This window comes from Sphingopyxis sp. CCNWLW2, assembly GCF_037095755.1.
Classification (GTDB): Bacteria; Pseudomonadota; Alphaproteobacteria; order Sphingomonadales; family Sphingomonadaceae; genus Sphingopyxis.
Map to the genome: position 1 here is coordinate 738,090 of NZ_JBAWKJ010000002.1, position 222,139 is coordinate 960,228.

Here is a 222,139-nt window from a genome sequence, read left to right on the forward strand (position 1 = left end):
AAGCCGCCATCCGCCCGCCCTACCCCTTCACATCCAGCCGCGCACACAACGCATCGACCTTCTCCGCCAGCTCGGCGATCCGCATCTGGTCGATCTTTTCGTGCAGCCGCATGATCTCCAGTTCGGCGCGCAGGTTGATTTCGTAATCGACGCTCGCGGTCAGCCGGTCCTTCGCCGCCTGCCGGTTCTGGCTCATCATAATGATCGGCGCCTGGATCGCCGCGAGCGTCGAGAGCATCAGGTTCAGGAAGATGTAGGGATAGGGGTCGAACGCGAGGCCGAAGCGCTGGAGCACCTCCGAATTGAGCAGCATCCAGCCGAACAGGATCAGCGCAAAGACGATGATGAAGCCCCATGAGCCGCCGACCGCCGCGACCCGGTCGGCCAGCCGGTCGCCGGTGCTCGCCTGCGCATCCTCGATATCGGCGGCGTCGCGGCTGCTGGGCGCGCGCTTTGCGATCGACGCGACCACGCGCGATTCCTCGGGATCGAGCTCGTCGAACGCGCGGCCAAGCAGCCGCAGCGACAGGTCGTTGAGATGCGTGTCCGCGTTCATTCGGCTCCTATCCCACCCAACGCCAGATCCCGGCGACCATATAACCAAGCGCGCCATGCGCCCAGGTCGCGACAAGCCATAGCATGATCCCGCCGAGCAGCGCGTGCGGGCGCGGGATCGTGTCGGCCCATGGTGTCGCCCCGCCGACCTGCCGCGCATAGGGCACAAAACTCGTCCGCGCCGCCCACTGGCGCCAGGCATCGCCCATCAGCCGCGCCTTTTTTGCATCCTGGCCCGCCGAACCGACGAGCGCGAGGAAGATGATCGTCGCGGACAATATGATCTGCGCCGTGGTCGGCATCACCAGCACATGCGCAAAGGCCCACAGCGCGAAGCCCCACATCATCGGGTGCCGCGTGATCGCGAACACCCCGCGCGGCGTCGCCGCCGCATCGCGCGCGGCGTGCGGTGCGGGCAGCGCCGGATTGCCGATCAGCGATCCGATGAAGAGGATGCTCGCAAAGAGCACGATCAGCGACGCGAGGATCCACAGCGGATCGTCGACCGCCCACAAGGGCGGCTCGGGCGGCATCCCCCGCCACGCCTGCACCATCATGATGAAGGTCGCTATCGCGACGATCGAATAGGTGATCTGGAACCCGCGCTCGCCAAGCCGCCCTGCGAGCCCGTCCCGAAGCGGATGCGACAGCGCAAGATGCGACCCGACGAACAACACGCAGGTCGTGATCAAAAGCGACACCGGCTGCATGACCAATCCCTCCTCCAACAATGTCATCTATCGCCCAGGCGTCGCGATGCGCGACTCGCGATGGGCTCAGCGGCGATAATTGTGCGACAAAGGTAACAGTGTCAACATGGAGAGCAAGGGATGGAGCAGGCGGTGAAACGCCTGCCCCGCCCTATCGGTCGTATGCTTTGGGCAATGCCCCTTCCTGCGGCGTCGTATAGCGGTCGCGCAAACGGTCCTGCCGTGTCGTCAGCGATTGTGCCTTGCCATCGATCCACACCGCCGTCGGGCGGCTGCCGAGTTCGAGCGGGTCATTGTCCCAGATCACGACATCGCCGGCGCGGCCCGGACGCAGCGAACCGATGCTGCCCTCCATGCCGACGGCGCGTGCCGGGACGCTGCTGATCGACGCGAACGCCTGATCCCACGTCATGCCGCTGGCACCGGGCACGCGCGCGAGGCCGACGAGGTTGCCGGCATATTGCGTCGCATAGCCCATCTTGTGCGCGTCATCGTCGTCGAACACGCCGACCGACACGTCGACGCCCGCGGCCTTGAGCCGCCCAGCGTTCGATTGCGTCGCGCCAAGTTGTTCGAAGGTCGACGGCAGGTCGGTGAGCGGCGACACGAGCACCGGCACCTTTGCCGCCGCGATGTCGCGCGCGACGAGCCAGCCCTCGGTCACCCCGACGAGCACCAGCTTCAGCGCGGGAAACTCGCCCTTCAGCTTGATGACATTCACGATGTCCGCGGCGCGGTCGACGCGAACGAAGAGCGGCGTCGTGCCGTCGATCACGCGGACGAGCGCATCGGCATCGGCGCGCTGGATCATCGCGTCATTGCCCCATTCGGCAAGCGTCGCGGGGTTGCGCGCATAGCTGCGTGCCGCCAGCAATTGCTCGCGGAAGAGCAGGAAGGTCGCCGCGCGGCTGCCCCCCGCCTTTGCCGAACCATCCTCGCCGAACGCGACATATTGCAGCGCGCGGGGCTTGGTCACCATGTCCATATCGTCGGCGAGGTCGACGACCGCGCCTTGGCCGGCGAACAAATTGCTGCTGCTGCCCGGCGCGACGATCGCGCGCGTCACGCCCGACGCGCGGTTGACCGCGACGGGCGATCCCATCGGATTCAGCGCGGGCGCGATATCGAGCCCCGCCGAAAAGCGCGTGCGCGGTGCCGACCGATCGTTGGTGCCGGTTACGGCATCGACTTCGGTCAGCCCGACGCGGCTGAACGCCGCGACGATGCCCGGCGTGACATATTTGCCCTGCGCGTCCACGCGCTCGACGCCCGCGGGCACGGCAACGCCCGCCCCCGCCGCGACGACCTTGCCGCCGCGCACGACGACGGTGCCGCCGTCGATCGGCGCGCTGCCGTCGCCGATGACGAGCTTTGCGTTGACGATCGCGACATCCTGCGCGGTTGCGGGAACCGCGATGATTGCCGCGGCGGAGAGAAGAAGCGCGCGGATCATTTCACGTCTCCTTCGCCCGGCTGGCCGAGCTCGAAATCGCTCACCGGACGCCGCTTCGGGTCGTTCGCGTCGAACATCAACGCGCCGTCGATCCACACCTTTTCGGGGCGCGTATAAGCGCTGAACGGATTGCCGTTCCACAGCACGACGTCGGCCATCTTGCCGGGTTTCAGGCTGCCCGTCTTGTCGCCGATACCCAGCGCCTTGGCGGGATTGTACGACAGCCAGGTCCACGCCAGCTCGTCGCTGACGTCGATCCCGATGCGGCGGCCCGCTGCGCGCGCCTTCGCGGCTTCCTGGTTGAGCCGCTGAATCTGGTTCGCATCATCCGAGTGGACGATCGTGCACGCGCCGGCCTTGTAGACGAGCGGGATATTCTCGTTGACGCTGTCATAGGCTTCCATCTTGAAGCCCCACCAGTCGGCCCACATCGCCGAGCAAATGCCTTCCTTCGCAAGGATATCGGCGATCTTGTAGCTTTCGACCGCGTGGTGGAAGGTCGACACCTTGTAGCCGAATTCCTTCGACATATCGATGACGAGCGCCATTTCGTCGGCGCGATAGCAATGGTTGTGGACGAGGATCTCGCCCGACAGCACGCCGACAAGCGTTTCCATCGCAAGGTCGCGGTCGACGGCCTTTCCGTCGTCCATCTTCTTCTTGTAGGCCGCCGCCTTCGCCCAAGTCGCGCGATTGACCGCATAATTGCCCATGCGGGTCGAGGGCGCGCGGCCCTTGCCGCCATAGACGCGCTTCGGATTCTCGCCGCACGCCATTTTTAGGCCGTAAGGCGCGCCGGGGAACTTCATTCCCTGCACCGTGCGCGAGGGCACATTCTTGAGCGTGATCGAGCGCCCGCCCATCAGGTTCGCGCTGCCCGGCAGGATCTGCAGGCTCGTCACGCCGCCGTTCGCCAGCGCGCGGCTGAATCCCGGGTCCTGCGGCCAGACACTATGTTCGGTCCAGACTTCGGGCGTCGTCGGCGACGTCATTTCGTTGCCGTCCGAATGCGCCTCGACGCTGGGCGAGGGATAGTCGCCAAGGTGGCTGTGGATGTCGATGATGCCGGGGGTCAGGAACTTGCCGGTCCCGTCATAGACCGCGATATCCGCCGGGATTGGCGTATCGGGACCGCCGACGGCCTCGACCTTCCCGTTCGCCAGCAGCACGGTGCCATTGTCGATCCGCCCGCCCTCGCCGTCGAAGATCGTGACGTTACGGACCGCCGTGACTTGCCCGGGATAAGCCTTGTAGGTCGACGGATACGGATCCTTGTTGAACTTCACCGGCTTCTCGGCGGGCTTATCGCCCGCCGAGGCCGTCTCTCCATTACTCGCCGCACAACCGACGAGCGCCAGCGACACCGCAGCCAGCAGGCTGCCCTTCACACCGCGGATCATCGATTACGCCCCCTTGGGTTCGGGATGAACGCCAGCCGCCTGCGGCTCGCCGAGTTCGCTCGTGCCCGCGACGTCGTCGCGGTCGCGCAGCGTGTCGAGGTGCATCCAGCGCTTCACGATGGGGCTGACCAGCAGCACCGCCACCGCTGCACCGATCGCGATCCAGCCGAACATCTCGTAGATCTCGAGCAGCTTGGCCTTGCTCATCTCGCCGCCATGGCCGCCGGTGGCTTCACCGATCTTGCCGGCGACGAAATTGCCGACCGCGGTCATATAGAACCACGCGCCCATGATGAGCGACGCGACGAAGGTCGGCGCGAGCCGGTTCATCGCCGAGAGGCCCACGGGGCTGAGGCACAACTCGCCGGTGGTGGCGAGGAGGTAATAGAGGAAAACGAAGATCACAGGGGTCATCGCCGCGATGCCAAAGGCCTGCGCGCCCCAGACGAGGACAAGGTTCGCAAGCCCCATCTGCGCCAGCGCCAGCCCGAATTTGGCGGGAGCCGACGGTTCCTTGCCGCGCTTGCCGAGCCGTTGCCACAGCGCGGCGAACAGCGGCGCGAGCAGGATGATGTAGATCGGGTTGATCGACTGGAAGATCGAAGCCGGCACCGCGCCGCGATCGACATAGCGGTCGGTGAACAGGTTCATCGATCCGCCCGCCTGTTCGAACAGGCCCCAGAACAGCGGATTCAGGGCGATCAGGAACAGGATCGCGAACATCCGGTCACGCGCATGGTCTTCGCGGTTCATCTTCTCGACCACCATCACGCCGAGGAGAAGGAGGAAGCCGAACAGCGCGACCCACGCCGCGGGCGCAAGCCCGAACGCGACAGGTCCGCTGGCGATGCTGAGGCCGAGGATGAGCGCTAGCGGCAGGAACAGCATCAGCGCGAGGCCCGCGAGCGCGACGTTGACGCGGCTCCGCGGACCGGCGCCGATCGATCCGTACGGCAGCTGGAACGTCGCCACGAGGACAACGTAGCCAAGCAGGAGAATGCCCGAGACGAGCAGCAGGTTCTGGATGACGTCCTGATACTGGACCAGCGCCCAGATCACCGCAACTGCGGCCAAACCGACGGCGTAGAGCGTCCACTCGCTCGACCGCGACAGCGGTGCAGGCGCCTCGCCCGCGCCCTTGAGCGCGCTCTTGCCGAGAACGAAGACGACAAGGCCGGCGAGCATGCCGATGCCGGCGAGCCCGAAGCCATAGCCCCAGCCGATCCGCTGGCCGAGATAACCGACAAGGATCGTGCCGAGCGCGGCACCGACGTTGATGCCCATATAGAAGATCGTATAGGCGCCATCGCGGCGAATGTCGGTGAGCCGGTACAGCTGGCCGACCATCACCGAGATATTCGCCTTGAGGAAGCCCGAGCCGACGATGATGAAGGCGAGCGCGGCCCAGAAGACGTTGATCGTCGGATCATTCTGCCCGCCGACACCCTCAACCGCCATCAGGCTGTGGCCGGCCGCCAGCAGCAGGCCGCCGAACAGCACCGCCTTGCGCTGGCCGAGGTAGCGGTCGGCGAGATAGCCGCCGAGCACCGGGGTGATGTAGACGAGGCTGGTGTAGGCACCGTAGATCAGGTTCGACTTGCTGTCGGAGAACAGCCAGTGCTGGGTCAGGTAGAAAATCAGGATCGCACGCATGCCGTAATAGGAGAAACGCTCCCACATTTCGGCGAAGAAGAGCATGTAGAGGCCCTTGGGGTGTCCGGCGAATTCGGGTTTCTTGCCGCCGGCGATCAGCGCACCGATGCTGAGGAAGACGCCGAGGACCAGAAGTGCGATTACCGCAATCCAGTCCCCCTCGTCCCACGAGCCCATATTTTTCATTATGTTGCGTCCCTTTTAGGATTGTCTGGCGCGGCCTCCCGCCGCGCGAATGCGGCAACCTAGCGCGAAAATTGCGTATTGGAAGAATCTAATTGCGCATGAAACCGTCTCGATCGGGCCAAAAATTACTGCGAATCATTCGCAACACTTGCGCAAAGTGACGCGAAAGGCCACATGGCGCACCATGTTCAACGACACCTCCTCGCTCCTCGCCCATCTCGCCACGCGCCGTTCGGGCAAGGCGCGCGACATAATCGCCCCCGGCCCCGACGCCGCACAGCTTCGCGATATCATCGCGCTGGCGCTGCGCACCCCCGACCATGGCAAGCTGGCACCCTGGCGCATCGTCACCGTCGCCGACGATCAGCGCACAGCCTTCGCGGCGCTGCTCAAAAAGGCATGGATCGTGGAGAATCCGGGCGCCGCGGGCATGGACCTGTCGGCGCTCGACCAGTTCGCGCATCAGGCGCCAAGCTTGCTCGTGCTCGTCTCGACACCGGTGCCCGGCGCCAAGGTTCCGGTCTGGGAACAACAGATGTCGGCGGGCGCCGTTGGCATGAACCTGCTCCACGCCGCGCACGCGCACGGTTTTGTCGGCAGCTGGCTGACCGGCTGGGCGGCCTACAGCGCCGAGGTTGCCGCCGCGTTCGGCGCCGGCGAGGCCGACAAAATTGTCGGCTATTTCTTCCTGGGAACGCCCGCCCGCGAGCTCGACGAACGGCCCCGCCCCGAATATAATGACATCGTTCGGGCTTGGGAAATTTAGTTTCAGTTTCCGAACCTAATTTGTAATTAGTGGCATTTGACTGTGCTGCTGTCTTATGGCATTAAGGCGGCATGCTCGATCAGTCCAAACCCGTGTACCAGCGTCTGCGCGATGTCATCGCCAACGCCATCCTCGACGGCCAGTTTCGCGATGGCGACATGTTGCCGTCGGTCCGATCGCTCGCCGCCGAAGAAGGCGCCAACCCGCTGACGGTGGCGAAAGCGTATCAGACCTTTCAGGACGAAGGACTGGTCACGGTGAAACGCGGCGTCGGCATGTTCGTCGCCGAAGGCGCGACCGAGCGCCTCCGCAACCTGATGCGCGCCGATTTCCTCGCCAATGTATGGCCGCCGGTCGCGCAGCAGATGCGCCGCATCGGCCTCGACGCGCGCACGCTTCTCGATTTGACCGAAGCCTGATCGCAAGATTCGGGCGCCCGTCGAACCCTTAGATTAAATCGCGGGACAAAGGACGTGGCCCTGAACCTTGATAAACGGGCAATCAGGCGCATCATCATCTGTGGTGTATTTTTCGCACTGCTCGCTGCCTTATACGGCCCGCTGACAATAAAATATGAGACCGGCCCGACGGCAATTTTTAAGTTTCGGGCAGGGAGCCCGGAAGATTTAAGCAGATGCCCGCCAAAAACCGAAAAGGACTGGTACAAGGCCGAATTTGAAGCTGAGGGCTATCATTACGAATTCGTAAGCCCTCTCGGTCTCATCTGCGGAAAGGATGCATCCGGGCGATATATGAGAGTCTATGTGAGTGAAGGTGCCCATGCCACCCATCGTCTCGAATTAGGCAGCACGAAGAACTTCATCGAACAGCCCCCCACATTTCAGGCTTTGACCAGATAAGCACAGATTCCTTTCGGTAAATTGGGCCTCGGCACACGGGAAGCTCACATGTTTACGCGCTCTTGCCCCTGACCGGATACGCCTTGCCCTTTGACGACGCTTGGCTAACCCAAGATCGCTCTTCCCCGACGTTATTAACGCCCGATCTGCGCCGCCTTGTCGCGCAGGTCCGCCGCCGCTTGGCTTTTGCCGCGCCGTTCGAGCAGATCGGCGTAAAATTCCATGATCCCGGCATTCAGCGGCTGCAACCGATAGGCGCGGTCGATCAGCGGCAGCGCGCGCGCGTCGTCGCCCTTTGCCGCCCACGCGCGCGCCAGTTCGCGTAGGACCACGGCGTCGCGGTTTCCGATCCGGCGGCGTACGCGTTCGAAATGCGCGATCGCCTGATCCCAATGCTCGATGTCCATCGCCAGATGCCCGGACAATCGGCCGGCGGCGATGCTCGACGGCTGGCTGCGCTGCAGCGCGAGGATCGCGGCGCCCGAACCCGCGGCATCCCCCGCGCGGAACAGCGCATTGGCGAGCCGCAATGTCGTGCGCTCGCTCGCATCGAGATCGCGCGCGGCGCGATACGCCTGCACCGCAAGATCGGTTCGCCCGGCCGCCAGCGCCGCATCGCCCAGCAGGATATGCGCGTCGGCAACGCCGCGGTTCGCATCGCGGAGCCGCGTGGCGCGCGCGATCGCTCGCGCGCCATTGCCGCTCGACAGATCTGCCGAAATAGCGGGAATCGCATAGGCGGGATTGAGCGGCTCGGCGTCGGCCGCCATCGTCAGCAGGCCATAGTCATTGTCGGCGGCAAAGGGCACCGCTTCACCGGGCGCCAGCGCCGCCGCGCGTCCGAGATAGTCGGTCGATTCGATCGGCCTACCGAGTTCCGCCGCCGCGCGCGACGCGAGCAGAAGCGACCAGCTGTCGGCGTCGGGACGCTGGACCAGCGGCAGCAAGGCGACGAGTGCGGCGTCGGCATCGCCATCGGCCCATTCGGCTGCGGCGAGGATGCGGCGCGCGGTGAAATTCTCCGGCTGTTCGGCCAGCAGCCGGTCGGCCCAGGTCGCGGCCACCGCTTCGCCGCCGAGTTCGAGTTCGACGATCGCGCTCAGCAGCATGAACGACGGCTGCGCGTCGAGTTCGCCGCGCGTGCGCTGGAGCAGGCTGCGCGCGAGCCGGTAATTGTCGGCGCGTGCCGCGAGCACCGCCTGCAGATAGAAGAGCCGCGGATCGCGCGGCACGATCGTCGCGACGCGGCGCAGCGAGGTCAGCATGTCGCGGTAGCGCCCGAGGTCGCCGAGCGTCGCCGCCTGCTCGATCAGCGCATCTTCATTGCCGGGATCGGCGGCAAGCGCGTCTTCGTACCAGGCGAGCGACGCGTTGAGCCCCTCCTCGGTCCGCACGAGGTTGGCCTTGAACGCCAGCGCCGCGCTGTTCGCCTTGTCGAGTTCGATCGCATAGTCGACCGCGTCGCGCGCGCCGAGCGTGTCGGCATTGGCGTCGCGAAAACGCGCGACATCGACCCAGAGCGCCGACGAGCGCGGCAGTTCGTGCACCGCGCGGTCATAGGCTTCGCGCGCCGCATCCAGATCGCCGTTGCCCAGATGCACATCGCCCGCGACCCACGCCGCCTCGCCGATCATCTCGGGGATGATCGGGCCGCCGTCGAGTGTTTCAAGCGCGCGGCTCCCCTCATCCTGCATCGCATAGGCGCGCGCCAAGAGCGGGCGAAGCGCCGCGTCCTTGGCCCCCGCCCCTAGCGCGCCCTTGACCGCCGCCTCGGCACCAACGCCATCGCCCAGCTTGATCGCGACACGCGCCAGTTCGACGCGTTCGACAATGACGTTGGGGTTGCTCGCGATGGCGTTCTCGAGGGCGGCGCGGCGCTCCTCGAGCGCCTTGCGCGGCGCGGACGAAGCCCCGTCGCCGCATGCTCCGAGCAGCAGCGCCGCCAGCAGCAGCGCTTTTGTCCAGAAGCGGCCCAAATCCATTCAGGCGTGCATCCGGTACTGCTTGAGCAGGTCGTAGAGCGTCGGGCGACTGATTCCGAGCAGCTTGGCGGCGGCCGAGATATTGCCCTCGCTCTGCGTCATCGCGCGGCGGATCGCGACGCGGTCGGCGGCTTCACGCGCGCTACGCAAGTTGAGCCATGCCTCCTCGCCCTCTTCCCCGCCGCCCGCCATGTCGAGATCCTCGCGCATCACCAGCTTACCGTCAGCCATGATCACGGCGCGCTTGATGCGGTTCTCCAGCTCGCGGACATTACCCGGCCAGCGTCCCTCGTCGATCGCCTGCAACGCGTCGGGCGCGAAGCCTCGCACCCCGGGATTCATCTCAGGCGCATATTGGTGGAGGAAGTGCCGCGCGAGCAGCACCGCGTCGCCGGGCCGCTCGGCGAGCGACGGGATCTTCACCACCATCTCGGCGAGCCGGTAATAGAGGTCGTCGCGAAAGCTCTGTTCGGCGATCATCGCATCGAGGTCGCGGTGCGTTGCGCACACGATCCTTGTATCGACCGCGATCGCCTTGCGCCCACCAATCCGCTCGATCGTCCGCTCCTGCAGAAAGCGCAGCAACTTGACCTGGAGCGGCAGCGGAATGTCGCCGACTTCGTCGAGGAACAACGTGCCGCCGTGCGCAAGCTCGATCTTGCCCTCGGTCGTCTTGACCGCGCCGGTGAAGGCGCCCTTTTCATGCCCGAACAATTCGCTTTCGAGCAGATTTTCGGGGATCGCGGCGCAATTGATCGCGACGAACGCCCCGTCGCGCCGTCCGCTCGCCTCGTGCAGCCCGCGCGCGAGCAATTCCTTGCCGGTGCCGCTCGCGCCGAGCAGCATCACCGATACGTCGAGGTTCGCGACGCGCTCGATCGTGCGCGCGACCTTCTGCATTTCGGGCGCCCCGGTGATCATCCCGCCGAGCACGCGATTGTCGCTCGAACCCTGCTCGGCGAGCCGCGCATTCTCGACCTCGAGCTCGCGGACATGGAAGGCACGAGCGACAATCAGCCCCAGCTCGTCGATGTCGATCGGTTTCTGATAGAAATCCCACGCTCCGCTCGCGATCGCGGTCAGCGCGCTCGCGCGTTCGCCATGCCCCGACACGACGATGACCTTGGTGTCGGGCTTGGCCTCGAGGATCGCCTTCAGCGTCCGAAACCCCTCGCGCGTCCCGTCGGGATCGGGCGGCAGGCCAAGATCGAGCGTCACCACATCGGGCTCCTCGGCACGCAGCAATTCGATCGCCGCGTCATGGTCGCCCGCGACGAGCACCTGATAATCCTCATACGCCCATTTGAGCTGCGTCTGCAGCCCCGGGTCGTCCTCGACCACCAGCAATTTGCGCAGTTTGGCCCCGCTTTCGGTCATTTATGTTCCACTTTCATCACACGCGCATCGGCACCCGCGCCGCCCCGCGTATCGGCGAGCGGCAACCACAGCGTGAAGCTGCTCCCCTTGCCCGGCTCGCTCGCCACTTCGATCGCCCCGCCCATCGCTTGCGCGACCTGCAGCGCTTCGAACGCCCCCAGCCCGAAACCCGATTCCTTCGTCGACACGAAGGGTTTGAACAGCTCGTCGCGGATGAAATCGCGCGTCATGCCGCACCCCTGGTCGATCACGTCGATCCGCACGCGCCCCTGTTCGACGACCGCGACGACCTGCACCGGCGTGTCGGGCGCCGATGCGTCGATCGCGTTGGCGACAAGATGCTGGACGATCTGCCGGATCGCCCCCGCATCGCCCCACGCCGACAATCCCGCCTGACAGCCGACGAACAGCGCCCGGCGCGGGCGCATTTCGGCCGCGATCTCGTTCAGCACCGGCTCGACCAGCGTCCGTCCCGCCTCCGCCGCCGGACCGCGCTCGCGCGGCGACAGGCGGACGAGCAGGTCGCTGAGACGCCCCGCCGAAATTTTCAGCGTCTGGACCATATCGGCGCGAAAATCGGGCTTGTCGGCATGGCGCTCGGCGTTGCGCGCGAGCAGACCGATCTGGCTCGCCAGATTCTTGATGTCGTGCATGATGAAGGCAAAGCGCCGGTTGAACTCATCGAACCGCCGCGCCTCCGACAAAGCCTGCTGGCTCTGCGATTCGGCCAGATAGCTAGCCGCCTGCTGCCCAGCGATGCGCAGCACGTCGAGATCCTCCCAGTCGAGCGCGCGCGACACCGCGGGCCGGTGCAGCACGACGATCGCAATCATCCGCTGGAAATGCAGCACCGGGACGACGACCCACGCGCGCGGATCCGCGATCAGCCAGTCGGGGATCGCCAGATCCTCGCCGGGATGCCCCCGGCGCTCGGCGTCGAGATCGACGATATGATGCGTTTCCTGCAGCATGAAGGCCGACCGCAGCGACAGCGTCGCGTCCTCGCTCGCGCCGCCCGGCCAATGCCAATGTTCGGCGATGCGAAAACCGCCCGATGCGCCGGGCAGCATCAGCAGCGCGCCGGGGCTTCCGGTCAGTTCGGCGAGCGCCTTGGCGACGCGGCGGTGGAGGTTGCGGTCGTCCTCGCCCCCTCCTTGCCCCAGCGTCGCGGTGAAACGCATCCATTCGGCGCGATAGTCATAGCGATGTTCGAAGAAATGCTTGGAAATCATCACCGATAGCCACGCCCGCGATCGCGCCGAGGCGAGCATCAGGCCGCCGGTGCCGAGCGCGACGAGCAACGAGATCGCCTGCGCCAGCTCGGCATAATCGCCGCCGGCGACGCGCGCGACGGCACCCGTCAGCGCAATCACGATCAGATAGGCGGCGGCGCCGAGCAGGATCAGCGTGCGCGTCGCGGCGGTGCGCGACAAACGCATCCGCTCGCGTCCGATATCCATCGCGGCGACGACATAGACGGGCAGCGTGAGCAGCACGATCGCCGGAAGCAGCGCGATCAGCATCGATGCGATCTTGCCGGTCAGCGCGCCGATCAGCTGGACGTTGAGCTCATAGGCCCATAGCATCGCGAACCCGCCCGCAACCGCCATCACCGGCATGCGCTGCCCCGCGCTCGCGTGGCGAACCCCCGCGTCGATCATCAGCAGTCCGCCGATCGCCACGACCGTCGCGGCAAAGCCCATCGTCGGCTTCATCCAGGGTTCGGCCGCCGCACCGGCGCCCAAATGCGCCGCCGCGCCGAGCAGAAGCGTCAACAGGCAGATCGTCGCGAGCATGCGCGCGATCAGGCGCAACGGCCGCGACATCGGCGCACGCGGCGACCAGAAAGTCGCCCCCAACCAGAGGAGCATGGCGAGGTCGCGCACCATCTGCACGACCAACGATTGCGACGATCCTGGGCCATAGGCGGCCAAGGCCGCGCACCACAACGCCGTGGCGGCGGCGGTGGCGGCGAGCAATCGCGGCGCCGGCATCAACGCCGCCATCCGCGCGCGCGGCCGCATCAGCAGCCACAAAGTGACGCCGGCAAAACCCGCCAGCGCAAGGCTCGACAGGATCTGGGACAGGCCGGTCAGCGCGCCCACGAGAGGGTCAGGACCTGCCATTGGCGCGTTCGAGGCGTCGAAATGGCGAAGATATCGCCTTCGCGTGGCCGCTGCGGATGGGGGTTCCATCTGCGAGGCCGCGCGGAGGCGAGATCGAAGCCATTTCGACGTCGCTTCGCGATTTGACCGATTTTGTCCATGGCTGCGTCAGCGAGCCTTGTGATATATTCATATGCCTGCGTCTCGCCTCCTTGCCCTGAACAAAATCGCTTCAAACCTCGAACGTGCCAGTGGCAGGTCCTGACCCTTTACCGCGCGCCCTCCGGCCACAGCACGACGCGCACCGTCTGGAGCAGGATCAAAAGATCGAGGAAGGGCGAATAATTCTTCGCATAATAGAGGTCATATTCCAGCTTCACGCGGGCGTCCTCGACCGAGGCGCCATAAGGATAGTTGATCTGCGCCCAGCCGGTCAGGCCGGGCTTCACCATGTGGCGCTCGGCATAATAGGGCAGCTTCTTTTCGAGTTCCTCGACGAAGCTAGGCCGTTCGGGGCGCGGCCCGACAAAGCTCATGTCGCCCTTCAGCACGCACCAGGTCTGCGGCAATTCGTCGATGCGCAGCTTGCGGATGATGCGGCCGACGCGCGTGACACGCGGGTCGTTTTCGCTCGCCCACACCGCCTTGCCCGATGCCTCGGCATCGGTGCGCATCGAACGGATCTTGAAGATGTCATAGGGTTCGCCGAACAGACCGACGCGCGGCTGGCGGTAAAAGACCGGCCCGCGGCTGTCGAGCATCACCGCAATACCTGCGATGATGATCAGCGGCAGGCCGACGATCAGCACAAGCAGGCTGGCGAGGATGTCGAACAGCCGTTTGCCGACCTTCGAAATGCGCTGCCCGGCCGAGAATCCGTCGGAAAAGATGAGACCGCTGGGGTTCGTCGTCGCAAGGTCGACGCGCCCCGTTTCGCGCTCGATGAAACTCGCGATGTCGTTGACATGCACACCCGTCGTCTTGACGCGCAGCAGGTCGTTCAGCGGCAGCGCGTTGCGCCGTTCCTCCAGCGCCAGCACCACTTCACCCGCGCGCAGCATCACGACATGGTCCGACAGATTGTCGAGAGCTTCGCGCGGTACGGCGCCCGGTACGGTCTTTTCGGTCGCACTCATCGCAACGAAGCCAACCATCTCGAGCCCACTTCCGGGCGCCTCGGCCAGCGCGGCCAAGCGGGCGGCGCGTGGCCCGGCACCCAGCACCAGGATGCGACGCCGGAACGCCTCGGCTCCCCCCGACTGGGTCAACGCGAGGCGGATGACGAACAGCACCGCGATGGCAAAGATCATCGCGTACAGGCTGTTGGCGCGCCACAGCGTCGCGGTCGGCAACAGGAAGCCGAGCACCGAAAGGAAAATCACCCCGAGCGATATCGCCGCGAGCAGGCGCGCGGTGGCGAAACGCATCGAGCGCAGTCCCTCGTTCCCGTACATTCCGGTCGCCATCATCGCGAGCGAATTGGCGAGGCCGAAGGTCAGCAGGGGCAGCCAGCGCCCCGCGAGCGGCCCCGCGTCGAATCCCGCCTGATGCGCATAAAGATGCCACGCCCCCTCGGCCGAGCCGAGCAGCGCGAAAAATTCGATGAGCGCCAGCCAGACGACGGCGTGCGGAACATAATGTTTAAACAGCCGGAACATGGGGACCTTTCGCGCCCCCGTACTACAGCCGAGGCGTCAACTGTCGGTTAATTTTACACCCCTTATATCCGCAATGACAGGGTGACCCGCCGCTTCCAACACGATAGACCCGAACCTATGACGCTGATGATCCAGCCTGTTATCCTCTGCGGCGGTGCCGGTACGCGCCTTTGGCCCGAATCGCGCGGCACCCGCGCTAAGCAGTTCCTGCTGCTTCACGGCCAGCGCAGCCTGTTTCGCCAGACGGTCGAGCGCACCCCTGCCGGTCCTGATTTTCTCCCTCCGATCGTCCTCTGCGGCGACGGCCATGTCGCGATGGTCCGCGAACAGATGAACGACCGCGAGGAATCGCTGCTCGTCGAACCGATGCCGCGCAACACCGCCGCCGCGATCGCGCTCGCGGTCGCGCAGGCCGATGCGGACACGCTGCTGCTCGTGATGCCGAGCGATCATGTCATCGCCGATGTCCCCGCCTTTCACGCCGCGATCGCCAAGGGCGTGCGCCTCGCGCAGCAGGACTGGCTCGTCACCTTCGGCATCACCCCCGACAGCCCCGAAACGGGTTTCGGCTATATCGCCGCCGGCCGTGCGCTGGGCGGCGGGGACGAAGATGGGAGCTTCGCGGTCGACCGCTTCGTCGAAAAACCCCCACTCGCCGACGCCGAGGCGATGCTCGCCGCGGGCGGATACAGCTGGAATGCCGGCATCTTCCTGTTCCGCGCCGCGCGGATGCGCGATGCGATGCTGACGCATTGCCGTCCGATCTTCGAGGCCGCGGACAAGGCCGTCGCGGCGGGGATGCGCGACGGCGACGCGCTCTATGCCGACGCGATCGAATTCGCGAAGGCGCCCTCCGATTCGATCGATTATGCGGTGATGGAAAAGGATGATCGCGTCGCGGTCGTCCCCGTCGCAATGGGCTGGTCCGACCTCGGCAGCTGGCACACCATCCACGCGCTCGCCGACAAGGACGACGCCGACAATGCGATCACCGGCGACGCCTTTCTTCACGAAAGCAGCGGCAATCTGGTCCGCGCGGGCGACAAGCGCGTCTCGATCCTCGGCATGGACAATATCGCGGTGATCGTCGACGGCGACGACATATTGGTGATCCCGCTCGAACGATCGCAAGAGGTGCGCGCGGCGGCCAAGGCACGCGAATAGAGCCGAGCCGCATCAGGCACTTGCACCTGCGGTGACTTGCTATACCAGTACACCCATGAGGCGGCTCCGCAAGAGCACGCCATAGCTGTTCTGGAGATCGCCCATGTTCGACCGTCGCACCCTGCTCGCCGCCGCCGCGGCTTCCTCGATGCTTGCCGGCGTCCGTCCCCGCGGGGCCTTCGCCGCGACGCCCGATAGCGAAGGCGCGCGGCTGACCGCGATCTACGAACGCATCTATGACATGCTGCTCGACCAAGACCCCGAATTCGCGACCTCGCTCGGCGCCGACAAAGGCGACCGCGCCGCGGCGAAAGCGAAACTCGCCGACCGCTCGCCCGCGGGGATCAAGCGGAGCCAGGACCTCTATCGCACCGGGCTCAAGGAACTGAAGACGATCGACCCGAAGAAGCTCTCGGAGATGGACCTCGTCAATTACGAGACCTTCCGCGGCCCGTGGGAGGATTATGTCAAGGCTTACGATACCTTCAGCTACGGACTTCACAGCTGGCCCGAACCGCATCCGGTGACGCAATTGAGTGGCTCCTACCGCTCGATCCCCGATTTCCTCGTCAACCAGCACAGCATCGCGAACGCCGCCGATGCCGAAGCCTATCTCGCGCGCTGCGCCGATTTCGCGGTCCAGATGGATAATGAGACGGGACGCATCAAGGCCGATCACGCCGCGGGCATTATCCCGCCCGATTTCGTCATCGACCGCACGCTCGGCCAGTTCGATCGTATCTGGGCGCCCGCCCCCGACGCCAACGGGCTGACGAAGAATCTCGCCGCAAAGACGAAGGAAATCCCCGGCGACTGGGCCAGGCGCTGCGCCGCGATCGTCGAAGGCAAAATCTATCCGGCGATGCGCCGTCAGGCTGACGAACTTCGCGCCGTGCGCCCGCGCGCTACGCACGACGCCGGCGTGTGGCGCCTGCCGAAGGGCGACGAATATTATGCCTATGCGCTGCGCTACGCGACGACGACAGGCATGTCGGCCGAGGACGTGCACAAACTGGGGCTCGACCGCGTCGCTAACCTGAGCGCGCAGGCCGATGCAATCTTCAAAGCGCAGGGGATGACCAAGGGAACGGTCGCCGAACGGATGCGCGCGCTCGGCAACGATCCGCGTTTCCTCTATCCGAACACCGACGCGGGCAAGGAAAAGCTGATCGCCGAACTCAACAGCCAGATGCAGGCGATCCAGGCACGGCTCCCCGAAGCCTTCGGCCGCCTGCCCAAGGCGAAGGTCGATATCCGCCGCGTCCCCGCCGATATCGAGGATGGCGCAACCGGCGGCTATTACCAGATCCCCGCGCTCGACGGTTCGCGGCCGGGCGCCTATTATATCAACCTCCGCGACACCGCCGAAAACCCGAGCTGGACGCTGCCAACGCTCACCTATCACGAAGCCTCGCCCGGCCATCACCACCAGATCGCGCTTGCGCAGGAGGCCGAGGGTATCCCGCGCCTCCGCCGCCTGCCCGTTTACTCGGTCTACACCGAAGGCTGGGGCCTCTATGCCGAGCAGCTCGCCGACGAGATGGGGGTTTATGAAAAGGACCCGTGGGGCCGGCTCGGCTATCTCCAGTCCTATATGTTCCGCGCCGCGCGGCTCGTCGCCGACACCGGGCTCCACCACTATAAATGGACCCGCGAGAAGGCGATCCGATATTATAACGAGACGCTCGGCACCCCCGAGGGGTCGAACGTCACCGAGATCGAACGCTATTGCGTGTGGCCGGGTCAGGCGACGAGCTATATGGTCGGGCAGACGCGCTGGGTCGCGATCCGCGAGAAGGCCAAGGCCGCGCTCGGCGACAAGTTCGACCTCCGCGGTTTCCACGACACCGCTTTGTCGGCGGGCGCGATGCCGATCTCGGTCCTCGAATCGGTGATCGATCGCTGGGTGGCCGCGCAAAAGGCCTGATGCGGCGGCATGCGACGACCCGATCGTCAGTTTCCTGAATTGAGCTCCAGAAGCCGGCGCGCGACTTCAAGTACCGCCGTCCGGCTCTCGCCGCTGCGCATCCCGACGAAATGCGCGACGGGGTTGGGCTCGGCGCGCGGCGACACATAGGCGAGCCGCCCCGCCGCCACCGCCGCATCGGCGAGCGGGCAGCGGAGCAAGGCGACGCCCAGCCCCGCTTCGGCGGCGGTCAGCACCGTGTCATAATCCTCGAACCGCCGGTCCTGCCAGCGCGGGCGATAACGCACCCCGGCACTGCCCAGCCAGGCGCGCCAGTGCGCCATGTCCGAATCGTGGAGTAGCGGCCGCCCGAGCAGCGCCGCGGCGTCGGCATCCTCGCCGAGCTGCGCCGCCAGTGCCGGTGCCGCCGCAGGGCGCAGCGTCTCGCGGAACAGGAGCTGGCTGTCGAGCCCGTCCCATAGCCCGCGGCCATAGCGGATCACGACATCGGCTTCCTGCGCATTCAGATCGCTCGGGCGATGGTCCATCGAGACCTCGACATGGATATCCCCGCGCTCGAGCTCGGCGAGCCGCGGCAGCAGCCACAATCGCGCGAACGCCGGCACCACCGCCAGCCGCACCGTCGGCTTGCCGCGCCGCGGCCGCCACTGGTCGGCGCTGCGCGACAGGAGGCCGAGCGCCTGCCGCGCCTCGACGGCGAAGCGCTGTCCCGCCGGGGTCAGCCGCACCCCGCGCCCGTGCCGCTCGAACAGGCCGGTGCCGAGCCACGCCTCCAGCGCGGCGATCCGCCGGCTGACCGAGCCGTGGGTGATGCCGAGCATGTCGGCAGCCGCGGTGAAGGAACCCGCCTCGGCGGCGGCCAGCATCGCATTGAGACCGTCGAGCGGCGGCAGCGTATCAGAGCTGTGCATATCATGCACAGGAAACACGCGAATGGTGCGATATGTCAATGGTGTCCGTCGTGGCAACTTCAGCGGCATGATACGAAAACTCCTGTCCGTCCGCGCTTTCGCTACGTGTTCCGCCCTCCTCGCGCTCGTCTCGCCCGCGCTCGCGCAGCGCGTCGACGAAAATGCCGCACTCGATGCCGAGGATGCCTTCGGGTCGAACATCGGCGGCGAAGGACTTGGCATCTACACCCCGTCCGATGTGCGCGGCTTCTCCCCCACCGATGCCGGCAACGTCCGGATCGAAGGACTCTATATCGACCGCCAGACCGAGCTCACCAGCCGCCTCGTCGCAGGCAACCGCATCCGCATCGGCCCCTCGGCACTCGGCTACGCCTTCCCCGCGCCCTCGGGCATCGCCGACTATCGCATCCGCGCCGCCGAAGCCGATGCGGTGCTCAGCATCGCGGCGAAGGGCGACAGCTTCGGCGGCTGGCTGGTCGAGGCCGATGCGCTTCTTCCCCTCGCCGGGCGCGCGCTCGGGGTCGCGGCCGGCGCCGGCTTCTATCGCAACCAATATGCCTACCGGAACAGCAACGACGTACTCTCTACCTCGCTGTCGCTCGTCTGGCGGCCGGACGACAGCACCGAGATCAAGCCCTTCTGGAGCCGCGTCGGGGTCGACGACGAGGAAGCCTATCCGCTCGTGATCGGCGACGGACAAAAGCTGCCCGCGCGCATGGCGCGCCGCCGCTTCCTCGGCCAGGACTGGGCCGATTTCGAGGTCGAGCGCGTGACCTGGGGCGGCGTCGGGCGCACCCGGCTCGGCGAGTTCACGCTGCGCGGCGGCATCTTCCGTTCGGCCAATATCACCACCGAAGGGCATACGCTGCTGCTCGACGCCGCGCCGCCCGGAACGCTCGCCGCCCGCTCGGTCATCGCCGGTCCGCGCCGTTCGAATGCGTCGACGAGCGGCGAAATCAATATCGCGCGGCCCTTCGCCACGGGCCGCGTGCGTCACGAACTGCTCTTCGCGATGCGCGCGCGTTCGCAGCAACGCCTCTATGGCGGTTCGGATCGGCAATCGCTCGCTCCCGCGCCCTTCGACGAAGGGCTGGCTGTCCCTCGCCCAACCTTCGCCTTCGGCCCCCGTACCGAGGACCGCGTCCGGCAATGGACGGCGGGCATTGCCTGGCAGGTGCGCCTCGACGGGGTCGGCCGCATCAATCTCGGCCTCCAGCGCAGCGATTATCGCAAGCGCGTCACCGCCCCCGCGGGCCCGCTGCCCGAATCGCGCGCGAAGCCATGGCTGTTCAATGTCGCCGCCGAGGTCGAGCTGACGCCGCGCCTCGCGCTGTATGGCGGGATGACGCGCGGGCTGGAGGAAAGCGACGTGGCCCCCGAAATCGCGGTCAACCGCGACGAGGCGCCGCCCGCGATCCGGACGCGGCAAATCGATGCCGGGCTGCGCTGGCGCGCCGGGTCGCTGACGCTTATCGCCGGCGGGTTCGAAATCGAGAAACCCTATTACGGCCTCGACCGCGCCAACATCTTCCGCCGCCTCGGCACCGTAACCCATCGCGGGATCGAAGCGTCGCTCAGCGGATCGCCCGCCGAGGGCCTGACGCTCGTCGCCGGCGGCGTGCTGCTCGACGCGCGGCTTGCGGGAGAAGAGGTCGCGGGCGGCAGCATTGGCCGGCGTCCGATCGGCACCCCGTCGCGCAGCCTCGTCGGCAATATCGACTGGCGGCTTCCCGGCCTCCCCGCCCTGTCGCTCGACCTCGCCGTCGAGCACAGCGGCGGGCGCCACGGCGATGCCGCCAACCGCGTGCGCATCCCGGCGCGAACGACGGGCGACATCGGCGCGCGCTACCGCTTCCGGCTGGGCGACCTGCCCGCGGTCCTGCGCGTGCAGGCAACGAACCTCTTCGACAGCTACGGCTGGGACGTCGAGGGCAACAATGCCTTCGTCTATACGCCGTCGCGCCAGATCCTCGCCCGCATCGCCGTCGATATCTAGGAATTCCCGGCCCGGTAACCGCCACTTAGGGTCAGGACCCCAAGCCTCAGTCCCCGGCGAAATCGAACGCGCTCACCCCGCGTTCGCCCTCACGGAAACGCAGCGGACGCCCCAGCGGCGGCATCGACCGCTGGACGCAGCCGGTGCGCGTGCAGCGGCGGCAGCCGAGCCCGATCGGCGTCGCTCGCTCACGCATCAAGTCGATCCCGCGCGCCGCGATCAGCGGCGCCGCGACCTTGGCATCGACCCCAACGCAGACGGCGAAACGCGCGGGTGTCCCGCTTCCGGTCGCGCCGGGCGCGGCGACCGAACGCGACTGGGTGAACCAGCGCGAGCCGTCTTCGAGTTCGACCAGATCGGCAACCACCTCGCCCGGCCGTGCGAAGGCTTCGTGGACGCCCCACAAGGGGCAGCGCGCGTCGCCGTCGACGAGCGGCGACTGGCTCGCCCCTGCATAGCGCTTGCTCCCCAGCCCCGCGCGGTCGATACGCAGCATGAAGAAGGGCAGTCCGCGCGCGCCGACGCGTTGGAGCGTTGTCAGCCGGTGCGCGACCTGCTCATAACCCGCGCCGAACCGGCGCTGGAGCAGCAGCAGATCATAGCCCGTCGCGTCGCACGCCCGCAGAAAGCGGCTGTACGGCATCATCAGCGCCGCGGCGAAATAGTGGATCAGGTGGCGCTCGAACAATCGCGCGGCGGCGCTCTCGGCGAACTCCGCCCCCACGACGAGCGCGTCGATCTCGGCCTTCGCCTCGATCTGCGCCAGCGTCGCCGCCGCCTGAAACGTCCGCGACGCGGGGCGCAGCAGCTCGTTCAGCATCAATTGCCGCGCGTGCCAGTCGAGCCAGCGCAGCCGGTCGGGCATCACGTCGCTCGGCAGGATCCGGATGCCAAGCTGGTGCCGCGTGCGCAAACGCTCGGAAATCGTACCGTAAAGATCGCCGCCCGCGAGCCGCAGTTCATCCGCCAATTCCTCGGCGCGCGCATCGAGATCGGGAAAATGGTTGCGCCATTTCTCGATCGCGCGGCGCACCGCATCGACTTCGGGCGCTTCGGCGAGCGCGGGCGCCGCCGCTTCGCCCGCCGCATCGAAGAGCCGGGCAAAGGCTGCGGCGGTCGCAGGCGCACTCTGCACCCATTCCTCGACCTCCTGCGTTCCGATACCGAGGTCGGCGAAGCGCGGGTCGGCGAGCCGCCGCCGCAGCCCGGCGAGCCCCCCGGGCAAGTCTTCGGCGCTGAGCTTTGCCGCATCGAACCCGAAGCGTTCGGCCAACTTCACAATCACCGTGGCGCTGAGCGGCCGCTGGCCATGCTCGATCAGGTTGAGATAGCTCGGCGAAATATCGAGCGCCTCTGCCATCGCAGCTTGGGTCATCCCCGCCTCGCGGCGCACCTTGCGCACCGCCGGCCCCGCAAACACCCGCCGCTCCGCCATCGCCTGTAACTTTCTTTACTAATTTACACGCTATTTTACACCTATCAGGCATATTTCACAAATATTATTGACAAAGCTTTTCACTTTCGGCGGCAGTTTCGCCACCTTCCACCCATCACCTCCGCACAAGGATACGACGATGGGTTATCAGGAAGACATGGCGCAGGCAGGCCGCCTCATCCGCGACTACGACGGCACGTGGGACGGCATCAGCGGCGAAAGCATCGCCCGCATGCGCGCCCAGAACAAGTTCCGCACCGGCCTCGACGTCGCGCGCTACACCGCGCGCATCATGCGCGCCGATATGGCCGCCTATGACGCCGATCCCGCGAACTACACCCAGTCGCTTGGCTGCTGGCACGGCTTCATCGCGCAGCAGAAGATGATCTCGATCAAGAAGCATTTCGGCACCGTCAAGGGTCGCTACATCTATCTCTCGGGCTGGATGATCGCAGCGCTGCGCAGCGAGTTCGGCCCGCTGCCCGACCAGTCGATGCACGAAAAGACGAGCGTTCCGGCGCTGATCGAGGAAATCTACACCTTCCTCCGTCAGGCCGATGCCCGCGAACTCGGCGGCCTGTTCCGCGAACTCGACGCTGCACGCGCCGAGGGTGACGAACTGAAGGCGAAGCAGGTTCAGGCCGCGATCGACAACCATGAAACGCACGTCGTGCCGATCATCGCCGACATCGACGCGGGCTTCGGCAACGCCGAGGCGACGTACCTTCTCGCCAAGAAGATGATCGAAGCCGGCGCCTGCGCACTCCAGATCGAAAATCAGGTCTCGGACGAAAAGCAGTGCGGCCATCAGGACGGCAAAGTCACCGTGCCGCACGAGGACTTCATCGCGAAGATCCGCGCCTGCCGCTACGCCTTCATGGAACTCGGCGTCGAGGATGGCATCATCGTCACGCGCACCGACAGCCTCGGCGCCGGCCTGACCAAGCAGATCGCCTTCTCGAAAGAACCCGGCGACCTCGGCGACCAGTATAACAGCTATCTCGATTGCGAAGAGGTCGAAGGCGCGGGCAACCCCGGCGACGTCCTGATCAACCGCGACGGCAAGCTGATGCGTCCGAAGCGCCTGCCCTCGAACCTCTATCAGTTCCGTTCGGGAACCGGCGAAGATCGCTGCGTTATGGATTGCATCGCCAGCTTGCAGAACGGCGCCGACCTGCTGTGGATCGAAACCGAAAAGCCGCACATCGAACAGATCGCCGGCATGGTCGACCGCATCCGCGAAGTCGTCCCCAATGCGAAGCTCGCGTACAATAATTCGCCGAGCTTCAACTGGACGCTGAACTTCCGCCAGCAGGTGTTCGACGCGTGGGAAAAGGACGGCAAGGACGTCAGCGCCTATGACCGCGCCAAGCTGATGAGCGTCGATTATGACGGCACCCCGCTCGGCGACGAAGCCGACAACCGCATCCGTACCTTCCAGCGCGATTCGGCGAAGCGCGCGGGCATCTTCCATCACCTGATCACGCTGCCGACCTATCACACCGCGGCGCTGTCGACCGACAATCTCGCCAAGGAATATTTCGGTGACGAGGCAATGCTGGGTTACGTCAAGGGCGTCCAGCGCGCCGAGATCCGCCAGGGCATCGCCTGCGTGAAGCACCAGAATATGTCGGGCAGCGACATCGGCGACGATCATAAGGAATATTTCGCCGGCGAAGCGGCCCTCAAGGCCGCGGGCAAGGATAACACGATGAATCAATTCGCCGCGTAACGAGTTAGACGCGGGGGCCCGTTGCAACCCCCGCGTCGCCCATCTTGGCGCGGGGGCCAGCGACCCGACCCCCGTGCCTCCCGAGCTTTCCTGGGGAGGAAAGCCTGTCCGTCGGAAGCCCTTGTGCTTCCGGCGGACATTTTTATTGCGGCAATGCGGCTTCTTCCTCGCGCGTCTTGACGAGCGACCAGATGATGCCGCCCGCGATCAGCGCGACCGTCACGCCAAGGCTGACGAGCGGCGGGAACTTCGCCCCGTCCAGCACAAAGTCGGCGACGAAGATCTTCGATCCGATGAAGATGAGCACCAGCGCGAGCGCATATTTGAGATAGTGGAAACGGTGCACCATCGCCGACAGCGCGAAATAGAGCGCGCGCAGGCCCAGGATCGCCATGATGTTCGACGTGTAGACGATGAAAGTGTCGGTGGTGATCGCAAAGATCGCCGGCACGCTGTCGACCGCGAACACGAGGTCGGCGAGGTTGATCACCACGAGCGCGAGGAACAGCGGCGTCGCGGCGAGCACGATCTTGCCGGTCTTCGTATCGGGCACGCGCACGAAGAATTTTTCGCCGTGCAGTTCGTCGGTGATCGGCATCCGGCGTGACAGCCATTTGACGACCGGATTGCCCTTCACATCCATCGGCTTTTCGCTCGCGAACAGCATCTTCACGCCGGTGAACACGAGGAACGCGGCGAAGATATAGAGCAGCCAGCCATATTCGGTCACGAGCGCCGCACCGCCCGCGATCATGATGCCGCGCAGCACGATGACCGCGACGATGCCCCAAAGGAGCGCGCGATACTGGTAGCGCGGCGGGATCGCGAAGGTCGTGAAGATCAGCGAGATGACGAAGATATTGTCGATCGACAGCGCCTTCTCGATGAAGAAGCCGGTGTAATATTGCAGGCCGGCCTCGCCGCCCTTCGCGGCCCAGACCCACGCGCCGAACGCGGTCGCGATACCGATGTAGAGCGCCGAGAGCTTGAGGCTCTCGCCGATCCCCATCTCCTTGTTTTCCTTGTTGAGGATGCCAAGGTCGAAGGCGGTGAGCGCGATAACGAGCGCGATGAACGACAGCCAGAACCAGGCCGGGGTGCCCAGCCAGTCGGCAAACAGAAATTCCATGGTGATTTCCCTGGATATGCCGAGCGCGCCGCCTTTCGGCAGCGTGCTCGGTCCTTAGTTATGATGGATTAGCGCGCGAGCACCGGGCGCAACGCGGGCCGCCCCAAAGAAGCCAGGGTCAGCGCGGCAAGCCGTCCCTTCACCGCGAGCTTCAGCGTTTTCAGGCGCAGCAGGCGGAACGGATCGGCGCCGCGCCGGCGCACCTCGCGGCGTTCGGCATCGTCGAGCTGGCGATGCAGCACGGTCAGGCGATAAAGATTGGGATTCAAAGTCATAAAGGGCCTCCTGATTGAGAAATCAAGCAGGTGACGCCGATGCCGGGACCCCGGAAACAGGGGGGAGATAGGGCCAGAGCATCGGAGTCACCCGATGCGGTCCGACATCACGTGGCGGGATATATCCCGCCGACGCCAGAGGGGCCCGGCCCGCATGTCATTTATTTAGGGTGTCGCCCCGCCGCTTGCAAGTCCCCTCGCCTCCCGCCACGCTGCAAGCAACGCAGGAGGAGTGTTCGAATGAGCGTGCTTGTCGATAAGGATGGACCCGTCACGATCGTCACCATCGACCGTCCCGCGCGCCGCAACGCCGTCGATCCCGATACGGCGATTGCCCTGCGCAATGCCTTTTCGGCCTTCGCCGCCGACAATGACGCGCGGGTCGCGATCCTGACCGGCAGCGAGGGGCATTTCTGCGCGGGATTCGACCTCAATGCGGTCGGCACGTCGCGCTACGACCCCGACGGCCCCGGCCCGATGGGGCCGACACGCATGCTGCTCGAAAAGCCGGTGATCGCCGCGGTCGAAGGCCACGCCGTCGCCGGCGGGCTCGAACTCGCGCTCTGGTGCGACCTGCGCGTCGCAGCGGCGAGCGCGGTCTTCGGCGTCTATTGCCGCCGCTGGGGCGTGCCGCTGATCGACGGCGGCACCGTTCGCCTGCCGCGCATCGTCGGCCAGAGCCGCGCGCTCGACATGATCCTGACCGGTCGGCCGGTTGCCGCCGACGAGGCGCAGCGCATCGGCCTTGCCGACCGCGTCGTTGCCGACGGCCAGGCGCTTGCTGCCGCGATCGAGCTCGCGAAACAGATCGCCACCTTTCCGCAAATCTGCATGAACAGCGACCGGCTCAGCGCGTATCGCCAATGGGATTTCGACATCGAAGGCGCGCTTGCGCGCGAAGCGCACGCCGGGGTTGCCCCGCTACGCGAAGGCGCGGCGGCGGGAGCCAAACGCTTTACCGAAGGCGCCGGACGCGGCGGCAGCTTTGCCGCCTTCAAGGAATGATGATGGTCGCAGCGGTTCGTTCCAACATCGCGAAAAAGGACAAGGCAGCCCCCGGCGGCAAGTCCGGGGGCCGAAGGTTGGGAGGGGCGTTGTTGGTGCGCGTGCAACTTTGCAGATTGCGCAAGGCGTGAGGGCCGGCGTCTCGTGGCCACCGCAGGCATGACTCGGGCAAACCTGACCTCGGACGGTTTAGCTTGCTAGCTCCCTGTGAAGCCGGCGGTGGAAGCCGGGCCGCGATCAATCAATTCGATTAAAACGCGTCGTTTCCAATTTTTGCCGATTGTCGCTGGACCAAACAATCGTTTCGGTCATGGATTTCGAATCCTTGGTGACGGTATAGACTCGGGTTGACACCCGCGCGCCTGCCTTTCCGAGTGTCATCACCAATGTGTCCGGCGCCGGCTGACGCAGGGCAACACTATCGATGAAATCCATATTGCCGGTGATCGGTACGGGAACGCCGTCAAGAGCGGCAGTCGATTCTGAATGCCGGCTGGAGCCGTCCGGCGCGACGACTTCCACACGTGTCGTCCATTTACCGTCGTGCGATGGTTGGAAAGTCATCGTGACCCGTTGCGGGCGTTCCTTTTCCGGCATCTGCGATGCGTCCAGCGACCAGCTTCCGACCAGTGGCAGCTGCTTGGGTGCGGCGCTGTAAACGGCGTCCGGTGCCCCGACCTGATCGGCGGACGGTGCGGCTGCGACCATTAAACCAACGGCAGCCATGGGTATTGCGATGAGCATGACGATCATTCCTTTCGAACCGCGAACCCCGACGGTTGCGGTGTGCCCAAAGTCCTCCACGGCGGAGCGCTGTCTCGAAAGATCGATATTTTCGTCACAAGTTTTTTGGAGGTCCAGAAGGCGCGCCAATTCGCGGCTGCTGCCGACCCCCGTCTTACGGCGGGCAGAGCGCAAACGCTCATTAATTGACGTTTCCGAACGGCCCAGACGCGCTGCGATGGTCTTTACCGTATGTCCGGCGACCAACAGGCGAAGAATTTCCATTTCCCGGTCAGTGAGGCATGCGGACAAGCCGGGAGCAGGTTCGTTGAACGACATGCCCTTTGCTCACCACAGCCTCGCGAGCAGGTCCATCCCAATTTATTTGGAGAACGGCGGCGCGGCCAAGTAGATGCGGGGTTGGTGCCTCCCGCCGGGTTCCGCGCCTCCTACTTCTTCGCCATCAGCTTCATCGTCATCGCGGTCAGCGCCTCGGTCGCGGTCGAGATGACCGCGGGCGCGTCGGGCGCCCAGAACGGCGAGTGAAGGCTGGGCAAGGTCCGCCCTTCTTTCTTCGCCGCGTCATATTCGGCCTGCGGCACGCCGCCGACCCAGACGATCAGGCTCTTGATGCTCTTGTCTTCGCGCCAGAAGCGGCTGAAATCCTCGCCGCCCATCACCGGCGGCATCTGCACGACGCGATCGTTTCCGAAGCTCGTTTTCAGATAGGCCGCCATCTCCTCGGTGAATTCCGGGGTATTGAAGGTCGAAGGGGTATATTCATTCTTGTCGACGCTCACGACCGGCATCTTGTCGTCGGGCATTCCCGCGGCGATCGCTTCGCCCTTCGCGATGCGCGCGATGCCGTCGAGCAGGTGATCGCGCACTTCGTCGCTATAGCTGCGAACGGTAAGCTGGAGCTTCGCCTCGTCCGAAATGATATTGTGCTTCGCCCCGGCGTGGAAACTGCCGACGGTCACCACGGCGCTGTCGAGTGGGCTGATCTCGCGCGAGACGAGCGTCTGCAACGCGCCGACGATTCGGCTCGCGAGCACGATCGGATCTTTCGTCGTCTGCGGATAAGCGCCGTGACCGCCCACCCCCTTCACCGTGATGTCGACGCTGTCGACATTGGCGAGCGCATAGCCCGCCGTATAGCCGATCTTGCCCGCCGGGAACTGCGCGGCGTCGTGGAACGCCAGCACATATTGCGGTTTGGGAAAGCGCGTGTAGAGCCCGTCGGCGAGCATCATGCGCGCGCCCGCGCCGCGTTCCTCGGCGGGCTGGCCGATCATCACCAGCGTGCCCGACCATTTGGCCTTGTTCGCCGCCATCAGCCGCGCGACGCCGATCCATGCGGTCATATGCGTGTCGTGGCCGCACGCGTGCATGACGCCGGTTTCGACGCCTTCCTTCGTGGTCACGCGTATCTTCGACGCGCCGGGCAGCCCCGTCTGCTCGGTGACCGGCAGGCCATCCATGTCGGCGCGCACCAGCACCACCGGCCCTGGGCCATTTTCCATCACCGCGACGACGCCGGTGCCGCCGACCTTTTCGGTGACCTTATACCCCAGCTTGCGCGCTTCGGCGGCGAGGATGCCCGCCGACCGGACTTCCATGAAGCTCAGCTCGGGATTGGCGTGTAAATCCTTGTAGATCGCCATCAGCGACGGCATCTGCTTTTCGACCTCGCCGCCGAGCGTCTGCGCCGCTGCGGGCGCAGCCAGAGCCAGCGCCGCAGCGCTCATCCACAAAATTCGCATGCTAATTCCCTTGTTGTTCTTGTCAGCCCGCCGGGACCAGTTCGATCACGTCGAGCAAGGATTCATACGCCGGTGCGGGCAGCACGAGCCGCCAGCGATTGTCGCCGATCCGCTCGATCAGCCCCGCCATGTCGCGCATCCGGTCGCTGCCGTAGTTGACCGCCATCTTCTCGTCGCCAAGTTCGAGCGTGCCGAGGAAAATCTGGCGCTTCAGATTGTCGGGAAAGATCAACCCGACCGGCCGCTGCGATCCCGAAATCTTGGTCAGGCTCGACAACCCCTGTTCGAGCGTGACGCGGCACCGGAACCAGCCATAGCCGATATAGGCGAGGTCGCGGCGCCCCTGCGCGCCGACCTTGACCGTCCGGCACCGGTAATCGCCGGCGGGCAGATGCGGGTTGGGCAAGGCCGCCATCGGTTGCAGCAGCACGCCTTCGCGGTCGATATCGGCGCCGAAGCCTTTCGCGCGGGCGTCGGCTAGCGCCGTCTGCCAGCTGCTGTACCAGCCGCGAATGCGCTGCTTGTCGGCATCGGTCGCAGTCGCGCGCCAGCTTCCCGTTTCGTCCGGCGGCGCGTCGGCCGCCGATGGCGGCACCGGCGGCACGACGGTACGGCAAGCGCCCAAGGTGACGCCCAGCGCCACCGCCAAAACCCATATGGTGCGACCCATGATTCTCTTCTTCTCCCCGGCCCCTCTACCGTTAACCTTAGGAGGGCGAAGGAGATTGCTCAAGGGCGCAGCCGGTCAGGCGGCCGTCCAGCCGCCATCGACGCTGAGGTTCGCGCCGGTGATGTTGGCGGCCTCGTCGCGGGTCAGGAAGGATGCGATCGCCGCGACCTGCTCGACGGTGACGAACTGCTTGGTCGGCTGACCGGCCAGCAGCACGTCGTTGATCACCTGTTCGCGCGTCATGCCGCGCGCCTTCATCGTGTCGGGAATCTGGTTCTCGACGAGCGGCGTCCAGACATAGCCCGGGCTGATGCAATTCACGGTGATGCCGGCGTCGGCGACTTCGAGCGCGACGGTCTTAGTGAGGCCCGCAAGCCCGTGCTTCGCCGTGACATAGGCGGATTTGAACGGCGAGGCGACGAGCGAATGCGCCGACGCGGTGGCGATGATCCGTCCCCACTTCTTCTTGCGCATGACGGGTACGGCGTGACGGATCGTGTGGAAAGCCGCGGTCAGATTGAGCGCGATGATCATGTCCCATTTCTCAGGCGGGAAATCCTCGACCGGCGAGACGAACTGCATGCCCGCATTATTGACGAGAATATCGACGCCGCCGAAGTCCTTTTCGGCACGCTGGAACATCGCCTCGATCTGCTCGGGCTTCGTCAGGTCGGCGCCGTCATAGGCGGCCTTGCCGCCGCTGATCGCCTCCAGCCCCTTGCGTTCGGTTTCGACCGCGTCGGCATCGCCAAACCCGTTGATGACGATGTTCGCGCCTTCGGCTGCGAATGCCTTCGCAATCCCGAGTCCGATCCCGGACGTCGATCCGGTGACGAGGGCGGTCTTTCCTGTGAGGCGCATAAGATAGTCCTTTCGGTGGAGAGAGTAAGGGTCCGAACCCTAGGAAACGTCGGGTTCGGCCTTTGGTCGCAACGCATTCGATTGCACCGCGAAACTGTCCGACCGCCCTTCGGCGATGCTGTCGGCGAGCAGGTGACCGTCTTTCATCGCGGCCTCGACCGCATCGCGGCCGAGCGCCCAATTGACCTCCATCGTCGAGCGCGAAAATTCGAAATCGCGCGCGCCGGTCTGCCATGACGGCGGTTCATGGATCAACTGGACGACGTTGAGCGCCTTGCAGTCGACCATCTTGCGCACCGCCTTGACCTCGGACAGGTCGGCGAACTCGGGCGGCAATTTCTGCAGCATCCGGTCGATCAGCCGGTGCTCCTTGCGGCGCCGCACCAGCCCATCCGAAATGCGGCGCGTTCGGCTGGAAAAGCGAATGTCCTTTTCGCGCGACCAGGCCTCTTCCATGTCGTGCGGGCGATCGCCGCGCGCAGGGAACAGGTCGACCTGGAACACCAGCATATCCTCATTCGCCGCTTCGACGACATGTTCGAGCGGCGTGTTCGACACAAGACCGCCGTCCCAATACCATATCCCGTCGATCTCAACCGGCGGCAAGCCGGGCGGCAGCGCGCCCGAGGCAAGGATATGCCGCGCATCGAGCGTTTCGAGTTTCGTATCGAAATAGCGGAAATTGCCCGTCTCGACCGCAACGGCACCGACCGACAGCCGAACCTTGCCATTGTTCACCCGGTCCCAGTCAACCAGCCGGTCGAGTGTCTGGGCCAGCGGCGCGGTATCGTAGAAACTGACCGCTTCGGGCGTCTGCCGCGCGGCAAAGGCGGGCGGCGGGAAACGCGGAATGAAAAAGCCCGGCACACCAAAGGCCGCGACCTGCCCCGCCGCCGCCATATGCGTCCACTCGCGCGCCCAGTCGTTGTCGGCGGTCGGCAGCGAGGGCAGCGCCGACGACACACCCTCCCAGAATTCGCGCATCTTGCCCACGGCCTGATCGCGTTCGTTCCCCGCGATGATCGCGGCATTGACCGCACCGATCGAAATCCCCGCCACCCAGTCGAGCTCGATGCCAAGATCGATCAGCGCCTCATACACCCCCGCCTGAAACGCGCCGAGCGCGCCGCCGCCCTGCAGGACGAGCACGACGAGGTCGGGAAGCGGAAGCGCGGCGCGGGCGGCACGGCGTGGCATGGACTCGAGGATCCTTGTTTGGCGGGCGCGAGATTTGTGCACCGCAACACAGCCTATTGCAATGGCTCGATTATATGCGAAGCCCCTTCCAATTGCCCGGCGCTGCTGTAACACTTGCGCCGAGACGACCATTTACCGGTGGAGAAGCCCCATGCGCCTCGACGACTATGATCCCGGCGACGACATCCGTGACCTTGGCCGAGGCAGCGGCGGCGGTTTCGGCGGGGGCGGAGGCGGTGGTCTTGGCGGGCTTCTCATCGGATTCCTTCCGATGCTGCTCGGGCGCAAGATGGGTTGCGGCACGATCCTGCTCATCGGTGCGGCCGCCTTTTTCCTGCTCGGCCCCGGCGCCAATATGCTCAGCAGCGGGAGCGGCACCGCCGATCCGGCCGTCGACAGCCGTGGCGGCACCAATGTCGCCTGCGATACGCAAAGCGAACGCTTCGCCTGCAACGTGTTCGGATCGACGCATACCGTGTGGGAGGGTCTTATCACCGGCTATCGCAAGCCGACGCTCAATTTCTTCACCGAATCCAACCGGTCGGGCTGCGGCGCCGCGCAGGCGGCGATGGGCCCCTTCTATTGCCCTGCCGATCAGGGCGTCTATCTCGACACCAGCTTCTTCCGCGAACTCGAACAGCGTTTCGGCGCGGCAGGCGACGCGGCGCAAGCCTATGTGATCGCGCACGAGGTCGGTCATCATATCCAGACGATCAGCGGCATTTCGGATCAGGTCCGCCGCGCGCAACAGCGCGCATCGCAGGCCGAGGGCAATGCGTTGCAGGTCCGCATGGAACTGCAGGCTGATTGCTACGCCGGCGTGTGGGCCGCACGCGCGAAGACCAGCGCCGGCCAGCCGGTCATGGAAGTGGGCGATATGGAAGAGGCGATGCGCGCCGCCAATGCGATCGGCGACGACACGCTGATGCGCTCGGCGGGCCAGCGGCCGGTGCCCGAAAGCTTTACCCACGGCACCAGCGAACAGCGCATGAGCTGGCTGCGCCGCGGCCTGCAATCGGGGGACCCACGCCAGTGCGACGCATTCGGCACGGCCGGCTGATCGCAGCGCTGGCGGCGGCGCTCGTCGCGGCGCCCGCATCGGCCGAAACGCTTTATATCGAAACGGGGCGGCTGATCGACGGCCTCTCGAACGAGGTCCGCACCGGCCATTGCATCACCGTCGAGGCCGAGCGTATCAAGGCGGTCGCCACGTGCGGAAAGGCGCCCGACGGCGCGAGGGTGATCGACTGGTCGGGCTTCACCGTGCTTCCCGGCCTGATCGACCTCCACACCCACCTTGCCGACCTTGGCCAGAGCGCCGACCTTGCAGCGCCGATGAAGGCGTCGCCCGCCGAAACCGCGCTCGTCGGTGCGCGCAACGCGCGGGTCACGCTGGGCGCGGGTTTCACCAGCGTGCGCGACGTCGGCACCTATCGCGGGCTTACCGATGTGACGCTGCGCAATGCGATCGAGCGCGGCGACGTGCCCGGGCCGCGCATGTGGGTCGCGGGCGCCTATTTAACGATCCCGAAGGGCGGCGGCGAGCTGAACGGCGTGGTTCCGAACGAGCAATTGCCGCCCGACATGCGGCTCGGCGTCGCCGCGACGCCTGAGGAGGCGGCGGCGAAGACGACCTACCTGCTCGATCATGGCGCCGACTTCATCAAGACGATCGCGACCGGCGCGGTGCTCGCGATCGGCACCGAACCCGGTGCGCCCGAACTGACGATCGAGCAGCTGCGCGCGATCGTGAAGGTCGCGCATGCCCGCGGCAAGAAGGTCACCGCGCACGCGCATGGTGCGATCGGCATCCAGAATGCGGTCAACGCGGGGGTCGACAGTATCGAGCATGCCAGCCTTGCCGACGAGACGACGCTGCGGCTTGCGAAAAAGCACGGCACCTGGCTCGCGATGGACATCTACAACGGCACCTACATCGACGAGGTCGGCACGAAAGAAGGCTGGCCCGAGGAATATCTACGCAAGAACCGCGAAACGACCGATGCGCAGCGCGCCGCCTTCCACCGCGCGGTCGAGCTGGGCGTCAACATTGGCTACGCCACCGACGCCGGCGTCTATCCGCACGGGCTCAACGCCCGGCAATTCGCGAACATGGTCAAATATGGGATGACGCCGATGCAGGCGATCCAGTCGGCGACCGGGCGCGCCGCAATCGAAATGGGCCGCGACGACGTTGGCGCCATCGTTCCGGGCCGCTATGCCGATTTCGTCGCGGTAAAGGCCGATCCGCTCGCCGATATCACCGTGCTCGAAAAGATCGACCATGTGATGAAGGGCGGCGTGATCGTCCGTTAGGAACCGACCTTTTCGCGCTTCCGCTTTTTCGCTTTTTCCGCCGCCAACTTGCTGCCCGCCAGGGCAAGCTGCGCCTTGGCGACGCGTTCAGCGGCATGCGCCTCGGCGCGCGCCAGCAGCAGCGCGAGGTCCTCGCGGCTGATATCGAATGTCTCGCCCAGATCGGCAAGCGCGCCGTCGATATCGTCCATCAACAGCCCAACCGGCTCCTGCGGAACCGCCTTCCCGTCGACGGGCCGCGCGCGATGCGGATAGCTGTGCCCCGAAAAACGATGAAACAGCATGCCGATCGCGACAAGGATCAGCGAATTGATGAGCACGGGCACGAGGAAGTCGGCGACATGCCCCGAAAAGCTCTGCCAGCCGAGAACCGCGCTGAGCGCGACCGCACCGCCCGGAGGATGCAGACAGCGCGCGAGCGACATCACCAAGATGGCGGTCGAGACAGCCAGCGCGGCCGCGAAGGCGGGCTCGCCGATCGCCTGTGCCACGACCACGCCGAAAATGCCGGAAATGACGTTGCCGCCGACGATCGACCAAGGCTGGGCAAGCGGGCTCGCGGGCACGGCGAACAGCAGCACCGCCGACGCGCCGATCGGTGCGATGATCCACGGCATCGTGGCCGGGAACATCGCCGCGCAGATCAGGCCGGCGAGGCTGATACCGACAAGTGCGCCGACGCTGGCGACCACCCGGTCGCGCAGGCTCGCGCCCGCCAGCAGCGGTAAAAAAATCCGACTCGAATCCGGCTTCGCCACAGATATCTCCTTGCAGGCGGCCCGATGGCGCATCGGGCGTCGCGGCGCCAGAGAGGTTTGATTTATTATCGCCAAGCCCCGATTTTCAGCGGCAGCGGGGAATCGAGGCGATCGCGGTCGGTTCATCCTTGAACCCGCGCGGCGCATCGCTAAACCGCTTTCATGCGAAACCACATCCTGTCCAGCGCGATTGCGCTCGCCGCCGCTCTCTCCACCCCCGCTTTCGCCCGGCCGATGACCGAGCTCGATCTTGCGACCTTGAAGCGCGTCGCCGCGCCGACCGCATCGCCCGATGGCCGCTGGGTCGTGTTCCAGATGACCGAGACCGAGGCTGCGACCTACAAGCGCTCGACCGGGCTATGGCTCGTCGACCGCAATGCGAAGGACGCAAAGCCTGTCGCCATCGCCGACACCGCGGGCAAGAACGAAACCGCTCCCGCCTTCGACAAGGACGGCATCCTCTATTTCCTCTCGAACGCCTCGGGCAAGGATCAGGTGTGGCGCATCGATCCGAAAGCGGGCGCCGCCGCGACGCAGGTGACCGATACCAAAGCCGATGTTTCGGGCTTCAAGATTTCTCCCGACGGCGCGAAGCTGCTCGCGTGGGGCGACATCGCGAAGGAATGCACCGACTTCGGCTGCGACGCCAAGGACAAGGGCGCGCTTCCCGGCCCGGGCACCGGCCGCCTGTACAAGGATGGCGCAGGCTTCGTCCGCCACTGGGATCATTGGGAAACCCCGGGCACCTATAGCCGCCCGTTCATCTTCAACCTCACCAATGGCAAGGCGAGCGCCGCGCGCCCGGTCGACGCCGGCCTGATCGGCGACAGCCCGTCGAAGCCGTTCGGCGGCGGCGAGGAACTCGCATGGGGCGCCGACAGCCGCACCGTCTTTTTCACGCTGCGCAAGGCCGACCGGAACGAGCCGATGTCGACCAATCTCGACATCTATAGCTGGCTGGTCGACAGCCGGATGATGCCGAGGAACCTGACGCAGGACAATCAGGCGACCGACACCCTCCCGACCCCTTCGCCCGACGGCAAATGGCTCGCCTATGCCGCTATGGCGCGGCCGGGGTATGAGGCCGACCGGCAGGTGCTGATGCTCCGCAACCTCGAAAGCGGCGAGACGAAAAAGCTGACCGACGCATGGGACCGCTCGGTCGGCTCGATCGTTTGGGCACCCGACGGCAAGTCGCTTTATGTCACCGCGCAGGACACGCTCGAACATCCGGTGTTCCGCGTCGACGCCGCGACGGGCAAGGTCGAGAAGCTGAAGGCGACGACCGAAGCCTTCGAAGGCAATATCGGCGACGTCACCGCGCTTCCCGGCGGCGCCCTCCTCTATTCGCGCAACAGCGCGCTCGCACCGACCGACCTTTTCGTTCGCGATGCCAAGGGCAAGGTGAAGCCGATCACCGCGGTCAACGCCGCGGCGCTCGCGCAGTTTGACCCGGTCGAGCTCGACCGCGTCCAGTTCGCCGGCGCGAACGGCGACAAGGTGTGGGGGATGATCGTCAAGCCGGTCAGCCCGGTCCAGAAGCTGCCGGTGGCCTTCATTGTCCATGGCGGGCCGCAGTCGAGCTTCGGCAACAGCTGGTCGACGCGCTGGAACCCGCGCGTTTTTGCACAGCAGGGCTATGGCGTCGTCACCATCGATTTCCACGGCTCGACGGGTTACGGTCAGGCCTTCACCGACAGCATCAACAAGGATTGGGGCGGCAAGCCGCTCGAGGATCTGAAGCTCGGCCTGGCCGCCGCGGGCAAGCAGGATGCGCAGCTCGACCTCAATAACACCTGCGCGCTCGGCGCCTCCTATGGCGGTTATATGATGAACTGGATCGCCGGCCAGTGGACCGACGGCTTCAAATGCCTCGTCCAGCACGACGGCGTGTTCGATCTGCGCGCGATGGCGTTCGAGACCGAGGAATTGTGGTTCGACGAATGGGATCATGGCGGCCCCTGGTGGGAACGCACCGATCCCGAAAAGTGGAATCCGGTCAATCATGTGACCAAGTGGAAGACCCCGATGCTGGTGATCACCAGCGAAAAGGATTTCCGCATCCCCTACAGCCAGGGCCTCGCCGCCTTCACCGCGCTCCAGCGCCGCAATATCCCGTCGGAACTGCTCGTCTTCCCCGACGAGAATCACTGGGTGCTGAAGGGCGCGAACAGCGTCCAGTGGCACCAGACGGTGTTCAACTGGCTGGGCAGCCATTTGAAGAAATAGAACCCTCCCAACCCGCTCGCGGTAAAAATCGACGGTGTCCCCGCGAAGGCGGGGACCCATCGCCCGTCGGTTCGAAATAGCACCCACCGGAGATGGACTCCCGCCTTCGCGGGAGCACACGGCTTTTCAATTCGAGTAACGCACGACGCGAACGGGCATAGGTTGGACCGATCCCCCCTTGCCGCCTCGCCCCCCGGCTGGCAAAGGCGCCCGGCTATGCCGATGGAAAAAACGTTCGATCCCGCCGCTATCGAGGCGAAATGGGCCCATGAATGGGAAAGCCGCGGGCTGTTTCGCCCCGCGCGTCCCGACGCAACACCCTTCACGATCGTCAACCCGCCGCCGAACGTCACCGGCGCGCTCCATATCGGCCATGCCCTCGACAACACGTTGCAGGACGTGCTCGTCCGTTACGAGCGGCTGCGCGGCAAGGATGCTTTGTGGGTCGTCGGCATGGACCATGCCGGCATCGCGACGCAGATGGTCGTCGAACGCCAGCTTGAGCAACAGCAGGACAAGCGCACCAACTACAGCCGCGAAGATTTCATCGACAAGGTTTGGCAGTGGAAGGCCGAAAGCGGGGGCCAGATCACCGGCCAGCTCCGCCGCCTCGGCTGCTCGATGGACTGGAGCCGCGAGCAGTTCACGATGGACCCGCATTTCACCGCCGCGGTGGTCAAGGTGTTCGTCGACCTTCACAAAAAGGGGCTGATCTACCGCGACAAGCGGCTCGTGAACTGGGATCCGAAGCTCAAGACCGCGATTTCGGACCTCGAGGTCGAGACGCACGAGATTCAGGGCGGCTTCTGGCACTTCAAATATCCGCTCGCCGACGGCGTGAAACTCGATGACGGTCGCGATTTTATCGTCGTCGCGACGACGCGCCCCGAAACGATGCTCGCCGACATGGCGGTCGCGGTGCACCCCGACGATCCGCGCTACAAGAGCGTGATCGGCAAGGATATTCTCCAGCCGATCACCGGCCGCCGCTTCAAGATCGTTCCCGACGAACATGCCGACCCCGAGCTGGGTTCGGGCGCGGTGAAGATCACCCCGGGGCACGACTTCAACGACTTCGACGTTGGCAAGCGCGCGGGTTTCAAGGCCGGCGAGATGCTCAACATGCTCGACGGCGACGCGAACGTGATCCAGACCGCCGACGGGCTGATCCCGGCCGAATATCTGGGGCTCCATCGCTTCAAGCGTGATGGCGTCGAAGGTGCGCGCGAACTCGTCGTGACCCGCATGAAGGAAGCAGGCTTCCTGATCCCGCATATCGACAAGGACGGCGGCGAGCATGACGCCGAGCCGCGCACGATCCAGACCCCCTTCGGCGATCGCGGCGGCGTGGTGATCGAGCCCTGGCTAACCGACCAATGGTATGTCGACGCCGAAACGCTCGCGCAGCCGCCGATGGCGGCGGTGCGCGACGGGCGCATAAACATCGTCCCCAAGACGTGGGAAAAGACCTTCTTCAACTGGATGGAGAATATCCAGCCCTGGTGTGTCTCGCGCCAGCTCTGGTGGGGCCACCGGATTCCGGCATGGTACGCCGAGGATGGCAGCATCTTCGTTGCAGAGACCGAAGAAGAAGCACAGGCCGAGGCTGGCGCTGGCGTTGCGCTCACCCGCGACGAGGACGTCCTCGACACCTGGTTCTCCTCCGCCCTCTGGCCCTTCGCCACCCTCGGCTGGCCCGAGAACACCGAACTCCTGAAGCGCCACTATCCCAACGACGTGCTGATCTCGGGCTTCGACATCCTCTTCTTCTGGGATGCGCGCATGGCGATGCAGGGGATGGAGTTCATGGGCGACGTGCCGTGGAAGACGCTTTACCTCCACGGCCTCGTCCGCGCGCCCGATGGCGCGAAGATGTCGAAGTCGAAGGGCAATGTCGTCGATCCGCTCGGCCTGATCGACCAGTACGGCGCCGACGCGCTGCGCTTCTTCATGTCGGCGATGGAAAGCCAGGGCCGCGACATCAAGATGGATGACGCGCGCCTCGCGGGTTATCGCAATTTCGCGACCAAGCTGTGGAACGCCGCGCGCTTCTGCGAAGCCAATGGCATTTCGGCCTCGGCCAACTTCGAAGCGCCCGCCGCGACGCTGCCGGTCAACCGCTGGATCATCGGCGAAGTCGCCGCGACCGTCGCCGCAATGGAAACAGCCTTCGCCGCGTACCGTTTCGACGAGGCCGCCAACGCGATCTACAGCTTTGCGTGGGACCGTTTCTGCGACTGGTATCTCGAACTGATCAAGGGCGCGATCGACGACGAGACGAAGGCCGTCGCGGGCTGGGTGCTCGACCAGATCCTCGTCATGCTCCACCCCTTCATGCCCTTCATCACCGAAGAGCTGTGGACGGGCCTTGGCGACCGCGCCGATTATCCGCTCATCACCGCGAAATGGCCTGAGCCGAACGCGGCGCGCGATGCCGACGCCGGCGCCGACATCGACTGGCTGATCAAGCTCGTCAGCGAACTGCGCACCGCCAAGGCCGAACTCGGCCTGCCTCCGGGCGCGCGGCTGACCGCGCATTTCCCGGCGTCGCTCAAGCCCCGCACCGACAAGCTCGCGGCGCAGCTCGACCGCCTTGCACGTCTCGAGAGCGTAAGCTTCGATCCCGCTCCGGCAGGCGCCTCGGCGCAGCTCGTTGTGGAGGGCGAAACGATCACCGTTCCGCTCGAAGGCGTGATCGACATCGCCGCCGAACGTGACCGGCTGAACAAGGCGCTCGCCGCTGCGGCGAAGGAGCGCGATGGCCTCGCGGGCCGCCTGAACAACCCGTCGTTCGTCGAGCGCGCCAAGCCCGAAGCGGTCGAAAAGGCGCGCGCCGACCATGCCGCCAAGGAAGCCGAGGCCGACCGCCTGACCGCCGCACTGGCACGGCTGGGTTGAGCGAAGAGGCGCCCGTCACGCCGACCCCGGTCGCCGCGGCGGCCGACCCCGCCGCAGGGCCGATCCCGCCGCGCCAGACCGCGCGCGACGGGCGGATGGACCTGACCCACGGGCCGATCACCAAGACGCTGATCCTCTTCGCGCTGCCGACGCTCGCGTCGAACATCCTCCAGACGCTGTCGGGCTCGGTGAACGCGATCTGGGTCGGGCAGTTCCTCGGCGAAAGCGCGCTCGCGGCGACCGCCAATGCGAACATCATCATGTTCCTGATGTTCGGCGCCTTCTTCGGCTTCGGCATGGCGGCGACGGTGCTGATCGGCCAGTCGATGGGCCGCGGCGACATCGACGCCGCGCGCCGCGCGACCGGGGGCGTGATCGGCCTTGCGCTGATCTTCGCGGTCGTCATCGCGATCATCGGCTGGTTTGCGTCGGACCAGATTTTACGCTGGCTCGAAACCCCGACCGAAGCCTTTGCACTCGCGCATGATTATCTGCGTGTCACCTTCCTCGCCGTGCCCGCCAGCATGCTCAGCGTGACGCTGATGATGGCCTCGCGCGGCGCGGGCGACGCGGTGACGCCGCTCCGCTTTATGATCCTTGCGGTCGTGCTCGACATCGTCTTCAACCCCGTTCTGATCCTCGGCCTCGGCCCCTTTCCGCGCCTTGGCATTGCGGGCAGCGCGCTGGCCACGGCCGTCGCGGGGGCGATCAGCCTCGCGGGCATGATCGGATGGTTCTACGTCAAGAACCACGTGCTGCGCCTGCGCGGGCATGAACTGTCCTATCTCCTTCCCAAATGGTCCGAACTGCGTTTCATCATCGGCCGTGGGCTGCCGATGGGCGCGCAGATGCTGGTAATCTCGGGCGCCGGGCTCGTCATGGTCGGGCTCGTCAACCGCGAGGGGCTCGTCACCGCGGCCGCTTATGGCGCAACGCTCCAGCTGTGGAACTATATCCAGATGCCCGCGCTCGCGGTCGGCGCCGCGGTCAGCTCGATGGCCGCGCAAAACATCGGCGCCGGGCGCTGGGACCGCGTATCGAGCGTCACGAACAGCGGCATCGCGATCAACCTTGCGATGACCGGCGCGCTGATCGCTCTCCTCCTGATCTTCGACCGCGCCGCGCTCGCGCTCTTCCTCGGCAGCGAAAGCCCGGCGATCGAGGTGTCGCGCAATATCCAGCTGATCGCGACCTGGACCTTCCTGCCCTTCGGCACGACGATCGTGCTGATCAGCACGCTGCGGGCCAATGGCTCGGTCGTGCCGCCGCTCGTCATCCTGTTCCTGTCGATGTTCCCGATCCGCCTTGGTATCTATTATTTCGGTTATCCGGCGATCGGCAGCGACATCCTCTGGTGGAGCTTTCCGCTCTCGTCCCTCGCCTCGCTGGCGATGGCGTGGGCGATCTACCGGCGCGGCAACTGGCGCCGCGCACTGCCGCAACCGGCCGGCTAACCGGCCTTCGGCTTTCGACCAAGGTGCGCAGAGCTTCGACTGGCGGCCCGGTGCCCGCTAGCCATCGGTCGGCTTTTGGCGCTAAAGCCAGCATAATGAATATCTCAAACCGCAAGGATGCGCTGCGCGATCAGCGCGCGAAAATGTTGGCGGCGGCGCCCGACTGGCGCGCCTCCGACGCCCGCGTGAACCCCCGGGTCGCGATCGGATCGATCATTGCCATGTGGGCGATCTATTTCCTGATCACCTCGGTACTCGCGATGCTGACCGGCGTGCCCGAGCAATGGCCGTCCGCCGGCCGCCGCGCGATCGTCGTTGTCGCCGGTATCCTGTGCACCTTTGTCCTCTATCAGCTGCTCCAGCGCGCCCAGCCTCAGAGTTTCGGCGCCCGGCTGGCGGCCGCCTTTGGTGCCGCGGTTCCGCTCGTGATCATCTATGCGACGGTCAATCTGCTGGTTTTCTATTATTGGTTCCCGGTCTCCGACAGCGCGAAGATCGTCGAGGAAATGCAGTCGAAATACTCGGTCGCGTGGGAAACGATGCTGATCCTCGACAGCTCGATCCGCTGGTATTTCTTCTTCGCCGTCTGGGCCGCGCTCTATGTCGCGTTCGGCTATGCGAACGAGATGCGCGCGCTCGAACGCCGCGCCAATCATTTCCGCATGGAGGCACAGACCGCGCAGCTCCGCGCGCTGCATTACCAGGTCAATCCGCATTTCCTGTTCAACACGCTCAATTCGCTGTCGACCCTCGTGCTCAAGGGATCGAAGAGCGAGGCCGAGACGATGATCATGAATCTCGCCTCCTTCCTCCGCTCAAGCCTTGCCGTCGATCCCGAACAGCTCGTCAGCCTCGACGAGGAAATCGCGCTCCAGCGCCTCTATCTCGACATCGAACAGACGCGGTTCCCCGACCGGCTGCAGGTCGAAGTCGACATGCCGAAAGAGCTGGAAAACGCCTGCGTTCCCGTGCTGATCCTGCAACCGATCATCGAGAATGCGATCAAATATGGCGTCGCGCCGAGCAAGGGAAAGATCGCGGTCCGCCTCACCGCCAGCGCCGAATATGGCCTGCTGGTGCTGCGCATCGAAAACGACATCGATCCGAAAGCTCCCGCCCCAGCCTCGGGAACCGGCCTCGGCCTCGGCAATGTCCGCGAAAGGCTGTTGACGCGTTATGGCCCCAGCGCCGGATGCGAATGGGGTCCTTCGGAAAGCGGCGGCTTCGTCGTTTCGCTCTGGTTGCCGCTGGCACGGGAGGCATGCTGAAATGCTACAGACACTTCGCACCCTGATCGTCGATGACGAACCGCTGGCAATCGAACGATTGCAGATATTGACCGGACAGCAGGACGGCGTCTCGCTCGTCGGCACCGCGAGCGACGGCGCTTCGGCGCTCCGCATGGTCGATGCGCTCGCGCCCGACCTTGTGCTCTGCGACATCGCGATGCCCGATCTCAACGGGCTGGAGGTCGCCGCCGCGATCGAGGGGCTCGACAATCCCCCCGCAGTCGTCTTCGTCACCGCCTTCGATCGTTATGCGGTGGCGGCGTTCGACGTGGCCGCGGTCGACTATCTGCTCAAACCCGTGTCGCCCGACCGCCTGGCCCGCGCGCTGTCGCGCGTGCGCGAATGGCGCGCGACCGAGCGCGCGCCGGCGCAAAAAAGCCGATGGATCAATGAATTCTGGGTCCAGAACCGCGGCGAGATGCTTCGCATCGATGCCGGACAGGTCGATCTGATCGAGGCCGAGCGCGACTATATGCGCCTGCATGTCGGCGGCCGCAGCTGGCTGATCCATCAGACGATCAAGTCGCTGGAAGCGCGCATGAACCCCGATCAGTTCATGCGCATCCACCGGTCGAAAATGATCCGCCGCGAAGGCATCGTCGGATTGAAGCATCATGGCGACGGCGCGTGGAGCGTCGACCTGGGCGAAGGCGGCGTCCACCGCATCGGCCGCACCTATCTCCACGATGTAAAGGCGATCATGCACGCCTGAACAAAAAAGCGGTCATGCCACAGGGGCACGACCGCCTTTTTTTGGGATTTACATACGGCGGGGTTCGTCAGGGCGCGGCGGCGATGACGATCCGGCCGCGATCAGCCAGGCGGGCGCTTTCGCCGTTGAACAGGCCGGCCAGTTTAACATCGGCGTCGGCCATCGCGCTATCCCTGCAGCGATTGGCCACGGCACGTTCGCGAAGGCCCTGCCGGGAATGCACCCGGATGCCGCACACTTTCTGGACGGCATATTTGACGCGGGTGGTCAGCCGCTCGCGGCCGTCGGCGCTCGACAGATTCAGGTCGTCATAACGCACGACCGCGGTGTACCGCTCGCCATCGTCTTCGGCGGCGGCAGGAACCGAAAAGCCGGCCAGCGCGACCGGCGCTGCCAACAGGAAAGAAAATTTCGCCATGGGGGAGTCCTCTCTTCAAAAGGATGCGGGATACCGGTTGGCGGACCGGGGAGACCGTCTTCCGATATCCCGCAAAGGGGTGATACCCTCTGGACGTCATCAGAATCGCCTTTGGATCGATCGGGGCGGACAGCCGCTCGATTGACAGACGAAGTGCGTCGATCCGTCGACGAATGGCCGACCGCAGGGCAATATCATGGTGCCGGACTTGCATCCGGCGCATGTTCATGGCCAAATTTACCGATGGCGAGGAAATTATCTTTCGCTGCGAGTCGCCGCGCGGGCGCGCGCCTGTTCCGTTGGTCGGCGCTCCTGCTCGCCGGCGTCACCGGCGGGGCTTTGCTGGGCGAAATGGCCGCCGGGACACGATTGGGCCGCGAAACCGGCGGTCCGGCATCCTATTCGCACCTCAGCGCCAATCCCGACGCGCTGGCGCCGCAAGGCAGCGGGGCCGCGCCGTGCCTCGACTGCGCGGACAGCTACGGTGTCGCGATACGGCTGCGGGCGCATCGCGACGAAATGATGAGCGATGACGCGTTTCGCGAACTGGGGGCGGTCGACGTCGATCCGCCGATCCTGACCGATGCCGCCGACGATTATCGATATGGCGGACGCTTCCCCGACCCCGAGCCTGCCGCAGCGGCGACGGACGAAGGCCCGCTCGCCGCCGTGCCAGCGGGCGCCCCCTCGCCGCCCGACACGACAGCGGAACCTGTGCCCGCCGAATATTGACGCTTTAGCGCGGCGGCGTCGTCGGCACGGCGCAGCGGGTCTTGTCGCCAGCCTTGCACGCTGCGGCGTCGGCTTCCCATTTCATCCGCTCTTCGGCGGACATCGCGGCGACCCGCGCCTTCTCGGCCTCATAAACGGCGGTTTCCTCGCTGAACACTTGCTGGTCATGTGCGACCTGTTGCTGCGCGGCGGAAACTTCCTGTGCATAGACCGTGTTGTCGGCCTTGGCGCGCGCCGCCTGTTCGGCGTTGAGCCGCGCGGTGTTCGATCGTTCTTCGGCCGTGGTGCCGTCCTTCATCGGTTTCGCCGCCGTCGTCGTATCGGCCGGCGTCTGGAAGGCGGCCGCCTGACCCGAGGCGAACAGCGCAAGCGCGGCGGTGGCCGCCATCAAATTCCTGGTCATCGAAGCTTCTCCTTCAAATCCACATATCTGCCGATCCAACGCTTGGCCCGATGGCCCGTTCCCGCCCCGAATTGACCTCCCCGAATTGACCTGGCGCGGGGCAAACGTCATGCTGATCCTTCTGACCATGTCCGATCGGCCGATCATTTGCCAGCGTCTCCGAAGCATCCCCTCAATCGCCCGGTGTTTTTCACGCCCCTCGCGGTGCTTCTTGCCGCCGTTGTCCTCAGCCTATGGCAAGGCCCCGCCGTCGTCGTGGCCGAGACGGCGATCAACGACTGGATATTGCGCAACTTTTCGCCGCTCTTCGCCTGGGCGGGAATCGGCTTTCTCGCGCTTCTGGCGGGCATTGCCGTTTCGCCGCTCGGCGGGCGGATCATCGGCGGGCCGGACGCGAAACCCATTTTGACCCGATGGCGCTGGTTCGCGGTGACGCTTTGCACCACGATCGCCACCGGCATCCTCTTCTGGGGCGCCGCCGAACCGCTCTTCCACCTCAACGACCCGCCCGCGATGCTGGGGCTCGAACCGGGCAGCGATGCGGCGGCGACCTTCGCCATGTCGACGATGTTCCTGCATTGGACGCTGACGCCCTATGCCATCTACACCGTCGCGGGCCTCGCTTTCGCGCTTGCCTATTATAACCGCCGCGAACCCTTCAGCCTTTCGTCGCTGTTCGTTCCGCTGATCGGCCAGCGCGCGCATGGTCCGGTTGGCACCGGCATCGACATCATCTGCCTATATGCGCTCGTCGCGGGCATGGCGGCGTCGCTCGGCGCCGGTCTGCTCGCGCTCGCGGGCGGGGTCGAAGGGATCGGCGGCTTCGACGGCGGCACGCCGCTACGCTGGGCGATAGCGGGAGCGATCGTCGCGAGCTTCTTGATTTCGGCGGCGACGGGCCTGCAAAAGGGCATCGCGGGGCTTTCGGTGCTCAACACCTGGCTGTTCTTCGCTATCATCGCCTTTGTCCTGATTGCGGGGCCGACCGCCGACATGCTCGGCCTGTCGCTGCGCGGGACGGTCGACTATTTCCAGACCTTCATCCCACGAAACCTCGGCCTCGACGTCGACACCGGCTGGCATCGACAATGGACGATCTTCAATTGGGCCAACTGGTTCGCCTGGGCGCCCGTCACCGCGCTGTTCCTCGGCCGCCTCGCGGTCGGGTACAGCGTCCGCGCCTTCATCCTCTATAATCTCATCCTGCCGTCGCTGTTCGGTGCGGTGTGGATGACGGCCATTGCCGGTGCGACGATCGCGTTCGACCAACAGAGCGGCGCCAGCCTTTATGCCGTCCTCACCGCGCAAGGCCCCGATCCGGTGCTGTTCCGGCTGTTCAGCGCGCTCGGCGGCGGCCCCGTCGTGGCCGGGATCGTGCTGTTCGCGATCTTCCTGTCTTATGTCGCCGGCGCCGACGCCAACGTCTCGGCGATGAGCGCGCTGTCGACGCGCGGCATTACGCCCGACGCCCCCGAGGCGCCGCTGTGGGTGCAGGCGGTGTGGGGCATCACCGTCGGGCTGGTCGCCATCGTTCTGGTCGCCGGCGGCGGCATCGACGGCATCCGCATGATGTCGGTGCTCGGCGGCTTCCCCGCATTGTTCGTCATTGTTGGCGCGGCCTTGTCGCTGACCGCGATGGCGGTACGGGGACGGCACGAAGCCGCCCCCGCCCGATCCTGAGAAAGGGGTCTCAGGACTTACCAGATCCTGGTGCGCTCCTCGGGCTTCAGATAATATTTGGCGCCCGCGGCGACGCTGAACGCCTTATACCACGCATCGACGTTGCGCACAGGCCCGATGATGCGCCAGCGCGCGGGGCTATGCGGATCGCTCGCGACCTGCTGCTTGATCGCATCCTCGCGCTGCTTTGTCCGCCACGCCTGCGCAAAGGCGAGGAAGAAGCGCTGGTCGCCGGTCAGCCCGTCGATCACCGGCGCGGGCTTGCCGCCGAGCGAGCGCTGATAGGCGTCATAAGCGACCTCGAGCCCGGCAAGGTCGGCGATATTCTCGCCCATCGTCAGCTCGGGGTTGATGAACGACCCGGGCGCCGCCTCATAAGTCGCATATTGCGCGCCGAACGCCTTCGCCTGCGCATCGAAGCGCGCCGCATCCTCGGGCGTCCACCAGTCGCGCACCGCGCCCTCGGCGTCGATCTTGCGGCCCTGATCGTCGAAGCCATGCGTGATCTCGTGGCCGATTACCGCGCCGATCGCGCCATAGTTGACCGCATCGTCGACGCTTTCGCTAAAGTAAGGCGCCTGCAGGATGCCCGCCGGGAACACGATCTTATTCTCGAGCCCGCCATTATAGGCGTTCACTTCCTGCGGGTTCATCGACCATTTCTTGCGGTCGACGGGCTTGTTCAAATCCGACAGCGCATAGGCATATTCGAACGCCGCGCTGCGCTTCACATTGCCGTAAAGGTCGGCGGGGTCGATCTTCAGCCCCGAATAATCGCGCCATTTGTCGGGATAACCGACCATCACATCCATCTTCGCAAGCTTCGCCAGCGCGGCGTCCTTCGTCGCGGGCGCCATCCAGCTGTTGCCGCGGATCCGGTCGCCCATCGCGAGCTTCAGGTTGGTGACGAGCACCTCCATCTTCGCCTTCGCGCTCGCCGGGAAATATTGCTTCGAATAGGTTTCGCCGACGAGTTCGCCAAGGCTGCCGTCGACGAGCGTTAGCCCGCGTTTCCAGCGCGGGCGCAGTTCGCCGACGCCGCTCAGCGCCTTGGTATATTCGAAGCGGCTGTCGACAAACGCCTTCGACAGATAGGGCGCGGCATTGTCGGCGACGTGGAACTGCTGCCACAGCTTGATCGTATCGAGCGGCGTCTTGGCATAGAGCGCCGCGATATCGCGCACCGCGGTCTTTTCGTTGACGATGATGCGCTTTTGCGGCGCGATGCCCGAACCCGCAAACCAGGCTTTCCAGTCGAGCCCCGGCGCATAGGCCGCAAGTTCGTCCGACGACATCGGATTATTGATCTTGCCGATATCGCGGCGGTCGGCGATCGCCCAGCTGACCTTCGCGATCTCGGTCTCGAACGCCATGATCGCATCGGCCGCCTTTTCGGGGTCGGCATTGCCCGCCATCTTCATCGTCCGTGCGATATAGGCGCGGTACGCGTCGCGCTGCGGCTTGAAGCTGTCGTTCAGATAATAGTCGCGCTCGGGCAGCCCGATCCCCGCCTGCCCCAGCCACAGGACGTTGACCGTCGGATCGGCGGTATCGGCATAGGGACCGCCGCTGACGATCGTCGATCCGAACGTCCCCTGCGTGCCGCCCATGAAGCGCGCCATCTCGCTCTTGTCCTTGATCGCCGCGACTGCGGCAATGTCGGCGAGCAGCGGCTTGGCGGCGAGCGTTTCGACGCGCGCTTCGTCCATGAAGCTCTGATACAGCCCGCCAACCTGGCTCGCCGCGGGCGCCCCCGCAACGACCGCGCGGAGCTGACGCTGGGTCAGGTTATAGACATCATAGTCCACCCCCGCCGAGGCCTGATCCGACGGAATCTCGGTGCGCGCGAACCAGCCGCCGTTGGCGTATTTGTCGAAATCGTCGCCGGGCTTCACCGACGGATCGCGCGCATCGAGGTCGACACCCCATTTGCCGAAGGTCAGCGCCTTCAGCGATCCCGCCGACGAAGCGTCACCCTCGTCAGCCGTCGCAGCCCATAGCGTTGCATTGACGCCCACGTCGCTCGCCACCGCCGGCACAGCCGCCAGCGCCGCTACCATCGCCAGTCCCGCGGCGCCCCAAAAAAAGCTCTTCATTTCCCCAGTCTCCCGATTGCCTGCGCCGTCGGGTCGAGACGGCGCACATGGCCATTCTTGTCCGCCTGTGACGCCAAGCGGTCAAGCAACCGACACGACGCTTGGTCGAAGCCTTTGGGATGTTGGTGGAAAGGCTGGCTTGCATAGGCGCATTGCGATGCGCTTCGGCCCACCCTATCTATGACGCAACCGCGCAAAACCGGACTTGCGCCATTAGAACAAATCTGGAACAAACCTCCCCCATGAGTCTCACCCATATTTCCGTGCGCGGCGCGCGCGAGCACAACCTTAAGGGCGTGAACGTCGACCTGCCGCGCGATGCGCTGATCGTCATCACCGGCCTGTCGGGCAGCGGCAAATCGTCGCTCGCCTTCGACACCATCTATGCCGAGGGGCAGCGGCGTTATGTCGAGAGCCTGTCGGCTTACGCGCGCCAGTTCCTCGAGATGATGCAAAAGCCCGACGTCGAGCATATCGACGGGCTGTCGCCGGCGATCAGCATCGAGCAGAAGACGACGAGCCGCAACCCGCGCTCGACCGTCGCGACGGTGACCGAGATCTACGACTATATGCGCCTGCTGTGGGCCCGCGTCGGCATTCCCTATTCGCCGACAACCGGCGAGCCGATTTCGGCGCAGACGGTCACCGACATGGTGGACCGCGTGATGGCGCTGCCGGAGGGCACGCGCGCCTACCTGCTCGCCCCCGTCGTGCGCGGGCGTAAGGGCGAATATAAGAAAGAGCTCGCGCAGTGGCAGAAGGACGGCTTCACGCGCGTCCGTATCGACGGCGAGTTCTACGAGATCGGCGAAGCGCCCGCGCTCGACAAGAAATACAAGCATGACATCGAAGTCGTCGTCGACCGTATCGCGGTCCGCGAAGGGCTGGGCACGCGGCTCGCAGACAGTTTCGAGACGGCATTGAAGCTCGCCGAAGGGCTCGCCTATGTCGACCTCGCCGACGGGCCGGTGCCGGGACGCGAAGAGGAAGACACCGGCGGCGCGATGAAGGGCGCGGGCATTCCCGCGAACCGGCTGATCTTCAGCGAGAAATTCGCCTGCCCCGTCTCGGGCTTCACGATCGCCGAAATCGAGCCGCGGCTGTTCAGCTTCAACGCGCCGCAGGGCGCGTGCCCCGCGTGCGACGGCCTCGGCGAGCGGCAGGAGTTCGACCCCGACCTCGTCGTCCCCAACCACGCGCTCAGCCTGAAAAAGGGCGCGGTGGTGCCGTGGGCGAAATCGAACCCGCCCTCGCCCTATTATATGCAGGTGCTCGAAAGCCTCGGCAAAGCCTATGGTTTCGACCTGACAACGCCCTGGCAGGACCTGCCCGGCGAGGTGCAGCTCATCATCCTCTACGGCAGCGGCGGCAAACCCGTCGAACTGACCTTTAAGGACGGCAAGCGCAGCTACACGACGCACAAGGCGTTCGAGGGGGTGATCGGCAACCTCAACCGCCGCCTGCTCCAGACCGAGAGCGCGTGGATGCGCGAGGAGCTGAGCAAATATCAGGCGCCGCATCCGTGCGAGACGTGTCACGGCGCGCGCCTGCGCCCCGAACCGCTCGCGGTGAAGATCGCGGGCGAGGACATCAGTCTGTCGGCGCAGCGCTCGGTCGCCGACGCGCTCGGCTGGTTCAGCACGCTCGATGCGAAACTCAACGACACGCAGAAGCAAATCGCCAAGGCGATCCTGAAAGAGATCAACGAGCGGCTCGGCTTCCTCAACAATGTCGGGCTCGATTATCTCAACCTCAACCGCACGTCGGGCACGTTGTCGGGTGGCGAGAGCCAGCGCATCCGCCTCGCCTCGCAGATCGGCAGCGGCCTGTCGGGCGTCCTCTACGTGCTCGACGAGCCGAGCATCGGCCTCCACCAGCGCGACAACGACCGGCTGCTCGCGACGCTGAAGCGTCTTCGCGATCTCGGCAACACGGTGATCGTCGTCGAGCATGACGAGGACGCGATCCGTCACGCCGACTATGTCGTCGACATGGGCCCCGGCGCGGGGCTCCACGGCGGCGAGATTGTCGCCGAGGGCACGCTCGACGAAGTGCTCGCGAACACGAAGAGCCTGACCGCCGCGTATCTCACCGGCGCGAAGCGGATCGAAGTGCCCAAGCACCGCCGCAAGGGCAACGGCTTCGACCTCGTGCTCAAGGGCGCGCGCGCGAACAACCTCCAGAATGTCACCGCGAAGATCCCGCTCGGCACCTTCACCTGCGTCACCGGCCTGTCGGGCAGCGGCAAGTCGAGCCTGATCATCGACACGCTCTATGCCAGCGCGGCGCGCGTGCTCAACGGCGCGCGGATGATCGCGGGGCCGCACGACAGCCTGAAAGGGCTCGAGCATTGCGACAAGGTGATCGATATCGACCAGTCGCCGATCGGCCGCACGCCGCGCAGCAACCCCGCGACCTATACGGGCGCCTTCACGATCATCCGCGACTGGTTCGCGGGGCTGCCCGAAAGCCAGGCGCGCGGCTACAAGCCCGGGCGCTTCAGCTTCAACGTCAAGGGCGGGCGCTGCGAGACCTGCACCGGTGACGGGCTGATCAAGATCGAGATGCACTTCCTGCCCGACGTCTATGTGACGTGCGAGACGTGCCACGGCAAACGCTACAACCGCGAAACGCTCGAGGTGAAGTTCAAGGGCCACAGCATCGCCGACGTGCTCGACATGACGGTCGAGGATGCCGCCGAATTCTTCAAGGCGGTGCCGTCGATCCGCGAAAAGATGGCGATGCTCGTCCGCGTGGGCTTGGGCTATATCAAGGTCGGGCAGCAGGCGACGACCTTGTCGGGGGGCGAGGCGCAGCGCGTCAAGCTCGCGAAGGAATTGTCGCGCCGTTCGACCGGGCAAACGCTCTACATCCTCGACGAGCCGACCACCGGCCTGCATTTCGAGGATGTGCGGAAGCTGCTCGAAGTGCTCCAGGCGCTCGTCGATCAGGGCAACAGCGTGATCGTCATCGAGCATAACCTCGACGTCATCAAGACCGCCGATTATATCCTCGACCTTGGTCCCGAGGGCGGGGTCAAGGGCGGCGAAATCGTCGCCGCGGGCACGCCCGAGCAAGTGGTGAAGGAGAAGCGCAGCTTCACCGGCCAGTATCTGGCGCCATTGCTGAAGTAATTGCCTTATCCCCAAACGGCGGACCCGATTGACAAGGCACTGACAGCCTTGCAAGTAACTTTCGGCCGCACTCTGCGGCTTGGGGGAAAATGGATGAATTACCTGAGGGGCGCGGCCGCTTTTGCGGTCTCTTTTACCATGCTTTCGATTTCGGTTCAGGCGCAGGAAGCCTCGGCACCCGCCGCGACAGCCGAACCCGCCGCCGTCGCCGAACCTACCGCCACGCCGGCTGCAATCCCGGCCGTCGCCGCCGCACCGGCGCTCGCCGTCGCGGCGCGGGCGCCCGGCCTGATGCTGCCGTCCTACACCGAAGTGATCCTGACGCCCGATGCCGAGGCGAACAGCAAGAAATTGCGCGAGGGGCACACGATCCCGATGCACACCGTCTTCGACGTGATGCACAATGGTGTCGTCGTGATCCCGAAGGGCACGCGCGGCATGGGCACCGTGACCTGGCGCACCGGCAAGGGCGCGTTCGGCAAGTCGGCGAAGATGGAAGTCACTTTCAACGAACTGACGCTGCCCAACGGCCATCGCCTGCCGCTGGCGGGCATGCACCGGCAGGAGGGTGAGGGCAACACCGGCGCCGCGATCGGCGCGGCGATCGCGGTCGGCGTGTTCGGCGCCTTCGTCACCGGCAAATCGGCGATCATCCCGAGCGGCCAGCATCTGATGGCACGGACGAACGAGGCGCTGGCCTATTCGATCCCGGCGGGTGCGGTGATCATCCCGACCGCGCAGCTGGCCCCCGCGGCCAGCGTTGCGGTGGTGACGCCCGCCGCCGCGGTGGCGCCCGCGGCCGAAGCGCCGGCGGCGCCCGCGGCCGGCAGCACGCCGACCACCGACTGAATGGACCGAAGGGAAAGGGTCCCGAACGAGATTTCGGGGCCCCTTCCCTTCGCGACTCCCGCTGGAGAAACCGCGCAGAGGCGGCTAGGCTGCCCGCATGATTTGCGGCGGGAGTCTCATGCAATGCCGATCGATCCTGTACGCCTTGCCCTTCCCTTCATCGCTGCGCTGCTGACGGCGGGGCCGACGGTAGCGGCACCAGCGCCGTCCTCACCCGAAGCCGCGCTCGAAGCCTATGTCGACGGGCTGCGCACGGGACGGGTCGAGCTTCTTGAGGCGCTGTTCCTGCCCGACGGACAATTCTGCACACTGGCAAAGGAAGGCGCTGCGCCGATCGGCTGCAAGCGCTTCGCCGAGGTGCTCGGCGACTGGGCGGCGCGGCCCGATCCCGCCGCGACCGGGCGCGTCCTCGACCGCCGCGACGCGACGCCGTCGATGAGCGCGGTCACCTATGAACTGCATTTCGGCGGCGACCGGTACGTCGACCAGCTCCTGCTCTATCGCACCGACGCCGGATGGCGCGTCGTCGCCAAGACCACCGCGGTCACCGCGGCCCGGTAAATCAGTGCCACACCGCCGAGAGCGGGTAGAGTGCGATCAGCCAGACGAGGCAGGCGCACACGAGGCGCCGGTCCTTTGCCGCGATCGCGAGGAGCGCGACGGGAAAGAAGCTCCAGGTGATCACGAGGTTGCGCGGGTCGAAGGGCGGCCATTTCGCGAGCCCCGCGACGGTCGCGAGCAGCGCGACGTTGCACAGCAGGATGCCGCCGAGGACCTTGCGATAATGTTTGTCGAAATGCGCGCCGAGGTCTCCCCACGCCTCGGCATCGTCGGGAAAGACGAGGCTCGCCGCGAGGAAATAGATGGCGGTGACAATAAAGCCGCCGAACAGCACTGGCCAGCTCAGCGGCAACAGGTCGCGCATCGCCCAGCCGTACATCCAGAAGGTCACGACGTCGCCCGACACGAACAGCCCGAGCAGCGCGGTCGGCCAGCCGATGCGGACGCGGTGGCTGGCCTTGAGCGCCTTCGCCAGCCCGCCGAGCCCCTCGGCGAGCGCGAGGCCGAGGATCAGCCCGAACAGCGAAAAGATGAATTCGAACCCGCTCATATGCCCCCCGGCTTTCCCCCGATGTGCCGTCCTGCCCGCGCTAAAGCCACAAAAGCCCCGCATGAGCGATGCGATTTTGTGTCCTTTGTGGCTTTAAGCCGATCCGCGGTCGGCGCACCCGACACATATTGCCGTGGCGCGCGCATCACACAAAGGGAAGACCAAAGCGATGGTGGCACGGCAAGATATTGTAGGACAGAGGTTTTTGCCCTCTCCCCATTCGTCACCCCGGACTTGATCCGGGGCCCCGCTCAGCAGCCTCGAAAAGCGGGACCCCGGATCAAGTCCGGGGTGACGATAAAGGGGAGTAGATGGCGCCGCGCCCTACCCCATCAGCGTCGCGGTGATATCCTCCGCGGCATGGATGCGGATCACCGGCGGCGCGGGCGACAGCGCGCGCATCTCGGCGACGAAGCCGCGCGAGGCGGGCAGCGCGAAATGGGCGCGGACCGCGTCGACGCTCTCCCACTCCTCGACGAACATCAGCCGGTCGGGGTTCTCGACATCGATATGGCAATTATGCGCCAGACACCCCGGCTCGGACCGCGACCGCGCGCTATGTTCGGCGCCGAGCGCGATCATGCGCTCGCGATGCTCGGGGGTGAGGATGGCGTGGCCGGTGATGAGGATCATGGTCGGCACCTTCCCCTAACTTTTATCGAGAAAGTTTCTTGCAATCTTCTCCGCCTCGGCAGTTCCCGTTGGTGAAATGCAACATAACTCTTTACTGTGGAAAATGAGCCCAGATTCATCTAATCTTTTCAAAATCTTGCGAAAATTCGTGGGATTTTTGTAACAAACGTCGATCCGCAGGTCATCTTCGGATTTATCTCCAGTAAAAGCGAGTAGGACCAACGCTTTCTCACGGGCCTCCAAGGATTGATCAAGGACCCGCGTTACGGGACCGTCTTTCCATACGATGACCTCCTGCCTCGCAATGATTCCTCTAACCAAAGCTGCCGTATCAGCCTGAGAAAGCGAAGATTCGATCCGTACAATTTCTGATATGATCCATTTCGCTCCGTTCAACAAAATCGAAGCATCAATCTCGCTTGCCGGGACTGCTCCGAGATGGCCGATGCTCCGCTTATTCCGTAGCGCATACAAGGCCCACAACAACCTCGGAATCAGTATTCTATAGGCTTCGTCTCCACTAGCACTAAGGTATTTCGCCAAGGCAGCGTCACTAAAGTTGGACAGAGCCTTAGAAATCGGCGTCGCGGCGCCAAAAAGTTTGTATTCTAAAAACCTTCGACATGCCTCCACAAAATGCCCGGCGTCCAGTCCCGCCGACTTCCAATTTCGCGAGACATAGTGCCTTACAATATCGTCGTAGGTCCTTGAGAGTGCCTCACCTATCTCAACGGTAGAGATGTCTGACAGAAAATCATTCAGCCGCATTATTTAGGGCCTCGACAAATGACTGGGCCGCCTTTCGCCCAGGAGCAGTCAGCTTGATGTCATATCCGCCGCCCGGCTTAGGATTCATCGCCACCTTGTCCTTTAATCCCTTCAAGTGACTTGCGAAATTTGACGAATCATAACATCCTTGGTCCAGACAAGATTCCTTCAAATCGTCGGAGTTAGTTGTTTGCTGACCCCTTATGTAGTTTCCAAACAGAAGCGTCAAAGCAGTGTTGCGAGTTCGGTCTGCTTTATTTCCTCCCGGCATATGAGCTATGATTTTAAGCTTTCCGTCTAGCTCATCGTATACGTTCTCATACTGACTTTCCGGATTTGCATTTCCATTAGCCTTCCCTCCCTCATTTACTGAGTTCGGCAACCCCCCGGCGCCAGATCCCTGACTAAAGTTAGGATTGGTCGACATCTCTGACCATTTCTGGTATGCGTTCAATACAAAGCTCTCGCTACCTTCTGCGGAGAAAGATGCCGAGCCAAACTGCATCGATAGTTTCACGTCATTCATTTTCATCGCTCCCAGATCGAGATGCCATTGCATCATTCGATCACGTCCTCATGTCAAGTCATAATCTTTCCTCCACCTATAGACTCTTATCGATTTTTCTGCGGTTTATCTGGTGTTTTTGCAACGCAAACGCATATGGACGTAATCCGCGTTTCTGCCGTACCGCTCCACATGTTAATGATGACATTTTTTATTGTTATATTTCAATGTATTGCTGGCGTAATAATATTGCGACATGCGGAAGCGTATATCAAAGACGTAGCTTTCGCATGACCTCCATAGGAAGGCCATTGGGATTGCGCAGCTTTTGGCCAAAGTAAAATTATCGAAATTTGACCGTGCCCATGACACTTATATGACACTTCCTGTCACATACACGTCACACAACGCGCCCAAATGGCCCTCAGCGAGTCGCCGCGGGGGTGGTGGCTTGGATCGGTAACGACCCCCACCACAGGATCATTTCATGCTGCAGAAATTCGCTCCCCGGTTGCTTGGCGTCGCTGGTGCCGCGACGTGCGCGCTGGCGCTTTCCGCGTGCCAGGATCAGGCGTCTTCGGGCGGCGGTGCGCGCGATTATATCAGCGCGGTCGGGTCCTCGACCGTCTATCCCTTTGCCACCGCGGTTGGCGAGAAGTTCGCCGAAGCGACGGGCAACAAGACGCCGAAGATCGACAGCACGGGCACCGGCGGCGGGTTCGAGCGTTTCTGCTCGGGCGTTGGCGGCGACACCCCCGACATCGCGAACGCGTCGCGCCGCATCAAGAAGAAGGAATTCGACACCTGCGCCGCGAATGGCGTCAAGGAGATCGTCGAAATCCAGGTCGGCATCGACGGCATCGCGCTGGGCGAAGCTTCGCGCGGCCCCGGCTTCAAGCTGTCGGAAGAAGATGTCTATAAGGCGCTCGCCGCGAACCCCTATGGCAAGCCGAACACCGCGAAGACGTGGAAGGACGTGAACCCCGCCCTCCCCGCGGTCGCGATTTCGGTCTTTGGCCCGCCTTCGACCAGCGGCACGTACGACGCGTTCAAGGAGCTGATCCTTGGGCGTGGCTGCGACGCCAATCCCGAAATGAAGGCGCTGAAGGACAGCGACAAGGAAAAGCATGAGGCGACCTGCACCACGCTGCGCGGCGCGCCTTATTATGTCGAGCAAGGCGAGAATGATAACCTCATCATCTCGAAGCTCGACAAGAACCCGACGAGCCTCGGCATCTTCGGTTTCAGCTATCTCGACGCCAACAAGGACAAGATCAAGGCGGTTCCGGTGCAGGGCGTCGCGCCCAGCTATGCCGCGATCGCCGATGGCAGCTATCCCGGTTCGCGTCCGCTCTTCATCTATGTGAAGAAGGCCCACGTCGGTGTCGTCCCGGGGCTCGCCGAATATGTCGCCGAGTTCCTGAAGGGTGCGGGCGAAGGCGGCTATCTGAACGCCAAGGGCCTGATCGTGTCGCCGAAGGCGATCGCGGACACCGCGGCGGCGAACGGCAAGGGCATGACCGCGCTGAACGGCGCCGAGCTGAAGTAGGTTTCCTCCCGCTGGTGGCCGGGGCGGGTTCGCCCGATCCGGCCGCCGACTTTTTTGATTTGTGCAGGACGGATATCGCGACGTGACCTTCAACGCCGCCGCCCTTTTGCTTTTGATTGCGGGTCTCGCGCTGATCGGCTGGCTCGCCGGCCGCGCGCGGTCGAACCTGCTGGCCGGCCGTGCGGGCGAAAAGCTGCATTCGCGCCCGCAATATCATGGCTGGTATGTCGCGCTCTGGCTGTTCGCCCCCGCGGCGCTGTTTCTTGCGGTGTGGTCGTCGGTCTCGCCGGCGCTGATCACCAATCAGGTGCTAGCGACCGAGGCGGCGCAGTCGCTGCCGTCGTTCGGGTTCGAGCGCGGCGCGATCCTGTCGGACGCGCGCAGCGTGGCCGAGGGTAAGCAGGCCGACGTGCGACTGCCCGCCGCGGCGCCGCTGGTGAAGCCCTACGCCGACGCGAGCCACAAATATGCGTGGATCGGCATCGCGGCGATGCTCGCGCTGGCGCTCGCGGGCGGGCTCTATGCCTTCACGCGCATCCGCCCCGATTTCCGGGCGCGGACGCGGGTCGAAAAGATCGTGATGCTCGTGCTGCTGCTCGCGTCGCTCGTCGCGATCGTGACGACCTTTGGCATCGTGCTCTCGCTGCTCTTTGAATCGATCCGCTTCTTCCGCCTCGTCTCGCCAACCGAGCTGCTGTTCGGCACCGAATGGGCGCCGACGAGCGGCGCGCCGCAGCCCGACACCTTTGGCGGCATCCCGCTCTTCTGGGGCACGATCCTGATCGGTGCGATCATCGCGATGATCGTCGCGATCCCGATCGGGATGATGACCGCGGTCTACCTCACCCAATATGCCGCGCCGACTGTGCGCAAATGGGTGAAGCCGTTGCTCGAAATCCTCGCCGGCGTGCCGACGGTCGTTTACGGCTATTTCGCCGCACTGACCGTCGCCCCAGCGCTGCGCGAGTTCGCGGTGATGCTCGGTATTCCCAACGCCTCGACCGAAAGCGCGCTCGCCGCGGGTATCGTGATGGGCGTGATGATCATCCCCTTCGTCTCCTCGATGGCCGACGACAGCATCAACGCGGTGCCGCAGGCGATGCGCGACGGTTCGCTCGCATTGGGCGCGACGCCGAACGAGACGATCCGCCAGGTGCTGATCCCCGCCGCGCTTCCGGGCGTGATGGGCGGCATATTGCTCGCGGTCAGCCGTGCGATCGGCGAGACGATGATCGTGGTGATGGCGGCGGGCCTGTCGGCCAACATGACCGCCAACCCCTTTGCCAGCGTCACCACGGTGACGGCGCAGATCGTCAAGCTGCTGACCGGCGACCAGGAATTCGACAGCGCGAAAACGCTCGCCGCCTTCGCGCTCGGCCTCGTCCTCTTCATCGTCACGCTGCTGCTCAACATCGTCGCGCTGCGCATCGTCAAAAAGTATCGTGAAGCTTATGAATAGGCAGACCGCCCCCACCGACTGGAAAGGCGCCGTGATGCAGAAACGCATCGCGGGCCGCTACGCCGCCGAACGCCGCTTCAAGCTGATCGGGCTGGGCGCGGTGCTGCTCTCGGGCGCTTTCCTCGCTTTCCTGCTATTCGTGATGGTCGGCAACGGCGCGCGCGGCTTCATGTATACGCATGTCGCGGTGCCGGTCGATTTCAAGGCGATGCCGCTGACGGTCGACACGTCGCGCCTCGGTGATGCCGACGCCGATCAGGTGATCGCGAATGCGGGGCTCGCCGACATCGTCGCCTTTGCCGCCGACGAGGCGCTGGGGACCGACGGATCGAAGCTGATTTCCGAAAATGCGTGGAAGGAAGTCCGCAGCGCGATCAAGGACGACCCCGAATTGCTGAACGGCAAGACGGTGTTCGAGCTGCCTGCCTCGTCCGAAGTCGACATCGCCGCCAAGGAAGGTGCCAGGGGCGCACTCGGTGCGAAGGTCGATGCGCTGGAGAAGGACGGCAAGCTGTCGACGGGCATCCACTGGCCCTTCTTCAAGAACGCCGACGCCACCGATCCCGCAGTCGCGGGCATCTGGGGCGCATTGAAGGGCTCGGTGCTGACGATCTTCATCGCCTTCCTCATCGCCTTCCCGACCGGCGTACTCGCGGCGCTGTATCTCGAAGAATATGCGCCGAAGAACCGCTGGACCGACCTCATCGAAGTGTCGATCAACAACCTCGCCGCGGTGCCCTCGATCATCTTCGGCCTGCTCGCGCTCGCGGTGTTCATCAACTGGTTCGGGCTGTGTCAGGCGAGCCCGCTCGTCGGCGGTTTGACGCTCGCGCTGATGACGATGCCGGTGATCGTGATCGCCAGCCGCAACGCGATCAAGTCGGTCCCGCCGTCGATCCGCGACGCCGCCTTGGGTGTGGGCGCAAGTCCCGTGCAGGTGGTGTTCCACCATGTCCTGCCGCTCGCCCTCCCCGGCATCCTCACCGGCACGATCATCGGCATGGCGCGCGCGCTGGGCGAGACCGCGCCGCTGCTCCTCGTCGGGATGCGCGCCTTTATCGGCGACGTTCCGGGCGGCATCTGCTCGCCCTCGACCGTGCTGCCGATGCAGATCTTCCTCTGGTCGGACGAAGTCGACCGGGGCTTTGTCGAGAAAACCTCCGCCGCGATCATCGTGCTGCTTATCGTGCTGCTGTCGATGAACGCCTTTGCGATCTATCTTCGCAACAAATTCGAAAAACGCTGGTGACCCCATGACCCAAGACGATCTTACCATCGCCGACCCCAAGATGAAGGCGCACGGCGTCAACGTCTTCTATGGCGAGAAACAGGCGATCAACGACGTGTCGATCGACGTCGGCACCGACCTCGTCACCGCCTTCATCGGCCCGTCGGGCTGCGGCAAGTCGACCTTCCTGCGTTCGCTGAACCGGATGAACGACACCGTCGCCAGTGCCAAGGTCACCGGCCAGATCGAGCTCGACGGCGAGGATATCTATGCGCCGTCGATGGACGTCGTGCAGCTGCGCGCGCGCGTCGGCATGGTGTTCCAGAAACCGAACCCCTTCCCCAAGTCGATCTATGACAATGTCGGCTATGGCCCGCGCATCCACGGGCTTGCGCCGAACAAGGCCGACCTCGACGTCATCGTCGAACGCGCGCTGGTGCGCGCCGGCCTGTGGGACGAGGTCAAGGACCGGCTCGCCGAAAGCGGCACCGCTTTGTCGGGCGGCCAGCAGCAGCGCCTGTGCATCGCGCGCGCGATCGCGGTCGACCCCGAAGTCATACTGATGGACGAGCCCTGCTCGGCGCTCGACCCGATCGCGACCGCGAAGATCGAGGAGCTGATCCACGAACTGCGCGGCAAATATGCGATCGTGATCGTCACGCATAACATGCAGCAGGCGGCTCGCGTGTCGCAGCGCACCGCCTTTTTCCACCTCGGGACGCTGGTAGAGTACGGCAAGACCACCGACATCTTCACCAACCCGAAGCAGGAACGCACCAAGGACTATATCACTGGCCGCTACGGTTAAGCCGCAGCCAAAAGGACAAGAGTGATGGCACTAACGAACGATCATACGGTCAAAGCCTTCGACGAAGACCTCAACCGCCTGCGCGGGCTGATCAGCGAAATGGGCGGCCGCGCCGAACAGGCGCTGCTCCAGGCAATGACCTCGCTCAGCAAGGGCGATCTCGACCTCGCGGCGCAGGTCGTGCGCGACGACAAGAAGATCGACGCGCTCGAGGCCGAGGTCGAACAGCTCGCGGTGCAGACGATCGCGCTCCGCGCGCCGATGGCCGACGACCTGCGCGAAATGATCGCGGCGCTGAAAATCGTCTCGGTCGTCGAGCGCATCGGCGACTATGCGAAGAATATCGCCAAGCGCGTCGCTCTGATGGACCAGACGCGCTCGATCGAGGCGATCCCGCTGCTGATGTCGATGTCGAACATCGTCGTCGAGCTGGTCCACGACGCGCTCGACAGCTTCGCGGCGCGCGACGCCGAACTCGCGGTGCGGGTGACGGTGCGCGACAAGAATGTCGACGATTTCTACAACAGCATCTTCCGCACGCTCGTCACCTTCATGATGGAAAATCCGAAATATATCTCGGAGAGCGCGCACCTGCTGTTCGTCGCCAAGAACCTCGAGCGCATGGGCGACCATGCGACGAACATCGCCGAGATGGTCTATTATGTCGTCACCGGCGAACATATGGAGGAACGCGAACGCGGCGAGACCCCCGAAGACAGTGCGTCAGCGGAGCAGGAGCAAGGCTGATGCCACAGCCCGATCTGCTGCTGATCGAGGATGACGAGGCGATCGCCGAACTCATCGTCTGGCATTTCGCGCGCGAGGGCTTTTCGGTCCGCCAGACACCCGACGGCGAGCAGGCGCTCGTCCTCGTCGAGGAACGCGTGCCCGACATCGTCCTGCTCGACTGGATGATCGAGAGCCTGCCCGGCATCGAGGTTTGCCGGCGCCTGCGCCGCAATCCGAAATCGGCGAACGTCCCGATCATCATGCTCACCGCGCGCGGCGAGGAAGAGGATCGTATCCGCGGGCTCGAGACCGGCGCCGACGATTATGTCACCAAGCCGTTCAGTCCGCGCGAACTCGTCGCACGCGTCCAAGCGGTGCTCCGCCGCCTCCGCCCCGCGCTGGCGGGCGAGATGCTGACCTATGCCGACATCGAGCTCGATTCGGTCGCGCACAAGGTCGTGCGCAACGCCCAGATCGTCGCGATGGGCCCGACCGAATTCCGCCTGCTCCGCCATTTCATGGAGCATCCGGGCCGCGTCTTCTCGCGCGGGCAATTGCTCGACAGCGTCTGGGGCCAGGACAGCGATATCGAACTGCGCACCGTCGACGTCCATATCCGGCGGCTGCGGAAAGCGATCAACCTGCCCGGCACGAGCGATATCATCCGCACCGTACGCTCGGCCGGTTATGCGCTGGATGCGGGCAAGAGCGTCTGACGTCGGACGGCACCGGCCCGGTTGATTCTCACCGTCAGGCCGGATAGGTCCGGCGTGCCGAGAATAGAGTAGCAGGCTGGTATCTCCTGCGCCCGCTTGACGGGTTCTTCTCCGCCACGGCGTCGACCAGCCTTTTGCGGCAGGTGGCGCGGAATTGCAGTTGCCGCCCCGCCGCTACCGACGACGGAGTACGCCCGTGCAATATATCTATCTCGCCATCGCCATCGTTGCAGAGGTCATCGCAACCAGCTTTATGAGACAATCGGAAGGCTTCACGAAGCTCGTCCCGTCGCTGATTACCGCCGGCGGATAAATTGTCGCCTTCTATTTCCTGTCGCTGACCCTCAGAACCTTGCCAACGGGAATCGCCTACGCGATCTGGTCCGGCGTCGGGATCGTCCTGATCGCGGCGATCGCGTGGGTCTTTCAGGGCCAGAAGCTCGACACGCCCGCCATGATCGGCATGGCGCTGATCATAAGCGGCGTGGTGGTGATGAACGGCTTTTCGAACAGCACCGCACATTGATCGCCGGAGTCGACGGAATGCCGCCGGATCAGAAATCGATCTGCGTGCGCAGCCCGAACGTGTCGGCCGAATAGCTGCGGTCGCCCGTCGCGGTGGCGACGCGCGCATCGTCGAGCCAGACTTTGCCGTAGTTGGCGGTGATGCGGATATAGTCGATCGGCGACCAGACGAGCCCGATCAGCGCGGTCTTTTGCTGCCCCCCGCGGACGCCGGCGTCGTTGAGGTCGAGATAGTCGTAGCGCGCATTGACCTCGATCGCGCCGATCCCGCCGGCGGTAATCGGCTTCGACGGCTTGAGGCGGTCGAACGCGCCGTCCCTGTAGCCGCGCGCATCACCGGGGGTGAGCACCATGCCGACCTCGGCATAGCCGCCGAAGAAGGTCGGGTCGGCGGCGGCGGTGCTGCGCTTGACGCTCTGCCAATAGGCTTCGCCCGCGGCGTGGAACGGCCCGGCCAGCACCGCGCCTTCGAGGCCGAGGCCGCGTTCGCTCGATATGTCGAGCAGCCCCGTGTCGACCAGCCGCACGTCGGTCGTGTGGACGAACGGCCGCGCACGATAGCGGTTCGTCGCCGCGGGGTCATTCGGGTCGCGGTAATGGCCCGATGCGGCAAGATGAAGCTGTGTATTGCCGACCTTCGGCATGAACACGACGCGGCCATCGACGCTGAGGCTGTGGTTGCTGTCGGTCAGGTCGCGGGCATTGTCGCCGAACACTCCGCCCTGGAGCAGCACGGCCTTGCCCTTATATTGCGCCGACAGGCCGACGCGGCGCTCGAAGCCGAATGCTTGCACGAATGCAGCGCGTTCCATGAAGCTGGTGAACAGGTCGCTCGTCATGTCGTCGAGTCCCCAGAAGGGCTTGATCTGGCCCGCGGTGACCGACAGCGGCCCGGTGCCGTAGGTCAGGTAAATGTCGGTGAGTTCGACCTCGCTGTTCGCGACATCGGCCTCGACGCGGTACGAAAAACCGCCCGGGATCTTGCCGTCGACGCCGAGATAGATGCGGCGGAATTCGGTCGCGGTGCCGCCGCGGATGCCGGTGACGCCCGCGGGCGCGTCGATACCCGCGACGTCGAGCTGGACGCGGCCGCGCGGCTTGAAGCTCCAGCCGTCGGCGGTCTTGATCTCGGGCGCGCCCTTCCAGCTGATCTCGGTCGCGGGCTTCGCGGTCACCGAAGGCGGCGCGGGCGGCACCACCGCGACCGGTGCGGGCGCCGGCTGCGGAGTCGCGGTGTCGAGCCGTGTCTCCAGCGTCTGGACCTTGGCCTTCAGCGCCGCGAGTTCGGCGCGCAGCTCTGCCGCCTCCTCGGCCGTCATCGCCTGGGCGTGGACGGCGGTCGGTAGGCTGAACATCGACGTCGCCAGCAGGGCGGCGGTCAGGGCATGGCGCATGAGGGATTTGCTCCGTTGCGAAAGGGTGACAATCTGCGGGCGCTGTTATGACCGATATATGACAGTTGCACGTCTTTAAGATGACATTTCCGTTGCAACCGACATTTTCTCTCCCTCTTGCCAGCGGGGTGCGAACGGCTAAGGACGTTCCAGTTTTTTCGGGCAACCTTTCTTCGGGGCATGCCCTTTCCGGGAGACCATCATGACGATCAAATTTGACGGCCGCGTTGCTATTGTCACCGGCGCCGGCGGCGGCCTTGGCCGCGCCTATGCGCTCGAACTCGCGCGGCGCGGCGCCAAGGTGGTCGTCAACGACCTCGGCGGATCGCGCGACGGCACCGGCCATTCGGACGCGGCGCTGCAGGTCGTCGAGGAAATTCGCGCCGCGGGCGGCACCGCGATCTCGAACGGCGGCAGCGTCACCGAATATGACCAGATGGCCGAAATGGTGGCGAAGGCGAAGGAAGAATGGGGCGGCGTCCACGTCCTGATCAACAATGCCGGCATCCTGCGCGATAAGAGCTTTGCCAAGATGGAGCCCGCCGATTTCGACCTGGTGCTGAAGGTGCATGTCAGCGGCAGCGCCAATGTCACCAAGGCGTGCTGGGACCTGATGCGCGAGCAAGCCTATGGCCGCATCCTGATGACCGCGTCGTCGACCGGCCTCTACGGCAATTTCGGCCAGGCCAATTACGGCGCGGCGAAGCTGGGCCTCGCGGGCCTCACCAAGACGCTCCACCTCGAAGGCGCGAAGTACAACATCCGCTGCAACACGATCGCCCCGGTCGCGGGCACGCGCATGACCGAAGACATCTTCCCCGCCGAGCTGTTCGAGAAGTTCACGCCCGAGAATGTCGTTCCGGCGGCGCTCTATCTGGTCAGCGAGGATGCCCCGACCAACATGATCGTCGGCGCGGGCGCGGGTGCCTATCACGCCGCCTATGTCACGATGACCCCGGGCGTCGCGCTGCCCGAAGGCGAGCGCACCCCCGAAGGCGTCGCCGCGGCGTGGGAGAAAATCATCGACCGCAATGGCGAAACCGTCCCGCAGTCGGGCAGCGAACAGTCGATGAATGTAATGAAGGCATTGATGGCGCTGGGCTGAACCTGATATCCCCCCGCACGGTAACGCCCGGACGGCGTTCCCGTGCGGGGGGATGATATGGCGGACATGAGCCTTGGCGACGGGATCGACCTGCTTCGGACGCGCGCCAGAATCCTGAAATTCCTGCTGCTCGCCGGGTTTGTGGTGATATTGGCGACGCTGGCCGGGCAGGTCGCCGAGCTGCAAGGCTATATTTCGCTCGACGAAAATGTCGAGCTGACCGGAGTGGCGGCGCTCTATGCGGCCGTCGGCCTCACCGACGTCCTGCTGCTGCTCGTCACGATCGTCTTCTTCAGCATGTGGATCTATCGCGCGGCCGCCAATGTCGTTTCCGCAGGAACCGTCGGCTTCGACTATACGCCGGGCTGGGCGATCGGGTGGTTCTTCGTCCCGATTGCCAATCTCTTCAAACCCTATGCGGTCATGCGGCAGGTCTGGAATGCCAGCCATGGCGGACAGGGCGACCAGCTCGAACGGCCCGAGGGGCTGCTCGCGATCTGGTGGGGCACCTGGCTGATCTCGAACATCGCGTCGAATATTTCGCTCCGCCTGACGCTCAACCCCGGCTCTCCCGCCGAACTGGAAACGGGTCTCCAGATCGGTATCTTCGCCGCGCTGGTCAGTCTTGCGCTCTATCCCGCTGCCTATCGGCTGGTCGATCGCATCACGACGGCGCAACGCGAGCGGCTCACCTCGGCACATATCTTCGCCTGACTTATTGTATTGCATCACCAATACAGTCTTGCTAGAAGCGATGCGGGGCAAGGGGATCGGACAGAAGGACGACCCCGATGTATAGTGAAACCGACCTGCAAGCTGCGGTCGATGCAAAGGTACTGACGCCGGAGGCCGCGCTGGCTTTCCGGTCGCATATCGCATCGGTGCGCGCCGCTCCCGGAGCGGATGAGGAATCATTCCGCCTCATTACCGGCTTCAACGATATTTTCGTCAGCATCGCGGCGGTGATCCTGCTCGTCGCGGTCGGCTGGATCGGCGCTTCGATCCATCCTGCGCTCGGCGGCGCGTTCGTCGCCGGCTCGGCGTGGTTCCTCGCCGAATATTTCACCCGCAAACGCCGTATGGCATTGCCCAGTATCGTGCTCGTCCTCGCCTTTGCAGGCGGGGTGTTCGCGACGATGGTGGGTGTCCTCGTCGAGCATGGCGAGGCGATTTTCGGGAGCGATCCCGGCGAAACCGTCGGCGCGATCCTCATCGGCGCCATGGCGCTCGTGACCGCCGGGGCGACCTGGGCGCACTGGAAGCGTTTCATGGTGCCGATCACCGTCGCCGCCGGGACCGCCGCGCTCGCCGCCACCGCGGTCGCGCTCGTACTCGCGATCACCGGAATGCCCAGCCCCGACGGCACGCTGCCGATGATCCTCGTGCTGATCGCCGGGCTCGGCGTCTTCGCGCTCGCGATGTGGTGGGACCGCAGCGACCGCGTGCGTCAGACGCGCCGCAGCGACGTTGCCTTCTGGCTCCACCTGCTCGCCGCGCCGATGATCGCGCACCCGATCTTCCACCTGCTCGGCGTCACGCGCGGCGACGACATCGGCAGCGCCGCGGCGGTGATGGTGATCGGCGTCTACATCCTGTTCGGGTTCATCGCGCTCGCGATCGACCGCCGCGCGCTGCTCGTCTCGGCGCTCGCCTATGTGCTGTTCGCGATGACACAGCTGTTCAACACCTTTGGCGCGGTCGAGCTTAACGTAGCGCTCACGGCTTTCGTGATCGGATCGGCGCTGCTGCTGCTCTCGGCCTTCTGGCAGAATGCGCGGGCGGTGGTGGTCGGCTTCCTGCCCGACAATCTGGCGAACCAGCTGCCCGCGACGATCCGTCCGGTCAGTCCGATACCAGCTTCATAAGCTTGCGTTCGACGGGGGCGAGCACATTCGACAGCTCGTCCCCGCGCTTCAAAATCGCCCCGGCTTCGGAGACAAGGGCCCACATGCCCTGCCGGCTCCGCAAGGCGGGGCGTTTTTCTATGCGATATTCGGGCCGCTCGGCGGCGCGGCGAAAGGCCGAGAAGATCGCGGCGTCGCGGTGGAAATCCATCGCATAGTCGCGCCAATGTCCTGCCGCGACCATGCGGCCGTAGAGGTCAAGGATGCGCATGAGTTCGGGGCGCTCGAAACCGGTCTGTTGCGGTGCCGCTCTGTTATTGCCGAACGGTAGAGGCGTGACCGTGCCCATCAGGCGCCGGTCCGGCTCCCTTTGCGCCGCGGCGCTTCGTCGTCCTCGGCCGCGAATTCGCGTTCGTCGAGCAGGGCTTTCAGCTGCTTCTGCATCAGGTCGAGCTGACATTGCAGCAGTTCGACCCTTTGCGTCGCGGGGTCGAAAGTCTCGCTGCATGGCGTGCCATAGGGCACGAACTCGCGCGCATATTCGGTTGCATCGAGCAAGGTCGAGCGCGCCGGGATGCCGACCATCACCGCGCCCTCGGGCACATCCTTGGTCACCACGGCGTTGGCGCCGACGCGCGCGCGTGAATGGACGGTGACGGGGCCCAATATCTGCGCGCCCGATCCGACGATCACATCGTCGGCCAGCGTCGGATGGCGCTTGCCGCCGATACCGTTCGCGGGGTCGGTGCCGCCCAGCGTCACGCCCTGATAGATGGAGACATTGTCGCCGATCTCGGCGGTCTCGCCGATCACGACGCCAAAGCCGTGATCGATGAACAGGTGACGGCCGATCGTCGCCCCCGGATGAATGTCGACCGCGGTCAGGAAGCGCGACAAGTGATTGACGAAGCGCGCGAGGAAGAACAGCCGCGCCTCGAACAGCCAATGCGCGATGCGGTGCATGCCGACCGCAACCAAACCCGGATAGAGTAGAATTTCCCAGCGCGACCGCGGCGCCGGATCGCGCGCCTTGATCGAATCGAGATAGGCAATCAGCCCGTTGAACATATAATGTCCCCTGCGACCCTATTTTGTACCGGACAAGATAGATGTTCGGGCGCGGCATTTCCACCCCCGGTGCATTTTTATCGTCAGCGACCGAACAGGCCGAGGCGCAGCAGGAGCAGTCCTTCGCTGCGCAAATGCCGCTCGCCATCGTGGCTCGCGATCATGCCGGCCCAGCGGTCGAGCATCAGAAGCGACCGGTTTCGGCCAAAAATCCTGCGCGACGGCGCATCCCGCGCCTTCGCCTGACCGAGCAGATCGCGGGCTTCGGCCTCGCCTTCCTCGACACCCGCACCCCAGATCAAACCCCAGCGCTTTCCGCCAGCTTCACCGCCGCCGGACAGCGCAAAGAGGTGTTCGCCAAAGCCTTCGGAGGCCGCGCGCCGATCGCCGTCGCTCTCGGCAAGCAGCATCGCTTCGGCGGCGTCGACGAGCGCGTCGAGACCGCCCTGCCCCGCCCATGTTTCCTGAAGTTCGGCGAGCAGCGGCTCGCCTTTGGGCAGCGCGCCCGGATCGCTTGCGATCATCGCCGCCATGTCGCGCCACCAGGCGAGCTTGATCTGCCCGATCAGCGGCTCGCGCGCATCGAGCAGCAGCTTGGTCAGCCGTGCGGCCAATCCCCAAAGCGCCGACATGGCGGCGCGCCGCGCGTGCGGTACGGAGACCAGCACGCGCGGATCGCGCATATCGGGGTAGAAAGCCGTCTCTTGGTCGTCAGGCGCGATTGCGGACCGCCTTCACGGCTGCGACGACGCGCGGCGTATCGATCAGCGCGGCCTTTTCGAGATTGTGCGCATAGGGCAGCGGCACATCCTCGTTGCACACGCGCATCACCGGCGCGTCGAGATCGTCAAAGCCATGCTCCATCGCGACCATCGCGAGTTCGCTGGCGATCGAACAGACCGGCCAGCCTTCCTCGACGATGACAAGATGGTTCGTCTTCTTGAGGCTCGCGAGCACCGTCGCGGTGTCGAGCGGACGGATCGTGCGCAGGTCGATCACCTCGGCGTCGATGCCCTCGCCCGCCAGCTCGTCGGCGGCTTCGAGCGCGAGCCCGACGCCGATCGAGTAACTGACGATGGTGACATCGCTGCCCTGACGCATGATCCGTGCCTTGCCGATCGGCAGGACGAAATCGTCGACCTCGGGAACATCGAAGCTGCGGCCGTAGAGCAGCTCGTTTTCGAGGAAGACGACGGGGTCTTCGGTGCGGATCGCGGCCTTCAGCAGCCCCTTGGCATCGGCGGCGTCATAAGGCGCGATCACGATCAGCCCGGGGACGCTCGCATACCAGGGTGCGAAATTCTGGCTGTGCTGCGCGCCGACACGCGCCGCGGCACCGTTCGGACCGCGGAACACGATCGGGCAGCGCATCTGTCCGCCCGACATATAGTTGGTCTTCGCCGCCGAGTTGATGATGTGGTCGATCGCCTGCATCGCGAAGTTGAAGGTCATAAACTCGATGATCGGACGCAGGCCGCCCATCGCGGCGCCCGCGCCGAGACCGGCGAAGCCATATTCGGTGATCGGGGTATCGACGACGCGCTGCGCGCCGAATTCCTCGAGCAGCCCCTGCGTGACCTTGTACGCGCCCTGATATTCGGCGACTTCCTCGCCCATCACGAAGACACGGTCGTCTTTGCGCATTTCCTCGGCCATCGCATCACGCAGCGCTTCGCGGACGGTCAGGCGGGTCATTGCAGTGCCTTCGGGGATTGCGGGGTCCGATGCGCGCTCGGACGCGGTGGGCGCCGCAACCGGAGCCGGAGCCGGGGTTTCGGCCTTCGGTTCAGGTGCAGCAGCCGGTGCGACGGCCGGCGCCGGAGCTGCGGCTTCCTCGCCCTCGCCCGTGATCGTGGCGATCACGGTGCCGACCTTCACATTGTCGGTGCCCTCGGCAACGAGGATCTGGCCGATCGTGCCTTCATCAATGGCTTCAAATTCCATCGTCGCCTTGTCGGTTTCGATCTCGGCGAGAATGTCGCCCGACTTCACCGTGTCGCCTTCCTTGACGAGCCACTTGGCGAGCGTGCCTTCTTCCATCGTCGGCGACAGTGCCGGCATTTTCAATTCGATGGCCATCTCAATATTGCTCCACCAGCACGTCAGTATACAGTTCATGAAGTTCGGGTTCGGGCGCGCTTTCCGCAAAGTCGGCGGACTCGGCCACGATCGCGCGGATCTCCTTGTCGATTTCCTTGAACTTGTCTTCGGTGATGCCCGCATCGGTCATCAGCTTTTTCAGATGTTCGATGGAATCGCTCTTGTCGCGCACCGCCTGCACTTCCTCGCGGCTGCGATATTTGGCAGGGTCGGACATCGAGTGGCCGCGATAGCGATAGGTCTTGAGCTCCATCAGCACCGGCCCCTTGCCGGCGCGCACCCATTCGAGCGCCGCTTCGGCCGCGCCGCGCACCGCGAGCACGTCCATGCCGTCGACCTGCATGCCGGGGATGCGGAAGCTTTCGCCGCGGCGATAGAGCTGGTCTTCGGCCGACGAGCGGTTCACCGACGTGCCCATCGCGTACTGGTTGTTCTCGATCACGAAGATGATCGGCAGCTTCCACAGCTCGGCCATGTTGAAGCTTTCGTAGACCTGGCCCTGGTTCGATGCGCCGTCGCCGAAATAGGCCATCGCCACCCCGCCGTCGCCGCGATATTTGTGCGCGAAGGCGAGCCCGGTGCCGAGCGACACCTGTGCGCCGACGATGCCGTGGCCGCCGTAGAATTTATGCTCAACGCTGAACATGTGCATCGAGCCGCCCTTGCCGCTCGAAATGCCCGCGGCGCGGCCGGTCAGCTCGGCCATGATGACCTTGGGGTCGATGCCGTAAGCGAGCATGTGGCCATGGTCGCGGTAGCCGGTGATGACGCTGTCCTTGTCGCCGTCGAGCGCCGACTGCAGGCCCACCGCCACGGCTTCCTGGCCGATGTAGAGGTGGCAGAAACCGCCGATCAGGCCGAGACCATAAAGCTGCCCCGCCTTCTCTTCGAAGCGGCGGATGAGCAGCATCTCGCGATAGAATTTTTCCAGCTCTTCGGGCGTCGCGTCATAGGGGACGGGATCGCGCGGTTGCTCGCGGTTGCTCGCGGCGGCCGGGGTGGATGCAGTCTTTTTGGGCGCGGGGGAGGTGCGCGCGGGTGCTTTGGCCAAGGCGGGTTCCTTTGCAGTTAGCCGTTACGGCAAGCGCTCCCTATAGGAGAGCCGCGCGGCACTTGGCAACGCCCACCATGGGCGGGGGCGGGACCAACTTACGTATGCAGCATAGGGGTGCAGCAACGCTGCCGCAAAAGCTCAGGGCTTTGCCGTCTTGTCCATCGGAATGATATACTCGTCCTGATGATATGCGCCGAGTTTCTCGCGCACATATTCCTCAGCCAAATCGGGATCGACGCTCCGGCGGTCGAGCAGATTGACGCGGTTCTGGAGCTCGTTTTGCTTCTTGGTCAGCTCGCTCAGGATGACGCGCTGCTTCTCGACCGACTGGCCGTAATCGCCCCAGGCGTACAGGCCGGTCGGGCCGAAAATGATGTAGCCGATCATCGCCAGCACCACCATCACCGCGATGGCGGGACCGGCCGCCCGGTGCATCGATTTGCGGAATTTGTGGCGCTGCGTCATTCCGGCCCTTGAATCAGAGTTGATTCGCGGCGTCAAGGCGTCAGGCCACAGTTTTCCGCAGCTTTGCGATCAGCCGAAAATCGACGCCCCCGGATAACGCGCCATGTCGCCCAGCTCTTCCTCGATACGGATCAGCTGGTTGTACTTCGCAAGCCGGTCCGAACGCGCGAGGCTGCCGGTCTTGATCTGGCCGCAGTTGGTCGCGACCGCGAGATCGGCGATCGTCGAATCCTCGGTCTCGCCCGACCGGTGCGACATCACCGCGGTGTAGCGCGCGCGGTGCGCCATATCGACCGCATCGAGCGTTTCGGACAGCGTGCCGATCTGGTTGACCTTGACGAGCAGCGAGTTGGCGAGGCCGTCCTTGATCCCCTGTTCGAGGCGCAGCGGGTTGGTGACGAACAGGTCGTCGCCGACGAGCTGGCACTTGTCGCCGACGAGATCGGTGAGCGCCTTCCAGCCCACGAAATCATCTTCGCTCATCCCGTCCTCGATCGACTTGATCGGATAGTCGTTGACGAGCGCGGCGAGATATTCGGCCATCTGTTCGGGGCTGAGCGAGAGGCCCTCGCCGCTGATCTCGTACTTGCCGTTCTTGAAGAATTCGGTCGCGGCGCAATCGAGCGCGAGCACGACGTCGGTGCCGAGCTTGAAGCCCGCCTGATCGACCGACGCCGCGATGAAATCGAGCGCGGCGCGCGTCGAGGCGAGGTTCGGCGCGAAGCCGCCTTCGTCGCCGACCGCGGTTGCAAGGCCCTTTGCCGACAGGCCCTTCTTCAGCGTGTGGAATATCTCGCTGCCCCAGCGCACGGCTTCGGCGATGCTGCCGGCGCCGACGGGCATGATCATAAATTCCTGAACGTCGATCGGGTTGTCGGCATGCTCGCCGCCGTTGATGATGTTCATCATCGGAACGGGAAGCGTGCGCGCCGAGACGCCGCCGACGTAACGATAGAGCGGCAGGCCGCGCGCATCGGCCGCAGCTTTTGCAGCGGCGAGGCTGACGCCGAGGATCGCGTTGGCGCCGAGGCGGCTCTTGTTCGGGGTGCCGTCGAGGTCGATCATCGCCTGATCGAGTTCGCGCTGATCCTCGGCGTCGAGGCCGATCAGCGCCTCGGCGATGTCGCCGTTCACCGCGGCAACCGCCTTGATCACGCCCTTGCCGAGATAACGGTTCTTGTCGCCATCGCGGAGTTCAACGGCTTCGTGCGCGCCGGTCGAGGCGCCCGAGGGCACCGCGGCGCGGCCGAAGCTGCCGTCTTCGAGCAGGACATCGACTTCGACGGTCGGATTGCCGCGGCTGTCGAGGATTTCGCGGCCGTGAATGTCGATGATGGCGGTCATGGAATATGTCCTGCTGAAGCCCTGTCGACAGGGCGTAGGGAAAGGCGCCCGCCTGTTATCGGCAGGGTGACGTTAGTGCAACCGCTGCATAGGAATTTTGCGGAGGGATGGAACCATTGGCCTCGCCTTGCTATATATTGAGGCAGGACCAAAAGGGGACGCCCGCTGATGCGGCGCCCGTATAAGAAGAAGAGGACAAAGCCGATGGCCAAAGCCGCTACTCCCGCGACGAAGAAAGTTGCCGCTCCCCGTCCCAAAGCGCCCGCGAAGGCCGCCGCCACCAAGGCTGCACCGGCACGCAAGCCGGCCGCCAAAAAGGCGAACGCCAAGGATCACCCGATCCGCGACCAGATCGCCGCGACACGCGACACCATCAAGTCCGAAGCGTCGAAGAAGGCCGCTTCGCTAAAGGAAGAAGCGACGACGCTGAAGAACCAAGCCTCGGCCAAGGCTCGCGACGCCGCGACGAAGGGCAAGGACAAGGCCGCCGAAGCCGTCGGCAGCCTAGCCAAGCTGCTCGAGGACAGCGCGGGCACCGTCGACAGTAAGTTCGGCAAGCAGTACGGCGACTATGCCCGCTCGGCCGCGACGACCGTTGCTGGCCTTGCCACGACGCTCGACAAGAAGGATCTCGACGAGCTCGCCGCCTCGACCCGCGACATGGTCAAGAAGAACCCGGCGATCGCCGTCGGTGCCGCCACGGTGATCGGCTTCGTGCTCGCCCGGATGCTCAAGGGCAGCTCGAACGATTGACAGGGCGTTGGCATCTTCCGATCCGAATACCCCGCCGGCGCCCGATGCGCGCAGCTTTGACGGCATAAGTCATGGCTATGCGCCGGACGGACGTCCGGTCACGCCGCCTCCCGTTCCGCTCGAAAAGATTGTCGGCGACGTCGTCGACAATCTCTCGGCGACGGCAAGGGCGGAGCTTGCGCTGATCGAGGCCCGCGGCGAGCTGGCGCTGCACGGCGTCAGCTGGACCGCGGCATGGGGCACGATTGCGGCGTGTGCGCTCGGCATCGCGATGCTCGCACTCGCCTTCGGAGCGATCCTCGCGCTCGCGCCGCACGTCGGGCCGTTCGTCGCGACGTTGATCGTCGTCGGCGTCTTGCTTGCCCTTGCCGCTTTTGCCGGATGGCGCGCGCAGCTCAGTTACGGCGACATTCGCACCGCGCTTCGGCGTGACCTGACGAACGAAGGGATCGACGATGCCGCGGACGCGTAATAGCCTGATCGCCGCCGCGCGCCGATCGATGCTCCAGCGCGCCGAACTGCACCGCCGGCTCGACGTTGCGCGCGCGGCGCTGAGGCCCAGTGCGCTCGTCGATCGCGGTAAATACCGGATTGGCGAGGCCGTCGACGACACCGCGCATGCGGTGCAGCAGCAGTTCCGCAACAACCGCCTGCCGATCGCGATCGCGGCGGCGGCGGGCGTCGCATGGCTGCTGCGCGAGCCGATCAAGGAACATGCGCCGCGCCTGGTGCAAAAGATTCAGGACCTGGCGACCGACGTCGCCGATCATTTTCGTTCCGCCGATGAACCGGGGGACGAGGATGACATCGATTTAGTGGAGGAAGATGATGAAGCCGTTCGGTGAAACCGCCCGCGAGACGCGTGCAAAAGCGAGTGAACTTGCGGAGAAAACCGCCGAAAATGCGCGACTGACCGCCGAGGCGGCGAAGGCGCGCATCCAGGACGGCTACGGCCGCGCCCGTGCCGCGACGGAGGATCTCGCGGCCAAGGCGAGCGAACAGGCCGGCGTCGCCCGCGAAGCCGCGGGCGAAGTCTATGAAAAGGGCAAGGCGCAGGCGAAACGCGCGAACAGCAAGCTCAAGGATGCGGCCGAGAAGCAGCCGCTGGCACTGGTCGCGGGCGCGGTCGCGATTGGCGCGCTGCTGGGCTCGCTGCTACCAAAGGGCCGCAAGGGCGAGGATTGAGCCGCACTTGCCGTAAGGGCAAAGCGCTGGTAGGGGGCGCGGCTTCTCCCCTACTAGCGTTTATCCGCAAGGAAAGCAGCCATGAGCAAATTGCATCTCGTGTTCGGCGGACGCGTCGCCGATCCGCAGGGTCTCGACTTTACCGACCTGCACAATCTCGACGTCGTTGGCCTCTATCCCGATTACAAGTCGGCCGAAAAAGCATGGCGCAGCGCGGCGCAGCGCACGGTCGACGATGCCGAAATGAAATATGTCGTCGTCCACCTGCACAAATTGCTGCAGCCGGACGCCGAAGCCTGAAAAAATCGTCGCCCCAGCGAAAGCTGGGGCCGCGATCGCCCAGGCATAGCGCCTGCGATCCCAGCTTTCGCTGGGATGACGTGATCAGCGGAAATTGTCGGCGTAAGCCTGAATCTTCAGGCGGCGCTCGGGGGTCGAGGTGATCTCGACGTCGATCCCATTCTTCTCGGCATAGGCCACCGCTTCATCGCGGCTCGCAAAACCCAGGCGCAGCTGGCGCTGCGTGTCGCCGCTGCCCGCCCAGCCCATCAGCGGATCGGCCTTGCGCGCTTCGGCAGGGGCGAATTCCAGCATCCAGCGCTGCGTCCCGGCACGCCCCGACTGCATGGCATTCTTGGGCTTCTGGAAAATACGCGCTTTCATCGGGGTCGTCCTGTACTGGTGCCTGTGCCGCCGCCTTAGCGCCAAGCGGCGCGCACGAAAAGAGGCCTATTGCGCATCGCGCCGCGCCTGCGCCGCTTTGGTCATCAGGCTTGGCCGCGCGTTCACCGGATCGTCGGGCCAATTGTGCTTGGGATAGCGCCCGCGCATCTCGCGCGCCACATCGTGCCAGCTGCCGTTCCAGAAGGAGACGAGGTCGCGCGTCGTCTGGATCGGGCGGTGCGCGGGCGAGGTCAGCGCGAGCACGAGCGGCACCGGCGGATCGCCGATCGTCGGGTGGCGTGCGAGCCCGAACAGCTCCTGCACGCGCACGCTGACCGTCGGCCCGCCGTCGGCGCCATAGTCGATCGGATGCCGGCTGCCGACGGGCGTCGTATAATCGGCGGGCGCATGTTTTTCGAGAAGCTGGCGCGCCGGCCAGTCGAGCGTCGCCATCAGCGCGTCGGTCAGCTTGCGGTCGCCGATGTCGCGAAGCCCGCGACACCCCGCGAGCAACGGTTCGAGCCAGAGTTCGAGACTGTCGGCGAGCGCGCCGGTCGATAGCGCATCGATCCCCGCATAGGAGGCGCGCTGGCGCAGCGCCTGCGCCGCCGGCCCCCAGCCGATCAGCCCCAGCCCCTTTCTGCGCACCGCTGCCAAACGCACCGCAATATCGTCCCCGGCATTTTCGCTGCGTCCCGCCTGCCCGCTCGTCAATGCGATCGCACCGAGCCTCCGTTCGCGCCGATGATCGACGCGGTCGTTCATGCCGTCGTAACTGCTCGCCGAATGCTGGGCGATGCGACCGGCGAAGAGCGCTTCGACTTCGGCCTGCGCGATCGGCGCCGCGGCGAGGATGCGCACGCCCGCAGCATGCCCCTGCGCGTCGGCGATCGCGAGCCATTCGCTGCCCGCGAGCGGGTCGACCGCGTCGATGCGATAGGCGCGGCCGCCGACGCTGAGATATTCGCCGCGCTGCCCTGCCCGCTGCCGCGCAACACGGTCGGGCCAGGCGGTCGCGATCCAGCCGCCGATCGAGCGCGGCTCGACATCGTCGGTCCCGGCCGCCAGCTTCTCGCCGATCGTCGCAAGACGGCGTGCGAGCCGCCATGCGCCCTCCGACCGCTCGTTGCGCTGCCCGCGCCAGCGCCCGAGCCGTGCCTCGACATCGACGCCGCGCCCGCCGAGCCCCGGCTCGGTGAGCAGCACCGCGAGCCGCCCCGCCATCTCGGCCTCGCCCGCACGCGCCGCGTCGAGCAGCATATGCGCGAGCGGCACCGGCAGCGGGATCGCCGCGAGCGCCTTGCCGTGCGCGGTGATGCGGCCGTCGTCGGCGAGCGCACCGATCGCCTGAAGGCGCGTTTTCGCTTCGGAGATCGCGGCCGGCGACGGCGGGTCAAGCCAGCCCAATTGGCGCGGATCGACGATGCCCCAGCTCGCGCAGTCGAGCACGACGGGCATCAGGTCATTCTCGTGGATTTCGGGCGGATCGAAGGGCGGCATGCCCGCGGTCGCCGCGGCCTCCCACAATCGGTACGCAACCCCCGGCCCCTGCCGCGCCGCGCGTCCCGCGCGCTGCGTCGCCGACGCCTGGCTCGCACGCTCGGTGACGAGGCGCGCAATCCCCGCCGCCTTGTCGAAGCGCGGACGGCGCGACAGGCCGGCGTCGATCACGATACGCACCCCATCGATCGTCAGGCTGGTTTCGGCGATGCTCGTCGCGAGGATCAGCTTGCGCCGTCCGTCGGCATCTCGAACAAGCGCCTTGCGTTGCAGCGCCGGGTCGATCTGGCCGTGCAGGCGGTGGACGACGAGCGGCAGCCGAGCGTCCTCGACCGCGGTCGCGGCGCGTTCGATGTCGGCGGCGCCGGGCAGAAAGGCGAGCATGTCGCCCTCAGCTTCGTCGGCCAGCGCCTGCCGCACCGCGCTGAGCACCGACGCCTCGAGCCGGTCCTCGGCGCGGCGGCCGATATGACGCAGGTCGAGCGGCCAGATCTTGCCCTCGCTCCTCACCACGGGCGCATTGCCGAGCAGCGCGCCGAAACGCGCGCCGTCGAGCGTCGCCGACATCGCGACGAGGCGGAGGTCGTCGCGCAGGCCCTGCTGCGCGTCGATGGCGAGCGCGAGCGCGAAATCGCCGTCGAGGCTGCGTTCGTGGACTTCGTCGAAGAGCACCGCCGACACGCCATGAAGCTCGGGATCGGCAAGGATGCGGTTGCGGAACAGGCCCGGTGTCATCACGAGCAGCCGTGTGGCCGCCGACTGCTTGCTGTCGAGCCGCGTCGCATAGCCGACTGTGCCGCCGACGGTCTCGCCCATCTCCTCGGCGATCCGCTCGGCCGCGCCGCGCGCCGCGAGCCGGCGCGGTGAGAGCAGCCACACAGCGCCCTTGCACCAGGGCTGGTCGAGGATCGCGGGGGCGACGCGCGTCGTCTTGCCCGCACCCGGCGGTGCAACGACGACGGCGTTGGGCTTCAGCACCAGCGCCGCCATGATATCGGGCAGCACGGCATCGATCGGCAATGCCTGCATCAGCTACGCGCCGCAGGGTTGCCCAGTTCGGCGTTCAGTCGAAAGGCTTCGGCGGCAAGACGCGATACCTCCTCAGCGGTGACCTCGGTCGCCGCGACCATCACCAGATTGCCCAGTTCATACTTACCGCTGGCCTTGATACGCGGATCGACCTCGCGCAGCCTTTTGCCACGCCAGAAGCCGAGCAGCACGCGATGCTCCTCGGCGCGGATCAGGATGCACGGACCGTTCGCCATGAAGACGAGGTTGGTCCATTTGATCGTTTCGTCAAAGTGTGCGGCCGCCATGATCGCCGCACGCATCATTTCGCAGCGTTCGCGCTGCCAGCCCGACAGCGCGGCGATATAGGCGTCGGGGCTTTCCGCCGCTGGGCCCATCATCGCCACCGCCGCCGCCTCAATAAGCGCGTGCGACCGCGAAGGCGACCGCTTCGGTCAACGCCGACTTTGCCTGGCTGGCGCTGAACCCCCCGATCGCATCCACCGCACGCTGGCCGTAATGGCGCGCGCGCGCGAGCGTATCGGCGATCGCGTCATGCTTGTGAAGGAGGCTCGTCGCGTAAGCGAGATCCTCGTCCGACGTCTTGTGGCCGGTGATCGCGAGCTTCCAAAACTCCCGCTCCTCGGCGCTGCCGCGCGCGTAAGCGAGGATGACGGGCAGCGTGACCTTGCCGTCGCGGAAGTCGTCGCCGACGCCCTTACCCATCGTTTCGGCGTCCGAAACATAGTCGATCGCATCGTCGACGAGCTGGAACGCGATCCCGAGGTTGCGGCCATAGGCGTCGAGCGCGGCTTCGGTCGCCTCGTCGCGCTCGGCGACGACCGCGGCGATCTTGCATGCCGCGGCAAACAGTTCGGCGGTCTTGGCGTTGATGATCGCGAGATACTGGTCCTCGCTCGTTTCGATCCGGCGCTGCGCTGAGAGCTGGTTGACCTCGCCCTCGGCGATCACTGCCGACGCACGCGACAGGATCTTTAGCACCTTCAGCGAGCCATCCTCGACCATCACCTCGAACGCGCGGCTGAACAGGAAGTCGCCGACAAGCACCGACGCGCTGTTGCCCCAGATGAGGTTCGCGGTCTCGCGGCCGCGGCGGAGGTCCGATTTGTCGACGACATCGTCGTGGAGCAAGGTTGCGGTGTGGATGAATTCGACCGCGGCGGCGAGCTTGCAATGGCGGCGCCCCGGATAGTCGAGCAACTTGCCGCACGCGAGCGTCAGCATCGGGCGCATCCGCTTGCCGCCGCCTGCGATCAGGTGGCCCGCGAGCTCGGGGATCAGCGGCACTTCGGACTGCATCCGGTCGAGAATGACCGAATTCACCTCGTTCATGTCGGCGGCGACAAGCGCCATCATCGGGTCGAGCGAAGGCGGGCGGTCGCCGTGGAGCTGATGGATTTCCGCAGTCATAACGCGGCGAGCCTTGGCGCCGTGCCCACGATTTTGCAACGACTTTCGGCTTGCTTTGAAGCCCCGCCCGGTGCCAAGCGTGCCGGAGAAGAGAGGAATCGCGCACCCATGGACGACCAACTGAGCCGCTATCGCCAGAGCATCGACAATATCGACGCTGCGCTCGTCTATATGCTCGCCGAACGCTTCAAGGTGACCAAGGCGGTCGGCGAGCTCAAGGCGCGCGAGGGCCTGCCCCCCGCCGACCCCGGCCGCGAGGAGCGCCAGATCGAACGGCTGCGTGAGCTGGCCCGAGACGCCGACCTCGACCCCGATTTCACCGAGAAATTCCTTCGCTTCATCATCGACGAAGTGATCCGCCATCACCAGCAAGCCAAGCGCGAGCAAAGCGCGTGAGCCTCGATCATCCGATCTTCGCACGCTGGCCGGCGCAATACCCCGACCGGATCCAGCTTTTCTCCGCGCCGACGCCGAACGGCGTGAAGGCGGGCATCATGCTCGAGGAAACCGGCCTCGCTTACGAACCGCACCGGATCGACATCATGGCGAACGAAAGCCACGACCCGGCCTTCCTCGCGCTCAACCCCAATGGCAAGATCCCGGCGCTCTACGATCCGCAAGGCCCGGGCGGAAAGCCGCTCGCGCTGTTCGAATCGGGCGCGATCCTGATCTACCTCGCCGACAAGAGCGGGCAGTTCCTGTCCGCCGATCCGGCAGAGCGCTACGAGACGATCCAGTGGGTGATGTGGCAGATGGGCGGCGTCGGCCCGATGTTCGGCCAGCTCGGCTTTTTCCACAAATTCGCCGGCCGCGAATATGAGGACAAGCGCCCGCGCGACCGCTACGCGGCCGAATCCGCGCGCCTGCTCGGCGTACTCGACGCGCGGCTGGCGGACCGGACGTGGGTCATGGGCGACGACTATAGCATCGCCGACATTTCGCTGCTCGGCTGGGTCCGCAACCTCATCGGCTTTTACGACGCAGCCGAAATTGTCGGCTTCGACCGGTTCTCGCATGTCCAGCGCTGGCTCGATGCGGGTCTGGCTCGCCCTGCTGTCCAACGCGGGCTGGAGGTAACGGCAGCGTAAAACGATCGGCAGCTAAAGACCGGAAGCTTGCCGCACTCTTTCCCTTCGTCATTCCCGCGAAAGCGGGAACCCAGGGATGGGCCAGCTGACGGACGCTCTGGGTCCCCGCTTTCGCGGGGATGACGAAGTAAGGAAAGGGGGGCAGCGTCCCTTCCCCCATCCCAAAGCGGACCTTTCAGCTATCCCGCCGGCAGCCTCAACCGCACGAGCAATCCGCCAAGATCCTCGCTCTCCTCGAGTGCGATGCTGCCGCCATAGATTTCGGCGACGTCGCGCACGATCGCGAGCCCCAGGCCCGTGCCCGGCTTGCCGCTGTCGAGGCGGACGCCGCGGTCGATGACGCGGTCGCGGTCGTCGGGAGAAATGCCCGCACCATCGTCCTCGATCAGGATTTCCGCCATATTCCCGTCGCGCTGGATCGTGACGAAAACGCTGCCCCCGCCATATTTGGCGGCATTTTCGAGCAGGTTTCCGACGAGTTCATCGAGATCCTGCCGCTCGACCCGCACGACGACGGTCTTGTCGCCGGCCGCGTCGAGCCGCGCATCGGGATAGAGCGCGGCGACCGCACGCGATACGCTGTTCACGCTGTCCCAGACGGTCGCGCGCGCCTGCGCCGCGCCGCGCCGCCCGACCGCGCGCGCGCGGGCGAGGTGGTGGTCGACCTGCCGCTGCATCGTCGCCGCCTCGCGCCGCACGGTTTCGGCGAGCTCCGTATCCGAGCTCGTCGCGCTGTTCACGAGGACGGTGAGCGGCGTCTTCAGCGCATGCGCGAGGTTGCCCGCGTGCAGCCGCGCCTCCTCGGCCTGTTTCTCGTTATGCGCGAGCAGCGCGTTGAGTTCGTCGACCATCGGTTGCACCTCTAGCGGCAAGGGCGCATCGACGCGGCGGTTCTGCCCGCCGCGCATCGCCGCGATCGCGCGGCGGATATGCCGCAGCGGCCACAGGCCGTAGAAGGTCTGAAGCGCGGCGAGGATGATGAGGCCGAGACCGAGCAGCGCGAGGCTGGGAATCAGCGTGGCACGCACCGCACGATTCTGGGTGTCAAGCGCTTCGCGCGACTGGGCAATCTGGAACCGCCAGTTGGTCTTGCTGCCCGGCAGGATGACGTTGCGTTCGAGCACGCGCAATTCCTCGTCGGGAAACTGGTTACTGTCGTACGTGTGGATATGGTTGTCGACATGCGGTGTCGGCGCCTTGAGCGACCGTTCCCACAGCGAGCGCGAGCGATAGGGTTCCTGATTGCCCCCGCTGATCTGCCAGTAAAGGCCGCTATAGGGTTCGAGGAAGCGCTGGTCGCCGAGCGGTTCGACCAGCCGCACCTCGCCGTCTGGGCCGATTTCCGATGAACGGATCATCGCGATCAGCACATATTCGAGGCTCGAATCGAAGTTGCGCGTGATCGCCCCCGTCAGCACGCGGTCGAGCGCGAAGCCGCCGCCGATCAGCAGCACCGAAATCCACAGCGCTGCGATCGCGATCATGCGCCGCGCGAGCGAGCCGGTGATGCGGCTGGTCAGCGCCGCCGGTTTTTCCGCCGCGTCCGGGTCCTCTACGACCGCCGGGGCGACGTCGGCCTCCCTCACGGCTTACTGCGGATCGTCGAGCTGATAACCGAGGCCGCGGATCGTCGTGATGATGTCGGCGCCCAGTTTCTTTCGGATACGCGTCACGAACACCTCGATCGTGTTCGAATCGCGGTCGAAATCCTGATCGTAAATATGCTCGATCAGTTCGGTGCGCGACACGACCTTGCCCTTGTGATGGAGCAGGTACGACAGCAGCTTATATTCCTGCGCGGTCAGCTTCACCGGCTCGCCCGCGAGCGTGACGCGGCCCGAGCGCGTGTCGAGGCGCACCGGACCCGCCGTCAGCTCGCTCGATGCATTGCCCGCGGCGCGGCGGATCAGCGCGCGCAAGCGGGCGATCAACTCTTCGGTCTGGAATGGCTTGGCCAGATAATCGTCGGCGCCGGCATCGAGCCCGGCAACCTTGTCGGACCAGCTGTCGCGCGCGGTCAGGACGAGCACCGGAAAGTTGCGCTTTTCACGGCGCCAGCGGTCGAGCACGGTGAGCCCATCGATTTCGGGCAGGCCGAGATCGAGGATCGCGGCGTCGTAATTTTCGGTCGACCCGAGGAAATGCCCGTCCTCACCATCGGTCGCGAGATCGACGGCATAGCCTGCCCCCTCCAGCGTCGCCTTCAGCTGCGGGCCCAGCGTGGGCTCGTCTTCGACAATCAAGATCCGCATTCAGGCGCCTTTCCTTTGCGCACCGGGCAGCCCGGCCGCATGTTTCGACTGTGTATCAAGTCCGAACGATCATCGCAAAATCTCGTTGCGACGAAAAATCGGTTCACGGGAATGTCAGGGTTTGCGTCCCACGATCCGGCCGGTGCGGGCGTCGACATAGACGACGACCACCTGGCTACCGTCCATGAATTTCAGGGCGTAGATCATCCGCCCCGCATCGAACTGCGGGCCGCCGAGATAGGTCATGTCATTATAGGGCGGGCGCGAACGGACGTCGGCGATCAGCTTGTTGAGCGGGATAACCTGTCCCTGCGCCGCGGCCTCGCGCAGATTGTCCTGGTCGCGGTTGCCGCGCGCCGCCGCGGGCGCGCCTGCCGACAACAGCAGCGCGGAGATGAGGGAGAGGGTCAGTGTACGGATCATGGCCGCTTCTCTAACGCGAAAGCATTGAATAGGCGATGAATGGCCGGGTCAGCTCCGGTTTCGGTTCCTGCCATGGCCGGGAAGCCATGGTGGGCGCGACAGGGATTGAACCTGTGACCCCACCCGTGTGAAGGGTGTGCTCTACCGCTGAGCTACGCGCCCGATCGGGGCGGGCCAATGGCCCGTCGTCCGAAAGCTGGACGTCCATAGCCGCTGCGACGGTGATTGCAACGGGCATTTGCTCAATCTTCACGCACAAACCACATGGATCCCATCGGGCAGATACAAATCGGGCCGCAGCTTGCGCCACGGCCCGAGATGGTTTCACCAGAAGGTGCCTGTCAACTTAGTTGACGGCGTCCTTGAGGGCCTTACCGGCCTTGAACTTCGGCTGGTTCGACGCCGCGATGGTCATCGTTTCGCCGGTGCGCGGGTTGCGGCCGGTCGATGCCTTGCGCTTGCTGACTGCGAAGGTGCCGAAGCCGACGAGACGGACTTCGCCGCCCTTCTTCAGCGAACCGGTGATTGCGTCGAACACGGCTTCAACCGCTTTGCTCGCGTCACCCTTGGTCAGGCCGCTCGAGTCAGCGACGGCGGCGATCAGGTCTTGTTTGTTCATGCCTAAGGAACCCCTGCATTATGGTTGGTTAAGTGATTCTCATGGCCCGAAGCCATGGCGCGTCACTAACGATGTTTCGACCCGGCTTGTCAAAGCAAAAAAGGGCGCAAAACGCCCCAAAACGTCGATTTTGCGACGAATTTGGGGCGAATTGCCGTCCGGCGGCGATGACTCAGTGCCGAATCGCCGTTTCGGGGTCGGTGCCCGAGGGAACCGGTGGCGACGCGGCAAGCTCGTCGGCCTCGGTCCATTCGATCGGCACGACAGGCGAAACCAGCGCTTCGGCCAGCACCTGATCGACGTGGCTGACCGGGATGATCTTCAACCCGGTCGTGATATTCGCCGGAATTTCAACGAGGTCCTTCTCGTTTTCTTCGGGGATCAGCACCGTCTTGATGCCGCCGCGCAGCGCCGCGAGCAACTTTTCCTTGAGGCCGCCGATCGCAAGCACGCGCCCGCGCAGCGTGACTTCGCCAGTCATCGCGACATCGCGGCGCACCGCGATCCCGGTCAGCGTCGAAATCATCGCGGTGACCATGCCGACGCCCGCCGACGGTCCGTCCTTCGGCACGGCGCCTTCGGGCAGGTGGATGTGGATGTCCTTGCGCGCGAACAGGCTGGGCTTGATACCATAGGCCGGGGCACGCGCCTTCACGAATGACAGCGCCGCCTGGACCGATTCGGTCATCACTTCACCGAGCTTGCCCGTGGTGCGGACCTGACCCTTGCCCGATGCGGTCACGGCTTCGATCGTCAGCAATTCGCCGCCGACCTCGGTCCATGCCAGCCCCGTGACGGCGCCCACCTGGTCCTCCAGATCGCCCATGCCGTGGCGGAATTTGCGCACGCCCGCGAATTCGGCAAGATTCTCCGGCGTCACGGTGACGCTTTCGGCCTTGCCTTCGAGGATCCGGCGTAGCGCCTTGCGCGCGAGGCGCGCAATCTCGCGCTCGAGCGTGCGGACGCCAGCTTCGCGGGTGTAATAGCGGATGAGGTCGCGCAGCCCTTCTTCGGTCAGCTCGAACTCGCCGGCCTTCAGCCCGTGCGCCTCGACCTGCTTTGCGATCAGGTGCAGCTTCGCGATCTCGACCTTCTCATCCTCGGTATAGCCTTCGAGCCGGATGATCTCCATGCGGTCGAGCAAGGGCTGCGGCAGGTTGAGCGAGTTCGCGGTGGTGACAAACATCACGTCGCTGAGGTCGACGTCGACCTCCAGATAATGGTCCTGAAACTTGCCATTCTGTTCGGGGTCGAGCACCTCGAGCAGCGCGGATGCCGGATCGCCGCGGAAATCCTGGCCGAGCTTGTCGATTTCGTCGAGCAGGAACAGCGGGTTCATCGTGCCGGCTTTTTTGAGGTTGGTCACGATCTTGCCCGGCAGCGAGCCAATGTAGGTACGGCGGTGGCCGCGGATTTCGGCCTCGTCGCGCACGCCGCCCAGCGACTGGCGAATGAACTCGCGCCCGGTCGCCTTGGCGATCGACTTGCCGAGGCTGGTCTTGCCGACGCCCGGAGGTCCGACGAGGCAGAGGATCGGCCCCTTCAGCTTGTTGGTGCGCGCCTGGACCGCCAGATATTCGACGATCCGGTCCTTGACCTTTTCGAGCGCATAATGGTCGTCGTCGAGGACTTCCTGCGCCTTCGCGATATCCTTCTTGAGCTTCGATTTCTTGCCCCACGGCAGGCCGATCAGCGTGTCGAGATAGTTGCGGACAACGGTCGCCTCGGCCGACATCGGCGCCATCGCACGCAGCTTTTTCATTTCAGCCTGCGCCTTGGCCTTGGCTTCCTTCGACATTTTGAGGCTGTCGATCTTGAGCTGCAGTTCGGCAAGGTCATCGCCGCCCTCGCCATTGTCGTTGCCGAGCTCGCGCTGGATCGCCTTCAACTGCTCGTTGAGATAATATTCGCGCTGGCTCTTTTCCATCTGGCGCTTCACGCGGCCGCGGATCTTCTTTTCGACCTGCAGCACGCCGAGCTCGCCCTCCATGAAGGCGAAGACCATTTCGAGCCGCTTCGACGGCGCATCCTCGACGAGCAACGCCTGCTTGTCCGAGACCTTGATGTTGAGATTGCCCGCAACCGAATCGGCGAGACGCGAGGCGTCCTCGATCTGCGACAGTTGCACCGCGGTTTCGGCGGGCATCTTCTTGTTGAGCTTGGCGTAATTTTCGAACTGGTCGACCACCGAGCGCATCAGCGCGGCGGTATCGACGCTGTCGTCGATCGTGTCGCCGACCGGCTTCACGCTCGCCATCACAGCCTTGTCTTCGGTGGTGAGCGCGAGCAGCTTCGCGCGCTCCTTGCCCTCGACGAGCACGCGGACGGTGCCGTCGGGCAGCTTCAGCAGCTGGAGCACGGTGGCGATCACGCCGACGTCGTACAGATCGTCGCGCTGCGGGTCGTCCTCGCCCGGATCGAGCTGCGCGACGAGGAAGATTTCCTTGTCGCTCTCCATCGCGGTTTCGAGCGCGGCGACCGAACGGTCGCGGCCGACGAACAACGGCACGATCATGTGCGGGAAAACGACGATGTCACGAAGCGGAAGAAGAGGATAAGATTGCGTCATTACGGCTCCTGGACGGGCCCCGCGACCGGGCGCACCGCCCTTCTTATAGGTGGTTCTTCGCTAATATGGCGTAATTTGGCACGCATTCAATGTCGCTGTGCTGAACAGCGGGGCCCAGAGGGATTTGGGGCCGGCTCAAAACGGCAGCTTGAAGCCCGGTGGGAGCGGCAGGCCGCTCGTCATCTTGCCCATTTCTTCGTTGCTCGCCGCATCGGCCTTTTCGCGCGCGTCGTTGAACGCGGCGGCGAGCAGATCTTCGAGCATTTGCTTGTCGGCGGGCACGATCAGGCTGTCGTCGATCGAAATTTGCTTGATGCGGCCCTTGGCGCTCGCACGAATCCGTACCAGACCGCCGCCCGACACGCCTTCGACCTCGACGCTGTCGAGCTTCGCCTGCGCCTCCTGCATCTGCGCCTGCACCGTGGCGGCCGCTTCCTGCGCCGCCTTCATCATTTCTTCGATCGATTTCATGGGTTCGACTTATGGCGATTGTCGTCGGAAGGTTCAAGTTTCGCGTCGGGAAAAGCCGCCAAAGCGGCCTTCACCACCGGCAATTCGCGGATTCGCGCGTCATTGTCGGCCAGCGTTGCGGCGCGGATCTGGCCAAGGCTCGGCCGTCCCTCGCCCTCGCCCGCGCGTACATGCCAGCGGCTGCCGGTCTGCGCGAGCAGTGCGTCGCCCAGATCGCGCGCGAAGGATGCGCCAAGCGCGGCGACGGGCGCAAAAACCAGATTGCCCGGTTCGAGCTCAATGATTCGCAGGTGATCGTAAACATCGACCGCAAGCCGATGATTTCCGGTGCTTTCAAGAAGCTGATGAATCTGCGCGACAGTCAGCGCGGACGCCGGGGTATCGGCGCTTTCAGTCGCCGGCACTTCGACCGCAGCGACAGGCTCAGCCGTCATGCTCTCTTGCGCCGCGGGCGCCGCCGGCGCAGCGAGTGGCATCGTCGGCACGCCGCCCCTTTCGAGCAATTTCGCGAGCTCACCCGGGTCCGGCATCGATGCGGCGTAAATCACGCGCAGCAGCAGCATTTCAAGATGTTCGAGCGGGTTGTTCGCACGGAGCACCTCGTCATGCCCCTTGAGCAGCAATTGCCACAGCCGGTTGAGCGGCGCAAAACCGAGCTTTTGCGCCCAGTCGCCGATGCGTTCGCGGTCGGCTTCGGCCAGCGCCGGATCGTCGTGGCGCGACACTTTGGCGAGCGTGATCGCATGCGTGAGGTCCATGAGCCCGCGCACCATCGCGACCGGCTCGATACCTAGCGCATATTGCGCGCGGGCGAGGTCGATCGCGCCGCCGGCATCGCCTTCGAGGATCGTCGCCATCAACTGCCCGATCGCCGAGCGGTCGGACAGGCCGAGCATGACGCGCACCTGATCGGCGCTAATCTTCCCGCCACCATCGAGATCCGCGTGCGCGATCGCCTGGTCGAGGATCGACAGCCCGTCGCGCACCGAGCCCTCGGCAGCGTTGGCGATCAGCCAGATCGCGGGCGCCTCGGCCTCGACCCCCTCTTTCTGCAGGATCGAACTGAAATGCGCGAACAGCATGTCGGGGGTGATGCGGCGGAGATCGAAGCGCTGGCAACGCGACAGCACCGTCACCGGCACCTTGTTGACCTCGGTGGTAGCGAACAGGAATTTGACGTGCGGCGGCGGCTCTTCGAGCGTTTTAAGAAGCGCGTTGAAGGCGTTACGCGACAACATGTGGACTTCGTCGATGATGTAGATCTTGTAGCGCGCCGACACGGCGGCGTAGCGCACCGCCTCGATAATCTCGCGCACATCGTCAACGCCGGTGTTCGACGCGGCGTCCATTTCGATGACGTCGATATGGCGCCCTTCGGTGATCGCGCGGCACGGTTCACACACGCCGCACGGGTCAATCGTCGGCCCGCCCTGCCCGTCGGGACCGATGCAATTGAGCGCTTTCGCGATCAGGCGCGCGGTCGACGTCTTGCCGACCCCGCGTACGCCGGTCATCAGGAAGGCATGCGCCAGCCGGTCGCGCGCGATCGCATTGCCGAGCGTGCGCACCATCGCGTCCTGCCCGATCAGTTCGGCAAAGGTTTGCGGGCGATATTTGCGGGCAAGAACGCGGTACGGGCCGCTCGACGGCTGCGGCGCCGTCTCGGGCAGGTCCATTCCCAGCATCGGGGTTTCGTCGTCGGCGGAATCGCTCATGGCCCCGTCTTAGGGGCGCGCCGCGGTCTTGTCGAAGGGGGAAATGGGTGGGAGCCGGAACGACCCGCAGCGAATTCGTTGCGGCTGCTTCCTTCCGGACCTGACCGGGTTGGCGAAGACTGCGTCCGCCCGACTCCCGCGGCGCATATGGCGGGGAGCGCGAGGAAATGCAAGGCACAGCTGTTCGTCATGCCGGGCTTGACCCGGCACCCGCCTTTTTCGCGTCAAAGGAAGACAGGCCCCGGATCAAGTCCGGGGTGACGGAAAAATCAGCGCGGCCCCTGCATGTTGCGGCTTTCGGCGGGGATGTGCACGGTGAGCCCGTCGAGCTCGTCGGTCAGCACGATCTGGCACGACAGGCGGCTGGTGCGGCGGACCCCGGCGGCGAGGTCGAGCATATCCTCTTCCATCTCGCTTGCGGGCGGCAGGCGGTCGAAATCCTCTTTGGCGACGATGACGTGGCAGGTCGAGCATGCCATCTGGCCCTCGCACGTACCTTCGAGCGGCATCAAATGCGCCTGCGCAACGTCGAGCAGGATCGAGCCGGGTTCGGCCTCGGCCTCGGTGCGCGCCTTGCCGTCAGCGTGGATGAAGGTCACGCGCATCAGTTCACGCCCTGCAGCCGCGCGGCGTCCTTGATGGCCTGAAGCCCGTCGCGCAATTGCTGCTCGCTTGTATAGCGGCCCCAGCCGAGGCGGATCGAGGCGCGTGCATCGGCCTCGCTGATGCCCATTGCGCGCAGCACATGGCTGACCTTCCCCGACCCGCTGCCGCACGCACTGCCGAGCGAAAAGGCGATTTCGCGGGCGTCGGACATCAGACGAAGGCCGTTCACGCCCTCGCGCCGGACGTTGAGATTGCCGTGGTAGCGGCGGTTCGAATCGCCATTGATCGTCCATTCGGGGAGCAGATCGAGCGCAAGCGACCAGAGGCGTTCGACATGCTCGGCATCGGCTTCGAACCGCTCGGTCGCGAGCGCCGCCGCGGCGCCGAATCCGGCGCAGAGTGCGGGCGAGACGGTGCCCGAGCGCATGCCCTGTTCCTGCGCGCCGCCGAACATCAGCGGCGGCAGGTCGACGCCGTCCCTGACCCATAGCGCGCCGATGCCCTTCGGCCCGTGGATCTTGTGCGCCGAGATCGCGATCAGATCGGCGTCGCCGGGAATCGCGACGCGGCCATAGCCTTGCACCGCATCGCAGAGCAGCAGGCTGTTCTTCGCATGCGCCGCCGCGGCGAAATCGGCGACCGGCTGGATCGTCCCGACCTCGTTGTTCACGAGCATCACCGCAACAATGCCGTTTTCGGGGATCGACGCATCGTCGGGCGGCAAGGCCAGTCCTTCGCCATCGACAGGCAGGATGGTCGCATTCAGCCGCTCGAGGCATTGCAACGAGGCGGCATGCTCGATGCTGAGTCCGGCGACCCCGCCCGGCTTCGCCTCGGCCCCGCGGAGCAGCGCCCAGTTGAGCGCCTCGGTGGCGCCCGAGGTGAAGAAGGTTCGGCCACCCTTGGGCAGCAGCGCGGCGACCTGATCGCGCGCGACCTCGACCGCGGCGGCGGCAGCGCGCCCGCCCTTGTGCGTACTCGACGGATTAGCGAATCCGTCGCCCTCACCCGGCCCTTCGAGCCAGCGCAGCATCGCCTCGCGCGCCTCGGGAGCGAGCGGCGTCGTGGCTTGGTAATCGAGGTAAATCATCCGGCGGACAGATCCTTATTGCGAGCGATTCGCAAAAGTTGCAACATGCTACGCAATTTCTATATAGGCGCCATCTTCGCTCCGCCACCCTGCCAGCCCGGCGATTCGGCGGCCAGCCATAAAAGATAAGAGGTGCTCCCATGCCCGACGTGATTTTCCCCGGCCCCGAAGGCCGCATCGAAGGCCGTTTCTCGCCCCCGCCGCGCCCGCGCGCGCCGGTTGCGCTGATCCTCCACCCGCATCCGCAGGGCGGCGGCACGATGAACGACCGCATCACGCAGGCGATGTACAAAAGCTTCGTCGCGCGTGGCTTCGCAGTGCTGCGCTTCAACTTTCGCGGCGTTGGCCGCAGCCAGGGCACGTTCGACAATGGTATCGGCGAGCTGAGCGATGCCGCCTCGGCGCTCGACTGGGTCCAGTCGATCCATCCCGAGGCGCAGACGACGTGGATCGCGGGCTTCAGCTTCGGCGCGTGGATCGGCATGCAGCTGCTCATGCGCCGCCCCGAAATCCGCGGCTTCCTGTCGGTCGCGCCGCCGGCGAACATGTACGACTTCAGCTTCCTCGCGCCCTGCCCCTCGTCGGGCATCATCGTCGCGGGCGGCCAGGACGAGATCGTGCCGCCGAGCGCGGTGCAGAAGCTGGTCGACAAGCTGCGCACGCAAAAGGGCATCACGATCCATCACGACGAGATCCCGCGCGCGAACCATTTCTTCGAGCATGAGCTCGACCAGTTGATGAAGTCGCTCGATAACTATCTGGATATGCGGCTCGCGCCCGATTCGCCGATCCGCTGACGACAAAACTCCTCCCTGTGCCGCAGGCATGGGGAGGTGGCAGCGGCTTGGCCGCTGACGGAGGGGCTATGACGCCTGCCCCTCCACCACTCGCTTCGCGAGCGGTCCCCCTCCCCACCGCTTCGCGGCAGGGAGGATCAAGGTTATTTCACCGGCACCAGCCAGATCGCGACATTTGCGAACATCACCAGCGCCGCGATCAGCATCAGCAGCGCGCGGCGGCGGTCGCCCTTGCGAAAAACATAGACGGCACCGCCGGTCAAAAGGACGCCGGTCAGCATCAAGATGGACATGATCGTGTCGGACATAGGGCGGCTTTATCGGCACAGTCACAAATTTGCCACCTCGCTTATGGCCAATCCGCGCCGCTTCGCCTAAAGGGCGCTCATCGATTCCCTATCGCCCCGCGGGAGCCGCATCATGCGCATTGCAATAGCCTCTGACCACGCCGCCTGGGAGCTGAAAGCCGCTCTCGCCGACTGGCTTCGCGAAGCCGGCCACGAAGTCGAGGATCTCGGCACGAACGGCCCCGACAGCGTCGATTATCCCGATTTCGGCTACGCCCTTGGCCAAGCCATCGCCGACGGCCGCGCGACACGCGGCGTTGCCCTTTGCGGGTCGGGCATCGGCATTTCGATCTCGGTCAACCGCAACCCCGCCGCGCGCTGCGCGCTGGTCAGCGAACCGCTGTCGGCGAAGCTGTCGCGCGAGCATAATGACGCGAACGTCATCGCGATGGGCGCGCGCCTGACCGGCATCGACATGGCCAAGGCGTGCCTCGACGCCTTCCTGACCACCGAATTCGCCGGCGACCGCCACGCGCGCCGCGTCGACAAGCTTTCCAATCCGCCCCAACTGGAGACCAGCCGATGACCACAGACACGCTCGCCAAGCCCATCAAGTCGGCCGGTTATTTCACTGACGGCGTCGGCACCGTCGACCCCGCGGTCGCGGCGGCGATGAAGCATGAGCTCGAACGCGAGCAATATCAGATCGAGCTGATCGCGTCGGAGAATATCGTCTCGAAGGCCGTCCTCGAAGCACAGGGGTCGGTCTTCACCAACAAATATGCGGAAGGTTATCCCGGCCGCCGTTACTATCAGGGCTGCGCGCCGTCGGACGAGGTCGAAACCCTCGCGATCGACCGCGCGAAGCAGCTGTTCGACTGCGGCTATGCCAACGTCCAACCGCATTCGGGCGCGCAGGCGAACGGCGCGGTCATGCTCGCGCTGACCAAGCCCGGTGCAACGATCCTCGGCATGAGCCTCGACGCCGGCGGGCACCTGACCCACGGCGCACCCCCGGCGATGTCGGGCAAATGGTTCAACGCGGTGCAATATGGCGTGCGCGCCGACGACCATCTCGTCGATTTCGACCAGGTCGAGGCGCTCGCAAAGGAGCATCGCCCCGCGCTGATCATCGCGGGCGGCTCGGCCTATCCGCGCACGCTCGATTTCGCGCGTTTCCGCAAGATTGCCGACGATGTCGGCGCGTTGCTGATGGTCGACATGGCGCATTTCGCGGGCCTCGTCGCAGGCGGCGCGCATCCGTCGCCGATGGAACATGCGCATGTCGTCACGACGACGACGCACAAGACGCTGCGCGGCCCGCGCGGCGGCATGATCCTGACCAATGACGAAGCGATCGCCAAGCGCATCAATTCGGCGGTCTTCCCGGGGCTGCAGGGCGGCCCGCTGATGCACGTCATCGCCGCGAAAGCCGTGGCGTTCGGCGAAGCGCTGCGCCCCGAGTTCAAGGATTATGCGAAGGCGACGATCGCCAATGCGCAGGCGCTCGCGAACCGGCTCAAGGACCGCGGCGCCGACGTCGTCGCGGGCGGCACCGACACCCACCTCGCGCTGATTGACCTGCGCCCGCTCGGCGTCACCGGCCGCGACGCCGACGAGGCGCTCGAACGCAGCGCGATTACCTGCAACAAGAACGGCATCCCCTTCGATCCGCTGCCGCCGGTCAAGACCAGCGGCATCCGCGTCGGTTCGCCCGCGGGCACGACGCGCGGCTTCGGCATCGCCGAGTTCGAGGAAATCGGCGATATGGTCGCCGACGTGCTCGAAGCGCTGCGCGACAAGGGCGAGCATGGCGACGCCGATGTCGAAGCGAATGTCCGGGGCCGCGTCCGCGCGCTATGCGAACGCTTCCCCATCTATCAGGGATAGAGCGATGGCACGGCAGCACCCCGAGGAACCGACGCTGGTCGAACTCTCGATCGAAGAGGTCAAGGCGATGGGCAAGCAAGGGCTGGCCCATCCCTCGACACGCCCGGTGCTGATCGGCGGCGCGGTCGGCGGCGCGATCGGACTGATGCTCGACGCGATCACCTGGCCGGTCGGCCTGTTCGCGGGCGCCCTCATCGCGCTGGTGATGCGGGTGAAACGCTAACCCATGCGTTGTCCCTATTGCGGCCATGAAGACAGCCAGGTGAAGGACAGCCGTCCGACCGAGGACGGCGCCGCGATTCGCCGCCGCCGTCAGTGCGAGGATTGCGGCGCGCGCTTCACGACCTTCGAACGCATCCAGCTCCGCGAAGTCGGGGTCACCAAGGCCGACGGCCGCCGCGAACCCTTTGATCGCGAGAAACTGATGCGCAGCATCCAGATCGCATGCCGCAAGCGCCCGATCGACGGTGCGCGCATCGAACGGCTGGTGTCGGGCATCCAGCGCCAGCTCGAAACCTCGGGCGAGAGCGAGGTGCAGGCGCAGCAGATCGGCGGCATGGTGATGGAGGCGCTGAAAGGCTTCGACAGCGTCGCCTATATCCGCTTCGCCAGCGTCTACCGCGAATTTACCGAAGCGAAGGACTTCGAGGAATTCGCGTCCTCGGTCACCGAGGCGGCGCGGCCGATCAAATGACCGCGGCCGCCCCGCCCCCCGTCATCGTCCTCGTCCGTCCGCAGCTTGGTGAGAATATCGGCAAGGCGGCGCGCGCGATGCTCAATTTCGGGCTGACCGAACTGCGCCTCGTTACCCCGCGCGACGGCTGGCCCAATCCCGACGCCGGCCCGGCATCGGCGGGCGCCGACATCGTGCTCGCCGAGGCGAAAGTTTTCGACAGCCTCGCCGATGCGGTCGCCGACTGCACGACGATCTATGCCACCACGGTGCGCAAGCGCGGCGTAATGAAGCCCGTGCTGACCCCCGAAGCGGCGGCACGCGAGGTTCATTCGAACGCGGGCCGCTCGGCCTATGTCTTCGGTGCCGAACGCTCCGGCCTCGAAACCGACGATGTCGCGCTCGCGCACGCTATCGTGACGGTGCCGATCAACCCCGAATTCGCATCGCTCAACCTCGCGCAGGCGGTGATCCTGCTCGCCTATGAATGGTCGAAGGGTATTGCGCTCGCGAGCCCGCCCGAAGTGCCGCTCGACCCGCCGGCGCCGCATGCCGAGCTCGAACAATTGATCGAACATCTGACGCGCGATCTCGACGCGAGCGGCTATTTTGTTCCGCCCGAGCGGACCGAGGCGACACTGCGCACCTTGCGCACCGCGCTGACCAAGACGGGCTGGTCGCACAATGATATCAGGATGATGCATGGTATCGTGACAGCACTTGGCAGGACGCCCCGATCGCGATAACGGGGCGAATCGTCTTGGAGATTATCGATGCTAACTCTCGTTCTTTCCCTTGCGCTCTCCGCGGCAGCCCCCGAGGCGGCTGAAGCGCCGGCGCCGACCACCGCCGCCGCCAAACCGGCCAAGCCCAAGAAAATCTGCCGGTCCGAAGCTGATACCGGCACCCGCATGAAAACCCGCACCTGCAAGACGCAGGAACAATGGGACAATCAGCAGCAGAATGTCGGGAACGACCTCCGGGTCGGCACGGGCGCCATCGGCCGCTGATCGACCGCCCCTTTCCATTACCGGAAATGATGCACGCCGCGATCACGGCATTCGGCTGCGTAAGCGGAACGCCGTTGGCGGCATCGTTTCAGGGAACATGACCTTATGTTGTCCGTGATACTCTCACTCGCCCTCGCGGCGGCTTCGGCAAATGCGGCCGAAAATGATACGCGCGCCAATACCGCGCAAGCGGCCAAGCCCGCGAAGCCCAAGAAGGTCTGTCAAAAGGTGGAAGTGACCGGCAGCACGGTGCCCAAGCGCGTGTGCCGTACGGTCGCCGAACCCGTCACGCCGGCGCCCGAAGCGTCGCACGCCGACGCCGCAGCATCCGCGGGCGGCAGCACCAACTAAAGCCGGCGGTCAGCTGTCGGCGCGCAGCCGATCCCACTGGACCGCCTCATAGGCGATCGATTGTTCGACCAGCTCGTTCCACACGGCACGCAGCCGCGCGGGCTCCAGCCCGGCGGCTTCGGCTGCGCGCGCGACATTGCCGAGCACCTCGCTCTTGCGCGCTTCGTCGCGAACAGCGGCGCGGTCGGTCTTGATGCGCGCGGCGGCGTCCATATAGCCGAAACGGCGAACGAGCAGCGCGACGAGTTCGCGGTCGACCTGATCGACTCCGGCGCGGACATCGATCATCGTTTCGCAGTCTTCGGGAAGTTTGGCGGACGTCATGCGCGCAGCCTTTAGCGGCTTTTTTCGCGCTGTCGAGGCATGGTGCCAAGTTGCGCCGCAACGCTTGACTTTGCGCCCCTGCCCGTCTAACCGCGCGCCTTCGCAATGGACCCCGCACCCCGGTGAAGCGGCGGTCGCATATGGCATCTGTCCATATGGTGCGACCCGGGAACCGCCGAAATCCTTCGGCACACAGCATATTGGAGACGACATATGTCGAAGCGCCAGAGCGCCAAGTATAAACTCGACCGCCGGATGGGTGAAAACATCTGGGGTCGCCCGAAGAGCCCGGTCAACCGCCGCGAATATGGCCCCGGCCAGCACGGTCAGCGCCGCAAGGGCAAGATGTCGGACTTCGGCATCCAGCTCCGCGCGAAGCAGAAGCTGAAGGGCTATTACGGCGACATCACCGAAAAGCAGTTCAAGAAGAACTATTTCGAAGCGTCGCGCATGAAGGGCGACACCGGCCAGAACCTGATCGGCCTGCTCGAGCGCCGCCTCGACGCGGTCGTCTACCGCTCGAAGTTCACCCCGACGATCTTCTCGGCGCGCCAGCTCGTCAGCCACGGCCATGTCTATGTGAACGGCGTGAAGTGCAACGTCGCGAGCCGCCTCGTGAAGCCGGGCGACGAAGTCACCCTCGGCAAGAAGGCGCAGGAAATGGCGCTGGTCGCCGAAGCGCAGAGCCTGCCCGAGCGCGACCTGCCCGAATATCTGTCGGTTGACGGCACCAAGTCGACCTATGTCCGCGTCCCGACGCTCGACGAAGTGCCCTATCCGGTGAAGATGGAACCGAACCTGGTCGTCGAATTCTATTCGCGCTGATCAGGTTTCCACCGAAACGATTTCAGAAGGGCGGTCCGAAAGGGCCGCCCTTCTTGCATCGGCTGGCCGCGGCTGGCACAAGCCCGCTCGTCGCAAATGAAACTTTCCGAGGAATTTCCATGCTTCGTTTCCCCCGCACAACCGCAGCCCTTGCGGTCCTTTTGACCGTTTCCGCGTGCAACACGTCCGACAAGGCGGCGACGTCCGCTACCGCCATTCCCGACGTCCAGATCCCCGAACTGTCGCTCGCGACGTTGCAGGAGGTGACGAAGGAATTGTCGTCGGACGCATATGAAGGCCGCGCCCCCGGCACCCCGGGCGAGGAAAAGACCGTCGCCTATATCATCAAGAAGTACGAGGAAGCGGGGCTGAAGCCCGGCAACAACGGCAAGTGGACGCAGGACGTGCCGCTGGTCGAAATCACCGCGAAGAATGCGACGCCGCTCACCTTCACCGGCGGCAAGGCGCCGGTCACCGCGCAATATGCGAAGGATTATGTCGCGTTCAGCTATCGCGTCCAGCCCAAGACCGCGGTCAAGGACAGCGACGTCGTCTTCGTCGGTTACGGCATCAACGCCCCCGAAAAGCGCTGGAACGACTATGCCGGGCTCGACGTAAAGGGGAAGACCGTCGTCGTCCTCGTCAACGACCCCGACTGGCAGACCAAGGAAGCCAAGGGCGAATTCAACGGCCGCGCGATGACCTATTACGGTCGCTGGTCGTACAAATATGAGGAAGCCGCGCGCCAGGGCGCCGCCGCGGTGCTGATCGTCCACGACACCGAGCCCGCTGCCTATGGCTGGAACGTCGTCGAATCGAGCAACACCGGCGCCAATTATCTAGCCGAAACCAAGGACGGCGGGGCGAAGGAAACGCTCGCCAACGGCTGGATCCAGCTTCCGAAGGCGAAGGAACTGTTCGCGAGCGCCGGACAGGATTTCGACAAGCTCCGCGATGCCGCGAAAAAGAAGGGCTTCAAGCCCGTAGCGCTAGCCGGTGTGAAGGCGAATTTCGGCTTCGACAATGAAATCTCGAAGAAGATGTCGCGCAACGTCATCGGCGTGCTGCCGGGCGCCAAGCGTCCTGACGAATATGTGCTCTACACCGGCCATTGGGACCACCTCGGCCGCTGCACGCCGGTCGCGGGCGACGACATCTGTAACGGCGCGGTCGACAATGCGAGCGGCATCGCGGGTCTCGTGACGCTGGCGCAGGCGTTCCACAAGGCGGGTGCGCCCGACCGCAGCATCGTCTTCCTTGCGGTCACCGCCGAGGAATCGGGCCTGCTCGGGTCGAAGTTCTATGCCGAAAACCCGATCTTCCCGCTCGCGCAGACGGTCGGCGGCGTGAACATGGATGCGCTCAACGCGATCGGCCCGGCGAAGGACATCGTCGTCGTCGGCCGCGGCAAGTCCGAACTCGACGCCTATGTCGCCAAGCTCGCCGCGATGGAAAAGCGCGTGATCAAGGACGAACCGACCCCCGAGAAGGGTTTCTATTATCGTTCGGATCACTTCAGCTTCGCCAAGCTCGGCGTGCCGATGTTCAACTTCGGCAGCGGCGACGACCTGGTCGAGGGCGGCGTCGAGGCCGGCAAGAAGGCGGCCGAAGACTATGAAAAGAACCGCTACCACGCCCCCGGCGACGAATATGAGGCGATCACCAACTGGGGCGGCATGATGTCCGACCTGCGCCTCTATTACGCCGCGGGCCGCATGCTCGCGATGACCGACGCATGGCCGAACTGGAACGACGGCGACGAATTCCGCGCCGCCCGCGACAAGTCGCGCGCCGGTAAATAAGCGAAAGAGTGCGCGCCCATGACGCTTAAAATGCCTGCCGAATGGGCGCCGCACGACGCCGTCTGGATCGGTTTCCCGCACCTCGCCGAAGAGTGGGCGGGCGCGATCGATGAAGGGCGGCGCGACGTCGCCGCCTTCGCCAACGCCGTCCATGACGGCGGCCGCGGCGAAGAGGTGCGGCTGGTGGTCAACGACGCGCGGCAGGCGGAGATCGCCGCCGCGCTCGTCGATCCGGGCGTGCGCATCCTGATCCAGCCCTTGGGCGACATCTGGCTGCGCGATACCGGGCCGATCATCGCCGGCACGGGCGCCGCACGCCGCGCGCGCAATTTCGAATTCAACTGGTGGGGCGAGAAGTTCGTCATGCCGGGCGACCAGGAGATTGGCGCCGCGCTGGCGCGGGAAAGCGGCTTGCCCGTCGACGATCAGGACTGGGTGCTCGAGGGCGGCGGGATCGACGTCGACGGCACGGGCCTTTGCGTCACCACCGAGGAATGCCTGCTCAACACCAACCGCAACCCAACGCTGACACGCGAGGATATCGCGGTGCGGCTCCGCCAGTCGCTCGGGATCGAGCGGCTGCTGTGGCTCGGTAACGGGCTGGTCGGCGACCATACCGACGGCCATGTCGACAATCTGGCGCGCTTCGTCGGCGAAGGACGCCTCGCGCTTCCGGTCACGGCGGGCGAGGACGATCCCAACGCGCATATCTATGCCGATGCCCGCGCCCGCACCGCAGCGTTCGGAGGAGTCGAGATCGTCGACCTGCCCTCGCCCGGTCGTATCGAGATCGACGGCGAGATCGCGGCGGCCAGCTATATGAATTTCTACATCGGCAACAGCGTCGTCGTGGTGCCGACTTATGGCGTCGCCAATGACGTCGCCGCGGTCGACACCCTCGCGGCGCTCTTCCCCGACCGCCGCGCGGTCGGCGTGCCCGCGCGCGGCATCATCGTCGGCGGCGGCAGCTTCCATTGTTCGAGCCAGCAAGTGCCCTCCTGATGCGTCGGCTTCGAACCATATTTTCCCTAGCGGTTCTGACATCTATATTTCCGCCGATTGGGGTTGCGGCACAAGATACCGCATCCGCTGTTATCAGCGATGCATATCCCCCTGCCGCTCTAAGAATTGATGCGGAAGGGAGGGCCTATTTTGAAGCATTTGTTACGAGCGATGGAAAACCGCAAAACTGCAGGATTACACAATCGTCCGGCAATGCGGATCTGGACGCCGCAACATGCAACGTCATAATGACGAGAACGACGATCAAACCGCCGCTAGATGAGGCCGGGTAGCCACGAGAATTCTACTACCGTCAGTCGATAGATTGGAGAATCCCCAATCTATCGTCAAAAAAGAGGAAGAAACCTCAAATCAATTTGGAGCCAGCACCGGCCACCAAAACAAAAGTGAAGCGCCCATGACCCGCACCATCACCGTCGCCGCGTTGCAGCTTCCCCTGCCCGGCCCCGTCGAGCCCAATATCGAGGCCGTCACCGCGCTCGTCGAGGAAGCGGCGGCAAAGGGCGCGCAAATCATCCTGCCGCCCGAACTCTTCGAAGGCCCCTATTTCTGCCAGGTCGAGGATGAGGAACTCTTCGCCACCGCGCGCCCGACCGCCGAGCACCCGAGCGTCTTGGCAATGCAGGCGCTCGCCGCGAAGCTGAAGGTCGCGATCCCGACGAGCTATTTCGAGAAGGACGGGCCGCATTATTACAATACGCTCGCGATGATCGGCCCCGACGGGGCAATCATGGGGACGTACCGAAAGAGCCACATCCCCGACGGCCCGGGCTATGAAGAGAAATATTATTTCCGCCCCGGCAACACCGGCTTCAAGGTGTGGGACGTCTTCGGGACGCGTATTGGCGTGGGCGTCTGCTGGGATCAATGGTATCCCGAATGCGCGCGCGCGATGGCGCTGATGGGCGCCGAACTGCTCTTCTATCCGACCGCGATCGGATCGGAGCCCTATGACGCCGACCTCGACACCAGCCGCATGTGGCGCCGCGCGATGCAGGGGCATAGCGTGTCGAACTGCATGCCGGTAATCGCGTCGAACCGCATCGGAACCGAAGGCGACGCCAATTTCTATGGCCACAGCTTCATCAGCGACGAATGGGGCGACCTGACCCACGAGTATGGCGCCAGCGAAACCGGGGTGCTGGTCGCGACGATCGACCTCGACCGCGCGGCGAAGCATCGCGCCGGCATGGGCTTTTTCCGCGACCGCCGGCCGCAGCTTTATGGGCGGCTCGTCGAGGATATCTGACAACAAAAGCTGGGGCGAAGCATGGAACTACCCGACGATATTTTCACCGAGCCCGAGGATGTCGATCCCGAGACGCTCGCCAATCTCGGCCCGCTCCGCCGCCTCGCCGGCATCTGGGAGGGACAGCGCGGGGTCGATATCAACCCCAAGGCCGACGGCCCCGAGACGCGCGAATATTATGAGCGGATCGAGATGCAGCCGATCGACCCGCAGGCGAACGGCCCGCAGCTATTCTATGGGCTGCGCTATCACCTGCACGTCAACACGCGCGAAGAGGACATCGCCTTCCACGACCAGGTCGGTTATTGGCTTTACGAGCCCGGGACCGGCCTGATCCTGCAGACGCTGGCGATCCCGCGCGGCCAGATCGCGATTGCCGCTGGACATGCCGAGCCCGATGCAAAGCAGTTGGTACTGAAAGCGACGCGCGGCCAAACCGACTATGGCATTTGTTCGACGACCTTCCTCGAGCTCGCCTTTCGGACCGACAGCTATCAGATTACGGTCGATTTCCATGACGACGGCACGTGGAGCTATGTTTCGGACACGACGCTGATCGTCAAAGGCCAGGACGAGCCTTTCCTCCACCGCGACCGCAACACGCTGGCGAAGATCGCCGAGCCCGACCTCAACCCCTGGGCAAAGATCGCCCGCGGAGGCTGAGATCAGCTTTCGAAACGGCGGATGCTTTCGAGGTCTGCGCGGTCGAGCGGCTGGGTCAGCCACAGGCCGCCGCGCCCCGCGCGCGACCAGCGGACGATGGCGCGCCGCTTGACCCCGCCCGCGAGTATCAGGTCGAGTTCCTTGCCAACTTCCAGATGACCGTCGTGGATGAACCCGGCGCCATTCTGCGACAAATCGACCAGTTCGATGCTCGTCGAGCTTTCGTCGGTCACCGCCTGTGCCTGCGTGCTCACGGGCAGGCGCGGCTGGCGATAGCCGGTGGCGCGTTGTTCGGCCGCCAATTGCTTCAGCACATCGGCAACATCGACTTCCTTGTCGAACGACACGCCGCACCGGCCGCCGTCGGACCAGACGACTTCGCCGCGGATCACAACCGTATCCGAAAGCGCGATCTCCAGCTTTTCACCGATCCCGATCGGAACGTCGGCCGCCAGCATCATGCCTTTGTCGGAAATATTGCGCACGCGCCACAAGCCCGCATCGCCATTGCGCATCACCTTCGCGATCCGCCAGACCGTGCGATAGCGGTCACCGCCACGACGATCCGTGTCGGCCGCTTTTCCCTGCTCCTCTACCGGATCGGAGAGGCGACGCTGGTTCATATTATCTACCTTATCGAAACAGCACCGAACGGAAGCATAGCTTCCTGTCTATACTGCAAAATACACATTCCCCACCACACCGTATTACTAGAATTAATCTTATAATTCAATCATAGTGCTGACCATAGCGAACATCACACCGGTCATAAAATGCGAAAGCGCGCGGTTCGGCTGGTCGTTCGATAGCGAAGCATTCGTATTTTACACAATTTACGGTGCGTGCGCGCGGGGATTAAGTGCCAAAATGACGGTTCGGCGCCAGCCATTTGCATCCGCACGCGGGGCCGGTCCGACCGAGCGATGCTTTGCGGCATGAAAGCGAAACTACGCTTGACGGCAACATCTCTACCGATCAAGTTGAGTTGCCGGTTTGATCCCACCGGCAAGGCGTTTTGCTCGGGGTCCGCGGCTTTTGACCGGGAAGCAGCTTGCTCCGCGTTACCAACAGCTAAAGCGCGCGATGCTCAGGCGACAGCGCCAGGTATCGTGTTCCCCTCATTCGATGAGGTGATACGATGCAATACTCCCCACCGCGATAGCAACCCGCGTCCGAACCGGACGCTTCCCTGAACCGAACGCATCGCCGATTTGGGCGCGGCTGTTTGTCACTGTTTTTCCGGCGCCGCCTGGCGGTTCGCCGCACGCATCGTCGCGCGCTTCGGCGCTGCGATATTAATCGAACAAGGAATTCGACATGACCGTCCAGACGCTTGAACATAGCGAAACCGCCACCAAACTCTTCAACGTCACGCCGCTGCAACCGAGCCTCGGCGCGCTGATCAGCGGTATCGACCTCGCGCAGCCGCTCGACCGTCCGACCTATGACGCGCTGCGCGCTGCGCTGCTCCAGTATCGCGTGCTGTTTTTCCGCGACCAGAATCTGACGCGCGAACAGCATATCGCGCTGGGCGCCGCATTCGGCGACCTTGAGGAGCATCCGGTCTTTTCGCTGCCCGATTATCCGCAGATCCTGCCGCTGATCTCGCAGGAGCTGAAGGGCAAATATCGCCAGTCGACCGACAGCAACTGGCACGCCGACACGACCTTCCGTACCGAACCGTCGGCGGCGTCGATCCTGATCCAGCGCGTCTCGCCCTCGCTCGGCGGCGACACCGTCTTCGCCAACGCCGTCGCCGCCTATGAAACGCTCGACGAGGAGACGAAGGCACGGATCGACGGCCTCACCGCGATCCACGACCCGAGCATCTTCATCCAGTTCCTCGACACCGAGGAGAAGAAGGACGCGCTGCGCGCCAGTTTCCCGCCGGTCGAGCATCCGGTCGTGCGTATCCATCCCGAGACGGGCGAGAAGGTCCTCTACGTCAATTCGGTGTTTACACGATACATCGTCGGGTTGCCCGAGGAGGAGAGCAAGGCGCTGCTCGCGCGGCTGTTCGACCAGATCAAGCGCCCCGAATTCCAGGTGCGGTGGAGCTGGCAGCCCGGATCGATCGCCTTCTGGGACAATCGCGCGACGCAGCATTATGCCGTCCCCGACTATAGCGAGGCGCGCCATATGGAGCGCGTGACGATCGTCGGCGACCGCCCCGTCGGCCCGAACGCCGCCTGACCGGAACTCAGCGGATGAAACTCTCCCTCACGCCCTTTCGCACGCTCGTCGCCGGTGCCTTCCTGTCGCTCGCGGCGTGCGGCGCTGCGCCCGATAGCGGCAAGACGCTTAAGGTCGGCGATCAGCTCCACGCGCTCAAATCGTCGCTCGACGTGTCGGGCGAAGGCCAGCCTACCGATTACCAGATCGAATGGGCCAATTTCGTCGGCGGGCCGCCGATCATCGCGGCGCAGACGGGCGGATCGCTCGACGTCGGCTGGATGGCCGAAACACCGCTGATCTTCGCGCAGGCGGCGGGCAGCCCGGTGAAGGTCGTCGCGGTGAGCAAGACGGTCGACGGCGGCGGCTCGCCCTATGCACTCGTCGTCAAACCCGATTCCCCGATCCGCAGCATCGCCGACCTCAAGGGCAAATCGGTGTCGTTTATGAAGGGCACGGTGCTGCACTATTTCGTCGCGCGCCTGCTCGACAAGCAGGGCCTGTCGCTGAAGGACATTAAGACCGTGCAAGCGACGGGTTTCGGCACCGGGCTGCTCGACAAAGGATCGGCCGACGCGATCACGATCGGCGAGCCCTATCTGACGCAGGCGCTCGACGCCGGGAAAGTGCGCGTGCTTGCCAGCGGCGCGCCGCCGAACACGCCGGGCTTCTTCTACCTCGTCGCATCCGAAGCAGCGCTCGCCGACCCGGTGAAGGCGAAGGCGATCGGCGACCTCGTCGCCCGCGCCGCGCGGGCGACGCGCTGGCAGCGCGAGAATCCCGCCAAGGCCGCGCCAGCACTCGCCAAACGCTATAATGTCGATGCGGCGGTCGCCGAAAAGATCATCGCGCGCGCGCCCGCCAGCTATGCGCCGATCGACGACGCGATCATCGCGGCGCATCAGGACGAGGCCGACCTGTTCTTCAAGGAAGGGTTGATCCGCAAGAAGCTCGACGCGGCGCAAATCTTCGACAAGCGCTACGACGATATCGTCGCGGCGCAGGAGGTAGCGAAATGAGCGCGCCGACGCCGATCGCGTTCGCGGGCGATCCCGGCCGGCTCGTCCAGCCGGTCGTCCGCAAGGCCGGAAACAGGTCCGAACGCTTCTCCTTCGCACGCCGCGCGACGGGCCCGCTGATCATCGTCGCGCTCTGGGCGATCTCGACAAGCGCGGGATGGATCGATCCGTCGATCCTCCCCTCGCCCGCCGGGCTCGTCGCGGGGTGGCAGCAATTGTGGACCGAACAGGCGCTCGCCTCACAGATTGCGACCTCGCTCACGCGTGCGCTCGTCGGCGGCGCGGTCGGCATCGTCTTCGGGCTGATCCTCGGCACCATCGCCGGCCTGTCGAAACTCGGCGAGGAAATATTCGACGCACTGCTCCAGATGCTGCGCACCATCCCCTTCCTCGCGCTCGTACCTTTGTTCATCGTCTGGTTCGGGATCGGCGAGGCGCCGAAATTGCTCCTCATCGCGCTCGCGACGATGTTCCCGATGTATCTCAACACCTATGCCGGGGTGCGCAACGTCGACCGCAAGGTGATCGAGGCGATGCGCAGCTTCGGGCTCGGCGGCCGCCGGCTGATCCTCGAGGTCGTGCTGCCGCTCGCGCTGCCGCAGATCTTCACCGGGCTGCGCTTCGCACTCGGCGTCTCGGTGCTCGTGCTGATCGCCGCCGAGCAGATCAACGCCTCGGCCGGGCTCGGCTATCTGCTCAACAGCGCGCAACTGTACCAGCAGGTCGACGTCATCCTGATCTGCATCGCCATCTACGCCGTGCTCGGTCTCAGCGCCGACCTGATCGTCCGCTCGCTCGAACGGCTGTTCATGCCGTGGCGCGCGGGCATCGCCATCCGATAGGAGATTTATCGATGACCGCCGTGATTTCGATCGATTTCGCCGCCGCCGAGCGCGTCGCCGTCCCTGACTTTTCGCACCGCCCGGTCGCGGTGGAGGTCGGCGACGTCAGCCGCAGTTTTACCGGAAACACCGTCCTCGACAGCCTGAACCTGACGATCCACAGCGGCGAATTCGTCGCGCTGCTCGGCGCGTCGGGCAGCGGCAAGACGACGCTGCTGCGCATACTCGCCGGGCTCGACGCCCCCGACGGTGGCGAAGCCTGGGTGCCCGAAGCGCGCACCGTCGTGTTTCAGGAACCGCGCCTCGTCCAGTCGAAGACGGTGTGGAGGAACGTCGTGATAGGCCTGCCCGGCAAGGACGCATCGCGCGAGCGTGCCATCGCGGCGCTTGCCGAGGTCGGGCTCGACCATCGCACCGACGCCTGGCCCGCGACACTGTCGGGCGGCGAGGCACAGCGTGCGGCGCTCGCCCGCGCGCTGGTGCGTGAACCGCGCCTGCTGCTGCTCGACGAGCCCTTCGCCGCGCTCGACGCGCTCACCCGGCTCAAGATGCAGCGGCTGATCGGCGAGCTGTGTCAGGCGCATGGCCCCGCGACGTTGCTCGTCACACACGACGTCGAGGAAGCGATCCTGCTCGCCGACCGCATCCTCGTGCTCAAGGAAGGCCGGATCGGATACGACACACGCGTCCGCCTGCCGCACCCGCGCCGCGCCGGCGGCGAGGAATTCGACGCGCTACGCGATACTTTGCTCGCCGAACTGGGCGTGCCGCAGGCGCACTAGCGCCGCATCAGCGAACCACAGCAAAGGCTTTGACCGCCCCGGCATGCATCGGCATGCTGGGGGTCAGGGGGATTTCGACTCATGGTAATTTCGCGCGCACGGGCCTGGGCCACGCGCATGCCCGGATCGGGCTGGATGATCGTCGCGCTGATCCTCGGCTTTACGATCGGCACCTTCATCGCGGCATCCTCTCCCGTGGTCGAGGCGGCACAGCTGGTCGGCGGCATCTGGCTCGACGGCCTCCGCATGACGATCGTCCCGCTGATCTTCGCGCTCGTCGCAACCGGCGTCGCCAGCCTTGGCATGGGCGACCATCACGAAGCCGCGCGGCTCGGACGGCGCCTGCCCCTTGTGCTGATCGGCCTGCTGGTCGTCTCGGCGGTCATCGGTGCCCTGATGGTCCCGCCGCTGCTCGGCGCGGTTACGATCGCCCCCGCCGATATCGCCGCGTTGCGCACCCTCTTCCCCGCTCCGCCTGCACCGGCAGTCCCCGGCGCGGCCGAGACGGTGCGCGCAATGATACCGACCAATGTCGTCGCATCGGCCGCCGAAGGCGCGGTCCTGCCGCTCGTCATCTTCGCCGTCATACTCGGCCTCGCCGTCGGCAAGATCGACCGCGACCGCGCCGAGGCGGTAATCCAGCCGCTGCGCGGGCTCGCCGATGCGATGATCGTCGTCGTCGGCTGGGTGCTGCGCGTCGCACCCATCGGTATCTTTGCGCTCGCTTTGGCGATCGGCGCGACGGTCGGCACCGCGGTGCTCGCGATCCTCGCTCAATATCTCGCGATCTCGATTTCCGTCACGCTGGTGCTGATCGTCCTCGGCTATGCCATTGCGCGCTTTGCCGGAGGCGTCCCGCTCGGGCGCTTTGCCCGCGCAATGGCGCCGGCGCAGGCCATCGCGGCGAGCACCCAATCGTCGATCGCGACGCTGCCCGCGATGATGGTGAGCGCCGAGCGCATCGGGATCGAGGAACGCAATGCCGCGGCGATCCTGCCGATGGCGGTCGCGACCTTCAAGATCACCGCCCCGTCGAACACCGTGATGATGGCGCTGGCGCTCGCGTGGATGGTGGGAGTCGAAGTGTCACCGCTACAGCTCGCGGTGGCCTTGCCCCTCGCGGTGCTGTCGTCGCTGGCGATCCTCGGGATGCCGGGGCAGATCAGCTTCTATGCGTCGGTGGCGCCGACCGCGATCGCAATTGGCGCGCCGATCGAACTCTTGCCAATCCTGCTCGCGATCGACGTCATCCCCGACATGGTCCGCACGGTCGCCAATGTGACGCACGATGTCGCGGCGGCGGCGGCAATCGCGCCGCCCGATCAATAGCGGCCCGACAGCAAAGCCCCTGCCCCCGGAACCTCGGTCGACAATCCGAGGCGCGTGAGCATCTGGTGCGCGGTGCAGATCGCCGCCGACACGACAGGCAAGCCGCTCGCATCCTCGATCTTCTGCACCGACGGCAGCGACGGCATCTGGACGCAGGCCGACAGCACGAGCGCATCGATGCCGGTGAGGTCGAGCCTTTTGTAATGGTCGAGCAGGTTCGCCGGATCCTGTGCGGCGACCTCCAGATTGTCAGGAATTTCGAGTGCGAGCCAGTCGCTTACCTCGACACCTTCATTCTGAATATAGGAAACGACCATCTGCGTCAGCGGCTTCATATAGGGCGCGACGAGCGCGATGCGCTTCGCCTTCAGTGCCGCCAGCCCCTCGACCAGCGCACCGGCGCTGGTGACGACAGGCGCAGCGCGGCCATTCTCGACCGTCCGTTGGTGCAGCCGCGCCTCGGACACGCGATGATAGCCCTCGCCCATGCTCATGATCGCGACGAGGCAAGCATAGCCGAGCACATCGACCGCGGCGTCGGACAGTTCGAGCGCGCAGCGGTCGGAATCGGCGTCCATCGCTGCGAGTTCTTCCTTCGTCACCTTCTTCATCCGCATCCGCGACGAGTGGAAGGTGAAGCGTTCGGGCGCGATGCTTTCGCGCGCGCGGAACAGCGCGGGGATCTCGGTTTCCATCGTGACGTTCGAGCTGGGCACGATCTGTCCGATGCGGATGGGTCTGGTCATCTCGCGCGCCTCAGACCGCAATAATCGGATTGCGCAGCGTGCCGATACCCTCGACGGTGCATTCGACGACATCGCCCGGCCACATGAACTCCTGCGGGTCGCGCCCGGCGCCGACGCCTGCGGGCGTTCCCGTCGCGATGATGTCGCCGGGTTCGAGCGTCATCACGCTCGAAATGTCGGCGATCAGCTGGGGCACATTGAACAGCATGAAACGCGTGTTGCTGTTCTGCTTCTCCACCCCGTTCACGTGGGTCAGGATATTGAGATTGTGCGGATCGCCGATCTCGTCGGGCGTGACGATGCACGGGCCCATCGGGGCGAAGCTGTCCTGCCCCTTCGACACGATCCACTGCCCCGCGCGGCGGCAATCGCGCGCCGACACGTCGTTGATGACGGTGTAGCCGAACACATGGCCCAGCGCGTCGCCCTCGGCGACGTGCCGTGCGGTGCTGCCGATGATCACCGCGAGTTCGGTTTCCCAATCGAGCTGCTGCGTGACCTTCGCATTGTGGCGGATCGGATCGTTCCAAGCGACGACCGCGGTCGGCGGCTTCGAGAAGATCACCGGCTGCTGCGGCAGTTCGTTCGACGTATCGAGTGACCGCGCGGATTCAGCGACATGCTCCGTATAGTTGAGGCCGATACCGAAGATATTCTTGCGCGGCCGCGGGATCGGCGCAACCAGCGTCACATTGCCCTCGGGCAGCGAGGTGCCGATCAGGTCGGCCGTGGTCGCCGCCGCAACGGCTTCTTGCAGGAAACGGAGCGCGATCGGCCCCAAGTCGATAAAATCGAGCATCGTCGAAGGCAGATCCTGCCCGATCGCATCACCGAAATATTCGACGTCGATCACAAGCCCGTCATGGAGAAGGCCGAGCCGCGGTTCGGTCTCGACCGTGCGATAAGTCACGAAGCGCATAATCTGTCCTGTCTGGTCAGGCGGGCTGGTGGCCGCCATTTTCGGAATAGGCTTCCTCGATCCGGACGCCGAGCGCCTCCATCACGGGGAAATCGTTGAACGAGAAAAGGAAGGCCTCTTCGGATGCATCGAGATTGACATGCTCGTGCCACATCCATGCGGGCACGCAGAAAATGTCGTGCGTGCCCCAGTCGAAGCGTTCGCCGCCGATGATCGAATAGCCGCGGCCGCCTGCGACATTGTAGACGACGTTGCCGGTGTGGCGGTGCGCCTTCCCACGAAAGCCCGGTTTGAGCATCTGCATATGCGCGCCCATCGTCTGGAGTGCCCAGCCGCCCGTCAGCGGGTTCGAATAGCGCACCATATGCCCGTCGAACGGCGTGCCGTTGGAAACCTTGGCGAGGTTCCACAGCGCGTCGCGCGTCGCTTCCCAGCGATAGACCATTACCGGTGAATAGGGCTTTTCCCAAACACCGATGCCTTCTGGCCGCAGCGATCCGCCGCCATAGCTCAGCGGCAGGTCATCGGTCGGAAAAGCCGCGGTTTGCGCGGGCTGGTCGTAGACCGCGTAAAAACTGGTCTCGAGGCTGTTCATCAACGGGATGTCGAGCCCATCCTGCCAGATCGACACCTCGCCATCGGCGACGACGCCATGGTCGTGCCAGCAGCCGCCCGGGGTCAGCACATAATCATTGGCGCCCAAGGTAATATGATGGCCGTCGACGACGGTATAGGCGCCCTTCCCCTCCATGATGAAGCGGTGCGCCGAGGCGGTGTGGCGGTGCGCGGGGGTGATCTCGCCGGGGCGCATCGCCTGCATTCCGCTGAACAGCCAGCCGCAGACCGCGACATTCTCGCGCCCCGCGTCGCTGTCGTTGAGCAGCGTGACGACGCGGCGCCCCGCCTCTTCGGGCTTCACCAGATCGAGTGCGCGCAGGCACATGTCGCGCATATCGGCATAGCGCCACAGCGTCGGGCGATAACGCGTCTCGGGCTCCCACGGCTCGATCGCATTGGCGCGCTTCCAGAAGGCGCCGGCATTACGCCCCGCAAGTTCTTGATAAAAAGCTTCGAGTTCGGGCGTATCGGTGACGCGCGCGCGCCCGAGCACATCGTCGCGCGGATCGATGATCGTGCTGTTGCCTGCCATCATGGCGTCTCCTCGTCGGGATCGACGGGCTGCGGCTCGTCGACAAACAGGGCCGACGCGCGGGGAGTCCGGTCGACCGTCAGGTTGAAGATATCGAAGCGGTTATAGCCGCCGATGATGTCGTGCATCAGCTTGGGCCGGATGCAGTCGCCGAGGTCGATATCGGCATAGACGATACCCTCGTCGTCGATCAGCGCCTCGCCCACCAGATTGCCGTGCGGGTCGATCACCCCCGAAAAGGCGCTGTTCGGCCGCGACAGCAAGTCGCGATTCTGCGGGCGGTCGGCGCTCATCGCGTCGATGATTTCGCGGCTCACCGCCGAGCAGGCGACGATCGTGAAGACCTTGCCCTCGAAGCTGTGCGCGGTCGCGCGGATCTTGATCGCTTCGGCCATATTGTACGACGCCGGCGCGACGGGCAGCGCGATATAATTTGCGACATGGACCAACTCGCCCTGCGAGAGTAGCGCGAAGCGCGCGAGCGTGTTGGTATTCTCGCCGCACGCGAGCGTGCCGAGCGGTCCGACCGGCGTGTCATAGACGCGGATCGAACTGCCATCGCCGCCCGCCCACGTCAGTTTCTCGGCCCAGGTCGGCACCAGCTTGCGATGGCGCCCGAGCAGGCTGCCGTCGGCGCCGATGATCAGGTTGGTGTTGTAGAGGGTGCCGACGCTGACCGGGTCGCGCTCGTTGATGCCGATCACGACGGTGCAGCCATGATCGCGCGCCGCAGCACACAGCGCGGCGACCTCGGGGCCGTCGATCAGGAGCGACGCGCGATAGAGGCGCTCGTGCCACTCGGCGCCCTCGATCGGCGTCATCAGCCAGTTCCAATAGGGGTAGGCCGAAACGAACACTTCGGGGAAGGCTACGAGCTGCGCGCCGTTGCCCGCGGCCTCGGCGATCAGCGCGCACGCCTTGTCAACCGTGCGGGCGGTGTTGAGGAAGACCGGCGCGGCCTGCACCGCGGCAACGCGCGACTTGGGCAGGAAGGGTGCCGACACGTCGCTCATGTCACCGCCGCCCGCTGGTGATATTGCGGCTTGTCCCACGCGCGCGTCGCGCAGACTTGCTCCAGCCGCTCGACCGTTTCGACAATGTCGCGATAGCGCAGGTAAAGCGGCGTCAGACCGAAGCGCAAGATGTCTGGCGCGCGGAAATCGGCGATGACCTCACATTCCTTGAGCGCCTGCACGATCTGGTAACCCTGCGGATGCGCATAGGCGACCTGGCTGCCGCGCTCGGCATGGCCTTGCGTGCTCACCAGTTCGAAGCCGTAGGCGTCGCAGAGCGGCTGCATATGCTCGATGAACAGGTCGCCGAGCGCGAGCGACTTGCGGCGGACCTCGACCATGTCGGCTTCGAGCATCAGGTCGACCCCCACCTCAAGCGCGGCGAGCCCCAGCACCGGCGGCGTCCCGCACTGGAAACGTTCGATCCCGGCGGCGGGGTCATAATCTTCCTCGAAGGAGAAGGGTCGCGCATGACCGAACCAGCCCGACAGCACGGGCGTCGCCGCATGGTGCCGTGCCGCCGCGAACAGATAGGCGGGCGCGCCGGGTCCGCCATTCAGGAACTTGTACCCGCATCCGATCGCAAAATCGGCGTTCACGCCATTGAGGTCGACCGGGATCGCGCCCGCGCTGTGGCTGAGATCCCAGACGACGAGCGCGCCGACTTCGTGCGCGCGCTTCGTGATCGCCGCCATGTCGCGCACGCGGCCCGACTTATAGTGAACCTGCGTCAACAGCAGCACCGCGACGTCCTCGTTCAGCGCATCGACGATCGCGTCGGGCGCAACGGTGACCGCCTTCACGCGCCCGCCCGAAAAAGCCTCGATGCCCTGCATCATATAGACGTCGGTCGGGAAATTTGTGGCTTCGGACAGGATCACGGTCCGCTCACGCCGCAACGAAAGTCCGGCCGTCAATGCCTTGAATATATTTACCGAAGTCGAATCGGTTGCGACGATCTCGCCCGGATTCGCGCCGATAAGCCGCCCGATCTTGTCGCCGATGCGCCGCGGCGCGGTCGACCATTCGGCGCCGAGCCACGAGGTGATCAGCCCCTCGCCCCATTCGCTGCTAACAACCGCGGCAAGCCGGTCGCCCGTCGCCTTGGGCAAGGCGCCGAGCGAGTTGCCGTCGAGGTAGATGAGTCCTTCGCGCAAGTGGAAACGACCCCGAAAATGCGCGAGCGGATCGGCGGCGTCGAGCGCCGACACGTCGGTGGCAAGGAGTGTGTCGGTCATGCGATTTCCCTCAAGATAGCGCGCACCGGGCTGGCGTCGGCGCCAACGATGCGAAGCGGCAGCGCGATAAGTTCGTAGCGGCCGGGTGGCACGTCATCGAGCACGAGGCCCTCCAATATCCGCATATCGGCCGCCTTCACCGCCTGGTGCGCGTCGAGCGTCTTCGACTGTTCGGGGTCGAGCGAGGCGGCGTCGGTGCCGATCATGCGCACGCCCATCGCGCCGAGCCGTGCGATCACATCGCTGGCGATCGCGGTGAAATCGCTGTCCCATTGGTCGTGCGGAAAACGCTCGTAGGTGCGCAGCAGCACGCGCTCGGCACCCTCGATCGCATCCCAGTCCACGTCGGCAATCTCGACCCGCCCGCGCGCATGGCGCACATCGAGCAGCACGCACGGCCCGATGTAAGCGCCCAAATCGCAGTCCGCCGACGACGCGCCGTCATTGGCGTAATGCAGCGGCGCATCGCCGTGCGTGCCGGCGTGGAGCGGCGTGAACATGCCACCGACATTGACCGGACAGCCGTCGCCGATCACCGCATGGCTATGCAGCGCGAAAGCCGGCTCGCCCGGCCATACCGGCACCGCAGCGTGGAGCGGCTGCGAAATATCCCAGATCCGGCTCATGCACGCGTCCCTTCGGCATAGTCGCCACCTTCGCGCGGCGCGGCCATGCGCGTGCGCATCGACCAGAGTTCGGGGAAGAAGCTGAGGTCCAGCGCCTTCACCAGATAATTGACCCCCGACGATCCGCCAGTGCCGGGCTTGTGCCCGATCACGCGCGCGACGGTCTTCATGTGCTTGAAGCGCCATTCCTGGAAATAATATTCAAGCGCGGTGATCTTCTCCGCGAGCGTGTAGAGATCCCAATGCCGATCGGGATCGGTGTAGATCTCGAGCCAGGCGTCCTCGACCGCGTCCGACGCCGCATAAGGCTTGGTCCAATCGCGTTCGAGAATATCCGCCGGAATATCGAAACCGCGCCGCGCGAGCAGCCGCAGCAATTCGTCGTAAAGTGACGGCGCTTCGAACGCCGCGCGCAGTCTTTCAGTCGCTTGCGGGTCGTCCTTGTGGACGATCATCATATCCTCGCGCTTGTTGCCGAGCAGATATTCGAGCTCGCGATATTGCTGCGACTGGAACCCCGATGCCCGGCGCAGGAAACCGCGAAAAGTCAGGAAATCATGCGGGGTCAGCGTCGCGAGCACTTCCCAACTGTGGATCATGTGGCGCTGGATAGTCGCGATGCGGTCGAGCCCCTTGCCCGCCAGCTCCAGCCGGTCGGCCTTGATCGCGTCATAGATTAGCCGCCCCTCGTGCAGCACCAGCTTCAGCCACAGCTCCATCGTCTGGTGCATGATGATGAACAGCATCTCGTCGGGCTTGTCCGACACCGGCACCTGCGCCGAGAGCAATTGCGCGGTCTGCAAGTGCCGCGCATAGGTCAGGCCATTGTCCCACTGGATCGTCTCGCCGTCGATCTCGGTCTCGAAGATATCGGTGCCGCCGTCGCGCGTCTGCCTGATCATAAAGATGCCTCTCCGCTTGCCGGCGCGGCCGGCAGGCGTCCTTCATAAGCCAAGTCGCCGCGCGAGGCATCTCCGGGTTCGAGCGCCGGTTCACCGGCGATTTTCCGGTAGACGCTCGCGAAGTCGGTTTCCTCGGTCGCGCGCAGCAACTCCCCGAACCCCGCGACGACGAAATAGGTCTGCTGAAATTCGTCGAAATTATACCGCGTGCGCATCACGCGTTCGATATCGAGCCAGATTCGGCGCGGTTCGGACGCGGTCAGCGCCGAGAGCGTTTCGGCGAAGCTCGACATCAGGCCGCCGCCGAACGCACGCAATTCGCCGTCCTCGACCACGAGGCCGAACTCGACGGTATAGAGCCATAGCCGCCCGAGGAACTCCGACGCCCCGAGCTTTTCGGCGCGCAGTCCCGCCTCGCCATAAGCGACCAGAAAGTCCGAAAACGCCGGATCGGTGAGCATCGGGATATGGCCGAAAATGTCGTGAAACATATCGGGTTCTTCGCTGTACGCGACCTGCTCGGGCGGACGGAGGAAGTTGGCGGCGGGAAAGCGCTTGCTCGCGAGATGCTCGAAGAAGGGCTCGTTCGGAATCCAGCCGGGCACCGCGACGACTTCCCAGCCCGACGCCGGCTTCAACAGCGCGTTGAGCTCGGCGAAATCGGGAACGCCGGGTTTCAACTGGCGAAGAATGTCGAGGCCGTCGAGGAACGACCGGCACGCATAACCATCGAGCGCCGCCAACTGCTGATCGAACAAAGTCCGCCATGTCGCATGTTGCTCGGCGGTGAAGGCCGACCAGTTCTGCGGCATCGTCCAATTGGCCGCGACACCTTCGGGCGGTGCGTCGAATATATGTGTCGCGGCCATCGGTCTCTCTCCAAACCTTCGGCACAAGTGATAGCGCGGGGCTGCGCGAACATTGTGCGGATTTCGCGGCAGCAGATTGCGGAAATTCGCTCATCGTTCCGCAAATTGTCATGTTTGCAGGAATTTGTTCTCAGGTTTAGAATGGATCGGCTGGATTCTCGCATAAACCCGATTCAGGACGGAACGCATGGACAAGCTCGACTGGAAAATCATCGCCGAACTCGAACGCGACGGGCGGCAATCCTACGCCGATCTCGGCGAACAGGTCGGCCTGTCCAAGTCACCCTGCTGGTCGCGGGTCAAAAACCTCGAAGAGAGCGGCGTGATCGAGGGCTATGCGGCACGGGTCGATCCGATCGCGATCGGCCTCGCGGTACAGAGCTTCGTCGAAGTCCAGATCCGCTTCGATGCGCACACCGATTTCGAGGCCGCGGTGCTCGCGCACCCCGCCGTCGTCGAATGCCACACCACCGCGGGCGAGAGCGACTATCTGCTTAAGATCTTCGCGCGCTCGGCCGACCATCTCGACGAATTGCTCCGCCACAACCTGTCCAAGCTGCCCGGTGTCCAGCGGTTGAAGACGGTCGTCTGCCTGAAGACGATCAAGCGGCACGGCCGTCTCGCCGAATGGGCGCGGACAACCGAGGGGCGCGCGTCCCTGCCCTCCTGACGCCGCCGCGGGCGTCAGTGCTTCAGATACTGGCTCGGCGGCACGCCGAAGGCGCGGCGGAACATCGCGGCGAACCCGCTGGGGCTGTCATAGCCGACGTCGTAGGTGACCTGCGTGATCGACGCGCCCGCGGCGAGCATCGAAAGCGCCTCCATCAACCGGACTTGCTGCCGCCAGACGGCGAGCCCCATTCCCGTTTCCAGCTTGAAGCTGCGCGTGAAAGTGCGCCTTCCCATCGCTGCGAGCGCTGCCCAATCGTCGATGTCGCGCGGGTCCGACGGGTCGGCGATGATCGCGTTACAGACGCGGAGCAGCCGCGGGTTCGACGGCATCGAGACCTGATAGGGCGCGTTCGGCATGCGCCCAATCTCGTCGAGCAGCAATGTGATGATCCGCCCCTCGCGCCCGTCGACGTCGTAGAGCGCGGGGAAATCGACGACCTCGAGGATCAGCGATTTGACGAGGTTCGACACTTCGAAGACACGGCATTCCTGCCCCGTCTCGCCGCCCCTGCACGGCAGGTAGAGCGTACGCAGCGACACCGGACCGCGGCACGCGACCTCGTGCCGCGTCCCCGCGGGCAGCCACACGGCGCGTTGCGGCGGGATGACGAAGCTCGTTTCGGGCGTGCGGACCGACATCACCCCCGACGACGCATAGAGGATCTGGATATGGTCATGGCTGTGCATCGGATCGATGAAGCCGGCAGGATATTCATCCTGCAGCGCAATGACCGGGCGGTCGTTCGTCAGAACATCGGCACTATGCTTCATGGCCCGATCCTCACAAGCCTTGGACAATTGCACAATATAGGCCGCGCGTGCCGCTGGCCAGCGATGATGCGCCCACTGGCCTGTCCGGTGCGGTGATTGGCCCAAATGGGCGATAGATGCGGGTGCGCAAAAGCTATCAGGCGATCAAGGATCGTTTCGAGAAGGATAAGCGAAATATGTCAAAGGGCTTAAGCGTCATGCGGAACGACATGGCCGACCCCGATATCCGGCGCTTTGTCGACGCGATCAACGCCGCATATGTGGAACATGGTGCCCCGGCGGGCGCGAGCATGGCGGTCCGCCGCGCCGTCGCCGAACGCGTCCGCCAGCCGTGGCGCGAGGGTGGCCCGATAATGGCCGAGAGCAAGGAAATCGATATGGGCGGCGTCCGCCTGCGTCTCCACCGCCCGGTCGCCGATGCGAAGCTGCCGGTCATGCTCTATATTCACGGCGGCGGCTGGACGCTGTTCAGCATCGACACGCACGACCGGCTGATGCGCGAATATGCCGCGCGTGCGGGCATCGCGGTGCTCGGCATCGATTACAGCCTGTCGCCCGAAAGCAAGTTCCCGGTCGCGCTGGAGGAATGCGCGGCGGCGCTCGACTGGATCGCGGCAGAGGCGGACGCGCTGAACCTCGATGCGACCCGCGTACTGATCGGCGGCGATTCCGCAGGCGCCAATTTGTCGGTCGCGGCGTGCCTGTTGCAGCGCCAGCGCGGCCGTCCGCTGCCGGCCGCGATGCTGCTCAATTACGGCGCCTTCGCGCCCGAGCGGACACCAAGCTATGCCCGCTTCGGCGCCGGCGACTATTCGCTCGAGGCCGACGAGATGGACGCTTTCTGGACATCCTATGTCGATGGTCCCGAGCAGCTTGCCGATCCCTTGGTGGCGCCGCTGAATGCCGACCTGACCGACCTGCCGCCCGCCTTCCTCGCCATCGCCGAGTGCGACATCTTGGCCGATTGCAACGCCGCCTTCGCCAGCAAGCTCGAGGCGGCCGGCGTACCGACGCGCGCGGTCACCTATCGGGGGGCGACGCACAGCTTTCTGGAGGCGGTATCGATCGCCCCGCTCGCGGGCCGCGCTCTCGACGAGCAGGCGGCGTGGATCCGTGATATCGTCGCGGCATGACCGGACTCTACACGCCGCGCGGCCCTGCCGACATCGGGCAGTTGATCGCCGAATATCCGCTCGCCTGGGTGATATCGGGTGCCTTCCATGCCAGCCCGCTGCCGCTGATCGCCGAGACGGACGATGCGGGCGCGGTGGTCGCGCTGTTCGGCCATTGCGCGCTCCGCAATGCACTCGTCGGCGATTTCCGCGCCGACCCGCGCGGACTGATCCTGTTCAACGGGCCGTCGGGCTATATTCCGACGACTCTATTGTCGAAGCCCGACTGGGCGCCGACGTGGAATTATGCGGTATTGCGCTTCACCGTCGAGGTCGAGTTCGTCGGCGACGAGACGCAGGACGCGATCGAGCAGCTCGTCGCGAAGATGGAGCGCGGCGGCTGGTCGACAGCGAGCCTCGGCGCGCGCTATGAAAAGATGCTCGACCAGATCATCGCCTTTCGCGCGCACGTCCGCTCCGCCGAACACAGCTTCAAGCTCGGGCAGGACGAGAGCGCCAAGGGCTTTGCCGAGATCGTCGCGGGCCATAGCGACCCGACGCTCGCGAAATGGATGGAAGGACAGAGGTGAAGCTTTTTTTCGACGATCGCCAGACCGCCCACGCCCCCTCGCGCGAACTGCACAATGGCGACTGGGTGCCCTATGCCGAAAATATCGAGCGTCCGCGTTCGATCGTCGAGCAATATAGCGATTGGCAGCCCGTGCGCGATTTCGGCATGGCACCGCTGTTCGCGGTGCATGACGCCGATTACCTCGCCTTCCTCGAACGCGCACACCGCGACTGGGTGGCGGCGGGACGCAATGGCGACGCGATCGGCTATACCTTTCCGGTCCGGCGCCGCCGGCCGCTGAGCTTCGGGCGCATCGACGCCGATCTTGGCGCGTACAGCTATGACGCCGGGACGCCGATCGCGGCGGGCACCTGGGAATCGGCCTATTGGTCGGCGCAGGGCGCGCTGACCGCGCTCGATCATCTCCAAACCAGCGGCGAGGCGCATGCCTTTGCGCTGTGCCGCCCGCCGGGCCACCATGCCGGGCGCGACTATATGGGCGGCTATTGCTACCTCAACAACGCCGCGATCGCGGCGCGCGAGGCGCATAACCGCCGCCTCGGGCCGGTCGCGGTGCTCGACATCGACTATCATCACGGCAACGGCACGCAGGACATCTTTTACGACGATCCCGATATCTTCTTCGCCTCCATCCACGCCGACCCGCGCACCGACTACCCCTTCTATTGGGGTCACGCCGACGAGACCGGCGAAGGCGCGGGCGAAGGCAGCACCCTCAACCTCCCCCTGCCCCGCGGCACCGACGGGCAAAGCTATGCGCCCGCGCTCGACACCGCGCTGACGGCGATTTCGGATTGGGGCGCGAAATTCCTCGTCGTCTCGTTCGGCGCCGATACGCACAGCAGCGACCCGATTTCGAGCTTTGCGCTCGAGCGCGAGGATTATGTCGAACTGGCGGGACGCATCGCCGCGCTCGGTGTCCCGACGCTGATCGTGATGGAGGGCGGCTACGCCGTCGGCGATCTCGGCAAGAACGTCGCCGCGTTTCTCGCGGGTTTCGATAAGTGACGTCGGCTTGCGGGTGGGCGGCGGTCATTAACGGCCCGTAAGAACGGCCTCATCAATTTCCCCGCTCATCAGTTGAGCTAGCTCCGACCGAAAGGATACAAGGTCTGTGTAGTTCGTGTTGAACGAAGTTCGAACACGATCTGGTTGATTGTTTTCGTCAGCAATCTCGACACCAACTCGAAGGTCGCCGCGAGCGTTCGCCGCTGCAATCTCAACTTTCAAGATGAGGTCGTCCTCTTCCTGCATATTGTAGCCCCACTGAGCTGATAGCGGCGCGTCTGCTGAGATCGGATATGTGCCCAATGACTCTCCGAACTCTTTCACGTCCTGCCATTGAACCCAAAACCCACCGGCTCCCGAGAAGCCGTCTGTGGATACGCGCATCTCCAATCGGCCAAAATCATCCAAGATATTCTGAGGAGTGCCGTCGTAACGATATCGGAAGCTGAGATGAGCCATTCGCTGACTGTGCGCAAAAACTGATATGTCCGCAATCGGTCGTTTCCGGTCGTTCCCAAATGACCGCCCCGCCTTTCCGGCGGGGCAGCTCCTTTCTTTATCTCAGTTCAGGCTGAACCTTACGCTCGCGCCCAGCGTGCGCGGCCGCGCGACCGAACCCGCAAAAGCGAAGGGTGCGTTCAAAATGCCATATTGGTTGAACAGATTCTTCGCGAAGAGGCTGAGCTCGATCCGGTCGCTCACCGTCACCGACGCGTTGAGATCGACGAGATGGAAGTCGCCCTTGTCGAGCGTCCCGGCGAAATCGACGGGTGCGCTCGACAGATAGCGGTGCGCGATCCCGAAACGCGGCTTCAGCGACATGTCGGGGAAGCTCAGGTCGAGCGAGTTCGAGAGCGTCCATTCGGACGCGCCCGGCAGGCGCGTTCCCTTGGCATAGCCGCCGCCCGGCGCGAAGCTGTCGGGCAAGAGCGACGACAGCCGCGCATCGTTGTACGCGATGTTCGACGTGAAGCTGAGGTTGCGCGTCGGGCGCAGGTTGAGGCTGATTTCGACGCCGTCGATGTCCGCGCCGCCGCCGTTCACCGTGTAGGCGCGGAAATCGCCGGGGGTGAACAGTCGCGCCTGAATATTGCCCCAATCGATATGATAGGCGGTCACGTCGACGCTGAGCGTCCGGTCGATCAGGTCGAAGCGCGTACCGATTTCATAATTCTTCGTCGTATCACTTTCGAAGGTCAGCGGCAGCCCCGCGGTTGCCAGCGAATAGACGTTGAGGCCGCCGATGCGGAAGCCTTCGGAATAGAGGCCATAGATCATGAAGTCCTTCGACGGCTTCCACGTCAGCGACGCCTTCGGGATGAAATCCGAATCCTTGGCTGTATCCGGCGCATAGTCGAAGGGCGGGATCAGGTCGGCGTTCGGCAGATATTGAAGCCGCGGCGCGGTGCGATATTCGAACAAGCGCCCACCGAGCGTCAGCGTCAGCGTGTCGACGATGTCGAACGACGCTTCGCCGAAAACCGCCTTTTCGGTGACGCGGTTGCTGCTGACCGTCCGCGACGCCAGATCGTCGGGGGCAAGCTCGCTGCCCGGCCGGCCGCCGAACTCGCCGGGATTGGCGTCGATATAGTCGGAGATGCCTTCGATAAAGGTGCCGTCGGTATTGTTCGAACGCAGCCGCGTATAGTTGACGCCGAGCAGCCAGCGGAAACGCCCGCCGTCGGGCGACGCGAGCCTGAGTTCGCCATATTCGGTTTTCGATTTGCCCTTGCCGCTCGCGAGTTCGGGGGTGTCGGTGCGCGGGTCGTTGCCGCCAAAGATCGAATTGTCGAACGCCAGGTCGGCCTTTTTCTCGGTATAGCTGCCCACCGCGGTCAGCGTCGCAAAACCCAGATCCTGCTCGACCCGCAGGCTGTGCATCATAAACTGCGTGTCCTGATATTCGGCAACGTTAGTGGCGCGCGCGAAGGTCTTGGGCGGGCCGAAGAGCACATAGGTCTGATCGTCGAGATCATATTCCTGATACATGCTGAGCGCCGAGACGCGCGTGGTCTCGGTCGGCGTGAAGACGATCGAACCGCGCAGGCCGCGGACGCGCAGGTCGTTGCTGCCCTTCTCGCCGAGCAATGTGTTATCCAGATAGCCGGCGTCATAGCGCTGGAGCGCGACGAGACGGACGGCGAGCTTGTCGGTCGCGATCGGGACATTGACCATCGCCTTGACCGCATAGCTCGCCTCCCCCGCGCGCTTGGTCGTCGAAAGTCCGCCTTCGAAGCCTGCGTCGAACCGCGCTGGATCGGCCTCGTTCACCACATAGTTGATCGCACCGCCGAGCGACGAGGAGCCGAAGAGCGTGCCCTGCGGTCCGCGCAGCACTTCGACGCGGCTGACATCGAAGCTGTCGACGTCGGGGATCACCAGCGGGAAACCGGGTTCGATCAGCGGCACTTCGTTGAGATAATAGCCCGTCGTCGCCTGGTTCGCCTCGTGATAGGTCGATGAGGCGACGCCGCGGATCACGACTTCGGAAACGCCCGGCTGATAGTCGTTGAAGATGACGCCGGGGACGCGCGTGATGTAATCGGAGAGGCTCTGGGCGTTGAGTTTTTGCAGCGTCGCTTCGCTGACCGCGGCGACCGAACCGCTGACGTCGCGCACCGACTGTTCGCGCTTCGCGGCGGTGACGACGATTTCATTGTCGTCGACCTCCTGCGCCAGCGCGCCCGATGCCTGACCAAGCGCCAGGATCGAGATGCCACATGCGGCGATCCGCCTGATCGATGCAAAGCCCATTTTTGCCTCCCTTATTGATTATGCCTGTTGGTAAGAAGATCCGATGCTCAAGCTATCATGCGAAATTGGCGTGTCGGCGATGGTCGGGCCAGTTTCCAGCCGGATCGGGCCAGCGGGTTTGCTCCGGAAAGCGCGGTTTCAAGGGGGCTAGCGGCCAATTTGCCCGATCGATGGATTGGGCGGCCTGATCGGCGCAGTAAGCCAATCCGGGCGACATACACTGGACGCGACATCCCCATCGGGCGAGAGAGGGTCGCATGCAGAACATCGAGAATAAGGGTCGGCGCGCGTTTATGAGGAGCGCCGCGATGGCCGCGCTCCTGCTGGGAAATCGTGCGGCGTGGGCGTTCGAACAGGGGGGTAGCGGGCGCTGGCCCAAGGTCGCGCCGCCGCAATCGCCGCGCATCTCGCATGTGATCGATCAATTGGGCCGCCAGCGCGACGATCCCTATAGCTGGATGAAGTTCATTCCGGCGACGGGCGAGCGCACCCGCGACAACTTGCCCGAGCCGGTCGGCACGATGCTGAAGGCCGAGAATGTGTACGCCGACGCGATCCTTGCGCCGCTCGCCGGCGAGCGCGCGAAACTGCTCGACGCTATGCTCGCGCGCGCATCGGGCGAGATCGCGGCCCCGGCGCTCGAAAAGGACGGCTGGGACTATGGATCGGCGCGGCCCGCCGGCGCGGCGCATGCGATCTACACGCGTAGCAAGAAAGGCGGAAAGCCCGAGCAACTCGTCGACGAGGCGGTGCGCGCGAAGGGCCAGCCCTATTTCCGCAGCACCGGGCATCAGCCAAGCCCCGACCATCGCTATTTCGCCTGGGCCGAGGATGTCATCGGCAACGACCGCCATCGCATCTGCATCCGCGACAATCAGAGCGGCGACATTCGCACGATCGTCGACAAGGACGCTTATGGCTATGGCGGGCTCGTCTTCGCGCCCTCGTCGCGCTGGCTGTTCTGGATCTGGCGCGATGCACGCAACCGTCCGACGCGGCTCTATCGCACCTCGGTCGACGGCAAGGTCACCGACCTCGTCTATGAGGAAAAGGATCCCGCGATCTTCATGCAGGTGAAGCGCACCGCGGCCGACGGGTTCATCGCGCTCACGCTCGCAGGCCCCGAAACCGCTGAAGTGCGGCTGGTGTCCGCCGCCGACGAAACCGCCGCCCCCGCCATCGTCTGGCCGCGCAAGACGGGGGTGCTCTACGACATCGACGAGTGGAACGGCGGCCTGATCACGCTCACCGATGCCGGCGACGCATTCGACATGGCGCTGCTGCGCCTCGATCCGAAGAGCTTTCGTACGCTCGGGGCGCTCGTGCCGCACCGCCCCGGCACGCCCATCCTCCAGATCCAGCCCTTCGCAGCCGCACTCGTCCGCCTCGAACGCATCGACGGCCTCCACCGGCTCGTCATCTTGCGTCCCGACGGGTCCGAGCGGACGGTTGCTTTCGACGATCCCGCCTATGCGATCGAACTGCCGCCCGAGCAAAGCTATGCCGCGTCATCGGTGATGATCATCCACCAGTCGCCCAAATCGCCGCGCCGCTGGATCCGCGTCGACCTCGTCAGCGGCAAGCAGAGCGTCGTCCAGCAACAGGCGGTCGCGAATTTCAACCCCGACGATTATGAGGTCGAACGCCTGCTCGCCCCCGCCCCCGACGGCGAGATGGTGCCGATCACCCTGCTCTCGCGCCGCGGCGCGCCGAAGGACGGCAAGGCGCCGCTCCTCCAATATGGCTATGGCTCCTATGGCGTGCCGAGCGATCCCGAATTTTCGATCCCCGCGCTCGCGCTCGTCGACCGCGGCTGGCGCTTTGCGATCGCGCATGTGCGCGGCGGGTCGGAGAAAGGGCGCCGCTGGTTCCTCGGCGGGCGCAAGTTCACCAAGCGCAACAGCTTCACCGATTTCATCGCCTGCGCCGAACATCTGGCGGCAGAGGGCTATACCGCGAAGGGTAAGGTCGTCGCCTATGGCCTGTCGGCAGGCGGGTTGCTCGTCGGCGCGAGCATGAATATCGCCCCGACCTTATGGGCCGGCGTGATCGCGCAGGTGCCGTTCGTCGACATGCTCAACACGATGAGCGACGGCGCGCATCCGCTGGTGCCGCTGTTCCGTCCCGACTGGGGCGACCCGCTCGCCGATCCCAAGGCCTATGACTATATCGCCTCGATCTCACCATATGAGAATGTTCGCGCGGCCGCCTATCCGCCTTTGCTCTGCACCGCGGGGCTGAAGGACGACCGCGTCGCCTATTGGGAACCCGCCAAGCTCGTCGCCGAAGTGCGGCGCCGCTCGACGAGCGGCAACCCCGCGCTCCTGATGACCGACATGGACAGCGGTCACCAGGGCAGCGCCGACCTAAAAAGCGAATATCAGCAAAAGGCGCTGTTCTGGGCCTTTGCCATGCGCTGCGTCTAGAAACCGCGGAAAGACGGCACCGGCGCGAACATCAACGCGATGAAGCCATAGGCGCTCGCGAGCAGCAACAGCACGCCCGCCGCGCCGACCAGCCAGTCGGCACGCAGGCGGCGGACCAGATACGCGCCGATCGGCGCGGCGATGACTCCGCCGATCAGCAGGCCGATCGCCGCGGTGCTGAAGCTTTGCCAGCCCAACGCGCCGAGGAACCCCGCCGCGATCGTCACCGTGACGAAGAATTCGGACGCGTTCACCGTGCCGATGACGGTGCGCGGCTCGGCGCCCTGCGCGAGCAGGTTGGCGCTGACGATCGGCCCCCATCCACCGCCGCCCGATCCGTCGGCGATCCCGCCGATCAGCCCGAGCGGCCCGACGAACTTGATGCTGCGATAGGTTTGCGGGCGCCGCGCGCCGCGCCACAATAGATAGATGCCGACCGCACCAAGATAGGCGAGCACGACCGGCCGCGCGATGCTGTGGTCGATATTGGTCAAAATCCATACACCGATCAGCCCGCCGACGATGCCGGGAACGACGAGGCGGCGGAACAATCGCCAGTCGACGTTACGCTGCATCGCATGCGCAAGGCCCGACACGCCGCCGGTAAAGCTTTCGGCCACATGCACCGCCGCCGAGGCCGACACCGGCGGCAAGCCCAGAACGAGGAGCAGCGCGGTGCCGATGACGCCGAACGCCATGCCGAGCGCGCTGTCGATCAACTGCGCCGCAAATCCCACGATGATGAAGGGCAGCAAAGCCCAGAGCGTCAGCCCGTCGAATATCGTCATTGCGCGGCGGGCCGGCGGCGCGTCGTCTTCGGGGTCCGGCGCGTGAAGAGGAAGACCGCGGGGAAGCAGAGTGCGATCAGCGACAGCGCACCGGCGAAGATCGGCTCGCCGCCCGCCAGCCACGGCAGCACTGCGGCCCAGATCGACACGCCGAGCACGGTCAGAAAAATCTGTTCCTGATCGATATCGGTGGCAACCGCGAGCGGGACGCCGCGCGCATCGGCACGCAGCGCTTCGAGGCGGCGCGCGACCGGACTGTGCGGCGCCGCCCGCCGCCCGGGGGTCAGCGACGACAACACCGATCCCAGCCCCGCACCGACCAGCCGGACACCGACCGCGCGGGCAAAGGCGCGCGGTTCCTCGAGCCGGTCGCCGACCGCACGTAGGCTTAGCCGCCCGCCGAACACCAGGTCGATCAACGCCTCGCCGGTCACCGCCTTGATCGGCCGGTCCTGCACCTGATGGCTCGCCTCGATCCAGTCGAAGATCGCGCCCGGCACATCGATGCTGCACGCGCGTTCCAGCCCCTGGAACCCCGGCGCGCTGTTGGCTTCGCAGATCCGGTAGCCCTCATTGTCGAACAATATGTCGATCCCGGCGACCTCCAGCCCCAGCGTGTCGGCGGCGCGCGCGGCGAGATCGGCCATTTCGCCCGTCGGCGTATAGGCGATGCCGACCCCGCCGAGCGAAACATTGGATTTGAAATGGCCCGCGGGCGAGCGCCGCTCCATCGCCGCGATCACCCGGCCGCCGATCACGAGCACGCGCACGTCGCGCCCGTGGCTCGACCGGACATAATGCTGGAACAGGAAATCGGCCTTGGCATCGGCGCTCTCGAGCAAGCCGGCGAGATCCTCGAACTGGCTGCGGTCCTCGCATTTGAGGACGCCGGTGCCGCGCGTGCCGCGCAGCGTCTTGACGATCATCGGAAAGCCCAGTTCCTCCTCGACGATGTCGACCCCGATCGGGAATTTGCCGAGGATCGTCGCCGGGATCGGCAGTCCGGCGCGCGCGAGCCGCTGCATCGTGTGAAGCTTGTCGGCGACAAGGTCGATCGCCTCAGGACCGTTGATGAGGCGCACGCCGCGGCGTTCGAAATGGCGGAGCACCGCGAGCGTGAAATAGTCGGTCTCGGCACCCGTCCGGCACAGGATGAAGTCGGGCCGGGCCAGCGAATGGCCCTCATAATGCACCGACCAGCCCTCGACCGGCGCCGCGACGATGTCGAAATTATGCGGTTTCAGGACGTGCAACTCGATTCCGCGCGCCGCCGCGGTCTCCTGAAACCGTAGGATTTCGGGAACTTCCGGCAGGGCCGGATCGAGATCGCGTTGGAAGAATATCCAGCCCAGCACCGATCGGCTCCTTCACCATCTGGTCGAACGCCCATGCTCAGTGCCAGAGAACGGTCCGTTCGTGCAATCGTTGATGCCGAACTTTCGGCTAAACCCCTGATTTGCCGGTTGGATTGAGCCGATTGCTCCGAACCGGAGCAAATCCGCCGGAAAATATGCCTTTGACGGCGCAAATCGGCCTTAAATCTCTCCCTCCGCGCTCGTTAAACATCGCATGACCACCAAAGCGACACAATCGAACGAACCGGTAGGACGGTTCCTGGGTTGGCTGGGGCTTCGCCAATCGCGCGGCGCTCCCCCCGAAGGCGGCCATGCGCCCCCGTTCGACCTTGTGCGGCAAGCGCGATACGAACTCGCCGCCTCGATCACCTCTTTCCTCGTCGACAATGACCTCGACGTGTCGCCCGCCAACCTGCTGCTCGCGCATAGCGCCTTTTCGGGCCGCAATCCCCGCCTCGCGCGGCAGGTGATCGCGCAGGCGCAATCGGCCGACGGCATCCACCAAAAATGGCTCGACGAGCTTGGCGAACAGGACATCGGCCTGCCCGACCGCGCCGATCTCGACCGCCTGATGACCCGGCTTGAAACCAATCTCGAATCCTTTCACGCGAACACCAAAGAAGCACGCAGCGTCACTAGCGACTATGGCACCGAACTCGAACAGCATGTCATCGACCTCGAACAATTACAGAAAACCGGGCGCATCGTCTCCAACCTCGCCGACCTTGCCAAAGTCATGCTCGACCGCACGCGCAAGGCCGAGGACGACATGCGCAAGAGCGAAGACGAGGCCAAAGCTCTTCGCCGCAGCCTCGAACGCGCCAAGCGCGATGCCGAGGTCGATTATCTGACAGGCCTGCCCAACCGGCGGGCGTTCGAAGTCCTGCTCGACCGGCACCACAAGGAAGCGCGCGCGGCGTGCGAACCGCTCAGCGTCGCCTTTTGCGACATCGACGAATTCAAGAAGGTCAACGACATCCACGGCCACGACGCGGGCGACCGCGTCATCAAGGCGATCGCCGACACGCTGGCGCGGATTTCGAACGATCATTGCCATGTCGCACGCCACGGCGGCGAGGAATTCGTCATGCTGTTCCGCGGCCTGACCCCGACGCAGGCGGCCGGGAAGCTGGACGATGCGCGCGAGGCGCTGGCCGACCGGCGCCTGATCAATCGCAAGACCGACGAGCCCTTTGGCCAGATCACCTTCTCGGGTGGGGTCGCCGACGTCTTTGGCTATGGCGACACGCGCGCCGCGCTCAAGGCCGCCGACGCCGCGCTCTACAAGGCCAAGGCCGGCGGGCGGAACCGGATCGAAATCGCCGACCCGGCCTGAATTTCAGCTATTCCCGCGAGGGGGCGGGAGGCCGCGGGCGATCGCGCACCAGAGCGCGATCGCCCGCGGTTTTATTCGTGAGCGCCGCCGCTCGACCGTTACGCGGTCGCCGAACGCGCCGCCCACAGCCCGAAACTCGCGATGATCGCATAGCAGGTCAGCGGCACGACCAGCGCGAGCCGGATGTCGCCGCTGAGGTCGGCCACCGTTCCGAACAGGAAGGGGACGATCGCCCCGCCGATGATCGCTGTGCACATGATGCCCGACCCCTGCGGCGTCCGTTCGCCGAGCCCTTCGGTCGCGAGGCTGAAGATCGTCGGGAACATTAGCGAATTGCAGAAGCCGACCAGGATCAGCGCCCAACCCGACAGCGCTCCGGTCGTCACCGCCGACAGGATGATCAGCGAAATCGCGCCCGCCGCAAAAGTCGCGAGCACGCGCCCCGGCTTGGCCAGTCGCAGGACGAAGCCGCCGAGCAGCCGGCCGACCAGCGCCCCCAGCCAGTACATCGCGACCAGCTTGCCCGCCGCATGGAGCCCCAGCCCCATCACGCTCGGCTCGGCGAGATAGGCCATCAGGTTCGAGCCGATCGCCACTTCGGCACCGACATAGACGAAGATGCACAGCGCGCCGAACTGGACGCGGCGGTTATGGGTGAGCAGGCCCCAGGTGCCCTCGAGCTTCACATCGTCGGCTTTGGCGTGGTCGATCGCCGACCGATACATCCAGAACACCGCAGCGATCACCAGCATCAGCACGCCGAGCCACATATAGGCGGTGCCGATCGACGCGCCCTCGGCGACGCGATACGCCTGTATTTGCGCCTCGCTCGCGGTCTCGGCGTCGATCGGCTGTTCATCGCCGAGCAGGAAGGCCGCGCCGCCATAGACCATCAGGAAAACCCCGATCGAATTGAACGCCTGTGCGAAGGTCAGCCGGCTGTGCGAGGTTTCGACCGGCCCCAGCGTCGTGATCACGGGATTCATCGCGACCTGCAGAACCGTGATCCCCGCACCGATGCAAAAGAGTGCCGCGAGGAAGCCGGGGTAGGAGGCCGCGGCCGAAGCCGGGATGAAGAGGAAAGCCGCGGCCGCCACGATGATGAACCCGAGCACGAAAGTGCGGATATAGCCGAGTTTCGACATGATGATGCCGGCGGGGATCGAAAAGGCGCCATAGGCGATGAAGAACGCCATCTGCACCAGGTTCGCCTGCGCATGCGTCAGGTGGAACATCGGCTTGAACTTGCCGACCAGCAGGTCGTTGATGTTGGTCACCCCACCCAGCAGGAAAAACACCGCAAAGGCGAGGATCAGCACCACTCGCGTGCTGTTACCGCCCTTGCCCGGCTGTTCGGCCGCGTTCGTCGCGACGTTCGGCGCTAATGCCATTATCTCTCTCCCCTTGCCTTGTCTCAGGCTAACCCGGATGACGGTCTTGTCACTTTACCGCCGGTGGGCAAGGCAGATTCTCCCCGACCGCCTCGACATTCGTATTCAACAGCGTCGCGGCGAAGCCCTTGTCGCTCTGGATCGAGACGGCATAGTCGACCTGCCGCAGATTGGCGCCCGCATCAGCGAAGCAGCGGAGCGGCAACTTGATCGTCGAGACCTGCCCCTTTGGTGCCGCCTTGACCGCCGCCGAGACGTCGAACGCCTTGCCGCCGAGCGCGAGGCTGACCGGCGCGCTGCCCACTGCATCGATCCGCCAGTCGACGCGTAGCGCGAAGCTGTTGTTCAGCTGGCGCGACAGGTCGGCATAGGGTCCGCTAAGGTGCAGCGCGGCGGGACCGGTCCAAACGAAGGATTTGCCGTCCTCCTGCGCGCGCACATCGACCGAACGCGCAGCGATGAGCCCGCCGGGGCTCGATACGGGCGGAGATTCCACCGGGCGCGATCCGCCCGCATCGGTGACCGTCAACACCCAAGGCGCGCGCGCGCGGCCGCCCGAGAAGAAATTCTCGACATTCAACGCCGCCGCAATGTCGACGCCCAGCTCTTCCGAAAGCTGCGGGACCGTCGTGCTCGCGCCATATTTCAGGCCGTAGCCGACCGCGAACTGCGGCTTTTCGACGGGCGATCGCGCATCGGCGGGCCAGGCGAAAGGCAGCGTGCCGGTAAAGCCGCGCACCGTCTTGCCATCCTTGCCCGCGACGAGCACGTCCGCGACGCCGGCGCCCTGCGACCCCGGCAGCCAGCCCGCGACGAAGGCATCGGCGGCGTTGATTTCGGGGTTGGTGAACATCGGCCGCCCGGACAGGAACAGCGCGACCACGGGAATGCCCGCGGCTTTCAGCTTCTTCAGCGTCGCGAGATCGGTCGCCTCGGTCGGCTGATAGTCGAGCGTCGCGACGTCGCCCTGGAATTCGGCATAAGGCGCCTCGCCGAACACGACGATCGCAACGTCGGGTTTTTCCTTATAGACGCCGCCGTCGGACAGCGTCGCGACGCCGCCCGCATCGCGGACCGCCTTGTCCAGCGCCTCCCAGATCGTCTGGCCGTTGGGGAAGTCGGCGTGGGTAACATCGGTCCCCTGCCAGCTGATCGTCCAGCCGCCCGACTGGATCGCCATGCTGTCGGCCGCGGGACCGGTGACGAGCACGCGCGCGCCGGGCTTGATCGGCAGGACGCTGCCGTTGTTCTTGAGCAGGACGAGCGACTTGGCGACCGCTTCGCGCGCGACCGCCAGATGCTCGGGCGTGCCGACGGCTTTCACGATGCTGCGGTCGACATGGCCTTCGGGGAACAGGCCGAGCTTGTATTTGACGCGCAGGATGCGCCGCACCGCATCGTCGAGGCGCGCCGCTGATATCGTCCCGTCCTTCGCATGTTTCAGCGTGCTGTCGTAAAGCCCTTTCCAGCTGTCGGGGGCCATGAACATGTCGAGCCCGGCGTTGATCGACTGCGCGCAGTCGGTGACGCTGCATCCCGCAACCTGCCCATGCCCGTTCCAGTCGCCGACGACGAAGCCCGCAAAGCCCATCCTGTCCTTGAGCGCGTCGGTCAGCAGCCCTTTGTTGCCGTGATGCTTGACGCCCTGCCAGCTCGAGAAGCTGGCCATCACGGTCAGCGCCCCGGCGTCGATCGCGGCGGGATAGCCCATCGCATGTTTCGCGATCAGTTCCTTCTCGTCGACCTTGGCATCGCCCTGGTCCTTGCCCTCGAACGTCCCGCCATCGGCGAGGAAATGCTTGGCGGTCGCGGCAACATGTGTGCCGTCGACCGTTTTGCCCGCGGCCAGCGGCCCCTGCAGCCCCAGCACCATCGCCTTGGCATATTCGGCGATCAGCTTCGGGTCGGAGGCATAGCCTTCGTAGCTCCGCCCCCAGCGCAGATCCTGGGGCACCGCGAGTGTCGGGGCAAAGGTCCATTCGATCCCGCTGCCCGCGATTTCCGCGGCGGTGACCGCGCCGATGCGCTGGATCAGCTCGGGATCGCGCGCGGCGCCGAGGCCGATATTGTGCGGAAACAGCGTCGCGCCGGGGATATTATTGTGGCCGTGGACGGCATCGACGCCAAAGATGATCGGGATCGCGACGCCGTTCGCCTGCGGGCGCGAGGACACCGCGCGGAAATCGCCGACCAGCTTCGCCCAGTCGGCGGCGGTCGAGCGTTCATTGCCGTTCGGGCCGCTGTTTCCACCGGCGAGGATCGAGCCGAGCGGATAGGTTTCGAGATCCTTGGGCGTGATCGTGCTGATGTCGCCCTGGATCAGCTGGCCGACCTTTTGCTCGATCGTCATCTTCTTGATCAGCGCGTCGATCCGCGCCTCGGTCGCAGCGTCGGTGATGGCCGCGGGACTTTTGGCCGCGGGCCACAATTCGGGATGGACCTTGGCCGCTTCGGCTCCAGTGGTTTGCGCGGTCGCGGTTGCCGTTCCTGCCAGCAGCAGCGCGGTCGCCATACCCATTGCCTGTCGGCGCATCGTCTCTCCCATTCCTCGCATGTGAACGTTATCAATATTCATTTCGCATAGCGGGTGGATGAAAGCAAGCGCTCTGTTTTTTGAGTTATATCAGCGCAGGCGCGGCATCGTCGCGAGCAGCAGCACCGCGATCGCGGAGAGCCCTGCGAGCAATAGGAAAAGCGCGTCGAACCCGAACCCCGGGACGAGCGAGATCGTCAGCCACGGCATGATCAGCGACGGTACGGTGTTGGTCAGATTGAAGATGCCAAGGTCGCGCCCGCGCCGGTCCGACCGCGGCAGGATGCGCAACGTCTGGCTGCTATGCAGCGACAGGAACACCGTCGACGCGATGCCGAAAACGAGATAGCTCGCCTTCGCCGCGTCGAGCCCCGTCGCCAGCGCCATCCCGACCATCCCGAGGCTCGACACCGCCGCCGCGGCGACAAGCGGCACGAAGGGTCGGTCGGTGCGGTCCGCCCAGCGGCCGGCCGCCAGCGCGATCGGGATCGCGATCGTCAGCGCCATGCCGAACAATCGCGCCTTTTCATTGTCGTGCATGCCGGGATCGATCGAGCGGAACCAGAAATAGAGATAGGCAAACAGCGCCGCCTCGGCGATCTGGACGAGCAGGCGCGCCAGCCACATCCGCACCGCCGGGCCGGTCGGCCGCCGCCGCGCCTCCCCAACTGCGCTCGCAGCGGGCGGCGCGGTGAGATCGGGGAATGCGCGCGGGCGGCCAAGCAGCAGCACCGGCAGGACGGCGCTTGCCACCAGCAGCGCGATGACCACCAGCCGCTGCTCCGCCGACACCAGCCCCGGCCAGGTGACGAGCCATCCCGACCAGCCGCCGAGCGCCGGCGAAAAGGCGAGCAACCCACCAAGCAGCCCCTTCTGTTCGTCGGGAACGAGGTCGCCCGCCCATGCGGCGAGCGGCCCGAGCATCATGTTGAGCGTGAGCTGCCAGGCGACGATGATCGCGACGAGCGACCAGATATTATGCGCCAGCGGAACGACCAGCAGCAAGGCGATCGTCAGGACCAGCCCCGCCAATATCCAGCCGCGCCGATTGCGCGTCAGATCGCTGAGCCAGCCGAAACCGATGCCGCCGGCGCTCGCCGCGACGGCACCGAAAAAGGTGACATAGCCCAGCGTCTGGACGTCGGCCGTCCCCGCCAGCTCGGTCATGCGCCCGGGCAGCCAGATCGTCAGGAAGGGAACATAGGCGATCGCCCCGCCCGCCGACGCGAGCGCATAAAGCAGGAGGAAAGGGAGAGACTGGCGGCGCGGAGGCGCGGCTTCAGCCATCGACGGCGACAGGCGGCGCGGCGGTCGATCCGCGCTGGACGAGGCCGCCCTGCACGCGCGTCGGTTCGGTCGGGCGCGGCGCCCCGCGCTGCGCCGCGATGATCAGCTCGACCGCGCGCGACGCGGTTTCGGCGACCGGCTGGTCGACCGCGGTCAGCGCCGGCTGGGTGAAGCGGACGACCGGCGTGTTGTCGAAACTGACGATCGACAATTGTCCCGGCACATCGATGCCGAGGTCGCGCGCGACCTCCAAGGTCGCGAGCGCCATCTGGTCGCTGCTCGCGATGATCGCCGTCGGCGGATTGGCGCCGCCCAGCAAGTCCCGCGCCGCGGCGGCGCCCGACGCATAGGTAAAATCACCCTCGGCAAGCAGCCCGTCGGTAGAAAGCCCCGCCGCCGCCATTTCGCCTTCCCAGCCGTCGATGCGCCAGCGGCTGAGGCTATATTCGGGCGAGCCGGGAATGAACCCGATGCGCTGGTGGCCAAGGTCGATCAGGTGCCGCGTCGCGCGCCGCGCCGATCCTTCGTCATCCATCGTCAGCGCGATGCCTGCCGCGCCGCCGCGCGATCCGATGCGCGCGAACGGGATCTTCTGCTGGTCGAGCAGCCCGACGATCAGCGGATTGTCCGAATGCGGCGGGGTCAGGATCACCCCGTCGGGCTGGAGCGCCGCGATCGCCGCGCGCAGTTCGCGCTCGACATGATCATTGTGCGTGTCGACCAGCTCGAAGATCATGCGGTAGCCATATTCGGCGCATTTCAGCATCCCGCCGAGCAGCATCTGGTCGACCCAGTCGACACCCTGCCGCCCCTGCCAGTCGGCGATCGTGCGTTCGCGGTCGTTGATCGCGAGGATCAGGTAAGAGCGCGACCCGCTCATCCGCTGCGCCGCGATCGACGGGACATAGCCGAGCTTGTCGATCGACGCCTGGACGCGTTCCTTCATTTCGGGCCGGACATTGGGCTCGTTGTTGATGACGCGGCTCACCGTTTGCAGCGACACCCCCGCGTCGGCTGCAACATGCTTGATCGTAACCGACTGCCGCCGACGCCCCATTATCTTTCCCGGCCCCCTATCGTGTCGCAATCGCTAACCGCATCGTCGCCACAATGCCAGCCACTAACCCGTTCTGCTTCCATAATTTCCGCCATTTACGCCGCTTGCGGGACGGCCGCGCCGCAATAGCGGGCGACATAATCCTGATGCGCGGGCAGGCCGGCGACCGTCTGGCGCACCTCGCTGCGGATCGCCTCGAGCAACCGGTCGAGCTCGTCGTCGCGCAGCTTTTCGGCGATCGGGTGATGGCTTTGCGGCTCGATCCCCTGCCCCATCATCACCTGCACCCAGCTGTTTTCGGCGAACAATTCCTCATTCTTGCGGAACACGCGGCCGGTTTCGCGGAACAGCTCGATCTTCTGCGCCAGCGTGTCGGGGATCGGCATCGCCGCGCAATGACGCCAGAACGGGCTGTCGCGGCGGTTGGTCACCTTGTAATGGAGGACCAGGAAATCGCGGATTTGCAGCATGTCCTGCATCTGCTGCTCGTTGAATTCGGCGACGTCGCGCTCGCTGACCCGCCCCGCGGGCAGCATACGGATGAAGCGCAGCACCGAACGCTGGATCAGGTGGATCGCGGTCGATTCCAGCGGCTCCATGAAACCCGCCGACAGCCCGACGGCGACGCAGTTACGATACCATTGCTTGCGCCGCGTGCCCGCGGTGAAGCGCAGGACATTGGGCTCGGTCAGCACATCGCCCTCGATATTGCCGAGCATACGGTCGAGTGCCGCATCCCTGCCCAGATAGCGGCTGCAATAGACGATGCCGTTGCCGGTACGGTGCTGGAGCGGGATGCGCCATTGCCAGCCCGCGTCGTGCGCCATCACGCGCGTATAGGGGACCGGCGGATGGACGTTCGGGGTCTGCAGCGCGATCGCACTGTCGCACGGCAGGAAGTTACTCCAGTCGTCGAACCCGGCGTGGAGCGCGCCTTCCATCAACAGCGCGCGGAACCCCGTGCAGTCGATGAACATATCGCCCTCGATCCGCCGGTCGCCGTCGAGGACGAGCGCCGCGATATCGCCGCTTGTCCCATCGAGCTCGACGCGCGCGATCTTGCCCTCGATGCGCTTCGCTCCGTCGGCCTCGGCCAGCTCGCGCAGGAAGCCCGCGTAGAGCCCGGAATCGAGCTGATAGGCGTAATTCATGCGATCTTCGGGCAAATGCGCGAACTTGCCCGCGATCGCGGCCTTCAGCTCCATGCAATAATCGTCATAGGGCTGATCGTGCCCCTTGGTGCGGCCATAGAGCCAGAAATGCTGGAAGCCCGCCGACCAGTGATCCTTGCCGGTCAGGCCGAAGCTGTGGAAATATTGCGTCCCCAGATCCTTCCAGTCGTCGAACAAGATGCCGAGCTTGAAGGTCGCCTGCGTCGCACGCATGAAATCGGCTTCGTTGATGCGCAGGATGCGGTTGAAATTGACCAGCGGCGGAATGGTGGACTCGCCGACGCCGATGGTCCCGATCGCTTCGGATTCGACGAGGGTCAGGTCGACCGCCTGCCCCAGCGTGCGCGCGATCGCCGCCGCGGCCATCCAACCCGCGGTGCCGCCGCCCGCAATCACGATGCGCTGGACGCGTTTATCTTCATTCATCGGCTGAGTGTCCTCAACAGGAAAGCGCGGAGACGCCCGGCGCTTTCGGGGGTGAGCCGCGCGAGGATGCTGCGCGCCTTTTCGGGAATATGGTGGGTGACCCGGTCGTCATTCTCGAACACATAATGGTCGAACAGCTCGCGCCAGATCGCCTTGTCGTCGGGCGGCAGGTCGCGGATCGCGAGGATTGCGTGGTTGAGCGCGACCTGCGGCTGCCCCAGCCAGGCGGGCGTGCTGCGCCACCAGTAATTGACCAATACATTGAAGCCGGCGAGCCCTTCGACATGGTGCCACCACATCGACGGGATGAAGATCGCGTCGCCGGGTTCGAGTTCGATCGTCTGCGCCTCGGCCATCGCATCGACGAAGCGCGGGAAGGCCGCGAGGTCGGGCGCGTCGAAGTCGACCATGCTCACCGCGCGGCCCGCGGGCGTGTTGTCGATCGGGCCGAGATAGAGGTTGCGGAACTGGTGCGGCGGAAAGAGCGTAAAGCGGCGTCGTCCGACCGCGCAGCAGGCGAGATTGTCAGGAAAATCATTGTGCGCGGCGATCTTCGTACGCGTGCCGATCCAGATGCTCTTCAGCGGATCGCGCGTGCCGAGGTCGACCGAATTCGCTTCGTCGAGCCTATCGAAATGCGACGGGATGTCGATCGACGCGAGATAGACGGTGCGGCTTTCGCCCTGTTCCTCGGCGGCATCGATGCCGCCGAAGATGTCGGCGAGCTTGCCCGTTCCGATGCGGAAATTCATCTCCATCTCGGCGTCGTAGAACAGCCGCCCGTCGTGGCCGGGCGCGCCGATCGACACCTTGAACGGACGGTCGCGCGCATGACCCAGCAGATAGCGCCGTGCGTCGCGCGCCGACCGTTTGCCCGCCTCGACCAGCGGCCAGTCGGCCACGAGGCCGCGGAGGACAAAGGGCTCGCGCGCGCCTTCCAGCAACGCGTCGAGCCCCGCCCCCTTATTCCATTCGCGCTCGGCCACCGGCGCGAGGCGGTCGTATATGGCGCGGTCGCGCTCAGCCACCGGCTAGCCTGCGGTTCTTGCGCGCGACGAGCACCGACAACTGCGACAGCGAGGCGAGCGCCATGAACATCGGCATCAAATGCCCCGCCGCGTGGAGCGCGCCAAGGGCCTCGCCATCCAGCGCGCGCAGCTTCGCCTCGTCGATGATGTGGAAGCCGACGAGCGAATGGATCGCCCCGTCGTCGAGCGTGACTTCGAGGCTGAAGGGTTCGAACAGGTCATAGGCGAGCAGCGCGTCGTAAAAGGCACCGCTCTCGCGATAGCCTTCGTCGAGGTCGCCGAGCCGCTCCGCGATATCGTCGAGATAGGGCGTCGCCATGCCGTCGGTATCGAACAGCCGGATGCCCTCGCCGGTCGCGGCGATGCGCGGATGGTCCATATCGATGTGAATCTGCCCCGGACCGCCGCCACTCGCGGGCCGCCCGATCAGGAACGGCTGGATCGCGGCCGACAGCGGGCGATAGCGCGCATCCCAGCGGTCGCCATCGAGGAACAGATTCTCGCCATTCTCGAACCCGAACATCGCGAGCGCGGTAAATTCCTCGCGCCCGGTTTCGCGGCGGAAGAGGATCGGGAAATGCGCCTGCACGCGGCGGAACTCGCTCGGCACCGTCAGCGTCGCCATGATGTCGTCACCCAGCTCTGCTCCCGCGTCGGTCCTTATACGCAGGTCGCGATGGGTCTTGTTGTCGAGGACGGCGTGACGGGTCATCAAATTCCTTTCCTATCGCGCCGCGGCTTGGGCACCGGGCGCGAGGGCGTCGAGATAGTCGCGATTGGCGGGCAGCGCCGCGGCGAGCGCGCGGGCGCGCTGCCGGTTCTCGGCGAGCAAGGCGGCGGCGCGCGCGCTCGCGGGCAGATCGGCGGGCACCGGATAGCCCATGCCATAGAGGATATATTGGTGGCTTTCGGCCGAGAAAATCTCGTCGACGCGCGGGAAGTCCCATGCCGACGGCGGCTGGTCGCGCCACAGCTGCAGCATCTCCGTCAGGCGCGGCGGCATATGCGCGGGGTCGCGCTGCGCGCGCCAATAGGGTTCTTCGCGCCGGCTGAGAGCATAGTGGAGCTTAAGGAACTCGACGATGCGATCCCAGCGATAGCGGAATAGCTCGTTGAACCGATCGGCATGGATCGGCATCGCCGCGCGGCTTGCTGGAAAATTGTCGATGAGCGCCTTCAGCGACAATTCGATCATCACGATCGCCGACGCCTCCAGCGGTTCGATGAAACCCGCCGACAGGCCGACGGCGACGCAATTGCCTTCCCAAAACCGCGCACGGTGCCCGGTCGGAAAGGTCAAGCGCCGCGCCGGGACGTCGGGTGCATCGGGCAGGACGCGCGCGATATAGGCGCGCAGCTCCGCCTCCGCCGCATCGTCTTCCATGAAACGGCTGGCATAGACGCAGCCGATGCCGCGGCGGCCCGGCAGGCCGATGTCCCAGATCCAGCCTGCAGCGTGCGCGGTCGACACCGTCTGCGACGCGATCGGGCTGCCCGGCGCGACCGGAACCTGCGCCGCGAGCGCGCGGTCGTTGAACAGGACATCGCCGCGATCGATCCACTCGACGCCGAGATGATTGCCAATCAGCAGCGCCGCATGCCCACTGCAATCGATGAACAGGTCGCCCGCAATGTCACCGTTCTGACGCGTTGCGACCGATGCGATGCCCCCCGCACCGTCGCGCGCCACATCGACAACATGATCCGCTATATGGCGCACCCCGAGCCGCTGGACGGCATGCGCCGAAAGCAGCGCCGCAAACTTCCCCGCATCGAGGTGATAGGCGTAATTCGCCGCCCCCTGATAGTCGGGCATCGCGCGCTGTCGTGGAGCCAGATCAAGGTCGCAGATATGCGCCTGCGCGGTCATCGCCGCCGCGAACGGCAGGTCGGGCGCGCCGGTCTGCCAGGCCGCGAGCAGCTCGGCGGTCGATGCGGAGGGAGGCGACGTGAACGGGTGCAGATAGCGGTCATCCGCGGAGCCGGTCATCCAGCCGTCAAAGCGCGATCCCTGTTTGAACGATCCGTCGCAGGCGGCGAGAAATTCACCCTCGCCGATCCCGATCGCCGCCAATGTCGCGCGCATCGTCGGCCAGGTGCCCTCGCCAACCCCGATCGTCGGAATGTCGGGCGCCTCGATCAGCGTGACGTCCAGCTTTGCGGCGCGGCGCGCGCGGGCGATAAGGCAAGCCGCGAGCCAGCCGGCGGTGCCGCCGCCCACGATGACAACCCTCTCGATCCCGCTATTCATTACCGTCGATCCTAAGCCAGCTTATCACCGCCGTCACGCAAAAGAGCCGCACCCCGAAAGGTGCGACCCTCTTGCCTGCGACCCGGCGGACATGGCCCACCGCCTTAGAAGCTGAACCTGACCCCTGCCGCGTAGCGGGCGAAGCCCGGCTGCACGAAGGTGACATTGTTCTTGTGACGAAGATGCCCGCGGCGCCCCTCGCCGGTGAGGTTGATCGCCTCGACGAAGCCGGTCAGGCCGGGGATGAACTCGTAGCTCGCGCTCGCGTCGATCTGCCAATATTCCTCGGTATAGAAGGGGTTGGGCCCCGTTCCCGCGAGAAATTCATCGCGCCAGTTCCACGCGACACGCGCCTGAAGCCCGTTCTTGTCGTAATAGGCGACCGCGTTGGCGCTGTCGCTGAGCCCGGTCAACGCGAATTGCGGCACCGACGACGGCTGGGTGTTGTCGTATGTCGCGTCGCCGTCGACCTTCGTATAGTTCAGGATCACGCCGAAACCCGTATCCCAGAAGCTGTGCTGGAGCGCGAACTCCCAGCCGTTGAGCGAGGCCTTTTGATCGCTGTTGATCGGTGTCGTGATCTCGAAATTGACGAGCGGATCACCCGGCGCGGCGTTGATGATATTGCCCGTGACCGTGCTCGGGAAATTGGTGATGATATATTGCCGGATTTGGCCGACCGTCGCATTCGCGCCGAGCGCGGCCAGCGCCGCGTTCCAGCGCGGTCCGCCGATCGGGGTTGTCAATCCGAAGGCATTGGCGTCGATGCGCGTCGACGAGATGAAATTGCTCACATCCTTGTGGAAATAGCCCACCGAAATATAGCTGTCGCGCGCATAATACCATTCGGCCGACAGATCGATATTCTTCGACTTATAGGGGATCAGCCCCGGGTTGCCCTGCGCACCCGTGCCGCCGCCGACGCGGAACAGCGTATCGATCGTGCGTCCACCCTGCATGCTGGCATAGTCGGGGCGCGTGATCGTGTGGCTGTACGAGGCGCGCAGCTTGACATTCTCCATCGGCGAGATGTCGAAATCGACCGCGGGCAGCCAATTGTCGTAGGACCCTTTGAAGCGCGTGAAATCGCTGTCGCCCGAAAAGACGACGTTGAGCTCATTGTCGCCGACCCAGCGTGTGGTCGTCGGCACCGGCACCAGCGCCGACGACGCAATGTCGGTCGTTTCGTACCGGATGCCCGCGACGAAATGCGCCGGGTTCTGGAACAGGTCGAACACGGTCGCGACTTGCAGATAGGGCGCCAGCGTCTTTTCCGAAATACGCCGGTCGGTGTTGAAATTGGCAAGGCACGTGCCCGGCTGAGCCGAACCAGTGGCGGGATTGCTGCACGTCTGGAAATTCTGTTCGACCAGATCGGCCATGCGCTCAAAATCGAAGCTGTAGAAGCTCTGGATCATCCCCGTCTGGGCGAGTCCGGGGAATTTGTCGGGCAGCGTGACGAGCGTGAAGATATCGTCGGGAATGCTCGACGCCGGCCCCGCTCCGCCCCATGTGTCGTCGTTCTGGATCGTGCCGAACGCCGAGCGCACCTTGCTGTCGACGTAAGACACGCCGAAATCGATGCTGTCGAGGAAGCCGCCGTCATGGTCATATTGACCACGCAGCTGCACCTGGTTGATCCGGTTGCGGAAGAAAGCGTTGCGGAACGCATTGCCGGTCGGCGTGATCAGCGACGGGTTCAGCGGATCGATACCGGGGAACATATTATAGGAAATGACCGGCAGATCGTTCTCGAAATTGACCGTCTGGTTCTGGACGCCGAAGACCGCATTGCCCAGCGACATGCTCGACCCGAACCGGTTGACCGGATTCACCTCGGCGGTCGAATGATGGCCGTCGAGTTCGAAGGTGACGCCGCCCGGCCCCTTCCATTCGAGGTTGACGCCCAGCGAATTGTTCTCGGCGCGATTTTCGATCAGCGCGCCGCTGTACGACAAATCCTTGCCGCCATAGAGCGCGTTCGGGCCGGGAACGCCAGTGGGCGCGGCGAACCGCTCGGTGTAGAAGAGCGGGCCGGCGACGGGGCCGTCGGTCCATGCGCTCGACGTGTCTTCGTGGTTGAACCACACGCCGACATTGCTGTTGCGCGTTTCGACGGTGTTGCGCGAATAGATATAATCGACCGTCGCGGTGAACGCGTCGCTCGGGCGGAACTGCAATACCGCCTGGCCGTTGATGCGCTCGCGATTAATGTCCTCAAGAGCGTAGGACGCATTCTGCGGCACCTGATAGACGTCGGTCGGATCGGGACGGTTGGTAATGTTCGCCGCGCGCGGCGTGCCGGGCTGCGCGAGCGAGCCCCAGTTATTCTCGCTGCCGAGATAGCCGTCGCGCCAACCGACGCTGGCAGTGTTCGTGCTCGACTTGCGCTTCTGGTACGAACCGACGAGCGCAATGCCGATCGTATCATCGGCAAAGGTGGTGCTGAAGATGCCCGATACTTCGGGAGTGATCGGCTTGCCTTCGTTACGCGAGCTGTCGTACACACCCTTCATCGACAGGCTGCCACGCATCCCGGGATTGTCGAGCGGGCGCGGCGTGCGGATGTTGACGACCGAGCCGATCCCGCCCGATTCCATCGTCGCGCGGCCGCTCTTATAGACTTCGACCGCCGCAATGCCTTCGGACGCGAGATTGGCGAAGTCGAACGAACGCGACGACGGGGCGCTACCACCGTCACCGATCAGCGCGGTCGGCATCTGGCGGCCGTTGACGGTCACCAGGTTGAACTCGGGACCGAAGCCGCGAACGGTGATCAGCGAGCCTTCGCCATTCTGTCGGTCGATCGACACGCCGGTGATGCGCTGCAGCGATTCGGCGAGGTTGGTGTCGGGGAATTTGCCGATGTCTTCGGCCGAGATCGCGTCGACGACGCCCTGCGCCTCGCGCTTGATATCGGCTGATGCGGCGAGGCTGGCGCGGATGCCAGTGACGACGATCTCGTCGCCGTTCACTTCGCCTTCGGCCGGCGCTTCCTGCGCGGCGGCCGCTTGCGCCATGCCCATCAAGGACAGCGCCGACGTGCCGACCAGAAATTTGGCAAACCACTGCTTTTGAGACGCCCGCATCCCCATTCCTCCCAAATAGCCGCTCTTTTTTTGGCAGCATTCCGTTATGTGAACGTTATCTAAATGGGAACGTTCTCATTGTCAACGCAAAGGCTGTGGCATTTCGGTCACAATATTACAGATTCTGTGCCGCAAACGTATGCAACATAATAAGGGAAAGTCCGCTATCAGCGGCTCCAGCGTGCGAAAATCGCGGTCGGGAGCAGCAATCCCCGCGCCTCTTCGCGCACCGCGAGTTCGCCGCACTCGACCTTGCCGGGCAGGTCGGCGAAAAGCTGCGCCAGCAACTCGCCGATCGCGAGCGCCGACATGCGCACCGCATAGACGGTGAGGAAGAGCGCGCGGCTGTCGGCGTCGAGCAACTGGCGGCAATCGGTGAGCAATGGCGCCAACCCCTCCTCGAGCTGCCAGCGTTCGCCGGTCGGGCCGCGGCCGAATTTGGGCGGATCGAGCAGGATCGCATCGTAGCGCTTCTCGCGCCGGACCTCGCGCGCGGTGAACTTGCCTGCATCGTCGAGGATCCAGCGGACAGGCTTGTCGGCCATATCCGCGAGCGCGGCATTCTCGCGCGCCTGCCCCACCGACTTCTTCGACGCATCGACATGCGTGACCGATGCGCCCACCGCGGCGAGCGCCTGGCTGCCGACGCCGGTATAGCCGAACAGGTTCAGGAAGGCGGGGTCGGGCTTGTCGGCGACTTGGCTGCGCAGCCAGTCCCACACCGGCGCCATGTCGGGGAAAAAGCCGAGGTGGCGAAAAGGCGTGCACTGCGCGGTGAAGCGCGTTTCGCGCCATGCGAGCGGCCAGCCTTCGGCGGGCACGGGCTTGTTATAATACCAGCGGCCGCCGCCGTCGTCGTCCGACGCCGGGACGAACTCGCCATCGGCGGCGTCCCACTCGCTGGCGGGCAGCGCAGGCGCCCACATCGCCTGCGGTTCGGGACGGATGAAGCGATAGCGGCCATAGCGTTCGAGCTTGCGCCCGTTCCCGCTGTCGACCAGACCATAATCGTCCCACGCCTCACCGACGAGCGTGACGAGGGGCAGAAGATCAGCCACGCGCCGCTTCCGCGAGGACAAAGGCCTTTACCGCGTCATAGTCGCCCGGCAGGCGCGTATAGCGTTCCTCGCGGTCGAACAGATTGCCGAGCCGCGCGGGGAGCGGCGGGCGCACGCCGGTCGCGCGCTCGACGGCTTCGCGGAACTTCGCCGGATGCGCGGTCGCGAGCGTGACGACGGGAATATCGGCATCGATCTCGAGCGCGCGCGCCGCCGCGAGGCCGACCGCGCTGTGCGGATCGATGATCTGCCCGCCATGTTCCTGCGCCCAGCGCAGCGCGAGCGCCATCGCATCGCCGTCGATGCTCGCGCTGGAGAAGAGCCCGCGTGCGCCCGCGAGCATGTCGGCGGGGATCGTCATCGCGCGGTTCGTGTCGAATTCGCCCATCATGCCGGTGATCGCAGCGCCGTCGCGGCCCGCGAGGTCGAACAGCAGCCGTTCGAAATTGCTGCTGACCTGAATGTCCATGCTGGGGGTCGCAGTGGCGGTGACCGTGCCCGCGCTATAGTCGCCGCGGGTGAGCGCGCGGTGGAGGATGTCGTTGACGTTCGTCGCGACGACGAGCTTTGCGATCGGCAGGCCCATCTGCGCCGCGACATAGCCCGCGAACACGTCGCCGAAATTGCCCGTCGGGACGCTGAACGCGATGGGGCGGTCGGGACCGCCAAGCCGGACGGCAGCGTAGAAATAATAGACGACCTGCGCCATCAGCCGCGCCCAGTTGATGCTGTTCACTGCCGACAGTGTGACCTGGCTCCGCGCCTCTTCGTCGCCGAACAGCCGCTTCACCATCGCCTGCGCGTCGTCGAAGCTGCCGTCGATCGCGATATTATGGACGTTCGGCGCGAGCACCGTCGTCATCTGGCGGCGCTGGACGTCGCTGACCCGGCCTTCGGGGTGGAGCATAAATATCTGGATATGTTCGCGCCCCGCGACCGCCTCGATCGCCGCCGACCCGGTGTCGCCCGAGGTCGCGCCGACGATCGTGATGTTCGTATCGCCGCCGGCGAGGAACTTTTCGAACAGCTCGCCGAGCAGCTGCAACGCGACATCCTTGAACGCGAGCGTTGGACCGTGGAACAGTTCTAGCAGCCAATGGCGGTGATCCAGCTGGACCAGCGGCGTCACCGCATCATGGCTGAAGCGGCCGTACGCGGCGCGGCAAAGCGCGCGCAGTTCGTCCTCGGTCAGCACGCCCTCGACGAAGGGCCGCATGATCCGCACCGCGGTTTCGGCATAATCGAGCCCCGCGAGCGCGCGGATTTCGTCGATCGACATCTGCGGCCATTTCGCCGGCACATAGAGGCCGCCGTCGCTGGCAAGGCCGGCCAGCGTTGCGGCACGAAAGTCGAGGGTCGGCGCAGAGCCGCGGGTGCTGATATAGTCCATGACGGACAGCGCCTAGCGGCGCGCCGTCACGGCTGCAAGCGGCGGCGGACCGCGAGGATGTAGATAATCAGCGCAACGATCGCGAAGAAGAACCATTGGAATGCATAGGCAAGGTGATTGTTCGGCGTATCGTCGGCCGAGGGCACCGCGCTGGCCCGCAATCCCGCGACCGGTTGATCGGCGATCAGCATCGCGCGCGCGGGCATCGCCTTGCCCATCGCGCGTTCCATCACCGTCGGCTGCCCGGGTCCGGGAACGATCGTCCCCTGCACCGTCCCGCCCGTCCATTCGGGCGGCGTGAAATTGTCGCCGATCCCGACATCGACAAGCACGCCCGGCCCTTCGGCGCCGGTCCGGCAATCGGCGATCATGCGAATGCCCGACTTGCCTTTGATGTCGGTGCCGCTGCGCGGGTCCCAGTGCACGGGTTCGAGGCAGACGACGCTGCTCTTGCGATAGAGGAAGGCGTCGGGAACGGGCGGCAGCTCGGGATAAGCGACCATCGACGACATCGCCACATTGCGCTGGTAGAGCGCGATCAACGCTTCCTTCTCGCTCTTGCGCTGCAACTGCCAGACGCCGAGCGCGATCATCACTGCGACTGCGGCGAGCACGAGGATCGTCGGGATCAGCGGCCAGCGCCGCGTCGGCTGTTGGGCAGGTTCAGTCATTCTTGTCCACCTTACGGCCTTCGGCGGCCTGACGCTGATGCTCGCTTGCCAAAAGCGCACCCTTGCCGACGCGCAGGCCATAGATCACCGCAGCGGCGGTGAGCGGCACCCACAGGATGATATGCACCCACAAAGGCGGCCGCACCATGGCATCGAGCGTCAGCGCGATGGCGATGAGCAGCGCGCCGATGATCAAGGTCAGGAACGCCGCGGGGCCGTCGCCGACATTGTAGCGGCCATAATCGAGCCCGCAGCTTTCGCATTTCGCGCGGAACTTCACCGGTCCGTCGAACAGCGTCGGCGCGCCGCATTCGGGGCAGAGACCAAAAAGGGCAGCGCGCCAGACCGGCGGCTGCCCCTTTTGAATGTGATCGCCAGCCGGCAATTTAGTGCGCGGCGATCGGCGCGCCCCAGCCGCCCCAGACATAGACGATGATGAAGAGGAACAGCCACACCACGTCGACGAAGTGCCAATACCAGGCGGCGGCTTCGAAACCGAAATGCTGCTGCGGGGTGAAGTGGCCCTTGTAGGTGCGCACCAGGCAGACGATCAGGAAGATCGTGCCGACGAGCACGTGGAAACCGTGGAAGCCGGTCGCCATGTAGAAGGCCGAGCTGTAGTTGCTCTGACCGAAGCCCCACGGCGCGTGCATATATTCATACGCCTGGATCGACGAGAAGACCGCGCCGAGGATGATCGTCAGCCACAGGCCCTTCTTGAGCCCTTCGCGGTCGCCGTGGATCAGCGCGTGGTGCGCCCAGGTGATCGTCGTGCCCGAGCAGAGCAGAATCAGCGTGTTGAGCAAAGGCAGCGAGAAGGGATCGATGACTTCGATGCCCTTCGGCGGCCACATGGTGATCGCGGCGGCGCCATCCTGGCCGAAGAGCGAGGTGACCGCGCCTTCGGCATATTCGATCGGCACCGGGAAGAGCGAGAAGTCGAACCACGCCCAGAACCAGCCGACGAAGAACATGACTTCGGACGCGATGAACAGGATCATGCCGTAGCGCAGATGAAGCTGGACGACCGGAGTGTGGTCGCCGGCATGCGCTTCGTTGATGACGTCCGACCACCAGCTGAAGAAGGTCGCGATCACGCCCATGAAGCCGAGGCCGAGGACCCACTTGCCGATGCCGCCGAAATAGTCGGCGTGCATCGCCATGACGAGCCCGAAGAACATCACGAGTGCAGCGAACGAGCCGATGAGCGGCCAGACGCTGGGATTTACGAGGTGGTAGTCATGATGTTTCGCACCGGACATGGCGTGTTTCCCGTTTTTAGCAGCCCCAGCATGATGATTCCCCATCATCTGCCGGTCTTGTTAGACTCTTGTTCGCGGCCTTAGCTCGCCTTTTTACCCTCGTCTACAGGGTGGAAGGTGTAGCTGAGGGTGATTTCCTGCACGTCGCGCGCGTCGGGGTCGTCCATGATCTTGGGATCGACGAAGAACAGCACCGGCATGCGCATCTGCTGCCCCGGCTCGAGCCGTTGCTCGGTGAAGCAGAAGCATTGGATCTTGGTAAAATATTTGCCCGCCTGATCGGGCGTGACGTTGAAGCTGGCGGTCCCGACGACGGGATGCGCCGAATTATTCTCGGCGATAAAGATCGCCATGTCGCGCGCGCCAATGCTCACCGTATCGGTCGGATGCTCGGGATAGAATTTCCACGGCAGGCTCGGCGAGACATTGGCGTCGAAGCGGACCGAGACCGTCTGGCTTAATATTTCGGGCTCGGCCGCCGCCGCGACCGGATCGTAACGCTGCGTCGTACCGCCGAAGCCGGTGACGCGGCAGAACAGGTCGTAGAGCGGCACCGCCGCGAACCCGAGTCCGGTCATCGCGAGCGCCATCAACGCCGCGAGGCTTGCGGTCTTCGCGTTCGGGGACATGCGCCCGATCATGAGAAAATCTGCATCTTGGCGATGGTGATGAAGAAAAAGAGGATCGCCAATGCGCCCAGCATCCACGCCATCAGGTTCGCGCGGCTGCGCTGACGGCGGCGATATTCGACCTCGTCAAACGGTTCGTTCGGAGTTTCTTCGGTCATAGCGGCCACCAATGGTCGGCGACGACAGCGCCGAACAGAATGAAAAGATAGGCGATCGAATAAGCGAACAGGCGCTTTTCCGGTTGCATCAGGTCGCCCTCGCCCGTGGTGCGCGTGCCGACCTGGACCGACAGCAGGACGAACACAGCCGAGAGCACCACCGCGGTCCAGCCGTAAAGCGCGCCGGTATAGCCGAGCGGCCAGGGCGCGATCGCGGCGGCGGCCATGATCAGCGCATAAAAGAGGATCTGGCGCCGCGTCGATTTCTCGCCTGCGACGACAGGCATCATCGGAATGCCCGCGGCGGCATAGTCCGAGCGCATGAACAGCGCGAGCGCCCAGAAATGCGGCGGCGTCCACAAGAAGATCAAGAGGAAGAGCAGCACCGGCAGCGGCGCGATCGAACCCGTCGCGGCGACCCAGCCGATCAGCGGCGGGAAGGCGCCCGCCGCACCGCCGATGACGATATTCTGCGGCGTCCGCGGCTTCAGCCACATCGTATAGACGAAGACGTAAAAAAGGATCGAGGCGGCGAGCAGCAAGGTCGCCTGCCAGTTCGATGCGAACAGCATCAGGAACAACGAAAAAGCGGCAAGCCCGACGCCGAACTGCAACGCAGTCTGCGGGTCGAGGCGCCCGGCGGGAAGTGGCCGGCCCGCGGTCCGCTTCATCTTCGCGTCGAGTCCGGCCTCATACCATTGGTTGAGCGCGCCCGAAGCCCCTGCCCCCAGCGCGATCGCGAGGATCGACGAGAAAGCGAGCACCGGCGGCACATGACCCGGCGCCGCGAGCAGGCCGCATAAGGCGGTGAACACCACCAGCGACATGACGCGCGGCTTCGTCAGCGCGAACAGGTCGCGCCAATCGGCGGGAAGTGCCGTTTCGCCGTGGGTCAGGCTCTGCGCCATATTTACTCCGGCCCGAAGGGCTAAGCCCCCTGCCGGATGTCAGCAGGGGGCGAAACCAATCAGGCGATAAACGTCACGCGATCCGGGGCAGTTCGTTGAACTGGTGGAACGGCGGCGGGCTCGACAGCGTCCATTCGAGCGTCGTCGCGCCTTCGCCCCACGGATTGTCGGCGGCCTTCTTGCCCGCGAACAGCGAGTAGCCGATGTTCAGGAAGAAGAAGAGCATGCCGACGCCCATGATCACATAGCCGAACGACGAGACGTAATGCCAATAGGCATAGGCTTCCGCATAGTCGGGGTAACGGCGCGGCATGCCCTGCTGGCCCAGGAAGTGCTGGGGGAAGAACATGACGTTCACGCCGATGAAGAAGACCCAGAAGTGCAGCTGGCCGAGCAGCTCGCTGTACATCCGGCCCGACATCTTCGGGAACCAGTAATAGAAGCCGGCGAAGAGCGAGAAGACCGCGCCCAGCGACAGCACATAGTGGAAGTGCGCGACGACATAATAGGTGTCGTGCAAATTGGTGTCGACGCCGCCATTGGCGAGCACGACGCCGGTCACGCCGCCGACGGTGAACATGAAGATGAAGCCGAGCGACCACATCATCGGCGTCTTGAACGTCATCGAGCCGCCCCACATGGTGGCGATCCAGCTGAAGATCTTGATGCCCGTTGGGACCGCGATGACCATCGTCGCGGCGGTGAAGTACATCTTGAGGTTCACGCTCATGCCGACCGTGAACATGTGGTGCGCCCACACGATGAAGCCGACGACGCCGATCGCGACCATGGCGTATGCCATGCCGAGGTAACCGAACACCGGCTTCTTGCTGAAGGTCGAGATGATCTGGCTGACGATGCCGAAGCCCGGCAGGATCATAATGTACACTTCGGGGTGGCCGAAGAACCAGAAGAGATGCTGATAGAGGACGGGATCGCCGCCGCCGGCCGCATCATAGAAGGTGGTGCCGAAGTTGCGGTCGGTCAGCAGCATCGTGATCGCCGCAGCGAGCACCGGCAGCGCGAGCAACAGCAGGAAGGCGGTGACGAGCACCGACCACACGAACAACGGCATCTTGTGCAGCGTCATGCCCGGCGCGCGCATGTTGAAGATGGTGGTGATGAAGTTGATCGCACCAAGGATCGACGCCGCGCCCGCGAGGTGGAGCGAGAAGATCGCCATGTCGACCGCGGGACCGGCCGAACCGCTGGTCGACAGCGGAGCATAGACCGTCCAGCCGGTGCCGGCGCCGTTGCCGCTGCCGCCCGGAACGAACATCGAACCGAAGAGCATGACGAACGCAACCGCAGTCAGCCAGAAACTGACGTTGTTCATGCGCGGGAACGCCATGTCGGGCGCGCCGATCATCAGCGGCACGAACCAGTTGCCGAAGCCGCCGATCATCGCGGGCATGACCATGAAGAACACCATGATCAGGCCGTGCGCGGTGATCATCACGTTCCAGAAATGCTTGCCCGCAACCTCGTCGCCCGCGCCGCCCAGCATATGGGCCCAGCCCGAAAGATACTGAACGCCGGGTTCGGCGAGTTCGAGGCGCATCATGCCGGAAAGCGCGCCGCCGATGATGCCCGCGAGGATCGCGAAGATCAGGTAGAGCGTGCCGATGTCCTTGTGGTTCGTCGACATGAACCAGCGGACAAAGAAGCCGGGCGTATCGTGATCATGGTCGTCGTGCGCATGGGTGTGGCCGTGCGCGGGTGCAGTCGCTGCGATATCGGTCATCTGTCGGACCCCTTAATTAATTCTTGGCGGCCGGCGCGGCGGCGGGCGCCGCTGCCGGAGCAGCTTCGGTCGTGACGGCGGCCGGCGTCGCAGCCGGAGCGGCGGCAGCGGGTGCCGGTGCGGCAGCGGCGGGAGCCGCGGCGACCGGACCGGCCGGGTTGCCGCCCTTCGAGCGGACCCACGCTTCCCACTTGTCGACCGGAAGCACTTCGACGGCGATCGGCATATAGCCATGATCGACACCGCACAGTTCCGAGCACTGGCCGTAATAGACGCCGACCTTGTTCGCGGTGAACGTCGTTTCGTTGGCACGGCCGGGGACCGCGTCCATCTTGGTCCAGAAGGCGGGAACAGCGAAGCTGTGGATGACGTCGGCGCCGGTGATGATCAGCTTCACCTGGCGGCCGACCGGAACGACCATGCGGTTGTCGACGGCGAGGTGATAGGGCTCGCCAGCGGCCTTCGCCTTGTCTTCGGGCAGGATCTTCGAGACAAATTCGCCGATGCCCTGGTCGGGATAGGCATAGCCCCAATACCACTGGTAACCCGTGACCTTGATCGTCAGCGCTTCCTTCTTCGGCGGTTCATATTGCGCCGCGAGCAGGCGGATCGACGGCACCGCGATCACCGCGAGGATAAGGACCGGGATCGCGGTCCAGATGATTTCGATGAAGGTGTTGTGCGTCGTCTTCGACGCCACCGGGTTCGCCTTGGCGCGAAAGCGGAACATCACCCAAAGCAGGAGGCCGAGGACGATCAGCGTGATCACCGTGATGACGGGCAGCAGGATGACATGGTTGAACCAGTAAGCCTGTTCGCCGATCGGGCTGACCTGCGGCTGGAAATCGATGCCCGCGTCGACCGGCTGGCCAACCCCGGGGGTCGGCTTCATCGGGACGTAGGTTGCATCGCCAGCCGGCGCCGCAGCGGTCGTCGCGACCGGTGCCGCCGCCGGAGCAGCCGCATCGGTGGCGACCGGAGCCGGATTCGCCGGAGCCGTTGCGGCGGGTGCTTCGGCCGGAGCCGTTGCGGGTGCCTGCGCATGGCCGGCGCCCACCGCGCCCAGCGACAATGCCGCCGCAATTACAAGGGTTTTCAAGCTCTTCATAAGGATAGTGCCGCCCGTTGCCTGTTGTTCTTATTGATGCCCCATCCCCTCTTCGACAGCCGCCGGACACGCGTCGCGGCAGCCTGCCAAGGGGCTGAATCTCGCGGGCGCTATAGACCCGCTTGCCGCTTGCCTCAAGCATCTCTAACACTATTTTGCGGCTGGATAATCTTCGCCGCCAAAACCCGGTCGCCCATGATGAGCGACGCACAGGACAAAAGAACAACTCCTCCATGACCGATGATGAAATCCTGGCCGAATTCCGCGCCGCCGACGCCCTGCTCCAGGGCCACTTCCTGCTCTCCTCGGGCCGCCACAGCGAATATTATCTGCAGTGCGCGCGCGTATTGATGGACACCGAGCGCGCCGGACGGCTCGCCGTCGCGCTCGCCGCGAAGCTGCCGCGCGACCTGAAACAGGCAATCGACATCGTCGTCTCGCCCGCGATGGGCGGCGTCATCATCGGGCATGAAATGGGCCGCGCGCTCGGCAAGCCCGCGATTTTCGTCGAGCGCCCGACGGGCACCTTCGAACTGCGCCGCGGCTTTACGATCGACCCCGGCGCCAAGGTGCTGATGGTCGAGGATGTCGTGACCACCGGCCTGTCGTCGCGCGAGGCGATGGAGGCGGTGCGCGCCGCGGGCGGCGAAGTCGTCGCCGAAGCCGCGCTCGTCGACCGTTCGGCGGGCAATGTCGAACTCGGCGTGCCCTTCTATCCGCTCGTCGCGATCAATTTCCCGACCTATGCGGCGGATGAATTGCCCGAGACGCTGGCAGGAAGTGAAGCGGTGAAGCCCGGCAGCCGGAGCAAGGCGGCTTGACCGGCGCCTCCCCTGCCCGTCTGCGGCTCGGCGTCAACATCGACCATGTCGCGACGATCCGCAACGCACGCGGGGGCGAGCATCCCGACCCGGTGCGCGCGGCCGAAATCGTCGCGGCGGTCGGCGGCGACGGCATCACCGCGCATCTGCGCGAAGACCGGCGCCATATCCGCGACGACGATCTCGCGCGCATCCAGGCCGCGACCGACCTGCCGCTGAATCTCGAAATGGCGGCGACCGACGAGATGCTCGAGATCGCGCTGCGCCATATGCCGCATGCGGCATGCATCGTCCCCGAAAAACGCGAGGAACGCACGACCGAGGGCGGGCTCGACGCGGCGGGACAGCACAATCATCTCGCGCCGATCGTCTCGCGGCTTAACGATGCCGGCATCCGTGTCAGCCTGTTTATCGAACCCGACGCGCGCCAGATCGAGGCGGCGATGCGCCTCCGCGCGCCCGTCGTCGAATTCCACACCGGCCGCTACGCGCATGTCGAGGGCGAGGAACGCGCCGCGGAACTCCGCCGCCTCGCCGACGCCGCCGCGCTCGCGTGGAAAAATGGCATCGAGCCGCACGCGGGCCACGGCTTGACCTATGAGAATGTCGTCCCCGTCGCCGCGATCCCGCAGCTCGCCGAGCTCAACATCGGCCATTATCTGATCGGCGAGGCCATCTTTACCGGGCTCGATCCCGCGGTGCGCCGAATGCGCGCGTTGATGGACGAGGCGCGAGGCGCGCTGTGATCATCGGCCTCGGCTCCGACCTCTGTAATATTGAGCGTATCCAGAAATCGCTCGACCGCTTCGGCGAGCGCTTCGAGAATCGCGTCTTTACCGAGGTGGAAAAGGCCAAAGCAGCGCGGCGGCCGTTCACCCGCGCTGGAACCTATGCCAAGCGCTTCGCCGCGAAGGAAGCCTTTTCGAAAGCCGTCGGCACGGGCTTCAAGCGCGGCGTGTTTATGAAGGACATCGGTGTCGTCAACGCACCGTCGGGCGCCCCGACCCTGGCGCTCACCGGCGGCGCCGCCGAACGGCTCGCGCAAATGATCCCATCGGGTCACACCGCGCATATCCATTTGACGCTGACCGACGACCATCCGTGGGCGCAGGCTTTCGTCATCATCGAAGCAATCAAGGACTGACAATATATGGCGAAGGACAAGACAAAGGATGACGGGAGTTGGGGCAAGCTGATCCGCGATGTCGTGGTGATATTGCTGCTCGTGCTCGGCATCCATAGCTGCGTCGCCAAGCCCTTTTATATCCCGTCTGATTCGATGATGCCGGTGCTGCGCAACGGCGACCGGCTGATCGTCAGCAAATATCCCTATGGCTGGTCCTATTCGTCGGTGAGCTTCCACCTGGCGCCCAAGGTCGCGGGCCGGCTGTTCGGCAAGTTGCCCGAACGCGGCGACATCGTCGTGCTCGAACATCCGGTGACGCGTATCGACTATATCAAACGCGTGATCGGCCTGCCCGGCGACACGATCCAGCTCCGCAACGGCGAACTCAGCATCAACGGCAAGCCGGTGAAGCGCGAGGTCCAGCCGATGCTGCCGATCCCCGTCGATCCCAATCTGCCCGGCCCCGACAGCAGCCTGTTCCGCTTCGTGAACCGCGATGCGAAAGGCAAGGAAGTGCTCGAACTGCCGATCGTGCGAGAGACGCTGCCCGGCGGCGCGACGTTCGACACAATCGACATGGGCCCCGGCTATGCGACCGACGATTATGGTCCGGTTACCGTGCCTGCCAATCATGTCTTCCTGATGGGCGACAACCGCGACGGCAGCGCCGACAGCCGCGTCGGAACGAACCAGAAAGGCCTCGGCGGCCCCGTCCCCTTCGACGCGATCGCCGGACGCGCCGAGATCATCAGTTTTTCGACCGACGGAACCGCCGAGTGGTATAACCCATTGAGCTGGTTTAATGCCTTGCGATCGGGGCGCGCGGGAACCGACCTGCGCCCCGAGCGTCAGGGCAGCTAACACAACGGGGAACACGACATGGCGGCGACAAGGAAGACAACCGGAACGCGCGCCGCCACCGCCGCCGCGAAGGCCGATGCGCACAGGGAGGCCCCCGGCCCCACCGAGATCCGCAGCCAGTTGGTCCGCACCGAGCTGTTGAAAGCCGGTGTCTGGATCGGCCTCGCGCTGCTTATCGGCCTGTGCATCGTCCTGATCCAGCCGATCCTGCTGATCTTTGCCGGCATCGTCATGGCGTCGATGCTCGACGGCGGGGCTCGCCTGCTCGGCCGCGTGCTGCCAATCGCGCGCGGCTGGCGGCTGCTCATCGTCTGCCTGTCGCTGCTCGCCTTCCTTGTCTGGACGATCATGTTCGCGGGTTCGCAGATCGCCGATCAGGCCGCGACCTTGCAAACCGTCGTGATGGCACAGATCGAACGCATCGCCGCCTGGGCCAGCGATCATGGCATGGGCAATCTGGAACTCGATACCAAGACGATCACCGACAATATCGCGGGCACCGTCGGCCGCGTCACCGCGGCGGTGGGCACCGTGCTCGGCGGACTCACCAGCCTGATTATGATCCTCGTCCTCGGCATCTTTATCGCGATCGAGCCGCGGCTCTACGAGCGCGGCGTCGCGTGGATGCTGCCGATGAAAAGCCGCGAGAATTTCTACATCACCACCGCGCGCATGGGCTTCACGCTGCGCCGCCTGATGGCGGGCCGCCTGCTCGGGATGCTCGTCGAGGGGATCGGGACGTGGCTCGCCTGCCTTGCCGTCGGCATCCCGATGGCCGCGCTGATGGGGCTGCTCACCGGCCTGCTCGCCTTCATCCCCAATATCGGCGCGATCGTGTCGGGCGTACTGCTCGTCCTCGTCGGTTTCTCGGCGGGGACCGACACCGGCTTCTATGCGATCCTGATCTATTTCGTCGTCCAGACGGTCGACGGCTATCTGATCGTCCCGATGGTCGCCAAGAAGACGGTCGACCTCGCCCCCGCGCTCGTGCTCGGCGCGCAGATCCTGTTCGGCGCGCTGCTCGGCCTCATGGGACTGTTCCTCGCCGACCCGATTATCGCGATGATCAAGGTCGCGCTCGAACGCGAAGCCGAGCGCAATGCCGACACGGCCAATACGAAAACGGCGGCGGGCACCTGAGCCCACCGCCGCTTCGATTTCGTCGAGACCCCTCGCTTATTGCTGCGGGGGCATACCCGGCGGCGGACCAGCCGGGCCACCGGGGCCACCCTGCATCATCTGTTGCTGCTGCATCATCTGCTGCTGTTGCTGCATCTGCTGCTGCATCGCGCGAACCTCGGCCTCCGAACGGAAGTCGAGCAGCGTAACAGTAAAGTGCAGCGTACTGTTCGGGGGGATCGGCCCGGTCTCCCGGTCACCATAACCAAGCTGCGGCGGAATGGTGATCTTGTATTCGCCGCCCTTTTTCATGCGGATCAGTGCGTCGGAAAAGCCCTGAACGACCCCTGCGACCTGCATCGGCGCCTGTTCGTTGGCGTCGAAGACGGTGCCGTCGTCGAGCTTGCCTTCATATTTGACCAGCACGACGTCGGCCTTGGTCGGGCTCGGCCCGGTGCCTTCCTTCACGACCTCAAACCCGATGCGCGGGGTCATGTGCCAGGCGAAGGCCGCGCCCGCGACCAACAGCGCCGCGAGGCCAAACCACATCAGCCACAGGCCGCCCTTGCTCACCGGACGCAATGGAACCGTCGTTACGCTCATCTTGGATGATCCTTCCGCTGCCCCGGCCGGGGCGAAAATGCTGGCGAGGCCTATAGGCCGTGCGGCGCGGACCGGTCCAGAGGCAATATGCGAGGGCAGCGTTTATCGCCAATGTCGGTTTTGGGGTGGGAAGCGGTCGTAGCGCCACTCCACTTACGTCATCCCGGGCTTGACCCGGGACCCGCCTTTTCCTTCAAGAAGGCAGGCCCCGGATCAAGTCCGGGGTGACGATGATCGATAAGGCACCTTCCGGTCGAAAACCGCCACCCCGCCCCGCGCAAACGAAAAAGGGCGCCGCGTTGCCGCGGCGCCCTTTTCACGATCAGGATCCCGAACGGGAGACGGTCTTACTTGATGCCGTCGCGCTCCATCCGCTTGCGCTCCATCTTGCGGGCGCGGCGGACAGCGGCGGCGTGCTCACGCGCGCGCTTTTCGCTGGGCTTCTCGTAATGACGGCGCAGCTTCATTTCGCGATACACGCCCTCACGCTGCAGCTTCTTCTTGAGCGCGCGAAGGGCCTGGTCGACATTATTGTCGCGAACGATGATCTGCATACGCCGTGTCGTCTCCTGTTCGTCAAAACGATTTGGGGCCACCGGGTAACCCGGTTTGCCGTAAATCGCCGATATTCGGGCAATAAAAAGAGCGCCGCGATCACGCGACGTTCCGATGAAGCGCCAACTAGAGGGATTCGCGCCGAAATGCAAGCCCCCGCGCGGCGAACCGCGCCCGCCGCGCTCCCGGACCGCCCTGCCCGCTCGCGGGATTGTGTCCGACCCGTGCCTTATGGCATAGGTAGCAGGACGAAACTAACATCATAATGAGGGACAGGCCATGGCGACCCAGCTCAAGCGCAACAGCAAATATAGCGAAGCCGAATGGACGGCGCGGCAGGAGCTTGCCGCCTGCTACCGGATCTTCGCGATGATGGGCTGGGACGAGATGATCTTCAACCATATCACGGTGAAGGTCCCCGACGAGGAAGGTGCCTTCCTGATCAACCCCTATGGCTTGCATTTCAGCGAAGTGACGGCGTCGAACTTGATCAAGATCGACATCGACGGCAACAAGGTCGACGAGGATAATCCCTGGCACGTCAACAAGGCGGGCTTTGTCCAGCACAGCCTGTTCCACCGCGTCCTCCCCGACGCGCATGCGATCATCCACACGCACACCACTGCAACGATGGCCGTCTGCGGGCTCGAGGGCGGGTTGCAGCCGACCAACTTCTATGCCTGTAACTTCATGGGCCAGCTCGCCTACCATGATTTCGAAGGCATCACCGTACGCGAGGAAGAGGGCGAGCGGCTGGTCCAGAACCTCGGCGACAAGCGCATCCTGATGCTGCGCAACCATGGCCCCGTCGTGATGGGCAAGTCGCTTCCCGAAGCCTTCCTGAAATATTGGGTGCTCCAGCGCGCGTGCGAGATCCAGCTCGCGACGATGAGCATGGGCCAGCCGATCCTGGTCGGCGACGATGTGGTCAAGGTCCACCAGCGCGACCTTTACATGGCACAGATTCCGGGCGGCGCAGGCCGCGCCGAATTCGACGCGATGGTGCGCAAGGTCGACAAGATCGACACGAGCTGGCGTGACTAATCCCACCGCTGCGCTAACAGGGGCGGCATGACGCGATTCTCGGTCAACGACCGCCCGGTCGAATATCGCATGGAACCCGAAACGCCCCTGCTGTGGGCGCTGCGCGACGCGTCGAATTTGACGGGGACCAAATATGGCTGCGGCACCGGCGAGTGCGGCGCGTGCACCGTCGACATCGACGGCGAGGCGATTCGCAGCTGCATGGTCACCATATCCGAGTGCGAGGGGCGCTTCGTAACGACGATCGAGGGACTGGCGCGCGATCGCAGCCATCCGGTGCAGCAAGCGTGGGTCGCCGAACAGGTGCCGCAATGCGGTTTCTGCCAGTCGGGCATGATCATGGCGGCCGCCGCCCTCCTCCGGTCGAACAGCAATCCCAGCGATGCCGAGATCGACGCGGCGATGACCAATATCTGCCGCTGCGGCACCTATCCGCGCATCCGTACCGCGATCCGGCTCGCCGGTCGCGTGATCCGCGGCGAGGAACGCATTGCTGCCGCGCCGCCGCCGGGAATCCGCCCCGAAGACGCAGCGCAGGCTGTCCCCGCGCTGCGTCTGCCGCCGGGTAGCTGAACGCACCTGTTCATCTAGCTGAACAGCAGGCAACAGCGCGGTCAGCCATCGATCATCTTGCGAAGAGTAAGAATCGATTCATCATCCCGGCTGGCGTCTCCAGCACACGGGACATGAGTTGGAGAATGGCGAGATGAAGAAGATGTTCGGAGGGTTGCTGATCGCTGCGACGATCCTGACTCCCATCGCCCCGGCGGCTGCACAGGCGTCGGGCGAGCGGGTGCAGATCGCGCAGCGTGGCGACCGCGGAGAGCGCGGCGACCGCGGCGACCGAGGACCACGCGGTCCCGAAGTGCGCCGCGGCGGCGGAAACTGGGGCGGTCAGGCCCGGCCCGAGCGCCAGCAGAGCGAGCAGCCGCGCGCCGAGCGCCAGCAGCGCAGCGAAATGCGCCAGCAATGGCGAGAGCAGCGCGGCAATGACCAGCAGCGCCAGGCGCAGCGCGAACAATGGCGACAGCAGCGCGGGAACGACCAGCAGCGGCAACAATGGCAACAGCGCAGCAACGAGCAGCGCCAGCAATGGCAGCAGCGCGAGGCGCAGCGTCAGGCGCAGCAGGTCGATCGCCAACGCGGCGGAGTTTACGACCGCAACAACGATGGTCGCATCGACCGCCGGTGGGACCGCAACCGCAATGGCGAGGTCGATCGGCGTTATGATCGCAACGACAATAATCGCGTCGACCGGCGTTACGACCGCAATCGCAACGGCGACCTCGATCGCCGCTGGGATCGCAACAACAACAACCGCATCGACCAGCGCGACCGGCGTTACGATCGCAACCGTGACGGCCAGATCGATCGGCGGTACGACCGCAACAACAACGACCGCGTAGACCGGCGCTATCGCGACGGGCGCAATGATCGCTGGGACCGCGGCGACCGCCACAATCGCTGGAACCGCGACTGGCGCAGCGACCGCCGTTACGACTGGCACAGCTATCGCGAGCGGAACCGGCACTATTACCGCATGCCGCGCTATTACAACCCGTATCGCGGCTATGGCTACACGCGGTTCAGCATCGGTTTCTCGCTGAACTCGCTGTTCTACAGCCAGCGCTACTGGATCAACGATCCCGGCTATTACCGCCTGCCGCCCGCTTACGGGGGTTATCGCTGGATCCGCTATTATGACGACGCACTTCTGGTCGACACTTATTCGGGCGAAGTGGTCGACGTGATCTACGATTTCTTCTGGTAATATTCCTTTCGGTTATCAGATGACAAACTGAGGGGTCGGTTCGCCGGCCCCTTTTTTTGGTGGTGGCCGCTAACGACCGATCGCAAACTTTTGCCGTGGGCCTCTTTTCATAAGAACTGGTCGGGGGCGCCCAAGAGGATACGAGCACCTTCGTGGAAGTGGTCTACTTGCGGTTGCTTCAATCTGAACTGCCGCAGCACAACCTCATCCGCCGCCGCCTTCAATCTGAAATTGCCGCTCTCCAACAATCGCGCGACCCAGTCGAGGAACTGACCGAGAGATTCCGCGAGCACGACTTTCACATCCTCGTCGCGCCCGTAGAGGATCACTTGCCCAGCCCTGCCGCCGGGCCATGGGTCAAAGTCGAGACCGATATGTCCGCTTGAGCCATCATTGGTCAACGGTATCCAACCGGGATTGGTGTAGGCTGGGTCGACTGCGCCTTCAGGCCACCCTCCTCCTGGAATAGCGTAACGATTGCCGCCAAACTCGGTCAATGTGCTCGTCCAAGCCTTCCAATCCGCCGTCGCATGTTCCAGCGTCAGCAGCGGAAGTCCGTAGATGTGACCCCAGCGATCGTCGTTCTCGCCATTATGCCACTTGTACAGTTGGCGATATGAGCGCGGCATCCTGAAGCCGACCAGATGCTCAAAGGCATCGAGCTGCGCATCGGTGGCCGGCGGATTGAACACATATTTGTCTGCTGCCAGATTCGCGGCATACCACGCGTCGAGCCGCGCGAGCACCGGCGCAATGTCTTCATCCAGCATCGGCTTCGCTTCGCCCTCTGGACGCTTGGGGATGGCGTTCGGCGACATCGCTGGCTTCCTGGTCAACTGGCGCATGGCGCAGACGGACGGCAGCAGCCCACCTATGGCGCAGGCACCAAAGATGGAACCGCTGATCAGCAGGTTGCGCCTACTCCGATCCATGTTCATCCATGCGGACCATATACGGGGGTAATTGCTAACATCCGCTTTCCTCCCATTCCGGGCGGCGGCGGAACGGCAGTTCCCCCTTGCCCTCCCCCGCCCGCCGCGCCACGGTGGCTCGATCAGACAGGGGAGACTTCATGCGTAAATTGGGAATGGTCGCGGCAGCGACGCTCGCGCTGCTCGGCACGACAGCCTATGCGAAAACCACTATCGTTTATGCGGGCCGCGTCATCACCGACGCCAGCAAGCCCGCACAGGGCCAGTCGACCGTCACCATCACCGACGACCGCATCACCTCGATCGTCGCCGGTCGCGCCGAAGCGCCCGCCGGCGCCGAGGTTGTCGACCTTGGCGACAAGACCTTGCTGCCCGGCCTCATCGACCTCCACGTCCACCTGACCGGCGATCCAGGTGAGGATTATCGCGCCGCGACGGTCGACCCCGACGAATGGGGCGTCGTCGTCGGCGCGAAAAATGCCGCGATCACGCTGCGTGCGGGCTTCACCACCGTACGCGAGGCGGGGTCGGCGCAATATACTGCCTATTCGCTCCGCCGCGGCACGGCCAACGGCTTTATCGAAGGGCCGCGAATCGTCGCGGCGGGACCCTCATTGTCGATCATCGGCGGGCATGGCGACGTGACCGGGTTCCGCGAGGACATTCACGACGTGCTCGACCAAGGCTATACCTGCACCGGCGCGCTCGAATGCGCCGAAAAGGTGCGCAAGGCGTCGCGCGCCGGCGCCGACGTCATCAAGATCACCGCGACCGGCGGCGTGCTGTCGCAGCAGGGGCGCGGGCTCGAAGGCCATTTCACCAGCCCCGAATTGCAGAGCATCGCCGACACCGCGCACTCGCTGGGCCTGAAAGTCATGGCGCACGCGCATGGTGCGGGCGGGATCACCGCCTCGGCCGCCGCGGGCATCGACAGCATCGAGCACGGCACCTTCGCCGACGATGCGACGCTGAAGGTGATGAAGGCGAAGGGCACCTATCTCGTCCCCACGCTGATGGCGTTCGAGGGCATCCGCGAGCGGCTCGGCAAGGGCATCTATACCCCGACCGTCGAGAACAAGGTGCGCATGACGCTGAATGACGTCGGCAAAGCGGTGACGCGTGCCAAGGCGCTCGGCGTGCCGGTCGCCTTCGGCACCGACGCCGGCGTGTTCGAACATGGCCGCAACGGGCAGGAGTTCGCGCTGCTCGTCAAACATGGGCTGACCCCGCGCGAGGCGCTGGCGAGCGCGACGACAGTTGCGGCGAAACTGCTGTCGCTCGAAAACGAGATCGGCCGCATCGCGCCCGGCATGTCGGCGGACATGATCGCAGTCAGCGGCGACCCGCTGAGCGACGTCACCGTGCTGGAAAAGGTCGATTGGGTGATGGCGCGCGGCCGCATCGCCGATTGATCGCGGCCGTCACGCGGCGCGGCGGATACGTCCCCGCGCCGGCGTGACCGTCTTCGGACCGGTCAGCCCGTCGATCTCGACCGCCTCGGCAAACTTCACGCCGACGCGGTTGCCCGCCGACCAGCGCGCCTCGGCATCGAAGGTCTGGTCGGCGCCGAATTCGAGCGTCAGCACCGTCCCGGGCGGGACATTCCATAGCCCCTCGATCAGCGCCCCGCGCGACGATATGTTGCGGACGATCCCCTCATATCGATACCCGCCGCTGCCGACCTGGATCGTGCGGAAAGTCGTCAGCCGCGCCTCGCGCGCGCTCTTGTATCCCTTCGCCTCGACGCGCCCGCCGCCCTCGCGGAGCAGGGCCAGCACCTCGACCAGATCCATCGGACGCCCATAGATATAGCCCTGGACATGGCTGCACCCGAGCCCGCGGATCAGCGCGAGGTCGTCGTGCGTTTCGACGCCTTCGGCGGTCGTTTCCATGTCGAGCGCGGCGGCCAGCCCGACGATTGACGAAATGATCGCGGCATTCATGCTGCTGGGGTCGGCGGCGCCGAGGACGAAGCTCTGGTCGATCTTGATCTTGTCGAACGGCGCCTTCTTCAGATAGCCGAGCGCCGAATAGCCGGTGCCGAAATCGTCGAGCGCCAGCCGCACCCCGGTGCGCTTCAATTTCTGGAACATCGCGAGATTTTCGGGACTTTCGTCGAGGAAGACGCCCTCGGTGATCTCGAGCTCGAGCTGCTCGGGACGGATGCCCGCCGCCGACACCGCGCTCATAATCGTCGCCGGCAGCTTTTCATTGGCGAACTGGCGCGGCGAGACATTGACCGCGACGCGATATCCCGGGCCGAGATGCGCGATGGCGGCGCAGGCGGACCGGATGATCCATTCGCCGATCGGCACGATGAGGTTCGACTCCTCGGCGATCGGAATGAATTTCGAGGGGCTGATCAGCCCGTCGGTCGCATGATGCCAGCGGATCAGCGCCTCGAACCCGGTGATCCGCTCGCTCGCGACGTCGACGATCGGTTGATAAAGAAGCCTGAGTTCGTCCTTTGCCAGCGCGTCGCGCAGCGCATCCTCGATCGCCTTGCGCTCGCTCGCCTGGTTGTGCATCGCGTCGGCATAGAAACGATAGACGCCGCGCCCCGCATCCTTCGCGGCGTAAAGCGCGAGGTCGGCGTTGCGGACGAGCGCCGACGCCGGCACCCCCTGCCCGTCCGATACCGCGATGCCAAGCGACGATCCGATACGCACCTGCTCGCCCTCGATCGAAAAGGGCTTGGCGAGGCTGAGGATGATCGCATTGGCGATGCCCGCGAGCTTTTCGGGCTGGCTGAGCTGCGGCACGACGATCTGGAACTCGTCGCCGCCGAGACGCCCAACCTGTCCCTTGTCACCGACGATCTGCGTCAGGCGCCCCGCGACCTGTTGCAGCAACTGGTCGCCGACCGGATGCCCCAGCGTGTCGTTGACCGCCTTGAACCGGTCGAGATCCATCAGCAGCAGCGCGCAGGGCTGCGGCTGCCCGCTATGGCTCTTGAGCGCGCGTTCGAGCAGGTCGGTGATGTGGCGCCGGTTCGCGAGGCCCGTCAGCGTGTCGTAGCGCGCGAGCTGGTTGATCTCGCGCTCGGACCTTTTCTTGTCGGTGAGGTCGGTGCCGCTGCCGCGAAAGCCCTGAAAATTGCCAAGCTCGTTGCTGATCGGCTGGCCCGAAATCGACCACCAGCGCTCCTCGCCCGGCACCGCGGCCTGCACCGTCAGCTCCTTGAACGGAGTGCGCGACGACAGGCTGAACCCCAGCGTCCGCTCTTCGCTCTCGTCGTTGCCGATCCGCTTGCGGATGATGTCGGTAAAGGGATGGCCGAGCAGGTCGGCGAGCGGCCGGTCGAGCCGCGCCGCGACGGTCGGCGAGATATAGACGAGCTGGCCATAGCGATCGGTTTCCCAGAACCAGCCGCGCCCCGCGCGCTCGAAATCGCGCATCAGGTTCAGCGCGCGCTGCTGGTCGCTGACGCCGAGCCGCGCGGCGCGCGTCGCGCGCCGCTGATGCCGGACGTCCTCGCGCATCATGACGATCAGCAGGCCGAGGAAGACGAAGCCTGCGACAGCGAACGGCCAGGAGGCAACGCCAATGGCCCCGCCTAGCGCCGTCGCACCCGCGAAGGCGAAAAAGGCGGGGCGGTCCACCGCGACCGCCGACGCCGCGACGAGCAGCGAGCCGATGTGGATCGCGGTAAAGGCATCGAAATGGCGGCTGCCGTCGGGGACCGCGATCGCGTCGAACATCGCCGCGGCGTTGAGCAACGTGCCGAGCGCGATCAGCGCCATGCACAGCATCGCCATCAGCCGCACTCGGCTGTGCGCGATCGGACGCGGTTTACGCATCGCCTGCCCGATCACCGTCAGCGCGATATCGCATGGCAAGCCGGCGGCCATGACCAGCCAGTGCGAAGGATGATCGAGGAAGCCCGCAAGGCCCGGCACGAAAGCGAAGGTCAGAAACGCAAGGACGCGGCCGATCAGCACATAGTGCCACAGCTTCGCCACACGCATCAGGTGTGTGACGAATTCCGGTGAATCGAACAGCGATTCGCCCGCTGGCAAATCGCCGCCTCCCGGCCGGATGATGTTACGCCGAACCCCCAATGTTCCGAACTTCCCCGCTTTTCTGGTCGCGGCGACCAGTGGCCAAAAAGGGGTTTCCAAATCCTTACCGCAAGCCGGTGATTTCCGCCGATATTGTGCCAAAACGGAAGGGGTTACGTTTCGGATCGCAACTTGTTATAGTCGAGCCATGCCTGCTGTTCGCCTGTTCCCGCCCGACCGCTTTTTCGACCGTGCCGAATGGTCGGCGATCACGCGTGCCTCGTCATGGCGCGGGATCTGGCTCGTCGCGCACGCGTGGATCGTCAGCATCGCGCTTGTCGGCCTTGCCGCCTGGTCGCAAAACCCGCTGGGGTGGCTGCTGGCGGTCATCTTCGTCGGCGGACGCCAGCTCGGGCTCGCGATCCTGATGCACGACGCGGCGCATGGCGCGCTCCATCCGAACCGGAAAATCAACAATTTCCTTGGCCAATGGCTGACCGGCGCGGCGGTCGGATCGGACCTGATCGCCTATCGCACCTATCATCTCCAGCATCATAAGTTCACCCAGCAGCCCGAAGACCCCGACCTGTCGCTGTCGAAACCCTTCCCCACCACGCGCGCCAGCCTGTGGCGCAAGATACTGCGCGACATGACGGGCCAGACCTTCTTCAAACAGCGCATGGCGCAATTCGGATTCGCCTTCGTCGGCTTGAAAGCGATGCTGCGCGGCGAACAGGGGCAGAAAAGCGGCGCGAGCACCAAGGCCGGGACGCCGTTCAACAAGCAGTCCGACGACGGCATGACGTCACCGACGATCGACGTCGCGGGCGCGATGGCGGTAGCGCGCGCGGTCGGGCGTTTCCTGATCGTGCAGGCGGTGCTGCTCGCGGCGTCGCTCGCGCTCTATGGCTGGACGCCGTACCTGCTCTGGCTCGCCGGGCTCGCGACGACCTTTCAGCTCTATCTGCGTATTCGCAACATCGCCGAACATGCCTGCACGACGACGGGCAGCGACGATCCTTTCACCCACGCGCGCACCACCCACGCCGGCTGGTTGGCGCGCGCGACGGTTGCTCCATATTGGGTGAATTATCACGCCGAGCATCACCTGTTCATGGGTGTGCCCTGCTACCGGCTGCCGGAGGTACACGCGGCACTCGGCCGCGCCGGACGGCACGCGGAGATGACGATCGCGCCAAATTATGCCGCGGTGCTGCGGCAGGTCACCGCAAAAGGCTGATCAGCCCTCCTGCACGAAACGCGCGCCGGCGCGGTCCTTGACCGTCTTTTCGGGGTCGAAGATCATCCCGTTCATCGCGACATAGACCCCGGGCGGCAGCGTCTGCGCCGCCGCAAGCGCGAAGCCGACGTTGAATTCGGCATCGCTCGCGCGCACCGACGCCGGCTGCATCGCGCCGGTCATCACGATCGTCTTGCCCGCGATTCCTGCGAGCACACGCCCGGTGACGACCATCGTGTCGGTGCCGTGGGTGACGAGGATGCGCGAGGCATCGCTCGCGGTGACCGCGGCGCGGATCGCCTCGCGGTCGGCATCGTCGAGTTCGAGGCTGTCCTTGCGCATCAGTTGCGTGACGCGGTGCGGGACGTGGACGTTGTTTTCGCGCAGCATGTCGGGGATCGCCGCGGGGCCGATCTGGAATTCCGAAAGCGCGTCGAAATAGACTTTGTCGATCGTCCCGCCGGTCGTGAAGATATCGATCACGTCGCTCATGCGCACTCATCCTGGATCGGCAGCGCCGGAGTGCCGTCGGGCGCGGCGAAGGGCTGCTTGAAAGTGAAAGCCTCCGCCGTCGGCCCATTCGTTTCGAGCATCGCGATCCGCGCCATGCCCTCCGCAACACTCGGGCGATGCCCCGCGGGAACCCACCACAAAGCCTGATAGACCGCCATATGGTCGAACCATTCCTTGCGCCGCTTCATCACCGTCAGATGATCGGGGGTGCGATAGACATAGGCCGCGAGTGCATCAATATCGCGCCACACCGACATGTTCGCGATCAAGTGCGGGTCGTCGGTCACCGGCACATCGGTCGCGTTGTTACCCTCGCCGGTCAGCCGCCAGACGAAGCCGTCGGCGGCCTCGGCCACCGCGTTCACATGATCGAGCGCGTCCATGAAATCGCGGTTCGCGACATGCTCGGGCGGCAGGCGGAAACGGCCGATATTGATCTGCGCGAGTTGGAAAGCAGGCACTACAGGCATGAAACCACTCCCTAATTCCCGCTCGTGTCGAGCGAAGTCGAGACACCCATCGGCATCGAGCAAGGTCGAGGGGCATCTCGACTTCGCTCGATGCGAACGGAATTTTATGCAAGCGCCTCGGCGATCAGTCGCCGCGTGTTGTCGATCCCGAACAGCGCGATGAAGCTGCCCATGCGCGGGCCCGCGCTCGACCCGAGCAAAGTCTCGTAGAGCGCCTTGAACCAATCGCGCAGGTTTTCAAAACCATAGGCCTCGTTCTTGCCGATCGCATACACGATGTTCTGAATATCGTCGGCCGAGGCGTCGGCGGGGAGCGCCGCGAGTTCGCCGTCGAGTTCCTTCAGCGCCGCACCCTCGCCGCCCTGCGGCTTGCGGCGCTTCAGCGTCGGCGCGACATAGTCGCGGTTATACGCCATGGCGTTGTCGATCAGCCGGTCGAGCTCGGGATAGGTCGTCGCATTCGCGCCGTCGACATATTGGCCGAGGTAGCGCCAGATCTGATCCTTCGACGCGTCGGCGCCCATCACCCCGACGAGGTTGAGCAGCAAGCCGAACGTCACGGGCAGTTCGGTCGCCGGAATCGCCTCGCCGCGCGCGACATGGACATGATGCGCGGGGTTGCCGAGCCGCTTGTCAGGCTCCTGCGACGGATAATTGCCGCGCATCTGGAGATATTCGTCGACCGCCTTCGGGATCACGCCGATGTGGAGCTGCTTCGCCGCCTTGGGCTCGCGATAGGCGAAAAAGGCGAGGCTCTCCTCGCTGCCATAGTCGAGCCACTGCTCGAGGCTGAGGCCATTGCCCTTCGACTTCGAAATCTTCTCGCCCTTTTCGTCGAGGAACATCTCGTAGATCAGCCCCTCGGGCTTGCGCCCGCCAAGCGCCTTCGCGATCTTGCCCGACTGTACGCCGCTGTCGGTCAGGTCCTTGCCGTACATTTCGTAATCAACGCCAAGCGCGACCCAGCGCATCGCCCAGTCGACCTTCCACTGCAGCTTTGCACCGCCGCCGAGGATCGAGTGGGTGATCGTCTCGCCCTCATCCTCGAACGACACGAGGCCCGCGTCGGCATCGACGACGGTCACCGGTACCTGCAGCACGATCCCCGACTTGGGACTGACCGGCAGGATCGGCGAATAAGTCGCGGCACGCTCGGCACGCAGCGTCGGCAGCATGATGTCGAGAATGTCCTGATTGTGGCGAAGGACATTCTTCAACGCCTCGTCGAACGCGCCCGACTTATACTTCTCGGTCGAACTCACAAACTCGTACTGGAAGCCGAACCGGTCGAGAAACTCGCGCAGCATCGCATTGTTATGATGCGCAAAACTTTCATACTTTCCGAACGGATCGGGGATCGCGGTGAGCGGCTTGCCCAGATATTCGCGCAGCATGTCGCCGTTCGGCACATTGTCGGGAACCTTCCGCAGCCCATCCAGGTCATCGCTGAACGCGACGAGCCGCGTCGGCGCGCCGCCGGTCAGCGCCTCATAGGCGCGGCGGACCATCGTCGTGCGCAGCACTTCGTTGAAGGTGCCGATATGCGGCAGACCCGACGGACCATAGCCCGTCTCGAAAAGGATCGCCTCGCCCCCGGGCTTGCCATCGGGATAGCGTTTGACGATCTTGCGCGCTTCCTCGAACGGCCAGGCCTTGGACGTTTGCGCGGGTTCGCGCAGCGAAGGGTGAAGGTGCAAGTCAGTCATAGCTGCGCCCCATAGCGACAAGAAGCGCCGATGGAAAGGAACACGGAAAACTGCGCAACTTCACTCGTGAATCGCCAACATCGTTCGGCTCTTCCGGGCTTAAGGAGACAAAGGATACGCATGCGCACATCCATTTTGTCTCCTTTGTCGCTTTATCGCGAGAGGCAGCTGTCGATCGCATCGGACAGTATCAAGCATGCCGGTGCAATGTAGGAAAGCCGATATATCGGCCGATACCGGTCTGTGCCGCCGCGTCTAAATTCAGCCCCGCGATTGCAGCGCCGGCATGAAGCTGCTCCGGCGCAGCAGCGCGGCCGACACGAGCGACACCAGCAGCGCGACCGGGAATATCTCGGTCAGCGTGAGCGCCATGCGGAACAGCGGATTTTTATATTGCTCCGCCAGCGCCCCCATCTCGGCCGAAAATCTCGCGATCTCGGCCGCCGATTTGCCGGCGGCGCGCATATCCTCGACACTCTTCGCGATATAGTCGGCCATGAAGGTCCCACCGGTCTGCCACATATAGAGTTCCCAGCCAAAGACGTAGAAAAGCGACGCGACGAGCCCGATGCCGAGGCCGACGCCGAGCGCCTTCCAGAAGGTGATCACGCCGCCCAGATTGACGTCGCGATAGCGCTTCACGCCAATGAACACGAAAAGCAGCGCGACGAGCATCGACAGATAGCCCGCGACCATGCCCATCGTGCCATGATCGGCGACGAAGGTGATGCTGATAAACATGCCGATAATGACGATGACGCCCGCGACGGCGCCGTAAACCGCAATGATCCTGCCCATGACCCTGTCTCCCCATCTGATGAATGCCATGCGCGATGGACCGGAACAACGGGCGAAATCTATCGCCCAAATGGGTGATTTGACGCCCGTCGCCCGATTTTACGGCAGGATGTCGAGCGTCCGCGCCTTTTGCACCGCCTGCGTGCGGCTGGCGACCGCCAGCTTTTCATAAACGCGCGCGACATGCGTCTTCACCGTGTTCGGCGAGATATCGAGCTGGCGCGCGATCACCTTGTTGGCGTGCCCTGCCGCCAGCATTTCCAGCACCTCGCATTCGCGCGCGCTGAGCCCCAGCGCCGCGATCGCCGCGTCGTTGCGCGCAAAAGCCCGACGCGGCCGCGCGGTCAGCCGGTTGCCGGCCCATATGCCGAGCGCAACGCAATTGACCGCGACGCAGACAATATAAAATTCGGTCGACCAGCGGTGCACGACATGTTTGTAGTTCAGCCACTCGAGCAGGAACGCCGCGGCGGCGAGACCGATGCCATAGAGGATGATCGGACGGACCATGATCCGCGTAGATCATTGTCGGCGATCGCTTGCAACATTGTCCCGGCGCGAGCCAACATCGTTACCGGAAAATTTACCATGTGGGCGTAGCGTCCCGGACATGGACAATTTTCGCACCCCCGCCGCCCGCGGCCACAAGCGCACCCAGGTATCGATCGAGGTCACGATCAACGGCGTCCTCAACTTCATCGACGGCCGGATCACCGACTTGTCCGAAGGCGGCGCGCGCATCGACGGGGCGAGCATGCCCGCGCGCTCGCGCTGCGAAATTCACTATGGCGGCGAGGTTACCTATGCGGTGGTGATGTGGTCGGAATTCGACCGTATGGGCGTGCGCTTCCCCTACGAGCTCACGCACGGCCCGCTCTACAACGCCCTGAAACGCGCGCGGACGGCTTCGATGGTTCAGCCCGCGCAGATATTCATGGGCAGCCGCCCTTCGACGTTTGGGCGCCGCGGGCTAAGTTAAACATCAGGGAGCCAAGCGTCAGAAGGGCGCGATCACCACGCCCGTGCGCTCATTGTCCCAGATCATCGCCATGATCCGCCAGCCAAGATCCGGATCCTTGAACAGCTGAATCGAATTGATCCCGCGTCGTTCGGGCTCTGCGTCGTCCAGCGCAGCGCGTGCTTCATAGGCGCTCCAGGCATGGGCGATATTGCCCAGGACATCGACCCGCCGCCCGATCTCGATCTCGAAAAAATCATTTGCGGCGAAGAAAGGCGTAGTGTCGCGCGCATAATCTTCGAGTCCCATGCTGCGGAACGTCGCGCGGCCGTCGGCATCGATCGACGTCCGGATCTGCCGTGCGTCGGGATGAAAGCAATTCGTCTGTCGCGACCAGTCGCGCGGCCCCTTGGGGCCCGAGATCATCGCGTACATCTCGTCGATCACCGCACCGATCGCCGCCTCTTCGCTCATCCGGTCTGTCCTTTCATATGGTTGGGTCCAGCGTCGCCGAACCTCCCCACAACCGCAAGAGGAAAGCTGGCGATCGACCGGATCGCCTTGCCGCGTTCGCCTTTTGTCCCTAGCGTGGGGCGATGGCTCCCGACCCGCTTACCCTGCCCGCGATTCATGCGAGCCATATCGGCATCTGGATCGCCGACACGCATGGCCGCGTCCAGCGTGTGGGGCGCGGTGAAGCGATTGCCGCGGTCGCGGCGACGCCGCATTTGCTGCTCAACGCGACGCTGACCGGCGACCGTCTCGGCTATCCCGAATTGTCCGGCCTCGACCTGCTCGAGCTGTTCGCTTTCCTCTATCCCGCGCGCTTTGCTGTGCCGACCCCCGCAGGGATCGCCGCCGCGATCGGCCTGACGCCGCCGAAAGGCGAAGAGGATATCGCCGCTTTCCTGTCGAAAGCCGCCGCGGCGATGCTCGGCAGCATCGACGACTCCGACTGGCCCGAGCGCGAGGGCGCGTGGCACGGCGTGCAGGCGCTATCCCGCCAGCGCTGGTCATGGTCGCCGCTAGTCCAGCCGCGGCTGTCGCAGCCCGACGCAAACGAACGCTGGCTGTTCGCGCGCCTGCCCGAGTGGGAGGAGGAGTCCCCGCGCGGCGCGCCGCGACAGGTGACGATCAATGCGGACGATGTGTCGGCGCGGCTCGACCGGCTGACCGGCGACGGCGCCGAGCGGCGGCCCGGGCAGCAGGATTATGCGCGCGCGACCGCCGCAATCTTTGCCCCGCGCGATCGCAAGGATGCGCCGCAGATGCTCGTTGCCGAGGCGGGGACGGGCATCGGCAAGACGCTCGGCTATCTCGCGCCGGCGAAACAATGGATCGACCAGTCGGCGGGCGCCGTCTGCATCTCAACCTTCACCAAGGCGCTGCAGCGCCAATTGTCGCGCGAGACCGAGCGCCTCTACCCCGACGCCGCGACGCACCGCGAAAAGGTCGTGGTGCGCAAGGGGCGCGAGAATTACCTCTGCCTGCTCAATCTGGAAGACGCGTTGCAGGGCGGCTTTTCGGGGCGCGCCGCGATCCTCGCGCAGCTTGTGGCGCGCTGGGCCGCGTATACGCGCGACGGCGACATGGTCGGCGGCGATTTGCCCGGGTGGCTCCCCGCCCTGTTCCGCCGCAACGGCACGACGGCGCTCACCGACCGGCGCGGCGAGTGCATCTATGCGGGCTGCCCGCATTTCCGCAAATGCTTCATCGAGCATTCGGCGCGCGCCGCGACGCAGGCCGAGATCGTCATCGCCAACCATGCGCTGACGATGGTGCAGGCGGCGCGGCCGCGCGACGGCGGCGCGCCCGCGACGCGGCTGATCTTCGATGAGGGCCATCATCTGTGGGACGCCGCCGACAGCATGTTCGCCGCGGCGCTGACGGGGCAGGAAGCGGTCGAAATCCGCCGCTGGGTGCTGGGCCCCGAGGGTAAGTCGCGCGGGCGGCGGCGCGGGCTCGCGGCGCGGCTCGCCGATGTCGCGAGCTATGACGAGGCCGGCGACCGCGCGATCCAGGCCGCGATCGCCGCAGCCGCCGAACTGCCCGGCGACGGCTGGCTCGGCCGACTATCCGAAAACGACCCGTGGGGCGCGATCGAGCGGCTGCTCGTCGCGGTGCGCGGACAGGTTTATGCGCGCGCGGTCGACACGCGCACCGCCGACGCGGGCTATGGGCTCGAAACCGAGCTCGCCGATCCCGATTCCGAGCTGGTGACCGCAGCCGCGGCGGCGAGCGACGCGGTCGAGGCGTTGCTCCGCCCACTGATGGCGCTCGGCAAGCGGCTCGAGGCGTTGATCGAGGATCCACCCGACTGGCTCGACGGGCAAGCCCGGGCAAGGGTCGACGGCGCGCGGCATAGCCTCGGCACGCGAATCGACACGCTTGGCGGCTGGCTCTCGCTGCTCGGGCGCGTCGGCGGCCCCGCCGATCCCGATTTCGTCGACTGGCTGGCGGTCGATCGGTACGACGGGCGCGAGTTCGACTGCGGGCTGCACCGCCACTGGCTTGATCCGGCAAAGCCCATCGCCGACGTCGTGTACCGCCCGGCGCAGGGTGTGCTTGTCACCTCGGCGACGCTGCGCAACGGCGGGCACGGGCGCGGCGGCTGGACCGACGCCGATATCCGCACCGGCGCGCGTCACATGGACGGCGGCGTACAGCATTTCGCGGTCCCCAGCCCGTTCGACTATGCGCGCCAGTCTGAAGTGCTGATCGTCACCGACATTCCGCGCGGCGACCTGCCCGCGCTGGCGGGCGCATACAGCCGCCTGATCGAGGCGTCGGGTGGCGGCGCACTGGGGCTGTTCAGCGCGATCCGCCGGCTGCGCATCGTCCATTCGCGTATCGCCGACCGGCTGGCGCGCGCGGGGCTGCCGCTGTTCGCACAGCATGTCGATCCGCTCGACACCGGGACGCTCGTCGACATTTTCCGCGCCGACCCGCACGCCTCGCTGCTCGGCACCGATGCCTTGCGCGACGGGGTCGACGTTCCCGGCGATTCGCTGCGGCTCGTCGTGATGGAGGGGGTGCCCTGGCCGCGCCCGACGATCCTCCACGCGGCAAGGCGCGCGGCGCAGGGCGGCAGCGCCTATGACGACATGGTCATCCGTGCGCGCATCGGGCAGGCGTTCGGGCGACTGATCCGCCGCGCCGACGATTTCGGTCAGTTCGTGATGCTCTCACCCAGCTTCCCGTCGCGCCTGCTCAGCGCCTTTCCCGAAGGCACCCCGATCCGCCGCCTGCCGCTCGACGAAGCGGTCAACCATGTCGCCGCGGCGAATGTCGAGCGCAGAAAAACCGCCTTTCCAGCCTTTTCACCGTCATAAGTTTCCGGCACAAGGCCCGCGAACGAGGACAAGAGCGTGGGAGCGCGGGGAGAGATTTTGAAGACTTTGACCATCCTGCGCCATGCCAAATCGGGTTGGGACGTGCAGGTCGAGCGCGATTTCGACCGCCCGATCAACAAACGCGGGGCGCGCGGCGCCGAACTGATCGGACAATGGCTGAAACGCCAGAAGCTGCCCGTCGACCGCATCATTGCCTCGCCCGCGGTGCGCGTGACCGAAACGCTCGATATCTTCCAGCCCGCCGCAGACCTCGACACACTCGAGCCGCACTGGGACCGGCGCATCTATCTTGCGTCGGCCGCGACGCTGATCGACGTGATCCGCGACACCGGCAAGGATTCCGAACATCTGCTGATTTCGGGACATAATCCGGGGCTCGAGGATCTGATCCTGATGCTCGTCCCCGAATCGGCGGACGATGACCTGCGCGCAAAGGTCGAGGAAAAGCTGCCGACGTCGGCGCTGGCGCGGCTCGAACTCGACATCGGCAACTGGCACGATCTCGATACGAACAGCGCGCGGTTCGTGGGCTTCATCCGCCCGCGCGATCTCGACCCGGCGCTCGCGCCGGCGATGGATAATGACTGAAACCTAGCCTATCGCCGCGGCGAGCCGCTGGCGGAGCGCGACCAGCGCCTCGACCGGAATTCCCTTCACCACGCGCATCGGCGCGGCGCTGTCGAGCGCCTCGCGGGTCAACGGTGCGCGCGCCGTCGGTGCGGCACCCGGCTCGGACAGCGCCTTGCGCGCGCCTTCGACGGTAAAGCCCTGGACATGCAGCAGATGGTGGATGCGCTCGGCAAGCGCGACGTCCTCGGCGCGGTAGTAGCGGCGGCGGCCCGAGCGCTGGAGCGGCTTCAGCTGCGGGAAACGCGTTTCCCAATAGCGAAGCACATGCGTCGGAACGCCGATGCGCACCGCCAGTTCGCCGATGGCGAGCATTGCGCCGGACGCCTTGCCGCCATCGTCGGTCATCTCAAAACCCGACATGGGTCAGGTGCGGTCTATTTGCCGGCAACGCGGGCTCGCATCGTCTGGCTGGCGCGAAAGGTCATCACACGCCGCGGCAGGATCGGCACTTCGATGCCGGTCTTGGGGTTGCGGCCGATCCGCTCCGCCTTGTCGCGGAGGACGAAGGTGCCGAAACCCGAGATTTTCACATTCTGACCGACCGCGAGCGCGTCGGACATATGATCGAGAATCGATTCGACGATTGCGGCCGATTCATTGCGCGACAGCCCGATCTGCTGGTTGATCCGCGTCGCAATGTCGGCCCGCGTAAGAGTCCCTGCGGTCATGTTGATCCCTTCCCCCTCTGAAGCGAAAATGCACGATGGGTTCTCTGACAGCCCCCACCGTCACGAGTCCCTGTACGCATATGTAACAAATGCGAATTAATCCGCCAAACTGAAACGGATGGAGCGAGAAGTTGACGCGCCGGAGCGAAGCGTCAGACGCGCAGAACCGCGGCGCCCCAGGTGAAGCCGCCGCCCATTGCTTCGAGCACCACCAGGTCGCCGCGCTTGATGCGCCCGTCGCGCACCGCGAGGTCGAGCGCGAGCGGCACCGAGGCCGCCGACGTATTGGCGTGCTGGTCGACGGTCAGCACGACGCGTTCGGGCGGCAAACCCAGCTTTTTGGCGGTTGCGTCAATGATCCGCTTATTCGCCTGATGCGGCACGACCCAGTCGATCGACTCGGCCGACAGGCCGACGTCGGCCATCACCTCGGCGAGCACCGAGGCGAGGTTGGTGACGGCGTGGCGGAAGACTTCGCGGCCCTGCATCCGGACGTGGCCGACCGTCCCCGTCGTCGACGGCCCGCCGTCGACATAGAGCATATCTGCGTATTTTCCCTCCGCATGGAGGCGCGTCGCGAGGATGCCCCGGTCGTCGTCGACATCCTTGGCCGACAGTATGACCGCGCCCGCGCCGTCGCCGAAGAGAACGCAGGTCGTGCGATCTTCCCAGTCGAGGATGCGGCTGAAGGTTTCCGAACCGATCACCAGCGCATGCTTTGTGGCGCCGGTGCGGAGCATCGAGTCGGCGACCGACACGGCATAAAGGAAGCCCGAACAGACCGCCGCGACGTCAAACGCGATGCAATCGGGGATGCCGAGCAGCGCCTGCACCTTGGTGGCGCTGGCGGGGAATGTATTGTCGGGGGTCGCGGTGGCAACGATGATCAGGCCGATGTCGGCGGGCTCAAGCCCCGCGGCCGCCAGCGCCTGCTTTGCCGCAGCGGCGGCGAGCGTTGCCGTCGTCTCGTCGGGTTCGGCGATATGGCGGAAACGGATGCCCGTGCGTTCGACGATCCATTCGTCGCTGGTGTCAACGCGCTCGGCGAGTTCGGCGTTCGAGACCCGCGTGCGCGGCAGGGCCGACCCGGTGCCGGCCAATATGGCGCGGAGCGTCATGCTGCGGCGCCGCTACGGAAATTCGCGAGATCTTCGGTCACCTGACGCGTGATATCCTTCTCGATCAGTTCGGCGCAGAGGTGGACGCAATTGGCGACCCCCTTGGCATCGGCGCTGCCATGGCTTTTGAGCACCACGCCGTTGAGGCCAAGGAACACCGCGCCATTATGGTTGTTGGGATCGAGATGATGCTTGAGCAGCTCGGTCGCGGGGCGCGAGATCAGAAAGCCGATCTTCGAGCGCGTCGAGCTGGTGAAGGCGCGGCGCAAGAGGTCGGTGACGAAACGCGCCGTCCCCTCGATCGTCTTCAGCGCAATATTGCCCGAAAAACCGTCGTGCACGATCACGTCGACATTGCCGCGCGACAATTTGTCGCCCTCGATGAAGCCGGTGAATTCCATCGGCAAGCCATGCGCCGAGCGCAGCCGCGTCGCGGCATCGCGAATCTCATCGGTACCCTTCAGCTCCTCGGTGCCGATGTTGAGTAGCGCGACGCGCGGCTTTTCCAGACCCATCGCGGTGCGCGCATAGGCCGCGCCCATGACGGCGAACTGGATCAGGTTGTTGGCGTCGCAATCGGTGTTGGCGCCAAGGTCGAGCATCACGACGTCATTGTCGCCGAGCGTCGGCAGCAAGGCCGCGAGCGCGGGCCGGTCGATGCCCGGCATCGTGCGCAGCGCGAGCTTCGCCATCGCCATCAGCGCGCCGGTGTTGCCCGCGGACACGGCGCCGCCGGCATCGCCGCGCTTCACCGCGTCGATCGCGAGCCCCATCGAGGTGCTTTTTGCCTTGCGCAGCGCCTGGCTCGGCTTGTCCGAACCCGACACCACGCCGTCGGTGTGGATGATATCCGACGCCGCACGCAGATTGGGGTGATTTTCAAGCGCCGCCTTGATCTGCACCTCGTCGCCGACGAGGATGAAGCGGAGGCCGTCGTGCTTGTGGCGCGCCATCGCGGCGCCGGCGAGCATCATGCGCACGCCGACGTCACCGCCCATCGCATCGATTGCGATTCGCGGTGTCAGTGCCATCAGGACGCCCTCCGGCTAATGCTTATGCGCCGACCGACACCACTTCACGGCCGTTATAATGGCCGCAGGCGTTGCAAAGATTGTGCGGGCGCTTCAGCTCGCCGCAGTTCGGGCATTCCTGAAAGGCTTCAACCTTCAGGCTGTCGTGGCTGCGACGCATGCCGCGCTTCGAGGGCGAGGTTTTTCGCTTGGGAACGGCCATGATATTTCCTGCATTCTTAAAGTGTGTGTCACGAATCGGCTACCCGGATTTGTCACCGCCGTCGCCGGAAATGACTGGCCCGCCCGCCACGCCGAAGCCCGTTCCCGGCCATGTGAGCCAGGAAAAGTCTTCCGCCGGAGGGTGCCTCAACGCCAGATGGTGTCGGGTGCCGGATCGGGCGCGGCTATAGCGTTTTTGCCCGCAAAGGCAAGCCCATTGCGTCCATCGCCGTGCAGGCTTGCCGCCCCGGCCGGGGGATGTCACACCCTGCCCGCTGCCGGCAAGCGAAACGCGCCGGTCCATAAGGGGGAAACCAGATGATAATCTTGCCGATCAGCCTGACGATTGCCGCCGGGGCGGCGCTGCTCAACCTGTGGCTTGCGGTGCGCGTCGGCCGCGTCCGCACGAAGGAAAAGGTCTTCATCGGCGATGGCGGCAACGACCTGCTGACGCGGCGCATGCGCGCGCACAGCAATTTCGTCGAAAACACGGCGTTCGTGCTGATCCTGCTCGCGCTCATCGAACTCGGCCTTGGCTCCTCGCTCTGGCTCTGGGGCGTTGGCGCGCTCTATCTTGTCGGGCGCATCCTGCACGCGATCGGAATGGACGGGATGATGTGGGGCCGGATGGTCGGCACGATCATTACGATGCTGACGCAGCTCGGCCTCGCGATCGGCGCGCTCGCGATCGTCTATCTGACGCCGACGAGTATCACGACGACCGAGATCGAGGAAACGGCGGTAGCGGCGCCGGAGTGATCTTCTCCCCTCCCGCTTGCGGGAGGGATCGGGGGAGGGGCTAGCCGAGGGCCAAAACATGCCCTCCCCTAGCCCCTCCCGCAAGCGGGAGGGGAACTAACCCGCCGCCCCCAGCGCCATATCGCTAACGAACGGATTGGTCCGCCGTTCGTGGGCGAAATTGCTGTGCGCGCCATGCCCCGGCAGAAAGGTCGTGTCGCCGCCGAGCGGCCACAGCTTCTGCGTGATCGAATCGAGCAATTGCTGGTGATTGCCGCGCGGAAAGTCGGTGCGGCCGATCGATCCCTGAAAGATCACATCGCCGACGATCGCGAGCTTCGACGGCGCGTGGTGGAACACGACATGGCCCGGCGTGTGCCCCGGGCAATGGATGACGTCGATGGTGAGATTGCCAACGGTCACCGTGTCGCCGTCGACGAGCCAGCGATCAGGCTCGAACGATTCGCCAACCATGCCGAAACGCGCGCCGTCCTCGGCGAAGGCATCGATCCAGAAGCGGTCGTCCTCGTGCGGCCCCTCGATCGGCACGCCGAGTTCCTTCGCGAGCATCCCCGCCTGTCCGCAATGGTCCATATGGCCGTGGGTGACGAGGAGCTTCTCGACCTCGACGCCAGTCTGCCGGACAGCGTCCTTGAGCTTGTCGAGATCGCCGCCGGGATCGACGAAGGCCGCCTTGTTTGTCTCGGTGCACCACAGGAGGGTGCAATTCTGCTGGAAAGCGGTGACGGGCACGATCGCCGCGCGCATCGGAGGATTGGGAGCGTTCATGGCGGCCGATGTGGGGAAATACGCCGGAAATGGCAAGAGCGGGAGCGACCGCTGACGGCCGATACCAGTCGTCGCCGGCAGCTAACCACCCCTGAGCTGCCTCAGCGCAGCGTCATCGTGTCGCCTTCGACGTTCACCGCGGCGAGTTTCGAGAGGAAGCTCTGCCCGAGCAGCGACACGCCCATATCGGCATCGACCACCGCCGCCTGCACCTGCCCCACCTCGATCCCGTCGACCTCGACGCTGTCGAGCATGACCGTTCGCATCGGGACATCGCCGCCCGCGGTGCGCGCGGTGCCGCTGATGGGCAGGCTATCGACGTCGATGCCGATGGATTCGGCGTCGTCACGCGTCAGCGCGACAATCGATGCGCCGCTGTCCACCATCATCCGGATATTCGTGCCATCGACTTCGGTGTCAGCATAGAAATGCGAGTCGCCTGACCGATCGAGGCGCACCGTTCCGCCCGAGGATTTGGGACTCGATGCCGAAGACCATGTGCCGCCCTTGCTACGCTGGGTCGTCCAGTTTCCGTTGTCATCGCTGCTGCTATCGGCAGGGCCCTGCGCATCGGCCATGCTTGTCGAGCGGCCGGCGATGCCCGCCATGCCGATCGACACCACCGCAATCCCGGCGGCCAACGTAAGAAATCGCCCGATCATTGGCCCCTCTTGTCGCAAAAGAGGGTTGGAGATTGGTTAAGCGGGCTCGCGCGGGGCGGCAGTGGCAAGAGCACCGCCTTCGCCTTGTTCGATGAACGCACGCCAGGCCGGAATTCCGCCACGAATGCTATAAGCGATCCGCGCGCAGGCATAGGATCGCCCCGGCCGATTATCGGCCTCGACCGCGGTCGCCGGCCATGACCCCGCGCCGTCGCTGCGCGCCGACCAGCAGACCAGCGCCTCCGCCTCCTGACCTCCCTCGATCGCCGCGCGTTCGTCCGCGCTCAGCGACGCGGGGGCGCTCCAGCCGAGGATCGCGCGGTGGGTAAAGTCTTTTGAGAAGAGCGCGTGAAGGAACGGGCCGTTCCGGTCGCCGAGCAGATTCTTGACGCGCACGCGATCCGCGGCGGACAGCCACCGCCCCCCGAGTAAAGGCCCCCATTGGGCCTCATCGCGCGAGCGTAGCGCCATCGCCAATTCGTCCGCCGCAGCTGTAAAGCGCGGCGTCCACACGGAATCCGGCGCGAGCGGCGCGAGTCTGGAAGAGGGTTGCGCCGCCTCCGGTTCGGTCGGCAGCAAGGATGTCGGCGCCGCAACGACGGGAGCCGACAGGGCGAAAGCGGCGGCGAGCGCCGACGAAATCAGCATAGCGCGCATGCCCGACACTCTAGCAGCAAAGGCTGCATCTGTCATGAACCCGCGGCAAGCCCCTCGCGGAGCCACGCGGGTGCGGCGGCCGCTTCGATATTCTCCACCCGCCGGTGCTCGACCGACCAGCCGAGGTCGGGATAGGCGATGACCTGCCGCTTTTCGTCGGCCTCGGCGATCGGGACGACGACCAGCCGCCGGTTGACCTTTTGCCGCCAGTTCATCCGCGCGGTGTTTTCCTGTCCGACATAGCAGCCCTTGGTGAAGCTGACGCCGTTCAGGTCGATGGCATTGCATTCGAGCCACAAGGTCGTGCCATCCCCCAATTCGGCGCGTCCCTCAGTGACGCCGAGCGCAAGGCGATGCGCACGCCAGGCAGCGTCGGCGCCCTCGCCTTCTCCGGCGGGGGCAAGCCAGCGCTGGCCGAGTTCGGGAAGGCGCGGGTCGACGACGCCGAGGTCGCCCTGCGGCGCCCAATGGACCGCGAGATCGGGTTCGGCCGCAATGGTGATCTCACGGCGCAGCCGATAGAGCGTCAGGCGCTTCGCCAGCGCTTCGGCCGCCTCGCGCTCGCAATCGATCAGCACGTCGCCTTCGTCGCCCCAGATCAGGAAATCGAACAGCGCCTTGCCTTGCGCGGTCAGCAGCGCCGCCCACACCGGCAGATTGCCCGAGGTGTCGTTGGTCACCAGCCCCTGAAGGAAGCCGCGAACATCCTCCCCCGACAGACGGATGAGGGCGCGGTCGTTGAGGGTGGTATTGGTCATGGCGATAATCTAGGGACGCCCCAGCCAAAACCAAGCCACAAGTTGACGAGTCCGACCATGACCGACCGCCTGACGATCCGCCGCCCTGACGACTGGCATGTCCATCTGCGCGATGGCGCGATGCTGGATCATGTCGCGCAATACACCGCGCGCCAGTTCGCGCGCGCGATCATCATGCCGAACCTGTCGCCGCCGGTGACCACCGCCGAGGAAGGCGCCGCCTATCGCGAGCGGATCAACGCCGCCGTGCCCGCCGGGCTCGACTTCACCCCGCTGATCGTCGCTTATCTCACCGATCACAGCAGCCCCGACGAGATGGCGCGCGGCCATGCCGAGGGGGTTTTCACCGCGGCGAAACTCTATCCCGCGCACGCGACCACCGGCAGCGCGCATGGCGTCACCGACGTCGCGAAGATCATGCCGGTGCTCGAGCGGATGGCCGACATCGGCATGCCGCTGCTCATCCACGGCGAGGTCACCGACCATGACGTCGACATCTTCGACCGCGAGGCGGTGTTCATCGAGCGCACGCTCAAGGGACTTGTCCGCGACCTGCCGGGACTGAAAATCGTGTTCGAACATATCACGACGTTGGAAGCGGTCGATTTTGTGACGGCTGCCCCCGCCAATGTCGCCGCGACGATCACGCCGCAGCATCTCCACACCAACCGCAACGCGATGCTCGTCGGCGGCATCCGGCCCCACGCTTATTGCCTGCCCGTCGCCAAGCGCGAGCAGCATCGGCTTGCCGTTCGCGCCGCCGCGGTATCGGGCTCGCCGAAATTCTTCCTTGGAACCGACAGCGCGCCGCATGCGGTGCACACGAAGGAAGCCGCGTGCGGCTGCGCGGGCATCTTCAACGCCCCCTATGCGCTTGAATCCTATATCCAGGTGTTCGACGAGGAAGGCGCGCTGGGCAGGTTCGAAGGCTTCGCCAGCGAGCATGGCCCGAATTTCTATGGTCTGCCGCTCAACACCGGCACGGTGACGCTCGAACGCGGAGAAACCGTCGTTCCAGACAAGATCGGCGAAGTCGTCCCCTTCCATGCCGGCGAAACGCTCGGCTGGCGGCTGGTTTAGTATTTTCGTCACCCCGGACTTGATCCGACCTCAGCGCCGCGGTGGATGCCGGATCAAGTCCGGCATGACGAGGAAGTCTAAGCGGCGGGCAACATCCGCTCAGCGCGCATCTTGCGCAGCATGTCGAAGCTGAACACCGCGATGCTGACCCAGATCAGCAGGAAGCAGGCGAGCTGCACGGGCTTCAGCGGTTCGCCGAACACGAACAGGCTGAGCAGGAACTGCACCGTTGGTGCGAGATACTGGACGAAGCCGAGCGCCGCATAGCTCATCCGCCGCGCCGCGGTGGCGAAGAGCAGCAGCGGCACCGCGGTGACGATGCCTCCCGCCATCAGCAGCAGGCTGATCGATTGCTCCGAGCCAAAGCCGCGGCCGTCGCCGACCCACAGATACCAGGCTGCAACCCCGATCGACGGCAGGAGAAGCACGGTCGTCTCGACCGCCAACCCAGGGAGCGACCCCACGGGCACAACCTTGCGGATGAGGCCATAGATGCCGAACGAGAACGCGAGCGTCAGGCTGATCCACAAGGTATCGAGTGCGCCCGCGAGAAGGATCGCCACCCCCACGCCCGCGATGACCACCGCCACCAGTTGCAGCCGCGACAGACGTTCGCCGAGGAAGATCATCCCCAGCATCACATTGACGAGCGGGTTGAGATAATAGCCAAGGCTGGCCGCGAGCACATGGTCGGTGAAGATCGAGTAGATATAGACAAGCCAGTTGACCGCGATCAGCAGCGCACTCGCGAGCAGCAAGCGCAGCGTCCGCCAATCCTTCAGCGCGGTCAGATATTCGCCGATCTGGCGGCGAAAGAGCATGATCACAAAACACAGCGGCAGCGACCAGATGATCCGCTGTGCCAGCACCTCGACCGGTGGAACCGTGCTGAGCAGCTTGAAGAAGAGCGGGACGAAGCCCCAGATGCCATAGGCGGCGAGTGCGTAGGGCAAGCCGCCCTGATTGCTCCCCGCGGGGGCCGCTGGCTGGTTCATGGTCGGCTAGTCCGGCTGGATCAGATGATGCCGCCGCCGAGCATCAGGCGGATGACGCCGATGACGATGACGACGATGTTCAGGTTGCGCCCGCTCGTCTTGTCCGACATCGCACCAAGCGCCAAGCCGATGACCGCGAAGGGTATGATCACCCAGTTCGCCCAGCCGAGCAGCGGGATGAACGCAAAAACGGCCAGAACCAAGGCGATAGCGCCAATGACGAGCGATCCGATATTGAGCATGCCGGGATTGTCGCATGCCGCCGCCGATGCGGCAAGGGCTTTCGGTTCGTCGATGGAAGCGGTCGGTTCATCTTGTTGCCTTGGGTTCATGCAACGGCTTTGCAGCCCGGCTCGTTTTCCCCATCGAAGCGCCCGGTCCTGTACAAGCGGGACGAGGCGCCGAGACCAGGAAAGGACTTTTTATGCGTAATTTCAACAAGGGCATGATGGGCGCTTTTGCTGCCGCCAGTGTCGCCCTGACCGCGCCTGCCTATGCGGGTGTCGCGGCTCCTGCGAAGGCCGAAGGCTTCCATCAGCTCGACCAGTCGAGCAGCTTTCACAAGCGCAAAAAGCGCCATTACCATGACGAGCGCGTCAGTTCGGACACGCGCATCTGGCGCGACAATGACGGCCGTTATCGCTGCAAGAAGGATAATGGCACAACCGGCCTGCTGATCGGTGGCGCGGTCGGCGGTCTCGCGGGCCACGAAATCGCAGGCGGCGGCGACAAGCTGCTCGGCACCGTGCTCGGCGCCGCGGGTGGCGCGCTGCTCGGCCGTGAGATCGACCGCGACAAATATCGTTGCCGCTAAGGCAAAAACGCAAACCGTCTCGCGTGTGAGTTTGGACCCCTCCGCTCACGCACGCTGATGGCGAGGACGCCGGTTTCACCACCGGCGTCCTCAAGCGTATCCGCTTGCCCAAACCACCCTCTTGCCGCAGAAGCATCGGCCACTGCTGCGGGAGAGAGATTATGTTGAATGGCCCCCTGCTCGTCACCGAGCGGCTGATCCTGCGCCCACCCGCGACCGAGGATTTCGACGGCTTCGCCGAAATGTGCGCCGAGGAAGAGACGATGCGCTTCATCGGCGGCACCTGCCCGCGCTCGCAGGCGTGGCGCATGTGGTGCACGCTCGCCGGTGCCTGGCATATCCGCGGCTTTTCGATGTTCTCGGTGATCGAGCGCGCGACCGGCGAATGGGTCGGACGTCTCGGCCCGTGGGAGCCCGAGGGCTGGCCCGCCCCCGAGATCGGCTATGGCGTGCGCGCCAAATTCGCGGGTAAGGGCTATGCGCTCGAAGGCAGCGTCGCCGCCTGCGATTTCGCGGTCGAATTCCTGAAATGGCCCGAATTGATGCACAGCATCGACCCCGCGAACACGCGCTCGCAGGCGCTCGCGAAACGGCTCGGCGCGACGAACAGCGGCCCGACCCGTCTGCCCGCGCCTTTTCAGGATGCGCCGGTCGATGCATGGACGCAAAGCGCCGATGCGTGGCGCGTGAAGCGCAAGGAGTTTCTGCCCGGAGCGTGAGCGAAAGCGCAAAAGCGTCTCGCTCCGAGACAGTTTTCGGCTAACAAAGCCCCGCCCGTTAACGCATTTTATTTGGGCCTTTTTGACCAGAATAGGGCATTCCCAAGCACAGGATTAAGGGAGTGTTAGCGATGATGTTGCGCGGAAAATGGCTGGTGACCGGCTTGCTGATGGCCGCGGCGCCGCTCGCCGGGTGCCGGGACAATCCCCAAGCCAAGGCCGACCTCGCGCCGCTCGACGACGGGCTGACCGACGCCGACCCGGCGATCAAGGGCTCGCTCGAAGACAAGATCATGGTCGACCCCAAACTGGCGGGCCAATCGAACCGCAACGCGCTCGGTCCGGGCAACAAGCCCGTCAACGGCGGCGTTCCTGGCGTTGCGGGTGGCAAGGCCGCGACCGCCGCCGAAGCCGCCGCGGCACTGGCTGCCGGCAAATTGCTCGCCGCGCCGAAGGCTCTACCCTTCGAGGCCGGATGCGACGGCTGCGAAGCCAAGCAGCGCCCCGTCACGATCGGCGCGCTCGCGCGCGACCAGCAAAAGGGCAGCTGCGACGCCAAGCTGACGTACGGCAACGCCTGGGCCGATCGCCTTCCCGCCGCGTTCAAGGTCTATCCGCGCGCGACGCTGCGCGAAGCCGCGGGGATCGCCGGCGGTAAGTGCAACATCCGCGTCGTCAATTTCCAGACGGCGGCGTCGATGCAGGCGGTGCTCGATTATTATCACACGGTGGCGATCCGCGCCGGCTACACCAGCGACCACCGCGTCAACGGCAACGAGCATATGCTCGGCGGTACCAAGGGTGATCTCGCCTATGTGCTGATGATGCGCCGCGACGGCGCGATGACCGACGTCGATCTGGTGGCGTCGGGCGGCAAATAAGCCACGTTACGCTACACCATGAAAAAGGCCCCGGGGAGAGGGATACCCCGGGGCCTTTTCATTGCTTGCGTGACGCGCAAGCGGTCAGATCTTGTCGCCGAGCGCGCCCTGGACCTTGCCCTTCAGATTCTGGGCTTCGCCCTTGCGCTCCTGCGCTTCGCCTTCGGCGCGAAGGCGCTCGTTGTTGGTCGCCCTGCCGGCCGCCTGCTTCGCATTGCCGGCGGCTTCGTTGGCGATGCCTTTCGCCTTTTCGGTGAATTCACCCACGGGGTTTCTCCTTGGTTTTCAGAGGCGGGAGGGGCTCGCCTCTCGTCAAACCAACGGATCGCCGGAGAGTTTGTTCCGGGCACAAGGCAAAGCGTTCCAGGCAACGGACAGTCGGTCGATCGCTATAATTGTTCTTGATACGTTCCACGTCATTGCCTACTGCGTCGACCCGCGCAACGAGGGAAGAGAGATGGCGATGAAACTCGAACCCGGCTGCATGATCGAAAACGCTGATCTTTCCGGCGTCGACTTCGCGGAGATCGATCTGGCCGGCGCGACGTTGACGCAATGCGTGCTGCGCGACGTCCAGCTTACGGGAACCTGCCTACAGGACGCGCGCTTGACCGAGGTCCGCCTGATCCGATGCCGCTTCGCGAATGTCGATATGCGCGATGCGATTTTCGAGGGCTGTTCCTTCATCGACGACGCGGGCCACACCGGCGCACAATTCGTCTTCTCGCGTCTCGACCAGACGCGTTTCAGGCGCTGCGACCTCTCCTTTGCGAAGATCGATCGTTCGACGCTGTTTGGCATCGAGTTCGATGCGTGCAACATGCGGGGCGCCGAGCTTCACAAGGCCGATTTCAGCCGAGCCTTCGGTCGCAAACTCGTCAAGACGGCTGCCGCCTTTCGCGGATGCAATCTCGAATTCGCTGATCTGAACGGCGTCCGCATGCCCGATTGCGAGCTTTCGAACTCGAACCTTCGCGAAGCGGTCCTGTTCGATTCCGATTTGGAGGGCGCAGATCTGCGCGGGAGCGATCTGGTCCTCGCGCTCACCGCCGGCGCCAAATTCGCGCGCGCCGACCTTCGCGGCGCCGATGTCGCGGACCTGAACCTCAGGGAGCTTGCGACCCTCGACGGCATGATCGTGTCGGCGGGCCAGCAGCCGCATCTGCTGGCGGCGATGGGACTGGACGTCTATCCGGACTGAGCGGCTTAAATCAGCCCCGCCAGCGGGCTCGACGGATCGGCGTAGCGACGAACGCCCATGCGCCCCGCGAGATAGGAATCGCGCCCCGCCTCGACCGCCAGCTTCATCGCGCGCGCCATACGAATGGGGTCCTTGGCCTCCGCGATCGCGGTGTTCATCAGCACGCCGTCGCAGCCGAGTTCCATCGCCACCGCGGCGTCGCTCGCCGTCCCGACCCCTGCATCGACGAGCACCGGCACCGAAGCGCCCTCGACGATCAGGCGGATCGTGACGCGATTCTGGATGCCGAGCCCCGAGCCGATCGGCGCGCCCAAAGGCATCACCGCGACCGCGCCCGCGTCTTCCAATTGCTTCGCGGCGATCGGGTCGTCGACGCAATAGACCATCGGCAGGAAGCCTTCCTTAGCGAGGACTTCGGTCGCCTCCAGCGTCTCGCGCATGTTCGGATAGAGCGTCTTCGCCTCGCCGAGCACCTCGAGCTTCACCAGATCCCAGCCGCCCGCTTCGCGCGCCAGCCGCAGCGTGCGGATCGCGTCGTCAGCGTTGAAGCAGCCCGCGGTGTTGGGCAGGTAAGTGATTTTCTTCGGATCAATATAGTCGGTCAGCATCGGCGCATTGGGGTCCGAGACATTGACGCGGCGCACCGCGACGGTGACGATTTCCGCCCCCGACGCCGCGACCGCGGCGGCATTCTGCTCGAAATCCTTATATTTGCCGGTGCCGACAATCAGCCGCGATGTGAAGGTCCGGCCAGCGACGGTCCAACTGTCGATCTTGTCCACATTCAATCCTTATTCTGTACCACATTCGCGATGTCGCCGAGCGGATCGCGAACGAAAAACCGGCGGACGCCCCACGGCTCGTCGCGCAGGGCGTATATGATCTCGTGCCCCGCCGCGACCGCCCGCGCATGCACCGCATCGACATCGTCGACGCCGACCGAATAGGCGGGACGCAACCCCGACGGATCGTCGGTCAGGATGCTGATCTGTGCCATCGGCTGGGTGCCGGAGCGATAGATGGTGATAAAATCCATCGCCATCGCGGTCTCCAGCCCCAGCACATCGTTGAAAAAGCCTTCGCCGGTCCGCGCGTCGTCGGCATAGCGATTGGGTATGATGCGACCGACCGACATCAGCCGCCGCCCACGAAATGCACGATTTCCAGCGCGTCGCCCTCGGCGAGCGTCACATCGGCAAGCGTCGAGCGCGGCACGATTTCGCGATTGCGCTCGACCGCGACCTTCTTCACGTCGAGGCCGAGCGAGGCGACGAGGTCGGCGATGCTGCCTTTGCGCACCTGCCTTGTTTCGCCGTTGAGGATGACCGAGATCACTGGGGAATCCGCCTTGCTTTGCCTTTTGCCGAGCAGCCCATATAGGGGGAGCGCGCGTCCTCGCAACCGAAAGCCAAACCCTTGACCAACGAGCGTCCCGACAAGCCGACCGTCTTTGTCTTTTCCGGCCCCAACCTCAACCTGCTCGGCACGCGCGAGCCCGAGATTTACGGGCACGACACGCTGAGCGACATCCATGCGCGGCTGGAAGCGCAGGCCGACGTGCTGGGGCTGCGCGTCGAATGCCGCCAGACGAACCATGAAGGCGTGCTGATCGACTGGCTGCACGAAGCCTATATCGCGGGCGCCAAGGCGGTGCTGCTCAATGCCGGCGGCTATACCCACACCTCGATCGCGATCCACGATGCGATCAAGTCGATCAAGGTGCCGGTGATCGAGGTCCATCTGTCGGACCCGATGAAGCGCGAGGAATTCCGGCACATCAGCTATGTCGGCATGGCCGCGGTGGCGCATTTTGCCGGACATGGCGCGAACAGCTACACGCTGGCGCTGGACGCCGCCGCCCGTCTCTGACAATAGGGCGCATCAAAAACGGGGTCAGAGCGCCGCATCCAACGGCGCCGCAACAACAGGAAATATTCTCATGGGTGACCATAAAGACAATGGCATCAACGTCGATCCGGCATACGTCCGCGCGCTCGCCGAGCTGCTCGACGACACCGGATTGTCCGAAATCGAGGTCGAGGACGGCGAGCGCAAGATTCGTGTCGCGCGCACGCTGAACGCCGCGCCCGTCGCTTACGCTCCCACCGCCGCGCCGGTTGCAGCGGCTGCTCCGGCCGCACCCGCGGCGCCTGCCGCGGCAGCTCCGGCCGCGGACAGCTTCGCCGACGCCGTCAAATCGCCGATGGTCGGCACCGTCTATCTCTCGCCCGAACCCGGCGCGCCGAATTTCGCCGCCATCGGTTCGGCGGTGAAGGCCGGCGACACGGTCCTCATCGTCGAGGCGATGAAGGTGATGAACCCGATCACCGCGCCGGCGTCGGGCACGCTGAAAGCCGTGCATGTCGAGAACAGCCAGCCGGTCGAGTTCGACCAGCCGCTGTTCACCATCGGCTGAGCCCTCACTTATGGCCATTGAAAAGCTCCTGATCGCCAACCGCGGCGAGATCGCGCTGCGCATCCATCGCGCGTGCCACGAAATGGGCATCAAGACCGTCGCGGTCCATTCGACCGCCGACGCCGACGCGATGCACGTCCGCCTTGCCGACGAAGCCGTGTGCATCGGCCCGCCCGCGGCGAAGGACAGCTATCTCAACATCCCTGCGATCATCTCGGCGGCCGAGATCACCGGCGCCGACGCGATCCACCCGGGCTATGGCTTCCTGTCCGAAAACGAGCGTTTCGCCGAGATCATCGAAGCGCATGACATGATCTTCGTCGGGCCGAAGCCCGAACATATCCGCACGATGGGCGACAAGGTCGAGGCGAAGCGCACCGCGGTGGCGCTGGGCCTGCCGGTCGTTCCGGGCTCGCCCGGCGCGGTCACCTATGGCGACGAATGCCGGAAAATGGCCGAGGAAATCGGTTATCCGGTGCTGATCAAGGCGGCGTCGGGCGGCGGCGGCAGGGGCATGAAGGTCGTGCCCGATGCCGACAGCCTCGAAAGCCTGATGGGCCAGGCGTCGAGCGAAGCCGCGGCGGCGTTCGGCGATCCGACCGTCTATATGGAAAAATATCTCGGTAATCCGCGCCACATCGAATTCCAGATATTCGGCGACGGCAACGGCGGCGCGATTCACCTCGGCGAGCGCGACTGCTCGCTGCAACGCCGCCACCAGAAAGTGCTCGAAGAAGCCCCCTCGCCGATCATTTCGGCCGAGGAACGCGCACGCATGGGCAAGGTGTGCGCCGACGCGATGGCGGCGATGCACTATCGCGGCGCCGGCACGATCGAATTCCTGTGGGAAAATGGCGAATTCTTCTTCATCGAGATGAACACGCGCATTCAGGTCGAGCATCCGGTGACCGAAATGATCACCGGTTTCGACCTCGTCCGCGAACAGATCCGCATCGCGGGCGGCATGGGGCTGTCGGTGAAACAGGAAGACCTCGAATTCCGCGGCCACTCGATGGAATGCCGCATCAATGCCGAGGATCCGCGCACCTTCCTGCCCTCGCCGGGCAAGGTCACCAATTATCACGCCGCGGGCGGCATGCATGTGCGCGTCGATAGCGGGCTGTACGCCGGCTATTCGATCCCGCCCTATTACGACAGCATGATCGGCAAGCTGATCGTTTACGGCCGCACGCGCGAAAGCTGCATGATGCGGATGCGCCGCGCGCTCGAGGAAATGGTGATCAGCGGCGTGAAGACGAACATTCCGCTCCATCAGGCGCTGCTCGCCGACCCCGATGTCATCCACGGCGACTATACGATCAAGTGGCTCGAGGAATGGCTGGCAAAGCAGGATGAAGCGGCGAAGGCCTGACATCTATTCTTGCGCCGAACTGTGCGGCAGCTCACTTTAACTGTGGATGCTTTTTGGCTATGGGCTTTAACCATGGTCAAAAACTCCCCCTTTTCGGCGCGTCCTGCTGCGGCGCTTCTTCTTCCGCTGAGCCTGCTCGCGGTGCCCGCTTTCGCGCAACCGGGGGTCAAGGAGGATTCGGTGATCCTCCAGCCCGACAAGGTGCAGGACGACGCCCCCGTGGTCGAAACCGCGGCCGAAGCGAATTTGCCGAGCTGGTCGAAGCAGAATGCCGAGGCACTGCTGGTATCGATCGAGGGCATCGGTGCCGAAGGGCTGTTCGCGAAGGATTATAGCCCCGATGCGCTCGCCGCGGCGATCATGGGCGGCGATCAGGCGCGGCTCGACAAAACCGCGACCGATACCTTCCTGCTGCTCGCGACGCATCTGCGCGACGGCCGCACGCCCAACGCGGCGCGCAAACAGTGGTTCATGGTCGACAGCGACGGCGACAGCGAACCCCTGCTCTCGCTGCTCGCCGCGGCGCTCGGTGCTGGAACCGTCAGCGAGACGCTCGCGACGCTCGACCCCGTGCACCCCGATTTCGCGGCACTCAAGGCATCGCTCAAAAAAGCAAAGACCCCCGCCGACGCCAACGCGATCCGCGTCAACATGGAACGCTGGCGCTGGATGCCGCGCACGCTCGGCGAACGTTATGTCGTCAGCAATGTCCCCGAATATCTGACCCGCGTCGTCCATGGCGGCACGATCATCGCGACGCACAAGGCCGTCGTCGGCAAGTCGGCGACCCCAACGCCGCAGCTCAATCCGATGGCGACCGGCATCATCGTCAACCCGACCTGGACACTGCCGCGCAGCATCATCAACGAAGGCATCGGCGCCACGATCGCGCGCAATCCGGGCGCCGCGCGCGCGCAGGGCTATACCTGGACGGGCAGTGGCAAGACGCTGTCGGTCGTGCAAAAGGCCGGCGCGAACAACGCGCTGGGCGTGATGAAGATGGAAATGCTCAATCCGCACGCCATCTATCTGCACGACACGCCGTCGAAGGGCGCCTTCGCCGCCGCAGCGCGCGCGTTCAGCCACGGCTGCATCCGTACCGAGCGCGCCTTGCACTTCTCGGGCCTGATGGCAGTGATGTTCGCCGGGAAAAGCCCTGAGGAATTCGGCGAGGCGATCGCCAGCGGCGCGACAACGCGCTTCGGCTTCGACAACCCCTTCCCCGTCTATGTCGCCTATTGGACCGTCATTCCCGACGGCAAGGGCGGCGTGAAGAAGCTCGCCGACATCTATGGCCGCGACGCGCCCGTCGTGGCGAGCTTTGCCAAGCCCGGCCGCCCGACCGCGACGATCATCGCGCCGACGCCGCCGCCCGTGGTTCCGACGGTGACGACAACCGCGCGTGCGACGACGCCGGGGACAAGCGGGATTTATTGAGCAACAACGCGACTTTCTTCGGCATTCCCGCTTTCGCGGGACTACCGATATTATTGCTCGCTGGGCGCAATCACTTGAATCCCTTGGCCGGACGCCTTGCGTCGCTATCCCCAACTCCTTGTCAGAAATATGCAAGCGGAGATGGTCTTTACTGGACAAGCGTTCTTTTTGACAGATAGGAGGTAGCTTCAAACGGGGGCTAAGTGATTACAATTCGGAAATTCGTAGCGACTATAGTCGCGGCGATCTTGACCACGGCCGGCAACGCGCAGGAAGCAACGAACCAGGGCGAGTTCGTCGCGCAGCGCTCAACCGAGCAATCGACCGATGTTACGCTTTCGGCCACACAGCTTTTCAAATTTGCCGATGACGCGCGCGCACGGGGCGACTTTTCGATGGCGGAAACAGCCTATCGCGCGCTCGCAAGGGATCCGGACATCGAACTGCGCACGGAGGCCAGGTTTCGCCTCGGCATGATGCTGGCCGACCACCTCAAGCGCTATTCGGATGCCGCGATCGAGTTTCGCCGCATCCTCGACGAAAAGCCGGATGTGGCACGGGTACGGCTGGAACTGGCGCGCATGCAGGCTATGCTCGGCGATCTCAGCGCGGCGCGAAGGGAATTGCGCGCCGCCGAGGCCGCTGGCCTGCCGCCGGCAGTCGAGCAACTCGTCCGTTTCTATTCGCGCGCACTCGACGCCCGAAAGCCGCTGGGCGGCTCGATCAAGCTGGCGCTAGCGCCCGACAGCAACATCAACCGCGCCACCCGGGCCGATACGCTAGGCACGGTGATCGGCGATTTCGTGCTCGACGAGAATGCACAGGCAAAGTCGGGTATCGGGCTCGATTTGCAGGGCCAGAGTTATTTCCGTCTCGGTATCGAACCCGGGGCGGATCTTATGGTGCGCGCGTCGGGTAGCGCGACGCTCTATCGCGAAGCCGACTTCAATGATGTCACGATCGGCATTCAGGCCGGCCCGCAATATACATGGGGCAGTAACCAACTGACCTTTTCATTTGGGCCGTCGTGGCGTTGGTATGGACGCGATCCTTACAGCACGACGATCGGCGGCAATGTGAGTTGGCAGCGTCCGTTGGGCAAGCGAAGCCAATTGCGGCTCGAAGGCGGGATCGCGCATCAGACCAACAAGCGCAACGCGCTGCAGACAGCCGACGACTTCACCCTCGCGGCGAGCTTCGACCGGGCGTTCAGCGCGCGAACGGGCGGAGGAATACAGGTTTACGGTTTCCGGGAGGCCGCGCGCGATCCCGGCTATTCGCTGGCAAGCGGTGGGACCACGATCTACCTGTTTCGCGAACTTGGGCGCGCCACTCTGGTCGGCACATTGGGGTACAGCCATCTCGAGGCCGACGCACGGCTGTTCCTCTATCCAAAACGCCGGGTCGAGGACCGCTATAATGCCAGTCTTGCGATGACGCTGCGGTCCCTGCGCCTCGGCAGTTTCGCACCGCTGATACGCCTCAAATGGGAGCGCAATCGCTCCTCGATCGAAATTTACGACTACCGCCGCGTTGCCGCCGAATTTGGCGTCACATCGGCATTCTGACGGGGATATGTTTATGCGATCGATACGTTCCAAAAAGGCGACGGCGATGGTTTCGTTGACGGCGCTGAGCTTGATGCTGGCTGGCTGCGGCGGCGGGAGCGGGGGCGTCAACTCAACACCCCCGCCGCCGACGTCTACGCCGACACCCACGCCGACGCCCACGCCCACGCCCGTGCCGACACCTACTCCGATCCCGACGCCCACGCCCACGCCTACACCTACGCCCGTGCCGACACCGACACCGACACCGACGCCCACACCCACGCCGACACCGACACCCACGCCGACACCCACGCCTACTCCGATCCCGACGCCTACCCCAACGCCGCCCAAAATCTTGGGAAAGCCAACGGTCAGTTCGACATTTGCGGCCTTAGCCAACGCGGTCAGCGTCGATTATGATGCCGGCCGTGCCCAACCCGCGTCCGGCGGTGCGGTGACGGATGCCAGCCTGGCCTATGACGCTGGCACGGACAGCTTTACCCTCAAAGCCGGTTCCGAACAGCTCGTCTTCGGACCGGGCGATTTTAAGGTCCTGTCCTCCAAGGGGACGCGCCACGAGAAAATCGATGGGGACAAGATCACCCAACTCGACCTCGATTGGGGCGCGCAGACTGACTTCACGACCACCCCTGGCTATGTGGTGCTTGCCCAGCTCATTTCCCGGCAGCGCGACGTTGCCACCAGTATTGATCGCTATCGCGCGATCGATTTCGCTTTCGGCCTGCCCAGTGCCGCGTCCGCCGTGCCCAGGTCCGGCAATGCCGCCTATGACCTGACCTTCAGCGGCACCCGCTCCTCCAATGCCTCAGCCAATTTGCTGGATGTGGCAGGGCACGGAACCGCGCTGGTCGACTTCGGAACCGGACGGCTCGAAATCGCCGCCAAGACTTTCACGTTCAATTTTTTCGGCGGCGGCGTCATCAGCACCGAAAGCGATGGAGAGGTGAAGGCTGTCGGCGCAATCGTCGCGGGCGAAAACCGTTTTACGGGCAGGTTCATCGCACAGGCGGGCGCATCCGATAGTTATGCGGGCGACATGACCGGATCCTTTTTCGGACCTGCCGCCGAGGATATCGGCGGGGCGCTCTATGGCGCCTCGGGCTCGCTCTATTACAGCCTCGCCTTCGCCGGCTATGGCCTGCCGGAGACCGCGGCCGGCGATACGCTTGCCAATCTGAAAGGGGTGCCCCGCTTCCGAACGGTCAAGACGACCGTCTCGCTGCCTGGCTCGGGGCTCCTGTATCCGCCACCGTTGGCGGAAACGATCCGTTACAATGCCGACACCGGCACCTATACGTTCCCCGCCGGAGCAAATGTGGGGCTTTTTCTTGCAGTCGGCCCCGCCAATCGCGCTGCGGACAAGGATGCGGGCGACCTGCGCGCCTATGCGGGGACAGAGACGGTCGCCGGTACGAAGATAGATTATTCGGTTGGCTTGTTCGATGGCAATACCGATGGCATCGAATTGACATATGCCAGCTTCATGCGTGTTTTCACGCATCGCGATAGCGGCGGCGACGGCCTCGAATATATCGGCTTCGGCAGCTTCACCCCGCCCGATCAATTGCCGCGGAGCGGCAGCGCCACCTATGCCGGCCGCCTTTTCGGCGACGTCAATGACGGCTCGAAAATCGTCGCCTCGCTGAACGGCCGATCCGACCTTACCGCGAATTTCGGAACCGGCGTGTTGGCGGCGAGCCTGTTCCCCAACCGGGTTGGGCTCGACGGCGTCTCGACGGCGCTTGGCCGGTATGATTTCGCCGGGTCGATCGACGCCTTCACGGCTGCATTCAACGGAGCGTGGAACTCGGGTACGGGGAGCCTGATCGGTCGTTTCTACGGCAATGCTGCCCAGGAATATGCGGCTGTTTTCAATATCAACGACCCGGCAGTGGGCAATATGACAGGCATCGCCATAGGGAAGCAAACCGTGCCTTAAACGCCCGGGAAACAGTCAGATATACCCGTTCAGAAAGCAGCGTCGCCAATCACCTTGGCGACCTGCGACTCCCCTGCTTGCGAGCGCGAGTTCAGAACCCCCACGCGCCGGATGACCATATCGGTGTCATGCCTTCACGGGAACGGTGCTGTGATAGGTGGAAGCGCTCAGTCCGCGGTCTTCGGCAGCGGCCCGCTGATCGAACTCGCGCGCCGCAAATTCTCCATACCCGGAAGCGGGTCGGAGGGCGGCAGTTCGAACGGCTTGGGCATCGGCGGCGGCAGGCTCAGCCGGTCGGCGAATAGCAAGCGGCCCGGCCCGAGCTTGTAGAGGATCATCGGCAACAGCTCTTCGCCGAACACGAAGCAGCCTTCGCTGCGCCCCAGCTTTCCCTGCGTCGCGATCAGCGCCGGGTCGGCGTACCAGGCGCCGTGCACGACGATCGCGCGCTGGTCAGCCGAATAATTGTCGGGTTCAAGCCCCGCGAGCCGCATCGACGAGCCGTTGGCGCCCCAATAATAATCGCTGGTACGATACGCGCCGCGCGAGGTCGCCAGGCTGCCCACGCGGTTCGAGAAATTCTTGAGCCAGCCGTCGTGCTGCGGGTCCGATCCGCGACCGTGCGTCACCGGGAACATCTCGACCTTGCCCGCGACCATGTCGACCAGCGCAAAGCGCGGGCGCGACGAAGGCAGGCCGAAATCGACCACGCCGACGCGGTCGCTCTGCGGGATATTGCGTCCCTGCATCGCGAGTTGCTTCTTCGCCACGGCGAGATAATCGACTGGCGGCGGCAAAGGCGCCACCGGCTGCTGAATCCAGTTGGGGAGCTGTGCGCGTGCGGGCACGGCGGCCATTGCCCCCGCCCCAGCCATCGCTGCCAACATCGCCCGTCGATCGATCAATTCATTCACTTGCAACCCAACCCCGCATTGGCCGCCTTTTACGGTCCTTCGACTTTGCATAAGTCGTGTGTTGGCCGCGAAAGGCAAGCGGATGGTTCCCCTTCATGCGGGAAGATGTGCCATATATGCCATGAATAGCGAGTTTACGCTGCTGTAAGGCTGCGTTAGGACACGCGCCATGAACGCAATCATCTGGCACAACCCCTCTTGCGGCACCTCGCGCAAGACGCTGGCGATCCTTCAGGAAACGCCCGGCGTCGCGCTGACGGTCGTCGAATATCTGAAAAACCCGTACAGCGCGGACAAGCTGCGCCAGCTATTCAAGGACGCCGGGCTGACCGCGCGCGACGCGCTGCGCCTGCGGGGCACCGATGCCGAGGAACGCGGGCTCAAGGATGCCGGCGAAGATGAAATCGTCACCGCGATGGCTGCCAATCCCGCCTATGTCGAACGCCCGTTCGTCGAAACCGATAAAGGCGTGAGACTGTGCCGCCCGCAGGACCGGGTGCTCGAAATCCTCTAACCGGCGACGATCCGCCCGCCCGCGATCCGGAAGCGCGTGACCGGCCCCGGCATATCGTCGAACAGCGCCGCCTCGGTTCCCGTCAGCCATGCCTGCCCGCCCTGCCCAGCGAGCCGCTCGTAGAGCGCACTGCGGCGCAGCGGGTCGAGATGCGCGGCGACCTCGTCGAGCAGCAGCACCGGCCTTTGCCCGCGAGCACGCGCGACGCTATCGCTGTGCGCCAGGACGAGCGAGAGCAGCATCGCCTTTTGCTCGCCGGTCGAGCAGCGTGCCGCCGCGCGGCCGGTCGCGGCGTGGACGGCGGAGAGGTCATCGCGGTGCGGGCCGGTGGTCGCGCGGCCCGCAGCGGCATCGATGCGGCGGCGCGACGCGAACAGCGCCTTGAGCACCTCAACGTCGTGCGGCGCCGTCCGCGCAGCGCCTTCGCTGTCGACCAGAGTCAGCAGCGGGCGCGCGAACGGCGCGTCGGGCTGGCCCGCGAGTTCGGCCGACAGCCCCGCGAGCATCTGCTGCCGCGCCGCATCCATCGCCGCGCCATGTTCGGCGAGCTGCGCCTCGAGGCTCGTCAGCCATTGCTGGTCGGCGTGCCCGGGATCGGCGAGCAGCTTCCCGCGCGCACGGAGCGCCGCCTCGTAGCGATTGCTGTGCTGCGCGTGGCGCGGATCGAGCGCCAGCACGAGGCGGTCGAGGAAGCGCCGCCGGTTGCCCGCGGTCTCGACGAACAGCCGGTCCATCGCAGGGGTCAGCCACAGGACCGCCAGCCAGTCGCCGAGCGCGGTCGCCGCGGCGGTCGCGCCATTGATGCGCACGATCCGCCGCCCCGGCTGCGCGGCCTCGATCCCCGTGCCGAGCGCCACCGGCGCGAGGTCGGTGCCCGCCTGGACCTCCGCAAAGACGGCAAAGCCGCCGCTCGCCCCGTCGCGCACCATGTCGGACAGCGCAGCACGGCGAAGGCCGCGGCCGGGCGCGAGCAGCGAGATCGCCTCCAAGATATTGGTCTTGCCCGCGCCATTGTCGCCGTGCAGCGCGACGAGCCCCGGCGCGGCCGCCATGTCCGCGCCGGCATGATTGCGAAAATCGGTCAGCGAAAGGCGGGTCAGCGTCATCTGCCTGTCCGCCTACCCCAGCCCCTCGCGCGATTCCAGTCCGACGCCGAGCGTGGTTCCGTTGAATATTTTCCGACTAGCGGGAATTTTCACCATCTTAGCGCATTTTTCGCGACGAAATAATCTGTCGCGGACCCAAAAACCCCACTTAACCGCCAATGAATGAAATTGGCACGGTCCCTGCAATAGTATCGGCATCCACCGGATGGCCCGGAATGGAAGGTTCAAGGAAGGAAAATATCATGGCCCATTTCAATGTCGACTCGTTCAAGAGCTACGCGATTGCCGCTGTTGCCTCGCTTTACTGCTCGATGATGTTCCTCGCCGCTGTCGGCCCGAACGCTGCACATTTCGGTGGACTGGTCGCCTGACCGGTCCCCGTACCCCGCCAATAACGCCGGCCGGATGGCCGGGATGGAAAGGAAAGAAATGAAACAGGGTTTTCGCAAGAATCGTCGCGACGGGATGATCTTCGGTGTGTGTGCCGGGATGTCAGACCAGTTCGGCATCGACGTCTTGTGGACGCGCGTCGGCTTTGTCGCCCTGACGCTTTTGGGCTTCGGCCTGCCTCTGCTGCTGTACCTCGCCGTCGCGATCCTCGCGCCCTAGGACAGCCAAGGGCCGGACGCCTTCAAGGCGCAGTCGCACCGGCCCGCATATTCCCAGGACCAAGGGCTCACCGGCCACCCCGGTGGGCCCTTTTCTATTTGTCGGCTCGCGACTGATTGCGGACGTTTGGCTGTCGGCTCTATACCGTTCTGGCAAAGAGGAGCGATCCAGTGACCAAGCGGCGGAAGCCCTTAATATCGGAGCAGCAAGCGAAGGACTTGGCTGCCGAGTATTTAGCCAAACAAGACTTGCTAGGTTGGCGTTTTGATGTCGCGGAAGCACATCGGGCCGGAATTGACCCCAGTAACTGGACTGTGATTTTCGACCGATTTTCACCGGAAGGGACCGTGGTCGATGGTCCGCAAGTTCTCGTCGTAAATGGAATGACGGGCGAAGTTCGCACGCTGGAATCGTACTACGAATAACTCCGGATAGCGTCCGCTTCCCACCCCAAACCAGCCAAAGAAAAAGCCCCGCCGGATCGCTCCGGCAGGGCTCATTTCTGTCAGTCCGAAGACCGAGGAGTTTATTCCTCGCCTTCGCCTTCGGGGCGCTCTTCAACCATCACGTCATCGGTGGTGAAGTCTTCGCCCTGCACCTTGCCGAGCGGATCGTCGCCGATCGCCGCTTCGGGGCCCTGCGCCAGTTCGGCGGCATGCTCTTCGGCGGCGGTCGCCGGGGCGATCAGATGCTCCTGGTTCGCGGCGCGCATGGCGGCACGAAGCGCAGCATCCTTCGACGAGGCGGTGACGCGGACGCGGTTCATGGCAGCGCCGGTACCCGCCGGGATGAGGCGGCCGACGATGACATTTTCCTTGAGGCCCTGCAGCGAGTCGATCTTGCCCTGCACCGAAGCCTCGGTGAGAACGCGGGTCGTCTCCTGGAAGGATGCCGCCGAAACGAAGCTGCGCGTCTGCAGGCTCGCCTTGGTGATGCCGAGAAGGACCGGACGGCCCTCCGCAGGCACGCCGTTCTTCGGCAGCTTGGCGTTATACTCCATCATCTCCAGATAATCGAGCTGTTCGCCCGGCAGCAACGTGGTGTCGCCGCCTGCCGTGATCTCGACCTTCTGCAGCATCTGGCGAACGATCACCTCGATGTGCTTGTCGTTGATCTTCACGCCCTGCAGTCGATAGACTTCCTGGATTTCCGCGACGAGATATTCGGCCAGCGCCTCGACGCCCATGACGTCGAGGATGTCGTGCGGGTTCGGCGAGCCCGAAATCAGCGCGTCGCCGCGCTTGACCTGGTCGCCTTCCTGCACTTCCAGCACCTTCGACTTGGGAATGAGGTACTCGATCGAATCGCCTTCTTCCGGAACGATCGCGATCTTGCGCTTCGCCTTGTAATCCTTGACGAATTCAATGCGGCCGCTGATCTTCGCGATAACGCTGTTATCCTTCGGAATGCGCGCTTCGAACAGCTCGGCAACACGCGGCAGACCGCCGGTGATGTCGCGCGTCTTCGACGCTTCGCGGCTGACACGCGCCAGAACGTCGCCCGCCTGCACTTCCTGACCGTCCTCGACCGACAGCATCGTGCCGACCGCGAGCAGGTAACGTGCAGCTTCACCCGACTGGTCGTCGAGCAAGGTCAGGCGCGGCTGAAGGTCTTCCTTCTTGGCGCGGCCCGCCGAGCGATATTCGATCACGACGCGCTGGGCGATGCCCGTCGCTTCGTCGACCTGTTCGATCAGGGTCTTGGTGTCTTCCAGATCCTGATACTTCACGACGCCCTGCTTTTCGGTGATGAGCGGCATGGTGAACGGATCCCATTCGGCAATCCGGTCGCCCTTCTTCACCTTTTCGCCGTCCTTGTGCATGATCTGCGCACCATAGGGCAGCTTGTGCGTCGCGCGTTCGCGGCCTTCGGCGTCGATGATCGCGATTTCGCCCGAACGCGACAGCGCCAGACGGCGGCCACGCTGGTCGACGATCGTCGCCATGTCGCGATATTCGATCGTACCGTCCGAAATCGCTTCGGCGTTCGACTGCTCGTTGACCTGCGCCGCACCACCGATGTGGAAGGTACGCATCGTCAGCTGCGTGCCGGGTTCACCGATCGACTGCGCGGCGATAACGCCGACAGCTTCACCGATGTTGACCGGCGTACCGCGGGCAAGGTCGCGGCCATAGCATTTGCCGCAAACACCCAGCGTCGCTTCGCAGACCAGCGGCGAACGGATCTTGACCGACTGGACTTCGGCGTCCTCGATCCGCTGCGTCGTCGCTTCGTCGAGCAGCGTGCCAACGGGAGCAATGACATTGCCGTCCTTGTCGGTCACATCCTCGAGCGTCGTACGGCCGAGGATACGCTCGCCGAGCGAGGCGATGGTCGAACCGCCCTGCACGATCGCACGCATTTCCATGCCGCGTTCGGTGCCGCAATCTTCCTCGATCACGACGCAGTCCTGCGACACGTCGACCAGACGGCGGGTCAGGTAACCCGAGTTCGCCGTCTTGAGCGCCGTATCGGCCAGGCCCTTACGCGCACCGTGCGTCGAGTTGAAATACTCGAGAACGGTCAGACCTTCTTTGAAGTTCGAGATGATCGGCGTTTCGATGATCTCGCCCGACGGCTTGGCCATCAGGCCGCGCATGCCGGCGAGCTGCTTCATCTGCGCCTGCGAACCACGAGCACCCGAGTGCGCCATCATATAGATGGAGTTGATCGGGGCCAGACGGCCGTCGTCGAGCTTCGGCGTCGCACGGATTTCGTCCATCATCGCGGTCGCGACCTTGTCGCCGCACTGCGACCAGGCGTCGATCGCCTTGTTGTACTTTTCCTGCTGCGTGATCAGGCCGTCCTGATACTGCTGCTCGAAATCCTTCACGAGCGCGCGGGTTTCGTCGACCATCCCTTCCTTCGACGCCGGAATGATCATGTCATCCTTGCCGAACGAGATGCCCGCCTTGAACGCGTTGCGGAAGCCCAGCGCCATGATGGCGTCGGCGAACAGCACGGTCTCTTTCTGGCCGGTGTGACGATAGACCTGATCGATCACGTCGCCGATTTCCTTCTTGGTGAGAAGGCGGTTGACGACGTCGAAGGGCACGGTGTGCGACTTCGGCAGGCATTCGCCGATCAGCATGCGGCCCGGAGTGGTCTCGAAACGCTTGAGATACTCGTTGCCCTGCTCGTCGGTCTGCGGAACGCGGCTGATGACCTTCGTGTGCAGCGTCACCGAACCGGTGAACAGCGCCTGATGCACTTCGGCCATGTCGGCGAGCAGCATGCCCTCGCCCGGCTCGCCTTCGCGCTCCAGCGAGAGATAATAGAGACCGAGAACCATGTCCTGCGACGGAACGATGATCGGCTTGCCGTTCGCGGGGCTGAGGATGTTGTTGGTCGACATCATCAGCACGCGCGCTTCGAGCTGGGCTTCCAGCGAAAGCGGCACGTGGACCGCCATCTGGTCACCGTCGAAGTCGGCGTTGAACGCGGCGCAGACCAGCGGGTGCAGCTGGATCGCCTTGCCTTCGATCAGCACCGGCTCGAACGCCTGAATGCCGAGGCGGTGAAGCGTCGGGGCGCGGTTCAGAAGGACCGGGTGCTCGCGAATGACTTCGTCGAGGATGTCCCAGACTTCCTTGCGCTCCTTTTCGACCCATTTCTTCGCCTGCTTCAGGGTCATCGACAGACCCTTGGCGTCGAGGCGCGCGTAGATGAACGGCTTGAACAGTTCGAGCGCCATCTTCTTCGGCAGGCCGCACTGGTGCAGCTTGAGTTCGGGGCCGGTCACGATGACCGAACGGCCCGAATAGTCGACGCGCTTGCCGAGCAGGTTCTGACGGAAGCGGCCCTGCTTGCCCTTGAGCATGTCGGACAGCGACTTCAGCGGACGCTTGTTGGCGCCCGTGATCGTGCGGCCGCGGCGGCCGTTATCGAACAATGCGTCGACGGCTTCCTGAAGCATGCGCTTTTCGTTGCGGACGATGATGTCCGGCGCGCGCAGTTCCATCAGGCGCTTCAGGCGGTTGTTACGGTTGATCACGCGGCGATACAGGTCGTTCAGATCCGACGTCGCGAAGCGGCCGCCGTCGAGCGGCACCAGCGGGCGCAGTTCGGGCGGAATGACCGGCACGACTTCGAGGATCATCCATTCGGGACGGTTGCCCGATTCGATGAAGCTCTCGACGACCTTCAGGCGCTTGATGATCTTCTTGGGCTTCAGCTCCGACTTCGTCGTCGCGAGGTCTTCCATCAGGTCGACGCGTTCCTGCTCCAGATCGAGATTTTCGAGGAGCACGCGGATCGCCTCGGCGCCGATGCCGGCCGAGAAGGCGTCTTCGCCATATTCGTCCTGCGCGTCGAGCAGTTCGTCTTCGGTCAGAAGCTGGAACTTCTCGAGCGGGGTCAGGCCGGGCTCAAGAACGATATAGGCTTCGAAATAGAGGACGCGCTCGAGCTGCTTCAGCTGCATGTCGAGCAGCAGGCCGATGCGCGACGGCAGCGACTTCAGGAACCAGATGTGCGCGACGGGCGCGGCGAGCTCGATATGGCCCATGCGCTCGCGGCGAACCTTGGTCACCGTGACTTCGACACCGCATTTTTCGCAGACGATGCCCTTGTATTTCATGCGCTTATACTTGCCGCACAGGCATTCATAATCCTTGATCGGACCGAAAATGCGCGCGCAGAACAGGCCGTCACGCTCGGGCTTGAACGTGCGGTAGTTGATGGTTTCGGGCTTCTTGATCTCGCCGAACGACCACGAGCGGATACGCTCGGGGCTCGCGATGCCGATCTTGATCATGTCGAAGGTTTCGGGCTTCGCGACCGGGTTCATGAAGTTGGTAAGCTGGTTCATATTCTAAGCTCCACTCTTCCCCCCTCGCCGCAGGCGAAGGGGGTGAGGAAAATCATTATTCGGCGGCTTCGGGAAGGGCATCCGGGGCGTTGTCGGGATCTTCTTCCGCATAGGAAGAAAGTTCGACGTTGAGGCCCAGCGAGCGCATTTCCTTGACGAGCACGTTGAAGCTTTCGGGAATGCCGGCCTCGAAGGTGTCGTCGCCCTTGACGATCGCTTCGTAAACCTTGGTGCGGCCGATCACGTCATCGGACTTCACCGTCAGCATTTCCTGAAGCGTATACGCCGCGCCATAAGCCTGCAGCGCCCACACTTCCATTTCACCGAAGCGCTGGCCACCGAACTGCGCCTTACCGCCCAGCGGCTGCTGGGTGACGAGCGAGTACGGCCCGATCGAACGCGCGTGGATCTTGTCGTCGACAAGGTGATGCAGCTTCAGGATATACATATATCCCACCGTCACCTTGCGGTCGAACCGATCACCGGTGCGGCCGTCGTACAGATCGACCTGACCCGACCGGTCGAGACCGGCGCGTTCCAGCATCGCCGACACGTCGCCTTCGCGCGCACCGTCGAACACCGGGGTCGCGAAGGGCACGCCCACCGACAGATTTCCGGCGAGTTCGACGACTTCATCGGTGCTGCGCGCCTTGATTTCGTCGGCATATTCATCGCCATAGGCCTGAAGCAGCGCTTCGCGAACCGCCTCGGGCGGGGCGCCCGCCTCGGGATCGGGGTTCGCCATGCGCCAATCCTCGAGCGCCGCGGTGATCGTGCGACCAAAGCCGCGCGATGCCCAGCCGAGGTGGGTTTCGAGGATCTGCCCGACGTTCATACGCGACGGCACGCCCAGCGGATTGAGCACGAAATCGACGTGCGTCCCGTCTTCGAGGAACGGCATGTCCTCGATCGGCAGGATGCGGCTGATGATGCCCTTGTTGCCGTGACGGCCGGCCATCTTGTCGCCCGACTGAAGCTTGCGCTTCACCGCGACGAAGACCTTGACCATCTTGAGCACGCCCGGGGCGAGTTCGTCGCCGCGCTGCAGCTTTTCGACGCGGTCTTCGTACTTCGCGCTGATCCGCTTGATCGCGTCGTCATACTGCGCCTTGATCGCTTCGAGGGCGGCCTGGGCATTGTCTTCGACAACGGCCAGCTTCCACCAGTCGGCGCGGTCGAGGTCGACAAGCATCTCTTCGGTGACGACGTCGCCCTTCTTCAGGCCCTTCGGCACTGCGCTGGTCGCCTGACCGATCAGCAGTTCCTTGAGGCTCGAGAAGGTCGCACGGTTGAGGATCGCGCGTTCGTCGTCGGCGTCCTGCTTCAGACGTTCGATCTCTTCGCGTTCGATCGCGATCGCGCGTTCGTCCTTGTCGATACCGTGACGGTTGAAGACGCGGACTTCGACGACCGTGCCCGACACGCCCGGCGGCAGGCGAAGCGAGGTGTCGCGCACGTCGCTGGCCTTTTCACCGAAGATCGCGCGCAGCAGCTTTTCTTCCGGCGTCATCGGCGATTCACCCTTGGGGGTGATCTTGCCGGCCAGAATGTCGCCCGGGCCGACTTCGGCGCCGATGTAGACGATGCCCGCTTCGTCGAGGTTGCGAAGCGCTTCCTCGCCGACGTTCGGGATGTCGCGGGTGATGTCTTCGGGCCCGAGGCGCGTGTCGCGTGCGGTGACTTCGAATTCCTCGATGTGGATCGAGGTGAAGACGTCGTCCTTCACGATGCGCTCACTGATGAGGATCGAGTCCTCATAGTTGTAGCCGTTCCACGGCATGAACGCGACGAGCACGTTCTTGCCGAGCGCCAATTCGCCGAGTTCGGTCGACGGACCGTCGGCGATGATGTCGCCCGCGCGGACGATCTCGCCCACCTTCACCAGCGGACGCTGGTTGATGCAGGTGTTCTGGTTCGACCGCTGGAACTTCTGGAGACGATAGATGTCGACGCCCGACTTGCCGGGTTCGACCATGTCGGTCGCACGGATAACGATACGCGTCGCATCGACCTGGTCGATCACGCCGCCGCGGCGCGCCGCGATGGCCGCGCCGGAGTCGCGCGCAACCGTCTCTTCCATGCCGGTGCCAACGACCGGCGCCTCGGCGCGGATCAGCGGCACAGCCTGACGCTGCATGTTCGAACCCATGAGCGCGCGGTTGGCGTCATCGTTTTCGAGGAACGGGATGAGCGACGCAGCGACCGAAACGAGCTGCTTCGGCGACACGTCCATCAGCGTGATCTGATCGCGCGGGGCCATCAGGAACTCGCCCGCCTCACGCGCCGAGATCAGCTCGTCGATGAAGCTGCCGTCGGGGTTGAGATCGGCGTTCGCCTGCGCAACCGTATGCTTCTGCTCTTCCATTGCCGACAGATAGACGACGTCGTTCGTCACCTTGCCATCGACGATGCGGCGGTACGGGGTTTCGATGAAGCCGTATTTGTTGACGCGCGCAAAGGTTGCGAGCGAGTTGATCAGACCGATGTTCGGGCCTTCCGGCGTTTCGATCGGGCAGATACGGCCATAGTGCGTCGGGTGAACGTCGCGGACTTCGAAGCCCGCGCGTTCGCGCGTCAGACCGCCCGGCCCGAGCGCCGACACGCGGCGCTTGTGCGTCACTTCGGACAGCGGGTTGGTCTGGTCCATGAACTGGCTGAGCTGCGACGAACCGAAGAATTCGCGTACCGCGGCGACCGCGGGCTTCGCGTTGATCAGGTCGTTCGGCATCACGGTCGACACGTCGACCGAGCTCATGCGCTCCTTCACCGCGCGCTCCATGCGGAGCAGGCCGACGCGATACTGGTTTTCGAGCAGCTCGCCGACCGAACGGACACGACGGTTGCCGAGGTTGTCGATATCGTCGATTTCGCCCTTGCCGTCCTTCAGGTTCACCAGTTCCTTGACCACGGCGAGGATGTCCTCGCTGCGCAGCGTGGTGACCGTGTCCTCGGCGTCGAGGCCGAGGCGCATGTTGAGCTTGACGCGGCCGACGGCCGACAGGTCGTAGCGCTCTGCGTCGAAGAACAGGCCGCCGAACAAAGCTTCCGCGGTTTCGCGCGTCGGCGGTTCGCCGGGGCGCATGACGCGATAGATGTCCGACAGCGCCTGGTCGCGGTCTTCGGCCTTGTCGGCCTTCAGCGTGTTGCGGATCCAGGGACCGGTGTTGTTGTGGTCGATGTCGAGCAGGACGAGCTTGTCGAGACCGGCCCCGTCGATCTTCTCGAGATTGTCGGCCGACACTTCGTCGCCGGCTTCGATGTAGATCTCGCCCGTCGACTCGTTGATAAGGTCATAGGCGCTGTAGCGGCCGAAGATTTCCTCGGTCGGGATCAGCAGCGTGTCGAGACCGTCCTTCGCGGCCTTGTTGGCAAGGCGCGGGCTGATCTTGTGGCCGGCGGCGAAGACGACTTCGCCGGTCTTGGCGTCGACGACGTCGAACGCGGGCTTCGCACCGCGCCAGTTTTCGACCATGAAGGGCACGCGCCAGCCGTTTTCGGCGCGTTCGAAGACGAGGCGGTCGTAAAAGTGGTTGAGGATTTCCTCGCCCGACATGCCCAGCGCGTACAGCAGGCTGGTGACCGGGAGCTTGCGCTTGCGGTCGATACGGACGTTGACGATGTCCTTGGCGTCGAATTCGAAGTCGAGCCACGAACCGCGATACGGGATCACGCGCGCGGCGAACAGGAACTTGCCCGACGAGTGGGTCTTGCCGCGGTCATGGTCGAAGAGCACACCCGGCGAACGGTGCATCTGCGACACGATGACGCGCTCGGTGCCATTGACGAAGAACGTGCCGTTCTCGGTCATCAGCGGCATGTCGCCCATGTAGACGTCCTGCTCCTTGATATCGAGCACCGAACGCGTGTCGGTTTCGCTGTCGACTTCAAAGACGATCAGGCGCAGCGTGACCTTCATCGGCGCCGCATAGGTGATGCCGCGCTGACGGCATTCCTCGACGTCATATTTCGGCGCTTCGAGTTCGTAATGGACGAAGTCGAGCTCGGCGGTGCCGGCGAAATCGCGGATCGGAAAAACGCTGCGAAGCGTCTTCTCGAGGCCCGAAACATAACCGATCGAGGGATCGGACCGCAGGAACTGCTCATAGGATTCGCGCTGCACCTCGATGAGGTTGGGCATGTCCACCGCTTCGTGGATGTTGCCGAACAGCTTACGGATTCGCTTGCTTGCGGTTGCTTCGAGGGCCTTGCCCACCGACTTCGCCTTGGTCGCCATAAGTGATTGTCTCGCCTTAGAAAAATAGCTCGCGAGCGCAGGAGAAACGCAAAAAGGCCGCGACCAACCGTTGCCGGTTTACCGCAGCTTTCCAACGCATCTCGAAATCCCCGCCGCCCTATCCGTACAGCCCGTTGCGCAAAGTCAGGCTCTATCTCGGACGATGGGGTATGACGGCAATATAGGATTGGGGGTGTCGGGTGTCAACGGGAGCACCCGATCGAAATCCTAGAAAATGCCTTTCAGGAGGTTTGCCGGGTTCCGTCGCAGCGCCGCCTCCTCCCCCGCCATATAGTGGAATATGCCCTTCAGCGCCTGATCGGTCACCGACCGTGTCAGCCCGTCACGCGTCAGCCCGGCCGACGCAAGCAATTGATTGCCCTTCGACAACTGGTCGAGCTGGCGATAGGCACCGACATTTTCCAGCGCCGATCCGATCAGCGGCGACACCCTGGTGAACAGCACGCCGCCCGCACTCGACTGAAGATAGCGCGTCGCGCCGTCGTTTTGCGTCACCAGCCCCGGCGCGTCGGTCCAGCGCAGATTGTCGATCGCGGCGCGAAACACCGGCTTCGCCTCGCCCGCCGCCTTGCCGCCCGCATCGTTCAGGCTTTTGGTCAGATTGGTGGCGAGCCCCAGCCTGTCGCCCATGCCAAAGAGTTTCGACGCCAGCTTCCCGCCCGCGCCGGGTAACAATATGCGCACCGCGGTATCGCGATAAAAGGCGCCGGGCTCCGCGAGCTTGTCGAGCGCGCCATCGGACGCGCCCGCGATCAGCCCCTTCACTCCGCCCTTCGGCAGCTTCGCCATCACCCACGGCGCGTGAATCAAAGCGAGCGCCCCGATCGCGCCGGTAAGTAGCATCCGCCGCGCCATCATTGCTTCGTCCGATTCCATGAGGCGACCTTTCCTGCCCGTGATCGATGCGGAGCCTATCAGCAAAACTGCCGCGGCCAAAGCGCGACGGCGGTTTGGGGGTGGGGAGCCGCACTTGTGCACCCCGGCGAAAGCCGGGGTCCAGAATTCTAACGCGAACCTAGCGTGTTTCCGCACTGGGCCCCGGCTTTCGCCGGGGTGCACATCTCTATCGTCTACAATCGGTCGGAAACCGATACTCACGCCGCACTGCGCAGCCGGTTCCGTCCCTCGCGCTTGGCGACATAGAGCGCCTTGTCGGCGCGGTAGAGCAGCTCTTCAACGTCGGCCTCGCCGTCATAGATCGCGAGACCGACGCTGATCGTCGCGCTCGGGAGGTCGTCTTCGGCGGCGGTCCCGATCTCGACCGCCTTGCGGACACGCTCGGCGACGATTTCGGCGGCCTGCGCGCTCGATCGCTGGAGGATGCAGACGAACTCCTCGCCGCCGATGCGACCGAGCATGTCGGCGTCGCGAAGCGCCCCCTTCGCGCGCTGGGCGACGCGGCGGATCACATCGTCACCGACTGCATGACCGTGCGCGTCGTTGATCCGCTTGAAATGATCAATGTCGAAAATCGCGACGGCAAGCGGCGCGCCATGGTCGCGCGCACCGGCGAGCGCCTTTTCGAGGAACGCGAGCGTATGGCGGCGGTTGGGCAGTCCGGTGAGCATGTCGGTATTGGCAACGCGTTCCGCCGCGCTGCGCGCGGCCTCCAATATCCGGGCATTTTCGACCGTCTCGGTCACGTCCTGGACGGTGCCGAAAATAGCGACCGCCTTACCGCCCCGTCCCGTTTCGATCGAACCGTGCGATTTGACGTGCCGGATATTACCGTCGGCGCGCAATATCCGTCCCTGAAATTCGAAAGGCTGGCCGGTTCGCACGGCCTCCGCCAAAATCTTGCGCACCGCCAACCGGTCCTCGGACACATATTGTTTGACACTATAGTTGACGTCGACCGGCATACCCGGTTCCAGCCCATGGATGCGATAGCTCTGATCCGACCAGGTTATCGTCCAATGGACCAGGTCGACGCGCCAATGCCCCACCAGCGCCGCGGCCTCCGCCTGCAGCAGCCAGCGGTTGCTCTGCTCGAGCCGCCTCGAAAGCCGCCGCTGCACGACGAGCAACGCGGCGAGCGGCAGCGCGACGACCAGCATCGACAGCAGATAGAATTGCAGGAAAAATATCTTGACCTTCGGCTCACCGTCGATGGCCGCGATCGGGCCAAAACCCTGGGCCGTCAGCAACGAAGCGATGATCGTGACAATCAATATGCCGGCGGCGGCGCCAAAAGGCCCTAAGCGGTAGGACGCGACAATGACCGCTACATAGGGCAGGAAATTGACCGGAAACTGCGATTGCGAAAAGCAGATGGCCGTGATCGCGGCGGCACCCATCAATATCGCCGTCGCTTCGGTTTTCATGCCCGCCGGCGCATTGCTGAACGCATTCGACACGATAAGCCGCGCGAGCATGACAATCGGCGGGGTGACGATCAATATACCGAGCGCGACCGTCGTCAGCCAGGACAGGAAAAAATCGAAGCCGGTGCCGGCGAACAGTGTCGCTATGCCCGCGCCCACGAAACTCGCAGCCAGCGCGGCGCCGCAGAAACGCACGACATCGCGCGGCGCCGTAAAGGATAGTTCGCCGGGTTCGCGCCGACGCAACAGCCACAGCGCGACGGCAGCCTCGACGCCATTGGCAAGAACGAAGGCGGCCGACATCGCGAACGCCGTGCCGCCAAGCATGTTTGCGGCCATGCTGGACGCCGCCATGCCAGTGAAGGACGCGATTCGCCAGCGCGCGGGCATCAGGAGGAGAAGGGCAAGGAAATATCCACTGGGCGGCCACACCGCAGCGATATTGTCTGCTCCCTTGGTCGCATACAGCGACAGGCTGGCCAGCAGGAAATAGCCCGTTGCGGTCAGCAGGAGCCAAAAGATCGCTTCGACTCTGGGGGGCAGCGACCGGGTCATGCGCCCAGATAACCAAAAACCGGAAAAGAAACCGCTAAATTATGCCGGCTGTGTCTGCGCCCGGTCGCGCCACGATATCTGGCGGCTCTTCAGCCAACCCCGCCAAAGGTCAGCCCGACCACTTCGGCGACCTTCGCCTCGTCCCATTCGATGCGCCGGTCGAGGATCAGCATCGCGAGGCCGTGCACCAGCGCCCACGCATGGAGCGCCGCGGTATCGGGGTCTCGGGCGCCGGGAAGCGCCTCACCGACTCCGGCGCGGAGCAGATTATATGCAACGTCGCCGCCGTCATTGCTGCCGTCGGGACAGCGTTCGGACATCTGGCGCGTGAAGCTCAGCCGAAACAGCGCCGGCTCGTCGTGGGCAAAGCGGACATAGGCAATGCCGGTCGCCTTGAAGCCCGCAACCCCGCCGCCCGCCTTCAGCCACGCCTGCGCCTGGAGCGCCCCGAGCCGCCGCAGCCCTTCGTCGGCGAGCGCGTCGAGCAGCGCCTCCTTGTCGGGGAAGTGCCGGTAAAGCGCGGTCGCGCTGACGCCGACGTCGCGCGCCAGCGCACGCAGCCCGAGCTCGGCGCCGTCGGCGTCCTCCAGCCGCTTCAGCCCCGCCGCGATCACCGCCGCGCGCAGGTCGCCATGATGATAAGCGCCCGCCGCCTTCGCGCCGTCGCTTTTTATGTTGACACTGTTATCTTTGCTCGCCATCATGTTGTCACTGTAAACATATCGAGTCGTCCGCACAAGCCCCCGCCACGCGGTACTTTCGCCAACATCCGTAAGGAGCAATATCATGGCAAGCAATGTCGAAACCCTGATCCGCGGCGCGGTTGTCAAAGGCATCGGCAAGGTCGCCGACTTCAACCGCAAGCGCCTCCCCCGCCCCACCGACGCGCACCCGTTCCTGACGGGCATCCACAAACCGATGACCGAAGAGGTCACGCTGGAGCAATTGCGCGTCGAGGGCGAAATCCCCGCCGCGCTGACCGGCCGTTATCTGCGCAACGGGCCGAACCCCGCGGCCGCCCCCGATCCCGCCAGCTACCACTGGTTCACCGGCGCCGGCATGGTCCACGGCATCCGCATCGAAGGCGGCAAGGCCGACTGGTATCGCAATCGCTGGGTACGCGGCAGCGAAGCATGCGCCGTGCTCGGCGAGGAATTGCCCCCGGGGCCGCGCGAAACCAGCGACGCGCCGAACACCAATGTCGTCGGCCTCGCGGGCCGCACTTTCGCGATCGTCGAAGCCGGCGGCAAGCCCGTCGAACTCGGCTATGAACTGAACACGATCGCGCACAACCCGTTCGACGGCACATTGGCCGGCGCCTATACCGCGCACCCACATCACGACCCGCTTACCGACGAAATGCACGCGATCACCTATCGCGGCGACGAGCCGAACAAGGTCTGGCACGTCGTGCTCGACAAGGACGCACACGTCGTCCGCGAGGAAGCGATCGCGGTCAGCGACGGGCCCTCGATCCATGACTGCGCGATCACCGAAAATTACGTGCTCGTCTTTGACCTCCCCGTCACCTTCTCGATGAAGATGCTGCTTGGCGGCTATCGCTTCCCCTATGCGTGGAACGACGCGCATCAGGCGCGCGTCGGCCTCCTCCCCCGGAAAGGTAGCGGTGACGAGGTGATCTGGGTTCCCGTCGAACCCTGCTATGTCTTCCACCCTGCCAACGCCTATGAAGCAGCCGACGGCAAGGTGATCGTCGACGTCGTCGCGCACGAGACGATGTTCGCGAGTTCGAAGCGCGGCCCCGACAGCGAAAAGTCGCGGATGGAACGCTGGACGATCGACCCGGTCGCCGGAACGACGACCCGCACCGTCATCCACGATCATGCGCAGGAATTCCCGCGCTATGACGAGCGGTTGACGACGAAGCCCTATCGCTACGCCTATACGATCGCGATCCCCGACGGGAAATCGGCCGAATGGGCACTCGCCGAGACGCGCCTGTTCAGGCACGATTTGGGCAAGGGCACGACCGCCATCCACGATTTCGGCCCCGGCCGGCATCCGGGCGAGTTCGTCTTCGTCCCGCGCAGTGAAAGCGGTGCCGAGGATGACGGCTGGCTGATCGGGCTGGTCGTGAACATGAATGACGAGACGACCGCGCTCGTCATCCTCAACGCCGACGACTTTACCGGGTCACCGCAAGCTGTCGTGCATCTGCCGCACCGGGTTCCCCCTGGCTTTCACGGGAACTGGGTCGCGGATTGACGATGTCGGGACGCTTCATCAGCGCCTCGGTCACCCGCAGCGACCTTTCATTGTCTACGTCGATCGCCGTCGCCCCGTTGCTGACCAGCAGCGGGGCGATTTCGATGTCCAGATGGTGCGAAATGCGCTGGAAGATGTGGTGGATCGGACCGAGCCCGAAGCGGAAACGGAGCAGGTTGATCAGGCCGAACGCCTGCATCACGCGAAACGGCTTCTTGACGAACTGGCCGCCGCCGCGAAACGCCTCGGCCGCGCGGAGCGCGTTCGGATGCCCGATCCAATAGGCATTGCAGTTCGATACCGCGACGTCGGAAAACTCGTAAAAGCGCCGCTGGCCTTCGGGATGGACCGCCAGCACATCCTCGCGCCGCGCCAGCGCGACCCCGGCATCGGCGCCGAGCCGTTCCGCCTCGGTTTCGATCTCGGCGATCGTCGCGGAGGTCAGCAAGCAATTGTCTGCGGTCGTGACGAGCAGCGGGAAGCTGGCCACGCCCGCGACCGCGAGAACCGAATCCGCCAGATTATCTGCCGCATGTACGATGATCAGCCGGTCGCCGAGCAGATCGACGACCGGGTCGCTCAATTCGGCGAGCAGCGCCGCGTGATGCGTCGAAACGAACACCTGCCGCGCACTGCTATCGGCCGCGCTTTCCAGAACATGCGCGATCATCGGCCGCCCCGCGACCGGCACAAGGCATTTGTCGCCGACGCCAGATGCCTCGGCGAGCGCATCGACCGCCCCGGGGCGGCGACCCGCAAGGATCAGGATCGACCCGCTCATGCGGCGCTCCTCCGCGCCGCGGCCGGCGCAATCTGACGAAGCATGCTTTCGGCGACGATCGTTTCGATCAGTGCCGCGTGGGTGAAGCCCGCCGCGACGGCCGAGCGCGAGAACAGTTTTTCGGACCACAGATTGCAGTTGAGATTGACCTCGAGCAGCCGGACGTCGCCGGTCGTGTGGTCGACGCGAAATTCGAACCGGCCATAATCGAACGGGCGGAAGATATCGGCCATCCGCTTGGTATAGTCGACAATCCGCGCCGCAATCGCCGGATCGTCGAACCGCTTGATGCAATATCCAACGTTGCCGACGAGGTCGCGCTTTTCCTGATAGGTACGCAGCTGGGTCGGATCATCCTGCTCGAAAATCATCATGGGCAGCATCGCGGGTTCGCCATCGAGCGTGATCACGGGCACCTCGATGTCGCTGCCGTCGATAAAGGGTTCGACGAGCGCATCATGGTCGAGCGCGTGGATTTCGGCGACCGCCTGCGCAAGTTGAACCCGGTCGTGCGCGTCGCGGACGCCCCACGACGCCGAGCTGTTGTTCGGCTTTATCACCCAGCGCCGCGCCGGCGGGCAGCGCGACACATCGACGGGCGCGCCGCGGCGGAACAGCGCCCAGGGCGCGGTCGGCACGCCGCGCGCCGCGGCCTCGAGCTTGGTCAGATGCTTGTCGTCGGACAGCCCGCGAACGATCGGCGAGGCGCCAAGATAGGGCAGACCATGCTGGTTGCAGAGCAACGGCAGCAGCATTTCCGAATTGAAGAAGCCACCGCGGTTGAGCAGCGGAAAGACGAAATCGGCGGCAGGCCGGTCGAACAGCGCGGCATAGCTATCGGCGATCAACAGCTCGATGCCAATCCCTTCGAGCGTCTCGCGCATTTCGCGGTGATAGAGCGCGTGATTGCCGTCGTCGGCATGCAGCCCGCCGGTCCAGCGCGCATGCTTGGCGATGAACAGAAGCCGCTGCGTTTCGCGCAGCTGGTTCGGCAGCCGGGTCGGGGCAAGGTCGGTGGTTTTCATGCGCGGCGTTGATCACGGCCAGGTTGCGCGGGAATGACGAATTGGTGACCCGGCCGACACCAAAGCGCAAAGCCCCTGTCATATTGAAGCGCACGTCCTCGGAAATGCGGGCTCCCGGGCCCGGCCCGGGCGATCGATCGCACCGGTCCGCCCGGCCGCAAAAATGATGAGACGGCACGACCAGCCGCACCGGAATCCTCGCCGCGCCGTTCGGCAGCCACGGCTCATCCCGGAAACCGCGTTGTCCGAGCAGCATTTTCGGGGAGTGGCTCGTTCGTGCTTTCACTATGACAAGAAATATCGCCCTCTCCCGCCCCGCCATGAGCGCGATTGCCGCGTTCCTGGTTCTGTCCACCCCCGGCGCTCTTGCGCAGGAAGCCCCGACCGTTACGATGACCCCTCCGGTCGCGGCGCCGACCCCGCAGACCCCGCCCACGGTGCCCGAACCGAGCACCACCGCCCCGGTCGCAACCCCGCAGACCGCGCAGCCCGCCGCACCGGCACCTCTTATCCGCGTCCCGCTGGACATCCCCGCCGAAAAGACCGCTCCCGCACCCAAGGCAGCGCAGCGCGCCGCGGCGCCCGCCCCGGCGCGCGCCGAACGCGCAGCGCCGCGTACGCGCTCTGCAGCGCCCGTAGCGGCGGCAGCCACCCCTGCCGCGGCGCCCGCCGCCGAGGCTCCGGTTATCGAGGAAGCCACGCCAATCGCCGCCCCGATGGCAGCGCCGACCGAACCGATCGCCGAGCCCACGCCGCTGCCCGCTGAAGCCGCGAGCACGACCGGCGATGCCTTTCCGTGGGAGATTGCGGGTGGCGCAGCCGCGCTGCTGATCATCGGCGGTGCCGGATTTGCCTTCGCCCGTCGCCGCCGCGTGGTCGGCGAGGAAGCCACCGTCTATGACTATGAGCCTGCGCCGCGCGCTGCAGCCGAGCCGGTGACCGGCGAAACGCAACCGTGGATTACGCCCGCCTATGCCCCGCGCGAAGAGGAAGAGGTCGCTCTGCGGACCGTTCCCGCCTTTGTCGCGGCACCGAGCGGAAGCATGGGTCGTCACGAAGCGATGGCGATGGCCGGGCCCACCGACGACAATCCCTTTGCGACGCTCAGCAAGCGGCTGAAGCATGCGCGTTTCCTCGATCGCCAGGAACGCACCGTCTATGACGAGACGCTCGGCGCGCAGAAAGACATGACCCGCAAGCCGGTCAGCGCTTGGGAAATCGCCCAGCGCCCTGCCCCGGCGACGCAGGAACAGGATGTGCGCCGCCCCGAACCCGCGCGTGTCCGCACGTCGACCAGCTTCCGCCCGGGCTATTCCAAGAGCTGAGCGCCCGATAATCTGCGGTGGTCCCCTCACCGCATAGAAAAAGGGCGGTGCCTCGCGGCACCGCCCTTTCTCATTTTCGCTGGAACCCGGCCGGATGATCCGGCCGGAACCCATCCAACCGAATTACTTCAGTTCGACGGTGCCGCCGGCAGCGAGAATCTTGGCCTTCAGCTCTTCAGCTTCTGCCTTGTTCACGCCTTCCTTGATGGCCTTCGGTGCGCCTTCGACGAGTGCCTTGGCTTCGCCCAGACCCAGACCGGTGATCGCACGGACTTCCTTAATCACGTTGATCTTGTTGCCGCCGTCACCCGTCAGGATGACGTCGAATTCGGTCTGCTCTTCAGCAGCCGGGCCAGCAGCGGCAGCAGCCGGAGCGGCAGCAACAGCAGCGGCAGCCGAAACGCCCCACTTTTCTTCGAGCAGCTTCGACAGGTCAGCCGCTTCGAGGACGGTCAGCGCCGACAGTTCTTCAACGATCTTTGCAAGATCAGCCATGTTCATTCTCCATCAGAACCGGGATATCCCGGTAGTAAGTTTAAAGGGTTAGTTCGAAATCACGCTGCTTCTTTGGCGGCATATGCGCCAAAAACCCGCGCCAACTGGCCCGCCGGGGCTGCGGCAATCTGCGCAACCTTGGTGGCCGGAGCCTGCACCAGACCGATGATCTTGGCGCGGAGCTCGTCGAGCGAGGGAAGCGAAGCAAGCGCCTTCACGCCATCTACGTCGAGGACCACGTCGCCCATGCCGCCACCAACGATTTCAAGCTTGTCGTTGGTCTTGGCAAATTCCACGGCGATCTTTGCAGCCGAGACCGGATCGGTCGAGGTTGCGAGGGCCGTGGGACCGGTCAGCAGTTCGCCGATACCGGTGTAGGACGTGCCATCGAGCGCGATTTTGGCAAGACGGTTCTTCGTGACGCGAAAGTCGGCCCCTGCATCGCGCATCTGCTGGCGCAGCACCGTCGACTGAGCGACGGTCATGCCGAGGTTGCGGACGACCACAACAGCAGCAGCTGATCCCAGCGTAGCGTTCAGCGAGGATACGGCTTCGGCCTTTTCCGTACGATCCATGCCTATACTCCACTCATCTGCCCGGATGCGCGCACGCCGAAACGCATGCGCCGCCGGGCGGCTAACACACGCAAATGCCGATGCGAGCCAAGGCTCACCTGCATTTGCGCAACGATGTCCGATGGGGTCGGTCAAGACGCGTCGCCTGATCAAACAGGCGGGCGACCGAAAAAGACTGTTCCCCGTCTCGGCTGGAAATTAAGAAGGGCAAATCCCCTTCACCAACTGTCTCGGACGGAATTGCCACGGCCGAGACCGAGGCAACACGGGGGCGCTAATAGCGTGGGTGGGCGCGGAGTCAAGGCCAATGGCGGGATTTCGGTCGCCTTCGGGCTTGGCGAGCCTTGTCGCGATCGACTAAAGCCCCCGCCATGATACGGATCCGACAATCGACACCCGCCGACGGCGAGCGCGCTGTCGAGATATGGCGCGACGCCGTCGATGCGACGCACGACTTTCTAACCTCCGAAGACCGCGCCGCGATCGAAGCCGAAGTCCAGTCCTTCCTTCCCGCAGCGCCGCTCTGGCTCGCGGTCGACGCCGATGACCGGCCGATCGGCTTCATGCTGCTCGACGGATCGAGCATGGAGGCGCTGTTCATCGATCCCGCATATCGCGGGGCGGGTGTCGGGCGGGCGCTGGTCGCGCATGCGCTGGAACGCCAGCCGACGCTGACAACCGAAGTGAACGAACAGAATGGGCAAGCCGTCGGCTTTTATGAGCGCCTGGGCTTCGTGCCCACCGGTCGATCAGAACGCGATAGCCAGGGGCGTGCCTATCCGCTGATTCACTTGCGCTTCGCGCCGCAAAGCTGATCGCCCCGCGTTTCCGTCGATAAATTTTCCCGGCGCCTCTTGCACATTCTATCTTAAGATATATCTTAGACGCATCTAGAATCACTCTAAGGAACGAAAAATGATATTCTATGCGAAAATGGAAGGCCGCGGTTGCGGCGGGCGGCATGCGATGCATCGCGGCGGACGTGGCTTTGGCCATGGGTTCGGGCACGGCTTTGGCGGCGGTGGCCGCCGTGGCGGCGGCCGGGGCGAGCGCGGTGAACGCCGACGCATGTTCGACGGCGGCGAGCTGCGGCTCGTATTGCTCAAGCTGATCGCCGACGAGCCGCGCCACGGATACGACCTGATCCGTCACATCGAGGAACTGACGGGCGGCAGCTACGCGCCAAGCCCCGGCGTCATCTATCCGACGCTGACGATGCTCGACGACATGGGCCTGATCGAAGCGCAAGAGAGCGACGGCGCGAAAAAGCTGTTCGCGATCACCGACGCGGGACGCGCCGAACTCGAAGCCAATAGCGAGATTGTCGACGCCGCGATCACCCGCCTGACCGCGGTCGGCGAGGAAACGCAGCGCACGGACTCGGCGTCGGTGCGCCGCGCGATGGGCAATCTGCGCCAGGTGCTGATGAACCGGCTCGGCGACCGCGACCTCGACAATGCCGCGTTGCACGACATCGTCGCGCTGATCGACGAGGCGGCGCAAAAGATCGAGCGGCTGTGATGAGCAGCGCTGTCGCCAACGTGCCCACGGCGCACGCGAGCAAATATCTGCAGCAGCTGTGCAAGCATTGGCAGCATAATCTCGCGGTCGAATTCACCCCCGACCACGGCACCGTGGCCTTCCCCAAGGACGCGCGCGGCGCGACATGGGCGGGCGATGCGCTGGTGACGTTCGATGCCGGACCCGACGCGCTGTCGGTCCGCATCGACGCCAGCAGCGCCGAACATGTGGAAGCGATGAAGGGCGTCGTGGCGCGCCACCTCGACCGCTTCGCCTTTCGCGAAGCGCCGCTGGCGTTCGACTGGCAGGCGGCTTGACACCCTGCCCCTCGCCATCCCGGACCTGATCCGGGCCGGATCCGTAGCGTCCTCGGTCGGAAGCACGGGACATGCAGTCATAGACCCCGGATCAAGTCCGGTGTGATGGTGAGGAAAATGCGTTTCCCACACGCCGGTCGCCAGTCATATCGTTTTTCAATATTATCGATTGACGATAAGAAGAAATCGGAATATATCGCTCTTCGATAAACAACCTATCGGAGAACGATATGCCTGTTCCCAACTCGACCCTTCTCGGCGCGACGCGCGGGCTGCTCTGGCTGATCCTCGGATTGATCGTGGCGTCGGCGCTGCTCGTCGTCGGCATCGCGGTCGCGCTGATCGTCGCCTGGCCCGAAGTCATGGCCGGATTCCGCGACAGCCCCGAATTCGTCGATGTCACGACGCTTCGGCTCCCGGTCGGCCTGCTGCTGGGGCTGCTCTTCGCCATCCTCGCCGGGGCGGCTTACATAATCCGCCAGTTTCAGGCGCTCGTGGCGAGCGCGGCGCGCGATCCCTTCATCGCTGCGAACGCGGCCCGGCTGCGCCGGGTCGGCTGGGCGCTCGTTGCCGTCCAGTTGCTGGCGATCCCGCTGCACTGGACCGCCAGCAGCATCGCGAAAGCGGGCAGCGCATTCGCCGACATGGGCGGAATCTCGCTCGGCAATCTGCTCGCGATCCTCCTCGCCTTCGTCCTCGCGGCGGTCTTCGAACAGGGCGCCGCGATGCGCGACGAGCTGGAAGGGACCGTGTGATGGCGATCGTCGTGAAACTGGATGACCTGCTCCACGCCAAGCGGATGACGCTGACCGACCTGTCCGACCGCATCGGGATCACGCTCGCCAACCTGTCGATCCTCAAGACCGGTAAGGCAAAGGCGATGCGCTTTTCGACGCTCGAGGCGATCTGCACCGAACTCGATTGCCAGCCAGGCGACTTGCTGGCGTTCGAAGCCGACAGCTGAACAGAGCACGGCAAAACTCGGCCCCGTTCCGCCTCCCCGGTCGGAACGGGGCCTTTTCTGTTTGCGGAACGCAAGTTGGCCGTGGCACGTTAGGGACATGGCGGCCCGCCGGGTCGCCTTTGCCTTGAAAGGAAACTTCGTGTCCGATGCCCAGGGGCTGCTTTGCCCGACCTGCCGCGTGAACCTGACCATGTCGGAACGCCAGGGAATCGAGATCGACTATTGCCCCCAATGCCGCGGCGTCTGGCTCGACCGCGGCGAACTCGACAAGATCATCGAGCGCAGCGAAGCCGCCAGCGCGCCGGCACCGCGCGCGTCCGCCCCTCCCCCGCCGCCACAGCCCGAATATCGCGAGCGCGGCTATGACGACCGCCATTACGGCGGCAAGCCGTACAAGAAGAATTACAAGAAGAGCTTCCTGAGCGAGCTGTTCGACTGATCAGCCGACGACGGCGTGTCGGCGGGCGTAGAGGAAATAGACCCCCAGCCCGCCGACATTCCACACAAGGAACCAGAGCTGCGTCTGCACCGGCAGGCTGAAGAAGAGATAGATGCAGCCGAGCACCGCGATGCCGCCGACCACCCACGGCATCGGCGCGCGGAAGGTACGTGGCGCTTCGGGCGCGCGGCGGCGCATGATCAGCATACAGATCGACACCGCGGTGAACGCGGCGAGCGTGCCGGCATTGGCGAGCGCAGCAAGTTCGCCGAGCGGGATAAAGCCCGCGAGCACTGCAACGACGAGCGCGGTGAAGATGGTGATCCGCACCGGCGTCCCGCGCGACGACAGCTTGGCGAGGCTCGCGGGCAACAGCCCGTCGCGCGCCATCGTGAAGAAGATGCGGCTCTGCCCATAGAAGAAGGCGAGAATGACCGTCGGCAGCGCGATGATCGCCGACACCGCAAGATATTGCGCCGCGAGCGGGCTGCCGAGTTCGCGCAGGATCAGCGCGAGCGGTTCGGGGCTGTTGGCAAAGCGCGTATAGGCGATCGCGCCGACCGCGGCGACCGCGACGGCGATATAGATGATCACGCAGGCGAACATCGATCCGACGATGCCGATCTTGAGATCGCGGTCGGGATTCTTGGCTTCCTCGGCCGCGGTCGCGATCGCGTCGAAGCCATAGAAGGCGAAGAAGATGATCGCCGCCGCAGCCATCACGCCGCGCTCGACGCCATCGGGCCCCATATGCTTGGCGAAGCCATAGGGGCTGAAGGGTTCGAGATTGGCGGCGTTGAAGGCAGGCAGCGCGACGGCCACGAACACAATGAGCGCGACGATCTTCACCAGCACCAGGATCGCATTGAGCGTCGCGCTTTCACGCGTGCCGACGAGGAGCAGCCCCGCGACCACCGCGATGATCGCAATTGCGGGCAGGTTGACGATGCCGCCGAGTTCGGGTCCCTGCATCAGCGCCATCGGAAAGCCCGCCCACGCCTGTAACAAGGGCGCGGCATAGCCCGACCAGCCGACCGCGACCGCGCTGACGACGAGCGAATATTCGAGGATCAGGCTCCACCCGACGACCCACGCGAGCAATTCGCCGATCACGACATAGCTATAGGTATAAGCGCTGCCCGAAGCGGGGATCATCGTCGCCATTTCGGCATAGGCAAGCGCGGCGCAGGCGCAGATCAGCCCCGCGATACCGAAGGACAGGATGACCGCGGGCCCCGCCTTGTCGGCGCCGACGCCGATGAGGGTCAATATGCCCGTGCCGACGATCGCCCCGACGCCGAGCGCGATCAGATGCGGCCAGCCGAGCGTCCGCGCCAGCACCTGCTCGCCCTCCCGCCGTTCCGGAACGATCGGTTTGCGGCGGAACAGGCTGTCGGTCATGCGGTGGGCTCCCCTGGGGCGTTTGCTGTGCTTTGCGCCGCTTGTAAGGACATGAGGCGTCAGCGCAAGATAACAACAATCGCGATCGGGTTACAGTAGCGCCTCGATCGCCTCGGCGAGCTTCGCGTCGCGCTCCGACAATCCGTCGGCGTCGTGTGTGGTGAGCAGAATATCGACGCGGTTGTAGACGTTCGACCATTCGGGGTGATGGTCCATCTTCTCGGCGATGATCGCGACGCTCGACATGAAACCGAAGGCTTGCGCGAAATCGGCGAATTTGAACTGGCGCGTGATTGCGTCACGTTTCGGTTCGTGCGTCCATTCGGGAAAGCGGGCGAGGAGCGCGCTGCGCGCTGCATTGTCGAGTTTCTGGACCATATTCTTTCTCCCGCTGGTCAATGTGTCGCGCTCGCCATAAGGAAGGGCGCGATGAGCGACAAGCCTGCCCTTCCCGATTTGCCCGCCGGCTGGACCGGCGGCGCGCCCGACGCCGATGCGCTGTTCGCGATGGCCGAGGCGGCGTTGGCGACGATGCCGGCGGTATTTGCCCCGCAAATCGAGGGAGTGGTCATCTCAATCGAGGAATTCGCCGACGATGAGATGCTTGCCTCGCTCGACATCGAACATCCTTATGAACTCACCGGGCTTTACGAGGGCCGCCCGCTGACCGAACGCAGCATCGGCGAAAGCGGTGGGATGCCCGACCGCGTCACCCTCTATCGCATCCCGATCCTCGTCGAGTGGATCGAGACGGGGGAGCGGCTCGACACGCTGGTGCGCCATGTGCTGATCCACGAGATTGGCCACCATTTCGGCTTTTCCGACGACGATATGCACGCGCTGGAAGATATGGCGTGACCGAACTGCTGCGGCTGGACAGCGTAGCGTGCATTCGCGGCGACCGGCTGCTGTTCGAGAATTTGTCGCTGGTGCTGAACCGCGGTGACGCGCTGTGGCTGCGCGGCCCCAATGGCGCGGGCAAGTCGAGCCTGATCCGCCTCACCGCGGGACTGCTGCGCCCAGCTGCCGGAACCGTCGAGCGCCGCGAGCGCATTGCACTGATCGACGAGGCATCGGCGCTCGACACCGAACTCCCGCTGCGCCGCGCGCTCGATTTCTGGGCGCGGGTCGATACCGTCGACGGCCACACGGTCGACCGCGCGATGGACGAGATGGCACTGGCGCCGCTCGCCGAGGTGCCGATATCGATGCTCTCGACCGGCCAGCGCAAGCGCGCCGCGATGGTGCGTGTGATCGCGAGCGGCGCGCCGATCTGGCTGCTCGACGAGCCCGCGAACGGGATGGACGATGCGGCGCAGGCACGGCTGGTCGCCGCGATTGCAAAGCACCGCAGTAACGGCGGTGCGGTGCTGCTCGCGTCGCACTTTGCACTCAGCATCCCCGATCTGGCGGAACTCGACATGGGCGCGCTCGCATGACCGCGCTGATCGCCCTTTTTTGGCGCGACCTCCGCCGCGCATGGGGCAGCGGGGCGTTGTGGTTGCCGGTGCTGTTCTTCCTTCTCGTTGCGACCGCCTTCCCGTTCGCCGTTGGCCCCGACGCGCCGTTGCTGCGGCGTGCCGGCGGCGGGATGGTCTGGGTCGCGGCGCTGCTCGCGGCGCTGCTGCCGATCGACCGGCTCGTGCGACCCGACAAGGATGCGGGCGTGCTCGATCAACTTGCGGTGCGCGGCTTTGCCGACGAGGTGATCGCAGCGGT

General features: G+C 64.8%; 221 protein-coding genes, 1 tRNA gene, 1 other RNA gene and 1 pseudogene (1 of these 224 running past the window's edge). 102 read left to right on the forward strand and 122 right to left on the reverse strand.

Features of this window, described 5'->3' with window-relative positions; genetic code table 11:
• Nucleotides 1-19 precede the first annotated feature (19 nt).
• The 5 genes from V8J55_RS14710 to V8J55_RS14730 all read right to left on the reverse strand — a co-directional run bounded on the left by V8J55_RS14710 (nucleotide 20) and on the right by V8J55_RS14730 (nucleotide 5,957).
• Nucleotides 20-556, reverse strand: a complete 537-nt coding sequence (locus tag V8J55_RS14710; protein WP_336446349.1) for a DUF1003 domain-containing protein — start codon at nucleotides 554-556, stop codon at nucleotides 20-22.
• 7 nt (nucleotides 557-563) lie between these two features.
• Nucleotides 564-1,265, reverse strand: coding sequence for an NnrU family protein (locus tag V8J55_RS14715; protein ID WP_336446350.1), 702 nt, complete (start codon nucleotides 1,263-1,265; stop codon nucleotides 564-566).
• Between the two features lie 151 nt (nucleotides 1,266-1,416).
• Nucleotides 1,417-2,718 carry an amidohydrolase family protein gene (locus tag V8J55_RS14720; RefSeq protein ID WP_336446351.1) on the reverse strand — a complete coding sequence of 434 codons (1,302 nt, stop codon included), beginning with the start codon at nucleotides 2,716-2,718 and terminating at the stop codon, nucleotides 1,417-1,419.
• Entirely contained in the window at nucleotides 2,715-4,118 is a 1,404-nt protein-coding gene (locus tag V8J55_RS14725) for an amidohydrolase (RefSeq protein ID WP_336446352.1), read from the reverse strand. Before V8J55_RS14725 ends, V8J55_RS14720 begins: the two co-directional genes overlap by 4 nt.
• Nucleotides 4,119-4,121: 3 nt before the next feature.
• Nucleotides 4,122-5,957 carry a peptide MFS transporter gene (locus V8J55_RS14730; RefSeq protein ID WP_336446353.1) on the reverse strand — a complete coding sequence of 612 codons (1,836 nt, stop codon included), beginning with the start codon at nucleotides 5,955-5,957 and terminating at the stop codon, nucleotides 4,122-4,124.
• A gap of 184 nt (nucleotides 5,958-6,141) precedes the next feature.
• Here V8J55_RS14730 and V8J55_RS14735 point away from each other — a divergent pair, with 184 nt between their 5' ends.
• The 3 genes from V8J55_RS14735 to V8J55_RS14745 all read left to right on the forward strand — a co-directional run bounded on the left by V8J55_RS14735 (nucleotide 6,142) and on the right by V8J55_RS14745 (nucleotide 7,583).
• Nucleotides 6,142-6,723 (forward strand): nitroreductase family protein, encoded by a 582-nt coding sequence (locus tag V8J55_RS14735; RefSeq protein ID WP_336446354.1) that lies wholly within the window; start codon nucleotides 6,142-6,144, stop codon nucleotides 6,721-6,723.
• 71 nt (nucleotides 6,724-6,794) lie between these two features.
• A complete protein-coding gene (locus V8J55_RS14740; protein WP_037510583.1) occupies nucleotides 6,795-7,142 on the forward strand; it encodes a GntR family transcriptional regulator in 348 nt (115 codons plus the stop codon).
• A 54-nt stretch (nucleotides 7,143-7,196) separates the two neighbouring features.
• On the forward strand, nucleotides 7,197-7,583 hold the full coding sequence (locus tag V8J55_RS14745; RefSeq protein ID WP_336446355.1) for a hypothetical protein: 387 nt from the start codon (nucleotides 7,197-7,199) through the stop codon (nucleotides 7,581-7,583).
• A gap of 134 nt (nucleotides 7,584-7,717) precedes the next feature.
• Here V8J55_RS14745 and V8J55_RS14750 read toward each other — a convergent pair whose 3' ends face one another.
• From V8J55_RS14750 to V8J55_RS14765, 4 genes are all read right to left on the reverse strand, one after another.
• Complete coding sequence (locus tag V8J55_RS14750) at nucleotides 7,718-9,565, reverse strand: tetratricopeptide repeat protein (protein WP_336446356.1); 1,848 nt, start codon at nucleotides 9,563-9,565, stop codon at nucleotides 7,718-7,720.
• Nucleotides 9,566-10,942 carry a PEP-CTERM-box response regulator transcription factor gene (gene prsR / locus V8J55_RS14755; protein ID WP_336446357.1) on the reverse strand — a complete coding sequence of 459 codons (1,377 nt, stop codon included), beginning with the start codon at nucleotides 10,940-10,942 and terminating at the stop codon, nucleotides 9,566-9,568.
• On the reverse strand, nucleotides 10,939-13,068 hold the full coding sequence (gene prsK / locus V8J55_RS14760; protein ID WP_336446358.1) for an XrtA/PEP-CTERM system histidine kinase PrsK: 2,130 nt from the start codon (nucleotides 13,066-13,068) through the stop codon (nucleotides 10,939-10,941). Before prsK ends, prsR begins: the two co-directional genes overlap by 4 nt.
• A gap of 248 nt (nucleotides 13,069-13,316) precedes the next feature.
• Nucleotides 13,317-14,705: a TIGR03013 family XrtA/PEP-CTERM system glycosyltransferase gene (locus V8J55_RS14765; RefSeq protein ID WP_336446359.1), complete on the reverse strand. Its 1,389-nt coding sequence runs from the start codon at nucleotides 14,703-14,705 to the stop codon at nucleotides 13,317-13,319.
• Nucleotides 14,706-14,822: 117 nt separating this feature from the next.
• On the opposite strand from V8J55_RS14765, the gene V8J55_RS14770 reads away from it, so the two are divergent.
• Together V8J55_RS14770 and V8J55_RS14775 are read left to right on the forward strand one after the other, a co-directional pair.
• Nucleotides 14,823-15,869, forward strand: a complete 1,047-nt coding sequence (locus V8J55_RS14770) for a mannose-1-phosphate guanylyltransferase (RefSeq protein WP_336446360.1) — start codon at nucleotides 14,823-14,825, stop codon at nucleotides 15,867-15,869.
• A 103-nt stretch (nucleotides 15,870-15,972) separates the two neighbouring features.
• Nucleotides 15,973-17,796: a DUF885 domain-containing protein gene (locus V8J55_RS14775; RefSeq protein WP_336446361.1), complete on the forward strand. Its 1,824-nt coding sequence runs from the start codon at nucleotides 15,973-15,975 to the stop codon at nucleotides 17,794-17,796.
• 26 nt (nucleotides 17,797-17,822) lie between these two features.
• On the opposite strand, the gene V8J55_RS14780 is transcribed toward V8J55_RS14775, so the two are convergent.
• Entirely contained in the window at nucleotides 17,823-18,707 is an 885-nt protein-coding gene (locus V8J55_RS14780; RefSeq protein ID WP_336446362.1) for a LysR substrate-binding domain-containing protein, read from the reverse strand.
• Nucleotides 18,708-18,729: 22 nt separating this feature from the next.
• Between V8J55_RS14780 and V8J55_RS14785 the strand changes: the two genes are divergently transcribed.
• Nucleotides 18,730-20,703: a TonB-dependent siderophore receptor gene (locus V8J55_RS14785; protein WP_336446363.1), complete on the forward strand. Its 1,974-nt coding sequence runs from the start codon at nucleotides 18,730-18,732 to the stop codon at nucleotides 20,701-20,703.
• 46 nt (nucleotides 20,704-20,749) lie between these two features.
• On the opposite strand, the gene V8J55_RS14790 is transcribed toward V8J55_RS14785, so the two are convergent.
• Nucleotides 20,750-22,138 (reverse strand): helix-turn-helix domain-containing protein, encoded by a 1,389-nt coding sequence (locus V8J55_RS14790; RefSeq protein ID WP_336446364.1) that lies wholly within the window; start codon nucleotides 22,136-22,138, stop codon nucleotides 20,750-20,752.
• A 139-nt stretch (nucleotides 22,139-22,277) separates the two neighbouring features.
• Between V8J55_RS14790 and V8J55_RS14795 the strand changes: the two genes are divergently transcribed.
• A complete protein-coding gene (locus V8J55_RS14795; protein ID WP_336446365.1) occupies nucleotides 22,278-23,870 on the forward strand; it encodes an isocitrate lyase in 1,593 nt (530 codons plus the stop codon).
• A 142-nt stretch (nucleotides 23,871-24,012) separates the two neighbouring features.
• On the opposite strand, the gene V8J55_RS14800 is transcribed toward V8J55_RS14795, so the two are convergent.
• Both V8J55_RS14800 and V8J55_RS14805 read right to left on the reverse strand, forming a co-directional pair.
• Complete coding sequence (locus V8J55_RS14800; RefSeq protein WP_137887767.1) at nucleotides 24,013-24,999, reverse strand: TerC/Alx family metal homeostasis membrane protein; 987 nt, start codon at nucleotides 24,997-24,999, stop codon at nucleotides 24,013-24,015.
• Nucleotides 25,000-25,067: 68 nt separating this feature from the next.
• On the reverse strand, nucleotides 25,068-25,274 hold the full coding sequence (locus tag V8J55_RS14805; RefSeq protein WP_336446367.1) for a hypothetical protein: 207 nt from the start codon (nucleotides 25,272-25,274) through the stop codon (nucleotides 25,068-25,070).
• A 240-nt stretch (nucleotides 25,275-25,514) separates the two neighbouring features.
• Between V8J55_RS14805 and V8J55_RS14810 the strand changes: the two genes are divergently transcribed.
• On the forward strand, nucleotides 25,515-26,279 hold the full coding sequence (locus V8J55_RS14810) for a crotonase/enoyl-CoA hydratase family protein (protein ID WP_336446368.1): 765 nt from the start codon (nucleotides 25,515-25,517) through the stop codon (nucleotides 26,277-26,279).
• 237 nt (nucleotides 26,280-26,516) lie between these two features.
• Here V8J55_RS14810 and V8J55_RS14815 read toward each other — a convergent pair whose 3' ends face one another.
• The 5 genes from V8J55_RS14815 to V8J55_RS14835 all read right to left on the reverse strand — a co-directional run bounded on the left by V8J55_RS14815 (nucleotide 26,517) and on the right by V8J55_RS14835 (nucleotide 31,493).
• Entirely contained in the window at nucleotides 26,517-27,341 is an 825-nt protein-coding gene (locus V8J55_RS14815) for a helix-turn-helix domain-containing protein (RefSeq protein WP_336446369.1), read from the reverse strand.
• Between the two features lie 110 nt (nucleotides 27,342-27,451).
• Nucleotides 27,452-28,765, reverse strand: a complete 1,314-nt coding sequence (locus tag V8J55_RS14820) for an amidohydrolase (protein ID WP_336446370.1) — start codon at nucleotides 28,763-28,765, stop codon at nucleotides 27,452-27,454.
• Nucleotides 28,766-28,787: 22 nt separating this feature from the next.
• Nucleotides 28,788-29,435, reverse strand: a complete 648-nt coding sequence (locus V8J55_RS14825; protein WP_336446371.1) for a DUF4893 domain-containing protein — start codon at nucleotides 29,433-29,435, stop codon at nucleotides 28,788-28,790.
• A gap of 75 nt (nucleotides 29,436-29,510) precedes the next feature.
• Entirely contained in the window at nucleotides 29,511-30,296 is a 786-nt protein-coding gene (locus V8J55_RS14830) for a 3-hydroxybutyrate dehydrogenase (RefSeq protein ID WP_336446372.1), read from the reverse strand.
• A gap of 39 nt (nucleotides 30,297-30,335) precedes the next feature.
• Nucleotides 30,336-31,493 carry a patatin-like phospholipase family protein gene (locus tag V8J55_RS14835; RefSeq protein WP_336446373.1) on the reverse strand — a complete coding sequence of 386 codons (1,158 nt, stop codon included), beginning with the start codon at nucleotides 31,491-31,493 and terminating at the stop codon, nucleotides 30,336-30,338.
• Between the two features lie 151 nt (nucleotides 31,494-31,644).
• On the opposite strand from V8J55_RS14835, the gene ypfJ reads away from it, so the two are divergent.
• Nucleotides 31,645-32,553 (forward strand): KPN_02809 family neutral zinc metallopeptidase, encoded by a 909-nt coding sequence (ypfJ, locus tag V8J55_RS14840; protein WP_336446374.1) that lies wholly within the window; start codon nucleotides 31,645-31,647, stop codon nucleotides 32,551-32,553.
• A complete protein-coding gene (locus V8J55_RS14845) occupies nucleotides 32,535-33,809 on the forward strand; it encodes an amidohydrolase family protein (RefSeq protein WP_443030833.1) in 1,275 nt (424 codons plus the stop codon). Before ypfJ ends, V8J55_RS14845 begins: the two co-directional genes overlap by 19 nt.
• Here V8J55_RS14845 and V8J55_RS14850 read toward each other — a convergent pair.
• Nucleotides 33,806-34,741 carry an HPP family protein gene (locus V8J55_RS14850; RefSeq protein ID WP_336446376.1) on the reverse strand — a complete coding sequence of 312 codons (936 nt, stop codon included), beginning with the start codon at nucleotides 34,739-34,741 and terminating at the stop codon, nucleotides 33,806-33,808. The two genes, V8J55_RS14845 and V8J55_RS14850, sit on opposite strands and share 4 nt — an antisense overlap.
• Here V8J55_RS14850 and V8J55_RS14855 point away from each other — a divergent pair.
• The 5 genes from V8J55_RS14855 (at nucleotide 34,730) to V8J55_RS14875 (ending at nucleotide 43,149) form a co-directional block, all read left to right on the forward strand.
• Nucleotides 34,730-36,796 (forward strand): S9 family peptidase, encoded by a 2,067-nt coding sequence (locus tag V8J55_RS14855; protein WP_336446377.1) that lies wholly within the window; start codon nucleotides 34,730-34,732, stop codon nucleotides 36,794-36,796. The two genes, V8J55_RS14850 and V8J55_RS14855, sit on opposite strands and share 12 nt — an antisense overlap.
• A gap of 216 nt (nucleotides 36,797-37,012) precedes the next feature.
• The gene (locus V8J55_RS14860) at nucleotides 37,013-39,694 is read left to right on the forward strand and encodes a valine--tRNA ligase (RefSeq protein ID WP_336446379.1); all 2,682 of its coding nucleotides are present in this window, start codon (nucleotides 37,013-37,015) and stop codon (nucleotides 39,692-39,694) included.
• Nucleotides 39,691-41,148, forward strand: a complete 1,458-nt coding sequence (locus V8J55_RS14865; RefSeq protein WP_336446380.1) for an MATE family efflux transporter — start codon at nucleotides 39,691-39,693, stop codon at nucleotides 41,146-41,148. The genes V8J55_RS14860 and V8J55_RS14865 overlap by 4 nt, the downstream gene beginning before the upstream one ends.
• A gap of 95 nt (nucleotides 41,149-41,243) precedes the next feature.
• A complete protein-coding gene (locus V8J55_RS14870; RefSeq protein ID WP_336446381.1) occupies nucleotides 41,244-42,416 on the forward strand; it encodes a sensor histidine kinase in 1,173 nt (390 codons plus the stop codon).
• A gap of 1 nt (nucleotide 42,417) precedes the next feature.
• Nucleotides 42,418-43,149 (forward strand): LytR/AlgR family response regulator transcription factor, encoded by a 732-nt coding sequence (locus V8J55_RS14875; protein WP_037510520.1) that lies wholly within the window; start codon nucleotides 42,418-42,420, stop codon nucleotides 43,147-43,149.
• A gap of 67 nt (nucleotides 43,150-43,216) precedes the next feature.
• On the opposite strand, the gene V8J55_RS14880 is transcribed toward V8J55_RS14875, so the two are convergent.
• Complete coding sequence (locus V8J55_RS14880) at nucleotides 43,217-43,567, reverse strand: UrcA family protein (RefSeq protein WP_336446382.1); 351 nt, start codon at nucleotides 43,565-43,567, stop codon at nucleotides 43,217-43,219.
• 243 nt (nucleotides 43,568-43,810) lie between these two features.
• On the opposite strand from V8J55_RS14880, the gene V8J55_RS14885 reads away from it, so the two are divergent.
• Entirely contained in the window at nucleotides 43,811-44,299 is a 489-nt protein-coding gene (locus V8J55_RS14885) for a hypothetical protein (RefSeq protein ID WP_336446383.1), read from the forward strand.
• A 4-nt stretch (nucleotides 44,300-44,303) separates the two neighbouring features.
• Here the strand turns inward: V8J55_RS14885 and V8J55_RS14890 are convergent, their stop codons facing one another.
• Nucleotides 44,304-44,702: a hypothetical protein gene (locus tag V8J55_RS14890; RefSeq protein ID WP_336446384.1), complete on the reverse strand. Its 399-nt coding sequence runs from the start codon at nucleotides 44,700-44,702 to the stop codon at nucleotides 44,304-44,306.
• A gap of 183 nt (nucleotides 44,703-44,885) precedes the next feature.
• Between V8J55_RS14890 and V8J55_RS14895 the strand changes: the two genes are divergently transcribed.
• Nucleotides 44,886-46,382: a BCCT family transporter gene (locus V8J55_RS14895; RefSeq protein ID WP_336446385.1), complete on the forward strand. Its 1,497-nt coding sequence runs from the start codon at nucleotides 44,886-44,888 to the stop codon at nucleotides 46,380-46,382.
• A 17-nt stretch (nucleotides 46,383-46,399) separates the two neighbouring features.
• Here V8J55_RS14895 and V8J55_RS14900 read toward each other — a convergent pair whose 3' ends face one another.
• Nucleotides 46,400-48,478: a M13 family metallopeptidase gene (locus tag V8J55_RS14900; RefSeq protein ID WP_336446386.1), complete on the reverse strand. Its 2,079-nt coding sequence runs from the start codon at nucleotides 48,476-48,478 to the stop codon at nucleotides 46,400-46,402.
• A 242-nt stretch (nucleotides 48,479-48,720) separates the two neighbouring features.
• On the opposite strand from V8J55_RS14900, the gene uvrA reads away from it, so the two are divergent.
• The 3 genes from uvrA (at nucleotide 48,721) to V8J55_RS14915 (ending at nucleotide 53,022) form a co-directional block, all read left to right on the forward strand.
• A complete protein-coding gene (gene uvrA / locus V8J55_RS14905) occupies nucleotides 48,721-51,612 on the forward strand; it encodes an excinuclease ABC subunit UvrA (RefSeq protein ID WP_336446387.1) in 2,892 nt (963 codons plus the stop codon).
• 93 nt (nucleotides 51,613-51,705) lie between these two features.
• Entirely contained in the window at nucleotides 51,706-52,461 is a 756-nt protein-coding gene (locus V8J55_RS14910; RefSeq protein ID WP_336446388.1) for a hypothetical protein, read from the forward strand.
• 123 nt (nucleotides 52,462-52,584) lie between these two features.
• Nucleotides 52,585-53,022, forward strand: coding sequence for a nuclear transport factor 2 family protein (locus V8J55_RS14915; RefSeq protein WP_336446389.1), 438 nt, complete (start codon nucleotides 52,585-52,587; stop codon nucleotides 53,020-53,022).
• A gap of 1 nt (nucleotide 53,023) precedes the next feature.
• Here the strand turns inward: V8J55_RS14915 and V8J55_RS14920 are convergent, their stop codons facing one another.
• The 4 genes from V8J55_RS14920 to V8J55_RS14935 all read right to left on the reverse strand — a co-directional run bounded on the left by V8J55_RS14920 (nucleotide 53,024) and on the right by V8J55_RS14935 (nucleotide 55,535).
• Nucleotides 53,024-53,572 (reverse strand): hypothetical protein, encoded by a 549-nt coding sequence (locus V8J55_RS14920; RefSeq protein WP_336446390.1) that lies wholly within the window; start codon nucleotides 53,570-53,572, stop codon nucleotides 53,024-53,026.
• A 324-nt stretch (nucleotides 53,573-53,896) separates the two neighbouring features.
• Nucleotides 53,897-54,205, reverse strand: coding sequence for a putative quinol monooxygenase (locus tag V8J55_RS14925; RefSeq protein ID WP_336446391.1), 309 nt, complete (start codon nucleotides 54,203-54,205; stop codon nucleotides 53,897-53,899).
• 15 nt (nucleotides 54,206-54,220) lie between these two features.
• Nucleotides 54,221-54,973 carry a hypothetical protein gene (locus V8J55_RS14930; RefSeq protein ID WP_336446392.1) on the reverse strand — a complete coding sequence of 251 codons (753 nt, stop codon included), beginning with the start codon at nucleotides 54,971-54,973 and terminating at the stop codon, nucleotides 54,221-54,223.
• Complete coding sequence (locus V8J55_RS14935) at nucleotides 54,960-55,535, reverse strand: hypothetical protein (RefSeq protein WP_336446393.1); 576 nt, start codon at nucleotides 55,533-55,535, stop codon at nucleotides 54,960-54,962. The genes V8J55_RS14930 and V8J55_RS14935 overlap by 14 nt, the downstream gene beginning before the upstream one ends.
• 430 nt (nucleotides 55,536-55,965) lie before the next feature.
• On the opposite strand from V8J55_RS14935, the gene V8J55_RS14940 reads away from it, so the two are divergent.
• From V8J55_RS14940 to V8J55_RS14970, 7 genes and pseudogenes are all read left to right on the forward strand, one after another.
• Nucleotides 55,966-57,027 carry a substrate-binding domain-containing protein gene (locus V8J55_RS14940; RefSeq protein WP_336446394.1) on the forward strand — a complete coding sequence of 354 codons (1,062 nt, stop codon included), beginning with the start codon at nucleotides 55,966-55,968 and terminating at the stop codon, nucleotides 57,025-57,027.
• A gap of 82 nt (nucleotides 57,028-57,109) precedes the next feature.
• A complete protein-coding gene (gene pstC / locus V8J55_RS14945; protein WP_336446395.1) occupies nucleotides 57,110-58,486 on the forward strand; it encodes a phosphate ABC transporter permease subunit PstC in 1,377 nt (458 codons plus the stop codon).
• Nucleotides 58,479-59,735, forward strand: a complete 1,257-nt coding sequence (gene pstA, locus V8J55_RS14950; protein ID WP_336446396.1) for a phosphate ABC transporter permease PstA — start codon at nucleotides 58,479-58,481, stop codon at nucleotides 59,733-59,735. The genes pstC and pstA overlap by 8 nt, the downstream gene beginning before the upstream one ends.
• Before the next feature lie 4 nt (nucleotides 59,736-59,739).
• The gene (pstB, locus tag V8J55_RS14955; protein WP_058538096.1) at nucleotides 59,740-60,522 is read left to right on the forward strand and encodes a phosphate ABC transporter ATP-binding protein PstB; all 783 of its coding nucleotides are present in this window, start codon (nucleotides 59,740-59,742) and stop codon (nucleotides 60,520-60,522) included.
• Nucleotides 60,523-60,546: 24 nt separating this feature from the next.
• Nucleotides 60,547-61,269, forward strand: coding sequence for a phosphate signaling complex protein PhoU (gene phoU, locus V8J55_RS14960; RefSeq protein WP_336446397.1), 723 nt, complete (start codon nucleotides 60,547-60,549; stop codon nucleotides 61,267-61,269).
• Nucleotides 61,269-61,967 carry a phosphate regulon transcriptional regulator PhoB gene (gene phoB / locus V8J55_RS14965; protein ID WP_336446398.1) on the forward strand — a complete coding sequence of 233 codons (699 nt, stop codon included), beginning with the start codon at nucleotides 61,269-61,271 and terminating at the stop codon, nucleotides 61,965-61,967. The genes phoU and phoB overlap by 1 nt, the downstream gene beginning before the upstream one ends.
• Before the next feature lie 196 nt (nucleotides 61,968-62,163).
• Nucleotides 62,164-62,493: pseudogene (locus V8J55_RS14970) on the forward strand (DMT family transporter).
• Nucleotides 62,494-62,521: 28 nt separating this feature from the next.
• Here the strand turns inward: V8J55_RS14970 and V8J55_RS14975 are convergent.
• The gene (locus tag V8J55_RS14975; protein ID WP_336446400.1) at nucleotides 62,522-63,886 is read right to left on the reverse strand and encodes an OprO/OprP family phosphate-selective porin; all 1,365 of its coding nucleotides are present in this window, start codon (nucleotides 63,884-63,886) and stop codon (nucleotides 62,522-62,524) included.
• 202 nt (nucleotides 63,887-64,088) lie between these two features.
• Here V8J55_RS14975 and V8J55_RS14980 point away from each other — a divergent pair, with 202 nt between their 5' ends.
• The 3 genes from V8J55_RS14980 to V8J55_RS14990 all read left to right on the forward strand — a co-directional run bounded on the left by V8J55_RS14980 (nucleotide 64,089) and on the right by V8J55_RS14990 (nucleotide 66,856).
• Nucleotides 64,089-64,991 (forward strand): SDR family oxidoreductase, encoded by a 903-nt coding sequence (locus V8J55_RS14980; RefSeq protein WP_336446402.1) that lies wholly within the window; start codon nucleotides 64,089-64,091, stop codon nucleotides 64,989-64,991.
• A gap of 57 nt (nucleotides 64,992-65,048) precedes the next feature.
• Nucleotides 65,049-65,705, forward strand: a complete 657-nt coding sequence (locus V8J55_RS14985) for a DUF4328 domain-containing protein (RefSeq protein WP_336446403.1) — start codon at nucleotides 65,049-65,051, stop codon at nucleotides 65,703-65,705.
• Nucleotides 65,706-65,782: 77 nt separating this feature from the next.
• Complete coding sequence (locus tag V8J55_RS14990; RefSeq protein WP_336446405.1) at nucleotides 65,783-66,856, forward strand: hypothetical protein; 1,074 nt, start codon at nucleotides 65,783-65,785, stop codon at nucleotides 66,854-66,856.
• Here the strand turns inward: V8J55_RS14990 and V8J55_RS14995 are convergent.
• From V8J55_RS14995 to eno, 7 genes are all read right to left on the reverse strand, one after another.
• The gene (locus V8J55_RS14995; protein WP_336446407.1) at nucleotides 66,834-67,184 is read right to left on the reverse strand and encodes a DUF2794 domain-containing protein; all 351 of its coding nucleotides are present in this window, start codon (nucleotides 67,182-67,184) and stop codon (nucleotides 66,834-66,836) included. The two genes, V8J55_RS14990 and V8J55_RS14995, sit on opposite strands and share 23 nt — an antisense overlap.
• Nucleotides 67,184-67,903, reverse strand: coding sequence for a serine O-acetyltransferase (gene cysE / locus V8J55_RS15000; RefSeq protein ID WP_336446408.1), 720 nt, complete (start codon nucleotides 67,901-67,903; stop codon nucleotides 67,184-67,186). The genes V8J55_RS14995 and cysE overlap by 1 nt, the downstream gene beginning before the upstream one ends.
• An 83-nt stretch (nucleotides 67,904-67,986) precedes the next feature.
• Nucleotides 67,987-68,586 carry a hypothetical protein gene (locus tag V8J55_RS15005; protein WP_336446409.1) on the reverse strand — a complete coding sequence of 200 codons (600 nt, stop codon included), beginning with the start codon at nucleotides 68,584-68,586 and terminating at the stop codon, nucleotides 67,987-67,989.
• Between the two features lie 28 nt (nucleotides 68,587-68,614).
• Nucleotides 68,615-69,982 carry a pyruvate dehydrogenase complex E1 component subunit beta gene (locus tag V8J55_RS15010; protein ID WP_336446410.1) on the reverse strand — a complete coding sequence of 456 codons (1,368 nt, stop codon included), beginning with the start codon at nucleotides 69,980-69,982 and terminating at the stop codon, nucleotides 68,615-68,617.
• A gap of 1 nt (nucleotide 69,983) precedes the next feature.
• Nucleotides 69,984-71,054: a pyruvate dehydrogenase (acetyl-transferring) E1 component subunit alpha gene (gene pdhA / locus V8J55_RS15015; protein ID WP_336446411.1), complete on the reverse strand. Its 1,071-nt coding sequence runs from the start codon at nucleotides 71,052-71,054 to the stop codon at nucleotides 69,984-69,986.
• A 141-nt stretch (nucleotides 71,055-71,195) separates the two neighbouring features.
• Nucleotides 71,196-71,522: an FtsB family cell division protein gene (locus V8J55_RS15020; RefSeq protein ID WP_336446412.1), complete on the reverse strand. Its 327-nt coding sequence runs from the start codon at nucleotides 71,520-71,522 to the stop codon at nucleotides 71,196-71,198.
• Between the two features lie 69 nt (nucleotides 71,523-71,591).
• On the reverse strand, nucleotides 71,592-72,866 hold the full coding sequence (gene eno, locus V8J55_RS15025) for a phosphopyruvate hydratase (RefSeq protein ID WP_336446413.1): 1,275 nt from the start codon (nucleotides 72,864-72,866) through the stop codon (nucleotides 71,592-71,594).
• A 204-nt stretch (nucleotides 72,867-73,070) separates the two neighbouring features.
• On the opposite strand from eno, the gene V8J55_RS15030 reads away from it, so the two are divergent.
• The 5 genes from V8J55_RS15030 to V8J55_RS15050 all read left to right on the forward strand — a co-directional run bounded on the left by V8J55_RS15030 (nucleotide 73,071) and on the right by V8J55_RS15050 (nucleotide 75,104).
• Nucleotides 73,071-73,619, forward strand: a complete 549-nt coding sequence (locus tag V8J55_RS15030; protein WP_336446414.1) for a hypothetical protein — start codon at nucleotides 73,071-73,073, stop codon at nucleotides 73,617-73,619.
• A 7-nt stretch (nucleotides 73,620-73,626) separates the two neighbouring features.
• Complete coding sequence (locus V8J55_RS15035) at nucleotides 73,627-74,091, forward strand: phage holin family protein (protein ID WP_336446415.1); 465 nt, start codon at nucleotides 73,627-73,629, stop codon at nucleotides 74,089-74,091.
• A gap of 28 nt (nucleotides 74,092-74,119) precedes the next feature.
• The gene (locus V8J55_RS15040) at nucleotides 74,120-74,464 is read left to right on the forward strand and encodes a hypothetical protein (RefSeq protein ID WP_336446416.1); all 345 of its coding nucleotides are present in this window, start codon (nucleotides 74,120-74,122) and stop codon (nucleotides 74,462-74,464) included.
• Nucleotides 74,448-74,804, forward strand: a complete 357-nt coding sequence (locus tag V8J55_RS15045) for a hypothetical protein (protein ID WP_058538236.1) — start codon at nucleotides 74,448-74,450, stop codon at nucleotides 74,802-74,804. The genes V8J55_RS15040 and V8J55_RS15045 overlap by 17 nt, the downstream gene beginning before the upstream one ends.
• 81 nt (nucleotides 74,805-74,885) lie before the next feature.
• A complete protein-coding gene (locus tag V8J55_RS15050) occupies nucleotides 74,886-75,104 on the forward strand; it encodes a DUF4170 domain-containing protein (RefSeq protein ID WP_037510444.1) in 219 nt (72 codons plus the stop codon).
• Nucleotides 75,105-75,188: 84 nt separating this feature from the next.
• Here V8J55_RS15050 and V8J55_RS15055 read toward each other — a convergent pair whose 3' ends face one another.
• The 4 genes from V8J55_RS15055 to V8J55_RS15070 form a co-directional block, all read right to left on the reverse strand.
• A complete protein-coding gene (locus V8J55_RS15055; protein ID WP_336446417.1) occupies nucleotides 75,189-75,467 on the reverse strand; it encodes an ETC complex I subunit in 279 nt (92 codons plus the stop codon).
• Nucleotides 75,468-75,533: 66 nt separating this feature from the next.
• Nucleotides 75,534-77,996 (reverse strand): ATP-dependent helicase HrpB, encoded by a 2,463-nt coding sequence (gene hrpB / locus V8J55_RS15060; protein WP_336446418.1) that lies wholly within the window; start codon nucleotides 77,994-77,996, stop codon nucleotides 75,534-75,536.
• Entirely contained in the window at nucleotides 77,996-78,376 is a 381-nt protein-coding gene (locus V8J55_RS15065; RefSeq protein ID WP_336446887.1) for a DUF1801 domain-containing protein, read from the reverse strand. The genes hrpB and V8J55_RS15065 overlap by 1 nt, the downstream gene beginning before the upstream one ends.
• Nucleotides 78,377-78,392: 16 nt before the next feature.
• On the reverse strand, nucleotides 78,393-79,406 hold the full coding sequence (locus V8J55_RS15070) for a polyprenyl synthetase family protein (RefSeq protein ID WP_336446419.1): 1,014 nt from the start codon (nucleotides 79,404-79,406) through the stop codon (nucleotides 78,393-78,395).
• 108 nt (nucleotides 79,407-79,514) lie between these two features.
• Between V8J55_RS15070 and V8J55_RS15075 the strand changes: the two genes are divergently transcribed.
• Together V8J55_RS15075 and V8J55_RS15080 are read left to right on the forward strand one after the other, a co-directional pair.
• A complete protein-coding gene (locus V8J55_RS15075) occupies nucleotides 79,515-79,802 on the forward strand; it encodes a chorismate mutase (RefSeq protein WP_056374106.1) in 288 nt (95 codons plus the stop codon).
• Nucleotides 79,799-80,494 carry a glutathione S-transferase N-terminal domain-containing protein gene (locus tag V8J55_RS15080; RefSeq protein WP_336446420.1) on the forward strand — a complete coding sequence of 232 codons (696 nt, stop codon included), beginning with the start codon at nucleotides 79,799-79,801 and terminating at the stop codon, nucleotides 80,492-80,494. The genes V8J55_RS15075 and V8J55_RS15080 overlap by 4 nt, the downstream gene beginning before the upstream one ends.
• A 179-nt stretch (nucleotides 80,495-80,673) precedes the next feature.
• On the opposite strand, the gene V8J55_RS15085 is transcribed toward V8J55_RS15080, so the two are convergent.
• From V8J55_RS15085 to V8J55_RS15135, 11 genes are all read right to left on the reverse strand, one after another.
• A complete protein-coding gene (locus tag V8J55_RS15085) occupies nucleotides 80,674-81,978 on the reverse strand; it encodes a sensor histidine kinase (protein ID WP_336446888.1) in 1,305 nt (434 codons plus the stop codon).
• A 105-nt stretch (nucleotides 81,979-82,083) separates the two neighbouring features.
• Nucleotides 82,084-82,746 (reverse strand): response regulator transcription factor, encoded by a 663-nt coding sequence (locus tag V8J55_RS15090; RefSeq protein WP_037510428.1) that lies wholly within the window; start codon nucleotides 82,744-82,746, stop codon nucleotides 82,084-82,086.
• Between the two features lie 114 nt (nucleotides 82,747-82,860).
• Entirely contained in the window at nucleotides 82,861-83,169 is a 309-nt protein-coding gene (locus V8J55_RS15095) for a hypothetical protein (RefSeq protein WP_037510427.1), read from the reverse strand.
• Nucleotides 83,170-83,256: 87 nt separating this feature from the next.
• A tRNA-Val gene (locus V8J55_RS15100) sits at nucleotides 83,257-83,331 on the reverse strand.
• A gap of 184 nt (nucleotides 83,332-83,515) precedes the next feature.
• A complete protein-coding gene (locus tag V8J55_RS15105) occupies nucleotides 83,516-83,788 on the reverse strand; it encodes an HU family DNA-binding protein (protein WP_037510426.1) in 273 nt (90 codons plus the stop codon).
• Between the two features lie 172 nt (nucleotides 83,789-83,960).
• Nucleotides 83,961-86,357: an endopeptidase La gene (gene lon, locus V8J55_RS15110; RefSeq protein WP_336446421.1), complete on the reverse strand. Its 2,397-nt coding sequence runs from the start codon at nucleotides 86,355-86,357 to the stop codon at nucleotides 83,961-83,963.
• 135 nt (nucleotides 86,358-86,492) lie between these two features.
• Nucleotides 86,493-86,828, reverse strand: coding sequence for a YbaB/EbfC family nucleoid-associated protein (locus V8J55_RS15115; RefSeq protein WP_058538123.1), 336 nt, complete (start codon nucleotides 86,826-86,828; stop codon nucleotides 86,493-86,495).
• On the reverse strand, nucleotides 86,825-88,543 hold the full coding sequence (locus tag V8J55_RS15120) for a DNA polymerase III subunit gamma/tau (protein WP_336446423.1): 1,719 nt from the start codon (nucleotides 88,541-88,543) through the stop codon (nucleotides 86,825-86,827). Before V8J55_RS15120 ends, V8J55_RS15115 begins: the two co-directional genes overlap by 4 nt.
• 43 nt (nucleotides 88,544-88,586) lie before the next feature.
• An RNA gene (gene ffs, locus V8J55_RS15125) (signal recognition particle sRNA small type) lies at nucleotides 88,587-88,684 on the reverse strand.
• A 128-nt stretch (nucleotides 88,685-88,812) separates the two neighbouring features.
• Nucleotides 88,813-89,151: a 2Fe-2S iron-sulfur cluster-binding protein gene (locus tag V8J55_RS15130; RefSeq protein ID WP_336446889.1), complete on the reverse strand. Its 339-nt coding sequence runs from the start codon at nucleotides 89,149-89,151 to the stop codon at nucleotides 88,813-88,815.
• Nucleotides 89,148-90,239 (reverse strand): cysteine desulfurase family protein, encoded by a 1,092-nt coding sequence (locus V8J55_RS15135; RefSeq protein ID WP_336446424.1) that lies wholly within the window; start codon nucleotides 90,237-90,239, stop codon nucleotides 89,148-89,150. Before V8J55_RS15135 ends, V8J55_RS15130 begins: the two co-directional genes overlap by 4 nt.
• Nucleotides 90,240-90,379: 140 nt before the next feature.
• Between V8J55_RS15135 and V8J55_RS15140 the strand changes: the two genes are divergently transcribed.
• The gene (locus V8J55_RS15140; RefSeq protein WP_037510410.1) at nucleotides 90,380-91,036 is read left to right on the forward strand and encodes an alpha/beta hydrolase; all 657 of its coding nucleotides are present in this window, start codon (nucleotides 90,380-90,382) and stop codon (nucleotides 91,034-91,036) included.
• Between the two features lie 143 nt (nucleotides 91,037-91,179).
• On the opposite strand, the gene V8J55_RS15145 is transcribed toward V8J55_RS15140, so the two are convergent.
• Nucleotides 91,180-91,344, reverse strand: a complete 165-nt coding sequence (locus tag V8J55_RS15145; RefSeq protein ID WP_336446425.1) for a hypothetical protein — start codon at nucleotides 91,342-91,344, stop codon at nucleotides 91,180-91,182.
• Between the two features lie 112 nt (nucleotides 91,345-91,456).
• Here V8J55_RS15145 and rpiB point away from each other — a divergent pair, with 112 nt between their 5' ends.
• From rpiB to V8J55_RS15180, 7 genes are all read left to right on the forward strand, one after another.
• Entirely contained in the window at nucleotides 91,457-91,909 is a 453-nt protein-coding gene (gene rpiB, locus V8J55_RS15150) for a ribose 5-phosphate isomerase B (RefSeq protein WP_336446426.1), read from the forward strand.
• Nucleotides 91,906-93,213 carry a serine hydroxymethyltransferase gene (glyA, locus tag V8J55_RS15155; protein WP_336446427.1) on the forward strand — a complete coding sequence of 436 codons (1,308 nt, stop codon included), beginning with the start codon at nucleotides 91,906-91,908 and terminating at the stop codon, nucleotides 93,211-93,213. The genes rpiB and glyA overlap by 4 nt, the downstream gene beginning before the upstream one ends.
• Before the next feature lie 4 nt (nucleotides 93,214-93,217).
• On the forward strand, nucleotides 93,218-93,436 hold the full coding sequence (locus tag V8J55_RS15160) for a hypothetical protein (protein WP_336446428.1): 219 nt from the start codon (nucleotides 93,218-93,220) through the stop codon (nucleotides 93,434-93,436).
• A gap of 3 nt (nucleotides 93,437-93,439) precedes the next feature.
• Nucleotides 93,440-93,907 (forward strand): transcriptional regulator NrdR, encoded by a 468-nt coding sequence (nrdR, locus tag V8J55_RS15165; protein WP_037510398.1) that lies wholly within the window; start codon nucleotides 93,440-93,442, stop codon nucleotides 93,905-93,907.
• Nucleotides 93,904-94,632, forward strand: coding sequence for an RNA methyltransferase (locus V8J55_RS15170; protein WP_336446429.1), 729 nt, complete (start codon nucleotides 93,904-93,906; stop codon nucleotides 94,630-94,632). The genes nrdR and V8J55_RS15170 overlap by 4 nt, the downstream gene beginning before the upstream one ends.
• Nucleotides 94,633-94,659: 27 nt before the next feature.
• Complete coding sequence (locus tag V8J55_RS15175) at nucleotides 94,660-94,896, forward strand: hypothetical protein (RefSeq protein ID WP_336446430.1); 237 nt, start codon at nucleotides 94,660-94,662, stop codon at nucleotides 94,894-94,896.
• A gap of 105 nt (nucleotides 94,897-95,001) precedes the next feature.
• Nucleotides 95,002-95,247 carry a hypothetical protein gene (locus tag V8J55_RS15180; RefSeq protein ID WP_336446431.1) on the forward strand — a complete coding sequence of 82 codons (246 nt, stop codon included), beginning with the start codon at nucleotides 95,002-95,004 and terminating at the stop codon, nucleotides 95,245-95,247.
• 9 nt (nucleotides 95,248-95,256) lie between these two features.
• Here V8J55_RS15180 and V8J55_RS15185 read toward each other — a convergent pair whose 3' ends face one another.
• Nucleotides 95,257-95,571 carry a chorismate mutase gene (locus tag V8J55_RS15185; protein WP_336446432.1) on the reverse strand — a complete coding sequence of 105 codons (315 nt, stop codon included), beginning with the start codon at nucleotides 95,569-95,571 and terminating at the stop codon, nucleotides 95,257-95,259.
• Nucleotides 95,572-95,784: 213 nt separating this feature from the next.
• Between V8J55_RS15185 and rpsD the strand changes: the two genes are divergently transcribed.
• From rpsD to V8J55_RS15210, 6 genes are all read left to right on the forward strand, one after another.
• A complete protein-coding gene (gene rpsD / locus V8J55_RS15190; protein WP_037510385.1) occupies nucleotides 95,785-96,396 on the forward strand; it encodes a 30S ribosomal protein S4 in 612 nt (203 codons plus the stop codon).
• Nucleotides 96,397-96,515: 119 nt separating this feature from the next.
• Nucleotides 96,516-98,198 (forward strand): M28 family metallopeptidase, encoded by a 1,683-nt coding sequence (locus V8J55_RS15195; protein WP_336446433.1) that lies wholly within the window; start codon nucleotides 96,516-96,518, stop codon nucleotides 98,196-98,198.
• An 18-nt stretch (nucleotides 98,199-98,216) separates the two neighbouring features.
• Nucleotides 98,217-99,200 carry an agmatine deiminase family protein gene (locus V8J55_RS15200; RefSeq protein ID WP_336446434.1) on the forward strand — a complete coding sequence of 328 codons (984 nt, stop codon included), beginning with the start codon at nucleotides 98,217-98,219 and terminating at the stop codon, nucleotides 99,198-99,200.
• The gene (locus V8J55_RS21695) at nucleotides 99,200-99,493 is read left to right on the forward strand and encodes a TonB family protein (protein WP_443030827.1); all 294 of its coding nucleotides are present in this window, start codon (nucleotides 99,200-99,202) and stop codon (nucleotides 99,491-99,493) included. The genes V8J55_RS15200 and V8J55_RS21695 overlap by 1 nt, the downstream gene beginning before the upstream one ends.
• Nucleotides 99,494-99,618: 125 nt before the next feature.
• Nucleotides 99,619-100,470: an N-carbamoylputrescine amidase gene (aguB, locus tag V8J55_RS15205; protein WP_336446435.1), complete on the forward strand. Its 852-nt coding sequence runs from the start codon at nucleotides 99,619-99,621 to the stop codon at nucleotides 100,468-100,470.
• Between the two features lie 21 nt (nucleotides 100,471-100,491).
• A complete protein-coding gene (locus tag V8J55_RS15210) occupies nucleotides 100,492-101,133 on the forward strand; it encodes an FABP family protein (protein ID WP_336446436.1) in 642 nt (213 codons plus the stop codon).
• A 2-nt stretch (nucleotides 101,134-101,135) separates the two neighbouring features.
• Here the strand turns inward: V8J55_RS15210 and V8J55_RS15215 are convergent, their stop codons facing one another.
• Complete coding sequence (locus V8J55_RS15215; protein ID WP_037510378.1) at nucleotides 101,136-101,756, reverse strand: PilZ domain-containing protein; 621 nt, start codon at nucleotides 101,754-101,756, stop codon at nucleotides 101,136-101,138.
• Between the two features lie 694 nt (nucleotides 101,757-102,450).
• Between V8J55_RS15215 and V8J55_RS15220 the strand changes: the two genes are divergently transcribed.
• From V8J55_RS15220 to V8J55_RS15240, 5 genes are all read left to right on the forward strand, one after another.
• On the forward strand, nucleotides 102,451-103,326 hold the full coding sequence (locus V8J55_RS15220) for a TauD/TfdA dioxygenase family protein (protein ID WP_336446437.1): 876 nt from the start codon (nucleotides 102,451-102,453) through the stop codon (nucleotides 103,324-103,326).
• Nucleotides 103,327-103,340: 14 nt separating this feature from the next.
• Entirely contained in the window at nucleotides 103,341-104,324 is a 984-nt protein-coding gene (locus tag V8J55_RS15225; RefSeq protein WP_336446438.1) for an aliphatic sulfonate ABC transporter substrate-binding protein, read from the forward strand.
• Nucleotides 104,321-105,166 carry an ABC transporter permease gene (locus V8J55_RS15230; RefSeq protein WP_336446439.1) on the forward strand — a complete coding sequence of 282 codons (846 nt, stop codon included), beginning with the start codon at nucleotides 104,321-104,323 and terminating at the stop codon, nucleotides 105,164-105,166. Before V8J55_RS15225 ends, V8J55_RS15230 begins: the two co-directional genes overlap by 4 nt.
• A gap of 11 nt (nucleotides 105,167-105,177) precedes the next feature.
• Nucleotides 105,178-105,948 carry an ABC transporter ATP-binding protein gene (locus tag V8J55_RS15235; RefSeq protein ID WP_336446440.1) on the forward strand — a complete coding sequence of 257 codons (771 nt, stop codon included), beginning with the start codon at nucleotides 105,178-105,180 and terminating at the stop codon, nucleotides 105,946-105,948.
• 81 nt (nucleotides 105,949-106,029) lie between these two features.
• Entirely contained in the window at nucleotides 106,030-107,277 is a 1,248-nt protein-coding gene (locus V8J55_RS15240) for a dicarboxylate/amino acid:cation symporter (RefSeq protein WP_336446441.1), read from the forward strand.
• Here the strand turns inward: V8J55_RS15240 and V8J55_RS15245 are convergent.
• The 8 genes from V8J55_RS15245 to phhA are packed head-to-tail and all read right to left on the reverse strand — an operon-like array spanning nucleotide 107,271 to nucleotide 114,740.
• Nucleotides 107,271-108,023 (reverse strand): maleate cis-trans isomerase family protein, encoded by a 753-nt coding sequence (locus tag V8J55_RS15245; RefSeq protein ID WP_336446443.1) that lies wholly within the window; start codon nucleotides 108,021-108,023, stop codon nucleotides 107,271-107,273. The two genes, V8J55_RS15240 and V8J55_RS15245, sit on opposite strands and share 7 nt — an antisense overlap.
• Before the next feature lie 10 nt (nucleotides 108,024-108,033).
• A complete protein-coding gene (locus V8J55_RS15250) occupies nucleotides 108,034-108,942 on the reverse strand; it encodes a fumarylacetoacetate hydrolase family protein (protein ID WP_336446444.1) in 909 nt (302 codons plus the stop codon).
• A gap of 16 nt (nucleotides 108,943-108,958) precedes the next feature.
• Nucleotides 108,959-110,092 (reverse strand): cupin domain-containing protein, encoded by a 1,134-nt coding sequence (locus V8J55_RS15255; protein WP_336446445.1) that lies wholly within the window; start codon nucleotides 110,090-110,092, stop codon nucleotides 108,959-108,961.
• On the reverse strand, nucleotides 110,092-111,105 hold the full coding sequence (locus V8J55_RS15260) for a carbon-nitrogen hydrolase family protein (protein ID WP_336446446.1): 1,014 nt from the start codon (nucleotides 111,103-111,105) through the stop codon (nucleotides 110,092-110,094). Before V8J55_RS15260 ends, V8J55_RS15255 begins: the two co-directional genes overlap by 1 nt.
• Nucleotides 111,102-112,343 (reverse strand): kynureninase, encoded by a 1,242-nt coding sequence (gene kynU / locus V8J55_RS15265; protein WP_336446447.1) that lies wholly within the window; start codon nucleotides 112,341-112,343, stop codon nucleotides 111,102-111,104. The genes V8J55_RS15260 and kynU overlap by 4 nt, the downstream gene beginning before the upstream one ends.
• Nucleotides 112,340-112,969, reverse strand: a complete 630-nt coding sequence (gene kynB / locus V8J55_RS15270) for an arylformamidase (protein WP_336446448.1) — start codon at nucleotides 112,967-112,969, stop codon at nucleotides 112,340-112,342. The genes kynU and kynB overlap by 4 nt, the downstream gene beginning before the upstream one ends.
• Nucleotides 112,966-113,871 carry a tryptophan 2,3-dioxygenase gene (locus V8J55_RS15275; protein ID WP_336446449.1) on the reverse strand — a complete coding sequence of 302 codons (906 nt, stop codon included), beginning with the start codon at nucleotides 113,869-113,871 and terminating at the stop codon, nucleotides 112,966-112,968. The genes kynB and V8J55_RS15275 overlap by 4 nt, the downstream gene beginning before the upstream one ends.
• Nucleotides 113,868-114,740, reverse strand: a complete 873-nt coding sequence (phhA, locus tag V8J55_RS15280) for a phenylalanine 4-monooxygenase (RefSeq protein ID WP_336446450.1) — start codon at nucleotides 114,738-114,740, stop codon at nucleotides 113,868-113,870. Before phhA ends, V8J55_RS15275 begins: the two co-directional genes overlap by 4 nt.
• 187 nt (nucleotides 114,741-114,927) lie before the next feature.
• Here phhA and V8J55_RS15285 point away from each other — a divergent pair, with 187 nt between their 5' ends.
• Complete coding sequence (locus V8J55_RS15285; protein WP_336446451.1) at nucleotides 114,928-115,410, forward strand: Lrp/AsnC family transcriptional regulator; 483 nt, start codon at nucleotides 114,928-114,930, stop codon at nucleotides 115,408-115,410.
• 14 nt (nucleotides 115,411-115,424) lie between these two features.
• On the opposite strand, the gene V8J55_RS15290 is transcribed toward V8J55_RS15285, so the two are convergent.
• A complete protein-coding gene (locus V8J55_RS15290; protein WP_336446452.1) occupies nucleotides 115,425-116,183 on the reverse strand; it encodes an AraC family transcriptional regulator in 759 nt (252 codons plus the stop codon).
• A gap of 197 nt (nucleotides 116,184-116,380) precedes the next feature.
• Here V8J55_RS15290 and V8J55_RS15295 point away from each other — a divergent pair, with 197 nt between their 5' ends.
• Genes V8J55_RS15295 through V8J55_RS15305 form a run of 3 tightly spaced genes read left to right on the forward strand, consistent with a single transcriptional unit; the run spans nucleotide 116,381 to nucleotide 118,895 of the window.
• A complete protein-coding gene (locus V8J55_RS15295) occupies nucleotides 116,381-117,316 on the forward strand; it encodes an alpha/beta hydrolase (RefSeq protein ID WP_336446453.1) in 936 nt (311 codons plus the stop codon).
• Nucleotides 117,313-117,885 (forward strand): FMN-binding negative transcriptional regulator, encoded by a 573-nt coding sequence (locus V8J55_RS15300; RefSeq protein ID WP_336446455.1) that lies wholly within the window; start codon nucleotides 117,313-117,315, stop codon nucleotides 117,883-117,885. The genes V8J55_RS15295 and V8J55_RS15300 overlap by 4 nt, the downstream gene beginning before the upstream one ends.
• On the forward strand, nucleotides 117,882-118,895 hold the full coding sequence (locus tag V8J55_RS15305) for a histone deacetylase family protein (protein ID WP_336446457.1): 1,014 nt from the start codon (nucleotides 117,882-117,884) through the stop codon (nucleotides 118,893-118,895). Before V8J55_RS15300 ends, V8J55_RS15305 begins: the two co-directional genes overlap by 4 nt.
• Nucleotides 118,896-118,922: 27 nt before the next feature.
• Here V8J55_RS15305 and V8J55_RS15310 read toward each other — a convergent pair whose 3' ends face one another.
• Nucleotides 118,923-119,354, reverse strand: coding sequence for a hypothetical protein (locus V8J55_RS15310; protein WP_336446458.1), 432 nt, complete (start codon nucleotides 119,352-119,354; stop codon nucleotides 118,923-118,925).
• 102 nt (nucleotides 119,355-119,456) lie between these two features.
• Nucleotides 119,457-121,649, reverse strand: coding sequence for a TonB-dependent receptor (locus tag V8J55_RS15315; protein ID WP_336446459.1), 2,193 nt, complete (start codon nucleotides 121,647-121,649; stop codon nucleotides 119,457-119,459).
• 308 nt (nucleotides 121,650-121,957) lie between these two features.
• Between V8J55_RS15315 and V8J55_RS15320 the strand changes: the two genes are divergently transcribed.
• Nucleotides 121,958-124,075, forward strand: coding sequence for a S9 family peptidase (locus tag V8J55_RS15320; RefSeq protein WP_336446460.1), 2,118 nt, complete (start codon nucleotides 121,958-121,960; stop codon nucleotides 124,073-124,075).
• Here V8J55_RS15320 and V8J55_RS15325 read toward each other — a convergent pair.
• Both V8J55_RS15325 and V8J55_RS15330 read right to left on the reverse strand, forming a co-directional pair.
• The gene (locus V8J55_RS15325; RefSeq protein ID WP_336446461.1) at nucleotides 124,072-124,863 is read right to left on the reverse strand and encodes a sulfite exporter TauE/SafE family protein; all 792 of its coding nucleotides are present in this window, start codon (nucleotides 124,861-124,863) and stop codon (nucleotides 124,072-124,074) included. The two genes, V8J55_RS15320 and V8J55_RS15325, sit on opposite strands and share 4 nt — an antisense overlap.
• Nucleotides 124,860-126,218 (reverse strand): ATP-grasp domain-containing protein, encoded by a 1,359-nt coding sequence (locus V8J55_RS15330; RefSeq protein WP_336446462.1) that lies wholly within the window; start codon nucleotides 126,216-126,218, stop codon nucleotides 124,860-124,862. Before V8J55_RS15330 ends, V8J55_RS15325 begins: the two co-directional genes overlap by 4 nt.
• A 214-nt stretch (nucleotides 126,219-126,432) precedes the next feature.
• Here V8J55_RS15330 and V8J55_RS15335 point away from each other — a divergent pair, with 214 nt between their 5' ends.
• Nucleotides 126,433-127,554, forward strand: coding sequence for a sensor domain-containing diguanylate cyclase (locus V8J55_RS15335; RefSeq protein WP_336446463.1), 1,122 nt, complete (start codon nucleotides 126,433-126,435; stop codon nucleotides 127,552-127,554).
• A gap of 98 nt (nucleotides 127,555-127,652) precedes the next feature.
• On the opposite strand, the gene V8J55_RS15340 is transcribed toward V8J55_RS15335, so the two are convergent.
• The 19 genes from V8J55_RS15340 to coxB form a co-directional block, all read right to left on the reverse strand.
• Nucleotides 127,653-128,945 carry a sugar MFS transporter gene (locus tag V8J55_RS15340; protein WP_336446464.1) on the reverse strand — a complete coding sequence of 431 codons (1,293 nt, stop codon included), beginning with the start codon at nucleotides 128,943-128,945 and terminating at the stop codon, nucleotides 127,653-127,655.
• A gap of 49 nt (nucleotides 128,946-128,994) precedes the next feature.
• Nucleotides 128,995-131,478 (reverse strand): glycoside hydrolase family 3 protein, encoded by a 2,484-nt coding sequence (locus tag V8J55_RS15345; RefSeq protein ID WP_336446465.1) that lies wholly within the window; start codon nucleotides 131,476-131,478, stop codon nucleotides 128,995-128,997.
• 90 nt (nucleotides 131,479-131,568) lie between these two features.
• The gene (locus tag V8J55_RS15350; protein ID WP_336446466.1) at nucleotides 131,569-132,765 is read right to left on the reverse strand and encodes an MFS transporter; all 1,197 of its coding nucleotides are present in this window, start codon (nucleotides 132,763-132,765) and stop codon (nucleotides 131,569-131,571) included.
• A complete protein-coding gene (locus V8J55_RS15355) occupies nucleotides 132,758-133,822 on the reverse strand; it encodes a LacI family DNA-binding transcriptional regulator (protein ID WP_336446467.1) in 1,065 nt (354 codons plus the stop codon). The genes V8J55_RS15350 and V8J55_RS15355 overlap by 8 nt, the downstream gene beginning before the upstream one ends.
• A gap of 95 nt (nucleotides 133,823-133,917) precedes the next feature.
• On the reverse strand, nucleotides 133,918-135,420 hold the full coding sequence (locus V8J55_RS15360; RefSeq protein ID WP_336446468.1) for a tryptophan halogenase family protein: 1,503 nt from the start codon (nucleotides 135,418-135,420) through the stop codon (nucleotides 133,918-133,920).
• The gene (locus V8J55_RS15365) at nucleotides 135,417-136,448 is read right to left on the reverse strand and encodes a cupin-like domain-containing protein (protein ID WP_336446469.1); all 1,032 of its coding nucleotides are present in this window, start codon (nucleotides 136,446-136,448) and stop codon (nucleotides 135,417-135,419) included. The genes V8J55_RS15360 and V8J55_RS15365 overlap by 4 nt, the downstream gene beginning before the upstream one ends.
• Nucleotides 136,441-137,160, reverse strand: coding sequence for a SapC family protein (locus V8J55_RS15370; RefSeq protein ID WP_336446470.1), 720 nt, complete (start codon nucleotides 137,158-137,160; stop codon nucleotides 136,441-136,443). The genes V8J55_RS15365 and V8J55_RS15370 overlap by 8 nt, the downstream gene beginning before the upstream one ends.
• Nucleotides 137,161-137,172: 12 nt before the next feature.
• On the reverse strand, nucleotides 137,173-138,699 hold the full coding sequence (locus V8J55_RS15375; protein ID WP_336446471.1) for a tryptophan halogenase family protein: 1,527 nt from the start codon (nucleotides 138,697-138,699) through the stop codon (nucleotides 137,173-137,175).
• 104 nt (nucleotides 138,700-138,803) lie between these two features.
• Nucleotides 138,804-141,788, reverse strand: coding sequence for a TonB-dependent receptor (locus V8J55_RS15380; RefSeq protein ID WP_336446472.1), 2,985 nt, complete (start codon nucleotides 141,786-141,788; stop codon nucleotides 138,804-138,806).
• Nucleotides 141,789-141,955: 167 nt separating this feature from the next.
• Nucleotides 141,956-142,834, reverse strand: coding sequence for a class I SAM-dependent methyltransferase (locus V8J55_RS15385; protein WP_336446890.1), 879 nt, complete (start codon nucleotides 142,832-142,834; stop codon nucleotides 141,956-141,958).
• A gap of 4 nt (nucleotides 142,835-142,838) precedes the next feature.
• Nucleotides 142,839-144,236, reverse strand: coding sequence for a threonine synthase (gene thrC, locus V8J55_RS15390; protein WP_336446473.1), 1,398 nt, complete (start codon nucleotides 144,234-144,236; stop codon nucleotides 142,839-142,841).
• 26 nt (nucleotides 144,237-144,262) lie between these two features.
• Entirely contained in the window at nucleotides 144,263-144,907 is a 645-nt protein-coding gene (locus V8J55_RS15395) for an SURF1 family protein (RefSeq protein ID WP_336446474.1), read from the reverse strand.
• Nucleotides 144,900-145,292, reverse strand: coding sequence for a DUF983 domain-containing protein (locus V8J55_RS15400; protein WP_336446475.1), 393 nt, complete (start codon nucleotides 145,290-145,292; stop codon nucleotides 144,900-144,902). The genes V8J55_RS15395 and V8J55_RS15400 overlap by 8 nt, the downstream gene beginning before the upstream one ends.
• 1 nt (nucleotide 145,293) lies before the next feature.
• Nucleotides 145,294-146,169 (reverse strand): cytochrome c oxidase subunit 3, encoded by an 876-nt coding sequence (locus V8J55_RS15405; protein ID WP_336446476.1) that lies wholly within the window; start codon nucleotides 146,167-146,169, stop codon nucleotides 145,294-145,296.
• 80 nt (nucleotides 146,170-146,249) lie between these two features.
• Complete coding sequence (locus tag V8J55_RS15410) at nucleotides 146,250-146,798, reverse strand: cytochrome c oxidase assembly protein (protein WP_336446477.1); 549 nt, start codon at nucleotides 146,796-146,798, stop codon at nucleotides 146,250-146,252.
• Nucleotides 146,799-146,806: 8 nt separating this feature from the next.
• Nucleotides 146,807-146,956: a hypothetical protein gene (locus tag V8J55_RS15415; RefSeq protein WP_162835104.1), complete on the reverse strand. Its 150-nt coding sequence runs from the start codon at nucleotides 146,954-146,956 to the stop codon at nucleotides 146,807-146,809.
• Nucleotides 146,953-147,864: a heme o synthase gene (locus tag V8J55_RS15420; RefSeq protein ID WP_336446478.1), complete on the reverse strand. Its 912-nt coding sequence runs from the start codon at nucleotides 147,862-147,864 to the stop codon at nucleotides 146,953-146,955. Before V8J55_RS15420 ends, V8J55_RS15415 begins: the two co-directional genes overlap by 4 nt.
• A gap of 73 nt (nucleotides 147,865-147,937) precedes the next feature.
• The gene (ctaD, locus tag V8J55_RS15425; protein WP_037510294.1) at nucleotides 147,938-149,608 is read right to left on the reverse strand and encodes a cytochrome c oxidase subunit I; all 1,671 of its coding nucleotides are present in this window, start codon (nucleotides 149,606-149,608) and stop codon (nucleotides 147,938-147,940) included.
• A 16-nt stretch (nucleotides 149,609-149,624) separates the two neighbouring features.
• A complete protein-coding gene (coxB, locus tag V8J55_RS15430) occupies nucleotides 149,625-150,716 on the reverse strand; it encodes a cytochrome c oxidase subunit II (RefSeq protein ID WP_336446479.1) in 1,092 nt (363 codons plus the stop codon).
• A 233-nt stretch (nucleotides 150,717-150,949) separates the two neighbouring features.
• Between coxB and pyrE the strand changes: the two genes are divergently transcribed.
• The 5 genes from pyrE to V8J55_RS15455 are packed head-to-tail and all read left to right on the forward strand — an operon-like array spanning nucleotide 150,950 to nucleotide 154,664.
• Complete coding sequence (gene pyrE / locus V8J55_RS15435; RefSeq protein ID WP_336446480.1) at nucleotides 150,950-151,537, forward strand: orotate phosphoribosyltransferase; 588 nt, start codon at nucleotides 150,950-150,952, stop codon at nucleotides 151,535-151,537.
• Complete coding sequence (locus V8J55_RS15440; RefSeq protein ID WP_336446481.1) at nucleotides 151,534-152,283, forward strand: pyridoxine 5'-phosphate synthase; 750 nt, start codon at nucleotides 151,534-151,536, stop codon at nucleotides 152,281-152,283. The genes pyrE and V8J55_RS15440 overlap by 4 nt, the downstream gene beginning before the upstream one ends.
• Complete coding sequence (gene acpS, locus V8J55_RS15445; protein WP_336446482.1) at nucleotides 152,280-152,681, forward strand: holo-ACP synthase; 402 nt, start codon at nucleotides 152,280-152,282, stop codon at nucleotides 152,679-152,681. Before V8J55_RS15440 ends, acpS begins: the two co-directional genes overlap by 4 nt.
• A gap of 6 nt (nucleotides 152,682-152,687) precedes the next feature.
• Nucleotides 152,688-153,524, forward strand: coding sequence for a signal peptidase I (gene lepB / locus V8J55_RS15450; protein ID WP_336446483.1), 837 nt, complete (start codon nucleotides 152,688-152,690; stop codon nucleotides 153,522-153,524).
• Between the two features lie 18 nt (nucleotides 153,525-153,542).
• Nucleotides 153,543-154,664 carry an AI-2E family transporter gene (locus V8J55_RS15455; RefSeq protein ID WP_336446484.1) on the forward strand — a complete coding sequence of 374 codons (1,122 nt, stop codon included), beginning with the start codon at nucleotides 153,543-153,545 and terminating at the stop codon, nucleotides 154,662-154,664.
• 36 nt (nucleotides 154,665-154,700) lie between these two features.
• On the opposite strand, the gene V8J55_RS15460 is transcribed toward V8J55_RS15455, so the two are convergent.
• Together V8J55_RS15460 and rpsU are read right to left on the reverse strand one after the other, a co-directional pair.
• Nucleotides 154,701-155,246 carry an FKBP-type peptidyl-prolyl cis-trans isomerase gene (locus tag V8J55_RS15460; RefSeq protein WP_336446485.1) on the reverse strand — a complete coding sequence of 182 codons (546 nt, stop codon included), beginning with the start codon at nucleotides 155,244-155,246 and terminating at the stop codon, nucleotides 154,701-154,703.
• Nucleotides 155,247-155,593: 347 nt separating this feature from the next.
• Nucleotides 155,594-155,800 carry a 30S ribosomal protein S21 gene (gene rpsU / locus V8J55_RS15465; protein ID WP_037510267.1) on the reverse strand — a complete coding sequence of 69 codons (207 nt, stop codon included), beginning with the start codon at nucleotides 155,798-155,800 and terminating at the stop codon, nucleotides 155,594-155,596.
• A gap of 280 nt (nucleotides 155,801-156,080) precedes the next feature.
• On the opposite strand from rpsU, the gene V8J55_RS15470 reads away from it, so the two are divergent.
• The 3 genes from V8J55_RS15470 (at nucleotide 156,081) to V8J55_RS15480 (ending at nucleotide 158,616) form a co-directional block, all read left to right on the forward strand.
• Nucleotides 156,081-156,845, forward strand: coding sequence for a class II aldolase/adducin family protein (locus tag V8J55_RS15470; RefSeq protein ID WP_336446486.1), 765 nt, complete (start codon nucleotides 156,081-156,083; stop codon nucleotides 156,843-156,845).
• Between the two features lie 27 nt (nucleotides 156,846-156,872).
• Nucleotides 156,873-157,418, forward strand: coding sequence for a (2Fe-2S)-binding protein (locus tag V8J55_RS15475; RefSeq protein WP_037510264.1), 546 nt, complete (start codon nucleotides 156,873-156,875; stop codon nucleotides 157,416-157,418).
• A gap of 133 nt (nucleotides 157,419-157,551) precedes the next feature.
• The gene (locus tag V8J55_RS15480) at nucleotides 157,552-158,616 is read left to right on the forward strand and encodes an RcnB family protein (RefSeq protein ID WP_336446487.1); all 1,065 of its coding nucleotides are present in this window, start codon (nucleotides 157,552-157,554) and stop codon (nucleotides 158,614-158,616) included.
• Between the two features lie 107 nt (nucleotides 158,617-158,723).
• On the opposite strand, the gene V8J55_RS15485 is transcribed toward V8J55_RS15480, so the two are convergent.
• The gene (locus V8J55_RS15485) at nucleotides 158,724-159,434 is read right to left on the reverse strand and encodes an SMI1/KNR4 family protein (protein ID WP_336446488.1); all 711 of its coding nucleotides are present in this window, start codon (nucleotides 159,432-159,434) and stop codon (nucleotides 158,724-158,726) included.
• 254 nt (nucleotides 159,435-159,688) lie between these two features.
• On the opposite strand from V8J55_RS15485, the gene V8J55_RS15490 reads away from it, so the two are divergent.
• Entirely contained in the window at nucleotides 159,689-160,960 is a 1,272-nt protein-coding gene (locus V8J55_RS15490; protein WP_336446489.1) for a metal-dependent hydrolase family protein, read from the forward strand.
• A 9-nt stretch (nucleotides 160,961-160,969) separates the two neighbouring features.
• Here the strand turns inward: V8J55_RS15490 and V8J55_RS15495 are convergent, their stop codons facing one another.
• Nucleotides 160,970-163,567, reverse strand: coding sequence for an EAL domain-containing protein (locus tag V8J55_RS15495; protein ID WP_336446490.1), 2,598 nt, complete (start codon nucleotides 163,565-163,567; stop codon nucleotides 160,970-160,972).
• Between the two features lie 190 nt (nucleotides 163,568-163,757).
• On the opposite strand from V8J55_RS15495, the gene V8J55_RS15500 reads away from it, so the two are divergent.
• Entirely contained in the window at nucleotides 163,758-164,789 is a 1,032-nt protein-coding gene (locus V8J55_RS15500; RefSeq protein ID WP_336446491.1) for a fatty acid desaturase family protein, read from the forward strand.
• Here V8J55_RS15500 and V8J55_RS15505 read toward each other — a convergent pair whose 3' ends face one another.
• From V8J55_RS15505 to V8J55_RS15525, 5 genes are all read right to left on the reverse strand, one after another.
• A complete protein-coding gene (locus V8J55_RS15505) occupies nucleotides 164,790-165,272 on the reverse strand; it encodes an asparaginase domain-containing protein (protein WP_443030834.1) in 483 nt (160 codons plus the stop codon).
• Nucleotides 165,273-165,277: 5 nt separating this feature from the next.
• Nucleotides 165,278-165,772, reverse strand: coding sequence for a DUF3291 domain-containing protein (locus tag V8J55_RS15510; RefSeq protein ID WP_336446493.1), 495 nt, complete (start codon nucleotides 165,770-165,772; stop codon nucleotides 165,278-165,280).
• A gap of 104 nt (nucleotides 165,773-165,876) precedes the next feature.
• On the reverse strand, nucleotides 165,877-167,478 hold the full coding sequence (locus V8J55_RS15515) for a lysine--tRNA ligase (RefSeq protein ID WP_336446494.1): 1,602 nt from the start codon (nucleotides 167,476-167,478) through the stop codon (nucleotides 165,877-165,879).
• A 261-nt stretch (nucleotides 167,479-167,739) separates the two neighbouring features.
• The gene (locus V8J55_RS15520; RefSeq protein ID WP_336446495.1) at nucleotides 167,740-168,276 is read right to left on the reverse strand and encodes a DUF4199 domain-containing protein; all 537 of its coding nucleotides are present in this window, start codon (nucleotides 168,274-168,276) and stop codon (nucleotides 167,740-167,742) included.
• Nucleotides 168,277-168,375: 99 nt separating this feature from the next.
• A complete protein-coding gene (locus V8J55_RS15525) occupies nucleotides 168,376-168,786 on the reverse strand; it encodes a response regulator transcription factor (protein ID WP_336446496.1) in 411 nt (136 codons plus the stop codon).
• A 100-nt stretch (nucleotides 168,787-168,886) separates the two neighbouring features.
• On the opposite strand from V8J55_RS15525, the gene V8J55_RS15530 reads away from it, so the two are divergent.
• A complete protein-coding gene (locus V8J55_RS15530) occupies nucleotides 168,887-169,255 on the forward strand; it encodes a PilZ domain-containing protein (protein ID WP_336446497.1) in 369 nt (122 codons plus the stop codon).
• Between the two features lie 18 nt (nucleotides 169,256-169,273).
• Here the strand turns inward: V8J55_RS15530 and V8J55_RS15535 are convergent, their stop codons facing one another.
• Nucleotides 169,274-169,708, reverse strand: coding sequence for a hypothetical protein (locus V8J55_RS15535; protein ID WP_336446498.1), 435 nt, complete (start codon nucleotides 169,706-169,708; stop codon nucleotides 169,274-169,276).
• Nucleotides 169,709-169,830: 122 nt separating this feature from the next.
• Between V8J55_RS15535 and V8J55_RS15540 the strand changes: the two genes are divergently transcribed.
• On the forward strand, nucleotides 169,831-172,566 hold the full coding sequence (locus V8J55_RS15540; protein ID WP_336446499.1) for an ATP-dependent DNA helicase: 2,736 nt from the start codon (nucleotides 169,831-169,833) through the stop codon (nucleotides 172,564-172,566).
• Between the two features lie 57 nt (nucleotides 172,567-172,623).
• Nucleotides 172,624-173,175, forward strand: a complete 552-nt coding sequence (locus V8J55_RS15545; protein WP_336446500.1) for a SixA phosphatase family protein — start codon at nucleotides 172,624-172,626, stop codon at nucleotides 173,173-173,175.
• A gap of 3 nt (nucleotides 173,176-173,178) precedes the next feature.
• Here the strand turns inward: V8J55_RS15545 and V8J55_RS15550 are convergent, their stop codons facing one another.
• The 5 genes from V8J55_RS15550 to rpmF all read right to left on the reverse strand — a co-directional run bounded on the left by V8J55_RS15550 (nucleotide 173,179) and on the right by rpmF (nucleotide 176,236).
• Nucleotides 173,179-173,577 carry a MerR family transcriptional regulator gene (locus V8J55_RS15550; RefSeq protein ID WP_336446501.1) on the reverse strand — a complete coding sequence of 133 codons (399 nt, stop codon included), beginning with the start codon at nucleotides 173,575-173,577 and terminating at the stop codon, nucleotides 173,179-173,181.
• 14 nt (nucleotides 173,578-173,591) lie between these two features.
• A complete protein-coding gene (locus V8J55_RS15555) occupies nucleotides 173,592-173,885 on the reverse strand; it encodes an integration host factor subunit alpha (RefSeq protein WP_336446502.1) in 294 nt (97 codons plus the stop codon).
• A gap of 152 nt (nucleotides 173,886-174,037) precedes the next feature.
• The gene (locus V8J55_RS15560; protein WP_336446503.1) at nucleotides 174,038-175,003 is read right to left on the reverse strand and encodes a beta-ketoacyl-ACP synthase III; all 966 of its coding nucleotides are present in this window, start codon (nucleotides 175,001-175,003) and stop codon (nucleotides 174,038-174,040) included.
• Nucleotides 175,000-176,034, reverse strand: coding sequence for a phosphate acyltransferase PlsX (gene plsX / locus V8J55_RS15565; RefSeq protein ID WP_336446504.1), 1,035 nt, complete (start codon nucleotides 176,032-176,034; stop codon nucleotides 175,000-175,002). The genes V8J55_RS15560 and plsX overlap by 4 nt, the downstream gene beginning before the upstream one ends.
• 22 nt (nucleotides 176,035-176,056) lie before the next feature.
• On the reverse strand, nucleotides 176,057-176,236 hold the full coding sequence (gene rpmF / locus V8J55_RS15570; protein WP_011541714.1) for a 50S ribosomal protein L32: 180 nt from the start codon (nucleotides 176,234-176,236) through the stop codon (nucleotides 176,057-176,059).
• 317 nt (nucleotides 176,237-176,553) lie between these two features.
• Here rpmF and V8J55_RS15575 point away from each other — a divergent pair, with 317 nt between their 5' ends.
• The gene (locus V8J55_RS15575; RefSeq protein WP_336446505.1) at nucleotides 176,554-176,994 is read left to right on the forward strand and encodes an MAPEG family protein; all 441 of its coding nucleotides are present in this window, start codon (nucleotides 176,554-176,556) and stop codon (nucleotides 176,992-176,994) included.
• Nucleotides 176,995-177,090: 96 nt separating this feature from the next.
• Here V8J55_RS15575 and V8J55_RS15580 read toward each other — a convergent pair whose 3' ends face one another.
• From V8J55_RS15580 to ygfZ, 4 genes are all read right to left on the reverse strand, one after another.
• Nucleotides 177,091-177,762, reverse strand: coding sequence for an MBL fold metallo-hydrolase (locus tag V8J55_RS15580; protein ID WP_336446506.1), 672 nt, complete (start codon nucleotides 177,760-177,762; stop codon nucleotides 177,091-177,093).
• Nucleotides 177,763-177,863: 101 nt separating this feature from the next.
• The gene (locus tag V8J55_RS15585; RefSeq protein WP_336446507.1) at nucleotides 177,864-178,424 is read right to left on the reverse strand and encodes a retropepsin-like aspartic protease family protein; all 561 of its coding nucleotides are present in this window, start codon (nucleotides 178,422-178,424) and stop codon (nucleotides 177,864-177,866) included.
• A gap of 36 nt (nucleotides 178,425-178,460) precedes the next feature.
• On the reverse strand, nucleotides 178,461-179,081 hold the full coding sequence (locus V8J55_RS15590; protein ID WP_336446508.1) for a hypothetical protein: 621 nt from the start codon (nucleotides 179,079-179,081) through the stop codon (nucleotides 178,461-178,463).
• Between the two features lie 32 nt (nucleotides 179,082-179,113).
• Entirely contained in the window at nucleotides 179,114-179,839 is a 726-nt protein-coding gene (gene ygfZ, locus V8J55_RS15595) for a CAF17-like 4Fe-4S cluster assembly/insertion protein YgfZ (protein ID WP_336446509.1), read from the reverse strand.
• A gap of 57 nt (nucleotides 179,840-179,896) precedes the next feature.
• On the opposite strand from ygfZ, the gene pyrC reads away from it, so the two are divergent.
• Nucleotides 179,897-180,919 (forward strand): dihydroorotase, encoded by a 1,023-nt coding sequence (gene pyrC / locus V8J55_RS15600; RefSeq protein WP_336446510.1) that lies wholly within the window; start codon nucleotides 179,897-179,899, stop codon nucleotides 180,917-180,919.
• Between the two features lie 77 nt (nucleotides 180,920-180,996).
• Here the strand turns inward: pyrC and rarD are convergent, their stop codons facing one another.
• Nucleotides 180,997-181,914 carry an EamA family transporter RarD gene (gene rarD / locus V8J55_RS15605; RefSeq protein WP_336446511.1) on the reverse strand — a complete coding sequence of 306 codons (918 nt, stop codon included), beginning with the start codon at nucleotides 181,912-181,914 and terminating at the stop codon, nucleotides 180,997-180,999.
• 20 nt (nucleotides 181,915-181,934) lie between these two features.
• Nucleotides 181,935-182,246 (reverse strand): hypothetical protein, encoded by a 312-nt coding sequence (locus V8J55_RS15610; protein ID WP_443030828.1) that lies wholly within the window; start codon nucleotides 182,244-182,246, stop codon nucleotides 181,935-181,937.
• A 92-nt stretch (nucleotides 182,247-182,338) separates the two neighbouring features.
• On the opposite strand from V8J55_RS15610, the gene V8J55_RS15615 reads away from it, so the two are divergent.
• The 3 genes from V8J55_RS15615 (at nucleotide 182,339) to V8J55_RS15625 (ending at nucleotide 184,328) form a co-directional block, all read left to right on the forward strand.
• Nucleotides 182,339-182,728 carry a glycine zipper 2TM domain-containing protein gene (locus V8J55_RS15615; RefSeq protein ID WP_336446512.1) on the forward strand — a complete coding sequence of 130 codons (390 nt, stop codon included), beginning with the start codon at nucleotides 182,339-182,341 and terminating at the stop codon, nucleotides 182,726-182,728.
• A 161-nt stretch (nucleotides 182,729-182,889) separates the two neighbouring features.
• On the forward strand, nucleotides 182,890-183,447 hold the full coding sequence (locus tag V8J55_RS15620) for a GNAT family N-acetyltransferase (protein ID WP_336446513.1): 558 nt from the start codon (nucleotides 182,890-182,892) through the stop codon (nucleotides 183,445-183,447).
• Between the two features lie 131 nt (nucleotides 183,448-183,578).
• Complete coding sequence (locus tag V8J55_RS15625; RefSeq protein ID WP_336446514.1) at nucleotides 183,579-184,328, forward strand: hypothetical protein; 750 nt, start codon at nucleotides 183,579-183,581, stop codon at nucleotides 184,326-184,328.
• Nucleotides 184,329-184,412: 84 nt separating this feature from the next.
• Here V8J55_RS15625 and V8J55_RS15630 read toward each other — a convergent pair whose 3' ends face one another.
• Nucleotides 184,413-184,595 carry a CsbD family protein gene (locus V8J55_RS15630; RefSeq protein WP_336446515.1) on the reverse strand — a complete coding sequence of 61 codons (183 nt, stop codon included), beginning with the start codon at nucleotides 184,593-184,595 and terminating at the stop codon, nucleotides 184,413-184,415.
• Here V8J55_RS15630 and V8J55_RS15635 point away from each other — a divergent pair.
• Nucleotides 184,564-185,529, forward strand: coding sequence for a pentapeptide repeat-containing protein (locus tag V8J55_RS15635; protein WP_336446516.1), 966 nt, complete (start codon nucleotides 184,564-184,566; stop codon nucleotides 185,527-185,529). The genes V8J55_RS15630 and V8J55_RS15635 overlap by 32 nt on opposite strands.
• A gap of 5 nt (nucleotides 185,530-185,534) precedes the next feature.
• Here V8J55_RS15635 and V8J55_RS15640 read toward each other — a convergent pair whose 3' ends face one another.
• The 3 genes from V8J55_RS15640 to thiS are packed head-to-tail and all read right to left on the reverse strand — an operon-like array spanning nucleotide 185,535 to nucleotide 186,864.
• A complete protein-coding gene (locus V8J55_RS15640) occupies nucleotides 185,535-186,311 on the reverse strand; it encodes a bifunctional sulfur carrier protein/thiazole synthase protein (RefSeq protein WP_327195839.1) in 777 nt (258 codons plus the stop codon).
• 2 nt (nucleotides 186,312-186,313) lie between these two features.
• Complete coding sequence (locus V8J55_RS15645; protein WP_336446517.1) at nucleotides 186,314-186,664, reverse strand: VOC family protein; 351 nt, start codon at nucleotides 186,662-186,664, stop codon at nucleotides 186,314-186,316.
• Complete coding sequence (gene thiS / locus V8J55_RS15650; protein WP_336446518.1) at nucleotides 186,664-186,864, reverse strand: sulfur carrier protein ThiS; 201 nt, start codon at nucleotides 186,862-186,864, stop codon at nucleotides 186,664-186,666. Before thiS ends, V8J55_RS15645 begins: the two co-directional genes overlap by 1 nt.
• An 81-nt stretch (nucleotides 186,865-186,945) precedes the next feature.
• On the opposite strand from thiS, the gene V8J55_RS15655 reads away from it, so the two are divergent.
• The 6 genes from V8J55_RS15655 to V8J55_RS15680 all read left to right on the forward strand — a co-directional run bounded on the left by V8J55_RS15655 (nucleotide 186,946) and on the right by V8J55_RS15680 (nucleotide 194,264).
• Entirely contained in the window at nucleotides 186,946-187,398 is a 453-nt protein-coding gene (locus V8J55_RS15655) for a type II 3-dehydroquinate dehydratase (RefSeq protein ID WP_336446519.1), read from the forward strand.
• A gap of 70 nt (nucleotides 187,399-187,468) precedes the next feature.
• A complete protein-coding gene (gene accB, locus V8J55_RS15660) occupies nucleotides 187,469-187,945 on the forward strand; it encodes an acetyl-CoA carboxylase biotin carboxyl carrier protein (RefSeq protein ID WP_336446520.1) in 477 nt (158 codons plus the stop codon).
• A 10-nt stretch (nucleotides 187,946-187,955) separates the two neighbouring features.
• On the forward strand, nucleotides 187,956-189,317 hold the full coding sequence (accC, locus tag V8J55_RS15665; RefSeq protein WP_336446521.1) for an acetyl-CoA carboxylase biotin carboxylase subunit: 1,362 nt from the start codon (nucleotides 187,956-187,958) through the stop codon (nucleotides 189,315-189,317).
• 72 nt (nucleotides 189,318-189,389) lie between these two features.
• Entirely contained in the window at nucleotides 189,390-190,754 is a 1,365-nt protein-coding gene (locus tag V8J55_RS15670) for a L,D-transpeptidase family protein (protein ID WP_336446522.1), read from the forward strand.
• Nucleotides 190,755-191,002: 248 nt separating this feature from the next.
• On the forward strand, nucleotides 191,003-192,322 hold the full coding sequence (locus V8J55_RS15675) for a surface lipoprotein assembly modifier (protein WP_336446523.1): 1,320 nt from the start codon (nucleotides 191,003-191,005) through the stop codon (nucleotides 192,320-192,322).
• 46 nt (nucleotides 192,323-192,368) lie between these two features.
• Nucleotides 192,369-194,264 carry a transferrin-binding protein-like solute binding protein gene (locus tag V8J55_RS15680; protein ID WP_336446524.1) on the forward strand — a complete coding sequence of 632 codons (1,896 nt, stop codon included), beginning with the start codon at nucleotides 192,369-192,371 and terminating at the stop codon, nucleotides 194,262-194,264.
• 167 nt (nucleotides 194,265-194,431) lie between these two features.
• Here V8J55_RS15680 and V8J55_RS15685 read toward each other — a convergent pair whose 3' ends face one another.
• Nucleotides 194,432-195,121: a murein L,D-transpeptidase catalytic domain family protein gene (locus V8J55_RS15685; RefSeq protein WP_294048023.1), complete on the reverse strand. Its 690-nt coding sequence runs from the start codon at nucleotides 195,119-195,121 to the stop codon at nucleotides 194,432-194,434.
• Nucleotides 195,122-195,347: 226 nt separating this feature from the next.
• On the opposite strand from V8J55_RS15685, the gene V8J55_RS15690 reads away from it, so the two are divergent.
• Nucleotides 195,348-195,692: an arsenate reductase family protein gene (locus V8J55_RS15690; RefSeq protein WP_336446525.1), complete on the forward strand. Its 345-nt coding sequence runs from the start codon at nucleotides 195,348-195,350 to the stop codon at nucleotides 195,690-195,692.
• Here V8J55_RS15690 and recF read toward each other — a convergent pair.
• Nucleotides 195,689-196,798, reverse strand: coding sequence for a DNA replication/repair protein RecF (recF, locus tag V8J55_RS15695; RefSeq protein WP_336446526.1), 1,110 nt, complete (start codon nucleotides 196,796-196,798; stop codon nucleotides 195,689-195,691). The genes V8J55_RS15690 and recF overlap by 4 nt on opposite strands.
• Before the next feature lie 242 nt (nucleotides 196,799-197,040).
• Between recF and V8J55_RS15700 the strand changes: the two genes are divergently transcribed.
• The 3 genes from V8J55_RS15700 (at nucleotide 197,041) to V8J55_RS15710 (ending at nucleotide 197,832) form a co-directional block, all read left to right on the forward strand.
• Nucleotides 197,041-197,169 carry a hypothetical protein gene (locus V8J55_RS15700; RefSeq protein ID WP_268746382.1) on the forward strand — a complete coding sequence of 43 codons (129 nt, stop codon included), beginning with the start codon at nucleotides 197,041-197,043 and terminating at the stop codon, nucleotides 197,167-197,169.
• Nucleotides 197,170-197,227: 58 nt separating this feature from the next.
• Nucleotides 197,228-197,407 (forward strand): PspC domain-containing protein, encoded by a 180-nt coding sequence (locus tag V8J55_RS15705; protein ID WP_039580111.1) that lies wholly within the window; start codon nucleotides 197,228-197,230, stop codon nucleotides 197,405-197,407.
• 170 nt (nucleotides 197,408-197,577) lie between these two features.
• Nucleotides 197,578-197,832 carry a hypothetical protein gene (locus V8J55_RS15710; RefSeq protein WP_336446527.1) on the forward strand — a complete coding sequence of 85 codons (255 nt, stop codon included), beginning with the start codon at nucleotides 197,578-197,580 and terminating at the stop codon, nucleotides 197,830-197,832.
• Between the two features lie 101 nt (nucleotides 197,833-197,933).
• On the opposite strand, the gene rpoC is transcribed toward V8J55_RS15710, so the two are convergent.
• The 5 genes from rpoC to V8J55_RS15735 all read right to left on the reverse strand — a co-directional run bounded on the left by rpoC (nucleotide 197,934) and on the right by V8J55_RS15735 (nucleotide 210,052).
• On the reverse strand, nucleotides 197,934-202,217 hold the full coding sequence (gene rpoC / locus V8J55_RS15715; RefSeq protein WP_336446528.1) for a DNA-directed RNA polymerase subunit beta': 4,284 nt from the start codon (nucleotides 202,215-202,217) through the stop codon (nucleotides 197,934-197,936).
• A 55-nt stretch (nucleotides 202,218-202,272) separates the two neighbouring features.
• The gene (rpoB, locus tag V8J55_RS15720; protein WP_336446529.1) at nucleotides 202,273-206,451 is read right to left on the reverse strand and encodes a DNA-directed RNA polymerase subunit beta; all 4,179 of its coding nucleotides are present in this window, start codon (nucleotides 206,449-206,451) and stop codon (nucleotides 202,273-202,275) included.
• A gap of 228 nt (nucleotides 206,452-206,679) precedes the next feature.
• Entirely contained in the window at nucleotides 206,680-207,348 is a 669-nt protein-coding gene (locus V8J55_RS15725; protein WP_336446530.1) for a DUF4197 domain-containing protein, read from the reverse strand.
• Between the two features lie 218 nt (nucleotides 207,349-207,566).
• On the reverse strand, nucleotides 207,567-209,351 hold the full coding sequence (locus V8J55_RS15730; protein WP_336446531.1) for a sensor domain-containing diguanylate cyclase: 1,785 nt from the start codon (nucleotides 209,349-209,351) through the stop codon (nucleotides 207,567-207,569).
• An 89-nt stretch (nucleotides 209,352-209,440) separates the two neighbouring features.
• Entirely contained in the window at nucleotides 209,441-210,052 is a 612-nt protein-coding gene (locus tag V8J55_RS15735) for a TetR/AcrR family transcriptional regulator (RefSeq protein ID WP_336446532.1), read from the reverse strand.
• A gap of 85 nt (nucleotides 210,053-210,137) precedes the next feature.
• On the opposite strand from V8J55_RS15735, the gene V8J55_RS15740 reads away from it, so the two are divergent.
• A complete protein-coding gene (locus V8J55_RS15740; RefSeq protein WP_336446533.1) occupies nucleotides 210,138-211,577 on the forward strand; it encodes an 8'-apo-carotenoid 13,14-cleaving dioxygenase in 1,440 nt (479 codons plus the stop codon).
• On the opposite strand, the gene V8J55_RS15745 is transcribed toward V8J55_RS15740, so the two are convergent.
• Both V8J55_RS15745 and V8J55_RS15750 read right to left on the reverse strand, forming a co-directional pair.
• Entirely contained in the window at nucleotides 211,498-212,358 is an 861-nt protein-coding gene (locus V8J55_RS15745) for a nucleotidyltransferase family protein (RefSeq protein WP_336446534.1), read from the reverse strand. The genes V8J55_RS15740 and V8J55_RS15745 overlap by 80 nt on opposite strands.
• Nucleotides 212,355-213,383: a D-alanine--D-alanine ligase family protein gene (locus V8J55_RS15750; protein WP_336446535.1), complete on the reverse strand. Its 1,029-nt coding sequence runs from the start codon at nucleotides 213,381-213,383 to the stop codon at nucleotides 212,355-212,357. Before V8J55_RS15750 ends, V8J55_RS15745 begins: the two co-directional genes overlap by 4 nt.
• Nucleotides 213,384-213,703: 320 nt before the next feature.
• Between V8J55_RS15750 and V8J55_RS15755 the strand changes: the two genes are divergently transcribed.
• Nucleotides 213,704-214,708, forward strand: a complete 1,005-nt coding sequence (locus V8J55_RS15755; protein ID WP_336446536.1) for a hypothetical protein — start codon at nucleotides 213,704-213,706, stop codon at nucleotides 214,706-214,708.
• Nucleotides 214,709-214,831: 123 nt separating this feature from the next.
• Here the strand turns inward: V8J55_RS15755 and rplL are convergent, their stop codons facing one another.
• Nucleotides 214,832-215,203 carry a 50S ribosomal protein L7/L12 gene (rplL, locus tag V8J55_RS15760; protein ID WP_037516187.1) on the reverse strand — a complete coding sequence of 124 codons (372 nt, stop codon included), beginning with the start codon at nucleotides 215,201-215,203 and terminating at the stop codon, nucleotides 214,832-214,834.
• Nucleotides 215,204-215,262: 59 nt separating this feature from the next.
• On the reverse strand, nucleotides 215,263-215,778 hold the full coding sequence (gene rplJ / locus V8J55_RS15765; RefSeq protein WP_037516086.1) for a 50S ribosomal protein L10: 516 nt from the start codon (nucleotides 215,776-215,778) through the stop codon (nucleotides 215,263-215,265).
• 371 nt (nucleotides 215,779-216,149) lie between these two features.
• Here rplJ and V8J55_RS15770 point away from each other — a divergent pair, with 371 nt between their 5' ends.
• The 6 genes from V8J55_RS15770 (at nucleotide 216,150) to V8J55_RS15795 (ending at nucleotide 219,019) form a co-directional block, all read left to right on the forward strand.
• Entirely contained in the window at nucleotides 216,150-216,593 is a 444-nt protein-coding gene (locus tag V8J55_RS15770) for an acetyltransferase (RefSeq protein ID WP_336446537.1), read from the forward strand.
• A gap of 100 nt (nucleotides 216,594-216,693) precedes the next feature.
• Nucleotides 216,694-217,299: a PadR family transcriptional regulator gene (locus tag V8J55_RS15775; protein ID WP_336446538.1), complete on the forward strand. Its 606-nt coding sequence runs from the start codon at nucleotides 216,694-216,696 to the stop codon at nucleotides 217,297-217,299.
• Nucleotides 217,299-217,616 carry a DUF2218 domain-containing protein gene (locus V8J55_RS15780; protein ID WP_336446539.1) on the forward strand — a complete coding sequence of 106 codons (318 nt, stop codon included), beginning with the start codon at nucleotides 217,299-217,301 and terminating at the stop codon, nucleotides 217,614-217,616. The genes V8J55_RS15775 and V8J55_RS15780 overlap by 1 nt, the downstream gene beginning before the upstream one ends.
• Before the next feature lie 230 nt (nucleotides 217,617-217,846).
• Complete coding sequence (locus tag V8J55_RS15785) at nucleotides 217,847-218,371, forward strand: DUF2975 domain-containing protein (protein WP_336446540.1); 525 nt, start codon at nucleotides 217,847-217,849, stop codon at nucleotides 218,369-218,371.
• Complete coding sequence (locus V8J55_RS15790) at nucleotides 218,371-218,580, forward strand: helix-turn-helix domain-containing protein (protein ID WP_058539484.1); 210 nt, start codon at nucleotides 218,371-218,373, stop codon at nucleotides 218,578-218,580. The genes V8J55_RS15785 and V8J55_RS15790 overlap by 1 nt, the downstream gene beginning before the upstream one ends.
• A 97-nt stretch (nucleotides 218,581-218,677) precedes the next feature.
• Nucleotides 218,678-219,019, forward strand: coding sequence for a TFIIB-type zinc ribbon-containing protein (locus tag V8J55_RS15795; RefSeq protein WP_336446541.1), 342 nt, complete (start codon nucleotides 218,678-218,680; stop codon nucleotides 219,017-219,019).
• Here the strand turns inward: V8J55_RS15795 and V8J55_RS15800 are convergent, their stop codons facing one another.
• Nucleotides 219,020-220,420 carry an amino acid permease gene (locus V8J55_RS15800; RefSeq protein ID WP_336446542.1) on the reverse strand — a complete coding sequence of 467 codons (1,401 nt, stop codon included), beginning with the start codon at nucleotides 220,418-220,420 and terminating at the stop codon, nucleotides 219,020-219,022. It abuts the gene before it with no gap.
• Nucleotides 220,421-220,510: 90 nt separating this feature from the next.
• On the reverse strand, nucleotides 220,511-220,819 hold the full coding sequence (locus V8J55_RS15805; protein ID WP_336446543.1) for a 4a-hydroxytetrahydrobiopterin dehydratase: 309 nt from the start codon (nucleotides 220,817-220,819) through the stop codon (nucleotides 220,511-220,513).
• 30 nt (nucleotides 220,820-220,849) lie between these two features.
• Between V8J55_RS15805 and V8J55_RS15810 the strand changes: the two genes are divergently transcribed.
• The 3 genes in view from V8J55_RS15810 to V8J55_RS15820 are tightly spaced (each overlapping or abutting the next) and all read left to right on the forward strand, a layout consistent with a single transcriptional unit that may run on beyond the window.
• Nucleotides 220,850-221,278, forward strand: coding sequence for a metallopeptidase family protein (locus V8J55_RS15810; protein WP_336446544.1), 429 nt, complete (start codon nucleotides 220,850-220,852; stop codon nucleotides 221,276-221,278).
• Nucleotides 221,275-221,859 carry a heme ABC exporter ATP-binding protein CcmA gene (gene ccmA, locus V8J55_RS15815; protein ID WP_336446545.1) on the forward strand — a complete coding sequence of 195 codons (585 nt, stop codon included), beginning with the start codon at nucleotides 221,275-221,277 and terminating at the stop codon, nucleotides 221,857-221,859. The genes V8J55_RS15810 and ccmA overlap by 4 nt, the downstream gene beginning before the upstream one ends.
• Nucleotides 221,856-222,139 carry the 5' portion of a heme exporter protein CcmB gene (locus V8J55_RS15820; RefSeq protein WP_336446546.1) on the forward strand. It continues 364 nt past the right edge of the window, so only the first 284 of its 648 coding nucleotides appear in the window; its start codon is at nucleotides 221,856-221,858; its stop codon lies off the right edge, out of view. Before ccmA ends, V8J55_RS15820 begins: the two co-directional genes overlap by 4 nt.

What these genes read in the sequence shown, in the direction of transcription:
- V8J55_RS15215 (WP_037510378.1), bottom strand. Translation starts at nt 101,756, where the DNA reads ATGAACCAGCGTCGCCTCTCCGATCCGGTAGAGGAGCAGGGAAAAGCG.
- V8J55_RS14730 (WP_336446353.1), bottom strand. Translation starts at nt 5,957, where the DNA reads ATGAAAAATATGGGCTCGTGGGACGAGGGGGACTGGATTGCGGTAATC.
- V8J55_RS14720 (WP_336446351.1), bottom strand. Translation starts at nt 2,718, where the DNA reads ATGATCCGCGCGCTTCTTCTCTCCGCCGCGGCAATCATCGCGGTTCCC.
- ypfJ (WP_336446374.1), top strand. Translation starts at nt 31,645, where the DNA reads ATGCGCCTCGACGACTATGATCCCGGCGACGACATCCGTGACCTTGGC.
- plsX (WP_336446504.1), bottom strand. Translation starts at nt 176,034, where the DNA reads ATGGCACTGACACCGCGAATCGCAATCGATGCGATGGGCGGTGACGTC.
- V8J55_RS15350 (WP_336446466.1), bottom strand. Translation starts at nt 132,765, where the DNA reads ATGGCTGAAGCCGCGCCTCCGCGCCGCCAGTCTCTCCCTTTCCTCCTG.
- phoB (WP_336446398.1), top strand. Translation starts at nt 61,269, where the DNA reads ATGCCACAGCCCGATCTGCTGCTGATCGAGGATGACGAGGCGATCGCC.
- V8J55_RS15315 (WP_336446459.1), bottom strand. Translation starts at nt 121,649, where the DNA reads ATGGGCTTTGCATCGATCAGGCGGATCGCCGCATGTGGCATCTCGATC.
- V8J55_RS15735 (WP_336446532.1), bottom strand. Translation starts at nt 210,052, where the DNA reads ATGGCGAGCAAAGATAACAGTGTCAACATAAAAAGCGACGGCGCGAAG.
- V8J55_RS15705 (WP_039580111.1), top strand. Translation starts at nt 197,228, where the DNA reads ATGAAACAGGGTTTTCGCAAGAATCGTCGCGACGGGATGATCTTCGGT.
- rpoB (WP_336446529.1), bottom strand. Translation starts at nt 206,451, where the DNA reads ATGGCGACCAAGGCGAAGTCGGTGGGCAAGGCCCTCGAAGCAACCGCA.
- V8J55_RS14825 (WP_336446371.1), bottom strand. Translation starts at nt 29,435, where the DNA reads ATGGGTCGCACCATATGGGTTTTGGCGGTGGCGCTGGGCGTCACCTTG.
- V8J55_RS14920 (WP_336446390.1), bottom strand. Translation starts at nt 53,572, where the DNA reads ATGAGCGGGTTCGAATTCATCTTTTCGCTGTTCGGGCTGATCCTCGGC.
- V8J55_RS15395 (WP_336446474.1), bottom strand. Translation starts at nt 144,907, where the DNA reads ATGACTGAACCTGCCCAACAGCCGACGCGGCGCTGGCCGCTGATCCCG.
- V8J55_RS15055 (WP_336446417.1), bottom strand. Translation starts at nt 75,467, where the DNA reads ATGAAAGCGCGTATTTTCCAGAAGCCCAAGAATGCCATGCAGTCGGGG.
- V8J55_RS14900 (WP_336446386.1), bottom strand. Translation starts at nt 48,478, where the DNA reads ATGAAGAGCTTTTTTTGGGGCGCCGCGGGACTGGCGATGGTAGCGGCG.
- V8J55_RS15745 (WP_336446534.1), bottom strand. Translation starts at nt 212,358, where the DNA reads ATGAGCGGGTCGATCCTGATCCTTGCGGGTCGCCGCCCCGGGGCGGTC.
- V8J55_RS14985 (WP_336446403.1), top strand. Translation starts at nt 65,049, where the DNA reads ATGGCGGACATGAGCCTTGGCGACGGGATCGACCTGCTTCGGACGCGC.
- V8J55_RS15145 (WP_336446425.1), bottom strand. Translation starts at nt 91,344, where the DNA reads ATGTCCGACACGATCATGTCCATCTTGATGCTGACCGGCGTCCTTTTG.
- V8J55_RS15240 (WP_336446441.1), top strand. Translation starts at nt 106,030, where the DNA reads ATGGTAATTTCGCGCGCACGGGCCTGGGCCACGCGCATGCCCGGATCG.
- V8J55_RS15700 (WP_268746382.1), top strand. Translation starts at nt 197,041, where the DNA reads ATGGCCCATTTCAATGTCGACTCGTTCAAGAGCTACGCGATTGCCGCT.
- V8J55_RS15050 (WP_037510444.1), top strand. Translation starts at nt 74,886, where the DNA reads ATGAGCAAATTGCATCTCGTGTTCGGCGGACGCGTCGCCGATCCGCAG.
- V8J55_RS15750 (WP_336446535.1), bottom strand. Translation starts at nt 213,383, where the DNA reads ATGAAAACCACCGACCTTGCCCCGACCCGGCTGCCGAACCAGCTGCGC.
- V8J55_RS15260 (WP_336446446.1), bottom strand. Translation starts at nt 111,105, where the DNA reads ATGAGCGACGTGTCGGCACCCTTCCTGCCCAAGTCGCGCGTTGCCGCG.
- V8J55_RS15310 (WP_336446458.1), bottom strand. Translation starts at nt 119,354, where the DNA reads ATGGCTCATCTCAGCTTCCGATATCGTTACGACGGCACTCCTCAGAAT.
- V8J55_RS15685 (WP_294048023.1), bottom strand. Translation starts at nt 195,121, where the DNA reads ATGGCCGCCGTGCCCGCACGCGCACAGCTCCCCAACTGGATTCAGCAG.
- kynU (WP_336446447.1), bottom strand. Translation starts at nt 112,343, where the DNA reads ATGACCGACACACTCCTTGCCACCGACGTGTCGGCGCTCGACGCCGCC.
- V8J55_RS14995 (WP_336446407.1), bottom strand. Translation starts at nt 67,184, where the DNA reads ATGGGCACGGTCACGCCTCTACCGTTCGGCAATAACAGAGCGGCACCG.
- prsK (WP_336446358.1), bottom strand. Translation starts at nt 13,068, where the DNA reads ATGGCAGGTCCTGACCCTCTCGTGGGCGCGCTGACCGGCCTGTCCCAG.
- V8J55_RS15515 (WP_336446494.1), bottom strand. Translation starts at nt 167,478, where the DNA reads ATGACTGACTTGCACCTTCACCCTTCGCTGCGCGAACCCGCGCAAACG.
- V8J55_RS15380 (WP_336446472.1), bottom strand. Translation starts at nt 141,788, where the DNA reads ATGCGGGCGTCTCAAAAGCAGTGGTTTGCCAAATTTCTGGTCGGCACG.
- lon (WP_336446421.1), bottom strand. Translation starts at nt 86,357, where the DNA reads ATGACGCAATCTTATCCTCTTCTTCCGCTTCGTGACATCGTCGTTTTC.
- V8J55_RS15375 (WP_336446471.1), bottom strand. Translation starts at nt 138,699, where the DNA reads ATGAATAGCGGGATCGAGAGGGTTGTCATCGTGGGCGGCGGCACCGCC.
- phhA (WP_336446450.1), bottom strand. Translation starts at nt 114,740, where the DNA reads ATGGCCGCGACACATATATTCGACGCACCGCCCGAAGGTGTCGCGGCC.
- V8J55_RS14715 (WP_336446350.1), bottom strand. Translation starts at nt 1,265, where the DNA reads ATGCAGCCGGTGTCGCTTTTGATCACGACCTGCGTGTTGTTCGTCGGG.
- pstB (WP_058538096.1), top strand. Translation starts at nt 59,740, where the DNA reads ATGACCCAAGACGATCTTACCATCGCCGACCCCAAGATGAAGGCGCAC.
- V8J55_RS14800 (WP_137887767.1), bottom strand. Translation starts at nt 24,999, where the DNA reads ATGGAATTTCTGTTTGCCGACTGGCTGGGCACCCCGGCCTGGTTCTGG.
- rplL (WP_037516187.1), bottom strand. Translation starts at nt 215,203, where the DNA reads ATGGCTGATCTTGCAAAGATCGTTGAAGAACTGTCGGCGCTGACCGTC.
- V8J55_RS15525 (WP_336446496.1), bottom strand. Translation starts at nt 168,786, where the DNA reads ATGGTCCGTCCGATCATCCTCTATGGCATCGGTCTCGCCGCCGCGGCG.
- V8J55_RS14890 (WP_336446384.1), bottom strand. Translation starts at nt 44,702, where the DNA reads ATGACCAGGAATTTGATGGCGGCCACCGCCGCGCTTGCGCTGTTCGCC.
- V8J55_RS15800 (WP_336446542.1), bottom strand. Translation starts at nt 220,420, where the DNA reads ATGACCGACAGCCTGTTCCGCCGCAAACCGATCGTTCCGGAACGGCGG.
- V8J55_RS15795 (WP_336446541.1), top strand. Translation starts at nt 218,678, where the DNA reads ATGGCGGCCCGCCGGGTCGCCTTTGCCTTGAAAGGAAACTTCGTGTCC.
- rarD (WP_336446511.1), bottom strand. Translation starts at nt 181,914, where the DNA reads ATGAACCAGCCAGCGGCCCCCGCGGGGAGCAATCAGGGCGGCTTGCCC.
- V8J55_RS15530 (WP_336446497.1), top strand. Translation starts at nt 168,887, where the DNA reads ATGGACAATTTTCGCACCCCCGCCGCCCGCGGCCACAAGCGCACCCAG.
- V8J55_RS15040 (WP_336446416.1), top strand. Translation starts at nt 74,120, where the DNA reads ATGCTCCAGCGCGCCGAACTGCACCGCCGGCTCGACGTTGCGCGCGCG.
- V8J55_RS15120 (WP_336446423.1), bottom strand. Translation starts at nt 88,543, where the DNA reads ATGAGCGATTCCGCCGACGACGAAACCCCGATGCTGGGAATGGACCTG.
- V8J55_RS15610 (WP_443030828.1), bottom strand. Translation starts at nt 182,246, where the DNA reads ATGAACCCAAGGCAACAAGATGAACCGACCGCTTCCATCGACGAACCG.
- V8J55_RS14735 (WP_336446354.1), top strand. Translation starts at nt 6,142, where the DNA reads ATGTTCAACGACACCTCCTCGCTCCTCGCCCATCTCGCCACGCGCCGT.
- V8J55_RS15185 (WP_336446432.1), bottom strand. Translation starts at nt 95,571, where the DNA reads ATGACGTCCGCCAAACTTCCCGAAGACTGCGAAACGATGATCGATGTC.
- V8J55_RS14855 (WP_336446377.1), top strand. Translation starts at nt 34,730, where the DNA reads ATGCGAAACCACATCCTGTCCAGCGCGATTGCGCTCGCCGCCGCTCTC.
- V8J55_RS14870 (WP_336446381.1), top strand. Translation starts at nt 41,244, where the DNA reads ATGAATATCTCAAACCGCAAGGATGCGCTGCGCGATCAGCGCGCGAAA.
- V8J55_RS15210 (WP_336446436.1), top strand. Translation starts at nt 100,492, where the DNA reads ATGGAACTACCCGACGATATTTTCACCGAGCCCGAGGATGTCGATCCC.
- V8J55_RS15105 (WP_037510426.1), bottom strand. Translation starts at nt 83,788, where the DNA reads ATGAACAAACAAGACCTGATCGCCGCCGTCGCTGACTCGAGCGGCCTG.
- V8J55_RS14880 (WP_336446382.1), bottom strand. Translation starts at nt 43,567, where the DNA reads ATGGCGAAATTTTCTTTCCTGTTGGCAGCGCCGGTCGCGCTGGCCGGC.
- V8J55_RS15010 (WP_336446410.1), bottom strand. Translation starts at nt 69,982, where the DNA reads ATGGCCATCGAATTGAAAATGCCGGCACTGTCGCCGACGATGGAAGAA.
- V8J55_RS15645 (WP_336446517.1), bottom strand. Translation starts at nt 186,664, where the DNA reads ATGTCGGTCGGTCGCATCATACCCAATCGCTATGCCGACGACGCGCGG.
- V8J55_RS15075 (WP_056374106.1), top strand. Translation starts at nt 79,515, where the DNA reads ATGGACGACCAACTGAGCCGCTATCGCCAGAGCATCGACAATATCGAC.
- ygfZ (WP_336446509.1), bottom strand. Translation starts at nt 179,839, where the DNA reads ATGACCAATACCACCCTCAACGACCGCGCCCTCATCCGTCTGTCGGGG.
- V8J55_RS14765 (WP_336446359.1), bottom strand. Translation starts at nt 14,705, where the DNA reads ATGTTCCGGCTGTTTAAACATTATGTTCCGCACGCCGTCGTCTGGCTG.
- V8J55_RS15420 (WP_336446478.1), bottom strand. Translation starts at nt 147,864, where the DNA reads ATGGCGCAGAGCCTGACCCACGGCGAAACGGCACTTCCCGCCGATTGG.
- V8J55_RS15670 (WP_336446522.1), top strand. Translation starts at nt 189,390, where the DNA reads ATGGTCAAAAACTCCCCCTTTTCGGCGCGTCCTGCTGCGGCGCTTCTT.
- glyA (WP_336446427.1), top strand. Translation starts at nt 91,906, where the DNA reads ATGACCACAGACACGCTCGCCAAGCCCATCAAGTCGGCCGGTTATTTC.
- V8J55_RS14910 (WP_336446388.1), top strand. Translation starts at nt 51,706, where the DNA reads ATGAATTACCTGAGGGGCGCGGCCGCTTTTGCGGTCTCTTTTACCATG.
- V8J55_RS15810 (WP_336446544.1), top strand. Translation starts at nt 220,850, where the DNA reads ATGAGCGACAAGCCTGCCCTTCCCGATTTGCCCGCCGGCTGGACCGGC.
- V8J55_RS15590 (WP_336446508.1), bottom strand. Translation starts at nt 179,081, where the DNA reads ATGCGCGCTATGCTGATTTCGTCGGCGCTCGCCGCCGCTTTCGCCCTG.
- rpsD (WP_037510385.1), top strand. Translation starts at nt 95,785, where the DNA reads ATGTCGAAGCGCCAGAGCGCCAAGTATAAACTCGACCGCCGGATGGGT.
- rplJ (WP_037516086.1), bottom strand. Translation starts at nt 215,778, where the DNA reads ATGGATCGTACGGAAAAGGCCGAAGCCGTATCCTCGCTGAACGCTACG.
- V8J55_RS14915 (WP_336446389.1), top strand. Translation starts at nt 52,585, where the DNA reads ATGCCGATCGATCCTGTACGCCTTGCCCTTCCCTTCATCGCTGCGCTG.
- V8J55_RS15250 (WP_336446444.1), bottom strand. Translation starts at nt 108,942, where the DNA reads ATGCGCTTCGTGACTTATCGCACGGTCGAGACCGAACCGCGGCTCGGC.
- V8J55_RS15785 (WP_336446540.1), top strand. Translation starts at nt 217,847, where the DNA reads ATGCCTGTTCCCAACTCGACCCTTCTCGGCGCGACGCGCGGGCTGCTC.
- V8J55_RS14775 (WP_336446361.1), top strand. Translation starts at nt 15,973, where the DNA reads ATGTTCGACCGTCGCACCCTGCTCGCCGCCGCCGCGGCTTCCTCGATG.
- V8J55_RS15135 (WP_336446424.1), bottom strand. Translation starts at nt 90,239, where the DNA reads ATGATTTACCTCGATTACCAAGCCACGACGCCGCTCGCTCCCGAGGCG.
- V8J55_RS15780 (WP_336446539.1), top strand. Translation starts at nt 217,299, where the DNA reads ATGAGCAGCGCTGTCGCCAACGTGCCCACGGCGCACGCGAGCAAATAT.
- V8J55_RS14805 (WP_336446367.1), bottom strand. Translation starts at nt 25,274, where the DNA reads ATGACTTTGAATCCCAATCTTTATCGCCTGACCGTGCTGCATCGCCAG.
- pstA (WP_336446396.1), top strand. Translation starts at nt 58,479, where the DNA reads ATGAATAGGCAGACCGCCCCCACCGACTGGAAAGGCGCCGTGATGCAG.
- V8J55_RS15410 (WP_336446477.1), bottom strand. Translation starts at nt 146,798, where the DNA reads ATGTCCCCGAACGCGAAGACCGCAAGCCTCGCGGCGTTGATGGCGCTC.
- V8J55_RS15460 (WP_336446485.1), bottom strand. Translation starts at nt 155,246, where the DNA reads ATGAGCGTAACGACGGTTCCATTGCGTCCGGTGAGCAAGGGCGGCCTG.
- V8J55_RS14885 (WP_336446383.1), top strand. Translation starts at nt 43,811, where the DNA reads ATGGCGAGGAAATTATCTTTCGCTGCGAGTCGCCGCGCGGGCGCGCGC.
- rpiB (WP_336446426.1), top strand. Translation starts at nt 91,457, where the DNA reads ATGCGCATTGCAATAGCCTCTGACCACGCCGCCTGGGAGCTGAAAGCC.
- accC (WP_336446521.1), top strand. Translation starts at nt 187,956, where the DNA reads ATGGCCATTGAAAAGCTCCTGATCGCCAACCGCGGCGAGATCGCGCTG.
- V8J55_RS15510 (WP_336446493.1), bottom strand. Translation starts at nt 165,772, where the DNA reads ATGCCTGTAGTGCCTGCTTTCCAACTCGCGCAGATCAATATCGGCCGT.
- V8J55_RS15225 (WP_336446438.1), top strand. Translation starts at nt 103,341, where the DNA reads ATGAAACTCTCCCTCACGCCCTTTCGCACGCTCGTCGCCGGTGCCTTC.
- V8J55_RS14725 (WP_336446352.1), bottom strand. Translation starts at nt 4,118, where the DNA reads ATGATCCGCGGTGTGAAGGGCAGCCTGCTGGCTGCGGTGTCGCTGGCG.
- V8J55_RS15500 (WP_336446491.1), top strand. Translation starts at nt 163,758, where the DNA reads ATGCCTGCTGTTCGCCTGTTCCCGCCCGACCGCTTTTTCGACCGTGCC.
- V8J55_RS15770 (WP_336446537.1), top strand. Translation starts at nt 216,150, where the DNA reads ATGATACGGATCCGACAATCGACACCCGCCGACGGCGAGCGCGCTGTC.
- V8J55_RS15625 (WP_336446514.1), top strand. Translation starts at nt 183,579, where the DNA reads ATGATGTTGCGCGGAAAATGGCTGGTGACCGGCTTGCTGATGGCCGCG.
- V8J55_RS15345 (WP_336446465.1), bottom strand. Translation starts at nt 131,478, where the DNA reads ATGCGCCGACAGGCAATGGGTATGGCGACCGCGCTGCTGCTGGCAGGA.
- eno (WP_336446413.1), bottom strand. Translation starts at nt 72,866, where the DNA reads ATGACCGCCATCATCGACATTCACGGCCGCGAAATCCTCGACAGCCGC.
- V8J55_RS15340 (WP_336446464.1), bottom strand. Translation starts at nt 128,945, where the DNA reads ATGGCATTAGCGCCGAACGTCGCGACGAACGCGGCCGAACAGCCGGGC.
- V8J55_RS15575 (WP_336446505.1), top strand. Translation starts at nt 176,554, where the DNA reads ATGATAATCTTGCCGATCAGCCTGACGATTGCCGCCGGGGCGGCGCTG.
- V8J55_RS15030 (WP_336446414.1), top strand. Translation starts at nt 73,071, where the DNA reads ATGGCCAAAGCCGCTACTCCCGCGACGAAGAAAGTTGCCGCTCCCCGT.
- V8J55_RS14710 (WP_336446349.1), bottom strand. Translation starts at nt 556, where the DNA reads ATGAACGCGGACACGCATCTCAACGACCTGTCGCTGCGGCTGCTTGGC.
- V8J55_RS15320 (WP_336446460.1), top strand. Translation starts at nt 121,958, where the DNA reads ATGGCCGCGCTCCTGCTGGGAAATCGTGCGGCGTGGGCGTTCGAACAG.
- V8J55_RS15475 (WP_037510264.1), top strand. Translation starts at nt 156,873, where the DNA reads ATGACGCGATTCTCGGTCAACGACCGCCCGGTCGAATATCGCATGGAA.
- V8J55_RS15070 (WP_336446419.1), bottom strand. Translation starts at nt 79,406, where the DNA reads ATGACTGCGGAAATCCATCAGCTCCACGGCGACCGCCCGCCTTCGCTC.
- V8J55_RS15740 (WP_336446533.1), top strand. Translation starts at nt 210,138, where the DNA reads ATGGCAAGCAATGTCGAAACCCTGATCCGCGGCGCGGTTGTCAAAGGC.
- V8J55_RS15180 (WP_336446431.1), top strand. Translation starts at nt 95,002, where the DNA reads ATGTTGTCCGTGATACTCTCACTCGCCCTCGCGGCGGCTTCGGCAAAT.
- V8J55_RS14810 (WP_336446368.1), top strand. Translation starts at nt 25,515, where the DNA reads ATGAGCGTGCTTGTCGATAAGGATGGACCCGTCACGATCGTCACCATC.
- V8J55_RS14785 (WP_336446363.1), top strand. Translation starts at nt 18,730, where the DNA reads ATGGTGCGATATGTCAATGGTGTCCGTCGTGGCAACTTCAGCGGCATG.
- V8J55_RS15555 (WP_336446502.1), bottom strand. Translation starts at nt 173,885, where the DNA reads ATGACCGCAGGGACTCTTACGCGGGCCGACATTGCGACGCGGATCAAC.
- phoU (WP_336446397.1), top strand. Translation starts at nt 60,547, where the DNA reads ATGGCACTAACGAACGATCATACGGTCAAAGCCTTCGACGAAGACCTC.
- V8J55_RS15550 (WP_336446501.1), bottom strand. Translation starts at nt 173,577, where the DNA reads ATGTCGGGTTTTGAGATGACCGACGATGGCGGCAAGGCGTCCGGCGCA.
- pyrE (WP_336446480.1), top strand. Translation starts at nt 150,950, where the DNA reads ATGACCGATGATGAAATCCTGGCCGAATTCCGCGCCGCCGACGCCCTG.
- V8J55_RS15585 (WP_336446507.1), bottom strand. Translation starts at nt 178,424, where the DNA reads ATGATCGGGCGATTTCTTACGTTGGCCGCCGGGATTGCGGTGGTGTCG.
- V8J55_RS15295 (WP_336446453.1), top strand. Translation starts at nt 116,381, where the DNA reads ATGCGGAACGACATGGCCGACCCCGATATCCGGCGCTTTGTCGACGCG.
- V8J55_RS15535 (WP_336446498.1), bottom strand. Translation starts at nt 169,708, where the DNA reads ATGAGCGAAGAGGCGGCGATCGGTGCGGTGATCGACGAGATGTACGCG.
- V8J55_RS14860 (WP_336446379.1), top strand. Translation starts at nt 37,013, where the DNA reads ATGCCGATGGAAAAAACGTTCGATCCCGCCGCTATCGAGGCGAAATGG.
- V8J55_RS14820 (WP_336446370.1), bottom strand. Translation starts at nt 28,765, where the DNA reads ATGCGAATTTTGTGGATGAGCGCTGCGGCGCTGGCTCTGGCTGCGCCC.
- rpoC (WP_336446528.1), bottom strand. Translation starts at nt 202,217, where the DNA reads ATGAACCAGCTTACCAACTTCATGAACCCGGTCGCGAAGCCCGAAACC.
- V8J55_RS14750 (WP_336446356.1), bottom strand. Translation starts at nt 9,565, where the DNA reads ATGGATTTGGGCCGCTTCTGGACAAAAGCGCTGCTGCTGGCGGCGCTG.
- V8J55_RS15175 (WP_336446430.1), top strand. Translation starts at nt 94,660, where the DNA reads ATGCTAACTCTCGTTCTTTCCCTTGCGCTCTCCGCGGCAGCCCCCGAG.
- V8J55_RS15620 (WP_336446513.1), top strand. Translation starts at nt 182,890, where the DNA reads ATGTTGAATGGCCCCCTGCTCGTCACCGAGCGGCTGATCCTGCGCCCA.
- V8J55_RS14980 (WP_336446402.1), top strand. Translation starts at nt 64,089, where the DNA reads ATGACGATCAAATTTGACGGCCGCGTTGCTATTGTCACCGGCGCCGGC.
- V8J55_RS14990 (WP_336446405.1), top strand. Translation starts at nt 65,783, where the DNA reads ATGTATAGTGAAACCGACCTGCAAGCTGCGGTCGATGCAAAGGTACTG.
- V8J55_RS15775 (WP_336446538.1), top strand. Translation starts at nt 216,694, where the DNA reads ATGATATTCTATGCGAAAATGGAAGGCCGCGGTTGCGGCGGGCGGCAT.
- V8J55_RS21695 (WP_443030827.1), top strand. Translation starts at nt 99,200, where the DNA reads ATGCGTCGGCTTCGAACCATATTTTCCCTAGCGGTTCTGACATCTATA.
- V8J55_RS14830 (WP_336446372.1), bottom strand. Translation starts at nt 30,296, where the DNA reads ATGCGCCTCACAGGAAAGACCGCCCTCGTCACCGGATCGACGTCCGGG.
- V8J55_RS15325 (WP_336446461.1), bottom strand. Translation starts at nt 124,863, where the DNA reads ATGACGATATTCGACGGGCTGACGCTCTGGGCTTTGCTGCCCTTCATC.
- V8J55_RS15690 (WP_336446525.1), top strand. Translation starts at nt 195,348, where the DNA reads ATGAACGCAATCATCTGGCACAACCCCTCTTGCGGCACCTCGCGCAAG.
- recF (WP_336446526.1), bottom strand. Translation starts at nt 196,798, where the DNA reads ATGACGCTGACCCGCCTTTCGCTGACCGATTTTCGCAATCATGCCGGC.
- V8J55_RS15200 (WP_336446434.1), top strand. Translation starts at nt 98,217, where the DNA reads ATGACGCTTAAAATGCCTGCCGAATGGGCGCCGCACGACGCCGTCTGG.
- coxB (WP_336446479.1), bottom strand. Translation starts at nt 150,716, where the DNA reads ATGAAGAGCTTGAAAACCCTTGTAATTGCGGCGGCATTGTCGCTGGGC.
- V8J55_RS15790 (WP_058539484.1), top strand. Translation starts at nt 218,371, where the DNA reads ATGGCGATCGTCGTGAAACTGGATGACCTGCTCCACGCCAAGCGGATG.
- V8J55_RS15470 (WP_336446486.1), top strand. Translation starts at nt 156,081, where the DNA reads ATGGCGACCCAGCTCAAGCGCAACAGCAAATATAGCGAAGCCGAATGG.
- V8J55_RS14940 (WP_336446394.1), top strand. Translation starts at nt 55,966, where the DNA reads ATGCTGCAGAAATTCGCTCCCCGGTTGCTTGGCGTCGCTGGTGCCGCG.
- V8J55_RS15725 (WP_336446530.1), bottom strand. Translation starts at nt 207,348, where the DNA reads ATGGAATCGGACGAAGCAATGATGGCGCGGCGGATGCTACTTACCGGC.
- V8J55_RS15405 (WP_336446476.1), bottom strand. Translation starts at nt 146,169, where the DNA reads ATGTCCGGTGCGAAACATCATGACTACCACCTCGTAAATCCCAGCGTC.
- V8J55_RS15020 (WP_336446412.1), bottom strand. Translation starts at nt 71,522, where the DNA reads ATGACGCAGCGCCACAAATTCCGCAAATCGATGCACCGGGCGGCCGGT.
- V8J55_RS15360 (WP_336446468.1), bottom strand. Translation starts at nt 135,420, where the DNA reads ATGAATGAAGATAAACGCGTCCAGCGCATCGTGATTGCGGGCGGCGGC.
- V8J55_RS15235 (WP_336446440.1), top strand. Translation starts at nt 105,178, where the DNA reads ATGACCGCCGTGATTTCGATCGATTTCGCCGCCGCCGAGCGCGTCGCC.
- V8J55_RS14815 (WP_336446369.1), bottom strand. Translation starts at nt 27,341, where the DNA reads ATGTCGTTCAACGAACCTGCTCCCGGCTTGTCCGCATGCCTCACTGAC.
- V8J55_RS15275 (WP_336446449.1), bottom strand. Translation starts at nt 113,871, where the DNA reads ATGATCAGGCAGACGCGCGACGGCGGCACCGATATCTTCGAGACCGAG.
- V8J55_RS15115 (WP_058538123.1), bottom strand. Translation starts at nt 86,828, where the DNA reads ATGAAATCGATCGAAGAAATGATGAAGGCGGCGCAGGAAGCGGCCGCC.
- V8J55_RS15085 (WP_336446888.1), bottom strand. Translation starts at nt 81,978, where the DNA reads ATGATCGCGATCGCAGCGCTGTGGATTTCGGTGCTGCTGATCGGCGGC.
- V8J55_RS15580 (WP_336446506.1), bottom strand. Translation starts at nt 177,762, where the DNA reads ATGAACGCTCCCAATCCTCCGATGCGCGCGGCGATCGTGCCCGTCACC.
- V8J55_RS14780 (WP_336446362.1), bottom strand. Translation starts at nt 18,707, where the DNA reads ATGCACAGCTCTGATACGCTGCCGCCGCTCGACGGTCTCAATGCGATG.
- V8J55_RS15285 (WP_336446451.1), top strand. Translation starts at nt 114,928, where the DNA reads ATGGACAAGCTCGACTGGAAAATCATCGCCGAACTCGAACGCGACGGG.
- V8J55_RS14875 (WP_037510520.1), top strand. Translation starts at nt 42,418, where the DNA reads ATGCTACAGACACTTCGCACCCTGATCGTCGATGACGAACCGCTGGCA.
- V8J55_RS15005 (WP_336446409.1), bottom strand. Translation starts at nt 68,586, where the DNA reads ATGCGCGATCCGCGCGTGCTGGTCTCCGTACCGCACGCGCGGCGCGCC.
- accB (WP_336446520.1), top strand. Translation starts at nt 187,469, where the DNA reads ATGGGTGACCATAAAGACAATGGCATCAACGTCGATCCGGCATACGTC.
- uvrA (WP_336446387.1), top strand. Translation starts at nt 48,721, where the DNA reads ATGAGTCTCACCCATATTTCCGTGCGCGGCGCGCGCGAGCACAACCTT.
- nrdR (WP_037510398.1), top strand. Translation starts at nt 93,440, where the DNA reads ATGCGTTGTCCCTATTGCGGCCATGAAGACAGCCAGGTGAAGGACAGC.
- V8J55_RS15755 (WP_336446536.1), top strand. Translation starts at nt 213,704, where the DNA reads ATGAGCGCGATTGCCGCGTTCCTGGTTCTGTCCACCCCCGGCGCTCTT.
- prsR (WP_336446357.1), bottom strand. Translation starts at nt 10,942, where the DNA reads ATGACCGAAAGCGGGGCCAAACTGCGCAAATTGCTGGTGGTCGAGGAC.
- V8J55_RS15635 (WP_336446516.1), top strand. Translation starts at nt 184,564, where the DNA reads ATGCCTTTCGCCTTTTCGGTGAATTCACCCACGGGGTTTCTCCTTGGT.
- V8J55_RS15730 (WP_336446531.1), bottom strand. Translation starts at nt 209,351, where the DNA reads ATGACCCGGTCGCTGCCCCCCAGAGTCGAAGCGATCTTTTGGCTCCTG.
- V8J55_RS14795 (WP_336446365.1), top strand. Translation starts at nt 22,278, where the DNA reads ATGGGTTATCAGGAAGACATGGCGCAGGCAGGCCGCCTCATCCGCGAC.
- V8J55_RS15170 (WP_336446429.1), top strand. Translation starts at nt 93,904, where the DNA reads ATGACCGCGGCCGCCCCGCCCCCCGTCATCGTCCTCGTCCGTCCGCAG.
- V8J55_RS14740 (WP_037510583.1), top strand. Translation starts at nt 6,795, where the DNA reads ATGCTCGATCAGTCCAAACCCGTGTACCAGCGTCTGCGCGATGTCATC.
- ctaD (WP_037510294.1), bottom strand. Translation starts at nt 149,608, where the DNA reads ATGACCGATATCGCAGCGACTGCACCCGCGCACGGCCACACCCATGCG.
- V8J55_RS15680 (WP_336446524.1), top strand. Translation starts at nt 192,369, where the DNA reads ATGGTTTCGTTGACGGCGCTGAGCTTGATGCTGGCTGGCTGCGGCGGC.
- aguB (WP_336446435.1), top strand. Translation starts at nt 99,619, where the DNA reads ATGACCCGCACCATCACCGTCGCCGCGTTGCAGCTTCCCCTGCCCGGC.
- hrpB (WP_336446418.1), bottom strand. Translation starts at nt 77,996, where the DNA reads ATGCAGGCATTGCCGATCGATGCCGTGCTGCCCGATATCATGGCGGCG.
- V8J55_RS15540 (WP_336446499.1), top strand. Translation starts at nt 169,831, where the DNA reads ATGGCTCCCGACCCGCTTACCCTGCCCGCGATTCATGCGAGCCATATC.
- V8J55_RS15245 (WP_336446443.1), bottom strand. Translation starts at nt 108,023, where the DNA reads ATGACCAGACCCATCCGCATCGGACAGATCGTGCCCAGCTCGAACGTC.
- V8J55_RS15095 (WP_037510427.1), bottom strand. Translation starts at nt 83,169, where the DNA reads ATGATCCGTACACTGACCCTCTCCCTCATCTCCGCGCTGCTGTTGTCG.
- V8J55_RS14930 (WP_336446392.1), bottom strand. Translation starts at nt 54,973, where the DNA reads ATGCGGCTGAATGATTTTCTGTCAGACATCTCTACCGTTGAGATAGGT.
- V8J55_RS14925 (WP_336446391.1), bottom strand. Translation starts at nt 54,205, where the DNA reads ATGATCCTCATCACCGGCCACGCCATCCTCACCCCCGAGCATCGCGAG.
- V8J55_RS15140 (WP_037510410.1), top strand. Translation starts at nt 90,380, where the DNA reads ATGCCCGACGTGATTTTCCCCGGCCCCGAAGGCCGCATCGAAGGCCGT.
- V8J55_RS14835 (WP_336446373.1), bottom strand. Translation starts at nt 31,493, where the DNA reads ATGCCACGCCGTGCCGCCCGCGCCGCGCTTCCGCTTCCCGACCTCGTC.
- V8J55_RS14770 (WP_336446360.1), top strand. Translation starts at nt 14,823, where the DNA reads ATGACGCTGATGATCCAGCCTGTTATCCTCTGCGGCGGTGCCGGTACG.
- V8J55_RS15485 (WP_336446488.1), bottom strand. Translation starts at nt 159,434, where the DNA reads ATGTCGCCGAACGCCATCCCCAAGCGTCCAGAGGGCGAAGCGAAGCCG.
- pyrC (WP_336446510.1), top strand. Translation starts at nt 179,897, where the DNA reads ATGACCGACCGCCTGACGATCCGCCGCCCTGACGACTGGCATGTCCAT.
- V8J55_RS15455 (WP_336446484.1), top strand. Translation starts at nt 153,543, where the DNA reads ATGGCGGCGACAAGGAAGACAACCGGAACGCGCGCCGCCACCGCCGCC.
- V8J55_RS15355 (WP_336446467.1), bottom strand. Translation starts at nt 133,822, where the DNA reads ATGGGGCGTCGGCGGCAGTCGGTTACGATCAAGCATGTTGCAGCCGAC.
- V8J55_RS15255 (WP_336446445.1), bottom strand. Translation starts at nt 110,092, where the DNA reads ATGGCAGGCAACAGCACGATCATCGATCCGCGCGACGATGTGCTCGGG.
- V8J55_RS14935 (WP_336446393.1), bottom strand. Translation starts at nt 55,535, where the DNA reads ATGATGCAATGGCATCTCGATCTGGGAGCGATGAAAATGAATGACGTG.
- lepB (WP_336446483.1), top strand. Translation starts at nt 152,688, where the DNA reads ATGGCGAAGGACAAGACAAAGGATGACGGGAGTTGGGGCAAGCTGATC.
- cysE (WP_336446408.1), bottom strand. Translation starts at nt 67,903, where the DNA reads ATGTTCAACGGGCTGATTGCCTATCTCGATTCGATCAAGGCGCGCGAT.
- kynB (WP_336446448.1), bottom strand. Translation starts at nt 112,969, where the DNA reads ATGAGCCGGATCTGGGATATTTCGCAGCCGCTCCACGCTGCGGTGCCG.
- V8J55_RS15300 (WP_336446455.1), top strand. Translation starts at nt 117,313, where the DNA reads ATGACCGGACTCTACACGCCGCGCGGCCCTGCCGACATCGGGCAGTTG.
- V8J55_RS15560 (WP_336446503.1), bottom strand. Translation starts at nt 175,003, where the DNA reads ATGACGCTCCGCGCCATATTGGCCGGCACCGGGTCGGCCCTGCCGCGC.
- V8J55_RS15045 (WP_058538236.1), top strand. Translation starts at nt 74,448, where the DNA reads ATGAAGCCGTTCGGTGAAACCGCCCGCGAGACGCGTGCAAAAGCGAGT.
- V8J55_RS15065 (WP_336446887.1), bottom strand. Translation starts at nt 78,376, where the DNA reads ATGATGGGCCCAGCGGCGGAAAGCCCCGACGCCTATATCGCCGCGCTG.
- V8J55_RS14975 (WP_336446400.1), bottom strand. Translation starts at nt 63,886, where the DNA reads ATGCGCCATGCCCTGACCGCCGCCCTGCTGGCGACGTCGATGTTCAGC.
- rpmF (WP_011541714.1), bottom strand. Translation starts at nt 176,236, where the DNA reads ATGGCCGTTCCCAAGCGAAAAACCTCGCCCTCGAAGCGCGGCATGCGT.
- V8J55_RS15370 (WP_336446470.1), bottom strand. Translation starts at nt 137,160, where the DNA reads ATGACCCGTCACGCCGTCCTCGACAACAAGACCCATCGCGACCTGCGT.
- V8J55_RS15090 (WP_037510428.1), bottom strand. Translation starts at nt 82,746, where the DNA reads ATGCGGATCTTGATTGTCGAAGACGAGCCCACGCTGGGCCCGCAGCTG.
- V8J55_RS15415 (WP_162835104.1), bottom strand. Translation starts at nt 146,956, where the DNA reads ATGACCGAAGAAACTCCGAACGAACCGTTTGACGAGGTCGAATATCGC.
- V8J55_RS15520 (WP_336446495.1), bottom strand. Translation starts at nt 168,276, where the DNA reads ATGGGCAGGATCATTGCGGTTTACGGCGCCGTCGCGGGCGTCATCGTC.
- V8J55_RS15290 (WP_336446452.1), bottom strand. Translation starts at nt 116,183, where the DNA reads ATGAAGCATAGTGCCGATGTTCTGACGAACGACCGCCCGGTCATTGCG.
- V8J55_RS15220 (WP_336446437.1), top strand. Translation starts at nt 102,451, where the DNA reads ATGACCGTCCAGACGCTTGAACATAGCGAAACCGCCACCAAACTCTTC.
- V8J55_RS14790 (WP_336446364.1), bottom strand. Translation starts at nt 22,138, where the DNA reads ATGGCGGAGCGGCGGGTGTTTGCGGGGCCGGCGGTGCGCAAGGTGCGC.
- V8J55_RS15230 (WP_336446439.1), top strand. Translation starts at nt 104,321, where the DNA reads ATGAGCGCGCCGACGCCGATCGCGTTCGCGGGCGATCCCGGCCGGCTC.
- rpsU (WP_037510267.1), bottom strand. Translation starts at nt 155,800, where the DNA reads ATGCAGATCATCGTTCGCGACAATAATGTCGACCAGGCCCTTCGCGCG.
- V8J55_RS15490 (WP_336446489.1), top strand. Translation starts at nt 159,689, where the DNA reads ATGCGTAAATTGGGAATGGTCGCGGCAGCGACGCTCGCGCTGCTCGGC.
- V8J55_RS15195 (WP_336446433.1), top strand. Translation starts at nt 96,516, where the DNA reads ATGCTTCGTTTCCCCCGCACAACCGCAGCCCTTGCGGTCCTTTTGACC.
- V8J55_RS15615 (WP_336446512.1), top strand. Translation starts at nt 182,339, where the DNA reads ATGCGTAATTTCAACAAGGGCATGATGGGCGCTTTTGCTGCCGCCAGT.
- V8J55_RS15335 (WP_336446463.1), top strand. Translation starts at nt 126,433, where the DNA reads ATGACCACCAAAGCGACACAATCGAACGAACCGGTAGGACGGTTCCTG.
- V8J55_RS15160 (WP_336446428.1), top strand. Translation starts at nt 93,218, where the DNA reads ATGGCACGGCAGCACCCCGAGGAACCGACGCTGGTCGAACTCTCGATC.
- thrC (WP_336446473.1), bottom strand. Translation starts at nt 144,236, where the DNA reads ATGGACTATATCAGCACCCGCGGCTCTGCGCCGACCCTCGACTTTCGT.
- V8J55_RS15480 (WP_336446487.1), top strand. Translation starts at nt 157,552, where the DNA reads ATGAAGAAGATGTTCGGAGGGTTGCTGATCGCTGCGACGATCCTGACT.